This window comes from Gramella jeungdoensis, assembly GCF_023805255.1.
GTDB lineage: Bacteria > Bacteroidota > Bacteroidia > Flavobacteriales > Flavobacteriaceae > Christiangramia > Christiangramia jeungdoensis.
The window spans coordinates 1-201,059 of the sequence record NZ_JAMSCK010000006.1 but is presented as its reverse complement, the minus strand read 5'-3'; the positions used below and the strand labels follow the sequence as shown (position 1 = coordinate 201,059).

General features: G+C 39.0%; 183 protein-coding genes and 2 riboswitches. Of the genes, 94 read left to right on the top strand and 89 right to left on the bottom strand.

The genetic code is table 11. The annotated features are described in order from the left end of the window. Positions 1-58: 58 nt before the first annotated feature. From NE848_RS15830 to NE848_RS15790, 9 genes are all read right to left on the bottom strand, one after another. Entirely contained in the window at positions 59-826 is a 768-nt protein-coding gene (locus NE848_RS15830) for a PNGase F N-terminal domain-containing protein (RefSeq protein ID WP_252115497.1), read from the bottom strand. Positions 827-953: 127 nt separating this feature from the next. Continuing rightward, the gene (locus NE848_RS15825; protein ID WP_252115495.1) at positions 954-1,871 is read right to left on the bottom strand and encodes an ROK family protein; all 918 of its coding nucleotides are present in this window, start codon (positions 1,869-1,871) and stop codon (positions 954-956) included. 75 nt (positions 1,872-1,946) lie between these two features. After that, complete coding sequence (locus NE848_RS15820) at positions 1,947-4,271, bottom strand: beta-N-acetylhexosaminidase (protein ID WP_252115493.1); 2,325 nt, start codon at positions 4,269-4,271, stop codon at positions 1,947-1,949. Between the two features lie 3 nt (positions 4,272-4,274). Beyond that, positions 4,275-7,415: a glycoside hydrolase family 2 TIM barrel-domain containing protein gene (locus NE848_RS15815; RefSeq protein ID WP_252115491.1), complete on the bottom strand. Its 3,141-nt coding sequence runs from the start codon at positions 7,413-7,415 to the stop codon at positions 4,275-4,277. Between the two features lie 156 nt (positions 7,416-7,571). Further along, positions 7,572-8,693, bottom strand: a complete 1,122-nt coding sequence (locus NE848_RS15810) for a family 10 glycosylhydrolase (RefSeq protein WP_252115489.1) — start codon at positions 8,691-8,693, stop codon at positions 7,572-7,574. Between the two features lie 37 nt (positions 8,694-8,730). Next, entirely contained in the window at positions 8,731-9,813 is a 1,083-nt protein-coding gene (locus NE848_RS15805; protein ID WP_252115487.1) for a carbohydrate-binding family 9-like protein, read from the bottom strand. 1 nt (position 9,814) lies between these two features. Further along, on the bottom strand, positions 9,815-10,783 hold the full coding sequence (locus tag NE848_RS15800; RefSeq protein ID WP_252115485.1) for a glycoside hydrolase family 130 protein: 969 nt from the start codon (positions 10,781-10,783) through the stop codon (positions 9,815-9,817). Next, positions 10,746-12,674 carry a sodium:solute symporter family protein gene (locus NE848_RS15795; protein ID WP_252115483.1) on the bottom strand — a complete coding sequence of 643 codons (1,929 nt, stop codon included), beginning with the start codon at positions 12,672-12,674 and terminating at the stop codon, positions 10,746-10,748. The genes NE848_RS15800 and NE848_RS15795 overlap by 38 nt, the downstream gene beginning before the upstream one ends. A gap of 6 nt (positions 12,675-12,680) precedes the next feature. Beyond that, positions 12,681-14,924, bottom strand: coding sequence for a GH92 family glycosyl hydrolase (locus NE848_RS15790; RefSeq protein ID WP_252115481.1), 2,244 nt, complete (start codon positions 14,922-14,924; stop codon positions 12,681-12,683). Positions 14,925-15,341: 417 nt separating this feature from the next. Here NE848_RS15790 and NE848_RS15785 point away from each other — a divergent pair, with 417 nt between their 5' ends. The 3 genes from NE848_RS15785 (at position 15,342) to NE848_RS15775 (ending at position 17,956) form a co-directional block, all read left to right on the top strand. Then, positions 15,342-16,130: a sensor histidine kinase gene (locus tag NE848_RS15785; RefSeq protein WP_341482792.1), complete on the top strand. Its 789-nt coding sequence runs from the start codon at positions 15,342-15,344 to the stop codon at positions 16,128-16,130. Then, positions 16,127-16,819 (top strand): LytR/AlgR family response regulator transcription factor, encoded by a 693-nt coding sequence (locus NE848_RS15780; protein WP_252115477.1) that lies wholly within the window; start codon positions 16,127-16,129, stop codon positions 16,817-16,819. The genes NE848_RS15785 and NE848_RS15780 overlap by 4 nt, the downstream gene beginning before the upstream one ends. Positions 16,820-16,900: 81 nt before the next feature. Then, on the top strand, positions 16,901-17,956 hold the full coding sequence (locus NE848_RS15775; RefSeq protein WP_252115475.1) for a LacI family DNA-binding transcriptional regulator: 1,056 nt from the start codon (positions 16,901-16,903) through the stop codon (positions 17,954-17,956). On the opposite strand, the gene NE848_RS15770 is transcribed toward NE848_RS15775, so the two are convergent. Beyond that, a complete protein-coding gene (locus NE848_RS15770; RefSeq protein ID WP_252115473.1) occupies positions 17,953-18,807 on the bottom strand; it encodes an N-acetylglucosamine kinase in 855 nt (284 codons plus the stop codon). The genes NE848_RS15775 and NE848_RS15770 overlap by 4 nt on opposite strands. A gap of 125 nt (positions 18,808-18,932) precedes the next feature. Here NE848_RS15770 and NE848_RS15765 point away from each other — a divergent pair, with 125 nt between their 5' ends. From NE848_RS15765 to NE848_RS15730, 7 genes are all read left to right on the top strand, one after another. Beyond that, the gene (locus tag NE848_RS15765) at positions 18,933-20,150 is read left to right on the top strand and encodes an ROK family transcriptional regulator (protein ID WP_252115471.1); all 1,218 of its coding nucleotides are present in this window, start codon (positions 18,933-18,935) and stop codon (positions 20,148-20,150) included. Positions 20,151-20,253: 103 nt separating this feature from the next. Continuing rightward, a complete protein-coding gene (locus tag NE848_RS15760) occupies positions 20,254-21,351 on the top strand; it encodes a sensor histidine kinase (RefSeq protein WP_252115469.1) in 1,098 nt (365 codons plus the stop codon). A gap of 3 nt (positions 21,352-21,354) precedes the next feature. Continuing rightward, the gene (locus NE848_RS15755; protein WP_252115467.1) at positions 21,355-22,677 is read left to right on the top strand and encodes a sigma-54-dependent transcriptional regulator; all 1,323 of its coding nucleotides are present in this window, start codon (positions 21,355-21,357) and stop codon (positions 22,675-22,677) included. Between the two features lie 356 nt (positions 22,678-23,033). Then, complete coding sequence (locus NE848_RS15750; protein ID WP_252115465.1) at positions 23,034-24,314, top strand: Glu/Leu/Phe/Val family dehydrogenase; 1,281 nt, start codon at positions 23,034-23,036, stop codon at positions 24,312-24,314. A 19-nt stretch (positions 24,315-24,333) separates the two neighbouring features. Beyond that, positions 24,334-24,774, top strand: coding sequence for a GreA/GreB family elongation factor (locus NE848_RS15745; RefSeq protein WP_252115463.1), 441 nt, complete (start codon positions 24,334-24,336; stop codon positions 24,772-24,774). Beyond that, positions 24,746-25,171 carry a hypothetical protein gene (locus tag NE848_RS15740; protein ID WP_252115460.1) on the top strand — a complete coding sequence of 142 codons (426 nt, stop codon included), beginning with the start codon at positions 24,746-24,748 and terminating at the stop codon, positions 25,169-25,171. Before NE848_RS15745 ends, NE848_RS15740 begins: the two co-directional genes overlap by 29 nt. 1,168 nt (positions 25,172-26,339) lie before the next feature. Beyond that, positions 26,340-26,813, top strand: a complete 474-nt coding sequence (locus NE848_RS15730) for a cyclic-phosphate processing receiver domain-containing protein (protein WP_252115458.1) — start codon at positions 26,340-26,342, stop codon at positions 26,811-26,813. A 129-nt stretch (positions 26,814-26,942) separates the two neighbouring features. Here NE848_RS15730 and NE848_RS15725 read toward each other — a convergent pair whose 3' ends face one another. From NE848_RS15725 to NE848_RS15705, 5 genes are all read right to left on the bottom strand, one after another. Next, a complete protein-coding gene (locus NE848_RS15725; protein WP_252115450.1) occupies positions 26,943-27,653 on the bottom strand; it encodes a TVP38/TMEM64 family protein in 711 nt (236 codons plus the stop codon). After that, a complete protein-coding gene (locus tag NE848_RS15720; RefSeq protein ID WP_252115448.1) occupies positions 27,643-28,503 on the bottom strand; it encodes a hypothetical protein in 861 nt (286 codons plus the stop codon). The genes NE848_RS15725 and NE848_RS15720 overlap by 11 nt, the downstream gene beginning before the upstream one ends. Before the next feature lie 11 nt (positions 28,504-28,514). After that, positions 28,515-28,961, bottom strand: coding sequence for a hypothetical protein (locus tag NE848_RS15715; RefSeq protein ID WP_252115446.1), 447 nt, complete (start codon positions 28,959-28,961; stop codon positions 28,515-28,517). A 62-nt stretch (positions 28,962-29,023) separates the two neighbouring features. Beyond that, positions 29,024-30,295: a sensor histidine kinase gene (locus NE848_RS15710; RefSeq protein ID WP_252115444.1), complete on the bottom strand. Its 1,272-nt coding sequence runs from the start codon at positions 30,293-30,295 to the stop codon at positions 29,024-29,026. Continuing rightward, a complete protein-coding gene (locus NE848_RS15705) occupies positions 30,292-30,969 on the bottom strand; it encodes a response regulator transcription factor (protein ID WP_252115442.1) in 678 nt (225 codons plus the stop codon). The genes NE848_RS15710 and NE848_RS15705 overlap by 4 nt, the downstream gene beginning before the upstream one ends. 180 nt (positions 30,970-31,149) lie before the next feature. On the opposite strand from NE848_RS15705, the gene NE848_RS15700 reads away from it, so the two are divergent. Together NE848_RS15700 and NE848_RS15695 are read left to right on the top strand one after the other, a co-directional pair. Further along, positions 31,150-31,848: a phosphatase PAP2 family protein gene (locus NE848_RS15700; RefSeq protein WP_252115440.1), complete on the top strand. Its 699-nt coding sequence runs from the start codon at positions 31,150-31,152 to the stop codon at positions 31,846-31,848. A 49-nt stretch (positions 31,849-31,897) separates the two neighbouring features. Continuing rightward, positions 31,898-32,581 carry a DUF2490 domain-containing protein gene (locus tag NE848_RS15695; protein WP_252115438.1) on the top strand — a complete coding sequence of 228 codons (684 nt, stop codon included), beginning with the start codon at positions 31,898-31,900 and terminating at the stop codon, positions 32,579-32,581. 44 nt (positions 32,582-32,625) lie between these two features. Here the strand turns inward: NE848_RS15695 and NE848_RS15690 are convergent, their stop codons facing one another. The 9 genes from NE848_RS15690 to NE848_RS15650 form a co-directional block, all read right to left on the bottom strand. Next, on the bottom strand, positions 32,626-34,320 hold the full coding sequence (locus tag NE848_RS15690) for a ribonucleoside-diphosphate reductase subunit alpha (protein ID WP_252115436.1): 1,695 nt from the start codon (positions 34,318-34,320) through the stop codon (positions 32,626-32,628). Positions 34,321-34,355: 35 nt separating this feature from the next. Continuing rightward, positions 34,356-35,330, bottom strand: coding sequence for a ribonucleotide-diphosphate reductase subunit beta (locus NE848_RS15685; protein ID WP_252115433.1), 975 nt, complete (start codon positions 35,328-35,330; stop codon positions 34,356-34,358). A gap of 121 nt (positions 35,331-35,451) precedes the next feature. After that, positions 35,452-35,577: riboswitch (cobalamin riboswitch) on the bottom strand. A gap of 242 nt (positions 35,578-35,819) precedes the next feature. Next, on the bottom strand, positions 35,820-36,887 hold the full coding sequence (gene fbaA / locus NE848_RS15680) for a class II fructose-bisphosphate aldolase (RefSeq protein ID WP_252115431.1): 1,068 nt from the start codon (positions 36,885-36,887) through the stop codon (positions 35,820-35,822). A 179-nt stretch (positions 36,888-37,066) separates the two neighbouring features. Next, the gene (locus NE848_RS15675; RefSeq protein ID WP_252115429.1) at positions 37,067-37,417 is read right to left on the bottom strand and encodes a DUF488 domain-containing protein; all 351 of its coding nucleotides are present in this window, start codon (positions 37,415-37,417) and stop codon (positions 37,067-37,069) included. A gap of 55 nt (positions 37,418-37,472) precedes the next feature. Next, positions 37,473-38,807 (bottom strand): site-specific integrase, encoded by a 1,335-nt coding sequence (locus NE848_RS15670; RefSeq protein ID WP_279344186.1) that lies wholly within the window; start codon positions 38,805-38,807, stop codon positions 37,473-37,475. A 275-nt stretch (positions 38,808-39,082) separates the two neighbouring features. Then, entirely contained in the window at positions 39,083-39,643 is a 561-nt protein-coding gene (locus NE848_RS15665; protein WP_252115419.1) for a hypothetical protein, read from the bottom strand. Positions 39,644-39,734: 91 nt separating this feature from the next. Then, complete coding sequence (locus NE848_RS15660; protein ID WP_252115416.1) at positions 39,735-40,109, bottom strand: SPW repeat domain-containing protein; 375 nt, start codon at positions 40,107-40,109, stop codon at positions 39,735-39,737. A 1-nt stretch (position 40,110) separates the two neighbouring features. Beyond that, on the bottom strand, positions 40,111-40,674 hold the full coding sequence (locus NE848_RS15655; protein WP_252115414.1) for a vitamin K epoxide reductase family protein: 564 nt from the start codon (positions 40,672-40,674) through the stop codon (positions 40,111-40,113). Then, positions 40,667-41,746 (bottom strand): NAD-dependent epimerase/dehydratase family protein, encoded by a 1,080-nt coding sequence (locus NE848_RS15650; RefSeq protein ID WP_252115412.1) that lies wholly within the window; start codon positions 41,744-41,746, stop codon positions 40,667-40,669. The genes NE848_RS15655 and NE848_RS15650 overlap by 8 nt, the downstream gene beginning before the upstream one ends. A gap of 229 nt (positions 41,747-41,975) precedes the next feature. On the opposite strand from NE848_RS15650, the gene NE848_RS15645 reads away from it, so the two are divergent. Next, a complete protein-coding gene (locus NE848_RS15645) occupies positions 41,976-42,923 on the top strand; it encodes an aldo/keto reductase (RefSeq protein WP_252115410.1) in 948 nt (315 codons plus the stop codon). Between the two features lie 21 nt (positions 42,924-42,944). On the opposite strand, the gene NE848_RS15640 is transcribed toward NE848_RS15645, so the two are convergent. From NE848_RS15640 to hisS, 4 genes are all read right to left on the bottom strand, one after another. After that, positions 42,945-43,937: an MlaD family protein gene (locus tag NE848_RS15640; RefSeq protein WP_252115408.1), complete on the bottom strand. Its 993-nt coding sequence runs from the start codon at positions 43,935-43,937 to the stop codon at positions 42,945-42,947. 5 nt (positions 43,938-43,942) lie between these two features. After that, on the bottom strand, positions 43,943-44,695 hold the full coding sequence (locus NE848_RS15635; protein WP_252115406.1) for an ABC transporter ATP-binding protein: 753 nt from the start codon (positions 44,693-44,695) through the stop codon (positions 43,943-43,945). Next, positions 44,695-45,477: an MlaE family ABC transporter permease gene (locus NE848_RS15630; RefSeq protein ID WP_252115403.1), complete on the bottom strand. Its 783-nt coding sequence runs from the start codon at positions 45,475-45,477 to the stop codon at positions 44,695-44,697. Before NE848_RS15630 ends, NE848_RS15635 begins: the two co-directional genes overlap by 1 nt. A 149-nt stretch (positions 45,478-45,626) precedes the next feature. Continuing rightward, positions 45,627-47,000 carry a histidine--tRNA ligase gene (gene hisS / locus NE848_RS15625; RefSeq protein ID WP_252115401.1) on the bottom strand — a complete coding sequence of 458 codons (1,374 nt, stop codon included), beginning with the start codon at positions 46,998-47,000 and terminating at the stop codon, positions 45,627-45,629. 134 nt (positions 47,001-47,134) lie between these two features. Here hisS and NE848_RS15620 point away from each other — a divergent pair, with 134 nt between their 5' ends. After that, a complete protein-coding gene (locus NE848_RS15620; RefSeq protein ID WP_252115399.1) occupies positions 47,135-48,373 on the top strand; it encodes an ABC transporter permease in 1,239 nt (412 codons plus the stop codon). 141 nt (positions 48,374-48,514) lie between these two features. Here NE848_RS15620 and NE848_RS15615 read toward each other — a convergent pair whose 3' ends face one another. From NE848_RS15615 to rpsF, 4 genes are all read right to left on the bottom strand, one after another. Then, positions 48,515-48,988, bottom strand: a complete 474-nt coding sequence (locus tag NE848_RS15615; protein WP_252115397.1) for a DUF6495 family protein — start codon at positions 48,986-48,988, stop codon at positions 48,515-48,517. 149 nt (positions 48,989-49,137) lie between these two features. After that, positions 49,138-49,587, bottom strand: coding sequence for a 50S ribosomal protein L9 (gene rplI / locus NE848_RS15610; protein ID WP_252115395.1), 450 nt, complete (start codon positions 49,585-49,587; stop codon positions 49,138-49,140). Positions 49,588-49,599: 12 nt separating this feature from the next. Next, complete coding sequence (rpsR, locus tag NE848_RS15605; RefSeq protein WP_156284614.1) at positions 49,600-49,899, bottom strand: 30S ribosomal protein S18; 300 nt, start codon at positions 49,897-49,899, stop codon at positions 49,600-49,602. A gap of 2 nt (positions 49,900-49,901) precedes the next feature. Continuing rightward, positions 49,902-50,240, bottom strand: coding sequence for a 30S ribosomal protein S6 (gene rpsF / locus NE848_RS15600; RefSeq protein WP_252115393.1), 339 nt, complete (start codon positions 50,238-50,240; stop codon positions 49,902-49,904). 163 nt (positions 50,241-50,403) lie between these two features. On the opposite strand from rpsF, the gene NE848_RS15595 reads away from it, so the two are divergent. Then, the gene (locus NE848_RS15595; protein WP_252115391.1) at positions 50,404-51,117 is read left to right on the top strand and encodes a LytR/AlgR family response regulator transcription factor; all 714 of its coding nucleotides are present in this window, start codon (positions 50,404-50,406) and stop codon (positions 51,115-51,117) included. 49 nt (positions 51,118-51,166) lie between these two features. Here the strand turns inward: NE848_RS15595 and priA are convergent, their stop codons facing one another. From priA to nadC, 5 genes are all read right to left on the bottom strand, one after another. Beyond that, on the bottom strand, positions 51,167-53,620 hold the full coding sequence (gene priA / locus NE848_RS15590; RefSeq protein WP_252115389.1) for a replication restart helicase PriA: 2,454 nt from the start codon (positions 53,618-53,620) through the stop codon (positions 51,167-51,169). Between the two features lie 141 nt (positions 53,621-53,761). Then, entirely contained in the window at positions 53,762-54,187 is a 426-nt protein-coding gene (locus tag NE848_RS15585; protein WP_252115387.1) for a DUF2147 domain-containing protein, read from the bottom strand. Positions 54,188-54,191: 4 nt separating this feature from the next. Further along, positions 54,192-54,752, bottom strand: coding sequence for a chalcone isomerase family protein (locus NE848_RS15580; protein WP_252115385.1), 561 nt, complete (start codon positions 54,750-54,752; stop codon positions 54,192-54,194). A gap of 26 nt (positions 54,753-54,778) precedes the next feature. After that, on the bottom strand, positions 54,779-55,702 hold the full coding sequence (locus NE848_RS15575; RefSeq protein WP_252115383.1) for a YihY/virulence factor BrkB family protein: 924 nt from the start codon (positions 55,700-55,702) through the stop codon (positions 54,779-54,781). 1 nt (position 55,703) lies between these two features. Continuing rightward, positions 55,704-56,561 (bottom strand): carboxylating nicotinate-nucleotide diphosphorylase, encoded by an 858-nt coding sequence (gene nadC / locus NE848_RS15570; RefSeq protein ID WP_252115381.1) that lies wholly within the window; start codon positions 56,559-56,561, stop codon positions 55,704-55,706. Positions 56,562-56,612: 51 nt separating this feature from the next. Here nadC and rlmH point away from each other — a divergent pair, with 51 nt between their 5' ends. The 4 genes from rlmH to NE848_RS15550 all read left to right on the top strand — a co-directional run bounded on the left by rlmH (position 56,613) and on the right by NE848_RS15550 (position 60,488). Next, complete coding sequence (rlmH, locus tag NE848_RS15565; RefSeq protein WP_252115379.1) at positions 56,613-57,086, top strand: 23S rRNA (pseudouridine(1915)-N(3))-methyltransferase RlmH; 474 nt, start codon at positions 56,613-56,615, stop codon at positions 57,084-57,086. A gap of 9 nt (positions 57,087-57,095) precedes the next feature. Next, the gene (locus NE848_RS15560; RefSeq protein ID WP_252115377.1) at positions 57,096-57,668 is read left to right on the top strand and encodes a non-canonical purine NTP diphosphatase; all 573 of its coding nucleotides are present in this window, start codon (positions 57,096-57,098) and stop codon (positions 57,666-57,668) included. A 197-nt stretch (positions 57,669-57,865) separates the two neighbouring features. Next, on the top strand, positions 57,866-59,653 hold the full coding sequence (locus tag NE848_RS15555) for a DEAD/DEAH box helicase (protein ID WP_252115375.1): 1,788 nt from the start codon (positions 57,866-57,868) through the stop codon (positions 59,651-59,653). Between the two features lie 82 nt (positions 59,654-59,735). Continuing rightward, positions 59,736-60,488: a carboxypeptidase-like regulatory domain-containing protein gene (locus tag NE848_RS15550; protein WP_252115373.1), complete on the top strand. Its 753-nt coding sequence runs from the start codon at positions 59,736-59,738 to the stop codon at positions 60,486-60,488. 4 nt (positions 60,489-60,492) lie between these two features. On the opposite strand, the gene NE848_RS15545 is transcribed toward NE848_RS15550, so the two are convergent. From NE848_RS15545 to NE848_RS15535, 3 genes are all read right to left on the bottom strand, one after another. After that, the gene (locus tag NE848_RS15545; RefSeq protein ID WP_252115371.1) at positions 60,493-61,020 is read right to left on the bottom strand and encodes an SRPBCC family protein; all 528 of its coding nucleotides are present in this window, start codon (positions 61,018-61,020) and stop codon (positions 60,493-60,495) included. Positions 61,021-61,056: 36 nt separating this feature from the next. After that, entirely contained in the window at positions 61,057-61,710 is a 654-nt protein-coding gene (locus NE848_RS15540) for a TrmH family RNA methyltransferase (protein ID WP_252115511.1), read from the bottom strand. Between the two features lie 67 nt (positions 61,711-61,777). Continuing rightward, positions 61,778-63,373 (bottom strand): CHRD domain-containing protein, encoded by a 1,596-nt coding sequence (locus tag NE848_RS15535; RefSeq protein ID WP_252115369.1) that lies wholly within the window; start codon positions 63,371-63,373, stop codon positions 61,778-61,780. Between the two features lie 138 nt (positions 63,374-63,511). Between NE848_RS15535 and NE848_RS15530 the strand changes: the two genes are divergently transcribed. After that, positions 63,512-64,195 (top strand): SIR2 family NAD-dependent protein deacylase, encoded by a 684-nt coding sequence (locus tag NE848_RS15530; RefSeq protein ID WP_252115367.1) that lies wholly within the window; start codon positions 63,512-63,514, stop codon positions 64,193-64,195. A 132-nt stretch (positions 64,196-64,327) separates the two neighbouring features. Further along, positions 64,328-65,665: an adenylosuccinate lyase gene (purB, locus tag NE848_RS15525; RefSeq protein WP_252115365.1), complete on the top strand. Its 1,338-nt coding sequence runs from the start codon at positions 64,328-64,330 to the stop codon at positions 65,663-65,665. Between the two features lie 48 nt (positions 65,666-65,713). On the opposite strand, the gene NE848_RS15520 is transcribed toward purB, so the two are convergent. From NE848_RS15520 to NE848_RS15505, 4 genes are read right to left on the bottom strand one after another with little or no spacing between them, the layout of a single operon-like run. Beyond that, a complete protein-coding gene (locus NE848_RS15520; RefSeq protein ID WP_252115363.1) occupies positions 65,714-66,340 on the bottom strand; it encodes a DUF4252 domain-containing protein in 627 nt (208 codons plus the stop codon). Positions 66,341-66,343: 3 nt separating this feature from the next. Beyond that, positions 66,344-66,871: a DUF4252 domain-containing protein gene (locus NE848_RS15515; RefSeq protein ID WP_252115361.1), complete on the bottom strand. Its 528-nt coding sequence runs from the start codon at positions 66,869-66,871 to the stop codon at positions 66,344-66,346. 11 nt (positions 66,872-66,882) lie between these two features. Then, entirely contained in the window at positions 66,883-67,332 is a 450-nt protein-coding gene (locus tag NE848_RS15510; protein ID WP_252115359.1) for a DMT family transporter, read from the bottom strand. Continuing rightward, complete coding sequence (locus NE848_RS15505) at positions 67,319-67,828, bottom strand: RNA polymerase sigma factor (protein ID WP_252115357.1); 510 nt, start codon at positions 67,826-67,828, stop codon at positions 67,319-67,321. The genes NE848_RS15510 and NE848_RS15505 overlap by 14 nt, the downstream gene beginning before the upstream one ends. 131 nt (positions 67,829-67,959) lie before the next feature. Here NE848_RS15505 and NE848_RS15500 point away from each other — a divergent pair, with 131 nt between their 5' ends. Next, entirely contained in the window at positions 67,960-69,453 is a 1,494-nt protein-coding gene (locus tag NE848_RS15500; protein WP_252115355.1) for a S41 family peptidase, read from the top strand. A gap of 40 nt (positions 69,454-69,493) precedes the next feature. Here the strand turns inward: NE848_RS15500 and NE848_RS15495 are convergent, their stop codons facing one another. After that, positions 69,494-70,564: a YncE family protein gene (locus tag NE848_RS15495; RefSeq protein WP_252115353.1), complete on the bottom strand. Its 1,071-nt coding sequence runs from the start codon at positions 70,562-70,564 to the stop codon at positions 69,494-69,496. Positions 70,565-70,566: 2 nt separating this feature from the next. Beyond that, complete coding sequence (locus NE848_RS15490) at positions 70,567-72,396, bottom strand: TonB-dependent receptor (RefSeq protein WP_252115351.1); 1,830 nt, start codon at positions 72,394-72,396, stop codon at positions 70,567-70,569. Between the two features lie 33 nt (positions 72,397-72,429). Then, a riboswitch (cobalamin riboswitch) is annotated at positions 72,430-72,656 on the bottom strand. Between the two features lie 70 nt (positions 72,657-72,726). On the opposite strand from NE848_RS15490, the gene NE848_RS15485 reads away from it, so the two are divergent. From NE848_RS15485 to NE848_RS15450, 8 genes are all read left to right on the top strand, one after another. Next, entirely contained in the window at positions 72,727-73,860 is a 1,134-nt protein-coding gene (locus NE848_RS15485; protein WP_252115349.1) for an ABC transporter substrate-binding protein, read from the top strand. Then, positions 73,860-74,891 (top strand): iron ABC transporter permease, encoded by a 1,032-nt coding sequence (locus tag NE848_RS15480; RefSeq protein WP_252115347.1) that lies wholly within the window; start codon positions 73,860-73,862, stop codon positions 74,889-74,891. The genes NE848_RS15485 and NE848_RS15480 overlap by 1 nt, the downstream gene beginning before the upstream one ends. Continuing rightward, a complete protein-coding gene (locus NE848_RS15475; protein WP_252115345.1) occupies positions 74,892-75,683 on the top strand; it encodes an ABC transporter ATP-binding protein in 792 nt (263 codons plus the stop codon). It abuts the gene before it with no gap. A gap of 109 nt (positions 75,684-75,792) precedes the next feature. Then, entirely contained in the window at positions 75,793-77,220 is a 1,428-nt protein-coding gene (locus tag NE848_RS15470) for a DNA recombination protein RmuC (RefSeq protein WP_252115343.1), read from the top strand. After that, on the top strand, positions 77,217-78,356 hold the full coding sequence (locus tag NE848_RS15465) for a serine hydrolase domain-containing protein (RefSeq protein ID WP_252115341.1): 1,140 nt from the start codon (positions 77,217-77,219) through the stop codon (positions 78,354-78,356). The genes NE848_RS15470 and NE848_RS15465 overlap by 4 nt, the downstream gene beginning before the upstream one ends. 1 nt (position 78,357) lies before the next feature. After that, positions 78,358-78,723, top strand: a complete 366-nt coding sequence (locus tag NE848_RS15460; RefSeq protein ID WP_252115339.1) for a 6-phosphogluconate dehydrogenase — start codon at positions 78,358-78,360, stop codon at positions 78,721-78,723. Positions 78,724-78,725: 2 nt separating this feature from the next. Then, a complete protein-coding gene (locus NE848_RS15455) occupies positions 78,726-79,277 on the top strand; it encodes an acyl-CoA thioesterase (protein ID WP_252115337.1) in 552 nt (183 codons plus the stop codon). Continuing rightward, positions 79,274-80,230: a bile acid:sodium symporter family protein gene (locus NE848_RS15450; protein WP_252115334.1), complete on the top strand. Its 957-nt coding sequence runs from the start codon at positions 79,274-79,276 to the stop codon at positions 80,228-80,230. Before NE848_RS15455 ends, NE848_RS15450 begins: the two co-directional genes overlap by 4 nt. A 4-nt stretch (positions 80,231-80,234) precedes the next feature. On the opposite strand, the gene NE848_RS15445 is transcribed toward NE848_RS15450, so the two are convergent. The 3 genes from NE848_RS15445 to rpmH all read right to left on the bottom strand — a co-directional run bounded on the left by NE848_RS15445 (position 80,235) and on the right by rpmH (position 83,866). After that, positions 80,235-80,633, bottom strand: a complete 399-nt coding sequence (locus NE848_RS15445; protein WP_252115325.1) for a DUF423 domain-containing protein — start codon at positions 80,631-80,633, stop codon at positions 80,235-80,237. A 120-nt stretch (positions 80,634-80,753) separates the two neighbouring features. Further along, the gene (carB, locus tag NE848_RS15440; protein ID WP_252115323.1) at positions 80,754-83,606 is read right to left on the bottom strand and encodes a carbamoyl-phosphate synthase large subunit; all 2,853 of its coding nucleotides are present in this window, start codon (positions 83,604-83,606) and stop codon (positions 80,754-80,756) included. Positions 83,607-83,707: 101 nt separating this feature from the next. After that, entirely contained in the window at positions 83,708-83,866 is a 159-nt protein-coding gene (rpmH, locus tag NE848_RS15435) for a 50S ribosomal protein L34 (RefSeq protein ID WP_011708966.1), read from the bottom strand. A gap of 153 nt (positions 83,867-84,019) precedes the next feature. On the opposite strand from rpmH, the gene NE848_RS15430 reads away from it, so the two are divergent. Together NE848_RS15430 and NE848_RS15425 are read left to right on the top strand one after the other, a co-directional pair. Then, positions 84,020-84,535, top strand: a complete 516-nt coding sequence (locus NE848_RS15430) for a tetratricopeptide repeat protein (RefSeq protein ID WP_252115314.1) — start codon at positions 84,020-84,022, stop codon at positions 84,533-84,535. Between the two features lie 154 nt (positions 84,536-84,689). Beyond that, positions 84,690-85,391 (top strand): TlpA family protein disulfide reductase, encoded by a 702-nt coding sequence (locus NE848_RS15425; RefSeq protein ID WP_252115312.1) that lies wholly within the window; start codon positions 84,690-84,692, stop codon positions 85,389-85,391. Between the two features lie 22 nt (positions 85,392-85,413). Here the strand turns inward: NE848_RS15425 and NE848_RS15420 are convergent, their stop codons facing one another. Together NE848_RS15420 and NE848_RS15415 are read right to left on the bottom strand one after the other, a co-directional pair. Continuing rightward, the gene (locus NE848_RS15420) at positions 85,414-86,382 is read right to left on the bottom strand and encodes a lytic transglycosylase domain-containing protein (RefSeq protein ID WP_252115310.1); all 969 of its coding nucleotides are present in this window, start codon (positions 86,380-86,382) and stop codon (positions 85,414-85,416) included. A gap of 7 nt (positions 86,383-86,389) precedes the next feature. After that, the gene (locus NE848_RS15415; RefSeq protein ID WP_252115308.1) at positions 86,390-87,097 is read right to left on the bottom strand and encodes an alpha/beta fold hydrolase; all 708 of its coding nucleotides are present in this window, start codon (positions 87,095-87,097) and stop codon (positions 86,390-86,392) included. 100 nt (positions 87,098-87,197) lie between these two features. Between NE848_RS15415 and NE848_RS15410 the strand changes: the two genes are divergently transcribed. After that, the gene (locus NE848_RS15410) at positions 87,198-87,911 is read left to right on the top strand and encodes a pirin family protein (RefSeq protein ID WP_252115306.1); all 714 of its coding nucleotides are present in this window, start codon (positions 87,198-87,200) and stop codon (positions 87,909-87,911) included. Positions 87,912-87,921: 10 nt separating this feature from the next. After that, positions 87,922-88,218 carry a GNAT family N-acetyltransferase gene (locus NE848_RS15405; RefSeq protein WP_252115304.1) on the top strand — a complete coding sequence of 99 codons (297 nt, stop codon included), beginning with the start codon at positions 87,922-87,924 and terminating at the stop codon, positions 88,216-88,218. Here the strand turns inward: NE848_RS15405 and mtaB are convergent. The 3 genes from mtaB to NE848_RS15390 all read right to left on the bottom strand — a co-directional run bounded on the left by mtaB (position 88,215) and on the right by NE848_RS15390 (position 91,512). Beyond that, complete coding sequence (gene mtaB / locus NE848_RS15400; protein WP_252115302.1) at positions 88,215-89,546, bottom strand: tRNA (N(6)-L-threonylcarbamoyladenosine(37)-C(2))-methylthiotransferase MtaB; 1,332 nt, start codon at positions 89,544-89,546, stop codon at positions 88,215-88,217. The two genes, NE848_RS15405 and mtaB, sit on opposite strands and share 4 nt — an antisense overlap. A gap of 413 nt (positions 89,547-89,959) precedes the next feature. After that, positions 89,960-91,132, bottom strand: coding sequence for a GlmU family protein (locus NE848_RS15395; protein WP_252115509.1), 1,173 nt, complete (start codon positions 91,130-91,132; stop codon positions 89,960-89,962). 125 nt (positions 91,133-91,257) lie between these two features. Continuing rightward, complete coding sequence (locus tag NE848_RS15390) at positions 91,258-91,512, bottom strand: type B 50S ribosomal protein L31 (protein WP_143409437.1); 255 nt, start codon at positions 91,510-91,512, stop codon at positions 91,258-91,260. A gap of 149 nt (positions 91,513-91,661) precedes the next feature. Here NE848_RS15390 and NE848_RS15385 point away from each other — a divergent pair, with 149 nt between their 5' ends. From NE848_RS15385 to NE848_RS15370, 4 genes are read left to right on the top strand one after another with little or no spacing between them, the layout of a single operon-like run. Continuing rightward, positions 91,662-92,192 carry a DUF4199 domain-containing protein gene (locus NE848_RS15385; RefSeq protein WP_252115300.1) on the top strand — a complete coding sequence of 177 codons (531 nt, stop codon included), beginning with the start codon at positions 91,662-91,664 and terminating at the stop codon, positions 92,190-92,192. A gap of 2 nt (positions 92,193-92,194) precedes the next feature. Further along, positions 92,195-93,154, top strand: a complete 960-nt coding sequence (locus tag NE848_RS15380) for a glycosyltransferase family 2 protein (RefSeq protein WP_252115298.1) — start codon at positions 92,195-92,197, stop codon at positions 93,152-93,154. 49 nt (positions 93,155-93,203) lie between these two features. Further along, a complete protein-coding gene (locus tag NE848_RS15375; RefSeq protein WP_252115296.1) occupies positions 93,204-94,934 on the top strand; it encodes a phospho-sugar mutase in 1,731 nt (576 codons plus the stop codon). Between the two features lie 11 nt (positions 94,935-94,945). Continuing rightward, a complete protein-coding gene (locus NE848_RS15370) occupies positions 94,946-96,769 on the top strand; it encodes an ABC transporter ATP-binding protein (RefSeq protein WP_252115294.1) in 1,824 nt (607 codons plus the stop codon). A gap of 53 nt (positions 96,770-96,822) precedes the next feature. Here the strand turns inward: NE848_RS15370 and NE848_RS15365 are convergent, their stop codons facing one another. Next, positions 96,823-97,188: a hypothetical protein gene (locus NE848_RS15365; RefSeq protein WP_252115292.1), complete on the bottom strand. Its 366-nt coding sequence runs from the start codon at positions 97,186-97,188 to the stop codon at positions 96,823-96,825. A 396-nt stretch (positions 97,189-97,584) separates the two neighbouring features. Here NE848_RS15365 and NE848_RS15360 point away from each other — a divergent pair, with 396 nt between their 5' ends. Genes NE848_RS15360 through NE848_RS15350 form a run of 3 tightly spaced genes read left to right on the top strand, consistent with a single transcriptional unit; the run spans position 97,585 to position 99,151 of the window. After that, on the top strand, positions 97,585-98,130 hold the full coding sequence (locus NE848_RS15360; protein ID WP_252115290.1) for an RNA polymerase sigma factor: 546 nt from the start codon (positions 97,585-97,587) through the stop codon (positions 98,128-98,130). A gap of 31 nt (positions 98,131-98,161) precedes the next feature. Continuing rightward, a complete protein-coding gene (locus tag NE848_RS15355) occupies positions 98,162-98,695 on the top strand; it encodes a hypothetical protein (RefSeq protein ID WP_252115288.1) in 534 nt (177 codons plus the stop codon). Between the two features lie 3 nt (positions 98,696-98,698). Further along, on the top strand, positions 98,699-99,151 hold the full coding sequence (locus NE848_RS15350; RefSeq protein WP_252115286.1) for a hypothetical protein: 453 nt from the start codon (positions 98,699-98,701) through the stop codon (positions 99,149-99,151). Between the two features lie 80 nt (positions 99,152-99,231). Here NE848_RS15350 and NE848_RS15345 read toward each other — a convergent pair whose 3' ends face one another. Then, positions 99,232-100,299, bottom strand: a complete 1,068-nt coding sequence (locus tag NE848_RS15345) for a WD40/YVTN/BNR-like repeat-containing protein (protein WP_252115284.1) — start codon at positions 100,297-100,299, stop codon at positions 99,232-99,234. 72 nt (positions 100,300-100,371) lie between these two features. Here NE848_RS15345 and NE848_RS15340 point away from each other — a divergent pair, with 72 nt between their 5' ends. Further along, positions 100,372-101,583 (top strand): RsmB/NOP family class I SAM-dependent RNA methyltransferase, encoded by a 1,212-nt coding sequence (locus NE848_RS15340; RefSeq protein WP_252115282.1) that lies wholly within the window; start codon positions 100,372-100,374, stop codon positions 101,581-101,583. Positions 101,584-101,715: 132 nt separating this feature from the next. On the opposite strand, the gene NE848_RS15335 is transcribed toward NE848_RS15340, so the two are convergent. Beyond that, positions 101,716-102,282, bottom strand: a complete 567-nt coding sequence (locus NE848_RS15335) for a DUF4377 domain-containing protein (RefSeq protein WP_252115280.1) — start codon at positions 102,280-102,282, stop codon at positions 101,716-101,718. Positions 102,283-102,419: 137 nt separating this feature from the next. Between NE848_RS15335 and purL the strand changes: the two genes are divergently transcribed. From purL to NE848_RS15285, 10 genes are all read left to right on the top strand, one after another. Next, positions 102,420-106,082, top strand: a complete 3,663-nt coding sequence (purL, locus tag NE848_RS15330; protein WP_252115278.1) for a phosphoribosylformylglycinamidine synthase — start codon at positions 102,420-102,422, stop codon at positions 106,080-106,082. A 124-nt stretch (positions 106,083-106,206) separates the two neighbouring features. Continuing rightward, positions 106,207-107,988 (top strand): AMP-dependent synthetase/ligase, encoded by a 1,782-nt coding sequence (locus NE848_RS15325; protein ID WP_252115270.1) that lies wholly within the window; start codon positions 106,207-106,209, stop codon positions 107,986-107,988. 161 nt (positions 107,989-108,149) lie between these two features. After that, positions 108,150-108,602, top strand: a complete 453-nt coding sequence (locus NE848_RS15320; RefSeq protein WP_252115268.1) for a MarR family winged helix-turn-helix transcriptional regulator — start codon at positions 108,150-108,152, stop codon at positions 108,600-108,602. 46 nt (positions 108,603-108,648) lie between these two features. Continuing rightward, the gene (locus NE848_RS15315; protein WP_252115266.1) at positions 108,649-111,054 is read left to right on the top strand and encodes a 3-hydroxyacyl-CoA dehydrogenase/enoyl-CoA hydratase family protein; all 2,406 of its coding nucleotides are present in this window, start codon (positions 108,649-108,651) and stop codon (positions 111,052-111,054) included. Between the two features lie 40 nt (positions 111,055-111,094). Further along, the gene (locus NE848_RS15310; RefSeq protein ID WP_252115264.1) at positions 111,095-111,448 is read left to right on the top strand and encodes a four helix bundle protein; all 354 of its coding nucleotides are present in this window, start codon (positions 111,095-111,097) and stop codon (positions 111,446-111,448) included. Between the two features lie 38 nt (positions 111,449-111,486). Further along, positions 111,487-112,674 carry an acetyl-CoA C-acyltransferase gene (locus tag NE848_RS15305; RefSeq protein ID WP_252115262.1) on the top strand — a complete coding sequence of 396 codons (1,188 nt, stop codon included), beginning with the start codon at positions 111,487-111,489 and terminating at the stop codon, positions 112,672-112,674. A gap of 32 nt (positions 112,675-112,706) precedes the next feature. After that, the gene (locus tag NE848_RS15300) at positions 112,707-113,063 is read left to right on the top strand and encodes a four helix bundle protein (RefSeq protein WP_252115260.1); all 357 of its coding nucleotides are present in this window, start codon (positions 112,707-112,709) and stop codon (positions 113,061-113,063) included. Between the two features lie 46 nt (positions 113,064-113,109). After that, positions 113,110-114,927 carry an acyl-CoA dehydrogenase family protein gene (locus tag NE848_RS15295; RefSeq protein WP_252115258.1) on the top strand — a complete coding sequence of 606 codons (1,818 nt, stop codon included), beginning with the start codon at positions 113,110-113,112 and terminating at the stop codon, positions 114,925-114,927. 131 nt (positions 114,928-115,058) lie between these two features. Continuing rightward, positions 115,059-116,519 carry a tetratricopeptide repeat protein gene (locus NE848_RS15290; protein ID WP_252115256.1) on the top strand — a complete coding sequence of 487 codons (1,461 nt, stop codon included), beginning with the start codon at positions 115,059-115,061 and terminating at the stop codon, positions 116,517-116,519. A 108-nt stretch (positions 116,520-116,627) separates the two neighbouring features. Beyond that, on the top strand, positions 116,628-117,665 hold the full coding sequence (locus NE848_RS15285) for a mechanosensitive ion channel family protein (protein WP_341482791.1): 1,038 nt from the start codon (positions 116,628-116,630) through the stop codon (positions 117,663-117,665). On the opposite strand, the gene NE848_RS15280 is transcribed toward NE848_RS15285, so the two are convergent. Further along, positions 117,666-119,462: a glycoside hydrolase family 15 protein gene (locus tag NE848_RS15280; protein ID WP_252115252.1), complete on the bottom strand. Its 1,797-nt coding sequence runs from the start codon at positions 119,460-119,462 to the stop codon at positions 117,666-117,668. It abuts the gene before it with no gap. A gap of 95 nt (positions 119,463-119,557) precedes the next feature. On the opposite strand from NE848_RS15280, the gene NE848_RS15275 reads away from it, so the two are divergent. From NE848_RS15275 to NE848_RS15245, 7 genes are all read left to right on the top strand, one after another. After that, entirely contained in the window at positions 119,558-121,771 is a 2,214-nt protein-coding gene (locus NE848_RS15275) for a bifunctional alpha,alpha-trehalose-phosphate synthase (UDP-forming)/trehalose-phosphatase (RefSeq protein WP_252115250.1), read from the top strand. A 138-nt stretch (positions 121,772-121,909) separates the two neighbouring features. After that, positions 121,910-122,197: a YtxH domain-containing protein gene (locus NE848_RS15270; protein ID WP_252115248.1), complete on the top strand. Its 288-nt coding sequence runs from the start codon at positions 121,910-121,912 to the stop codon at positions 122,195-122,197. A 108-nt stretch (positions 122,198-122,305) separates the two neighbouring features. Continuing rightward, entirely contained in the window at positions 122,306-123,661 is a 1,356-nt protein-coding gene (locus NE848_RS15265; protein ID WP_252115246.1) for a M28 family metallopeptidase, read from the top strand. 15 nt (positions 123,662-123,676) lie between these two features. Further along, a complete protein-coding gene (locus NE848_RS15260) occupies positions 123,677-124,519 on the top strand; it encodes a dienelactone hydrolase family protein (protein ID WP_252115244.1) in 843 nt (280 codons plus the stop codon). Between the two features lie 159 nt (positions 124,520-124,678). Next, complete coding sequence (locus NE848_RS15255) at positions 124,679-124,882, top strand: hypothetical protein (RefSeq protein ID WP_252115242.1); 204 nt, start codon at positions 124,679-124,681, stop codon at positions 124,880-124,882. Between the two features lie 48 nt (positions 124,883-124,930). Continuing rightward, positions 124,931-125,704, top strand: coding sequence for a hypothetical protein (locus tag NE848_RS15250; RefSeq protein ID WP_252115240.1), 774 nt, complete (start codon positions 124,931-124,933; stop codon positions 125,702-125,704). 128 nt (positions 125,705-125,832) lie between these two features. Continuing rightward, on the top strand, positions 125,833-129,132 hold the full coding sequence (locus tag NE848_RS15245; protein WP_252115238.1) for a WD40/YVTN/BNR-like repeat-containing protein: 3,300 nt from the start codon (positions 125,833-125,835) through the stop codon (positions 129,130-129,132). A 49-nt stretch (positions 129,133-129,181) separates the two neighbouring features. Here NE848_RS15245 and NE848_RS15240 read toward each other — a convergent pair whose 3' ends face one another. Then, complete coding sequence (locus NE848_RS15240) at positions 129,182-130,147, bottom strand: App1 family protein (protein ID WP_252115236.1); 966 nt, start codon at positions 130,145-130,147, stop codon at positions 129,182-129,184. Between the two features lie 71 nt (positions 130,148-130,218). On the opposite strand from NE848_RS15240, the gene NE848_RS15235 reads away from it, so the two are divergent. Then, a complete protein-coding gene (locus NE848_RS15235; RefSeq protein WP_252115234.1) occupies positions 130,219-131,091 on the top strand; it encodes a diacylglycerol/lipid kinase family protein in 873 nt (290 codons plus the stop codon). A gap of 1 nt (position 131,092) precedes the next feature. Here NE848_RS15235 and NE848_RS15230 read toward each other — a convergent pair whose 3' ends face one another. From NE848_RS15230 to NE848_RS15190, 9 genes are all read right to left on the bottom strand, one after another. Next, positions 131,093-132,016 (bottom strand): GyrI-like domain-containing protein, encoded by a 924-nt coding sequence (locus NE848_RS15230; protein WP_252115232.1) that lies wholly within the window; start codon positions 132,014-132,016, stop codon positions 131,093-131,095. Positions 132,017-132,019: 3 nt separating this feature from the next. Beyond that, complete coding sequence (locus NE848_RS15225; RefSeq protein WP_252115230.1) at positions 132,020-133,363, bottom strand: vanadium-dependent haloperoxidase; 1,344 nt, start codon at positions 133,361-133,363, stop codon at positions 132,020-132,022. A gap of 1 nt (position 133,364) precedes the next feature. Next, the gene (locus NE848_RS15220; RefSeq protein ID WP_423748009.1) at positions 133,365-136,664 is read right to left on the bottom strand and encodes a VCBS repeat-containing protein; all 3,300 of its coding nucleotides are present in this window, start codon (positions 136,662-136,664) and stop codon (positions 133,365-133,367) included. Continuing rightward, on the bottom strand, positions 136,627-139,989 hold the full coding sequence (locus tag NE848_RS15215) for a VCBS repeat-containing protein (RefSeq protein WP_252115226.1): 3,363 nt from the start codon (positions 139,987-139,989) through the stop codon (positions 136,627-136,629). Before NE848_RS15215 ends, NE848_RS15220 begins: the two co-directional genes overlap by 38 nt. Continuing rightward, the gene (locus NE848_RS15210; RefSeq protein WP_252115224.1) at positions 139,986-143,303 is read right to left on the bottom strand and encodes a VCBS repeat-containing protein; all 3,318 of its coding nucleotides are present in this window, start codon (positions 143,301-143,303) and stop codon (positions 139,986-139,988) included. The genes NE848_RS15215 and NE848_RS15210 overlap by 4 nt, the downstream gene beginning before the upstream one ends. 100 nt (positions 143,304-143,403) lie before the next feature. After that, positions 143,404-145,062 carry a RagB/SusD family nutrient uptake outer membrane protein gene (locus tag NE848_RS15205; protein WP_252115222.1) on the bottom strand — a complete coding sequence of 553 codons (1,659 nt, stop codon included), beginning with the start codon at positions 145,060-145,062 and terminating at the stop codon, positions 143,404-143,406. Positions 145,063-145,078: 16 nt separating this feature from the next. Next, the gene (locus NE848_RS15200; RefSeq protein WP_252115220.1) at positions 145,079-148,207 is read right to left on the bottom strand and encodes a SusC/RagA family TonB-linked outer membrane protein; all 3,129 of its coding nucleotides are present in this window, start codon (positions 148,205-148,207) and stop codon (positions 145,079-145,081) included. 448 nt (positions 148,208-148,655) lie between these two features. After that, positions 148,656-149,300 (bottom strand): gluconate 2-dehydrogenase subunit 3 family protein, encoded by a 645-nt coding sequence (locus NE848_RS15195; protein ID WP_252115218.1) that lies wholly within the window; start codon positions 149,298-149,300, stop codon positions 148,656-148,658. 9 nt (positions 149,301-149,309) lie between these two features. Then, positions 149,310-151,013: a GMC oxidoreductase gene (locus tag NE848_RS15190; RefSeq protein ID WP_252115216.1), complete on the bottom strand. Its 1,704-nt coding sequence runs from the start codon at positions 151,011-151,013 to the stop codon at positions 149,310-149,312. 137 nt (positions 151,014-151,150) lie between these two features. Between NE848_RS15190 and NE848_RS15185 the strand changes: the two genes are divergently transcribed. From NE848_RS15185 to NE848_RS15145, 9 genes are all read left to right on the top strand, one after another. Next, complete coding sequence (locus tag NE848_RS15185; protein WP_252115214.1) at positions 151,151-152,155, top strand: sugar phosphate isomerase/epimerase family protein; 1,005 nt, start codon at positions 151,151-151,153, stop codon at positions 152,153-152,155. A 21-nt stretch (positions 152,156-152,176) separates the two neighbouring features. Beyond that, positions 152,177-153,415: a nucleoside permease gene (locus NE848_RS15180; RefSeq protein WP_252115212.1), complete on the top strand. Its 1,239-nt coding sequence runs from the start codon at positions 152,177-152,179 to the stop codon at positions 153,413-153,415. 14 nt (positions 153,416-153,429) lie between these two features. Continuing rightward, on the top strand, positions 153,430-154,566 hold the full coding sequence (locus NE848_RS15175; RefSeq protein WP_252115211.1) for a Gfo/Idh/MocA family protein: 1,137 nt from the start codon (positions 153,430-153,432) through the stop codon (positions 154,564-154,566). Between the two features lie 16 nt (positions 154,567-154,582). Further along, the gene (locus tag NE848_RS15170; RefSeq protein WP_252115209.1) at positions 154,583-155,644 is read left to right on the top strand and encodes a sugar phosphate isomerase/epimerase family protein; all 1,062 of its coding nucleotides are present in this window, start codon (positions 154,583-154,585) and stop codon (positions 155,642-155,644) included. 3 nt (positions 155,645-155,647) lie between these two features. After that, on the top strand, positions 155,648-156,403 hold the full coding sequence (locus NE848_RS15165; RefSeq protein WP_252115206.1) for a 3-keto-disaccharide hydrolase: 756 nt from the start codon (positions 155,648-155,650) through the stop codon (positions 156,401-156,403). Between the two features lie 97 nt (positions 156,404-156,500). Continuing rightward, the gene (locus tag NE848_RS15160) at positions 156,501-157,715 is read left to right on the top strand and encodes a bifunctional alpha/beta hydrolase/OsmC family protein (RefSeq protein WP_252115204.1); all 1,215 of its coding nucleotides are present in this window, start codon (positions 156,501-156,503) and stop codon (positions 157,713-157,715) included. A gap of 113 nt (positions 157,716-157,828) precedes the next feature. After that, the gene (locus NE848_RS15155; protein ID WP_252115202.1) at positions 157,829-158,428 is read left to right on the top strand and encodes a superoxide dismutase family protein; all 600 of its coding nucleotides are present in this window, start codon (positions 157,829-157,831) and stop codon (positions 158,426-158,428) included. A gap of 91 nt (positions 158,429-158,519) precedes the next feature. Continuing rightward, positions 158,520-159,050, top strand: a complete 531-nt coding sequence (locus NE848_RS15150; RefSeq protein WP_252115200.1) for an RNA polymerase sigma factor — start codon at positions 158,520-158,522, stop codon at positions 159,048-159,050. Between the two features lie 3 nt (positions 159,051-159,053). Further along, the gene (locus NE848_RS15145; protein ID WP_252115198.1) at positions 159,054-159,848 is read left to right on the top strand and encodes an anti-sigma factor; all 795 of its coding nucleotides are present in this window, start codon (positions 159,054-159,056) and stop codon (positions 159,846-159,848) included. Positions 159,849-160,098: 250 nt separating this feature from the next. On the opposite strand, the gene NE848_RS15140 is transcribed toward NE848_RS15145, so the two are convergent. Genes NE848_RS15140 through NE848_RS15130 form a run of 3 tightly spaced genes read right to left on the bottom strand, consistent with a single transcriptional unit; the run spans position 160,099 to position 162,518 of the window. Beyond that, on the bottom strand, positions 160,099-160,851 hold the full coding sequence (locus NE848_RS15140; protein ID WP_252115506.1) for a LytR/AlgR family response regulator transcription factor: 753 nt from the start codon (positions 160,849-160,851) through the stop codon (positions 160,099-160,101). A gap of 27 nt (positions 160,852-160,878) precedes the next feature. Beyond that, positions 160,879-161,193, bottom strand: coding sequence for a 2TM domain-containing protein (locus NE848_RS15135; RefSeq protein ID WP_252115196.1), 315 nt, complete (start codon positions 161,191-161,193; stop codon positions 160,879-160,881). Continuing rightward, positions 161,193-162,518, bottom strand: coding sequence for a 2TM domain-containing protein (locus NE848_RS15130; RefSeq protein ID WP_252115194.1), 1,326 nt, complete (start codon positions 162,516-162,518; stop codon positions 161,193-161,195). Before NE848_RS15130 ends, NE848_RS15135 begins: the two co-directional genes overlap by 1 nt. A gap of 183 nt (positions 162,519-162,701) precedes the next feature. Here NE848_RS15130 and NE848_RS15125 point away from each other — a divergent pair, with 183 nt between their 5' ends. Continuing rightward, a complete protein-coding gene (locus NE848_RS15125; RefSeq protein ID WP_252115192.1) occupies positions 162,702-163,136 on the top strand; it encodes a hemerythrin domain-containing protein in 435 nt (144 codons plus the stop codon). Between the two features lie 33 nt (positions 163,137-163,169). On the opposite strand, the gene NE848_RS15120 is transcribed toward NE848_RS15125, so the two are convergent. Beyond that, on the bottom strand, positions 163,170-164,477 hold the full coding sequence (locus tag NE848_RS15120) for an NAD(P)/FAD-dependent oxidoreductase (protein WP_252115190.1): 1,308 nt from the start codon (positions 164,475-164,477) through the stop codon (positions 163,170-163,172). A gap of 126 nt (positions 164,478-164,603) precedes the next feature. Between NE848_RS15120 and NE848_RS15115 the strand changes: the two genes are divergently transcribed. Together NE848_RS15115 and NE848_RS15110 are read left to right on the top strand one after the other, a co-directional pair. Beyond that, complete coding sequence (locus NE848_RS15115; protein ID WP_252115188.1) at positions 164,604-165,098, top strand: RNA polymerase sigma factor; 495 nt, start codon at positions 164,604-164,606, stop codon at positions 165,096-165,098. 6 nt (positions 165,099-165,104) lie between these two features. Further along, complete coding sequence (locus tag NE848_RS15110) at positions 165,105-165,740, top strand: hypothetical protein (RefSeq protein WP_252115186.1); 636 nt, start codon at positions 165,105-165,107, stop codon at positions 165,738-165,740. A gap of 40 nt (positions 165,741-165,780) precedes the next feature. Here NE848_RS15110 and NE848_RS15105 read toward each other — a convergent pair whose 3' ends face one another. Both NE848_RS15105 and NE848_RS15100 read right to left on the bottom strand, forming a co-directional pair. Then, positions 165,781-166,599, bottom strand: a complete 819-nt coding sequence (locus NE848_RS15105) for a lysophospholipid acyltransferase family protein (protein ID WP_252115184.1) — start codon at positions 166,597-166,599, stop codon at positions 165,781-165,783. 73 nt (positions 166,600-166,672) lie between these two features. Further along, positions 166,673-167,311, bottom strand: a complete 639-nt coding sequence (locus NE848_RS15100; protein WP_252115182.1) for an NUDIX hydrolase — start codon at positions 167,309-167,311, stop codon at positions 166,673-166,675. Between NE848_RS15100 and NE848_RS15095 the strand changes: the two genes are divergently transcribed. Then, positions 167,310-168,083: a peptidylprolyl isomerase gene (locus tag NE848_RS15095; RefSeq protein WP_252115180.1), complete on the top strand. Its 774-nt coding sequence runs from the start codon at positions 167,310-167,312 to the stop codon at positions 168,081-168,083. The genes NE848_RS15100 and NE848_RS15095 overlap by 2 nt on opposite strands. On the opposite strand, the gene NE848_RS15090 is transcribed toward NE848_RS15095, so the two are convergent. Continuing rightward, positions 168,080-168,796 (bottom strand): RDD family protein, encoded by a 717-nt coding sequence (locus NE848_RS15090; protein WP_252115178.1) that lies wholly within the window; start codon positions 168,794-168,796, stop codon positions 168,080-168,082. The two genes, NE848_RS15095 and NE848_RS15090, sit on opposite strands and share 4 nt — an antisense overlap. A 33-nt stretch (positions 168,797-168,829) precedes the next feature. Between NE848_RS15090 and NE848_RS15085 the strand changes: the two genes are divergently transcribed. The 8 genes from NE848_RS15085 (at position 168,830) to NE848_RS15050 (ending at position 176,664) form a co-directional block, all read left to right on the top strand. Then, positions 168,830-169,792, top strand: coding sequence for a stage II sporulation protein M (locus NE848_RS15085; RefSeq protein WP_252115176.1), 963 nt, complete (start codon positions 168,830-168,832; stop codon positions 169,790-169,792). Then, on the top strand, positions 169,785-170,645 hold the full coding sequence (locus NE848_RS15080) for a YciC family protein (protein ID WP_252115174.1): 861 nt from the start codon (positions 169,785-169,787) through the stop codon (positions 170,643-170,645). Before NE848_RS15085 ends, NE848_RS15080 begins: the two co-directional genes overlap by 8 nt. A gap of 2 nt (positions 170,646-170,647) precedes the next feature. Further along, positions 170,648-171,409 carry a DUF4129 domain-containing protein gene (locus NE848_RS15075; RefSeq protein ID WP_252115172.1) on the top strand — a complete coding sequence of 254 codons (762 nt, stop codon included), beginning with the start codon at positions 170,648-170,650 and terminating at the stop codon, positions 171,407-171,409. Further along, positions 171,402-172,616, top strand: a complete 1,215-nt coding sequence (locus NE848_RS15070) for a DUF4350 domain-containing protein (RefSeq protein ID WP_252115163.1) — start codon at positions 171,402-171,404, stop codon at positions 172,614-172,616. Before NE848_RS15075 ends, NE848_RS15070 begins: the two co-directional genes overlap by 8 nt. Next, positions 172,591-173,595, top strand: coding sequence for an AAA family ATPase (locus NE848_RS15065; protein WP_252115161.1), 1,005 nt, complete (start codon positions 172,591-172,593; stop codon positions 173,593-173,595). The genes NE848_RS15070 and NE848_RS15065 overlap by 26 nt, the downstream gene beginning before the upstream one ends. Beyond that, the gene (locus tag NE848_RS15060; RefSeq protein WP_252115159.1) at positions 173,595-174,926 is read left to right on the top strand and encodes a DUF58 domain-containing protein; all 1,332 of its coding nucleotides are present in this window, start codon (positions 173,595-173,597) and stop codon (positions 174,924-174,926) included. Before NE848_RS15065 ends, NE848_RS15060 begins: the two co-directional genes overlap by 1 nt. Before the next feature lie 100 nt (positions 174,927-175,026). Continuing rightward, the gene (locus tag NE848_RS15055) at positions 175,027-175,443 is read left to right on the top strand and encodes a DUF2141 domain-containing protein (RefSeq protein WP_252115157.1); all 417 of its coding nucleotides are present in this window, start codon (positions 175,027-175,029) and stop codon (positions 175,441-175,443) included. A gap of 261 nt (positions 175,444-175,704) precedes the next feature. Next, positions 175,705-176,664, top strand: coding sequence for a hydrogen peroxide-inducible genes activator (locus NE848_RS15050; RefSeq protein ID WP_252115155.1), 960 nt, complete (start codon positions 175,705-175,707; stop codon positions 176,662-176,664). Positions 176,665-176,692: 28 nt separating this feature from the next. Here NE848_RS15050 and NE848_RS15045 read toward each other — a convergent pair whose 3' ends face one another. From NE848_RS15045 to NE848_RS15035, 3 genes are all read right to left on the bottom strand, one after another. After that, the gene (locus tag NE848_RS15045; protein WP_252115153.1) at positions 176,693-176,890 is read right to left on the bottom strand and encodes a hypothetical protein; all 198 of its coding nucleotides are present in this window, start codon (positions 176,888-176,890) and stop codon (positions 176,693-176,695) included. A gap of 134 nt (positions 176,891-177,024) precedes the next feature. Next, the gene (locus NE848_RS15040) at positions 177,025-177,825 is read right to left on the bottom strand and encodes a TIGR00266 family protein (RefSeq protein ID WP_252115151.1); all 801 of its coding nucleotides are present in this window, start codon (positions 177,823-177,825) and stop codon (positions 177,025-177,027) included. A 72-nt stretch (positions 177,826-177,897) separates the two neighbouring features. After that, positions 177,898-178,368 carry a DUF4442 domain-containing protein gene (locus NE848_RS15035; RefSeq protein ID WP_252115149.1) on the bottom strand — a complete coding sequence of 157 codons (471 nt, stop codon included), beginning with the start codon at positions 178,366-178,368 and terminating at the stop codon, positions 177,898-177,900. Positions 178,369-178,674: 306 nt separating this feature from the next. Between NE848_RS15035 and NE848_RS15030 the strand changes: the two genes are divergently transcribed. From NE848_RS15030 to NE848_RS15005, 6 genes are all read left to right on the top strand, one after another. Then, on the top strand, positions 178,675-179,214 hold the full coding sequence (locus tag NE848_RS15030; protein ID WP_252115147.1) for a DUF4870 domain-containing protein: 540 nt from the start codon (positions 178,675-178,677) through the stop codon (positions 179,212-179,214). Continuing rightward, entirely contained in the window at positions 179,211-179,555 is a 345-nt protein-coding gene (locus NE848_RS15025) for a PadR family transcriptional regulator (RefSeq protein WP_131394925.1), read from the top strand. Before NE848_RS15030 ends, NE848_RS15025 begins: the two co-directional genes overlap by 4 nt. Continuing rightward, on the top strand, positions 179,548-181,308 hold the full coding sequence (locus NE848_RS15020) for a PspC domain-containing protein (protein ID WP_252115145.1): 1,761 nt from the start codon (positions 179,548-179,550) through the stop codon (positions 181,306-181,308). The genes NE848_RS15025 and NE848_RS15020 overlap by 8 nt, the downstream gene beginning before the upstream one ends. A 2-nt stretch (positions 181,309-181,310) precedes the next feature. Next, entirely contained in the window at positions 181,311-181,466 is a 156-nt protein-coding gene (locus NE848_RS15015; protein ID WP_252115143.1) for a hypothetical protein, read from the top strand. 64 nt (positions 181,467-181,530) lie between these two features. Further along, entirely contained in the window at positions 181,531-182,373 is an 843-nt protein-coding gene (locus NE848_RS15010) for a GIN domain-containing protein (RefSeq protein WP_252115141.1), read from the top strand. An 84-nt stretch (positions 182,374-182,457) separates the two neighbouring features. Next, on the top strand, positions 182,458-182,757 hold the full coding sequence (locus tag NE848_RS15005; RefSeq protein ID WP_252115139.1) for a hypothetical protein: 300 nt from the start codon (positions 182,458-182,460) through the stop codon (positions 182,755-182,757). 175 nt (positions 182,758-182,932) lie between these two features. Here the strand turns inward: NE848_RS15005 and trxB are convergent, their stop codons facing one another. Next, positions 182,933-183,922, bottom strand: a complete 990-nt coding sequence (trxB, locus tag NE848_RS15000) for a thioredoxin-disulfide reductase (RefSeq protein ID WP_252115136.1) — start codon at positions 183,920-183,922, stop codon at positions 182,933-182,935. 156 nt (positions 183,923-184,078) lie between these two features. Between trxB and NE848_RS14995 the strand changes: the two genes are divergently transcribed. The 7 genes from NE848_RS14995 to NE848_RS14965 all read left to right on the top strand — a co-directional run bounded on the left by NE848_RS14995 (position 184,079) and on the right by NE848_RS14965 (position 188,961). After that, on the top strand, positions 184,079-184,711 hold the full coding sequence (locus NE848_RS14995) for a trimeric intracellular cation channel family protein (protein ID WP_252115134.1): 633 nt from the start codon (positions 184,079-184,081) through the stop codon (positions 184,709-184,711). Between the two features lie 71 nt (positions 184,712-184,782). Then, positions 184,783-185,499, top strand: a complete 717-nt coding sequence (locus tag NE848_RS14990) for a LytR/AlgR family response regulator transcription factor (RefSeq protein ID WP_252115131.1) — start codon at positions 184,783-184,785, stop codon at positions 185,497-185,499. Between the two features lie 137 nt (positions 185,500-185,636). Further along, a complete protein-coding gene (locus NE848_RS14985; protein ID WP_252115129.1) occupies positions 185,637-186,404 on the top strand; it encodes a hypothetical protein in 768 nt (255 codons plus the stop codon). Positions 186,405-186,413: 9 nt separating this feature from the next. Further along, a complete protein-coding gene (locus tag NE848_RS14980) occupies positions 186,414-186,848 on the top strand; it encodes a YybH family protein (protein WP_252115128.1) in 435 nt (144 codons plus the stop codon). 101 nt (positions 186,849-186,949) lie between these two features. Next, complete coding sequence (locus NE848_RS14975) at positions 186,950-187,738, top strand: hypothetical protein (RefSeq protein ID WP_252115126.1); 789 nt, start codon at positions 186,950-186,952, stop codon at positions 187,736-187,738. Between the two features lie 4 nt (positions 187,739-187,742). Beyond that, positions 187,743-188,261 carry a nuclear transport factor 2 family protein gene (locus NE848_RS14970; RefSeq protein ID WP_252115124.1) on the top strand — a complete coding sequence of 173 codons (519 nt, stop codon included), beginning with the start codon at positions 187,743-187,745 and terminating at the stop codon, positions 188,259-188,261. Between the two features lie 7 nt (positions 188,262-188,268). Further along, positions 188,269-188,961 carry a cupin domain-containing protein gene (locus tag NE848_RS14965; protein ID WP_252115122.1) on the top strand — a complete coding sequence of 231 codons (693 nt, stop codon included), beginning with the start codon at positions 188,269-188,271 and terminating at the stop codon, positions 188,959-188,961. Between the two features lie 70 nt (positions 188,962-189,031). On the opposite strand, the gene NE848_RS14960 is transcribed toward NE848_RS14965, so the two are convergent. From NE848_RS14960 to NE848_RS14915, 10 genes are all read right to left on the bottom strand, one after another. Beyond that, positions 189,032-189,445 carry a DUF6691 family protein gene (locus tag NE848_RS14960; protein ID WP_252115120.1) on the bottom strand — a complete coding sequence of 138 codons (414 nt, stop codon included), beginning with the start codon at positions 189,443-189,445 and terminating at the stop codon, positions 189,032-189,034. 3 nt (positions 189,446-189,448) lie between these two features. Beyond that, complete coding sequence (locus NE848_RS14955; protein ID WP_252115118.1) at positions 189,449-190,006, bottom strand: YeeE/YedE family protein; 558 nt, start codon at positions 190,004-190,006, stop codon at positions 189,449-189,451. An 82-nt stretch (positions 190,007-190,088) separates the two neighbouring features. Further along, the gene (locus tag NE848_RS14950) at positions 190,089-190,991 is read right to left on the bottom strand and encodes an NAD(P)-dependent oxidoreductase (protein WP_252115116.1); all 903 of its coding nucleotides are present in this window, start codon (positions 190,989-190,991) and stop codon (positions 190,089-190,091) included. 520 nt (positions 190,992-191,511) lie between these two features. Continuing rightward, positions 191,512-193,053 carry an acyl-CoA carboxylase subunit beta gene (locus tag NE848_RS14945; protein WP_252115114.1) on the bottom strand — a complete coding sequence of 514 codons (1,542 nt, stop codon included), beginning with the start codon at positions 193,051-193,053 and terminating at the stop codon, positions 191,512-191,514. Between the two features lie 39 nt (positions 193,054-193,092). Beyond that, on the bottom strand, positions 193,093-194,535 hold the full coding sequence (accC, locus tag NE848_RS14940) for an acetyl-CoA carboxylase biotin carboxylase subunit (RefSeq protein WP_252115112.1): 1,443 nt from the start codon (positions 194,533-194,535) through the stop codon (positions 193,093-193,095). Between the two features lie 41 nt (positions 194,536-194,576). Continuing rightward, the gene (locus NE848_RS14935; RefSeq protein WP_252115110.1) at positions 194,577-195,062 is read right to left on the bottom strand and encodes an acyl-CoA carboxylase biotin carboxyl carrier protein subunit; all 486 of its coding nucleotides are present in this window, start codon (positions 195,060-195,062) and stop codon (positions 194,577-194,579) included. Positions 195,063-196,946: 1,884 nt separating this feature from the next. After that, positions 196,947-198,284, bottom strand: coding sequence for an MBL fold metallo-hydrolase (locus tag NE848_RS14930; RefSeq protein ID WP_252115107.1), 1,338 nt, complete (start codon positions 198,282-198,284; stop codon positions 196,947-196,949). Between the two features lie 2 nt (positions 198,285-198,286). Next, positions 198,287-199,192, bottom strand: a complete 906-nt coding sequence (locus tag NE848_RS14925; RefSeq protein WP_252115105.1) for a sterol desaturase family protein — start codon at positions 199,190-199,192, stop codon at positions 198,287-198,289. Between the two features lie 126 nt (positions 199,193-199,318). Beyond that, on the bottom strand, positions 199,319-199,732 hold the full coding sequence (locus NE848_RS14920) for a hypothetical protein (RefSeq protein ID WP_252115102.1): 414 nt from the start codon (positions 199,730-199,732) through the stop codon (positions 199,319-199,321). A gap of 161 nt (positions 199,733-199,893) precedes the next feature. Continuing rightward, positions 199,894-200,583, bottom strand: a complete 690-nt coding sequence (locus NE848_RS14915; protein WP_252115090.1) for a nitroreductase family protein — start codon at positions 200,581-200,583, stop codon at positions 199,894-199,896. Positions 200,584-201,059 lie beyond the last annotated feature (476 nt).

The following is a 201,059-nucleotide window of genomic DNA, read 5'->3' as shown; positions in this document are numbered from 1 at the left end:
AATGCCATCAAACTATACAATGAAATAAGATTACATTTATCTTTAGACTATCAAACACCTAATGCGGTACACCAAAATGCAGCGTAAAAATCAAGTTTAACCTGTAGCCGTATTCCAGGACGAGACAATACAACCGGACATTCTTTGCATCTTCAGGGAGTTGAAAATCTAATTTTAATGGCTCGTAAGCGAAAAGATCAGGATGTTTTTGTCCGGCATAGTAAATCGTATTTACCAGTGGCAAAACCTTAGGCTGAGCCAAAGGTCTTCCTGAATAAACCAGTTCCAGATCTATCTCATAACCTTCTTTTGTCCATGTATCCAACCAGACACCAATCACAATCTCTCCATTTAACTCGGAAGATAAATGAGAAATATCCTGCTCCCATTCTACTTCATTTTCCCAAGAAGGAACTGAGATCGGCCTACCATACACAAGTTCCGGATGCTTCTCTTCATCACTATAAAAACCAACTCCGAAAGGCGTCATAAACCTCAGTAATTCTAGAGCCGGAATATAATCTTCGGTCAGCTTAATTCCGGGGTAACCTTTCTGATTACTTAATTCAGGGTAATTTTTTTTCCCCATAGCCACATCCAACAAATCAATTGATTCTGGCTGGGTTAATACAAAAACAGAACCCGATTTATCCCATCTATCCCCGGCAGATTTCAACGACATCTTAAGTTTCACGTCGGTCCCTTCTATATAGCTAGGAGCTTTAATCTTTTTATAAATTATACGCCCATCTTGAACATATCCACCACTTTCTATTTCCTTCTGTAGTCCGGTAAAATTAATTGGTACGTTCTCGAATACATTCAAAATTTTTTCATTTTGACACTTTACTATTTGTATAAACAGAATAGAAAAAATTACTGTTAAAGGAAGACATTTGGACACTGACATTCTTTGTAGATTTTTATTCTCGGATAAGGTTTTTAAAATTCTATTATAATTCCGGCAGTTTATCTTTTACCTCGCTCCAGAATGATTCATTGAATAAAAAAGATGCTCCAATTATTATGGATTTCTCGGTATTCTTAATCACTATAACTGGGATGTTGAAATCCTTTACTTTCCAGTTGTTAATTACTTGATCCAGAAAGTATTCATCAGCCTTCGCTATATTGCCTCCAATAATTAATAAATCGGTATTAAATTTTTCTAAGTATGGATACAAAAACATACTTAAATTATCTGCAAACTCCTCAAAAACTCTTTTACAAACCCGATTATCTTGTAGTGCAATTTCTTTCACACCCGCCATTTTTTCACCAGTGTGAAATTCAAATCTTTTTAGGAACCATCGAGTGGAGAAATAGTCATCCGCAATACCATCACGAAACTCTTTATCCCACAAACACCCCTCTTTGGGAACATTATCCTGATCTGTAACTGGTATTTGATGACTCAAAAATGTAGCCCCGAACCCTGTTCCCAATGTGATTGCCACTATGTTCTCTTGACTATTGTTATTGATGACTGTACTCCCAACTCCGAAAGATGAAGCATCATTTAAAAAACGAATTGGAAGATCCTTTTTATTTAAAAATTCCTTTAGTTCTGACTGAACACAGGTACCATACAAAGCTTCATACTTGTCATTCTTCTCAAACATAGCCACACCCGTTTTATATTGAAACGGTCCAGGCATGGCTATTCCTATACCTTTTACTTCTTGATTTAATTTAACGGATAAAGTCTTATTGATAATTTCACTCCATTGCCGATATATTTCTTCTTTGGATTCTTTATTATTAACGTAACCAGAAAAATAGGTGTTCTCCACTATCTGATTTGACGTTTGGTCGATCACTGCGCTACTTATATGACTCCCGCCGATATCAACCCCAATTACAAATGCCATACTATTTCTATTAAAAAAATTGCCCCGTACTCTACTTGAAAGTTTAACGGATTATAAATCTTCTAAATCCTTCTATCAATCAATAATAATCTCATCAAGAAATGTCCAGGCACCACTATCTTTTAACTGATTAAATCGGTGCACCACAACTTTAATATACTGTACCTGAACGGGGTTAAAATCAAGCTTAAAATCCTTTAGTTCTACGGACCCGCGGTTTTGAAATTCATGAACAATCTCCCCTAGCTTTTGAAATTCGTTTTCCCGAGAACCCACGAAGAATTCAATTTTTGAAGGGAAATAAATTCCTGATCCCTGATCTGTCATACTCCCCAGTGATATATTTGAAATCTCTTTAATTTCTTCTAAATTCAGGATGATTTCTACATCCTTATTCAGCCATCCCAACCATTGACCATCATGAAAATTTTTAGAGCCACGCAATATATTAATGAGCGTTTTATTTCCAATTCCCGTATACCTCTTATCATATCCAGGTTCGTAAGAGATCTTTGCACCTAAGCCTTTATGAAACCGAAAATTCTTTATTAGGGTATCTCCCATTACTTTACCATCTTCAATCACTACCGCTTTCAGAATAGTGTTCTTATCAATAAGGAAAGGATTCTTATAGAACTGAGAATTTTCATCAGGGTTACTACCATCCAGACTATAAAAAATTTTGGAATCTGGCAGTTCATTTTCAAGACTGATTGTTATAGAATTATCGCTATCTGTTGTAGCACTTGCCGTCACGTCATACATAGTTGTGCTATAATTGATACCCAGGTTGTCCAGTCTCCTGTTCATATCTTTTAAACGGTTTACAAAACCACTCCAGTCCTTTTTCTCTTCTGGTGTCCACAGAATTTCGGAAAGTGCTACCAATCGGGGAAATAACATGTATTCAGAATGTGATTCGGTAGGTATATATTCACTCCAGAGATTAGCCTGAGCTCCCAAAACATGATTTTTCTGTGCTGTGGTCATACTGTCTACCACGGGATCAAAATGATATACCATTTCCAGAGTATTATACCCTCCCTGTGCTATTGGTTCTTTATCAGGATCGCCTTGATAATGATTAAAATAAAGAGGTGTGCCTGGCGACATAATTACATCATGACCTTGTGAAGAGGCTTCCCATCCTCCTTTAATTCCTCGCCAGCTCATTACTGTTGCTCCAGGTGCAAGACCTCCCTCGAGGATTTCATCCCAACCTATAAGCACCCTGTCATGGGAACTTAAAAAGTTTTCCATTCTTCTAATGAAATAACTTTGCAGCTCTTCAACATTTTCAAGTCCTTCCTCTTCCATCCTCTTCCTACAATCAGAACATTTCTCCCATTCAGTCTTAGTTGCTTCATCCCCTCCCACATGAATGTATTTTGAAGGAAAAAGATCCATTACTTCTAAGAGAACATTTTCAAGGAATTGAAAAGTATTTTCTTTGCCAGCACAGTAAATATCCGTAATTGGCCACACCCCTCCCGATGGCACCGCTATTTCCTGGCCATGACATGATAATTCCGGGTAAGCGGCAATCGCGCTCATTACATGGGCCGGCATTTCAATCTCAGGTACTACAGTAATTGCATTCTCTTCGGCGTAGGCTACAATTTCCTTAATCTCCTCCTGGGTATAAAATCCGCCGTAAGTAGCTTCATCTCCCGGCTGGTTATTTGCCCTGGCATTCCAGTGCTTATTCTCCTGATCTACCCTCCAGCTACCAATTTCAGTAAGCTTGGGATATTCCTTTATCTCAATTCTCCAACCCTGGTCATCCACAAGGTGAAGATGAAGAGTATTCAACTTGAGCATTGCCATTCGGTCTATGGTCTTGAAAATATATTCTTTTTCAAAAAAATGTCTTGATACATCAAGCATTAACCCCCTCCATTCATATCTGGGGTAATCTGATATATATATAGCCGGAACCTTCCAGTTTTGAACTTTATTTCCTGAACTATTTTGAACATCTAAATCTAACAATTGCCTCAAAGTCTCCAGGGCATATAGCCTTCCCGCAAAAGAATTTGATTCAATCTCAATACTCTTCTTATTCACCTTCAGATTATAGGCTTCTTCCTCAAGTTCATTATGGTCTTTAAAACGGATGAAATTATCTTCGGGAGCGTTGGAAAGGGTTTTCAGAGAAAAACCACTGGCAGTAGTCAACCGCTCATTCAGCAGGTTTGCCAATTTTTTTTCTGCATCATTGGAAACCACAATGACGGTCTCTTCATTTATATCAAAAGAACCATCTTTGAAGTCCATAGTTGCCGGTAATGGAATAATTGACGGGACTTCAGTTGTGCTTTCTTCTCCAGAGTTAGTAGTACATGCTGAAAAAAGAATAAAGCTTAAAAATGAAAAATATAAAACTTTTATTAATCTCATTGTTTATTTAATTAGTTGCGGTATAATTTTAAAAATATGATGATATTCCTTTTTCGTTAACCTGTACTTTTCCAGGGGTAGACGTCCCCAACTATTAATACTTCCTAATCCCATTTGAGCTCTACCGATAAATACATTGGTAAGATCTCTTTCTTTGAGAGTAGCGGCATGCCTTTGATCCCTCCTTTCGCCATCATCAAGATCCTCCATCAAATAATGAAGGGCGGTAAAATTGAAAAGTTCGTCTGCTTTAATTGTAAGCTTCAAACGGTCTGATATAAGCTCCAGCCATCTAATATCACTTTTATTACCGGTCTCCTGAGGACGTATATAAGGGTAATATTGATCATCTACACTCTGATTATAAATATTGATAAAAGCGCTATTTTTTCTATCGGCATAATTCTCATGGGGCCCCCTCCCCAAGTATCGGAGATTCTTAAAGTTTTTAGGCAGGGCCATTTCCATTCCTACCCTAAAAAGCATAGGAGCCTTACTTTCTTTATCTAATTCCAGGGTTTGGCTTACGATAATCTCGCCCCCGGCACTTAAATGATATTCTATAAGGAGGTCTCCCTGAACGGAATCGAGCCTATATTTAGATGACACATGCCATTGGCCACTATTTTCCTCATATGATAAATCTATGGGCGTTAAAGAATCTGCAACCGTTTTCCATACCTTTAGTCTCTGGGGTAGCCGAGCCCCATAATCGTTATCTGTGGGAGCTCGCCAAAAATTAGGTTTCAACTGGTAGCCTTCTTTTAGAATAGAATTGCCTTTATAAATATATCTTTCTAATAGACCACTCTGCTTATCAAAACCAAATTCAGCATCCTCTGATAGAAATTTTAATTCTGAGGCAGTATTTTCAATTCTTAGTTCGCCAGAGTCTTTGAGTTTCAAAACTGCCTTTGGAGATTGTTTTAAAATTAACTGATCTTCAGCAACGACATAGCCTTCTTTGAGCAAAGGCTGTGTCTCCTTTAAGGTGTATCTAACATTTAGAAATGCTTCCTCATCTTCCGCTGGATTATAGTCAAGATTTAAATTAAAATTCTGCGTATTTTGAGGTGCAATATCAAGTTGCTCTATTTTGCCTTCTTTTTGAACTTTACCATCAATTACAAGCTCATAATTAAGCTTCACATCGCTTAGGTCCACAAAGAATCTTTCATTATAAATTTGAATTGCCAGGGACCCTGTATCAATGAGCTTTGTATGTATATCCTGTTGAATCTTTCTAATTTCAAAAGCATGCGGATTTGGCTCACGTTCGGGACTAAAAACCCCATTATTCAGAAAATTATTCGCACTGGGAACATCTGAAGGCCCAAAATCACCGCCATATGCTAATATCTTAGTACTGTCTTCCAGCGTTTTATAAATAGACTGGTCTACCATATCCCAAATAAATCCTCCCTGGAAGTTTTTATGACCTCTAATAAAATCCCAGTATTCCTGGAATCCGCCTATACTGTTACCCATTGCATGCGCATATTCACACATAATATAGGGCCTATCCATATCCGGGTTATTTTGAGCAAACTCATACATTTCTTCGGGCGATGGATACATAGGGGCAATGATGTCAGTGTTCCACTCTACATCCATCTTCCCCTTATCCTGCCATGGAAGTATTGCGCGTTCATGCTGTACAGGTCTGGTTTTGTCTCTATTTTTTATCCATCTATAAGTATCATAAAAATTTACACCATTACCGGCTTCATTACCCATACTCCAGATTATTATGGATGGATGATTTTTATCCCTTTCAACCATTCGGGTGATCCGCTCCATATGAGCTTTGCCCCAAGAAGGATCATTCGCCAGTGTTCGGGTTAAGGAATATCCCATGCCATGAGATTCTATATTCGCTTCATCGACCACATAAAGTCCGTATTTATCGGCAAGGGAATAGAGATAATTATCGTTAGGATAATGGGAGGTTCTTACCGCATTGAAATTGAATTCCTTCAAAAGCTTAACATCTTCTTCCATGCGGGCACGTGAAATGGTCTGCCCTGTCACCGGATCAGTATCATGCCGGTTTACCCCTTTCAGCAATATAGCTTTACCATTTACGAGAAGTTGGCCGTTTCTTATCTCCACTTCCCGGAAGCCCACATCCTGGAAGATCACCTCCTTAGGCGTTTTTTTTCTGTCTTTTAGTATAAAGGCAAGATTATAAAGATGGGGTGTTTCTGCCGTCCATTTTTTAGGATTTTTAACCTGAAAAACTATAGAGTCTCCATGTTTCCATTCCCGGAGGGATATGGTTTCTTTACTTACAACTGAATTTTCACCCCTTAGTTCTACTTCCAGATTACCTTTACTTTTCCCTGTAGAACCAATAATCTTTGGAAATACCTTCAGAGTGGCATTAACGTAATTGTCATCGAGATCTGTTGTGATATAAAAATCTTCTAATCGTATTTTTTCCCGGGAAATTAAATAGCTATCACGCGTAATTCCACTCATTCTCCAGAAATCCTGATCTTCAAGATAAGAACCATCACTCCATCTCATAACCCTTAATGTTATCTGATTCTTTCCTATGTGTATATAATCAGTTATGTCAAATTCCTGATAGAGTTTACCATCTTCACCATACCCGACGTATTTTCCGTTTACCCATACTTTGAGGTTCGATTTTGCAGCACCTATATGTAAAATTATATCCGTATCCTTCCAATTTTCAGGAATCTCAATCGATCTGCGATAAATAGCTGTTGGATTATATGTTTCAGGCACAAAAGGCGGATCTATATCTACAAGGTTATGAAAATCATATTGCTCATTGGTATAAATAGGATACCCATAGCCCTTCATTTCCCAATTTGAAGGTATTGTGATCTCATCCCAATTGGAAGCATCAAAACCTTCCTTAAAAAAGCCTGATGGTACTCCGGAAGGATTTTCAGAGAAATGAAAATTCCATTTTCCATTCAAATTGAGATATTTTGATGATTTCTGCCAGCGAGACGTTTGTGCTTCGGATTCATTATCAAACACCTGATACCACGCCCTCATGGGAAGTCTGTTTTCCTGATTGATCTGTTGATCCTGATAATAAGACTCTGAACCGGATTGAGCATTGACTAAGACCGGCAATAAAAGGATAAAACCGATTAAACGAAACAAATAAAAACTTTTAATCATAATTAATTCCAATATGTATAACATAATAACGAAACAAAAATAATTAAATTATATTATAAACAGTGGATATACCAGGTCTATCTAAAAACATTTTTTTAAATAACAACTAGTAAAAGATTACAAGTAACATTAAATAACTTACAGATCCTTTTTAAAGGATTTTATAACTTTTAAATGTTCATCTGTAAGAGCATTTCCGTCAAAGAATGACACACCCTTAGCACCATTTTCTAGAGCCATTTGAATAGCTCTCCCTACCTCTTGTCCATTTAATGGTGGTAAATATATTCCCGAATGTAAACCTACATTCTTGCCTTGAAGATCTTGAACGCCTTGTTTGGTTGCAAAGCCAATCCAATCAAGTTCTTCGTTATAAAAATTATGGTAAATCATTGGTAATACATCGTCTACATTCCACTTATCCCATCGTTGACGTACCATATGATCCGCCATTTCTGGATAAGGAAATACGGCTGCTGTTAAGTCTTTTCCATTCTCGTGAGCTATTTTGTATGCTTTATTAACAACATCGCGAATTTTATTAAGGCGAAATTGCTTCCACTCGATATCTATTGCCGGATTTTCCATTTCCAAGGGATTTTTATGATGTATTTCTTCAAACTCGGTCACACAAACTTCACAATAACAGTAATCAAACTCAGGCAATTCCACTTCTTGAGTTAGGTCATATTTAGGGAGTAAACCAACGGGCAAAAAGATATCGGGTAACCGAATATAATCTAGATGAACGCTAGCTATCCCTTCCACTTTCGCCAGTTTTTCTACAATTCCCAATACATGACCGGTAGATTCTTTTCGCGTTGGACACATCCATTGGTAATAATCCACATAAGGTCTATGTGTAAAAGTAGATTCTCCATTTCTATTTACTGCATACCATTCAGGATGCTCAAGAGCCACCTTATCACCGGGTCGATTCATTGTAAACATCCAAGCATGGACCTCCAGGCCTTTCTCTTTTGCGAGAGGGACCAATCTTGCCAATAGATCGGCATCAGTTTCTGTATTAATCAATACGGCATCTAATCCATGGCTTTTATATTTATCGAACTCATCCAAATACTCATTGTCTGATTTATTCGGATCTGCAGTTATCCAGGTCCAGAATTTAATATCCGATTCAATACTGGCGGAACTCACGGTTTCTTCATTTACTGCGGATTTCCCATTAGCATTTAGATTGTCAAGGCATGAACTCAAAGTAATTGCTACAGCTAAGGATAAAAGAAGTTTTTTCATTTTTTAATAGATATTTGGTGAATCATAGCACTCTAGATTAAGGAAGGGACTTGAAATCTCCATCCTGAGTAAGCACATAGGTTTTATTAGTTTCGGGTATTTTAATAGATATATTCCAACCTGTTTTATGAAATTCCAGTTCAGGTTCAGGCCAGCTTTCCTCTAATGGATTTTTTTTCAACAAATCCTCTGTAGTTAAGATCCATGTTCCGTACTCCGAATAATAGGCCTTTTGAGTGCGGTACAAATCATATAAATACCATTTTACTCTCTCCGAATCTGGTATTTGAAAAAAGTCTGTTTTACCAACTGTCTTTGGAGAAAAATAGACATATCCCCAAAGTTCTGGTTCATGCATATTAATTACTCCTTGGGGGGACCAGACCCAGTTATATTCTGGAAAATATTCGCCCTTCTCATTTTTCTTCCTAGAATAAGTGTTTTTCTGATCTAATTGATAATCCCAATTAACCCTAGAAAAATTAATTCGCCAGTACTCATTTACCGGTAATTTATTATGGACATTAGCTTCTACCAGCGCACCCCAGGGTATAGCAATTTCGACACTCCAGGAATCATCTATATCTTCAGGATCATTTAGCGTTCCTTTAATATCGACTGCTGATTTCAAACCTTTTATATCCCAATTATCCACTATTGGAGCCGGTTCACGATAAGGTTTTACAATAAAGAGATCCCATACAGTGTTTAGAGCATTCACTTCCAATTCATAATAATTATGAGTATCCCCATCCGGATCTATAAAAATTTCAAAATCATTATTGTAAAAAATGACCGTATCTCTATTTTTAAGCGTTCCCCAGACATGGGGTTCTTCCATTTCGGCATAAAAATACAGGAAGTCTTCATCCCATAACATTTTGATACGTGTATCATAAGCAGGTTTTACCACCCCTTCAATATCTGTGAAATACTCGGTCCATGGGGCTTTCTTCCAACTAATCTCACTGGCTACTCCATCAATTTCAATAGTATTCTGCGTCTTATAAGTGATATAAGACCGAGCATCTTCAAATTGCTGTGCCTTACTGTCCATCACCGGAATAATTATCGGTAATAGCCATAGATACAATTTTATATTTCGGATTTTGAAATGCATATCAAAGACTATTATTTTTAAGGAATTCTATTATTTCACTTGGTTTCCCAAAGGCTAAAGCTGTTGTTGTATCTGCCGCACCATAATATAATGCCAGCCTGTCTTCCTCTAAAGAGCACAATGCAGCGCAGGGAAAAACCACGTTCGGAACATCCCCCATCATTTCATATGGACTAGTAGGCGCCAGCAAATATGGCTGACTACGAAATTTAACCTTTTCGGGGGCTTCCCTTTCTAGTAAGGCAGCCCCTACCGAGTACCTAAATCCATTACAAGTGTTAATTACTCCATGGTAAAATAGTAACCAGCCTTCATCGGTTAAAATTGGAATAGGTCCAGCCCCTATTTTGGTAGACTGCCAAGCACTATGTTCAAAGGGAACTACCTTCATAACCAACCGGTGTTCTCCCCAGTATTTCATATCGGGGCTATAACTTATGTAGATATCACCAAATGCTGTATGTCCATTATCGCTGGGTCTGCTTAACATAGCATATTTGCCATTTATTTTCTCAGGGAATAATACGCCGTTTCTATTAAAGGGAAGGAACGCGTTTTCACATTGAAAAAATTCTTTAAAATCAAAAGTATATCCTATTCCGATTGTGGGTCCATGATATCCGTTGCACCATGTGATCCAATATCGATCTTCAATAAATACGACTCTTGGATCATATTTATAATCAGAATCGATCATTTCAGTATTTCCGGGTAAAAATTCAATGGGATCATGAGCTAAATCCCAATGGATCCCATCTTTACTAAATCCGGCAAAAATATTCATCTGAACTGCCTTATTATCACATCTAAATACCCCAGCATAACCATCTTTAAAAGGAACGACAGCACTATTAAAAATACTATTAGATTGGGGAATTGCATTCCGATTAATTATAGGATTACTGGAATATCTCCACAAAACATCATTAGAATCATGAGGCTTTTCTTGCCAGGGAATATTTTTTAACATTTGAGTTTTCGGTATTTATTTCTTTAAGATTTCTTATTCGGTCAAACCAGGTGAATTTTAATATTACAGAAGTAACTAAAAATATAGTGATTGATATGCCCATTCTTTCATAGTCCCTCACCAATAAATAGATAGGTATTAAAATCATGCTCGATTGCCAGATAATGCCAATCGCACAGTTAAACATATCAATTTCGAAGCTGGTATTTTTATAGACTGGGCTTCCTTCTTCCCTTAACCTATCCCGTACTGGTTTCCAAAAGCCCCAGGGTCTTACATTTATATAAAAAGACTTTAAGGTCTGCCACTTAGTAGAAGGAGAGAGATATGTTCCAATGAGACAGCCAGTAAATGAAAATCCAAAAATGATTGGAAACAAGTAAATTGCAGGCATATGAGCTATCTCAAATAAAAAGGTATCCGGTACAAAAAGTGCTTTATTTTTATCAATGATAAACTGAAAGCTCGCTATAATAAGACCAGACAGCATACCCCAGAAGTATCCCCAACCATTAAATCGCCACCAGATCCATTTTAGGAAGTTCGCAGCAACGTAGCCGCCATATAAGGCACTGGTTATCCATAACGTAATGGAATTGATTGATTCAGCAAAAAAACCCATCACGACTCCAAAAATCACTATAATTGCTGAGGAAAGATGGCTTACTTTAATATAATGTCTTCCACTGGCCTTCGGGTTAAAGTATTTTTTATAAAGATCATTTACAATATATGCCGGGCCTGCATTTACAAAGGCTGAAAATGTAGACATAAAGGCTGCGAGAAGTCCGGCAAGCAGTAGACCCTTTATTCCCACAGGTACATGGAGATTAATAACCTGCGGTAAAATAAGTTCTAAATCGTTCCCTGATATATTAGATTTGGCTAATTCCGGGGCAATAAATACCAATGCTAGTACTACAATTCCACCTATAAGCAGATATCTGGGAATAAATAAAATTAAATTGGTAAAACCACTCATATAAGCCGCTTCTTTCTCATTTCTGGTAGACAATATGCGTTGCATATCATAACTGGGTGTAGGACCTGCGATGCTTGCAAAAAAGCCTTTGAACAAGGTCATTCCCAGAAATGCACCAAACATTTTATATCCCTGGGTATTGATAAGATGATTAAATTCCGAATAATCTCCCTGCCAGAATCCCTGCAATTTCCATTCTATACCGATTGAATTCCACTCATCAGGGATTATAGAGGAAAGATGAGTATCAGAAACAAGTAAATAAGAATATATAGCAACCAACAATCCGCAAAGCACCATAATCAGATATTGCAGCACCTCTGTAGCCACCACAGAATACATCCCACCTTTTATAGTATAGATGGTGGTTAGGAATATTATTAAAAGTGCATAGGTATGAGCTGAAGTAAGCTCCCAATTTTCCGTTAAAACAATACTCAGATCCCAGGGAAGGATTACGGTCATAAACTTACCTACACCTTCAAAGAAATAAGCGATAAAGCCAATAGAAGCAATGACAGCAAATATAGCAACAATAAGGTGTGAAGCCCTTCCTGCCTTATCATCCCCAAACCGGGTTAGAATCCATTCAGACCCTGTCATTATGTTAGACCGCCTTATCCAGACCGCTAGAAACATCATAATGAATATTTGATTCCAGATAGGCCACATCCACATGAACATAAAGCTTTTAGCCCCATAGAGAAATAAAATTCCAACCATCCAGGCGGTCCCAGAGACATCGAACATTCCAGATCCATTACTCAAACCCAAAAAATACCATTTGATATTTTTACCCCCCAGAAAATAAGAGTCTAAATTCGTTGACGCTTTCTTTGAAATCCAAATACCTATACCTACAGTAAGGAATATATAAACGGCTATTATGGTAGTATCTAAGATATTCATGAAGTACTAATGATTCTTTTCAAGCCCCCATCGCTTATTTGGGGTGGATCCCATAACCAGTTTTAATACTCCTCCTCTTAATATATCTTCATGACGAATTACAGTGCTTTTTAATTCCTCTCCATTCAACCAGGCAGACTGAATATATATGTTTGTATCCGATACCTTCTCAGCCTCGATTATAAACTCGTTTCCTTGCGGTAGCCTTATAGTAGATTTTTTAAATAACGGACTGCCTATTTCATATTCGCCAGAAGCCGGATTAAATGGATACAAACCAATGGAGCTAAAAACATACCAGGCAGACATTTGTCCTGCGTCCTCATTACCACTTAACCCATTTGGAGTAGTATTATACTGGCTATTGAGAATTTGCCTAACCCAAAACTGGGTTCGCCAGGGTTTTCCCGCTCGGTTAAATAAATATGCAATATGATGACTGGGTTCATTTCCATGTGCATACTGTCCTATTAACCCAGAAATATCGGCGGACACATTTTCCCCAGTTATCTCCGAAGTTTCAGTGAACAAAGATTCCAAGGCCTCTGTAAACTTTTCTTGACCTCCATACTTATCAATAAAGTTTTCCGTGTCGTGTAGAACAAACCAACTGTGTTGCCACGCATTACCTTCAGTATAATCCGTTTGCTTCCTATGGCGGGAATGTTTTGGATCAAAAGGCTCATTCCAGGATTTTCCGTCTTGAGATAATCCGCGCATAAACCCGGTTTTAGTGTCCAGCAAATAATGCCAGGCATTAGATCTTTCTATAAAATATTTGTAATCCTCGGGCTTTCCCAAAGCCTTTGCCATTTGCGCTACACACCAGTCATTATATGCATATTCCAGGGTAATAGTCACTGATTCGTCCACCTTAGAAAATGGAATATACCCGTATTTCTTATAAAATTTTAATCCGCGAGCATCCCCCATCATAGTGGTTTTCATCGCTTTATAAGCTTTTTCCACATCAAAACCCCCTATGCCCTTAAAATATGCCTCGGTGATCACCGGGATAGAATGGTAACCAGTCATGGTATTGGTTTCGTTACCATGGAGTGTCCAAACAGGTAGAACTTTCCTTACCTCGTAATATGCCAGCATGGACTGAATCATATCACCTACCCTTTCAGGTTCAATCAAAGTTAATAGTGGCTGTTGTGCCCTGAATGTATCCCAGAGAGAAAAAGTACTATACACCGGTTGGGGTGCCCGGACGATGCTGTCGTTTTCAAGCCGGAATTCCCCATTTTTATCATTGAATAAGACAGGAGCTAATTGGGTATGATATAGCGCAGAGTAAAAAATAGTCTTTAAGGAATCTATCGGCGTTTCTATAACTATATCACTTAAAGCTGAATTCCAAACCTGCTGTGCGTGATTCCTGATTTTTTCAAAATCCCCTGGAGCGGTATTATCAAAGTTTTCAATTGCGTTTTCAATACTGACTGAAGACCAGGCAATTTTAACAAAGAGTTCCTGTGTATCATTATCTCCAAATATCAACTGGATTATTTCATGTCTTTTTTTGGTGTTACTGGAAACTGTATCATTGAGTAAGTCAAGAGAAATGTGGTTTCTTATTGGTCTGGAAAACTGAGCAGCAAAAAATACCTTTTGATTATTTGCCCACCCCTTACTATGTCTGAAACCAGTAATAATAGAATCATTCTTAATCTGCAGTCCTGTATTTACAGGCCGATCCCAATTAATCGAAAACCCCAGGTCAACTATTACCGATTGTAATTGGTTCTCAGGAAACTTGTATCTATGGTAGGCATTCCTTTCTGAAGCAGTTAATGAAACTTCAATATTTGAATCATCGAGTAATACCTGATAATACCCAGGACGAGATATTTCATTTTTATGGGAAAACCTCGAAGAATAGGCTTCAATAGTATCCTGAGCCATATCAATTTTTTTATTGACAGGCATAAATAAAATATCATTTAGATCACCTATTCCGGTACCAGATAAATGTAATTGACTAAATCCAGTAATCACGGAATCTGAATAATGATAACCGGAACTCCAATCCCAACCACTTGTTCCATTATCGGGACTTGGCTGTACCATTCCAAAAGGTAGCGATACGCCAGGATAAGTATGTCCATGGCCGCCTGTACCGATGAAAGGATCTACAAAATCCGTTAAAGGTACTTTCTTGAAGGAATTTTCATTTTGATCTTCCTTGCATCCAACCAGAACAAGGAATAAAAAAATTATAGCGAATCGATTTATTAGGGGCATAAAAACTTAACAAAAAATTAGGCTAATCATAAATATTCATAAATTAACTCGCGATTTAAATTTTATTAGACCAACAACATCTGAGAATAGCTTAACGCCAAAAAAGTATTCATTTTGAGAATCAAACCTTTATTCAGTAATCCCAAGTTGAAATCCTATTTGACTGTCAGTGCAAATAATAATTACGAAATATCATTACTTCATCATGTTGTTTTTTGGCTCATATATTTCCTTTTCAACACCTTTAGATGGGGAATTTATTACAACGATTACCTCCTTTCTCTTAAAGGGAACCTTCTTGGCTTTCCAATCCACATGGTCCTATGTTATTTGACCATTTATTTCCTGATACCAAAATTCATCTTTAAAAGAAAGTTCTTCTTATTCAGTATATCTCTGTTATCCCTCATTTTCTTTATGGTCTGGATAAAGTATATCGCTACTTATTTATTAATTAGTCAGAATGTTTGGCCGGAAGGTCCGGAAACCACCCGATTCACCTTAAACTGGGCTATAGTAATGATGCTGGGTGAACTATATGTTATCTCATTCGTTACGGCTATTAAAATTACCGTTGACTGGTTGAGAGAAAACAGGCGCTCTACACAATTAAAAAAAGCGCAACTGGAAAGTGAATTAAGATTTTTACGTACTCAAATTTCACCACACTTTTTATTCAATACCCTTAATAATATATACTCCCTTAGCTTGGAAAAATCTGATAAGGTTCCTGAAACAATAATTAAGCTCTCGGAGTTCATGAAGTACCTTCTATATGGAACTCACAAAGACAAGCATAGCTTAAAAAAAGAAATAGATTGTATCGAGAACTATATAGCTTTGGAAAGTATCAGGCATGGAGATAAATTGAAGCTGGAAATGGAGATCAACGGCGAATCCAAAGAAAAGAAAATACGTCCTATGATCCTTATCCCTTTTATAGAAAATGCCTTTAAACATGGAGCTAACCAATCTGTAAATTCGGTTGAAATTAAAATTTTTCTCAACATTGAAGGGGACCTATTAAAATTCAAGGTTACTAATACTATGCCTTCAGAGCAATTAAATAAACATGAAGTCGGTGGAATTGGTGTTTCGAATGTGAAAAAACGTCTCAGTCTTAGTTATAGTAAAAATGATTATCATTTAAATATAAAAAAGAAGTCTAATAAATTTATTGTTGAATTAAACCTTAAACTGACATGAGTATCAAGTGTGTTATTATCGACGACGAGCCTTTAGCCAGAAATGTCATTAAAAATTATGCGGAACAAATCCAGACCTTGGACATCATTAATTCTTTTGGCAGTGCTGTAGAAAGTTTAAGTTATTTGGAGGAGAATAGTAATATTGATCTACTTTTTCTTGATATTAATATGCCACTAATGGATGGCAGGGATTTATTAAAAAGCTACAAGTTCAATTTCCCCGTTATTATTACAACGGCACATCCAGAACATGCGGTAGAAGCCTTTGAATTAGACGTGATCGATTATTTGGTTAAGCCAATCCCATTTCCAAGATTTATTAAAGCCATAAAAAAAGTTCAGGATAGAATTACTAATAATTTATCTGCGAATGAAAAAGAATATATTTTCATTAAGATTAACAATAAAAAAATGAAAAAAATCTATTACGACGATATTCTTTTAATTGAAAGTCTGAAAGATTATATTCAAATTATCACGGATAAAGAAAAATATGTAATTCATAAGACGTTATCTGATTTTACCGAAAGTTTGCCTCCCTCCAAATTTATTAGAATTCATAGGTCACATACAATCGCTATAGATAAGGTGAATTCCATTGAAGGAAATTGTGTAGAAATCAGAGGTAAAAGATATAATATAGGAAGGAATTATATAGAAAAAACCAAAGAAACGATATTAAACTAAAGAAAAAATACCAACTAAAAGAAAGTTTAAATTTTTCGTTTTATTATCTTTGCGAATTAAATAATTGGCGGATAATTGATTATGAAGCGAAATATCACCTTAAAAGCACTTTCAAAGTCACTAAATGTCTCGGTAAGTACGGTCTCTAAAGCCCTTAATGATAGTCCTGAAATCAGTGTGGCCACACGAAAAAAAATAAAGGAAATTGCTGCATTAAACAATTATATACCGAATGCCTCTGCACAAAATCTAAAGAATAAAAAAACCAAAAAAATAGGCGTGGTCATTCCAGGTATTCTGCCTCATTTCTTTGCCGAAGCTTTAAATGGAATTGAAGAGACCGCCAACAAAATGGGATATCAAGTGATGATTTGTATATCCAAAGATTCTCTCAACAGAGAACAAGAAATTATTAAAAATTTATTAAACAATCAGGTTGATGGTTTTATTATTTCCCTAGCTCAGGAGAGCCAGGCAACCAATAATTTAAATCATATAAAAGAAATCACAAAGTGGAAAATTCCCCTGGTACTTTTTGACAGAGTATCGGAAGAAATTAATTGCGATAAAATCGTCTTGAATGAAGAGTTGCAAGCCGAATTGGCTACTTTAGATCTGATAAAAACCGGGTGCGAAAATATAATTTATTTATCTGGTATTCCGAATACAAGTGTTAGCGAACAAAGAAAAGCAGGATGTTTAACGGCGATAAGAGAACATGGGCTTCCAGAAAGAATTATAGAGTTTGAGGGTGAAAACTTCCCGGCCCATTTAATTAAAAAATTAGCAGTTGATAAAAAAATAGATGGAATTTTAGCTGCAGATGAACTTTCGGCCGTAATCACAATGAAAACACTAATTAAAGCCGGACTTAAAATCCCTGAAGACATATCTGTAATTAGTTATACGAATGGCACTATGGGATCCCATTTTATCCCATCATTATCAGTTATCGATCAACAAGCACATATGCAGGGCAAGATATCCGTGGAAACACTTCTTGATCGAATTGAAGGTCACCTATTAATGGATCCCATCCTATACAGACTTAAAAGTAAAATCATTCATAAAGAATCAACAAGAAAGACAAGTTCCATATCTCAAAGGGGACTTTTAATAAGTAAGTTTTTCAATTAACTCTTAATTAAATATTTAGATTTTATAAGGTTTTCAATTGGGCTTTTAATAAAATTTCCAGGTTCTAGACCACGCTTAAAAAGTTCTTTTTTAACTATTCCTTCCGAATAATAACCAATGGAACCTACAAAATGAATTGGAAACTTTTTCACTTCTTCCCTATAGTAAGGAAAATTTAAATCAAAAAAGCTTACAGTGTGATCCTTTACTAATCCATACATATATGGGTAATGTAAATTGTCAAATGCAAATTTCGCAAAAGCTGCCAGATATTTATTGGGATAGGAATGACTATATAACTCACCTAAAACTTTATTTAAATCAGTTTCGAAACTCTCCACAAATTTGTCCTGTAAGGTTCCAGGCATTTTATCAAAATAGAAATCTTTTAATAAGGTGCGCCCAATAGCGTTCCCACTCCCCTCATCACCAAGCAGATAACCCAGTGAAGGGCTTTTCTGAATAACTTTTGTGCCATCGAAAAAGCAACAGTTAGAACCAGTTCCCATAATACAGACGAGACCGGGAGAGGAAGTAGCTGCCAGAACCGCCGCATCAATATCTCCTTTTACTTGTATTCTAACTTGCTTTCCAAAAAATTCAGATAAACCTTCCCTAATTCTCTTACCGCCGTCGGGATTTTCGCATCCTGCGCCAAAGAAAAAAATCTCATTAATTAAAGATTTATTCAATTTCAAATCAGCAGTCTTCATTAATACATCTTTAATCTGATTTCGAGAAAGAATTAAAGGATTAAGTCCAATTGTTCGAAAACTTTTATAAACAGAGTTGTCTTCGTCCACTATGGTCCAGTCACATTTTGTTGATCCGCTATCGGCTAGAATAATCATATCTTAAATCTATTTCGTGTCTTAATTTTACTGCAATTCCATGCTTAAATAAAAAAATGAAAGAATAAATCACCTTTTTTATTATATTTGTCATACATAATACAATGTTACTTTATTTTAATATTATGGGAAAGAGTTCTTATAATTTTTTTACTAATGAAGGAAGTTTGAGGACTTTATCTACTCAAGAGCGAAAAATCAATCTTCAAAGGCTCTTATTATTCAAACATTTATTTTCTCAAGGGCAGGCAAATTGTGGGGAATTGTCAGATGCTTTAAATATCAGCTATCCAAATGCCTTAAATCTTCTTCAAAGGTTAACCAAAGAAGGTTTCATAAAAAGCAATGAACAGAAGCGCAATAAAATTTTTTCAATAAACGAGAACAATGAATTATTAACTTTAACAATTCAAGTTGGTATTAAAAAGTCGTACGCTACTCTCAACGATCAGTTTTATGATAAAAAAGAGGAAAAGTCTATTGATAACATTGTAAGCCCAATTAAAGATCTAGGACAGGGCCTTCAAGCCATTTACGGATCCATTATTAAAACACTTAAACTAGCACAGAAAGATATAATTGGCGTTTCATTTATTTTGCCCCCATTTTCAGAGTTTAGAGGAAACTTTCCTACTCCCGAAGCATTACAGGATCTGGAAAGTGAATTACAATCCTATTCTAAAAAATTTATTTCTATTATAAATTATTCAAATGCCATACAGCGTGCCACCTATGAAAAATATAAATTAAAATTAAATAACTCATTAATAATAACCATTAATAATGAAGTTGGATTAGCTATTGTTTCTAACGGGAGAATGAATAATAGAGAACATTTCCCAGGATCAGAATTCGGGCACTTCCCTATAAAAAATAATGGCACTTTATGCTCTTGTGGTAAGAAAGACTGTTTAGAGACTCAAATTTCCTATTTTGCAATTATTAAGCAGATAAATCATGAGCTTTCTAAAGGAGTAAAATCCCTTATTGAACCTGATAACCATTGTATACAAAATATAATTGATAAAGCTTTGGCCGGTGATCAATTGGCTATAGATACAATATACAAAGCAGGAAACATCCTTGGGAAAGCAATTTCGATTCTAGTTCAATTAATAGATCCATCTGAGGTATTAATAGTTAGTGAACTATCAAGGTCTAGCAACGTATTTTCCAATGGAATTTTTAGTGGATTAAACTTATATTGTCCGCTTAAAAAAACTAACCAATTGAAAATAATTTTTGAAAAAAATAATTCTGATAAATTGGTTCTTGGTTCATTTTATACCATTTGGGATAAGATCTTTCGAAAAAAACAATCGGAATTACAGATTTCTGCATAATGATCTACGAAAGTTTTTCTAGACTGGATAATTATATACATAATATCGTTTGAATTATTAACTTACCACAGTAACCGAATCACAAATTTCATTTCTACCATACATGGCAAATGAAATCCCATTAGAAAAAAAATTACAGGAAAGAGTAAAAGAATTATCCTGCTTATATGCAGTTTCATCTGCTATAAGGAAACATTCAGAATCTGTGCCGGATACCCTAAGGAAAATTTGTGATATCACAAAAAAAGCCTGGCTCCATGCTCCTAATGCAATTGTAGAGTGTCAACTGGACAAAATCAAAATTAAAACTTCAGACGTCCCTTTACAATCGGTTTTTCAAACTTCCGAGATTAAGATTTTTGGAGAAATAAGAGGGCATATCAATGTCCACTATGATGAAATAAAATTTAACCAAACTGATTTCCTTCCTGAAGAATATACATTACTAAATAAGATTGCTATTGAGATAAGTGAATTTATTGAGAGACTGGAAACGAAACAAAAAGAGGAAATACTCAAAAGAGGTATCGAACGTAATGACCGGCTATCGATTTTAGGGGAAATTACTGCAGGAATAGCTCATGAGCTGAACACTCCTTTAGGAAATATTCTGGGCTTTGCAGAGCTTATAAAATCTAATACCAAGGAAAATCAGACCCAAAAAGATATTGAGAAAATTTTGAAAGCTGGAATTTATTCCAGAGAGGTAGTAAAGAAATTAATGTTTTTTGCATGTGAAATGCCTCAGCATAAAGAATTCATTCTTGTAAAACCAGTTATTGACCAGGCATTAAAATTATTAGGTCCTAATTTCAAAAAAGCAAAAATTGAACATATATTCCATATGGAGAATCCTGGGTTGGAGGCACAATTGGATGCTATTCAATTTACACAGGTTTTGTTCAATCTTCTTATTAATGCTATTTATGTTGCGCCTGAAAATAGCAGAATTACCATTGAAGTTTCCAATGATTCTGAAAATTTAACCCTGAAAATAAAAGATGAGGGGCCAGGGATCCCGTCTGATTTAAAATCTAAAATTTTTGAGCCATTTTTCACCACGAAACCGGTAGGAGATGGCTCTGGTTTAGGGCTCAGCGTGGTTCACGGAATTATAAAGAGTCATCGTGGCGAAATTATTACATTTGATAACGTCCCGTCCGGAACGGTTTTTCAAATCAATCTACCGTTAAAAATGTAACTAATGGCACTAAAAAAAGCTAATATTCTTGTTGTGGATGACGATTACGATATGCTTGAATTAATCCAACGGCAGCTGAAGGAACAAAATTTTCATTCCTTTAAAGCTCCCTCTGCAATTGAGGCTATTAATATTTTAAAATACAATGCAGTAGATTTAGTTATAACAGACCTACAAATGCCAGGAATAGGTGGTATGGAGCTTATTAAATATTGTGAAGAGCATTTCCCAGATATAGCTAAACTGGTAATCACAGGATATCCATCCGTTGACGGCGCACTAAAAGCAATGAAGTCTGGAGCTGTTGATTATTTAGTAAAACCATTTACAGCAGAAGAATTACGGAATTCTGTTGAAAAATCACTCCCTAAAAAATCCTTAATCTCTGAAAATAAAAAATCGCAAGGTCCCCAAACCAATGTGTACGCTGGTATAGTAGGACAATCTGAAAAGATTGAACAATTAGTTGATATCATTGAACGTGTTAAAAATAATCGCGCAACGATATTGATCCAGGGTGAAAGCGGAACAGGAAAAGAATTGGTGGCTCGTGCCATTCACTATAAAGGTTCTTTTGCTGCAAACCCTTTTATTGCCGTAAATTGTGGAGCTATTCCCGAAGAACTCCTTGAATCAGAACTGTTTGGATACCGAAAAGGAGCCTTCACAGGTGCCAATGAAAATCGGCAGGGCTTTTTTCAGGCGGCCGCCGGAGGCACCATTTTTCTCGACGAAATTGGAACAGCCTCAACTACCGTACAAACACGTTTATTACGTGTGCTTCAGGAAAAAGAAGTACGAAGAATAGGAGAACAAAAAGCAGAAAAAATTGAATTACGGGTAGTAGCAGCCACCAACAGTGACTTATTCCAAATGGTAAAAGAGGGGCACTTTAGAGAAGATTTGTATTACCGTTTAAATGTTGTTCAAATTACCACTCCTCCCCTTCGAGAACGTAAGAATGATATTCCATTGTTAGCACAGAACTTTTTACAGAAATATCGCTCTGAATATGGTAAATCCCAAATTAAACTTTCTGATAAAGCTTTAGCAATCCTTCAACGTCATTCATGGCCTGGTAATGTTAGGGAATTGGAAAATGTAATCCAACGAGCTATTATAATGGGTGAAGACACGATCGAAATCAAGCATCTTCCAAATTATCTTAAATACCCTATTCCAGCATCTAACAGTGCTTTGAAATCGTTAGGGGAAGTAGAAAAAGAGTATATTTTAAAAGTATTAGCGCGGGTAGACAACAATATAACTCGTGCCGCCCAAATTCTTCAGATTGATCGAAAGACCCTTCGTAGAAAACTCAAATAGGTTTAAATTAGATCGGTCCATTCTTCCCCATCCGGGGCATTTTGCCCCAGCCAAATATATTTCTCATATATTTTTAAGGATCCTATATTGCTGATTTTCAAACTGTTTTATATTCCTCATATGTGACTATCTATTATTGGGCATAAGCTTTGACTTTAACCAAAGAGAAATTATAAATCGGTTAAAGGATGAATTTAATAATAGAAAAAATCACGAAAAAGAATCCTCAGAAAGATCCTCCTCAGAAGCTAACACAAGAAATGTTAAAGGGTCTTTGCTTTAACTGTGACCATCGGAAGAACTGTTCGTGGAAAGAAAACAGAAAATACTTTTGTGAACATTTTAAATAAGCCATAATGATAAACGCTAAACCTATTAATAAGCAGTCTATGTATGAGACCGTTATGAATCAATTCAATAAAACGGCTGATATAATAGATTTGAATCCTAATATCCGAAAGATTCTAGGTATTACAAATAATGAAATTATAGTTCATTTTCCTGTAAAAATGGATAATGGCAAAGTAGAAGTTTTTACTGGCTATCGGGTGCAGCATAATAACGCATTGGGACCCTATAAGGGAGGTTTACGATACCATGATACCGTAGACATTGATGCTGCAAAAGCATTAGCCATGTGGATGACCTGGAAAACTTCACTCGCTGGTCTTCCATATGGAGGTGCTAAAGGGGGAATCAAAATAGATCCCAGAAAATTTTCCGATTCTGAATTGGAACGAATTACCAGACGTTTTACATATGCTCTTGGAGAAAATATTGGCCCTGAACACGATATTCCAGCACCTGATGTTAATACGAATGCGCAAACGATGGCATGGATTGCAGATACCTACATGTCCACCATATCCTCTTCAGAGCGCTCCCACAATCAACATGTAGTAACTGGGAAACCTGTAGGTGCCGGTGGTTTGGAGGGACGAGACCGGGCAACAGGCTTCGGAGTCTATCTGAGTATTAAGTTATTACTGGAAACCAGAAATGAAACTTTAGAAGGAAAAACCTTCATAGTTCAAGGCTATGGAAATGTGGGATACTGGGCCTCTCATTTCATTACGCAGGAAGGCGGAAAGCTTATAGCTGTTCAGGATGCACATGCGACCTTATTTAATAAAGAGGGTATTAATACAGAATCTCTTGCCCAACACTGTGAACCACGAAAGGGATCCATTAAAGGTTTTGAAGGAGCAAGAGAAATTAACCCGGATGAATTTTTTGGATTGGAATGTGACATTGTAATTCCTGCTGCTTTAGGGAATCAAATAACTTCTGAAAATGCTTATAAGATAAAGGCATCCATTGTAGCTGAAGGTGCAAACGGCCCCACTGATAAGGAAGGAGAGGAAATACTATTAGAAAATGGAATAACAATAATTCCTGATATATTCTGCAATTCCGGGGGAGTTATAGGTAGTTATTTGGAGTGGTTACAAAACAGGAATGGGGAACTTTGGCAATTAGAGGAAGTAACGGCTAAGATTGAAAAGAAAATCACCGAAAACTTTAAAAAAATTCATTCTGAAGTGCAATCACGAAATACAGACTGGAGAACAGCAGCCTATATTCTTGCGATTTCCAGAATTGAAACCGCTTATAAACAGCGAGGAATTTTCCCTTAGAAACCAAAATTAAAAAGAAATGAAATACGGAGAATTAATAGTGGAAAAAAAGGAATATGATTTTTTAAAACAGATCATGTCCCTTGCTAAGTATTATAAGGATAACACTTATAAAGCTTCAATATATAAGCTGAATGAAGAATTAAAAAACGCCCGGATAATTTCTAAAAATAAAATGCCTGATGATGTGATTCGATTGAATTCTTATGTGACAATTGAAACGCCATATGCAGTAGAAAAAACATACCAAGTGGTTACTCCGGACAAAGGGGATATTCGTAAAAACAGAGTGTCAGTTTTGGCTCCAATGGGGTTAGCCCTATTCGGTTATGCCCAAGGTGATAATATAACCTGGACTTTTCCACTGGGAGAAAGTTATATCAATATTAAAAAAGTAACTCAAATTGAATCTGAATTAATGAAAAGTGATTATGACAGCAAACCTTCAAGTACATCATAATGAAGAAGAGATCCAAATAGTACAGTTTCGCAATGATTCCTATTACTGGCAAAAAGAACTAGCCTTTATAAATGAGGAAATTGAATTTTATTTAGATGTTCTAAATTCTTCATCTATAAAGAAATCTATGTCTAAAGCTGTAGAAGCTCATGATCTGATTCATCAGTTTAATAACTTAAAAGAAACAAATGAAAAGTATCAGTTAAAATGTGAGGTATTTAGAAATAGATTGGAAGGTCAGAGTGAGTGTGATGAAGTAGAATGTGATTATGCTTATGTTAAAGCTCATTTTACATTTCGTTCTAAAATTGAGAAACACTTGAATAATGTAAGAAAGGTAAAACAATCCGCTTTTATTTACTTAAGGAACCGGATTGGGAAAGTCCATATAGAATAAATCTCCAAGTACTGCTTACTGTTTGACTGTGGTGATTCCAGATAGTCCTTAAAAATGCTTTAACAGAGGTGATTGTTTAACGTTAAAATTAATCCTCAGGCTGGACTATCTGGATTCTAAATATCCTAAATCATGTTGAATTTTATAAAAACTTTATTCCTTATTCTATTAGTGATTCTTGTTAGGTCGTTTTATCTAGATAGGGAGGAATTATATTTAATCATTAATGAACATTATGCATCCATAATTTTCTGCCTTTTATTAATTCTCTCTTTAGCAGTATTATACTTATTAAAAAATCTTAATATTTCGGATAAGGAGAACAAAAATGGATGAATACTAAACTTTCAATTATTAATTACAATTAAGGGAGTAAAAATGGATACAGCTATTCGCTGCCTTCAAATTCGAATACTTAAAACACAACACAGAATAATTTAATACTATTTATGGGAAGGCCATCAACAAAACCAAAAAAACTTAAAGACGGCTATTATATAGAAGTACGAAATAAAAATGATAAGACCGGAATAAAAATTCGTAGAGATTCTCATTAATCGAACTTAAAAATGCAATTAAAAGATATAGAGTATTTAAGGAGGTAGAAATTCTTGGACAGGTCAAAAAGGGAAAATTGATAGGGATTTAGATTGAATGATTGGATATCATAATGTACATTTTCGCAAATGGTAGTTTTCAACTCCAATTCGCACGATGGCAATTGAAAAGATAAGCTTGAAAATAAACACCATACTAGTTTTGCCTAAAATTGATTTGCCCCTCACCTTCCAGATATAATTGCACCACTACAAGCAAAATACTCAAGCCCATTAATAATCAACCTAAAAACGATTAAAATACTCATATCAGGTATTTATAAGATATCATGAATCATATAGTTTTAAGAATATTAGGTGTTATCCTAATCGTTGTAGTAGGCAGATCTTTTTATCTCCATCAACAGTTCTATTACAAAATATGGACAAACAATCCCCAGACTGTAATTTTTATCAGCCTCCTGCTTGTTTTTCTAATAGCTATAGGAATTAAATACTATAAAATATGGAAGTCTTAAAACGCGCCCTCTTTTAATCTTATCAAATACTAATAAAATTCAAATCTGTTTTAAAATTAGCTTAACCTCTCCTAAAGAAGAAAATAAATACGTATGAAACTCACAATTCCCAAAACCTCTTTTTTTATTCGTTTTTGGAAGTTGTGTTTATTTAAAAGATTAAAGCATCAGAAAAGTGTTCCTCCGTCTTCTAATTTACCCGATTCTGACAGAAGGTCCAAAAAGACACTTTTGTGGCTTGATGACAGATTGAACCCCAATGATCCAAGAATGGACTGGCTGGCCTATAGCCCAGTTGGGCGTGAGGTTGAAGTGATATGGATAAAGAACTTTTACGAATTTAGAAATTGGATAGAACTAAATGGTTTACCTGATGGGATATGTTTTGACCATGATCTTGGAAGCCGTGATTACGATGGGTATGATTGCGCAAAATGGTTGGTAAATTATTGTAGGAATAAAAAATTGCAATTACCCCTTTGGGCATCACAAAGTCCCAATCCCGAACAGAAAATGCGAATCAATAGATTTTTAAAGAAATATGACAAAAGTATTGAAGGTAGGTAGGATTATCTTACCCTCTCTGAGTTATAAGTAGTTAGTTTTTTCGCGAAGTTGAAGTTTAAACAATGGATGATATTTAAATTATATTTCCGTCCATAAATACATTATAGATTAATTAGTTTACAACTATACTCAGTTCTTTCTCTTCCTTTTATCCCAGTAAATATAGGCACCGAATAGAATAAGGCTGATTATAGATCCCCACAAAAGACCGGTTTTAAGACCCTGAGTACTTTTACCCAGTATCGCAATGAAAATGGTTAGGGGTGCAATCCCAATAATAGTAGCACTGATGAATTTTCTATATCCCATTTTCAGAATACCACCTACAAAGCTTATGGCATCGTTTGAAAGAAAAGGATTCAGCCTGGTGATAAAAACTGCCCAGAAACCATAATCCTCAAGGAAATCGGCTACTTTCTTCTCCGATTTATGCCCGATGATCTTTTCAACGATCACCGGACCAAAATACCGTCCAATGAAATATCCCACAGACGAAGCAGTAAAAACCGCAACAAAAACAATGAGGCTGCCCCAAATCGGACCATAGGCCAGGATACTCACTACCATTAGAGCAATGGTCGGTATTATGATTAAGAACATTTGGGCAACCATTGCAATAATAAGCAGCACTGGTGCCATCCATCCAAAATCCTTAAACCACTGTTGAATGCGATTGTTATCTCCACTCGTAAGGACACCCCAGGCTTCATCCAGAAAATTCTGGGCTGAAGGAAATAAAAAATAAGCCAGGACAATTAAAGTTACCAGAGCAAGAGAAATATATAAAGGCAATTTACTCTGGTTCACGTTTTTTTTTTCAAGAACGGTACTATCCATCATAATCAGGATTTAATTGCACCTGGAGAATATTACCTGCATTTTTTCCCGCTTCGTTGGAAATAAACAATTTTCCATTGCCAAAAGTAATTCCTTCGGGTTGCTCAAATTCATCCTCATCAAAGGGAATCATCTCCAGGACCTTTAAGGAGGAATTGAGAATTAGCAATCGCGGATGCCTCCCATCCAGAATATAGAATTCACCGGTTGCAGGGTTGATCTCTATTTCAGAAGGTCTAAAGGATCCTTCATAATTTTTAAAAATCCCTTTTTCAATTTCTAATCTGGAAAACGGCTCTTTGTCAAAAGTTCTTGACTCTAGATCGAAACTGTAAATATTTCGCACATCGATATTTCCATCTTCGTCCTTGGTGATCATCAGTAATTTCCGGGCATCTTCACTCAGACAAAGTCCTTCAAAATTTATAGAATGGTCTATTCCTGGATCATATTCCACTGTCTTAGGGGCATTCTGGAAATTCTTTACTTCAAATAGGACTCCATCACTCCTTAGAACGAATGCATCGTTTTTTATTACGGTCAATGCTTCATAATCACCGCTACTGCCAAAATCAATTTCTTTCTCTATCAGTTCTTTTTCAAGATCATAGATAAAGATAGTACCATCTTCATCCTGGACGCAGGCTATTCTGTTTGGAGCAAAATAAGCTATTCCCGATATCTCTTCTAGAATTTCTGGCAGTTCCCATTGTTGCTCGATAGAATATGCCTTTTTACTTATAGCGTTTTGCGCAACTCCTTTTTCAAACTTTTTGCTGAAGGAAAAAGCAACTATCCCCGAGATCCCGAGGACAATTGCTATTATTCCTATGACTTTCCTGGTCATTTTCATAATATGATGGATTAATCCCAAACCGATACTTCTGAAGCCATTTCTCCGGTGGAAGTAAAGATCATATCCTTATCCCTGAAAGTACCTTCTATTTCAAACTGATAATATCCTACAGTATCGATCATTAACAATTCAAAATCGTCAAACTTTTTATCTGAAAACTCGCGTTGAAGAACTGCTTTGATTTCTTCCGGAAGTTCAGCTTCTGTGATATCCTTCTTGTATTTAAGAACTTCTCCGGTATTACTCATAAGAGCAGTATGTTCTATATTCTGCAACTCAAACTCCACCTCGTAATCCTCTCCTTTGGTTTCCCAATCGGTCTTCACGGGATTACCGAATTCGGATTCAAAAGCATTCAGAACTACGGACGGAATCTCTGTATTAGGCGCATCATCCTGTGCACAAGCCGTCATAAAGAACGATGTGAAAATGCCTAACAAAACTATTCTTTTCATAATTTCAATATTTAATTTTCAACAAATATGAAAAGGGAAACTGTAAAGAATCTGGAATTACATTATCTGGCCTCTGAAACGCTTATTTTGAAAATATGGCCATCCTGAAAGTGATAGGAAAGATCCAGGTTATAAAGATTGGCTATTGCTCTGGAAATTGCCAGTCCTAAACCTGAAGAGCGTGAATTATCCTTTACTTTCTGAAAGCGGGTAAACAGGTATTTTTGATCTAATGACTCATCACCAGGATTTGCAATTTGCCAGTTTTTTGAATCGATGCTTATCCTGATTAAGCCCGAATCAGGATTATGAATGATGGCATTCTTTATAAGATTGGTGAGAAGGATCTGGGCCAGGTCCGGATTAATGTAAAGTATCAGCTGTTCTTTGCTATCTACCTTTAGCCTTGCATTTTTATGTACTATAAGATCTTCAAAATTCTTCAGGATATTTTGAGTCAGTTCATTTAAATTAATTTCCTGCGTTTCTGGAAATTGTTTATTCTCGATCTTCGCCAGTAGTAGCAGGGATTGATTAAACCTGGAAAGTCGCTCCAGGTTTTCGATAGCAGAAATGATTTTATTGGCTTGCTTTTCTTCCAGGTTGTTATCTTCCAGTAATAACTCCAGTTTATTTATGGCAATAGCTATAGGCGTCTGTATTTCATGAGACGCATTTTCAATAAATTGCTTTTGGCTTTGATAAGATCTGACCGATTTTGTAATGAGATCATTTATATCTTCATTCAGGGTGTTGAATTCTTCGATTTTTGAATCTTCCAGATCGATCTTTTGATCTTTTTCGATCTTAAAATTCCTTAAGTTTTCAAGGAGTTTATAGAATGGATTCCACACCTTTTTCAAAATCAAATTATTCAGGATCAGGATACTCAGGATCAGGCCAAGATATAACCACAGAATTGAAAAAAGAAGATCTTCAATAAGGTCATCTTCTTCTACCATGGAGGTGATCACCTTTACCTTATAATACTGGTCATTCTGTTTAAAAACACTTTCCAGTAGACGCACGGGTTCATAATCCTGTTCATTGTGCATGTACATCAAAGTATCCCGATAGGAGTCTTTAAAACTAAGAGCACTTTTTTCACTAATCGTATTCAGGGTGTAATAGCCATCCCCAAAATCAGATTTTATCAGCATGGAATCTTTCTGTCTGGTATTTCTTATGACCAGCAGTTTCTGGTTTTCCAGCCCATCGTCCATACTGTCATAGATCTCATCCAGCATCTGGAAATAGAAGATTATAGCCCATCCAGTCAGGACAAAAAAGAGAAGCCAGGCGAAATATTTTGAGGTGTAATTGAGTAGTTTCAAGCCTGTATAAGTTTATAACCTATTCCGTAGACTGCTTTAATTTCAATATTAGCCTGCACGTCCTTCAGCTTTTTTCGCAGGTTCTTTATCTGGGAGTAAATGAATTCAAAATTATCGGCCTGGTCTATATGGTCTCCCCACACATGCTCGGCAAGGGCCGATTTACTCACCAGACGGTTCTGGTTTGTAGCGAGATAAATGAGGATATCGAATTCCTTGCGGTTCAGTTCCATTTCTCCATGTTCAGTTTTGGCAATATGATTATCAGGGTCTATAACAAGATTCTCAATTTTCAGAATGTCATTGCCGTTAAATTTCTTCCTTCTAAGCAGGGCTTTTACCCGCGCGTTCAGTTCAGCCATATGAAATGGCTTGGCCAGGTAATCATCGGCACCGGTGTTGAGCCCTTGTAATCGATCATCCAGAGAATTCCTGGCGGAAACGATGATCACCCCTTCAGTTTTATCGTTTTGCTTCAAAAAATCCAGAATTTCCATTCCACTACCATCTGGGAGATTTATATCCAAAAGAATACAGTCATAATCATAGACTCCCACCTTAGAAATGGCTGAATCAAGATCTGTAGCCGTCTCTACAAGGTAATTTTCCTTTTGAAGTGTATCCTCCATATTCTGAAGCATATCCTTTTCATCTTCAATGATGAGAATTTTCATTAAAAAAGTTTTAATAAAGATACCCCTGAATTCTGGAAGAAAATGGTAATCTCCGATTGTCTCTTTTCAAATTCCCAATTTTTTCCAGATTTCCTTTCTTCTTTTAAGCCACCTAATGCGCTGACGACACTAAACATTATTAAAAATATTGAATTTAAAATTTTATAAGAAAGTCATCTAATGAACACCATAGCCTATAAGTTTTTTGAGGATAGTAGAAGCGTATTTTACAGCTTAATTATTCTGCTAGTGATATTTTTCTCATTAACTGCATACGTCCAATCATATCCTGTAACTTCTATTGATCTTGAATTTTCTAAAGCGATTCAGGAATTTGAAAATAATGCAATTATTAGTTTAATGAAGTTTGTAAGCTGGTTTGGCGGGACCTTCAAAGTGGTGAGTTTGTCCTTTGGTGCAGCTTCTATATTCTATATTCTCAAATTAAAAAAAGAAGCTTTATTTGTTGCTTCTACCATAGGGGTATCGGTTATTAATGGTGGAATTAAAATGCTAATAGAGCGACCTCGCCCGGCTGAAAGTTTTGTCAATATACTTTATGAGGCTAACAATCATAGTTTTCCGAGTGGACACACCTCCTTTTATATAGTTTTCTTTGGATTCTTAATTTATCTAATGCTTCGTTTATCAACTTTCGATAATATTATTCGGAAGATGATTATAATATTATCCCTTTTTCTAATTACCACCATACCCTTTTCAAGGGTGTATCTTGGAGTACATTGGTTAACCGATGTTATTGGAGGATTTTTATTAGGCTTGATCGTTCTCATTACCATAATAAGCTTATATACCAGGTTAAAAAATTACAATGAACAGTGGTCAAATGACCAGAGGACAATTAAGTCCCGTGATTAATTGAAAAGATCTTTTCGACTTTTTTGAAAAATAAAAAACAATAGAAATTGTGGCAGTATACCGAAAGAAAATAATCCTTCAAATAATCTTCTTATTTATAGTGGTGAATGTAGGATATTCCCAGAACTCGAAGTCTTACTTTTATGAAAACGAATTTGATTTTTCTCTCCCTTTAAAAGGAAAATGGTCTATGGATTTCGGCTTCGGGAACCGTGGGATGTTTCAGGAAAGAAATGCTGGAAAAATAGTATCCGGCTATCAACATGAGCATCTTGAAATGAAACATTTTACTACATATCAAGCCAGTGAGCTCATTGGGATTAGTCTTGGAGCTCAATACCGATTCAGGGAACTATTTGATTCTTCTAAAGAAGATGAATTCCGTTTAACGGAGCAGGTCGAAATACAATCTGCAAATTCCCCTCTTTCTCATAGATTCCGGCTCGAACAACGATTCAGAGAACATATAATCCATCGGGGTAGGTATGATATAGCATATTCCATGCCCTTAAACCAGTATTTTTCTTGGACGCTGGGCACAGAAGCCTTATACGCTATTTCAAGCCAATTAAAACCAGAAGCAGAACAACGAATCTCCCTCAGCCTTGCAAACTCATATTTCCAGGACCTTGAATTAGGGCTAAGTCTAGAATATAGGATGGAAAATTATACTCGTAACCTCGATCATGAATTCTTTATAATTAGTGGTTTAACCATCGATATGGGAAACTAATCAAGTTAAAAAATACTTAAGAATTTAGTTGTAACGGTTACCATTTAAGCCTCACAGCTAGAACAACTCACCATATTCGAAACGAATTCCTTGGAAACACTCTGACTTCTCTGGTAGTAAAGCGTCTTCACTCCCAGTTTCCAGGCTTCTATCATAAGTCTATTCACCTCTCTGACCGGAAGACCGGCAGGAATGTTCAGGTTCAGACTCTGCGCCTGGTCTATAAATTTCTGACGTACAGCTGCCTGTTGAATGATCTCCAGCTGGCTGATTTCTTTAAACGTCTTAAAAATATCCTTTTCTTCCTGGCTTAGTTCTTCTAAGTGCTGCACACTACCGTGGTTCAACATGATACTTCTCCAGGTATCTTCATTATCAAGGTTTTTTTCTTCAAGCAATTCCTTTAAGTATTTGTTTTTACGCATAAAATTACCCTTGGCCAGCCCAGCCTTGTAATAATTACTACTGAAAGGCTCTATTCCCGGGGAGGTTTGTCCTAGGATCGCCGAAGAAGAGGTAGTAGGCGCAATGGCCATTAATGTCGTATTTCTCAATCCGTAGCCTTTAAGAATCTCGGGCTCACCATATATAGTAGCCAATTCTTTACTAGCTTTGGTCGCTTTTGCATTCATATCTTCAAAGATTTGGTGAGTTAGACCTTTCGCTCTGATTCCCTCGAACGGAATTCTACTCTTCTGAAGATAAGAATGCCAGCCCATAGTACCCAGCCCAAGAGCACGGTGATTCCGAGCAAATTTGTTGGCAGAGGACAGGTAATGGTTTCCATCGGTTTTCGCTATGAACTCTTGAAGCACACCATCAAGGAAGTAAATGGCCAGTTTTACCGCTTCGGTATCTTTCCATTCGTCATATAATTCCAGGTTCATAGAAGAAAGACAGCAGATGAAAGATTCATCTTCAGTTGATGGCAATGCGATCTCCGAACATAAATTGCTGGAATGTATCGTTCTATTTTTGTCCTTATAAACCTGCGGTTTAAAACGGTTGATATTATCCTTAAAAAGGATATAAGGAAGTCCTTTCTGCTGACGGCTTTCCAGCACCTTGGCCCAGATTTCCCTTTTTTCCATATCGCCGTCTATCATTTCCTGCATCCAGTAATCGGGAACACAAATGCCGTAAAACAAATTCTGAATGGGATTTCCTATATTTTTGATCTCCAGAAACTCCCTGATATCCGGATGGTCTATATCCAGATAGGCCGCGAAGGCTCCACGGCGTACTCCCCCCTGGGAGATCGTATCCATAGCTGTATCAAAAAGCTTCATAAAACTGGTTGCCCCGCTACTTTTACCATTATCGGTCACGGCACTACCTCGACCACGCAATTCTCCAAAATAACCCGAGGTACCACCACCGATTTTGGTTTGCATGATCACCTCGCCTAGTTTGTGTGTGATACCTTCAATATTATCTGGCACATACACATTGAAACAGGAAATCGGCAGTCCACGTTCGGTCCCCATGTTCGCCCATATTGGTGAACTAAGACTCATCCATCCACGTTCGATCATTTCGATAAAAGCTTCGGCGAGTTCCGGTTTGTAAAGCCTTCCGGCAGCGGCCTTGGCAATTCTTTCTATGGCAGCCTTTACGGTCTCGCCTTTAAGCAGATATCCTCGGTTCAAGATCTGCTGGCTTTCTTCATTAAGCCACCAAAGGCGTTTGTTCTTTGGTTCATTTTCTAATAGCGGCTGGGCTTCTACATTCGTTGTCATGGGAGGTATTTTTTATAGATAGTTATAAATGGATTTTAGAAAAGGTCTGCTGCAGTGATACTTTTATCATGCTTGGTATAGTCTACAGGTCGACGGGCAAAAAAATCGTCCAGGCTGTTAGCGAAGACTTCTTCTTCAAACCACAGCATGGGTTGATATTCGCTCTGCGTAACATTATAGATCTTCGGAATACCGATCTTTTCTAAACTTTCGTCCAGCCTGAATTTCATAAAATCCATCAGGTTCTTTTTGCTGATGTTGTCTAGTTCTCCGCTGACAAAGATCCAATCCAGGATCTCCTCTTCTACATCTATAGATTTTTTAACGATATGCGTTAGTTTTTCGGTAAGCTCTTCAGTAAAATAATCAGGGAATTCCTCTCGTATCTGATTGATGATATAGATACCCGCGTTGGCGTGGAGTTGCTCATCTATCGAGGTCCAAGCTATAATGTTGCTCACGTTCTTCATCACTCCCTTAAAGCGGTTGAAACTAAGAACAATAGCAAATTGACTGAATAAAGAAACATTTTCGATAAGTATGGAAAAAAGAATGAGCGATGAGACATATTCTTTCGGGTCCTTGGCTTTAGTATGCTCCAGAGCCTCAGAAAGGTACTCTATCCTTCGCTTGATAGCTGGCACTTTAATCACTTTGCCGAACTCGTCATTGTAACCAAGTACTTCAAGCAACCTTGAATAGGCCTGTGAGTGCCTGAATTCACATTCCGCAAATGTACTACCTAAGCCATTAAATTCCGGTTTAGGAAGATGTTTGTAAAGATCTCCCCAGAAGGATTTAACCGCTACTTCTATCTGGGCAATGGCTAACAGGCTTTTTTTTACAACATCCTTCTCTTCTTTGGAAAGGTAAGAATGAAAATCCTGTACATCAGCCGTGAAATCTACTTCAGAATGCACCCAGAAAGAGCGGTTTATGGCGTCGGTAAAATCAAGAATTCCGGGATACTCGAATGGCTTATAATTAAGGCGCTTGTCAAAAATACTCATACTACTTTTGTTTTATTAGGTTATAATCAAAAGCATAAAACAGGATGGAAGGGACTTACCAGGTGCGCAACTGGAAGAAGCGCCAATGAAGAATCCTTGACCATTACTTTTTATGCGAAAGTAAAAGTCGTTGTATCCGGAAGGTGATCTGGCTTGTTAGAAGACTAACATACAGTTGCGCAACAGCTCATGATTCTCACATGATTCCCCTTTTTCTACCGGTGAGGCCCGGGACAACTCTTTGTTTCGAAATTAGAAAAATAAGGAGGAGATAGCTGGATTTGGAAGTTATCTTATTCACATAGTTTTCCACAATGTTATAAGTATGAAAACAGGATAATTAATCCTGATTTCATCCCATTGAAAGACTTGGAAATTTTTACAAGAAAATCCCACATAGGACGGTTGGAGTCATTCCAATTTAAGTAATAGTATATTTATTCTTATATCAAAAAAAAAGCCTTTCAAAATGAAAGGCTTGCTGTTGTACTAAAGGGTGTTTACATTATTTAAATCTTCAAAAGCCTTTTTGAGACGGGCCTTTAATGTTAATTCACCTTCTCGAAGCCATTTTCGAGGGTCGTAATATTTTTTATTCGGAACATCCTCTCCTTCGGGATTTCCAATTTGCGCTCCAAGGTATTCTTTTTTACCAGCCATATAATCGCGAATCCCCTCAAGATATGCATATTGAAGGTCGGTATCAATATTCATTTTGATCACACCATAGCCAATAGCTTCACGAATTTCTTCAACGGTAGATCCACTTCCTCCGTGGAATACGAAATCAATATGATTTTCTTCTACATTGTATTTCTTAGTGATATACTCCTGTGAATCCTTAAGTATGGTAGGGGTAAGCTTTACATTTCCGGGTTTATATACACCGTGTACGTTTCCGAAAGCAGCTGCGATAGTGAACTGGTCACTCACTTTGCTAAGCTCTTCGTAAGCATAAGCAACTTCTTCTGGCTGTGTATATAGTTTTGAAGAATCTACATCTGTATTATCCACACCGTCTTCTTCACCTCCGGTTATTCCCAATTCGATCTCGAGAGTCATTCCCATTTTTGACATCCTCTGAAGATATTTTTTACAGATCTCCATGTTCTCTTCGATAGGCTCTTCAGAAAGATCGATCATATGCGAGCTATAAAGAGGTTTTCCATGTTGCTCAAAATATTTTTCACTGGCATCCAGCAATCCGTCGATCCATGGAAGTAATTTTTTCGCACAGTGGTCAGTGTGCATTATAACAGGTACACCATAGGCCTTGGCCATTTCGTGAACATGTTTGGCACCTGCAACGCCACCGGCGATCGCTGCCTTTTCTCCATCATTTGAAAGTCCTTTCCCGGCATTAAACTGGGCTCCTCCATTTGAAAATTGAATAATAACAGGCGAATTTAGCTCTGCTGCAGTTTCAAGTACGGCATTAATACTACTCGAACCAATTACGTTCACTGCCGGAAGGGCAAATCCCTTCTTTTTCGCATAATTGAATATTTCCTGTACTTCTTTTCCGGTGGCTACACCTGCTTTGATATTATGACTCATAGTTTTGTTGATTAAGCCCGCAAAATTAATAAAATTAAATCCTATTCCAGATACTAAATGGAGATCTTTAGGGTTGAAAACACTCAAAAATAGTTACTTAACCGTTTTCGTTACATATGAGTTTTTGGATATTCGCTTTTATTTAAAATTAATTGAAAAAAATTGATTATTATCAACCATCAATTTCCTTCTAGAATATTCTTTAATACAACAGCCTGATTATTTTTTTCATCTTTTGCCGCGTACACAAGTGTTATTCGATTTTCTTTGGCCACCTTTCGAACATTTTCAAGTAATTCCTTTTTCTCCTTTAATTCTTCCCTATACTTCTTGGAAAATTCATCAAATTTCTCTGGATCATGATCAAACCACTTTCTCAATTTATCACTGGGAGCAATTTCTTTTTTCCACTCATCCAGTCGGGCGGCCTGTTTTGACACTCCTCGGGGCCAAATTCTATCCACTAAAATCCTATAGCCATCCTGATCATAAGGTTTTTCATAGATACGTTTAGTTCTAATAGTTTTCATTTTTGGAAATTTACTCAGGATCTGCTCTTAGACGGTAAATAATTATAAAATTGCATCAATCAAAATTAATAACGCTATCCAATGCCTCATCAGCTTCCCGATGAATAAAATTCGCCTGGTAATTCAGTGTGGTTTTTAAATCACTATGCCTATATAATTTCTGTAGCATTAAAGGGTGAATTCTATCACCTGCAATATTTCCGAAACTATGGCGGGCTATATGATTCGATAATGTTTTATCAATACCACAGAGTTTAGCTATCTTTTTTAAATATGTATTGAGAAGTTTAGTAGTGCTTTTTGTCCGGGTATAAATTTGTTCGGCTTGGGTTTTATCTACTTCCCGTAAGAAAGGAAATAAATATCCATTATTGATTTTCTTATCAGGCCTATAATATTCAATAATAGCCTTAGCCTTATCCGGTATTTTTAAACTTAATGGTTTTCCATTTTTTTCCATGACATAATATAACCGGTCGTCCCTGAAATCAGACCATTTTAATTTAATGACATCTGAAATTCGCATCCCAGCAAAATAGAATGAAAACAACCATATGTTATGAGTATGCCATATAGTTGAATATTTCTCTAGATCGAGTGATTCAATTTTCTCAATTTCTTCTACATTCAATCCTATTTTATTACCTGAGGATATTCTAATTTTTTCCTTTTCACCAGCAAAAGGATAATACTTCTGAGCAATTACTCCTTCGTTAATGGCAATATTATAGAGTGTTCTTATGAAAATAAGCTGGTTGGTTATAGTTCTTGGTTTTTGATTCAGATAAGAAGTACAGAATGTTTTATATTTTCTTATAAATGACTCATCTATATCCCGGAATTTCAGGTTCTCATTTTTTCTAAAATAGGCGACGCCATCCATCCAATGATATTTAGATTTTCTTGAATCGCTAATTCGCTTTAAACGCCGTTGTTTAATCTCTCGAACGGTTTTTGATTTGTTTCTGGAACTCTTTAGATTTATAAATTCTTCGATATTATAAAGTATGGATAATTGTGCTTTTGCAACTGAAAACACCCCTGTATCATATTTACTCTGTATATGTTCAGTAGCAATAGCAAAGAATGATTTTAAACCGTCTGGACCTTTCAATTTTTGCTTTATTTGATTCGGAGTAATTTTAGTTTCTGAATTGAAATAAATATCATCGACTTCAATCATTTTTTTCATCAAAAAATTATTTAACTTTTTAAAGTTTGGATGAGTCTTTCTTACCTTACCAGCAGTGTCATCCCAATCCTTTTCAAAAACAGAATGTCCCAGCCAGACATAATTCGTTTTATAATTTTCGCTAATTCTCAAGGCTAGAGGTATTCTTCCATCCTTCTTTTTCATGTTTTTTCTCAAAACAATCTTCAAATTTGCCATACATTTAAAATTTAAAACCTTGTAATATACCAAATTACCTCCAAAAAACTAGTACAGAATAAGTACAGAATCCGTTGATTTTAAGCCATATTATATGATATCAAAATTTATTAAAAATTCATAATCAATTGATTTTCAGTGCTTTTAACAAGTATTGAACTCTACCAGATTATTTTCATAACCCGGAGGTCCCGAGTTCAAATCTCGGTCTCGCTACTAACAAAAATCCCTCCAAAATTGGAGGGATTTTTGTTTTAAATAATACTATTACAATCTTAATTTCCTTTTTCTGAAATTTCAGCATCCCTGTTCACGTAAGAAGAAACACCGCGTATAAAATCATTAACGATATCTTCCATTGTTTTTTTCGCATCCTGGGTCAAAGGATAAGCCTCACCGTTTATCGAAGAATAAAAGGCCCAGTCCTTTAATCCGCCTACGATTTGGAATGCCGGTGCATCAGGACTTGTAATCTCCACAATTTCAACATCATATCGAATCTTCTGGTTCTCAAACCTGAAGGCCACATCAAACATAGCGTCCCAGGTATATTCGTCACCATCATCTACTATACTAAAAGCCTGAGGTACAAAGACACGATATTCCAGATACTGATCATTTATCTCCCGTGTTCTTGCCTCCTGTGGATTGTCCACGGTGAACTCAGCCCACATTTTGGCTGCAAGAAAAAGTTCAGAATCGGTTTTTCCAGGATATTCACGAATCACCGAATCTTCAAATCCCGCAGGAGAAAGTGTAAATTTATCGGCAGTTTTTTGAGAAAACAGGGGTAATACAAATAAAAATATACAGATCTTCAGGATTAAAATTCTCATAACTCAAAATTTTTGGTTTTTCAGTAAAATACCCAAAATATGCCCCGTTTCCTGTTAAGGCACTGGTAAAAACCTTTAAACTTAACCTAAATCAATTCTGCTTTGTCTTCTGGATATGTTCAGGATTTTGCTGCCATAAAGAAGACCATCCTCCACCGTAATTCTTTTCGATTTTTCCCCTAATAGAAGAAAAAATAAGGACCAGGACTCCTACACCCATATCACTTACTATTGCGATTGTATTTTCATACCCAAGAATCCAGGGAGCAGCCAGTAACCAGATGGCAACAGGGAAATTCCATTTTCTAACCACACGGGTAGCTTCCCACATTGCCACTACCGAAAAGGTTACAATTACAGGACCTAAGATATGGCCGTTATCTGCAGCTGCTGAAGAATACTGAAATATTCCAGGCGTTATCATCAACCATAATCCTAAAGCGGTATTAATAAATCTCGCCCACATATCAGTTTACTTTTTTTATTTCAGACTTTACTCCCCAGAAAGCTTTCCAGGTTGAAGCGCCAGACCTTCTTACACGCTGCATATACTGAAGGCTCGCAAGCATCTCATCCATAGCCGGGCCTATCATAGCTATCGATACCACTGCTGAACAAAGGCATAATGTACACCATGCCGAGAATAATACCGGTTGAAAAACAACCAGCATAACGCTTATAAATCCAAGAGGACCTACAGCAAGACCAAATACAATTACTATCCACGGCATTTTTTTCCATCTACCGGTCCCACCTATTATTCCTGTCACCGCATCAACCAAATAACCAAAAGCGCCAAGGGCTGCATCCGGAATGGGAAGTACATTTGAAACTTTGGAATTAAGGATGGTCACACTACCATTTCCAAAAAACGGTTCCCAAACATTAGTTATAATATCCAGCTGGTAGAGTGCAAGATAACTCGCAATGAAAAATCCAACCATCGCCAGGATTACTATAGGGATCCTTTGAGACCATGTGGCAGGATTATAATCCCATCCCGGGGGAATGTAGTTTACATCGTTACTCATATTTCAGATCATTTTCTTTATACCATGCCTCAGGATCTCTTTTGAGATTTTCAATAATGGCGGGAAGAGTATCCATAACTCTGTGTTTTGGCTCCCAATCCAGATATTCCCTGGCCCTGCTAATATCCAATTCATAATGATCATCTGCACGGTCTATCATCCAGGGTTTTATAAAGGGGTCTCCAACCAAATCCCTGGCCCACGCACCTGCCTTAGCTATACCTTTCGGCATTTCGTAAGTATTCCATTCTTCACCATGTATATGTTTTCCTATCGCATTCTGCAATTCTTTGTAAGTTGGTGTGCTAGGTTCACCTATATTTATTGCGATCTCATGAGGTAGCTTATTTCTTCGCTCAACAGTCTTCAGAATTGCATCCAAAACATCTTCAAGGTGGACAAAAACATTTCCATGGTTAAGTTCTCCGGAATAAAAATGACTTACCAGTTCTTTTTCATATATACGCTTAATCTGCTGACCGATAGGGATTGAATGTCCTTCTTCATCGTATACACCGGCGATTCTTAAGAAAACAGTATCAATATCGTTGTTGTTCTCTCTTATTAATTCTTCTGTAATAATCTTAGATTCCGGATAACCCCAATTCGCTTCCACGGGACAATCCTCATTGATCTTCCTGCCGGGTTTAGTGGGTTTATATATCAGGTTGGAACTGGCATAAATGAACTGGTCCACTTCAAAGTCCTGTAACTGGTTGAGGAACTTCTGTGTACCTTTTATATTGATCTCATCATAACCCGGACTATCTTTAGTATTAAAACTATAATAAGCCGCCAGATGTATCACCGATGCTATTTTACTACCATAGCCGTATCGAATCCTTTCCATAGCGGCATCAATAGCCTTTTCATCGGTTATATCAAAATTCACACATTCGGCCTGTAAGGGTGGATATGGCGGGCCTAATCGATCCAGGCCAACAACCCTGTAATTCTCAGCCAGCCTTTCAATAAGCGGAAAACCAACCAGTCCGCTACTCCCACTAATAATTACTACTTCTTTGTCTTCGGTCCTTGCACCTCTTTCAGGGTGGTCAATGATCTCATCCATATCTCTGGTAGTTAGTTTTGATTAGATTATTGATTCATTTAAATTTAGAAATTACCAGCATCAAGAACAAAGTTTACCTTCCTATAAACTGCTGAATTAACCAAACTTTATTATAATCCAACTTATCTTTAACCTTCAGAGAGTAAAATTTCTTAGATAGAGTTAAAAAATTCTAAATCTAAAGCTTCTCTCATGCTATTTCTTATTTTAAATATCAAAAGTTAAAGCAATGGAATACAAAAGACTCGGAGAAACAGAACTTAAAGCACCTCCCATTATTTTTGGAGGAAATGTATTTGGATGGACAGTAAATGAGAAAGAATCATTTGGGTTACTGGATCAACTCTTTGATATGGGGATCAATATGATAGATACGGCCGACTCCTATTCTCACTGGGCTCCTGGAAATAAGGGAGGTGAATCTGAAACTATTATAGGGAAATGGATGAAAGAACGTGGTAACCGGGATAAAATGTTAATCGCAACCAAGGTCGGTTCCAACCCAGGAAAAGAAGGAAGGGATATTTCAAAGGACTATATTCTAAAGGCTGCTGAAGATTCATTACAACGTCTTCAAACAGATTATATCGACCTTTATTTTACCCATTGGGATGATGATAGAACGCCCGTTGAAGAAACACTGAAAGCCTATCAGATATTGATAGATCAGGGTAAAGTGAGGTATATTGGAGCTTCTAATATATCTATCGAAAGACTGGAAGCCTCACTTAAAGCCTCAAGAAATAAGAATCTGCCTAAATATGAGGTTTCCCAGCCCGAATACAGTCTTATGCAACGAGAGAAATTTGAAGGAAAACTTCAGAAAATCTGTCATGAGAACAATATGGGGGTGACCAGTTATTTCTCATTAGCAAGTGGCTTCCTTACGGGGAAATACAGTACTGAAGAAGATATTGAGGGAAGGGACCGCGAAAAATTCCTACAGGAGTATTTTAATGAAAAAGGTAAAGAGGTATTGAAGGCACTAAAAGATGTTTCAGATCATCATAATATCTCCCAGGCAGCAGTGGCTTTAAGATGGATTATGCAAAGACCGGGTATCACGGCACCCATTGCCAGCGCTACCAAACCTGAACACCTAAAATCTTTTAAGGAGGCAATTAGAACAGAATTAAGTTCTGATGAAATGGATTTGCTTAATAAAGTAAGTTCCTAATTTGACCTAAACTTCGGAGCTTTAATCTTTCATAGCTTTCTTCATCGCTCTTCTTTCCTGGCGCTCCAGTCGCCTGAAATAACCGCGAAACAGGAAATTATCTCTGAGAGCTTCCATATTTTCATCAAGTTTTATGGAGGATTGTTTTATATAAAATAAAGTAGTGTCAATATTCTGCACCAGCTCCTGATCCTGGGTCAAATAATTCAGGGCACCTTCACCATTATCGATACGATTAATCATAGTTTCTACATTTTTAGTGATACCGGCAATGTGGCTACTGGTTGTATCCAGTTTCATTATAATATTCTCTATTCGGTTTCGGGACAGTGTATCCTTGAATAAGGTTCCGGCCAGGCTTTCATCGATGTTTAAATCGGCTAATTCCCTATTGATCTTGCTCATTGCTATAGTCGTCTGCCTGCTCGTCTCCTGCAGGTTCAGAAGTGTTTGCTTAATATTCTTAGCTAGTGTAGAATCACTAACCAGCACTCCCAGAGTCCCTTTGCCTTCCAGTATCTTATTGGTGATCTTTAAAAGATCTGAGGTGAGCAAAGCAGCATTTTCATTGGTTACGTTAAGGGTAGACAACATATCATCAGCACCAATACGGCTATAAGACGCTATGGTATCACCAGGTTTAATTGAGGCTAAATTTTCCTTTCCTGGCAAAATATTCACCACCATACTACCAACCAGACCATCTGTACCAACGGTGGCAATGGCATCTTTTTTAATAAATTTTCCGGTAGACTCCTCCACCATCATCTGCACCAGAATACGTGATTCTGCCAGCATTTCTATTTTACTTACGTTACCCACATTGATCCCGGAGTAACGAACATTATTCCCAATTTGCAAACCATTTACATTTTCAAATTCTGCAAAGACAGGAATGTTCTTAGTAAAAAGATGTTGCCTATTACCTATGTAGTATAGTGCTGAAATGAGTACCAATGTGCCTAAAACCACAAAAACACCTAATCTTATTCGTTGTGAAGTCGATTTTTCCATGATCATTAATTTTTAAAAAAAGCCTGAACCTTTGGGTCTTTAGAATTCGATAACTCCGGAAAGGTTCCTTCGGCATAATTAATCCCGTCCACCAGTAATATCATTCTGTTAGAGATCACCCTGGCGCAATCAACATCGTGGGTTATAATTAGCGACGAGGTATCATATGTATCCTGCACATTCCTCATTAACTGAATGATCTCTTTAGAAGTTATTGGGTCCAGTCCCGTAGTAGGTTCATCATATAATATGATCTCAGGCTTCAGAATAAGTGCACGGGCCAGCGCTACCCTTCTCTGCATCCCTCCCGATAATTCGGCAGGCATCAGGTCTATGGTATGTTCAAGACCTACATTGCTTAGGGCCTCACGAACCAGGGTCTCCGATTTTTCCTTTAATTGAAGTCGTTTCTTATGCCTCCTTAAAGGAAACAGAAGGTTTTCCCGAACCGTCATCGAATCATATAAGGCACTTCCCTGGAACAAAAAACCTATATGGGTTCGCAATATATCCAGGTCTTCCTGCCTGAGTTGTGTAATATCCTGATCCTTTATTTTAATACTTCCGCTATTGGCCCGCATAAGACCCACCAAACATTTTATCATTACTGATTTTCCCGCCCCCGATTTTCCCATCACCACAAGATTCTCACCCTTATACAGCTCCAGATTAAAGCCATTTAGAACTTCGTTCCCTCCAAAGGTCTTTTTAAGATCTTTTATCTCAAGAATGGGTGCTATGCCGTTTTCCAGTTTCATCAGATTCCAAAGAATATATCGGTTACAAAAACAGCAATAAAGTCGATCACAAAGAGCAGCATGGAGGTATATACTACTGCCGCATTTGAAGCCTCTCCTACACCTACCGTCCCTTTTGAACAATAGTATCCCTTGTAACAGCCTACCAGTCCGATAGCAAAACCGAAGAAAAAGGATTTGATCGTAGCAGGAATAAGATCAGAGAATTTCAAAGAATCAAATACCTGGTTGAAATACAGTAAAAATGAAACCTCCCCCTTAATATTCTCTACCAAGGCAGATCCCAGAAGTGCTATGGCATCTCCCAAAAGAATCAATAAAGGCAGCATTAAGGTGGCAGCTACAATTCGGGTAACCACCAGAAATTTAAATGGGTTGGTCCCGGAAACTTCCATGGCATCGATTTGCTCTGTCACCCTCATGGAACCTAGTTCAGCCCCGATACCGGAACCTATTCTACCGGCGCATATAAGGGCGATAATTACCGGCCCTATTTCCCTTACTATGGAAATACTCACCATCGAAGGCATCCAGGATTCGGCTCCAAATTGCATTAAGGTAGGTCTTGATTGCAAAGTAAAGACAAGCCCTAGAATGAATCCCGTTACGCCAACCAGTAACATGGAGCGATTCCCCATGTTATAACACTGTCGCAATAATTCTCTGAACTCAAAAGGAGGTTTGAATACTTCTCGGAAAAAGCGGCCTGTGAAATAGGCAATATCCCCTATTTCTTCAAAAAAGCTTTTTACGTTATCCCATACGGTATTAGAAGCCACCATATTCCAGATTTTTTAACCTAAGATAGACTTAAAAAAGATCTGGGAACATGATAATAATCAGCTATAAGCTGCTAAGAATAAGTAAATATATGAATGATAATCAGAAGATTAACTATTCGATAATTAAAATAACCTAAGAACCTGAACTCCTAGCTGTTAAGTTTCTGCTTCAGCTCTTCAAGAGAAAGACTGGATTGTTCACCAGACTTCATGTGCTTTAAGGTGAATTTTTGCTGACTCATTTCTTCTTCTCCTGCCAGAACCACATAAGGAATATCCCTTTTATCGGCATATTTCATCTGTTTTCCCATTTTAGCCGAATCAGGATAGAGTTCTGCCACAATGTTCTCATTACGCAATTTTTCAACCGCCTTCATAGCATACATGGCTTCCTTATCTCCAAAATTGATAAAAAGGACTTTTGTATTCTGTGTAACGGTTTCGGGAAAAAGATCTAGTTCTTCAAGTACGAGATAGATGCGGTCAAGACCAAAGGAAATCCCTATCCCGCTCATATCTTTCAGGCCAAAAATACCCGTAAGATCATCATAACGGCCACCTCCTCCTATAGAACCCATTTTCACAGCTTCCGGAGCGGCTACCTCGTAGATCGCACCTGTATAATAGTTCAGTCCTCTTGCCAGGGTCACATCAAGATCCAGTTTGGCAATTTTCAAAGGCATCTCTTCTATTGCATTCTGAATGAATTCGAGCTCTTCAATTCCTTTTCGTCCTATTTCAGAAGTTTCCAAAATTGTTTTCAGACCTTTGATCTTATCAGAAAAAGTTCCCTGAAGATTAAATATTGGCTGAAGTTTTTTGATTGCTTCCTCAGAGATTCCTTTCTCGCGCATTTCCTTTTTAACTCCTTCCTCGCCTATTTTGTCAAGCTTATCCAGGGCCACCGTAAAATCTATCAGCTTATCCTTTTCTCCAATCACTTCGGCAAAACCTGAAAGAACTTTACGGTTATTGATCTTAATTGTGACACCTTCAAGGCCTAGACCATTAAAAACCGAATCATACAATTGTACAAATTCAACCTCCTGCCAAAGACTTTTACTGCCTACAACATCGGCATCACACTGAAAGAATTCCCTGAACCTGCCTTTTTGAGGACGGTCAGCTCTCCAAACCGGCTGTATCTGGTAGCGCTTAAATGGAAATTCGATCTCATTTTGATGTTGCACCACATAACGGGCAAAAGGCACCGTTAGATCGTAACGCAATGCTTTCTCACTGATAGAAGGCGTCAGCTTAATGCTGTCCTTTTCATCCAGAGCATCTTTATCAGCTTTTCTTAAAAAATCCCCTGAATTAAGGATCTTAAAGATCAGCCGGTCACCTTCATCACCATATTTTCCCATAAGGGTTGAAGAATTCTCAAAACTTGGAGTTTCTATCGGCTGAAAACCGAATCTTTTGAATTGCCTTTTGATGGTCTCAAAAATATAGTTTCGCTTTGCGACTTCTTCCGGTGAAAAATCCCTTGTACCTTTTGGTATGGATGGTTTTTGTGCCATGATCTGTATTAAGCTGAATTTGCTATTTAGGATTGCAAATATCTTAATTTTTAAGCGAACCCAAACAAATTTGAAATTTTAAGTAACAAAGTTCTAATTTTATAGTCTAACCGATAAGACCGAAAATCAGCCACATGTTTTCACTCCTTCGGGAAAATATAAGGATCGCACTTAACTCCATAAGGAGTCAATCATTAAGAACCATTCTTACTGTACTTATCATTGCGATTGGAATAACTGCCCTCGTAGGGATTTTAAGTGCCGTAGCGGCGCTTGAAAACACGATCAGCAAGGATTTTGCCTCTATGGGAGCCAACACCTTCAATATTCAGCGCTATGAATTTCGTACCCAGAGCTTCGGAAACGAAGAAAGGAAGATAAATCCTATAATCAGCTACAGGGAAGTCAGGGAGTTTGAAGAAAAGTATGAATATCCTTTTACAGAAACCGCCATTTCTTTCACCGGAACCAGTTCAGCAGAAATTAAATATGAGAATGAAAAGACCGATCCTGAAATTTCGGTGATGGGAGTAAATGAATATTATCTGGAAAATTCGGGACTTGAAGTTGAAAGCGGGAGAGAGTTCAATGTTTTTGACATAAAGAACAATAATAATGTAGCAGTGATAGGCTCCGATTTTAAGGATGGAATATTCAAAGGTTTTGACCCGATGAATAAGACCATCAGCATTCGGGGAGCAAAGTTTAAGGTAATCGGTGTTCTGGAATCAAAAGGAAGTACTTTTGGAAACAATCAGGATCTGCGTGTATTTATTCCCATTCAGCATGCGCGTTCCCTTTTTTCGCAACCTAATATCAATTACAGCCTTAGCGTGAAGGTAGAAGACAAGGAAGTATTGGATGCGGCAATGGATGAAGCTATTATTACTTTCCGAAATATTCGGGGACTAAGTCCAAAAGAAGAAAATAATTTTGGGCTGGAAAGAAGCGATGACCTTATAAACCGTATACTTAGAATAACCGGCGCGCTTAATATAGCAGCCTGGATCATCTCCATAATTACCATTTTTGGTTCTTCTATCGCTCTTATGAACATCATGCTGGTAACTGTAACCGAAAGAACCCGTGAAATAGGTGTTAGAAAGGCTCTAGGAGCAAAAAAGAATACTATCGCCACTCAGTTCTTCCTGGAAACGCTTGTTATCGGACAGATTGGTGGTTTACTCGGGATAATACTGGGGATAACAATTGGCTATATAGTTTCAAGTTCCCTGGATTTCAATTTTACCACTCCGTGGAAAGCCATGCTATGGGCAACCGGAATTACCGTCCTGGTTGCTATTCTGGCCGGCAGTTATCCGGCAGCAAAGGCAGCTAAGCAGGATCCTATTGAGTCACTGCGTTATGAATAAACTAATTTGAAAACTTACCAATTTGAAGATTTGAAAGTGAAATTCTAAAGCTTTTCTCTTTTAATGCGCATCAAGTTAAGAATAGCTTCATTGCTTAATTCGTTTATTAAATTATAGATGCATTTTCAAATTGTCTAATTATTAGTCCTGAACCACGTTTTCAAAATACTTATAAAGCTCTCCTTTCGTGATATTCGCTCCCTGTTTAATAAGCGCAAAAATATCCTTATTTCTATCTTCACTTATCGCTTTTGTTGAAGTATAGATATTTACCGAATCATCCAGCAAATTATTCTGTAACCAGGAGTAACCTTCTCTGGTAGTAATATCTATTGCTCCATTCTCAACCTTTACAGCAATAAGATTGATGGTGGCTGCTGTAATTTGAAAAAGAAATATCTGGTTCGGAGAAAAATGCTCAAGGTATTCCACTTTATTGAGAACGCCTTCCCAGATTAGGTCACTAAAAATATCCATTTCCTCCTCAGCGACCTTTGGCTTCTCTTTTTTGATCTTTTCCCATTCATCTGCAGTTATAGATTGTGTTGCCAGGAAATTGATAAATTCCTGGTGCATTTCCTCGAACTGCTCTTTGGTCAATCTTGCGTATTTCATAATGGTGATTTTCCATAATTTTAATGAGTTCCCGAAATTCTTCGGGATTAGTTCAACTAGGAATTTTGCCTATAGTCAAAATTCAGTTTCACTAAAATAAAAAAAGCCCACTCAAAATTTGAGCAGGCTTATGCTATGAGTAAAATAAATTAAGCTTCTCCTACAACGTCGAAGGTAAAGTTTGAAACCACTTCACGATGAAAACGTAAAGTTGCTTCGTACTGTCCTAAACGTTTGATGTTACCACCGGCGATGCTTATATATTTCTTTTCGATCTCTACACCTTCTTTTGCCAGTGCATCAGCTAAATCTCCATTAGTGATGGAACCGAACAACTTATCACCTGCCCCTGCTTTTGCAGTAAGCCTGATTTCAAGGCTGTTAAGTTTTTCAGCTTGTTTTTTAGCTTCGTCGATATGCTTTTGTTCCTTATAAGCACGCTGCTTTAAAGTTTCTTCAAGAACCTTTCTTGCAGAAGGAGTTGCCAGTTCAGCAAAACCCTGAGGTATAAGGTAATTACGACCATACCCGTTTTTTACGGATACCACGTCGTCTTTAAAACCTAAGTTATCTACGTCTTTTTTAAGTATCACTTCCATAACTGCCTCTTTTTATTTTAATAAATCACCTACATAAGGCATTAATGCTAAGTGACGAGCACGCTTAACGGCTGTAGCCACTTTTCTCTGGAACTTCAAGGAAGTACCTGTTAAACGACGGGGTAATAATTTTCCCTGTTCGTTCACAAAGCCCATTAAGAAATCAGGATCTTTGTAATCTACATACTTGATACCAGATCTCTTAAACCTACAGTACTTCTTCTTTGTAGTGGTTTCTATATTAAGCGGAGTTAGATATCTAATCTCTCCGTCTTTTTTTCCTTTTGCCTGTTGTTCAATAGATGTTGCCATGATTACGCTTTTTCCTTGTTACGTTTTCTTCTTTTTTCAGCCCAGGCGATCGCGTGCTTATCTAACTTCACAGTAAGATAACGCATCATGCGCTCGTCTCTTCTAAACTCAAGTTCCAAAGGCTCAATAACTTCACCAGGAGCCTTAAATTCGAATAAGTGGTAGAACCCACTTTTTTTGTGCTGGATTGGATAAGCAAGCTTTCTAAGCCCCCAATCTTCTTTAGCTACCATCTCGGCCCCTTTCGAAACAAGAAAATCTTCGTATTTCTTAACTGTTTCCTTTATCTGCTCATCAGATAAAACGGGATTCAAGATGAAAACAGTTTCATAATTGTTCATAAAAATTTACTTTAAATTAAATCGGGTGCAAAAATAGAATTATTAATTGATATTTCAAAGCCTATTAAGAAGGATAAAACACTATTTTTGTCGGTGAAAAAATATTTTACCTTGTATTTCTTATATTTAATGAGTAATATTGTTAATGCCTAACTTATAAACCGTGGAAGAAGTTTTACTCAAATGTGCTGTCGTAGATGATTCCAGCCTTCAACGGCTGTCTATCGTAAAATTGATCAAGGATCATCCTAATCTAAAGCTGGTAGCAGAATATAATAACGCTATTGAGACCAAGAACGGGCTTCTTGATACAGAAACAGACCTTATCTTTCTTGATATTGAAATGCCAATTCTTTCTGGTTTCGAACTTTTAGACAACCTTCCAAACAAACCGCAAATTATATTCGTAACCGGTAAAACAAAATATGCCTTTAAAGCATTTGATTATGACGCGGTTGATTACATTCATAAACCGGTTACTAAAGAGCGTTTCAACAACGCTGTAAATAAAGCTGTAAATCTTTATAAACTGAAACACCAGACTCCGGTTCCGGAAGATGATGATTTCATATTTGTAAAGAGCAACCTTAAGAACAGAAAGGTTTTTCTTAGTAAGCTGAAGTATATTCAGGCGCTTGGAGACTATGTGAAATTTGTGACCGAAAAGGACAATTTCGTTGTACTGGCCACCATGAAGTCTTTTGAAAAGCAGCTGCCAAGCGACCGTTTTTTAAGAACCCATAAATCTTATATTGTAAACCTCGATAAGATAGAGCGCTACAATAGTAAGAACATAGAAATAGACAAGGAAAAACTTCCGCTAAGCCGTCACAAGAAGAATGATCTTGTTGAAGCTTTAAGCGCAAGTCAGGAATAGAACTAACACCCTTAAATATTTTCTAAAGCCATTCAACTGAATGGCTTTTTTATTGTGGATCTACGTTAACTATTACTCTAACCGACCTGAAAGCACCTATCGCTCTAAAACTTGTTAATATCCTCTGAACCACTTTCTTGGTTTTGCCCAATGATTGTTTTTGTGGAATTTTCACAAGAATATTCTTATAATATTCATTTCTTATTCTGGCCACCGGAGGAAATTCTGGCCCCAACACATAGCGGTCAAAAACATTTTCCAAAGCTCTGGCTAGCCAGTCAGCCGCCTCATTCGTCTTTGAATAATCCCGGCATTTTAGGGTTAACCGTATTAAGCGATAATACGGAGGATACTGGTACTGATACCTGTCTTCCAGCTGCTCCTTATACATTTCGGTATAAGCCCCGGTAGAGACCTGCTGAATAATCTGGTGATGTGGATTATAGGTTTGTATGAGAACTTTCCCTCTTTTTTTAGTCCTTCCGGCACGGCCGGCTACCTGTTGCATGAGCTGGAAACTTCTTTCATGTGCCCTGAAATCTGGAAAGTTCAGAAGATTATCTGCATTCATAATACCTACAAGACTAACTTTTCTAAAATCAAGACCCTTTGTAAGCATCTGTGTTCCTATGAGTATATCGGTTTCGTGAGCTTCAAAGGCGGTGATTATTTTCTCATAGGCATATTTCCCCCGGGTGGTATCCTGGTCCATTCTTGCAATATTATGCTCGGGAAACAGAGCCTTTAATTCGGTCTCTACCTGCTCTGTTCCGAAACCCTTTGTAGTGATCTCATTACTCCCACAGGCCATACATTGTTGCTGCATTGCGATATGATAACCGCAATAATGGCAACGTAACTGGTTGTTGTGACTGTGAAAGGTGAGACTTACGTCGCAGTTAGGGCACTGAGGCGAATGCCCGCAGGTATTACATTCCATAATTGGAGAAAAACCCCTTCTGTTCTGAAAGAGGATCACCTGCTCCTCTTCTTTAAGGCTTTCCTTTATTTCATCCAGTAACCTTTCGGAAAAATGTCCGGTCATTTTTTTCTTACGGTGAGCTGTTTTAATATCTACTATCTCCACTTCAGGCATTAGAACATTTCCATACCGCCGGGTGAGTTCCACCAATGCATATTTATTATGTTCTGCATTGAAATAAGACTCAGTAGAAGGGGTAGCCGATCCAAGAACTATACTGGCCTTAAACAGATTTGCCAGTACTACCGCCGAATCACGGGCATGATATCGCGGCGCAGGATCGAATTGTTTAAAGGTAGACTCATGTTCTTCATCAACCACTATCAAACCAAGATCCTGAAAAGGAAGGAATATACAGGATCTTGCTCCTAGTATTATCCTGCCTTTTTCTGAATTGTTCAGCACATGTTTATAGATCTCCACTCTTTCATTCACCGAATATTTACTGTGATATACCAGTACTTTTTCTCCAAAATAATCCTGAAGACGCTTTATAAGCTGAGTGGTGAGCGCTATTTCCGGTAAAAGATAGAGAGCCTGTTTACCTCTATTTATAGCCTCTTCAATAAGTTTGATATAGATCTCTGTTTTTCCGGAAGAGGTTACACCATGCAAAAGACAAACCTTGTCCTCTTCGAAGTTTTTACGGATCTCATCAAAAGCCTGCTGCTGAATTTTATTGAGAATAATCTCTTGATTCGAAATCTCACCCTGATAGTTTATTCGATCTGTCTCCTGGTAGAATTCCTCAAAAATACCCTTATCGATAAGGCTCTTAAGAGTTCCACTATTCGCCCCTGATTCCTTAATCAGTTTTTTTGTTTTTAAGGCCTTTTTTGATTTAGCGGTTATGGAAAAATAGCTTAGAAGAATTTCCCTTTGCTTGGGTGCACGGGAAAGATCGTCCAGTAACCGATGCATCTCACTTTCGGCCTCATAAGCTGGATTCAGCCTCACATACCTCACTTCCTTAGGTTTGAACTGCTCATAAATTTCCTGATCGAGGTCTACCAGGTCTTTCATCACCAGTTTATTGATTACCGGCAGAACCTTTTTCCTGTCAAGAAGTTGCTCCACCTCATGGATTTTCATGGATGACTGTCGTTGTAAAGCTTCTGTTACCAGATATTCATCATCGCTAAGTTCCACAGAATCAGGCTGAGCATCTTTTCTTAATTTTACGATACTTTCACTCTCCAGTAAAAAAGGGCCGGGTAAGGCCGCTCTCATCACATCACCTTCCGCACACAAATAATAAGAGGCAATCCATTTCCAGAAAGTAAGTTGCTCCTTTGTTAGCAAAGGTTTCTCATCGAGTATCTGGTGTATGGGTTTGGCTTCATACACTTCTGGCGGATTCTGGTGTATTTCTGCAACGATCCCTGTATATATCCTGTTCTTACCAAACTGTACCGCAAGCCGCATTCCCGGTTGTATGAAACTGGCTTCCTCCGGTGATAGGCTGTAGGTAAAACGCTTTTCCAGTGGTAACGGTAAAATCAGGTCGGCGAAATAGGACATTTATAGCTGGTTAGTTTATGCGATAGAAAAAGCTGCTTCTAAAGTAATTTACTTTCAAAGTAATAACCCAAAAATATTAAGAATCTTTAGTTATTTGAAAGTAAAGCTAAAACTTTAAAAACAGCTTTTCCTTATTTTAATTTATTCGGCTCTACGCCATGTCTTTGTTTTATAGAAAAAAGCCAGATATCCCCTTACCTTTAAAATATCAGGATTATCATCATCCAGCCAGATCTTGCAGCGGTACTTCTTTCCAGATTTGGGATCCACAATTGTACCATTTACATATTCATCTCCTTCTTTTTTAAGACCTTTCATGAGTTCCATCCCTTCTATCGGCTCATCTTTGAGGTCTCCTTCACACTTCGTACAGCGCCTGTCACGATCTTCTTCTTTAATGATACGGTCAACCTTACCATACACCTCATCACCTTTTTTATAAATCTCAATAATAGAATTGACCTTTCCTTCAGAATTGGTATTCTTCCATTTTCCCACAACACTTTGAGAATGGGTAGCGAATGGTAAAAATACCAGTAGTAAAAGATGTAGCAGGGTCTTTTTCATAGATCTATTTGCCAAGCATTGCTTCTTTCAGGTCGTCATCGGCGGGCTTATTAGAAAGCCATATTCCAAACAATGCCTTTTTGAAATCCATACCTTCTATGGTTCCTAATTCTTTATCATTCTTATAGGCAACAACTCCCTTGGATGGGATATAAACTATGTCGAAAACATCATGCTTTTTAATCTCTTCCATAAAAAAGCTTCTGAATTTTTCGATCTTGGGTTCTAAAGGCTTTGTATTCCCGGAAGTAGAATTCTCAAATCCTTCATTTACAGCGTCAATCATCTTATCACTTGAGATAAGCTTGGAAACAATATGCAGTTTAATGCTCATAGGTTGGTCTTCCGAAATTATTTCACGGGCATTTGAAGATTTTTGAGCAAGATAAAGCCCGCCTGCATAAAGGTCTATCCATAGTTTCTCTCTTACACCGGCACCATTTAACTGTAGATTCTGTCCCTGAAAAGTCACTTTATTAGGAAGGGATACCCCGCCAACTTCTGTTTGGGCAGTGGCAAAATTAAGCCCCATCAGGGCGATCATGATAAAAATTATTTTCTTCATTATTTAAGGTTTAAGTTCAGCTAAAGTTATTTAAATTTCCTTTTCAATTTTATTAATGAGAGGTTTAGTTCAAACCCCAGAAGTAACATGTTGGAATTGAGCCATATATAAAACATCAGTATCAAAAGAGCTCCAATAGAACCATATAGTTCATTATAACTTGAAAAATTCGTGATATATAAACTGAACAAGAAGGTGGTTATTAATATGAGAATAGTTGTGAACAATGCTCCTACCGAAAAAAACCTGGCCTGCCTGGCCTCCCTGGTTCCAAAATAATACAGTATTGCAACAGCAGTATAGATCAGTATTATAAATCCAATATATTTAATAAGATCAGCACTAAAACCATTCGCATTCACCATTCCCAGTTCAATAAGATCATCAATAGCGTAAGTTATATAAACCGCTCCTATCACTGATATGAGCAACAACAGTGCCAATATAAGTGAAACACCTACCGCAACGGCATATTGCCTTGGGATTGATCTGTTGGTTCTTGTGTGATAGCTGAATTCAAAGCCCGTGAAGATCGCGTTCACCCCATTGGTCATCAAAAAGATAGACAAAATAAATGCGACAGATAATAGTCCTCCCCTTGGGGTATTCGCTATATCGTAGAATATATCCCCAAAGAATTCGGAAGTATTAGGAGGTAAAAGAGTTTCCATAAATAACAGGAACTCTATCTGGAAATCATCTATAAAGGTGATATATGGAATCAGGTTCAGAACAAAAAGCAGAAAGGGAAAAATCGCCATAAAAAAGCTAAAAGCGATAGAGCTTGCCCGGGTAGAAAATGTTCCTTTTATGATCCCTCCCCAGTAAATTATCCAAAGATTATAAAGCGATAAACCTTCTAAACCAGGCAGGATTATCTTCTTGGTCTCTCTCTTCCACCATTCCGATAATTCATCGAGTTTAGATTGAATCGCTTTTTTTGGGGCCATATTAAACGGCTTTTAAGCTAAGGTCCAGGTTATGTACAGAATGGGTCAGGGCTCCGCTCGAGATAAAATCCACTCCACATTCAGCATAACTTCGCGCCGTTTCAAGGGTGATACCTCCACTGGATTCTGTCAGGCACTTGCCGTTGATGAGTTCTACTGCCTTACGGGTATCTTCGAAACTAAAATTATCAATCAGAATTCGGTAAATACCATCCGACCTAAGAATCTCCCTTATTTCATCCATATCTCTGGCTTCGACAATGATCTTTAGATCAAGACCTTTATCTTTAAGATAGGCTTTGGTTTTTTCAATTGCCTTAGTGATACCGCCTGCAAAATCTATATGATTATCTTTGAGCATTACCATATCATACAGCGCGAAACGATGGTTCTCTCCTCCACCAATTTTGACTGCCCACTTTTCCAAAGCTCTGATTCCAGGCGTTGTTTTACGTGTATCTAGAATTTTGGTTTTGGTTCCTTCCAGCTTCTCGACAAATTCAGATGTTTTGGTAGCGATCGCACTCATACGCTGCATGGCATTCAAAACAAGTCTCTCGGCTTTCAGAATGCTTTGAGAAGAACCTTCCACATAAAAAGCAATATCACCGCGTTTCACCGGTTCTCCATCCTTTAGGAGGATGTCCAGCTTCATCTCGGGATCCACATATTCAAATACTTTTATGGCAAATTCAACACCGGCAAGAATCCCCTGATCCTTTACGAGCAATTTGGCTTTTCCGGTAGCGCTTTGAGGAATGCATGCCAGGGAACTGTGATCTCCATCTCCAACATCTTCCCTGATCGCATTTTTTATGATAATTTCAATTTCTTTTTCGAATTGTTCCGGTGAGATCATTTTCTCTGCTTATTTTTGTAAATGTAGTAAAGTCTGTACTAAAATCACGGGATGACCATAAAATTAGTCTGTATAGGAAAAACAGATAAAAAGGAACTTGAAGAATTAATAGACATCTATTCTAAAAGGCTTCAGCACTATATCAAATTTGAACTTGAGATAATTCCTGATCTTAAAAAGACGAAAAACCTTGATGAGAGTCAGCAAAAATCGAAGGAAGGCGAACTGATACTTTCCGGTGTTCAGAATTCAGATTTCCTGGTTCTTCTAGATGAAAACGGAAAGCAATTCAGCTCAGAGACATTTTCAGAATATATTCAGAAACGAATGAATACAGGCCTTAAAAGACTGATTTTTGTTATTGGCGGACCTTATGGTTTTTCTGAAGAGGTATATAAAAGAGCCGATTCCAAGGTGTCACTTTCAAAAATGACTTTTTCACACCAAATGGTAAGATTATTCTTTACAGAACAGCTGTACAGGGCCTTTACCATTTTAAAAAATGAACCATATCACCATCGTTAACACTTAGCTATGAAATTAGTATTCGCAACGCATAACCGAAATAAATTCATCGAGATAAAAAGCTTACTACCGGGGCATATTGAGTTACTGTCGCTTGATGATATTGGCTGCAAGGAGGACATTGAAGAGACAGGCGATACTATTGATGAGAATGCAATTATAAAAGCAGACTATGTTAGAAACCATTATGGTTATGACTGCTTTGCCGATGATACAGGGCTGGAAGTAGACTCTCTGAACGGAGCACCCGGGGTATATTCGGCGAGGTATGCCGGCGATGATAAAGATGACAAAGCCAATGTACGGAAATTACTGAACGAATTGGAGAAAAGAAATGACAGGACTGCTCGCTTTAAAACGGTGATTGCCCTTAATCTCAAAGGCAACGAAAATCTCTTTACAGGGGTTTGCGAAGGCTTCATTTTACATGAACAAAGAGGAACCAACGGCTTCGGATATGACCCGGTTTTTCTTCCGAAAGGTTACGATAAGAGTTTCGCTGAAATGGATCTGAGCGAGAAATCGAAGATCAGTCATCGTGCCATGGCCTTCAGGGAACTAATCGAATACCTTTCGAGATAAAGCAAATTCCGAGAGTATTTCGTACTGATTTTCAGGATTAAAGAACAAATTGTTTCCAATCTAAAATAAAAGCGTACATTTGCCGCTTGAAAAATTCCTCAGGGTGAGGATGTGTTGCTGGAAGTTTAGGTTTAAGTATGTCGATTCGCTTCTTATGTAACACTTACATATCATAATCGAATACTTACATAAAACGAATGAACGCATTCCAAAAACTTGGACTGGACACAGACGTGTTGCAGGCCATTAACGACATGGGCTTTGAAACTCCAAGTGAAGTCCAGGACAAATCAATACCAATCTTATTAGCACAGGAAACAGACCTGGTAGCACTGGCCCAAACAGGAACCGGAAAAACCGCTGCTTTTGGTTTTCCTCTTATTCAGAAGATTGATTCCAATTCAAAGAAAACACAGGCCTTAATACTTTCACCAACCCGTGAATTGTGTTTACAGATCACCAATGAGCTTAAGAACTACTCAAAGTATAAAAGATCTTTAAATGTGGTTGCAGTCTATGGTGGAGCAAGTATAACAGAGCAAGCCAGATCTATTGAAAGAGGAGCTCAGATCATTGTAGCTACTCCGGGTAGAATGCAGGATATGATCAGAAGAAAACTGGCAAACATTTCCTCTATAGGATACTGTGTGCTTGATGAAGCTGATGAAATGCTGAATATGGGATTCTATGAAGATATTAAAAGCATCCTTTCCCATACTCCAAAAGAAAAGAAAACCTGGTTATTCTCTGCGACCATGCCTAAGGAAGTTGCGAAGATCGCTTCAAAATTCATGAACAACCCGGTTGAGATCACAGTTGGCTCCAAGAACACAGGAACTGCGAATGTTTCTCACGAATATTACCTTGTTAACCACCGTAACAGATATGATGCCTTAAAAAGGCTTGCTGACGCTAATCCTGATATCTTTTCGGTTATCTTTTGCCGTACAAAGCGAGACACACAGAAGGTTGCTGAAAAACTGATAGAAGATGGATACAATGCGGCAGCGCTTCACGGAGACTTAAGTCAGAATCAGCGTGACCTGGTAATGAAAAGTTTCAGGACCCGCCAGATCCAGATGTTGGTTGCGACCGATGTTGCTGCAAGGGGGATTGACGTTGATGACATTACTCATGTGATCAACTATCAGTTACCAGATGAGATTGAGACCTATACTCACCGTAGCGGTAGAACAGGAAGGGCCGGAAAAAATGGAGTGTCAATGGTGATCATTTCAAAAAGTGAAGTTCGTAAGATCAGAACTATTGAAAAGATCATACAACAAAAATTTGAACAGAAAGAAATTCCTGATGGAAAAGAAATATGTAAAATTCAGCTTTTCCATTTAGCCAATGACATAAAGAAGACCGAGATCAACCATGATATCGATCCTTATTTACCTACCATCAACGAGGCCCTGGAAGAATTCACTAAAGAAGAACTGATCAAGAAATTCTTCTCTGTTGAATTTACCCGCTTCTTTAATTATTATCAAAAAGCTCCCGATCTTAGTTCAGAATCTGCAGGTGGAAGACCCGAAGTTTCTGAAGGGAATACGAGGTATTTCATAAATGTCGGTTCAAAAGATAGTTTTGACTGGCAAAGCCTGAAAGACTTCCTTAAAGAAGTACTTAATCTTGGAAGAGATGATGTTTTCAAGGTAGACGTTAAAGGAAGCTTTTCATTTTTCAATACCGATGAAAAACATGCAGAGCTTGTGTTAGGTACTTTCACCGAGTTCCAGCACCAGGGTAGGTTCATAAATGTAGAGATCACCAAAGACCAGAAGTCTGAAAAGAAAGGAAGACGCAGAGAACGCGGCGGAGGTAGAAAAAATAATTCCAGAAGCTTTGATGATAGTAAGAATGGAAGTTTCGGAAAAAGAAAGAGGTCATCAGACAGAAATGATAAAAAAGGTGGAAGAAAAGGAAGTCGAAACAAGAATATTGAAAACTCATTAAAGAGAAGACGATCCAAAGCTTAATTAAATGAGAAAATGCCAGACTTAATTCTCTAAGTTTGGCATTGTTTTTTATAAGGATTTTATATTTTTAGGCCCAGTTGTTATGAAAAACACCTTTTTAATATTTTTTCTTCTTTTCACAGGTTACCTCTCTGCTCAGGATGTGGTTTCAGGAACCGTGATGAATGCCGCAAACGATAAACCCATAGAGAACGTTCATATTGTAAACCTCAACCAGGTAAAGGGAGCGGTTACAAATGAAAATGGTGAATTTCAACTTCAGGCTACTGTTAATGACACGCTGTATTTTTCATATCTGGGCTTCAGGTCGATAAGGGTACGAGTGACGAACGACTGGTTGAAATACGGAAATGTAAAGGTGAAAATGACTGAACTGGGTTTTGCCCTGGAAGAGGTAACGGTAAACTCTGTAAATCTTACAGGGTATCTTGAGATAGATGCCAAGAACATTCCAATTTACGATAACAGGCGTTACAGTATTTCAGGCCTTAATACGGGCTATGAAGGTGGTGACACCTCCCCGAGTGCAGTTACCAGGGCTTTAAGTTCATTGTCTAATCCTGCAGATCTCGTCTATAATATATTCGGAAACAGGCCACGCCAGATGAAGAAACTTCGGCAGATGAAACAGGATGAGAACATTAGAGAGCTTTTAAGAAACAAATTTGACCGGGAAACCTTAATGGCCCTTCTTCAGGTAAACAGAGCTGAAATAGATGAAATTCTTAATAATTGTAATTATTCCGAGGATTTTATGAAAACGGCCAACGATCTTCAGATCCTGGATGCTATTAGCAGTTGTTATGAAGAATATAAGGTTCTTCAGAAGAAATAATCAATTATTCTTCAAGGATACGTTTTAAATCTTTCAGACCTTTTTCAAAATTTTCTCCAAGAGCTTTTTCCGGTGAATAAAAAAGGCTAATGATCGTAAGTGGAAAGGCGAGATGTCCTCTTACCCCCCATACCATTTTTGTTTTTTCCTGCTCCAGTTCTTTAACCCCAATATATGTAAGCGCATTTACCTTAACGGGCTTTATGAAGAGTATCTTTGTTTCAAATATTCTGCCCTGTCTTGCTTTTACGATTCTCTGGATCCCCTCACCTACTTTTTTATTTCCTTTCCAGTAGAAACTCGCTCCAGGTTTCCCATCTTCTCCTTTGTATTTCATAATAGCATCAGGATCCCTGGAGAACCAGGGATTCCATAAAGCTTGTTTTTTTAACTGCCTTACAAAATTATAGACCTCTTCCCTGGACCTATTGATCACCACGGTTCGGCTTATATCATAGTCTTTCCTGGCCCATGCATGCAAGAAGGCAAAGAAGGTGATAATAGCTATAATCAGATAAAAGAACAGTGTCATTGGTTGGCTATATGGGCGGTAAAAAGTTACAAATAATTACTGATTCAGGAAGCGTTCAATTATTTGATCTGAATTTTTTATCGTTTTTTTTGTCCAGTCCATTCTTATCAGGTTTTTTTCTTCATCGGTAAGACGCCATTCCACATCCGAATTTTTAAGTTTTTGAGTAAGGGTATGTAAGATGATAGCTGCTGAAACGGAAATATTCAGACTTTCAGTAAAACCAACCATTGGGATCTTGATGGTCGCATCGGCTTCCTCCACGACCTCATCAGACAGGCCTTCCTTTTCGGTTCCAAAGAAAATAGCAGAACGTGAAGAGATATCAAAATCATCCAGCAAAAGTGAATCATCATGCGGGCTCGTAGCCACGATCCTGTAGCCTTTATTTCTTAGGTTACTGATGCATTCACGGGCAGAATTATACCGGTTAATATCCACCCATTTCTGGGCTCCCATCGCGATCTCCTTATCTATCCTCCTGGGAAATTTCTCTTCGATCACATGAATGTTCTGTATACCAAAGACATCACAGCTTCTAACTACAGCACTGGTATTATGCAGTTGATAGACATCCTGGGCAACAAGGGTAATATGATTGGTACGCTCTTCAAGCACCTTTTCGAAAAGGGCTTTTCGCCTGGGAGTAAGATAATCCTGGAGGTAGGTTAGAATTCTTTGGTCAAACATAACGAGTGTAAAAATAAAAAAACCCGGCATAGTACCGGGTTCCTTAATAATAAATTTATCAGGGATTTTAGCTGCCTGCATTAGCACCTATATTTCCCTGAGCCACAAGAGTAGCAAGATTTTCAACGCTTAAGTGAACATTGATATATCCATCAAACATAGTAAGGTTTTCATAGGTAATTGCTTCAGCTTCCTCACCTTCGGCAGCATTGAAAGCAGAAACGTTTGTAAAGCTCATTCCTGAAGCTCCCATTACGCTATTCAGAGTAATAGCTATATCTCCCGGTGCTTCGGCAACAGATCCCATATGTATATGTGCTGGATGAATTCCGTCTACAGGAGTATTTTGAAGAGAAAGTGTTACCAGGGTCTCTCCGTTCACTCTTTCTTCGAACATCGCGGTACCCATAATTGCATCTACAGCAACGCTGTTCAATTGATAGGTCACAGCCTCGCCTGTTAATTCATTCTGACCTATATCACCCTGAGCTACCAGAGTTCCAAGATCATCAGCACTTAAATGAACATTGATATATCCGTCATAATCAAGGATATTCTCATAACCGAACGTAGTGCCATCATTCAAAGCGGCTACATTGGTTTTGCTCATTCCGGTTGCTCCAATCACAGAATTGAAAGTGAAAGCTACATCTCCACCTTCGGCAGCGGTATTCATATGTATATGTGCCGGATGCATTCCATCTTCAGGCGTGTTCTCAAGCATCAAAGTTGCCAGAGCCTCACCATTTACTCTCTCTTCAAAGGTAGCGGTCCCCATAATCCCATCAACAGCTTTTGAATCAAGCTCATAGGTTTTTGACTCTCCGGTAAGCTCATTTTGACCAATGTCTCCCTGGGCAACCAGAGTTCCGAGATCTTCGGCACTCAAATGCACATTTACATATCCGTCAAAATCGAGTATATCTTCATATCCAAACATAGTCCCGTCATCCAAAGCAGATACATTTGTTCTACTCATGCCGGTAGTACCATTAACAGATTTAAAAGTGAAAGCTATATCTCCTCCTTCAGCTGCGGTATTCATGTGGATGTGTGCAGGGTGCATTCCGTCTTCAGGAGAATTCTCAAGCATTAATGTTGCCTGTGCTTCTCCATTTGCCCTTTCTTCAAAAAGTACACTCCCCATGATGCCGTCGACATCTCGGGAAGAAAGTGTATAGGATTTTGATTCACCGGTAAGATCGTTCACTCCTATATCGCCCTGCGCAACCAGGGTGCCAAGATCATCAGCACTTAAGTGAACATTGATGTATCCGTCAAAATTTACAGCCTCCATATAAGTGATAGCAGTACCATCATCTAAAGTGGAAAAAGTTGTGGTGCTCATTCCGGTTGAGCCATCAACGGCTTCAAGGCTTACCGCAATATCTCCACCTTCGGAGGCAGAATTAAAATGAATATGGGCGGGATGCATACCAGAAGTGGTTCCATCAAGTTTTAATTCCAGCGTAGTGCTGTTATCTTCATTTTCCGTGAAGGTTGCAGTTCCCGAAACAGAAGAGTTACTTCTTGCGGAAAGATCAAAGGTCATAACCTCTCCCATAAATTCTTCCTTTTCGCGGTCCATAGCGTCATCATCGCTACTACAACTCATAAATAAAAATGGCAGTGCCAGAAAGGCAATTTTTAATACGTTTTTCATCAGTTTAATTATTTTAGTGATTAGAATACTTTTTGTGAAAAGCTGTATTTAACTTTTCATATCATATACCTTAGATACGGGGCAACCCTCTTCAACGGACGTTAACAAAAACAGAAATACTCCTAAAAAAAAGTTAATATGAAAAATGCAGTAGTGCTTACCGGAGCCGGCATAAGTGCGGAAAGCGGAATTAAAACTTTTAGAGATGCTGATGGTCTCTGGGAAGGACATGATGTAATGGAAGTCGCATCGCCATTAGGCTGGGAGAAAAATAAAGAACTGGTACTTGACTTCTATAATAAGCGAAGAAGGCAATTACTTAAAGTTCAACCTAACGCTGCACATAAGGCATTAGTGAGACTGGAAGAAAGATTTCATGTAGAGATCATTACGCAGAATATTGACGACCTTCATGAAAGAGCAGGAAGTAAGAATGTTACTCACCTACATGGAGAACTGCTAAAAGCCCGTAGTACCTTTGACGAAGATCTTGTGATGGACTGGAAAAAAGATATCTGCATAGGCGATTTTTGCGAACACAATTCCCAGTTACGTCCCCATGTAGTATGGTTTGGAGAGGCAGTTCCAATGTTTCAGAAGGCAGCTGAAATTTCAGAAACTGCAGATATACTTATGGTAATTGGCACTTCCATGCAGGTATATCCCGCCGCAGGACTTGTTGATTTCGTCGCTCCCGGCACTCCGATTTATTTTATAGACCCCAGGCCCAACATAAGGGAAAGTGGGAATCTTGAAATAATTGAAAAGAAAGCTGTTGAAGGAGTTCCGGAAATCGTGGATAGGCTTTTATCGGCGAGATAAATGATTATAAGGCCAAACATGGAAGGCCCTGATCTCCTAAAGGAAACTTCAGGATTTAATGAAATTTAAAGAGTAGTTTTATAGTAAATTTTGAAGCGGTATCTTTACGCTTTTAATTTTTAAAAGCAAACAATGACATCCTTATCTGCAGTATCACCAATAGACGGACGCTACAGGTCCAAAACCAAGAATCTTTCGGCCTATTTTAGTGAAGAAGCACTTATCAAATACAGAATAAAAGTAGAAGTAGAGTATTTTATTGCTTTATATGAACAAGACCTGCCTCAACTAAAGGATGTAGATCCTGAAAATTTTAAAAGATTAAGGGGGCTATATGAAAACTTCACCTCGCTGGATGCTCAGGCAGTAAAGGAGATCGAAAAGATCACCAATCATGATGTAAAAGCGGTAGAATATTATCTAAAGGAAGAGTTTGGAAAACTTGGAATGGAAACCTCGAAAGAATTCATCCATTTTGGGCTGACATCACAGGATATAAATAACACTGCAATTCCGCTGAGTCTTAAGGATGCGATCGCAGAAGTTTATCTTCCGGAATTAAATGAAATCCTGGCAAAACTTGAAGAACTTGCTTCAGAATGGAAAGACATCCCGCTTTTAGCAAGAACCCATGGTCAGCCTGCTTCCCCTACCCGGCTTGGCAAAGAGATAGATGTATTTGTTGTAAGAATAAAGGAACAGATCAAATTACTGGAAGAAATTCCACATGCAGCAAAATTTGGTGGAGCTACGGGTAATTACAATGCTCATAATGTTGCTTATCCTGAAACAGACTGGAGGAAATTCGGGCAAAATTTCGTGGAGAATAAGCTGGGATTACATCACTCCTTCCCTACTACTCAAATTGAGCATTACGATCATATGGCAGCACTTTTTGATGCCCTTAAACGTATTAATAACATCTTTATAGACCTGGACAGGGATATATGGACCTATATCTCTATGGATTATTTCAAACAGAAGATCAAAAAGGGAGAAATAGGTTCTTCGGCCATGCCACACAAAGTGAATCCTATAGATTTTGAGAACAGTGAAGGGAATCTTGGAATAGCGAATGCTATCTTTGAACATCTTTCAGCTAAACTTCCCGTTAGCCGACTTCAGCGTGATCTAACCGACAGTACTGTATTGAGAAATATTGGCGTTCCTGTGGGACATACGATCATCGCTTTCAATTCAACTCTCAAAGGACTTAACAAGTTATTACTAAATGAGGAAAAGCTAAATGCTGATCTTGAAAATAACTGGGCTGTTGCTGCAGAAGCTATTCAGACTATTTTAAGAAGGGAAGGATTTAAGAATCCATATGAGGCTTTAAAGGGTCTAACCAGAACAAATGAAAGGATTACCGAGAAAAGTATTTCTGAATTTATAGACCAGCTTGATGTTTCTGATGATATCAAAAAGGAGCTACATAAGATAACACCTCAAAATTACACCGGTATCTAAATAAAAAGCCCCGGAAAGGGGCTTTTTAATTTCAACTAATTAAATCCGCTACTCTACAGTAGAATCATTTTCTGTTGCTACAGTATCAGATTCTTTTCCAATATTTATTTCCATTTTTAAAGAATCTTTATTTTCTGTGTGGTCCCCTCCAAAAATCCCAGAAAGTCCTTTTATTCCTTCCACATTTATATCCTCTTCATTAAGAGATTTCATTAATTTCATGATCTTCTCAGGATTCATATCTTCCCCAAGTACTCTGGCTAGTCCCAAACCTTTCTCATCTTTATAACCATATATAATCAACTCATCAATCGCATCTTCTTCTCCGGTAAAATACATCTCGGCCTTGCCATCAGTACCTCCCACCTTCATTAATAACTGATATCTTTCGTCCTGAAAAATTTCACTCAGTTTGGCTTTCTCTTCCTCAAATTTCTCTGGATGCTGATCTGCCCTTAGAGCGAGTACATTGATCTTTTTAATGCTCTGCATGGTAGTTCTTTGCTCTTCATCAAGAGATTCCAGGTTGGCGAACATACTTGGAGGCACATCCAGGGCAAGAAAATCTGTATCTTCCTGATTATCTACATAATATTTTTGAAGCGATTTTCCGTCATTACAGGATGTAAGAACCGCAACAAAAAGAAGGCTGAATAGAATTTTAAATGTTTTCATGGTCTATGATTTTTTGTTGGCTTTTTTTAATTCTTCAGCCCCGGGCACTTTAAGGTCGGCTGTAAGTTTTGAAAGTTGTGAAAGATCTATTTCACCTGTTATACTTAAGATCACCGAGATTGGCTCGCCATCGGTCTCACCTTCCAGGAACATAAACAGTTCTTTCACATAATTGTCATTCTTCCCGGGAACCGAGTAAAACTTGATATTCTTTCCATCCTCATTCACCCGCATTAACTCGTCAAGAGATCCTTTTTGAAGGTAGGATTTAACATCGGCAGCCATTTGTGATCTCACTTTGGAATCTGAAGATTTATAGATCTGGATACGATCAAGATTTTCTATAAGCTTCATATATTCCCTGGCTTCGGGATCACTATCACTTAAGTCAACTTTGGCCAGCATTTTAAACATCTTACTGGTCATTACCATAGCGTCCACTTCTTTCATATTCTCATATTTCTCAAAGGTCTGAGAATTAGAAAGCATGGGCACCAGGGCTAACAGGAGGGTAATTACTAATCTATTCATGATTTCTGGTTTTAATCTATTTGTATGATTTTGTTTGTAGTCTTATTAAATTCTTTAAGGTATGCAAGGTCTGCAGTTCCTTCATTCATCAACTGTGAAACCATATTCAGGGTTTCTTTGGTCTTTTCCAGCGCCAGTTCTTCATCACTAATTGTTCCTAAATCATTTTCATTTAGCTCTCGGGATGAATCATTAAAGAAAAATATCCCTAATGCGACGATCAGGATGGCTGCGATAGAGGTCCAGGCATACCTGTTCCCTTTGGAACCACCAACATCCGGTAAATTTTCAAAGGTTTCTTTTTTCTGTTTCGCCGAAAACATAAACATAAGCTGATATGATTTTAGATGCTCTGGTACATCTTCTTTCAGAAAATATTCTCTGAGAATATTTTCCTCGGCCAGTGAAGTCTTACCTTCGTCATAGCGCTCCAGCAATTTTTCAATTTTACCTGATTCCATAATTGTGTTTCTTTATTAAATTTTCACGTATTGCCTTTCTCGCCCTGGACAGAGAAACCCGTATCGCTGTCTGGTTCATCTCCATGATCTCGGCAATTTCCTCATAATCATATTGTTCAATATCTCTAAGCTGAAAGACCATTTTCTGCTGCTCTGGCAGGGTTTCCACGATCTTTTGCAGCCATTCCATCTCATCACTAAGCTCAACTTCGGTTTGAAGGGAGGGCCCGTGATTCTGATAATTCTGATGTACTATTCTCAGGTGACTGTTTTGTTTGGATTTCAACTGGTCCAGACAATAGTTCTTGGTCACCGTCATCGCAAAGGCCTCCACATTGGCATAATGCTTGATCCTTTCCTTACGACTCCAAAGTTTCAGAATTACCTCCTGAGTAGCATCTTCGGCTGCTTCTTTAGAAGTAAGCAGTCTTAATGCCAGGCGATACATCTTATCCTTAACAGGATTTATAATATTCAGGAAGGTGTGTTCTTTCATTTAATTTTGGTTGGTTTATAATACCTTCTCAACTTTACGACGAGTCACGTACAGTTTTGTTACAATTAATTTTGAAATTGTAAGAATGTACCTATTTTTAGAAAAAATTGTTATTAATCCATTCTTAATCTATGAAAGTATATAAATATTTAATGCTATTCCTTCTTACAGGGGGAATGTTAGTCTCCTGTTCAAAGGATGATAATGATGATATCCCTAATCCTCCGGATAATGGCGGAAAAACTGAGGTGAGCCTGGAGCTTGAAATCAAGGACTTTGTCTGGAAGGGAATGAATGAGATATACCTTTACAAATCTGATATCCCTGAGCTTGCCAATGACTATTTTGCTGATCAGGAGGAATTATATGACTGGCTCGAAACTTGGGATACACCTGAAAATTTATTCTATGACGGACTTGTTGCTTCTCAGGACCGTTTCAGCTTTATAACAGATGACTATATAGAACTGGAGAATAGTTTTAGTGGAATTTCGGAAACAACAGGTGTAGATTATCGCCTTTACAGATTATCTTCAGGGTCCAATGATATTTTTGGAGTTGTAAGATACATTATCCCTGGAAGTAACGCCGAAGGAAAAGATATCCAGAGAGGAGACCTTTTCACAAAAATCAATGGAGAAGCTCTTACCATAAGTAACTACAGGGATTTACTTTCGAATTCAACAATCACCTTTACTCTGGCAAAAATTGAAAATAATACGATTAGTGAAACCGGAGAAACGGTAACCATAGATGCCCAAACCCTCACTGAAAATCCAATCCTAATAAATAAGGTTCTGGATGTAGACGGTATTAAGGTTGGATATCTAATGTATAATAGTTTTGTAGCAGACTTTGATGATGAACTAAATACAGTTTTTGCCGATTTCAAGGCCGCTGGTATTCAAAAACTTATCCTTGACCTTCGATATAATGGAGGTGGTAGGGTAAGTTCTGCCACCCGATTGGCAAGCATGATTACCGGGCAGTTCACCGGAGAGGTATTCGCAAAACAGCAATGGAATGATAAATATCAGAACTATTTCCTTCAGGAAAACCCTGATAGATTATTCAATTATTTTACCGATAAGATAGATAACAACGAAGCTATCAACAGTCTTAATCTATCTGATGTCTATGTGATTGGAACTTCTTCCACTGCATCAGCAAGTGAGCTTGTGATGAATGGGCTAAGTCCTTATATCGATGTAATCAAGGTAGGAGACACTACAGTTGGAAAATCACAGGCATCGGTTACTCTTTATGATTCTCCAAATTTTGGAAGGGAAAATGCCAATCCAGATCATAAATATGCTATTCAGCCACTGGTCTACGAATCAGTGAACGCAGAGGATATGGTGGTACCTTATAACGGAATAATCCCGGATTTTGCTATTGAAGAAAGGATATCTAACATGGGAACCCTTGGAGATCCTTCTGAAAGATTACTTTCAGCAGCTATCGATGCTATAGCTGGAAGCAGAAGATTCTATCCTGAAAGGGAATTCTGGTATAATGAGTTTAAAGAAGCTGGTTTTGATAATATTCTTTACCAAAGAATGTATATCGATAAACTTCCAGATACCGGAGGCCGGAAATTAGGAGTCAGTTTCAATAAAGAATAAAAGATAAAAAAAACCCGCTCGGAGCGGGTTTTTTTATTGGCTAATCATTAAAATAAATTCCGTTGGGATTAATTCCAACTGAAAACTGAGTGGTCAAACTTCCATTTGAAAGATTGTAGATATAAAGCATTCCGTCCCCGGTAAAATCGGCATTCGGAGAGGCTACATATATTCTTCCGTCATGGATCTCAAAACCATATAATAAAGCTGGCTCATCAAGTTTATATTCAGAAGCCGGCTGCATAGTAGTCATGTTATAATTATATACTGTTTTGCCTATGGTAAGATATACATCACTACCTTCCAGGCTCAAATTATTTGGATGCAAAGAGCTATCCGGGAAATCAAATTCTTCCTCAACCTGGTTATTGCTAATATTGATATTTGATAATTTACCAGCAGTCTCTGTTTCGGCATAAGAGGGTTTCCCTCCAGCTAACACCCAAAGATTATTACCTTCTATTACCATGGAATTTGGCAGGTCCCCTACTTCTATTTCTGCCTCTACTCCATTGCTCTCGGTATTGATAACAGAGACAATATTATTAAATGAAAATCCGCCTTTATGGGCAACGAATAGTTTTCCATTGGCTGCCAGGACTTTCTCAGGTCCTTCAGCAACCGAAATCGATTTTATAAATGAAAAGTCCGACAGATCGAAAACAGCGACAAAGTCGTCATCAGGGTCCATTCCGTCGCCCCAATTGCTAACGTAGATCTTATCGTTTACCACTTCTGCATAACGCGGATTCATAAGTTCAACATCTATCGTAGCACGGCTTTCAAATGTATACCTGTCTACGACCTCGATCTTATTAGAAACATTCACAACGATAATTGCAAATTCCTCATATAATTTGATGCTTTGAGCAGTATCGCCAAGCCCGGTTTCATTAGTATTCATAAAAATACTGCTTTGCATTTGCTGCATATCGTTATCTAGAAAGCTCACCGAGGCATTCCCGGAGCCGAAATTCCCCTCGTTCAGCACAAAGATTCCCGACTCGAATTCGGCTTCCTCTTCGGGCATAGGACAACAATCGGTATCGTCTTCGCAGGAATTAAAAAGGAAGACGGTAAAAAATAACAGAAATAAGTGTTTGTAGTTCATAGCTAAAAATTGATTATTAGTAAGGTGTTAAATGACCTTCCAGGCATGATGCGGGAAGGCAGACTTTGATATTCTTCGTTAAAAATGTTATGTATTTGAAATCGCAGACTTGTTTCCGGACTTTTAGCAAAGGCATATTCGGCTCCCAGATTTACTAATTTGTATGAGTTCAGTTCATAATTATTATCGGAAGAGGTATAAATACTACCATTATAAATTGACTGAATAGAAAAAACCAGCCTATTTATCTCATAGGCTCCCGAAAAAGTAATCTTATGTTGAGGCGTATAAATAAGTTGCTTACCGGTTTCCTGGTCTATAGACTTCGTAAAGGCATAGTTCCCACTCAGTCTTAGCGGATTTTCACCAATATTCTTAGACCAGTCAGCTATCACTTCCAAACCATAATTATGAACATTGGAGGTGTTCACCGGTCGCCACATTCCATCTTCTCCCGGGATCCAGCGGATCAGGTTATCAATATCCATGAAATATGCCGTAAGGTTAATCTGAAAATTCTGAAAACTGATCTCATTCCCGATCTCTCCCTGTAAGGAAGTTTCGGGGTCCAGTTCCTTATTTCCGCCTGACTGCCAGAATAGATCATTGAAGGTTGGAATCCTGAAATTCCTGGAGGTATTGATTCGAAGAAGATAATTTTCTGAAAAATAATAGTTCCCTCCTGCTGAAAACAATAAAGGAGAGTTATAAATTTCAGTGATTTCCTGCCTTAAACTTAATTCGTAATTCAGTTTTCCCAGGTCGTGATTCCATAAAGCCGAAAATCCTCCGATATTTCTTTGTGCATTTTCAATACCTGACCCTTCCCCATTGATATTATTATAATCTGCAATGAAATTAAGTTTCATTCCAGCTGAGAATTCATAACCCAGATCATACTTGATGATTCCTGTTTCGGCCTCTCCAAAACTGAAATTTTCAGAATCCCTGTTCTCAAAATATTTGAATTCTTCTTTTAAAAAGGCTAGTTTCAGACTGCTTGTAAAATCTCCAAAAAATGATTTCCATTCAAGCAGGTTTCTCAAGTTCCTGTCTTCATATTTACTGTTGGATGGAAGGTTCAAAGTCCCCGAGAATCCACGACCGCCCTGGTAATAGTTCGAATAGAACTTCAGAATGTTTGTATCATCAAGCCATCTGGCCAGGGAGGCACTCAGCGAAACATTATAAAAATCACCATTTTCATTCTGCTTATCGGTTCCCTGGTATTTATAATCATTTTCTGAACTTATGCCTGAAACACCAATATTTAAGCTGGTCTTCTCATTAGAAAAACTTCCATTATAAGCTGCCTGATAGGTTTCAAAACTGCCATATCCAGTACGCACTGCATTCTTCAACTCCCCATCAAAACTGAAGTCATTGTTCAGGTGAATGGTTCCTCCAATGGCGCCGCTGCCATAGACCACACTGCCGCCACCGGGCCGCAGACTTATATTGTCAAAAACCCGGGTGTTTATCGTATTAAAATCTGTCTGCCCGGTAAATTGTGAATTGATATTGATGCCATTCCACACCACAGCTGTCTGGGCCGCGCTAGTACCGCGCACTGAAGCCGAAGAAACCATTCCGTAGCCATTCTCCCGGAAAAAGAAAGGGGAATTGAATTTCAATAATGAGGTGAGCAATGGCTCATTCTGCTGAATGAGAGAATCTTCCAACTCTCTTACGAACTGCCCTTCGGAATTCTGTTTAAGCTTCACATCGCTTAAACGAACCTCTTCCAGCCAGTTTATGGAATCATTTTGAGCGGCCATACTAAAGCAGGCGCAAAAAAAGATTAGAATAAGATGATATAAGTTTCCGTTCATAATCTGCCGACCTTTATCCCGAAAGTCACTCGATATTAGTTTGAAATTCAGGCAGGTCTCCTGGCTCGCGTACTGCAATTCACCTTCCCATGCGCCTTAGACGCACAGTGGTTTGAAGAATTATTGCAGCCATCCGCCACAGGCGGACAAAGCTTACAGTTGCGGGAACAGCTCAGGCTTTTGAAGTAAATACTTCCCCTGATTCCCTTTTAATCCACGCAGAAATAAATCGGCGCTGAACCAAAATTTCAATGCGAAAATAAACAAATATGTTTAGCAATAAGATCAAAAAGTTAAATAATCTTACTTTTGATCTCCAAACAAACGGTTTTGAAAAGAATAATTCTCATTTTCCTAGTCATGGGATTCATATCCTGTAAAGATTCAAAGAAAGCTGATTCACCTGAATTTCAGAAGGGTAAAGAAGTAGAAATTGAAGAAGCAAAAGGTTTCAGTATCACTAGCTTTGAAAACTACAGTATTCTAAAGGTGAATACTCCGTGGCCCGAAGCTGAAGATCCTTTAGTTTATCTTTTGGCAGAAAAGAATGCTGAGATCCCTGAAAACCTTGAATACAATCAGAAGGTTGAAGTTCCGATAGAAAGTCTCGTGGTCACTTCCACCACTCATATTCCAGCTCTTGAAGCTTTAAATGAAGAAGGAAAGTTAGTAGGATTTCCAGGCCTCAATTATATCTCTTCAGAAAACACACGAAAACTGATCGATGCCGGAAAAATTTTAGAGTTAGGCCAGAACGAAAATATCAATACCGAGATCTTAATAGATCTTTCGCCCGATGTGGTTATTGGTTTTGCTATTAACGCTTCCAATAAAAGCTTTGAGACCATCCAAAAAACAGGAATTCCGGTTATTTATAATGGTGACTGGACCGAGGCAACACCCCTGGGAAAGGCTGAATGGATAAAGTTCTTCGGGGTTTTATTCGGAAAAGAAAGTGAGGCTGAAGAAATATTCAGTGAGATCAGGAACGAATACATTAAAGCAAAAGAACTGGCTAAAACCAGTGAGAAAAGACCTAGCGTAATCGCCGGATCCATGTATAATGACAAATGGTATATGCCTTACGGGAATTCGTGGCAGGCACAGTTCATTAAAGACGCTAATGCCAATTATCTGTATGCCGAAACTGAAGGTGATGGAAGTTTATCATTAGCCTTTGAAAGCGTTCTGGAAAAGGCTGAGGATGCCGAATACTGGGTGAGCTCCGGCCAGTTCACCTCTTACGAACAGCTTTTCAATGAATCGGAGCATTACAAACGTTTTAAAGCTGTGAGAGATAAGAATGTATACAGCGTAAGCCTTTCAACCGGGGAGACTGGCGGAATAACTTTTTATGAGCTTGGTCCGCAAAGACCCGATCTTATTCTGAAAGACCTAATTTCTATATTCCACCCAGGGCTTATGGAAGATTACGAACCGGTATTCTACAAACCGCTTAAATAATGCTGAGTCAGAGAAAATATACTTTTGCGCTTATCATACTGTTCCTTGCGGTAATTCTCACCGGATTATTCAATATTAGCCTGGGATCGGTAAATATTCCGGTTTCAGATGTCACCTCTGCCCTGCTGGGTTTTGAAGTAGATAGAGAGACGTGGAGATATATTATTCTTAATTACCGACTTCCGAAAGCCATTACAGCAATTATTACCGGATCGGGGCTGGCAGTTAGCGGACTTTTAATGCAAACCCTTTTCAGGAATCCACTCGCAGGGCCATATGTGCTTGGTTTAAGTAGTGGTGCCAGCCTTGGAGTTGCAATCGTATTCATGGGCGCATCTATTTTCGGAGCTTCATTTGCGGCAATTCTTTTATCTGGTTGGAGTCTGGTGATCGCCTCCAGTCTTGGAAGTTTGCTGGTCTTGTTCGCTGTTATCCTTGCCTCTATTCGCTTAAGAGACACCATGGCAATACTTATCATAGGTTTAATGTTCGCCAGCCTTACAGCTGCCATAGTAAGTGTTCTGGCCTATTTTAGCCCAGCCTCCCAACTGCAGCAGTATGTTTTCTGGTCTTACGGAAGCCTGGGAAATCTTAGCTGGGATGAAGTTTCCATCCTTGGTTTGTTCTGGGTGATAGGAATATTGATAAGCATTGGCAGCATAAAAAACCTCAATTCTCTCTTATTAGGAGAGCAATACGCACGAAGCCTCGGTACCAATATCAAAAGGAACCGGTTCATGATAATTATCGCTACCAGTTTACTGGCTGGAAGTATCACTGCTTTTGCCGGCCCAATCGCCTTTGTAGGTCTTGCGGTTCCGCACCTGGTGAGACAGATAATTCCCTCGGCCAATCATGTAAGCCTGGTCCCGGCGGTGATATTTGGCGGAGCTATTTTAATGCTAATTTGTGATATCATTGCTCAGCTACCGGGAAGTGAATTCAGTTTACCTATAAATGCAATAACTTCGCTGATCGGAGCTCCAGTCGTCATCTGGCTGCTGGTGAGAAAGAGAAAATTCAATTTTTAAGTGAGCGCTGAAAATTCAAATATCGTCCTGAAAACTGATGAACTAAGCATAGGTTACCGGAAAAGAAATGACATACAGGTAGTCGTTTCGGGAATCGATATGGAAATAAAAGAAGGTGAACTTGTTGCCGTTATCGGGATCAACGGCGCCGGAAAATCTACCTTACTTAGAACTTTAAGCGGGATACAGCAAATAATTAAAGGACAGGTTTTTATTTCTGAAAAAAATCTTGCTAAAACCGATGTTTCGGAACTTTCTAAAAACATCAGCCTGGTATTGACCGAGCAACTGATCTCAAAGAACCTTAGCGTCATGGAACTGGTTGCCCTTGGTCGTCAGCCATATACCAACTGGATAGGAAAACTCAACAAGAATGACCTGAAAAAAGTAATGCACGCCATTAAGCTGGTCAACATCGAGGATATAAAGAGTAAAAAATGTCATGAACTAAGTGATGGGCAATTTCAAAAGGTGTTAATTGCCCGCGCCTTGGCCCAGGACACTTCACTCATCATTTTAGATGAACCTACTACTCATCTTGACCTTTATCATAAAGCCTATGTCCTTAAACTACTGCAGCAACTTAGCCGGGAAACCAATAAGGCTATTTTGTTCGCATCGCACGAAATAAACCTGGCTCTACAGTTATGCGACAAACTTCTTATTCTGAAGGACAAAAAGGCGCTCTATGGCAAACCTTTAGATCTCATAAACTCTGAAACCTTCAACGACCTCTTCCCCAGTCATCTGATCCATTTTGATAAAGAGTCTTCCAGTTTTAAAATAAAATAAATTCTACACCTCCACTCCGCTCGATGTGACATTAGATCATTTATAAATTTTTACTGACTCTCTTCTATAAAATTCTTAAATAAGTATCTTTGGAAAAACCGCCAATTTCATGAACGAATACCTTCTCATTAGTTTAATTTTTATTGTGGCTCTGGGGATCGGAGTTTATATAGGTAAACTCATTTCGGGTCTTAAATCTAAAAACGAGACCGGAAGACTTGAAGAAAGAAACTCTCAACTATCAATTCAGATAGAAGATCTTAAAAATCAAATAAACAGTGAGTTAGAAAATCACAAAGAAGAGATTCAACAACTTAAAAATGAAGCGGCTGGCGATATTGAAAAGATCGAGAAAGAAAGAGAGGAAATAAGGAGGGAAAAGGAAAACATCAGCCTGGAGCTTACCCGAAAAATTTCAGAATTCAATAATCTTCAGGAAAAGAATGAGGAGCAAAAAGCCGAGGTAGAAAAACTCCAGGAAAAATTCACCAAGGAATTTGAGAATCTTGCGAATAAGATACTCGATCAGAAATCGGAGAAGTTTACCAATCTTAATAAACAGAATATCGAAAGCATTCTGGACCCGCTTCAGAAAAAGATCAAGGAATTTGAGGAAAAAGTAAATAAAAGCGATTCGGAATCGGTTAAAAGACATGCCGAACTGGGAGAAAAACTGAAATTCCTGAATGAGCAAAGCCTTAAAATAAGTGAGGATGCTACCAACCTCACCAAAGCCCTTAAAGGCGACACCAAAATGCAGGGTAACTGGGGAGAGATGGTACTTGAGAGGGTCCTGGAACGCAGTGGCCTGCAAAAAGACAGCGAATATTTTGTTCAGCAAAGCTTCAATACCGAAGATGGAAAAAGAGTAATGCCCGATGTGATCATTCATTTGCCGGGCGACAAGAAGATGGTGGTAGACTCCAAAGTTTCACTGAATGCTTATGAACGCTACATCAACGAAACAGATGAAGATGATAAGAAGTCTCACCTTAAAAATCACCTTATTTCTGTAAAAAATCGAGTTAACGAACTGAGTAATAAGAATTACCACTCTCTATACCAGATGGAAAGCCCTGACTTTGTATTGCTTTTCATCCCGATAGAAGCAGCTTTCGCCATCGCTTCCAATGAATATCCGTCCCTGTACAGTGATGCCTTTGAAAAGAATATCATTATTGTTACGCCTACCACCCTTCTTGCGGTCCTTAAAACGATCGATAGTATGTGGCAGAACGAGAAGCAAAAACAGAACGCGATACAGATCGCTACCCAGGCAGGAGCGCTTTACGATTCGTTCACCAACCTCACTGACGAACTTCTGAAGATTGGCCGCCAGATAGGGACCGTTCAGAATTCTTATGAAGGCGCCATGAAAAAGCTCACCGGTAAAGGAAATCTTATACGAAGAGTCGAGAAACTGAAAAAACTGGGAGCAAAAGCCAGTAAACAAATCGACCAGAAACTCTTGAACCGCGGGGAGATCGAAGATGAAGAGGAAGAAGAATCTGAAAACCAAACTCTAGATCTTAGATGATAAAAACTACCATTTTAACCACAGTATTATTTCTTTTCCTATGCCAGTTAACCGCCCAGGAGATCTACTTTCCACCGGCAGGGGAATGGCAGGAAAAACAGTCTTCCGAATTTGAACTGGATTTCTCTGAAGCCGTCAATTTCGCTAAAGCTAACGAATACTCAGGCTCAAAAGACCTCAGACAGGCCATTTTAAAAGGTTTTGAACACGAACCTTATCACGAAATCCTTGGACCTACTAAAAGGAGAGGCGGCCCGGCAGGAATGATCTTGAAGAATGGATATCTGGTTGCAAAATGGGGAGACACCAAAAGAGTGGATATGACTTTCAGTGTTACCAAAAGTTTCCTTTCAACAACAGCCTTGATCGCGAGAGACAAGAATCTAATTAAAGATTTTGAGGAGCCTGTGGTAAACTATGTTTGGGATGACACTTTTGAAGGGGAACATAATTCGAAGATCACATGGAAACATCTGCTTCATCAAAATTCCGACTGGAGCGGCCAGCTATGGGGAGGATTCGACTGGGCCGACAGGCCTCCACAGGATCAAAGCATAGATGAATGGAGGTCCCGAGAACTACACGAACCTGGAACTTATTTTAAATACAATGATGTTCGAGTGAATGTACTTGCCTATTCGCTCTTAAATGTATTCAGAATGCCATTACCAAAAGTACTGAAAAAGAATATCATGGATCCTATCGGCTCTTCTCAAAGCTGGAGGTGGTTTGGATATGAAAATTCATGGACCACCATAGACGGTCTTAAAATGCAATCTGTGAGCGGCGGAGGTCATTCAGGCGGAGGAATGTTTATAAACACTGAAGACATGGCGAGGTTTGGTCTTTTATTCATGAATAATGGAAAATGGAACGAAAAGGAATTGATCTCAGAAGACCTGATTACAGAAGCCATGCAACCTTCAACACCAAATCCGAATTATGGATATATGTGGTGGCTTAATTCAGAGGGAGATCGAAATATGGAAAATATCGATACAGATATCTTCTATGCCGCCGGTTTTGGAGGAAATTTCATCATTATAGATCAGAAAAACAAAATGGTGATCGTAACAAGATGGCTTGAACCATCAAAACTGGAAGATTTTCTCAACTTAGTCTATAAGAATATCTAGAATGAAAAAGACCCTTTTATATATACTCGGCGGAGTATTCGTTCTCTGGCTTTTATATTATGCCTTTATCTATTTTGTTCCTTATAGCGAAGGAACACGAAGCGGGGAATTGATCAAATTCAGCCGGAAAGGAGTAATCTCCAAGACCTGGGAAGGTGAAATTAGCCAGGGAATCAGCGGGGCGCAGATATTTCAGTTTTCGGTACTGGATAAAAATGATGACGTAATTAAAAAACTCCAGGAATACGAAGGCAATTATGTAAAGCTCACCTATATTGAGCGATTTGACACCTTTTTCTTCTGGGGAGACACAAAATATTTTATAACCGATGTGGAAAAATCAGAAAGTCCGCATTTTAGAAAATAACCATGCAAAAAGATTATAAGACCGTAGAAGAGAGCCATGTGATAATTTCAGAATTGATGCTACCCTCCCATTCCAATTTCAACGGAAAGATACATGGAGGTTACATCCTTTCTCTCATGGACCAGATCGCTTTTGCCTGTGCATCTAAACATTCCGGAGCCTATTGTGTTACCGCCAGTGTTGATACAGTTGATTTTCTAAGACCCATTGAAATAGGAGAGCTTGTAACCATGAAAGCATCCGTTAATTATGTAGGTCGTAGTTCCATGGTAATAGGCATTCGGGTAGAAGCTGAGAATATCCAGAACGGAAATGTAAAGCATTGTAATTCTTCGTATTTCACTATGGTCGCTAAAGATAAAAATGGCAAATCTATTGAGGTACCCGGCCTTATTCTCAAAAATGATAACCAGATTAGGCGTTTTGCGAAGAGCATTAAAAAGAAAAACATGAAAAAGAAAAGGATACAGGAATTCCTGGTCACCGACTTTTCTTCAGACAGGTACCTGCATATTCTTGAAGAGCATAAGGTAAAAATAGAGAAAGAAGTTTGAGGTCACACGGATTTATACTGGTCATCTTCATTGCCATTGGAATCGCGTATTTCTACCCCGAAGGCACACAATTATTACCTTTAAAGACCATAACCGATATCGGGATAGGTCTAATATTTTTCTTTTACGGCCTGAAACTGGCACCTGCCGAATTTAAAGCCGGTTTGCTTAATTACAGGGTGCATATCATTATACATATCACCACATTCCTGATTTTTCCATTATTGTGCCTGGCCTGTCTGCCGTTTTTTGAAAATGGCCTGAGATCTGATCTTTGGATCGCATTGTTCTTCCTGGGAACACTCCCTTCTACTGTATCATCTTCAGTAGTCATGGTCGCCCTCGCAAAGGGAAATTTACCTACCGCTATTTTCAATGCAAGCCTTTCAGGTTTAATAGGAATTGTAGCGACCCCCTTGTGGATAGGTTTTATTCTGGAAAAGACAACAGATTTTGATTTTCTTGAAGTGCTTCAGAAACTATGTCTGCAAATCATAGTCCCCCTGGCTATAGGTTTATTTCTACAGAGATATTTTGGAGACCTCGCCAGGAAATATGGCAAACAGCTGAGTTTATTTGACAAAACCACCATTATCCTGATTATCTACTCCAGTTTCAGCAATTCATTTACATCGGACCTTTTCAGGACTGTAGCACTAAACGAACTAATAAAAATGGTAGCTATCGTTCTGGTTCTTTTCTTTGTTGTCTTCTTCGGACTGGCCTTCTTCAGTAATCTTATTGGTCTGAATACCGAGGACAAGATCGCGGCTCAATTCTGCGGAACCAAAAAATCGCTGGTTCACGGTTCGGTAATGGTGAGGGTGATATTCGGAAATGCCGCCAGCTCGGGCTTATTACTTTTGCCAATCATGCTTTATCATTCTGCCCAACTCATCCTGGTAGCCTGGTTCGCCGAAAAGTACAGAAAAAGAGAAATACTCGAAGTCTAAGGCATCAGGGTTGCAGGTAAAGAGCGATTTCGGCAATATTAAAAGTAAAAAGTATCCAGCCGATTATCAGAAAAAGGCCACCAATTGGAGTTACAGGGCCTAAAATCTTAATTTTCTTTCCCCGGGAGTCGCTGTAAGTTAGTCCGTAAATACTAAACGAAAAAAGAATAATCCCAATAATAAAACACCAGGCCGTAAGCACCTGGCCTGTTTCAGCAAAAGGAAAAACGATCCCGGAAATGATCAGCATAATGGAATGATACATTTGATATCTCACTCCTACCTCATAACTTCTCAGTTGATCATCATTAAACGACCTTCTCAAAGCATGTGCTCCAAAAGCCCCCAATATTACCGCAAAAGTTCCCAATACACCGCCAAAAATCAAAACCATTTCCTTCATAAATCAGTTAGCATTTTTGAGTTTATATAAAATAAAAAAGTCATTCCGAATGAAAAAAGATTTCTGAAATTACAGATTTCAATCTTCAGCCAAAATGACTTTATAATTATTTTAATGTTTCTATTTACTCAGATACATCTTTCTTCTGGAGTAAAGATCATAGAAATCATCATCTTTCAAGCTTTCAATGAAAAGGATACTTTCCCCAGTACTCTTCATTTCAGGTCCTAATTGCTTGTTGACCTTATGGAACTTATTGAAAGAGAATACCGGCTGTTTGATAGCATAACCATCAAGTTTAGGATCGAATTTAAAATCCTTGATCTTTTTCTCACCCAGCATCACCTTTGTCGCATAGTTAACATAAGGTTCTTTATAAGCCTTCGCGATGAAAGGCACTGTTCTCGAAGCTCTAGGATTCGCTTCGATTATATACACCTTCTCATCTTTGATCGCAAACTGGATATTTATCAATCCTACAGTATTCAAGGCAAGTGCTATCTTTTTAGTATGATCCTTGATCTGCTGCATTACAAGGTCTCCCAAGTTGAAAGGAGGAAGCAATGCGTTGGAGTCTCCGGAGTGAATTCCACATGGCTCGATGTGCTCCATGATTCCGATGATATATACATCTTCCCCATCGCAAATAGCATCCGCTTCTGCCTCAATAGCTCCATCCAGATAATGATCCAGGAGGAGTTTGTTATTAGGGATCTTCCTTAAAAGGTCCACAACATGCTCTTCCAATTCATCCTTGTTGATCACGATTTTCATTCCCTGACCACCTAGTACATAAGACGGTCTCACAAGAATCGGGAAATTTAATTCATCAGCCAGTGCAAGTGCCTCATCTGCATTTTCGGCAGTACCAAATTCGGGATAAGGGATATCGTTAGCCTGAAGAAGTTTCGAGAAGCTTCCCCTATCCTCTGCCAGATCAAGCGCTTCAAAACTGGTGCCCATGATCTTGATACCATATCTATCCAGTTTTTCAGCAAGTTTAAGAGCGGTTTGACCTCCTAACTGAACGATCACCCCTTCTGGTTTCTCATGTCGTATAATATCGTAGATATGCTCCCAGAATACGGGTTCAAAATAAAGTTTATCAGCTACATCGAAGTCTGTTGAAACCGTTTCAGGATTACAGTTGATCATGATGGTCTCATATCCACATTCGGAAGCGGCAAGCACACCGTGCACACAGCTGTAATCAAACTCTATCCCCTGGCCTATTCTGTTTGGCCCTGAACCGAGTACTACGATTTTCTTTTTATCTGAAACCTTACTTTCATTATCTATATAGACCTCTCCCTCTTTCGAACGAATCTCATCCTCAAATGTGGAGTAATAATAAGGTGTTTCTGCTTTAAATTCCGCTGCACAGGTATCAACCAGCTTATATACTCTGTTTACTCCAAGCTCCTCTCTCTTCTTGTAAACTTCACTTTCCCAGCAATCAAGCATATGAGCTATCTGCCTGTCGGCAAAACCTTTTTGTTTGGCCTCAAGAAGCAAGTCTTTTGGAATCGAGTGTATGTCATAGGTGGAAATTTCATTTTCCAGTGCATGCAGTTCTTCATATTGCTTAAGGAACCACATATCAATCTTGGTAATCTCATGTATCCTGCTTAATGGAATACCCATTTGAATCGCATCATAGATCACAAACACCCTGTCCCAGCTAGGGTTAGTAAGTTTATCAATGATCTGGTCATAATCTGTAAAACCTTTTCCGTCTGCACCGAGTCCATTTCGTTTTATCTCCAGGGATTGAGTTGCCTTATGAATAGCTTCCTGGAAAGATCTTCCGATTCCCATCACTTCTCCAACAGATTTCATCTGTAGTCCGAGGGTACGGTCTGCACCTTCGAATTTGTCAAAATTCCATCTAGGAATTTTTACGATCACATAGTCTAATGAAGGTTCGAATAATGCCGAAGTGGATTTCGTGATCTGGTTATCTAGCTCATCGAGGTGATATCCCAGAGCTAGTTTGGTAGCTACCTTGGCGATTGGATATCCGGTTGCTTTTGATGCAAGTGCCGAAGATCGGGATACCCTTGGGTTGATCTCGATCGCATAAATATCTTCTTTTTCATCAGGGCTTACCGCGAACTGTACGTTACATCCACCAGCAAAGTCTCCGATACTGCGCATCATCTTGATGGCCATATCCCTCATTCTCTGGAACGCACTGTCGCTAAGTGTCATTGCCGGAGCAACGGTGATAGAATCGCCAGTATGGATACCCATAGGATCCATATTTTCAACGGTACAAATGATCACCACGTTATCGTTCCTATCACGCAGAAGCTCTACCTCGTACTCCTTCCAGCCAAGAAGAGCCTTATCTATCAAAACTTCATGTATAGGCGAGGTTTCAAGCCCATAAGTAAGCATTTCATCAAAATCCTCAGCCCTATGAACAAAACCTGCTCCACCTCCTCCAAGAGTAAACGAAGCCCTTATCACAAGCGGATAACCGAATTCCTGGGCCACTTCTTTTCCCTGCAGGTAAGAAGTAACTGTTTTCGCAGGAGCGACAGGAATCCCAATTCTACCCATCAACTGCTTGAATTGTTCACGATCTTCGCAAATATTGATTGCATCAATATCAACACCAATAAGTTTCACTCCAAAATCTCCCCAGATCCCTTTTTCATCAGCTTCGATACAAAGGTTCAAAGCTGTTTGTCCTCCCATGGTTGGAAGAACGGCATCAATTTCAGGATGCTCTTTTAAAACTTCAATAATCGATTTCGTGGTAAGTGGTTTCAGGTAAACATGATCGGCCATGGAGGGGTCGGTCATGATGGTTGCTGGATTGGAGTTTATCAGAACAGTCTTTATCCCATCTTCCCTTAAGGAACGTAGGGATTGAGTTCCTGAATAATCGAATTCGCAGGCCTGCCCGATTATAATGGGACCAGAACCTATAATTAAAACGCACTTGATGTCTTTGTTTTTCGGCATGATATTATGTTGTGTTCGCAGTAAAAATAAGAAGCGTGTGGATATAAAAAAAGGCGTTACTTAAAAAGTAACACCTTTAATATTTCGAATAACGTGATTCATTAGTGTTTGTGTCTGTTTTCAGAAGATACAGATAATTTCTTTCTTCCTTTAGCCCTTCTTCTTGCAAGGACCTTTCTTCCGTTTGCACTGGCCATACGCTCCCTGAAGCCGTGCTTATTTTTTCTTTTCCTTTTAGATGGTTGAAACGTTCTTTTCATTGTGAATATCTTTTATCTTCTGTAAATTCGTTTTTGGCTGTCTTTAAAACTGCGTGCAAATATACAAAGCTTTTTAAGTACTGCAAATACTAAATTAAAATAATTTTTAATTGTTTTTATTACCTTTGCCGCCTGCAAAAATCAAGATAGAATATGTTCAATAAGAATATCAAATTAGTTTTAGCCGGTTTAATCATCGCTGCAGCGATATGGCAGTTTATTGAAGGAAATATTGGAAACGGGATCTTTTTGATCCTCCTTTCAGGTATTTTCATATTTCTTTATTTTAAAAATGAAATGATCTTATTGGCATTTCTTCGCCTTAGAAAGCAGGATTTTGACGGAGCCAAAAAGTGGCTTGACAAAATAAAGGATCCTGAAAAGGCACTTACTCAAAAACAACAGGGGTATTACTGGTACCTCCACGGATTAATGGTTTCTCAAACCAACATTAGCCAGGCTGAAAAATTCTTCAAACGTGCAATCAGACTAGGACTTTCCATGGACCATGACCTCGCTATGGCCAAACTCAATCTTGCCGGAATAGCAATGACCAAAAGAAGAAAAAGGGAAGCTACCATGCTTTTGAACGAAGCCAAAAAACTTGACAAGCATGGCATGATGAACGATCAGATCAGGATGATGAAACAGCAGATGAAGAAGATTTAAATATTAAATATCTCTTAAGATGAAAAGCTTATAATAATTAAATCTCTCTTAAAACTTCGCTTTTCATCTAAAAAATCGCTAATTATAACGAAAATTTTTTCAGGCAAGATATGGCTGTATTACCTTCGTAGGGTAACAGCCCCAATAACGTTGCATGAAAAAACTATTACTAGTTTTATTATTTATTGGCCCCTCAATATTTTCCCAGCAGAACCTGCAGGACAGGACATTCTTCTCTGAAGCTCTCTTCCAACATCTTTCAGATTACAACAAAAAAGCTGATCTGGCTTATCGTTTTAACCAGTATGACAAAGCGAAAGAACTTTTTGAGGATTTTACTAATAAACACCTTGAAGGATCCTATATGGATAACTTCAAATTCCATAATCTAAAAAAGAAGGAAGTTCAGTTATATGATTATGACAGGCCTGTTTTTCTTATCACTTACGCTTCTTGGTGCATCCCCGGCAAAGGTGAAATCCCTGCTTTAAATGAACTGGCTGCACAATATAAAGGAGAGATAGATTTCGTAATTCTTTTTTGGGATAAAAGGGAAAAAGCAAAAGAGCTGGCCGAGCAATTCTCATCAGATGTTTCCATCGTATATGTTGACGAAACCGAAAATAATGGTGCATACGTGGTTAAACAACTAAAACATTCTCTCGGACTACCTACCTGTTTCCTTCTTTCTAACGATAAGAAGATCATGGAAATTAGAAGAAGCGTTTTCCCTGCTCTTAATACCGATCCAGAAACGGCCTACAGGGAAAATTTTATAGCCCTGGAAACTTCCATCTCCAAAAACCTGATCAACGAGTACGAGGAAGTATATGCTGAAAATATCTCCATCGACTAATCTTTTCTTATTCCCTGAATTCTTATTTTACGGGTGGATAATATCCTTCTTCAGGAATTTCTATATAATAAGTTTTTCTTGAAGCATTCTTGAGATGGTCATCTCTTAGCCATGGATTATGAACCTTCAATATCTTATAATTGATCCCGAATTTTTCGGCAAAATCAGGAAAGTCCTTGACTACAGTATCTACCTTTACTTTATTTACAGGGATTGGCTGATACAGATCGTCTTCGTCAAAATTAAAACCATATTTTTCAGGATGGGTCATTATTTCCTTTAGAGCCAGGATCCTAAAAACATATCTTCCTGTCTCCTCACCCAGCAAAAGATCATAGTAATCTGATACTTTTTGTCTTTCCAATTGCTTGTCAATTCCATACTGTCCCGCATTATATGACGCGGCAGCCAGGGTCCACGAACCAAATCTGGCTTTAGCTTTTTTAAGGTAATCACAGGCAACCCGTGTAGATTTTTCAATATGATATCTTTCATCTACATTATCATTGATCTCCAAACCATATTCTTTCCCGGTACTTTCAAGTATTTGCCAAAATCCAATAGCTCTTGCCGGAGAAACAGCCTGGGTTAGACCGCTTTCAATAACTGCCAGGTATTTAAAATCTTCAGGCACACCTTCCTCTCTTAAAACCTTCTCGATAAGCGGAAAATATTTATGTGCTCGTTTCATTAAAAGTAAAGCGTTAGATTGCCAATACGTATTCACAAGTAATTCACGATCCATTCTTTCATATACATCGGGGTCTTCCAGAGGCACACTCTCCCCAGCAAATGATAGATTTTCTGGCATTGGAAGTGCCTCTATGCGATAGGAGTCTGCCACACTCTTATTAGAACTGGTTCCTGATATATCGTTATTCCTTCTCTCATTGGTTGCTCCACCGTCTTCATCCTGTTGCACCGCATTAATACTTACGCCACAAACCGTGATCAATCCTACAACCAGTAATGCTTTCTTTAAAATATTCATCGCTTGATCAATTAAATTGTTCTTTTTGTTTTCTCTTTTTCAGTTTACCCGTAATGATAATTTCGGGCAAATATTCATTAAACCAACGGAATCTATTAATAATCATTATATGGGTTCCCCCTTTTACAATAATCGCATTCCGAATATTCTTAATAGGAAACACTTCATCTTTGTCTCCATGAATATGAATAACCTTTTCATCTGGCTTATCACATTTCCAGTTTACCATATTCCTAATGGCCCAGTTAAGGTACCGGGTATCCCGTATAGAAATAAACTGTTTATAAAGCCTGGCCCTTTTTTTAAGAAAGTCACCTACGGCTATTTTTTCAAAATAATCCACAAAATCTGCTAAACGGGTCGGAATAAGCTTAAACAAACCTGTTTTTGAAGCGAACTTCATACGAGGCGGTAATTCATCAGTACACTTTACACTGGAAACGATAATAAGGCGTTTCAGTTTTAAGAACTTCGCCATTTCCTGTACAATTACCCCGCCAAAAGAAACACCTATTAAAACCGGCTCCTCATGCTTCACATATTTAAGCATTCTTTGAACATAATCTTCAAGACTTTCATTTTTTTCAGGGATCTCCCATTCTAAATAATGAATCTTAAATCTATCTGAGGGTAACGAAATATTCTCGAAAATAGCCCTATCTGTTGCCATACCCGGCATGAAATATACATGTATGAGCTCGCTTTCCTGTTTCATTTTAACATGTATATAACAAATAATCCTGCCATTTAATCGTAAATTTAACAATCAAAATTACTGCTTAATACTCGACTTTCAAATTACCAACTCACAAAAAATGGAGAAAGTAATACATCCCGCGAATTCACGGGGTAAAGCAAATTTCGGATGGCTTAATGCTAATTATTCTTTCAGTTTTGCAAATTTTTTCAATCCAAATAAAGTACAATTCGGCCAGCTAAGGGTTCTTAATGATGATTTTGTTAAAGGAGGTATGGGTTTTGGCACCCATCCCCATGAGAATATGGAGATCATTACCATTCCCTTGCAAGGAGAGGTGAAACATAAAGACTCCATGAATAACTCGGGTGTGATCAAAGCCGGGGAAGTACAGGTGATGAGTGCGGGAACCGGAGTTGAACATAGCGAATTCAACTCTTCGAAGGATGAACTTAATATGCTTCAAATATGGATATTTCCTGAGAAGAACGGACTTGATCCCAGATATGATCAAAAAGATTTTTCAAAATTAATGGAAACCAATAAACTCATCAATCTGGTTTCACCAAAATCTGATCAGTCCCAGGAGGCTTTATGGATAAACCAGCAGGCATACCTTCACCTGGGGGAGTTTGAAGCTGACAGGAAGCTTGAATATGATTTTAAGAATAAAAGTCATGGAGTATATGTTTTTCTGATCGAAGGTGAAGCTGAAGTTGAAGAAACAAGGCTTGAAAAACGTGATGCTGTAGGAGTTTGGAATACTTCCGGAATTTCTCTAGAATTTAAAAAACCCTCTAAGGTTCTTTTAATTGAAGTGCCTATGAACTAAATTTACAGGTATGAGCGATGAAGAATTAACAATTACCGACAACGAGTTTCTAAGACAGTTTGAAACACGTATTAACGATGAGCTGGCAACCATAGAATATTCTCAGCAGGAACGTAAAATCTTCCTCACCAAATTAATTATGCCAGAGAATACCGAAGATCGCCAGGAAGATTTCATTAAAGCGGTTCTATCCGAAATTAAGGAAAGAAATACGCGGGTAGTTCCAACAAGCCCTGAGATTGCAGGTTTTATGAGAAGACATCGTAGAAAATACAAAGATCTTCTCCCAGTTGGAATAAATATCTAAACCACCATGGCTTCTGGTATATTTTCAAATCTTACCAGGCCATCAACATCAATTTCAGTAAGTTTTATTTTCTGAAGGGTGTTGACTTTTGCCGGATCCCATGGAGCCTTCACCTTTACATAATTCTCTGTGAACCCATGAATATATCCTTCCTTGTTTTCCCCTTCAAATAATACAGTACAGGTATTTCCCAACTGACTCTCATAAAAAGCCCTTCTTTTCTTGGCAGAGAGTCCTCTAAGCATTTTACTTCTTTTCTTTCTTACTTTCAGTGGCACTACCCCATCCATCTCGGCTGCAGGTGTATTATCCCTTTCTGAATAGGTAAATACATGCAGATAGGAAATATCAAGTTCATTCAGGAAATTGTATGTCTCAAGAAAATGCTCTTCAGTTTCTCCCGGAAAACCTACAATCACGTCCACGCCAATACAGGCATCAGGCATCACTCTTCGTATCTGTTTCACCCTGTCAACATAAAGATCACTCAAATAGCGACGTCGCATAAGTTTAAGCATTTCATCACTTCCACTCTGGAGTGGTATATGAAAATGAGGTACAAAAGTTTTACTTTGAGCGACAAAATCTATGGTTTCATTCTTCAATAAGTTTGGTTCAATGGAAGAAATTCTAAGCCGTTCAATACCCTCTACTTCATCTAATGCTTTCACCAGGTCAAGAAAAGTATGCTCATGTTTCTTATTGCCAAATTCACCTTTCCCGTAATCCCCTATATTCACACCAGTAAGTACGATCTCCTTGATACCCTGTTCCGAAATTTCGGCGGCATTCTTAAGTACGTTCTCAAGTTTATCACTACGCGAAATACCGCGAGCCAGAGGAATGGTACAGTAAGTACATTTATAATCGCACCCATCCTGGACTTTAAGAAAGGCTCTTGTTCGGTCTCCTATTGAATAGGAACCTACATAAAAATCGGCTTCATTGATCTCACAGGAATGCACTTCACCAAAATCGTTCTTGGTAAGATCATTAAGATAATCGGTCACTTTGAATTTCTCGGTTGCACCTAGTACCAGGTCTACTCCATCTACCGCAGCAAGTTCTTCAGGCTTAAGCTGAGCATAACAACCTACAGCGATCAAAAAAGCATTCTCATTGACCTTCTGAGCCTGTTTTACAATGGTTTTAAAACGCTTATCTGCATTCTCGGTAACCGAACAGGTGTTTATTACATAGATATCAGCTTTTTCAGTAAACTCCACTCTTTCAAAACCTTCGTTTTCGAATGATCTCGCAATAGTGGATGTTTCTGAAAAATTCAGCTTACAACCCAGGGTATAAAATGCAACTTTCTTCACGCTCATAGGTCAATTTTTGATTTACAAACCCATTTTCGGGCTGCAAAGATACCAACTAAAAATGGTTTGATAAAATACTCTCAATATTGTAATTGAATGTATACCTGAAACTTAAAGAATGAAAGTCTTTTTTTTTCGTACATTTAAGTAATTCATTATAACAATGCAAAGACAAATAACATTTCCCCCCTCAACATATTAATTTTAAAAAAGGTGAATAGAAAGGTTACAAATCCTGAAGAAATACCTTTACGAACCAGTTTCAAAAGATTAGTTCGAAAGGGACGTTTGAGCGATGAAGATCTGGAATTATTAAGGAAAGATATCAATCAGTTTCAGAAAAGGAAACATTACAAAACCCTTGTATTATTTCTTTTATTTATAAGCCTTATTGGAATAATCCTGTATTTTCTAGCTTTTTAGGATCTTCTCCATTGGGCCGTATAATCAAATACGTGCTGTAAGATATTTTTATCCTGCTCTGTTAGATCTTTATTACGTCTTTGCATAACAATCTCGGCAGTCTCAAAGGCTTTTTCCAGTTTATAGGTACTGGTTCCTGAACTTCCTCCCCAGCTGAAACTTGGAATAAAGTTCCGCGGAAAACCACTTCCAAAAATGTTAGCACTTACACCTACTACGGTTCCCGTGTTGAACATGGTATTTATTCCACATTTACTGTGATCCCCCATTATAAGGCCACAGAATTGAAGCCCGGTTCTGGCAAATCTTTCGGTATTATAATTCCATATTCGAACTTCGGCATAATTGTTCTTAAGATTGGAATTGTTTGAATCGGCTCCAATATTACACCATTCACCAAGCACTGAATTCCCTAGATAACCATCATGTCCCTTACTGCTGTTTTCGAACAAGACTGAATTATTTATCTCACCTCCAGCTTTACAATACGGCCCTATGGTAGTAGCCCCGTAGATCTTCGCTCCCATTTTCACAACCGCATTGTCACATACGGCCAAAGGACCTCTTACCAGAGTTCCTTCCATCACCAGAGCGTTTTTGCCAATATATATTGGTCCCGAGGAAGCATTTAAAGAGCAATTTTCAACTACTGCACCTTCTTCGATAAAAACATTTTCTTCGGCTTTCACGAAATTTGAATCGTGAATTTTTTGGGATTTTCTGCCTTTGGTAAGAAGATTAAAATCAAGCTGAACAGCTTGAGCATTTTTTGAAAAAATATCCCAGGTATTTGCAATCTTTAATATTTCATCTTTTACCTCTATCTTTTTCAACCGGGAAAGCTGGGCCTCCTCTGCCCCATTCTGAAAATACGCTACCGCATCATCACCTGAAAAAAGAGCTTCACCTTCTTGCAGATTTTTAACCTGCTCAACCAGACCGGATGTGGGAATGAATGATGAATTGATAAAAATATTCATTTGCTCCAGTTTCAACGGCCACTTGCCACTAATATACTCCTCCGTTTTAGTAGAGATTACAGACCCCAAAACTTTCTCCCACTTTTCTCTGATGCTTAATATCCCAACCCGGATATCAGCTACAGGGCGGGTAAAAGTAAAAGGTAAAAGATCATTTCGTGACGGACCGTCAAAAAGGATATAATTCATCATCTTTAAATTTGCTTCAAAATTAACAGTTCCTGAATAACAGGAAAGTAATTATAATAAATTTCACATAATCAAAAAACCCCGCAAATTGCGGGGTTTCAATATATTTTAAAAAACAGGAAAAATTATTTTTTCTTGAATTTTGAGTATTTGTTCTTGAATTTATCAATTCTACCCGCACTGTCAACAAGCTTGGTTTGTCCAGTATAATATGGGTGAGAAGTTCTGGAAATTTCCAGTTTCACCAACGGGTACTCAGTTCCGTCAACTTCAATAGATTCTTTAGTCTTGGCAGTAGACTTAGTAATAAATACATCATCGTTAGACATATCTTTAAATGCTACTAACCTATAATTTTCCGGATGGATTCCCTGCTTCATCGCTTTGATCTTTTAATTTTCGAGGTGCAAATTTAATTAATAACTCAACAACTACAAACAAATTTGAAAAAAGTTTTTGTTGAGTTTAGATGTAACGTTTTGCTATATTTGTTAACTAACTGCTAAATTAACCAAACTTCTATCAAACAATGGAAAATCCAGCAAAAAAAATCTCTACTTCCTATGGAGTATACCTGGGAATCGGGCTTGTCCTTATCTTAGCATTAGCTTATGCATTTGATCTTTCTCTTTTCACTAAATGGTGGTTTGGGGTAGGTCTGTTAATTTTCGTTGTGATACTTGCTTCAATGTCTACCAGTAAAGCAAAGAAAGTGAGTGTCTCCCTTTTTAAATTTAAAGATGCATTCGCTGCATATTTCCTAACAGTATTTATCGGGACATTAATTTCCCTGGTATTTGGAATGATCCTTTTTAATATTATAGACACTGAAGCAGCCAAAACTCTTACAGAGTTGACAATTGAGTCCACAAGGGCAATGATGGAAGGATTTGGTGCTCCTGAAGAGCAAATAAATGAAGCTATCCAAAAAATGCAGGAAGAAAATCAATATTCTTTGGTTAATCAATTGAAAGGTTACGGATTCCAGTTAATTTTGTATGCTCTAATTGGATTAATTGTAGCTCTGGTATTTAGAGAAAAAGAGTCAACTAACGTTTAAAAATGCAAATATCGGTTGTAATACCACTTCTTAACGAAGAGCAATCTCTCGCAGAATTATATGATTGGATCGCAAAAGTATTGCGATCCAATTCCTTTTCCTACGAGATCATTTTTATTGATGATGGAAGCACCGACGGCTCCTGGAATACTATTGAAGCACTTTCAAAGAACGATCAGTCCGTTAAAGGTATTCGCTTCAACCGGAATTATGGGAAATCACAGGCGCTCCACGCCGGATTTCTGAAGGCTCAGGGTGATGTAGTTATCACAATGGATGCAGATCTTCAGGATAATCCTGAAGAGATCCCTGAACTTTATGATATGATCGTTAAAGAGGGGTATGATCTCGTTTCAGGCTGGAAGAAAAAGCGCTATGATAATGTTATTACCAAGAACCTTCCTTCCAAAGTTTTCAATGCTGCCGCCAGAAAGACTTCGGGAGTAAAACTTCACGATTTTAATTGCGGTCTCAAGGCTTATCGTAAGGAAGTAATTAAGAATATAGATGTATATGGCGAAATGCACCGTTATATCCCTGTGCTGGCCAAAAATGCGGGTTATTACAAGATCACCGAAAAAGAAGTGCAGCACCAGGCGAGAAAATATGGCAACACCAAATTTGGGATAAATCGCTTTATTCATGGTTTCCTGGACCTGATTAGCATCTGGTTCCTTTCAAAATTTGGGCGCAGACCAATGCACCTTTTCGGAGCTCTGGGCGTATTAATGTTTATAATAGGTTTTATTGCCGCAGGATGGATAGGTTTTTCGAAACTCTACAAATTATACCATGGCATTCCCAATACACTTGTTGCACAAAATCCATGGTTTTATATTTCCCTTACCGTAATGATAATAGGAACACAGTTTTTCCTGGCTGGATTCCTGGGTGAGCTTATCTTAAGGTCAAAAAGAGATAAGGAGCGTTACCTCATTAAGAAAACCACCTATAATCTTTAGGCGCTTTCCCGGATTAATGTTTATTTTTGCTAAGCAAAAAAATTAAATTATGGCTACTGTTAATCCTGATATTCTTGAAAAGGCCAAGGCCTGGCTTACCGATATTTTTGATAATGAGACAAAATCTGAGATCAACAGACTGATCGAAGAAAACCCAAAAGAACTGGAAGAAAGCTTTTATAAAAATGCTGAATTCGGAACCGGTGGTATGCGTGGTGTGATGGGTGTGGGTACCAATCGCATCAATAAATACACGCTTGGGAAAAATACTCAGGGCTTATCAGATTATCTTAAAAAGTCTTTTCCAGATCAGGAAGTGAAAGTGGCTATTGCGTACGATTGCCGTAACAACAGTCAGAAACTGGCTAAAGTAGTAGCCGATGTATTCTCTGCCAACGGCATCAAGGTTTTTCTGTTTTCAGAATTAAGACCTACACCCGAACTTTCTTTTGCAGTGAAAAAACTCAACTGTCAGTGCGGAATTGTTTTAACCGCGAGTCACAATCCGCCTGAATATAACGGATATAAGGTTTACTGGGAGGATGGCGGCCAACTGGTTCCACCACAGGATACAGAACTGGTTGAAACTATCAATAACCTGGAATATGACGCTATAAACTTCAAAGCCAACGAAGAACTGATCCAAAAAATAGACACTGAAGTAGACCAGGCATTTGCTGAAGCCTCCGTAGAAAATGGAAGCTTTGATATCCCGGCTCAGGCGAGGAAAAACTTAAAGATCGTTTTTACATCGCTACATGGAACCTCTATAACTATGGTTCCGGAAGTATTGAAAAAAGCAGGATTTACAAATGTTTCTATAGTAGAAGAACAAAGAGATCCTAATGGAAATTTCCCTACCGTGGAATCTCCAAACCCTGAAGAACCGGAAGCTCTAAAGATGGCCCTGGAACTGGCCGATAAGCAGGATGCCGATATTGTTATTGGAACCGATCCCGATTGTGACAGGCTTGGAGTGGCTGTAAGAGATCTTAATGGAGAAATGATCCTTTTAAACGGGAATCAAACCATGTTAGTGATGACCTGGTTCCTTCTGAAGCAATGGAAAAAAGAAGATAAAATTAAAGGAAAGGAATTTGTCGCCTCTACCATAGTTTCCACTCCTATGCTTAAGAATCTTGTAGAAGATTACGCAGTGCAGTATATGGAAGTACTTACCGGCTTTAAATGGATCGCGAAACTTATAAAGGATCATCCTGAGCTTAATTTCATCGGCGGTGGCGAGGAAAGCTTCGGATATATGGTGGGCGATTTTGTAAGGGATAAGGATGCAGTAACCGCTACCCTTCTTGCATGTGAGATTGCAGCTAAAATGAAGGACGAAGGCAACTCCTTCTATAAAAAACTACTTGAGCTTTATACTAAATATGGTCTTTATAGAGAGGAGCTTATTTCATTAGTAAAGAAAGGTATTCAGGGGGAAAAAGAGATCAAGCAAATGTTGATAGATCTTCGTGAAAATCCATGGGAAGAAATTGACGGAGAGAAGGTTGTTCTGGTAGAAGATTATAAAACTTCAATAGCCAAAAATGTTCAGGATCACACAGAGCACACTATTGATATCCCCAAGTCTAATGTACTTATCTATTATACTGAAAATGGTACTAAGATAGCTGCGAGACCCAGCGGGACAGAGCCCAAGATAAAGTTTTATATTAGTGTAAACACTGAGCTTTCTTCAATTGAAGAATATGATGAAGAAAATCAGAAACTGAGTGATAAAATTGCCCGTATCAAACAGGAACTAAAACTGGGCTAACTGTTTTTTAAATGACCTATTTTCGGAAAATTCTCCAGTTCGCGATCCCCTACAAGCAATTCGCGATACTGAATATTATTTGCAATATTTTATACGCGGTCTTCAGCACTCTTTCATTTATCGCGTTGATCCCTGTAATTCAGGTTCTATTCGATAAAACTAAAAGAGTTGCCACAAAACCTGAGTGGGACGGGATTGGAGGAATTAAGGATTATGCCGTAAATCACTTCAATTATTATGTTACTCAAAGAGTAAATGAAGATGAAGTTGCCGCCCTGGTATTTATTTGTGGGATTGTAGTGCTCCTGTTCTTTTTAAAGAATATGTTCGGATACCTGAGTTCCTTTTTTCTCACATTTCTACGGAATGGTGTGCTCAGAGATCTCCGGGATGCGGTCTATAAAAAGATTTTGGAACTGCCTGTCTCCTACTTTTCCGAAAAAAGGAAGGGAGATACTATTTCACGTATAACGGCCGATGTTAATGAGGTTCAGACTTCCTTTTTATCGATCCTTGAGCTTATTGTAAGAGAGCCGCTCACGATACTGTTTACTATCATTGCCATGCTGATGATGAGTGCCAAGCTCACCCTGTTCGTTTTTGTGTTTCTGCCTATCTCGGGTTTTATTATTTCCCTTATCGGAAAACAGCTCAAAAAACAATCGAATCTTGCACAGGAGGAGAATGGACATTTTTTAAGTATCGTGGAAGAAACGCTTTCCAGCCTTAAGATCGTTAAGGGTTTTAATGCCGAAAAGAAATTCTATGCTCGCTTCCAGGAATCCACAAACCGACTCAATTCCATTCTTAATAAACTGGTGAACAGGCAAAACCTGGCTTCACCTACGAGCGAGTTTCTTGGAATATTTGTAATTGTGATCATTTTATGGTTTGGCGGGAATATGGTTTTGGTAGAAGGAACTCTGGATGCAGCGACCTTTATCGCCTTTCTGGGACTCGCCTACAATATTCTGACACCTGCCAAGCAGATCTCGAAAGCTTCCTATAGTGTAAAGAAGGGTAATGCAGCCGCAGAACGAATCCTTGATGTACTGGAAACACCTTCTAACCTTACCGATGCTCCCGATGCTGTTGAAAAGAAAGACTTCGAGAAAGAGATAAGTATTGAGAACGTAAGTTTCAGCTATGAAAAGGAAAAGGTTCTTAAGAATTTTAGTATAAAAGTGCCAAAAGGACAAACAGTTGCTCTTGTAGGCCAGTCAGGATCTGGAAAGTCTACCATTGCAAACCTTATCACCAGGTTTTATGATGTAAATGACGGCAGCATTAAAATAGATGGTACAGATATCAGAAATATCAAGAAAGCATCTTTAAGAGACCTGATGGGACTGGTAACTCAGGATTCCATCCTTTTTAATGATACCATCAGGAATAATGTTTCACTGGGAAAGAATGACGCTACCGATGAGGAGATCATAGATGCCCTAAAGGTTGCCAATGCATGGGAGTTCGTAAAAGATCTGCCTCAGCAGCTTGATACTAATATTGGTGATAGCGGGAATAAGTTAAGTGGTGGTCAAAAACAGCGCCTCTCAATTGCCAGGGCTGTACTGAAGAATCCGCCTGTAATGATCCTGGATGAGGCCACTTCGGCTCTGGATACCGAAAGTGAAAAACTTGTACAGAAAGCCCTCGAAAATATGATGAAGAACCGTACCTCTGTTGTTATCGCTCACCGCCTATCCACGATTCAGAATGCCGATAATATTGTGGTAATGCAGAGAGGTGAGATCGTTGAACAGGGCAGGCACCAGGATCTTATTACCACCGATGGCACTTATAAGAAACTGGTTGAAATGCAATCATTTGATTAAAACTAAATAAAGGCCGAAATCGGCCTTTATTTTTTTAAGTATAATATTGATTATTATTTTACTTTCTTAAGCTCTCCTGACTTCAAAGCCTTTTCATAGTTCGCGCTTATTGCAGGAAATTTCCCGAAGAATTTTTCTCCATCAACTCTCCTAAGGATTACTTTTGATTCCCCATTTTTCCTCGTTTCAACTTCTGTTACTTCAACCTTAACTCCCTTAAGAAGCTTAAAGTCGGGCCTCCCTCCTGCTTTAATAATGAAATTAGCACGTGGAAAATTCACATGGGAATAACCATAATTCTCGGGTTCATGGATAATTAGAACTTCACCTGGATCAACCCTATTCGTATCGGGTTGTGCTAAGGACGGTAAAGCAAAGCTAAGAATGAAAAAAATTGAAAGAAAGTTTCTGATTCTCATATATATTTCGATTTTAGATATTTTCGAGTCGAAAATTACATATATCTTAAAGAATCGTCAAATAAATGAGAATAAAAAAATGGATGATAAAAGTAGGTATCATCCATTTTTTATTAAAAATTATTTCCACTTTGGGGCAAATGGAAACAATGAGATCTAATTCGATTTTTTGGGGCAAAAAAAGAATAAATCGTTTTGTTGGGATAAAGATACAAGAATCTTTAATTCAAACAAGAAAAAAATGCTTTTTATCAGCTAAAAAAGCATTTTATCGACTCAAGTGTGCTAATTAGAAGTCTTTTTCTTACAAAAATGAATTGAAAATTTTCCTTTTTGAAGCTTTAAGCTTTTCAATACCTTTATCCGGCCAATATTATAAGTACTAATCTCTGAATCTTGCAATACTCCGAAGATCAATTTGTAGAACGCTTAAAGGACAGCTCCTCTTCTCAGGAAGCCTTCAGGGAACTCATAGCCTTATATAAGGAACGCCTTTACTGGCATATCAGGAACATTATAAAAGATCATGACGATACAGATGATGTACTTCAAAATACCTTTCTTAAGGTTTTTCGAAATATAGATCAGTTCAAGGGAGACAGTAAATTATACAGCTGGATGTATCGCATAGCTACAAACGAATCCATTACTTTCCTAAATAAAAAAGCCCGGAGGCTCAAGATAACATCTGAAGAACTTCAGAACCAGATAATAGACAATTTGGAGAGCGATGTATATTTTGAGGGAAATGAGATCCAGTTAAAATTACAGAAAGCTATTGCCACACTACCGGACAAACAGCAACAGGTTTTCAATATGAAATATTTCCAGGAATTAAAATACAGGGAAATGGCAGAGATTTTGAATACCAGTGAAGGGGCATTAAAGGCATCTTATCATCACGCGGTTAAAAAAATTGAAGAATATTTAAAAACAAATTAAACCATTAGGAAAATCTATAGTCAAAGAAACGATGAAAACCAATAGATCTGAATATTCTAAAAATTCTGGCTTCAAAGCTCCTCAGGATTATTTTGAGAATTTTGAAGAAAGAATGATGCGCAGGCTCCAGGAGCAGGAAGCGGTAAAACTTCCTGTTAAAGAAAGCGGATTTAGTGTGCCTGACGGATATTTTGAAAGATTGGATGAAAAGATCCTTAAGAGAACTGTCGATGAGCGACCACGCGTAATCAGTCTGTTTAAAAAAGAATATCTTTTCTATGCCGCCGCTGTTGCAGCTATATTTATTCTTATGCTGGGGAACTTCTTTCAAACTGAATCTGATCAACCATTAGGCTGGGATGACATTGAAATTTCGGCAATGGAAAACTATATAGACGAAGGCTACGAAATGGGCTTTATTGAATTGAATACATCCGACTATTCTGACCTGATCCTGAAAGACGGTAAGCTTATTGATGATTCAGATTTCTATAGTGTAAATTCAGAAGCAGTTTTCGACTATCTTGATGAAAATATTGAGGACCCTACCTATATTTTAGAATAGATTATGAAAAAATTAGTATTGATATTTTTTGTTCTTTTCTCTGCATCCAGTGCCATTGCACAGGATTCTGACAGTGAAAAATGGGAGCGCATAAAAGCTCTTAAAGTGGCATTTTTTACCCAGGAACTTAATTTTACCGATAAAGTAGCTGAGAAATTCTGGCCTATCTATAATAGGTATGAGAAAGCCAGGTATGAGTTACACAAGCGGGAACATATAGACCTTGAAAATGTGGAGTGCATTAACGAGGCAGAAGCCAATGAACTTCTAAATGAATTCCTTGCTGTAGAAAATGAGGAGTATAAAATCAAAAAGGAGCTGTTTAGGGATCTCAGGGAGATCATATCAGCTAAAGATATAATCAAGCTACACAAATTGGAAGATGAATTCCATAAAAAGCTTATAAAAGAATACCGTTCTAAAAAGGAACGTAAAGGAAATGAAAGCAGTGAGTAGTTTTGCTATTCATATTTAGTTTTTTGGTTAGTTAGTAGTTAATAATCCGGCAGGTTCTGAATCTGTCGGATTATTTCTTTTTAGTGGAATATCAGTTTTGCGATCCTGTTCTTTCCGGCGGCATAGGCAACCGAATCGTTCACGAACCTCAAAGTATAAAATCCTTCCTCCGAGAGTTTCTGCCAGGTTTCTCCCCCATCTTTACTGTAATCTATTCCGGTGAATCCTGTGGCTACTACCTGTTCAGCCTGTGAATTTGGCACATATCTCACACTACTCTTATACCCCGGATCTTTACCTTCAGAAACCAGCTTCCAGGTTTTACCACCATCGCTGGTCACCGCTTTATTTCCTGAATTCCCCTCGGGATTGGTATAATCTCCTCCGATTATAATTCCGTTATTTTCATCATAAAAATCCAGGCTGTACCCACCGGTTGTAGGTTTACCCTGCAACAAAGGTGTATCAAAGACCTCCCAGGTTTTTCCTTTGTCTGGAGAGAAAAGTATCCTTGATTTCACACCTCCTGTAAGAATCCAGGTTTTATTTCCTTCTATGGCTATATTCGAATTACTCGCGGCAAAAGCGGCTTCTCCATCGGCAGCAGCAGGTAGTTTATCACAATCAAGTTTAGTCCAGCTTTGTCCGCCATTCCTCGTAATGATGATAGAGATACATCCACCGGTAGGATCGCCCATAGCAATTCCTTCTTTATCGTTCCAGAAAGCTATTGCATCATAAAATACTTTCTCATTTTCTTCCTTATAAACAAGCTCCATTTTTCCGGATTCTCCGGTTTTATATAATAATGCAGGATTTCCAACACTTAACATGAAAAAGTCATTAGCCGTGCTGGCTACCGCCCTGAATTCAGGAACGATACTGTCAAATTTCTGCGTATTCGTTTTCCAGCTGTTGCTGGCCGAATTGTAAAGACCGTATTTACCATTGTTCCCGGCAAATGCGAGGTTCTCCCCTATTACTTCGATCGCGCGCACACTTAATGAATCATCTTTAAGGATCACCTCAGTTTCAACAGATTCAAAATATTTTGGTTCAGATTTTTCAATATTTCCTGATCCATTATTCTTCGGATCATTTTTGCAGGAAAAAACCAGTAAAATCAGTATAAAGCTTAATCTTTTCATATTCGGAATTTGCATCAAATATAAATTTTTCCCGTTCAAAAAACCGTAACTTTGCCGCTTTAAAGGAAATTTATGCGCCTACACAGAAATCTTGTTTTCGCCACTATCGATGCTCTTGCCGAAATTTTTAATGTGGGAAACTATGCCGATAAGGTAATCGAAAAGACCCTGAAAAGAGATAAACGCTGGGGTTCCAGGGATAGAAGTTTCATTGCGGAAACCACATACGATATTGTGAGATGGAAAAGACTGTACGCTGAGATTGCAGAGGTAAAAGAACCGTTCTCGAGAGAAGATCTTTTCAGGGTTTTCTCGGTATGGTGTGTGCTGCGTGGCATAAAATTACCAGACTGGCCGCAATTTGAAGGCACACCAGTTAGACGGATCAAAGGGAAGTTTGATGAGCTGAGCAAAATAAGAAAGTACCGGGAATCTGTGCCAGACTGGCTGGATGAACTTGGATCAAGAGAACTTGGAGATAAAACCTGGACCAAAGAGCTTCATTCGCTTAATAATCAGGCGCCGGTGGTTATAAGGGCCAATAAACTCAAAACCACTCCCCAGAAACTTGCAGAAATTCTGAAGGAAGAAGGTATAGAAACCTCAAACCTTAGAAACTATCCGGAAGCCCTGGAATTAAAGGAACGGGCCAATATTTTCCGAACAAAGGCTTTTAAGGATGGTTTATTTGAAGTTCAGGACGCGAGCTCACAAAGAGTCGCTGAATTCCTTAACGTTGAACCCGGAATGAGGGTGGTGGACACCTGTGCAGGCGCCGGTGGAAAAACTTTGCACCTGGCAGCCTTAATGGAAAACAAGGGCCAGATCATAGCCCTGGATATCTATGGAAATAAACTTAAAGAGCTAAAGCGCAGGGCTAAACGTGCCGGTGCGCATAATATAGATACAAGGAGCATAGACTCCACAAAGGTCATTAAGAAACTGTATAATACGGCAGACAGGGTGCTTATAGATGCTCCTTGCAGCGGATTGGGTGTTTTAAGCCGGAACCCGGATGCAAAATGGAAGTTGCAGCCGGAGTTCATTGAAAATATTAGAAATACCCAGCTTGATATTCTTCAGAAATATTCGCAGATATTAAAAAAAGGAGGGCAACTTGTGTATGCCACCTGCTCTATTCTGCCGTCAGAAAATCAGCAACAGGTACAGAAATTCCTGAAAACTGAAGAAGGTGCAAAATTCAGGTTAAAAAAGGAAAAGACCATCCTTTCAAGTGAAAGTGGTTATGACGGCTTTTATATGGCGTTGCTAGAAAAGGAATAAAAAGAGGCTAGCTTAAAAGTCTTGGAACTGTCATTGCGAGGCACGAAGCAATCTCATGTTTGGTAAGCAAAAGAGAGATTACTTCACTTCGTTCGTAATGACACCTGGAACTACTTTTTAGCCAACCTCTATTTACAGTATTGAAATTAGTTTTAAGGTCTCGCTATCTCCATGAACAAAAGTGCCTCTTACTTCATCCCTATCCTGAAGTATTTGGCTGAATTCCTCGCATAGATCAGAACAAATAATTTCATATTCATCCAGCAGGTAAAAATTATTATTTGAACCGGTAACAAAATTGCTTCCACCCCACTTTAATTTGATCTCAAAAGTCTCATCTTCAGATACCTTCTTCTTAGACCTTACGTTTACGAGTATATATTTTATTGAAGAACCATCCATGGGAGGATCTTCCACCTTTACTTTCCTTGCTTTCAAATCGTAAATATAGCCTAACTCAAAATCAAAGCCTTCTATTCCTTCATACAAATAACTCCAGTTTTCACTGCCAATGCCTTCCCCTTCCTGCATAAGGTAAACGAGATGAAGAGCTTCACCTATTCCTGTCTGCCTGTAATGATTAATACGCACGTCTACCAATTCACCTTGATTATTACCAACATCACCAACCATAGAACATGAATTTGTTCCAAGGAAAGCAAGAAAAATTAATACGAAAGAACCGCTTTTGATTAGCATGATGAGAAGTTTTTGATTGATTGTATCAAGATAAAGAATATCCACATGATTTGGAATATAACTTTCTTAAATTATTTATTCTAGCCAAGAAAAAATCATAAATTTGTGCCTTTCAAAAACAACACAAAACATAATAGATGATCCTTTTCTTCGGAAACCAGACCACCAAGGTTTTTGCTGTAGAGACCCACTCAGAACTTTCAGCTCAGGAAATCGCAAAATTGAACTGGCTTTTTGGAAATACTCAACAAATAAATAAATCTGCCCTGGCAGATTTTTTTGTTGGTCCCCGGGCAGCCATGATTACTCCATGGAGTACAAATGCCGTGGAGATCACCCAGAACATGGGAATTCACGGGCTTATAAGAATTGAAGAGTTTTTGAGAGTAGATGAACACTTCCATGATTATGATCCTATGCTCTCTCAAAAATATGATGGTCTTGACCAGGATATCTTCGATATTCATATCAATCCCGCACCGATCATAGAAGTTGACGATATAGAAGCTTTCAATCAACAGGAAGGTTTAGCGCTTAATATTGAAGAAGTTGCTTATCTGCAGGGATTGGCAGACAGGCTTGGAAGAAAACTGACAGATTCCGAAGTTTTTGGTTTCTCTCAGGTGAATTCTGAACACTGCCGTCACAAGATCTTCAACGGTACCTTTGTTATAGATGGTGAGGAGAAACCCGTTTCCCTGTTCAAGCTTATCAGGAAGACTTCCGAAGAGAATCCTAACGATATAGTTTCAGCCTATAAGGATAACGTAGCATTCGTAAAAGGACCCAGAGTAGAACAGTTCGCTCCTAAATCTGCTGATATTCCAGATTATTACGAGAATAAGGATTTTGATTCGGTAATATCCCTAAAAGCTGAAACCCATAATTTCCCTACCACTGTTGAACCTTTTAACGGGGCTGCAACTGGTAGTGGTGGTGAAATACGGGACCGGCTTGCCGGAGGAAAAGGTTCACTTCCACTTGCAGGAACCGCTGTATATATGACGTCTTACTCTCGTCTTGAAAAAGACAGAAAATGGGAGAAGGGGATGAAGGAAAGAGAATGGTTATACCAGACTCCGATGGATATCCTTATAAAAGCTTCCAACGGTGCTTCCGATTTTGGAAATAAATTCGGTCAGCCACTTATTTCCGGTTCTGTATTAACATTTGAACATTCAGAGCACGACCGTGCCCTAGGATATGATAAAGTTATCATGCTTGCCGGCGGCGTGGGATACGGAAAAGCCAGTCAGGCGAAAAAGGATGTTCCTAACAAAGGAGATAAAATAGTAGTACTTGGTGGTGAGAACTACCGGATTGGTATGGGTGGAGCTGCAGTTTCTTCGGCCGATACCGGAGAATTCAGTAGTGGAATCGAGCTTAATGCCATTCAGCGATCCAACCCTGAAATGCAAAAACGTGCTGCAAATGCGGTGCGCGGAATGGTAGAAGCTGAGGAGAATCCAATAGTTTCTATTCACGATCACGGTGCAGGAGGCCACCTTAACTGCCTTAGTGAGCTTGTAGAGGAAAAAGGCGGAAAAATAGACCTTGACGCTCTTCCCGTTGGTGACCCAACACTTTCTGCAAAAGAGATCATTGGGAACGAATCCCAGGAAAGAATGGGACTTGTTATTGGTAAAGCTGAAATTGAAAAATTAAAACGTGTGGCCGACAGGGAACGTTCGCCCATGTATGAAGTTGGTGACGTGACCGGTGATCATCGATTTACTTTTGAAGGAATCAAAACAGGTCAGAAACCTATGGATCTTGAACTATCTGACATGTTTGGAAGCTCTCCAAAAACGGTAATGACCGATAACACTGTAAAAAGAGATTATTCTAAGGTAGAATACCAAACCTCAAAAATACATGAGTACCTTGATCAGGTTCTGCAACTGGAAGCCGTGGCCTGCAAAGACTGGCTCACCAATAAAGTAGACCGTTGTGTTTCCGGAAGGGTGGCCAAGCAGCAGACTGCTGGAACACTTCAGTTACCGCTTAACAACTGTGGTGTAATGGCCTTAGACTATAAAGGAAAAGAAGGAGTTGCTACCTCTGTTGGCCACTCCCCAGTTTCAGCACTTGTAGATCCAGTGGCCGGATCAAAAAACTCTATTGCCGAAGCTCTTTCTAATATAGTATGGGCTCCTTTGGAAAAAGGTCTTAAATCGGTTTCCCTTTCGGCCAACTGGATGTGGCCATGTAATAATGAAGGTGAAGACGCCAGGCTCTATAAAGCTGTGGAAGGAGTTTCAGGTTTTGCAATTTCCCTTGGTATCAATGTACCCACAGGAAAGGATTCCCTTTCCATGAAACAAAGGTATAAGGATGGTGAGGTGATCTCTCCCGGAACCGTCATCATCTCTGCCGCCGGGCATTGTGATGATATCACCAAAGTTGTGGAACCAGTTCTGCGAAAGAAAGGTGGAGATATTTATTATATCAACCTTTCTCAGGACAAATTCAAACTTGGAGGTTCTTCTTTCGCTCAGATCCTGAACAAAGTTGGAAACGAAGTTCCAACTATTCAGAATGACAAAAAATTTGCTGAAACTTTCAATAGTATTCAGGGTCTTATAAAAAAGGATCTGATCCTTGCCGGGCACGATGTAGCTTCAGGTGGGCTAATTACTACCCTTCTTGAAATGTGTTTTGCCGATGTTGATCTTTCAGCAGATCTTGATCTTTCTCCATTGAATGAGAAAGATATCGTAAAGCTTCTCTTCAATGAGAACTGCGGAATAGTTTTCCAGGCGAAAGATGCTTCAGTTGAAGAAATCCTTAATGAAAAGAAGATCGAATTCTTTAAAATAGGAAAGGTTACTGAAGGAAAAGAACTTAAAATAAGAAATACAGGCGCTAACCTGAGCTTTAATATACCTGAACTAAGAGATACCTGGTTTAAGACTTCTTTCCTTCTGGACGAAAGACAAAGCGGAATAGATAAGGCTACAGAACGCTATCATAACTATAAGGAGCAACCTCTAGAATTTAAATTCCCGGAGCATTTCACAGGAAAACTTCCGGAAATAGATACTACCAAACCAAGAATTAAAGCGGCCATCATTCGTGAAAAAGGCTCAAATTCTGAAAGGGAAATGGCACGCGCCATGCATCTAGCCGGCTTTGATGTAAAGGATGTTCATATGACCGACCTGATTACCGGTAGAGAGACATTGGTAGATATTCAGTTTATCGCTGCTGTTGGAGGCTTCTCTAACTCTGATGTTCTTGGGAGTGCAAAAGGATGGGCCGGAGCATTCCTTTATAACGAAAAGGCTAAAAAAGCTCTGGATGATTTCTTTGCAAGAAAAGATACTTTATCGCTGGGAGTCTGCAACGGTTGTCAGTTGTTCATTGAACTGGGCCTTATCAATCCAGATCATGATCAAAAACCAAAAATGCTTCATAACGAATCGCATAAGTTCGAGTGTAATTTCACCTCTGTTGAAATTCAGGAAAATGATTCGGTAATGCTTTCAACACTTGCCGGAAGCAAACTGGGAATCTGGGCAGCACACGGTGAAGGTAAATTCAGCTTCCCTTATGAAGAGGAAAAATATAAGATCGTCGGGAAATATGGATATGAAGGCTACCCTGCCAATCCTAATGGTTCTCATTATAATACGGCAATCCTTACCGATGACAGCGGAAGACATCTTGTGATGATGCCTCATCTTGAACGTTCAACTTTTCAGTGGAACTGGGCTTATTATCCTAAAGACAGAAAGGATGAAGTCTCTCCATGGCTGGAAGGCTTTGTGAATGCCAGGAAATGGCTGGAGAAAAAATAATAAACTAATTTTTTATGAGCAATATTGAAGGGATGTTAAAAAACATCCCTTCTTTTTTAGAATATCGATTTGAAGTAGCTCCCTTTTTTGCTATTTTGCAAGGCATATCTAATTGATTAACTTCATGAACGAAATAAATAGACTCTTTGACTTTCCTTATTTTCAACTTGAAAATCACCCTTTAGAAGAGGCGTTTGCAACAAAATATAATGGAAAGTGGCAGGCAATTTCCACTCAGCAATATATAGATCAGGCAAATACGATAAGCCGTGGCCTCTTGCGATTAGGTGTAAAACCTAATGACAAAATAGCCATCATATCTACGAACAATAGAACTGAATGGAATGTGATGGATATTGGTATCCTGCAGATCGGAGCTCAGAACGTTCCAATCTATCCTACCATTTCTGAAGAAGATTATGAATATGTTCTAAATCACAGTGAAGCCAGTTATTGTTTTGTTTCAGACGAGGAGGTACTTCAAAAAGTAAATCATATCAAGGCGAATACTAAGTTAAAGGAGGTTTACAGCTTTGATGATTTGACCGACTGCAAGAGCTGGACTGAGATACTTGAGGCCGGGAAAGACAAAGCCAATCAGGATGAAGTAGAAAAATTAAAGAAATCTGTAAAAGCAGATGATCTCGCTACCCTTATTTATACTTCCGGTACCACAGGACGGCCAAAAGGTGTAATGCTTTCCCATGAGAATATCGTGAGTAATGTATTGGGAAGTGCACCGCGTGTTCCTTTTGAAACAGGCACTTATGTTTCGCTTAGTTTTCTTCCCGTTTGTCATATTTTTGAGAGGATGATCCTTTATTTATATCAGTATTATTCGGTTTCGGTCTATTTTGCAGAGTCTATAGACAAAATAAGTGACAACCTTAAAGAAGTAAAACCACATGTAATAACCGCAGTTCCAAGATTGCTGGAAAAAGTCTATGACAAGATCGTTGCTAAAGGATCTACCTTAAGCGGAATAAAACAGAAGTTATTCTACTGGGCTATAGAATTAGGTCTCGAATACGAACCATATGGAGCCAATGGATGGTGGTACGAATTCAGGCTAGGCCTTGCCAGGAAAATAATCTTCTCCAAATGGAAAGAAGGTCTGGGAGGAAATATAGAACTTATAGTCTCGGGAAGTGCAGCCTTACAGCCAAGACTTGCTAGAGTTTTTGCTGCTGCAGGAATTCCCGTAATGGAAGGCTATGGATTGACAGAGACTTCTCCCGTAATTGCAGTGAATGATGAACGCAACCACGGATTCAAAATCGGAACGGTAGGCAAACCTTTAGACAATGTAGAGGTGAAAATTGCTGAAGATGGAGAGATCCTTGCCAAAGGACCTAATATTATGAAAGGTTATTATAAAGATAAGGAGAAGACAGATGAAGTTCTTGAAGCCGACGGTTTCTTCCATACGGGAGATATTGGTGAAATAGATAAGGAAGGTTTTCTAAAGATAACCGATCGTAAAAAGGAGATGTTCAAAACATCTGGAGGGAAATATGTGGCTCCTCAGTTAATTGAGAACACAATGAAGCAATCCCGTTTCATTGAACAGATTATGGTGGTTGGTGACGGAGAAAAAATGCCGGCGGCATTGATTCAGCCTAATTTTGAATTTATTGAAGAATGGGCCCGTCGTAAGAACATTGATCTTGGTGACGGCAGTACTGAAAATATCGCCAATAATGATCTTGTAAGAGAACGTATCCAGGAAGAAGTGGATTTCTACAACCAAAAATTCGGAAAATGGGAACAGGTAAAGACCTTTGCCCTTACGCCGGAAGCATGGACGGTAGAAGATGAACACCTTACCCCTACCATGAAATTAAAACGGCGTATTATTCGTGACAGGTATCACGACTTATATGAAAAGTTATATGATCGCTTTTAATTGAAGCTTTGAAATTTTAATAAAAAAAACTCCTCCCGACCAGAGGAGTTTTTTTGTTTTAACAATTTAATAGTTGGATTTTCATAAAATCTGAATTTTTAAATAATTTTATTATGCATGCATAATATTTTTTCCTAACTTTGGATTCATTCAAATAGAAAATGAAAGAAAAGACAATAGATTATGTTCTGCGTGCCACCTGGATGGCTGTTTCTAAAATGTATAATGAGGAAGCAGGAAAAGCCGGGAGCACAATGGCCACAGGTTTCGCCCTCTTAAGCATAGATCCCGAAGAAGGTACCCCTTCCACTTCTCTTGGTCCAAAAATGGGAATGGAGGCTACAAGCCTTTCAAGAATCCTGAAATCTATGGAAGAAAAAGGTCTTATTATTAGAAAGAAGAATCCTAACGATGGTCGTAGTGTCCTTATCCATCTTACCGATTTTGGAAAAGAGATGAGAGATTACTCGAAACGCGTTGTACTTCGGTTTGATGAAGCAGTTAAGGAAAACGTTTCAGAAAAAGACCTGCATACCTTTATAGAAGTTGCCAATACCATAATGGAACTAATCAACGAGAAAAAAATATATACCGAAGAGATCAAAATAAAATAAATCGTCCGGCATTACCGGGAGTTTTAAAAATGATAAAAACCAAAAGATGAAAAGAAGGATTAATAAAGTTGCAGTAATAGGCTCTGGTATAATGGGGAGCGGTATCGCCTGCCATTTTGCCAACATTGGCGTAGAGGTGCTTTTGTTGGATATAGTGCCAAGGGAACTTAATGAAAAAGAACAAAAAAAGGGTCTCAGTCTTGAAGATAAAGCAGTTCGTAATAGAATCGTAAATGATTCATTACAAAGTGCCTTAAAATCCAAGCCTTCTCCAATTTATCATCAGGATTTTGCCAGCCGTATAAAAACCGGAAACCTTGAAGATGATATATCTAAAGTTTCGGAAGTAGACTGGATAATTGAAGTGGTTGTAGAGAGACTTGACATAAAAAAACAGGTCTTTGAAAACCTTGAAAAACACAGGAAAGAAGGAACTCTAATTACGACAAATACTTCAGGGATTCCTATAAATTTTATGACCGAAGGAAGAAGCGAAGACTTTAAAAAACATTTCTGTGGAACTCACTTCTTTAATCCACCAAGATATTTAAGACTATTTGAAATTATTCCTGGAAAGGAAACTTCAGAAGAAGTCCTCGACTTCCTCCATATGTACGGTGAGAAGTTTCTGGGTAAAAAACCGGTTCTTGCGAAAGACACCCCTGCGTTCATTGGGAACCGTATAGGGATCTTCAGTATTATGAGCCTTTTTCATATGGTTAAGGATATGGGAATGACCATTGAAGAAGTGGACAAACTTACCGGTCCGGTCATTGGCCGACAGAAATCGGCCACATTCAGAACAGTGGATGTGGTGGGCTTAGATACCCTGGTGCACGTTGCCAATGGACTATATGAAAACGTTCCACAAGACGAACAACACGACCTTTTCGCCTTACCTGATTTCATAGATACCATGATGGAAAATGAATGGTATGGTAGCAAGACAGGTCAGGGCTTTTATAAGAAAATTAAAAAGGAAGACGGTTCCAGCGAGATCAAATCTCTCGATCTAGACACGATGGAATACCGGGACAGAAAAAGCGCTTCTTTTGCCACTCTGGAATTAACCAAGTCTATAGATAATGTAGAAGACCGTTTTGAAGTCCTTGTAAATGGAAAGGATAAAGCCGGAGAATTCTATAGAAAGACCTTCTCTGCCCTATTTGCTTATGTATCTAACAGGATCCCTGAGATCTCAGACGAGTTATATAAGATAGACGACGCCATGAAAGCCGGTTTTGGCTGGGAGCACGGACCATTCCAGATATGGGATGCTATCGGCGTAAAGAAAGCTATCGAAATGATGAAGGAAGAAGGCCATGAACCTGCGGCCTGGGTAAATGAAATGCTGGAAAATGGTAGTGACAGCTTCTACACCGTTAAAGAAGGTGCAACCTACTATTATGATATAGAAGCCAAGGAACAGAAGAAAGTTCCGGGTCAGGATGCTTTCATAATTCTGGACAATATCAGGGAATCTAAAGAAGTCTTTAAGAATAGTGGTGTTGTGGTAGAAGATCTTGGTGATGGAATTTTGAATGTTGAATTCCGAAGCAAGATGAACACCATTGGCGGTGACGTTCTTGATGGTATTAACAAAGCCATAGATATGGCCGAAAAGGACTATCAGGGACTGGTAGTAGCCAATAATGGTAAGAACTTCTCTGTAGGTGCAAATATTGGAATGATATTCATGATGGCGGTAGAACAAGAGTATGATGAGCTTAATATGGCTATCAAATACTTCCAGGATACCATGATGCGTATGCGTTACTCTTCTATTCCGACTGTGGCTGCACCTCATGCAATGACACTGGGTGGAGGCTGTGAACTTTCACTACATGCCGATAAAGTGGTTGCTGCGGCAGAAACTTATATCGGATTGGTTGAATTTGGAGTTGGTGTGATCCCCGGTGGTGGTGGAACCAAAGAAATGACCGTGAGAGCTGCCGATACCTTTCAAAAAGATGATGTGGAATTAAACCGACTTAGAGAGCATTTCCTTGCTATAGGTATGGCTAAAGTTTCAACTTCAGCATATGAAGCATATGACCTGAACATACTTCAGAAAGGAAAAGATATTGTGGTGGTGAACCCCGACAGGCAGCTGGCAATTGCTAAAAAGCATGCTCTGCTAATGGCTGAAAATGGTTATACAAAACCGATTCATAGAACCGATATAAAAGTGCTTGGTAAACAGGCATTAGGAGCTTTCCTTGTAGGAACCGATCAGATGAAAGCCGGAAACTACATTAGCGAACATGATCAAAAGATCGCCAACAAACTGGCATATGTAATGGCCGGAGGTGACCTTTCAGAAAATCAAAAAGTAAGCGAACAATATCTCCTGGATCTTGAAAGGGAAGCATTCCTCTCTCTTACGGGAGAACGCAAAACTCTCGAAAGACTTCAGCATATGCTGAAAAAAGGAAAACCGCTTAGAAACTAGATAATAGATCTGAGATTTTAGACTTTAGAAATTTATTAAGATGCACAATTTTCAGGAACTTAAGATTTGGCAAAAAGCCATAAGTGTTGCGGAACAGGTCTATATCCTTTCTTCCCGTTTTCCTATTGAAGAAAAGTATGGACTTACCAGCCAGATTAGAAAAAGTGCTGTTTCTATACCATCTAATATCGCCGAAGGTGCTGGTCGCAATACAAACGGAGAATTCAGGAATTTTCTGGGTATCGCAAATGGCTCAACAAATGAGTTGATAACTCAACTTATAATTTCTAATCGTTTAAAATTAATTTCAGAAGATAAAATTAAACCAATAATTAATGATTTGATGGAGATACAGAAAATGAATTTCAGTTTATTAAAGAAGTTCGTCAATTAAATCTCACTTCTCAAATCTAATATCTAAATACTAGAAAAATGAAAACAGCATATATAGTAAAAGCATACAGGACTGCAGTAGGAAAGGCTCCACGTGGAGTATTCAGGTTTAAAAGACCCGATGAGCTGGCTGCTGAAACCATCCAATACATGATGGAAAAATTGCCTGAATTTGATAAAAAACGAATCGATGATGTTATCGTAGGAAACGCGATGCCGGAAGCGGAACAGGGACTTAACGTAGGACGACTGATCTCCCTTATGGGATTAAAAATTGAAGATGTTCCGGGAATGACGGTTAATCGCTATTGTGCTTCAGGTTTGGAAACTATCGCAATCGCAACCGCCAAGATCCAGAATGGTATGGCCGACTGTATCATCGCCGGGGGAGCAGAAAGTATGAGTTATATCCCAATGGGAGGTTATAAACCAGTACCAGACTATGAACTTGCCAAGCAGGGACATGAAGATTATTACTGGGGTATGGGACTTACCGCCGAAGCTGTGGCGAAAAAATACAATGTCTCTCGTGAAGATCAGGATGAGTTTGCCTATAATTCTCACCAAAGAGCTATAAAGGCCCAGGCGGAAGATCGATTCCAGGACCAGATAGTCCCCATAAACATAGATGAAACTTATGTTGATGGAGATGGAAAGAAACAAACAAAATCATATACGGTAAATAAGGATGAAGGCCCACGAAAAGACACTTCAATTGAAGTTCTAAACAAACTTAGACCCGTATTTGCAGATGGAGGAAGTGTTACCGCCGGAAATTCTTCGCAAATGAGTGACGGTGCGGCATTTGCCATGGTGATGAGTGAGGAAATGGTAAAAGAACTAAACCTTGAGCCGGTGGCCAGGCTTGTAAGTTATTCTACGGTGGGTGTTGAACCAAGAATTATGGGAATCGGGCCGGTGTATGCTATCCCAAATGCGTTGAAACAGGCTGGACTTAAAAAAGAAGATCTAGAACTTATAGAACTAAACGAGGCCTTCGCCTCTCAATCCCTTGCGGTTATCAGAGAACTTGATCTTGACAAGGAGAAAGTGAATGTAAATGGAGGGGCCATCTCAATGGGGCATCCACTTGGATGTACCGGAGCGAAGCTTTCTGTTCAGATTTTCGATGAAATGAAAAAACGTAACCTTAAAGATAAATATGCCATGGTTACCATGTGCGTTGGAACAGGACAGGGAGCTGCGGGAGTTTATGAGATATTTTAGAAAGTAGAAAAGAGACACGAGAAAATAGACTTATGAGTGCTAAAAGGCATAATTATAAGAATTTGAAGATTTGGAAACTTGCCTTAGAAATAGCAAATGACTTATCTGATATTATTGTAAACTTTCCAAAGCACGAAGTATATGGTCTAAGTTCTCAAATGAGCAGATGCTCCATTTCAATGGTCAGTAATATGGCTGAAGGATCATCAAGAACAGACAAATCTTTCAAACACTTTCTAGATATATCATTGGGTTCATCATTTGAATTAGGAACTCAGCTATTAATTGCAAAACACAGAAACTATATAAATCAAAACGAACTGGAAAAAATAGAAATGAAAATTGAAGAGTTTCAAAAGATGACAATGAGTTTTCAAAACAATCTCTAAGTCTTTATTCTCTTCTCTTAACTCTATTTTCATAATTACTAAAAACATGAGTGACGAAAAAACAATTAAAAAAGATATGCTTCGTGGAGGTCAGTTCCTTGTGAAGGAGACCAAAAGTGAAGAGGTTTTCACTCCTGAAGATCTTAACGAGGAGCAGAAGATGATGAAAGATTCGGTTAAGGAATTTGTAGATCGTGAGATCTGGCCGAAGAAAGAAGAATTTGAAAAGAAGAATTACGCTCTTACCGAAGAGATCATGAACAAAGCTGCAGAGCTTGGTTTCCTGGGGGTTGCAGTACCAGAGGAATACGACGGACTGGGAATGGGATTTGTCTCTACAATGCTGGTATGTGATTATATTTCAGGAGCAACTGGTTCTATCGCCACGGCTTTTGGAGCTCATACGGGAATTGGAACTCTTCCTATTCTTCTTTACGGTACCGAGGAACAGAAGAAAAAATACGTTCCTAAACTGGCCACCGGCGAATGGTTTGGAGCCTATTGTCTTACCGAACCAGGTGCAGGTAGTGATGCCAATTCAGGAAAAACTAAGGCTGTACTTTCGGATGACGGAAAAAGCTACAAGATAAGCGGACAGAAAATGTGGATCTCCAATGCCGGCTTCGCATCGGTTTTTATCGTGTTCGCTCGTATTGAAGATGATAAAAATATCACCGGCTTCATAGTAGAGTATGACAAAGAGAATCCTAATGGAATTTCATTTGGTGAAGAAGAAAAGAAACTTGGTATCCACTCCTCCTCTACCCGTCAGGTGTTCTTTGATGAAACGGAAGTTCCGGTAGAGAACATGCTTTCAGAAAGAGGCAATGGTTTCAAAATTGCAATGAACGCTCTTAATGTTGGTCGTATAAAACTTGCTGCAGCTACCCTGGATGCCCAGAGAAGAATTACCGATGTGGCTGTGAAATACGCCAATGAGCGTATCCAGTTTAAAACTCCAATCGCAAAATTTGGGGCAATTAAATCTAAACTTGCCGAGATGGCAACTTCTGCCTACGTAGGGGAAGCCGCTAATTATCGTGCGGCTAAGAATATTGAAGATCGTATAAACATTCGACAGGAAGAAGGAAACTCTCATGCAGAGGCAGAACTCAAGAGTTTTGAGGAATACGCCATTGAGTGTTCCATTCTAAAAGTTGCCTGTTCAGAAGACGTTCAGAATTGTACCGATGAAGGTATTCAGATCTTCGGAGGAATGGGCTTCTCTGCCGATACTCCTATGGAATCTGCCTGGAGAGATGCCAGGATCGCAAGGATCTATGAGGGAACCAATGAGATTAATCGTATGCTGGCAGTAGGAATGCTGGTTAAAAAAGCGATGAAAGGTCATGTAGACCTTCTTGGTCCTGCTATGAAAGTAGCTGATGAACTTACCGGAATTCCGTCTATGGAAAAGCCTGATTATTCAGAGCTTTTCAGCGAAGAAAAAGATATGATCGCCAAGATGAAAAAAGTCTTCCTGATGGTAGCTGGAAGCGCGGTTCAGAAATTTGGGCCAGACCTTGAAGAACATCAGCAATTATTATTAGCCGCAGCCGATATTCTAATTGAGATCTATATGGCAGAATCTGGGATCCTCAGAACTGAAAAGAATGCCAAAAGATTTGGTGCTGACAGTCAGAAAGAACAGATCGCCATGGCTAAATTATACCTCTATCATGCAGTTGACCTGATCAATACAAAAGCTAAAGAAGGTATTATTTCTTTTGCTGAAGGAGATGAACAGCGCATGATGCTTATGGGACTTAAGCGTTTTACAAAGTATCAGAATCAGCCAAATATTGTTAAACTTCGAAACATAATTGCTGAAAAGCTGACTTCAGAGAATAAATATTGCTTTTAATTAAGTATTCTGTAAACTGAAAAGAGCCTCGCATTTAGCGAGGCTTTTTTTATGTTGATTACTATTGAAAAATTATAACGTTTTAGCGTAAAATATTAGTTATTATTGTAACAATAATCTAATAAAATTTAATGCTTGATACGCATATTTTAGAACGGGCAAAAAATTCCTGGGAAAAACCAATTGGAATTGTTCTAACTTTGATATTCATACTAGGTGCATATTTCTGGATTTTAAATGTAACTAATTTAGAAATAGCTAATGATAATTCAGAAATCTTCAGGATCTGGATACCATCCTTTTTACTAATCATCTTATCCATTTATTGGTTAATATCAACGTACAGGCTACCTGGAGTCAAGAAAAAGGACATAACCATAGGAATATTCTTAAAATTTGATGAAGAAAAGGATAAATATGAAAACCGTTTTAAGGATCTTGTAAGAAATATTCTTAGAAATATTAATGAAGAACATCCAGAAATCGAAACAAGACTTTATCCTATAAATTATTTCAAATCTGAAAAAAAACTAGTCAAATATGTTCAGTCCATGAACTATAGTTTGGATACTGCTATTTATGCTGAAGTATCAGGTGGAAATTATTTAAAGGAGGATGGAAATTCTGATTTTAAGTTAGTAATAGATAAAATTAATTTTACTGGCAACTTTAATATTAATGAAAACCTCAGAATATTTAAAGATAATATATCTATTTCGAGAGAAGTTGAGTTACGAAATGCAGGTAAAGAATGGGCAATTGTTGAAAAGAATAATGGAATTGATAAAGTAAAATTTAAAAGAAACTTTAAAGACTTAATTCTTCACTATGCCGGTATTTATCTTATATATTTAAATAATTTAGATGCAGCTCTATCTATATTAAAAAAGTTAAAACATTCTGAAAATATAAAATTTAGGGAATTAGGCCCGAATACAATTTCGAAAAGAGAATTGGCTATACAAGGAAGAATTAATTATAATCTTATAAATCTTCTCATGCTACGGGCCTCAAGAGCATATATTTTAGAAGGAAACAAGGAAAAATCTAGAGAAATATTAAAAGAATGTGAATTACTTTTTGGAGATCATCCAGAATCATTTTCTCAATTTATTTCACTGGCAAGGAATTCATATGAATTAGGGCACATTGATGAAGCAATATCATATAATGAGAAAGCTGCAGCCCTGAAACCAACAGCTCAAGAAATTTTTATTAATCGTGCCTTTTTCGGGATAATCCAGAAGGATTATAAAAAAATCCATAAAAATTTCTTCGAATTAGGACATTTATATAGATTTAAAAACACACAGTCCTATGTAGATATTGTTGCTTTTATAGATAGAGAAAAAAAAAAAATTAAAGCCACAAATTGCATATACGATTTTGCTATTGGTTTTTATTATTTTTTCTATATCGACGAAAAAGAAGGACGTAAAATTCTTAAAAAGTTCATTGACGAAACCAAAAATAAACCTGACCTTGATGATATTAGAAACCTCGCAATTCGATTTATCACCAAAGGAAGTTTTAAGTCAGTTTATTCAAATAAGAAAAAGAAAAATAGAAAAAGGAAGAAGAGAAGAAAATAATATACCTTCATACTCTCGATAAAACTTATTTAAATATGCATCGGTTTTATCTTCCATAGCATTCATTTTTAGTAGTTTTAAGTATCAAACCAATCAGAAATGCTTGAAATGGAAAGAAATACAACCACTTATCTAATTGGTGGCATCCTTATTCTAATCTTCACCTTCTCCCTGGCTTTTTTCATTCTTAAACGTGTTGGTAAAGATCCCCGGAATATACTTCCCGTTAATTTTGCGCAGAAGATCCGAATCCCATTACTCATTTTTCTTGCATCTCTGATAGCACAGATCGCTGTGATAGGTGATGTATTTATGTTCGAAACCACAAAAAAAATCGTTGGCCATATCAGCATTATCGGAATAATCTTTAGTGTAGCATGGTTCCTTATCCTCCTTTTTAAGGTCTTCAAAAAAAGGATGCTTAAAAAATATGATGTGGACAGCACAGATAATCTGAAAGCCAGGAAAGTCTATACTCAATACATGATCCTGGAAAATATCATAATTTTCATTATTGTCATCCTTGCACTTGGGATAGCCCTTATGAGTTTTGATAGCATAAGATCTGTTGGAATTAGTCTGCTCACCTCGGCAGGGATAGCCGGAATCATCATAGGTCTGGCGGCACAAAAAGCCATAGGAACCTTACTTGCCGGGATTCAGATAGCAATTACTCAGCCAATTAGGCTTGATGATGTTGTGATCGTAGAAGGAGAATGGGGATGGATCGAGGAGATCAATCTTACTTATGTGGTTGTGCGGGTATGGGATAAAAGGAGGCTTGTGGTGCCTACAACTTATTTTATAGAAAATACATTTCAAAACTGGACAAGAACATCTGCTGATATACTTGGAACCGTTTATATCTATGCCGATTACGGCCTTCCAGTCGACGCGATAAGAAAAGAACAAACACGCCTGTTAGAATCTACCGATCTCTGGGATGGGAATGTGAATGTTTTACAAGTCACTAACACCACGGAAAAGTCGGTGGAGTTAAGAGTACTGGTAAGTGCCCGGAACTCACCCACAGCCTGGGATCTAAGGGTATTCCTTAGAGAAAAGCTCATGGATTTCATCCAGAGAGAGTACCCTGAATTCTTACCCAAAACGAGGGTGACAGTAGATAAGAAAGCTGAAGAATAGTTATTCCCTGAATATCATTCCGTCTGTCGCGATTCCCTTACTAAAATTAGCCGCCGTTTCTATGAGCGCCAAATGCGAATAAGCCTGAGGGAAATTACCCAGTAAACGCTTGGTCTTAAAATCTATATCTTCACTAAACAGCCCCAGATGATTGCTGTAAGACAACAACTGATCAAACATCTGTTTTGCCTTTTTCTTCTCTCCTATTTTATAAAGACTATCTATAAGCCAGAATGTGCAGATAGTAAAAGAAGAGGATGGTTTCCCAAAGTCATCACTGTTCCTGTATCTGTACATCAAACCGTCCTCGCATAATTCCTTTTCAGTAGCCTTCACTGTACTAATAAACCGGGGATCGTCTGCTTCAATAAATCCATAAGACTGCATCAATAATGTAGAGGCGTCAAGATCCTGAGAACCATAATACTGAGTATATGCCTGTTTTTCCTCGTTCCAGCCGTTATTATAAATATCCTGGTAAATCTCCTCTCTAAGCGCCTTCCATTTAGTATCGTTGATCCCCATACGCAGCACTTCTCCTATTTTGATAGCCCTGTCTACTGCCACCCAGCACAAAAGCTTAGAGAATATGAAATGCCTGTCTTCTGTTCTAAGCTCCCAGATACCTTTATCGGGTTTTTTCCAGTTTTCCTGTACTATCATTACTATTCCACGCACAACGGTCCAGAGAGCTTCAGAGTTTTCAAGCGAAGTCTCAAACATGAGGAACTGCTGGTAGATCACTTCCATCAAAATTCCGTAGATATCGTTCTGCTTTTGTATATAGGCAGCATTACCGGTACGAACGGGATGAGAATTCTTGTAACCCTTAAGATGATTCAAAATATGTTCGGTAAGTTCCTTTTCACCGTTGATACCATACATAATCTGTATCTTCTCATCTTTATGAGGGATGATATCTATAATGAACTGAAGGAAATCCTTGGCCGATTTTATATGTCCTAATCCAGCCATAACCTTAATTACCATAGAGGCATCCCTTATCCAGCAGAAACGATAGTCCCAGTTTCGTTCTTCACCTATGGTTTCAGGTAGCGAAGTAGTCGCGGCTGCTAGAACAGCACCCGATTTCTTATAACTAAGTGCCTTTAAAACCAGGGCACTTCGCATGATTTCATTCCCATAATGGGTATAGCGAGTGGTCTTATCACTCCAGTTCATCCAATAAACCTTGGTACGCTGAAATTTGAGATAAGACCTGTCTAAAGTCTGCTCCACCAGCTTTTCATGATAACCTACCAGGCAATATTCGTTACCTTTGAGTGTTATCTCCTTTCTCTCTATAATATCGTTCAGGCTAAAACTGGAATAAAAAAACAGGGAATCATATTTACCTTCCTTGGTAAAACTCTTTATATAATCTCCTTTATTCTCGTTGTAGGTTTTTTCCTTAGCAAAATCGAGTTTAGGATCGTATTTTATCTTAAACTTTGGTTCACCTCCAGTTAACCTGAAGAATCTTATAATGTCAGGCGGAGCATAATAAGAGCCATCCTCTCTGGCATATCTGGGCATAAAGTCTATAAGCTGAAAAGAATCCATCCCATTATCAAAAACGGTACTTAAAATATTGGTTTCCCAAAGATATTCCTGAGTGATCTCATAGTCCTCCCCTACTTCTATCTCAAAGCTACCTCCAATATCATCATCCAGGATCTTTGCAAAGATCGCTGACGAATCAAAATTAGGCATACAACACCAATCCAAGGATCCGGTTTTCGAAATTAAAGCAGCACTTTTACAATTGCTTATGATACCGTAATCGAGATTATCCATATATCTTAAAAATCTTATAAATCAATGGTTGTCTGAAATGATTTTCGGAAATTTAAGAAAAATCGAATTCGTCTCAACAGCATTTAGAATTAATTATGAGCAAAACTATCATTATATCCAACCGATTACCACTTCAAATATCAATTGAAAATGACCAACTCGACGTAACCCCAAGTGTAGGAGGACTCGCAACAGGCTTAAAATCATTCCATAAGGATGGCGATAGCGTCTGGATAGGCTGGCCCGGGCTTACAGAAGAAGAAATTCCAGAAAATCTCAAGGAGGAAGTGCAAAAGAAAGCCAAAGAAGAAAATTGTGTGGCAGTTCATCTTACCTCTGACGAAATTGATGGTTTTTATTATGGATTCAGTAACCGCACCATCTGGCCCTTGTTCCACTACTTTATGGAGTATACAGAGTCTGACGACCAGTTTTGGCGTGTATACCAGCAGGTTAACCAGAAATATGCCGATGAAATCCTTAAGCATTATGAAGAAGGTGATGTGATCTGGGTACATGATTATCAGTTATTACTGGTTCCAAATATGATCAGGGAAAAGGCACCCGAAGCCGTTATAGGATTTTTCAACCACATTCCATTCCCATCGTATGAAGTTTTCAGGACACTCCCATGGAGGGACGAGGTTCTTAAAGGTGTGCTGGGTGCAGACCTTATAGGATTTCATACTTATGATTACGAGCGTCACTTCCTGAGTTCTGTAAGTCGTATCCTGAGACACCAGGTAGATTTCAATGAAGTAACCCTCCCAGACAGGATAGTGAAAGTAGATTCATTCCCTATGGGGATCGACTATAAGAAATTTGAACAGGCAGCTCTTGACCATTTCGAGAGTACCTCCGAAAACCAGTCAGAATTACAAAGAAGACTGGACCATCATTTAGAGGCAACTCCCGAGGCCAAAATGATACTTAGTATAGACAGGCTGGATTATACCAAAGGGATTGCCCACCGTATAAGAGCATATGAATATTTCCTTGATAAGTATCCGGAATATATTGAGAAGGTTAGACTGGTGATGCTGGCCGTGCCTTCACGTTCAAATGTGCCTCAATACAGAAGGCTGAAACGTGAGGTAGATGAACTGGTGGGTAGGATCAATGGTAAATTCTCAACAGTAAGCTGGACACCTATCTGGTATTTCTATCGTTCGATGCCATTTGAAAATCTTATCGACCTTTATACCACCTGTGAAATTGCACTATTAACTCCAATACGTGACGGGATGAACCTGGTTGCCAAGGAATATGTCGCTACCAGAACCAATAAAACCGGAGTGCTTATTTTAAGTGAAATGGCGGGAGCCGCTCATGAAATGAATGAAGCTATCATTATCAATCCAAACAATTTTGAGCAGGTAGCTGATGCCCTTAAAACTGCCTTCAATATGCCTAAGGAAGAGCAGGTAGACAGAAATAAAATGCTTCAGAAGAGATTAAGAAGATATAGTGTTGAAAAATGGGCCCAGGACTTCATGAAAGCGCTCAGGGCCACAAGAGAGAACAGGGATAGTTTCAAGGCTACCAGGATCACTCCGAAAATTTCAGACGAAATCATGGAGCAGTTCAGAAAAGCTGAAAAGAAGATTCTGTTTATCGATTATGACGGAACCCTGGTAAATTTTGTGGACAAGCCGGAAGACGCAAAACCCGATGCAGAATTAAAGGAATTGATCAGGTCGCTGAACGCTTCCGAAGATACCGATGTTATCCTTATAAGCGGTAGAGATAAAAACACCCTCGGAAGCTGGTGGAAAGATGTTCCTGTAGAATTGATCTCAGAGCATGGCGTCTGGATGAGACAGATTGACGGGGAATGGGAGCTTTCAGAAAATGTAAAAAGCGAATGGATGGATGCCGTAAGGCCAGTAATCGAAAATTTTGTTGACCGTACGCCAGGTACTTTTATTGAAGAAAAGAACTATTCCCTGGCTTGGCATTATCGCAAAGCCGATCCTCAACTGGGAGAAATACGAGCCAATGAATTAAGCAATGTTCTTAAGGAGCTTATCTCCAACCGTGGTTTAAGCGTCCTGGAAGGAAACAAGGTATTAGAGATAAAAAGCAGCGATGTAAATAAAGGAAAGGCCTGCTCTAAAAAGCTGGTAGGTGAGAACTATGATTTCATCTTTGCGATTGGTGATGACTGGACAGATGAATATATGTTCCAGGAACTGCCGGAAAGTGCTCATACAGTTAAGGTTGGCATCAAAAAGACCAGCGCCAGATTCTATGTGGAAGGCACTCCCAAGGTAAGGACCTTGTTGGAAAAGTTCCGTGATAATTTATAGCCAAATTACATTGTTAAAATTATTGGCAATTCGGCTAAAAGTTTAAAAATACATTAACTCGCTCAGTGTGGGATCAGGTATTTTTCTACTTAATTTTATCCTATGAATTTAAATCGAACCAATTTAAAACCAAATTCTATGAAATCAGGAAAATTGTTAGTAGGGCTTCTTTCAGGAGCGGTTGCAGGAGCAGTGGCAGGAATATTGTTTGCGCCTAAAAAAGGTAAGGATACAAGAAAGGCTATCTCTGATAAAGGTGATGATTATATCAAAGGAGCTAATAAAAGTATCCATGATTTTACCGATTCTATCAATCATAAGGTAGAAGCTCTTAAGGCCAAAACCAAAGCGAATCTGGCCAGCTCGAAGTCCAAAGAAAAAATAAATGAGGCTAAGGCAGAAATGCACGAAATGAAAGCCAGTTAGTTTATAGAAAAATTGATTGTTAAGTAAGACCCCGGGAAATCCCGGGGTCTTATTTTTTTATATATCTCCGAAACTTGTGTATTTTAGAAAGCTCATAAATAAAAAACCATGAATATATTTTACCCCCGATTCTATTTTATTCTAATAGCAATTCTAAGTCTGAATCTTTCCGTTAACGCGCAGGATACAGATCAGCGGCTTTACGAGATTATAAATAAAGTTTCTGCCGACAGTATCGAACATGATATCAGGAAACTGGCTGGTTTTGGAACCAGAAATACCTTTAGTGATACGGTTTCTGACACCAGAGGAATTGGCGCCGCCCGAAGATGGATAAAGTCTGAATTCGAGAATATTTCTACTAAATGTGATAATTGCCTGGATGTTTTCTATCAGAAGGATTATGTAACCCCTGAAGATGGTGAAAGAATTCCAAAAGAGGCATGGGTTGTCAATGTGGTTGCTATTCAAAAAGGAACCAAATACCCTAACCGTTATGTGATCATGAGTGGCGATATAGACTCCAGGGCCAGTAATACTATGGATTTTACTACAGATGCTCCCGGAGCAAATGATAATGCCAGTGGAATGGCCGGCACTATGGAAGCCGCAAGGGTGCTTTCCCAATATGAATTTGAAAACAGTATAATCTACGTTGGGCTTTCAGGTGAAGAACAGGGATTATTCGGCGGTAAAGGCCTTGCTGAATATGCCAAGAAACAGGGCTGGGATATCATTGGCATTCTTAACAACGACATGATTGGTAATATTGAAGGTGTAGATGGTGTAATAGACAATCGAAGTTTCAGGATATTTTCAGAACCCACCCCTCCTACCGAAACTGAACAGGAAAGAAGAATGAGACGATTCTATGGAGGCGAGGTTGATGGGATCTCAAGGCAACTGGCACGTTATATTCATAAAAATGTAAAAACATATATGCCTGAAATGAATCCGATGATGATCTATCGCCTGGATAGGTTTGGGCGTGGCGGACATCACAGACCTTTTAACGATCTGGGTTATGCTGGTGTGAGGATCATGGAAGCCCATGAAAATTATAACCGTCAGCATCAAAACATTAGGACCGAAAATGGCATTAAATACGGAGATGTGGTTGAAGGTGTAAATTTCAATTATGCCAAGAAATTAACGGCTGTAAACGCCATTAACCTGGCAAGTCTTGCCTGGGCTCCACCTGCTCCTGAGAAAGTTGAGATCGGTGGGATTGTAGAACCAAGTACCAGGTTAAGATGGGAACCGGTTGATGGAGATATTGCAGGTTATAAGATCTACTGGCGTGACACAACGGCTCCACAATGGCAGTATTCCAGGTTTGTGGGTGATGTGACCGAGTTCACTTTAGAAGGTATTGTTATAGATAACTATTTATTCGGAGTGGCGGCAGTAGGCAATAATGGCCATGAAAGCCTGGTCGTTTTTCCTTCCGGCACTTTCAGATAATCAATTCCTGAAATTATGAAAAATTCAAATTTATTCTTTTTGTTATTTCTAGGCTTAAGCTTAATGTATTCCTGTAAGAATACTAAAGAAAAAGAACCTGAAAAAAAAGATACGGCTTCCAGCAAATCGGCCCAAAACGGTGAACTTTCTAAGTCTCCCCGGCATCATGAATGGGTAACTCTCTCACATGGAGAAAGGGAATTTGAAGCCTTCGTGGTGTACCCGGAAAGTGATGAAAAATCAAAATCTGTGATCGTTATCCACGAGAACAGAGGACTTAATGACTGGGCAAGATTATTTGCAGATAAACTGGCGGCTCAGGGCTACCTGGTGATAGCTCCTGACCTTATATCCAATACGGTGGAAGGAAAAAAGCGTACTACCGATTTTGAAAACTCCGATGCTGCCAGGACCGCTATTTATGATCTGGATAAAGATCAGGTAACGGCCGATCTTAATGCAGCATATGATTATATAATAAAAGATCCGGCTTCCTCTGGTGAGGTAGCTGTAGTTGGATTTTGCTGGGGCGGTTCACAAACCTTCAGATATGCCACGAATAACCCCGATATAACTTCGGCACATGTCTTTTACGGAACGGCGCCTAAGGAATCCTCAGAACTTCAAAAGATCTCGGCCCCGGTATATGGATATTACGGAGGTAATGATAACCGTGTGAATTCAACAATTGAAGAAACAGAAAAATTGATGAAAAGTGCAGGTAAAAAATATGAGTACGAGATCTATGAAAATGCTGGTCATGCCTTTATGCGAAGTGGTCATGAAGAAAACGCCCAACCCGGGAATAAAAAGGCTCATGACGAGGCCTGGAAAAGATTACTGAAACTACTGAATTAATGAAAGTTTCATGATTATAAAAAAGCCCCGCCAGAAGCGGGGCTTTTTTATGCATTAAATTTAACAAAATACTAATTAACAATACTTTACACTAAACTTAAATAAAATTAGCACTGCCTCTAAGTAATTTAGATACGACCAAACCAAAAAACTCGAATTATGGCAGACATAAGAGTTGAAAAAAAGAAACCTGTATGGCCATGGTTATTTCTTATAATAATCCTGGCAGTAGTGATCTTCCTATACTTCTATGGAAGCACCGATACAGAGGATACTGATGATATAGAAACTGAAGAGATAGATGAAGTGACCCAAATTAAGCCATATTCAGCAGCTCTTCAGCTAAAAGAAATTACAGTTTAACCACGTAAAGACAATGTTATGACTAAAAAAGAGAAACACTTATACCAAATGAGTGAATTAAAAGGATATAAAATTAATCCTAAAGACCCCGATATAAGGGGATGGGTGGTGAAAGACCTTGATAACAGAGATATTGGTAAGGTAGATAACCTGCTTGTAAATAAAGAGCTGGGAAAGGTGGTATATGTAGACGTTGAAGTAGATCAAAGCATTATAGATGCGAATCATGATCCATATGCGGCACATAACGATTCTGAAGTCCATGAGTTCATTAACGAGGAAGGTGAAAATCATATTATAATCCCTATTGGTCTGGTTAGCCTAAACCGTGATGAAAAATACTGTTTCACAGAAAGCATTAACTACCAGACATTTGCAGAGACAAAACGCTATAGATCAGGAACTGCGATTAGCAGGGATTATGAGCGTCATGTTCTTGGCTCATATAAACGCAGAAGGCCTAATCATGAAAGAGAATATACCGATGCTGAACTTAGAGAGCGTGAATTGAGACGTCGCAAAGAAGCTCGGCTAGAAGAAGAAGACACACAACAACGTTCCTTAGGGGATATGGAAGAGAAAATTAGACGGGAAAAAGCCAGGATGAAATACTCATCAGACAGGGATAGAGACCTTCGAGGAGATTATGACGAAGAATTAACCTATAAGGACGAATTAAAAGATCTTGATCCTGAGCCAACCCTTGATGATGATATGGATTGGAAAAGAGATCACAGACGTATTCCTGATGATAACCGATATAGAAACCTTAAAAGAAGAAGGATCACAGACGAATTTTATGAGAGGAAAGAATTTAAATAATTCTAATATGAAAGTATAAGAAAGGGGCCAGAACTGGTCCCTTTTTTCATTTCGCGACTGTGCTGAAAAGTTTTCCGTAAAATCAGTATCTTGAAGCGCAATTTTCATTTTAATCAATCAATTTATTTATGAATAAACTGTACTTAAGTCTGTCATTGTTGTTATTTACTTGTATAACATTGGGACAGAGTGTTGATCTTTCTTTATTAAAATCCAAAACTCCGCGTAACATAGGGCCAGCCGGAATGAGTGGCCGGGTCACCTCAATTGATGTTGTTACCTCTAATCCGGATATTATGTATGTGGGTACTGCTTCTGGTGGACTATGGAAATCTACGAGTGGTGGTATAAAATGGGAACCTATATTTGAAGACCAGGTGACCGCTTCTATTGGATCTGTAGCTATTCAGCAGTCAAACCCTTCAGTGATCTGGGTGGGAACAGGCGAAGGAAACCCTAGGAATAGTCTTAACGGTGGTTACGGGATCTATAAATCCCTCGATGGAGGTCGCTCCTGGACCAAGATGGGACTCGAAAAGACCCGGCATATACATCGAGTGATCATTAACCCGGACAATCCCGATATTGTTTATGCGGCTGCGATAGGTTCACCCTGGGGAGCACATGAGGAGAGAGGGGTTTATAAGACCACCGATGGCGGAAAGACCTGGAAAAAGATATTATACTCAAATAAACTAACCGGTGCCGCAGATCTTGTTATGGATCCCAACAATCCAAATAAGCTGATAGCTGCAATGTGGGAGCATAAAAGAGATCCCTGGTTCTTTAAATCGGGAGGCGAAGGTTCTGGCCTATTTATCACCTATGATGGTGGAGAGACCTGGAAAGAAAAGACTTCAGATGATGGACTGCCAGAAGGAAATCTTGGCCGTATTGGTCTTGCCATAGCGCCTAGTAATTCAAACATCGTTTATGCCCTTGTGGAATCTGAAAAAAATGCGTTATACAAATCAGAAGATGGTGGCTTTTCCTGGAAAATGATCAATGATAAGGAAGAGATAGGAAACCGACCCTTCTACTACAGCGATATTTTTGTAGATCCTCAGAATTCCAATCGCTTATATTCCGTCTTCACCTATGTGAATGTTTCTGAAGATGGCGGAAAAAGTTTTGAATCATTAATGCCTGCCTACGGAGTCAATAACGGAGTTCATCCTGATCATCATGCGTGGTGGATACATCCTGAGGATGGCAGTTTTATGATGGATGGTAATGACGGTGGTTTGAATATTACCAGAGACGGTGGAGAAACCTGGAGATTTGTTGCTAATCTTCCGTTAGCTCAGTTCTATCATATTGCCGTAGATAATGAATACCCTTATAACGTATACGGAGGAATGCAGGATAATGGAAGCTGGAGAGGCCCGGCCTATGTATGGAAATCACAGGGAATAAGAAACTCTTACTGGCAGGAGATCTCCTTTGGAGATGGATTCGACGTGGTTCCTGATAAAGATGATAGCAGGTATGGCTGGAGTATGAGTCAGCAGGGATATGTGAGTCGTTATGACTATCTAACCGGAAATAATTATACCGTTAAGCCTACTCATCCTGACCCTGAGGTGGAGTTGAGATTCAACTGGAATTCGGCAATTAATATAGATCCTTTTGATAACAACACCCTATATTTTGGAAGCCAGTTTGTCCATAAGAGTACTGATAAAGGACTTACCTGGGAGGTCATCTCTCCAGATCTTACCACCAATGACCCGGAAAAACAAAGACAGGAAGAAAGTGGCGGACTTACCATAGATGCTACCGGAGCAGAGAACTACACCACCATTTTAGTTATAGAGCCTTCCCCATTGGAAAAGGATATGATTTGGGTAGGTACCGATGATGGAAAAGTTCATTACACCACCAATGGTGGAGAGAATTGGGTGGATGTATCAAACAATCTGCCCGCCCTTCCTGAAGGAAGCTGGATAGTTCAGATAAAAGCCTCTAACAAAAACAAGGGAGAAGCCCTTCTTGTGGCGAATGATTACAGGAGGTTCAATTATACCCCTTATGCATATCGCACTACTAATTATGGAAAAAGCTGGTCTCGTATTGTAGATGAAGAGGACACCGAAAGTTACGCTTTGAGTATAATAGAAGATCCTGAAGAGAAAAACCTGATGTTCCTGGGAACAGATGATGGCTTATATGTTTCTTTCAATGCCGGAAATGACTGGCAAAAATATACTAACGGTTTCCCAACAGTTTCAGTAAAAGACTTGGTAATCCATCCGCGCGAACAGGACCTGGTAATTGGCACTTTTGGAAGGGCCGCCTGGGTTCTGGATGACATCAGGCCTTTCAGGGCTATAGCGAGGAACAAATCCATTCTTCAAAATAAAGTGGAATTGTTCGAGCCACCAGTAGCTTATCATACAGCCTACCAGCAACCTACCGGAAGCAGGTTTGGTGCCGATGCTACCTATCAGGGAGAGAACCGTCCGTCAGGCGGAAGGATCAGTTATTTTGTGGAGGTCCCAAAGAAACCTGAAAAAGATGCAGACGGTGATAAAGAGGCCAGTGTCGATAAAAAGAAAAAATCTAAAAAACGTGACAGGAAAGATCGTGAAGGTGAATCTGGAGATATTGAACCAACAGTAAAAGATTCAGATACTACCAGAACTGAAGAAGCTGAAGTAAAGTGGGATTCCATAAAACTGAATATCTATGATGGAGACCGTCTCATAAGAACACTTAAACAAAAAGCACCTGATACTACAGGAATCCACACCATGATCTGGAATTTGAATGAAAAAGGAGTCGAAAGGCCTTCAAGAGAAATTAAAGAATCTAAAACCGAACCTTCCGGGGTTGATGTAAAACCTGGGACCTACAGGCTTGTTTTACATTTCGGAGATAATTCTTCTGAAGGAATGATAAAAGTGGAATCCGATCCGAGACTTGATGTTTCTAAAGAAAATATAGAGGAAGTTTATGCGAATTTGAAAGAATTGGAAAAAATGACCCGTACTGCGGGAGATGCCGTGAACCAACTTTTAGAAAGTAAGAACATCGCCGAATCTTTCCAGAAAGATTTTAAAGCCCAGAAAAATGGAGAAGAAGTATATGAAGAGGAACTGAAAGACAGTGAAGAGATCATTAAATCTATAGAGGAGATCATAGCTTTATATCTTGGTAAAGAAGATAAGAGACAGGGAATTGTGAGAAATAATGAAATGACAGTTATGGAGCGAATAAGCAATGCGAACTGGTATGTTGGCAGCAGGCAGAGTGGATTAACCCAAACCGAGCATACGCTTATTAAACATGCCAGGCAGGAGCTTAAAGATGCTCTTCAAAAAACCAATGACTTCTTTAACGAAGAATGGGCAGAATACCGATCGGAAATGCAGAGTATTGAACTGCCGGTTTTCAAAGAAGTAAAAAACTTTGAACTCGGTAATTAATAATTCATTTGATTTTGCTATAAGCCCCGCATTCAGGCGGGGCTTTTTTTTATATGATGTCCTCTTTTTGGGAATGCTTTATGGCCTTTTCACTATTACGAAAATAACAGGTACTCACATCCATGCTTTCCAGGTTTTTAAGGACTTCCTGCACTTTCTTCTTTTGTTCAGATTTGGTTTGCCTGATGTAAACAGCCTTGATATTCAAAGGAAAAGTCTTACATATTCTTTCATATAAAAAGGGATCATGCTGTGAATCATCCCCAAGTAAAACATATTTAAGATGGGGATAGAATGAAATGATATCCTTAATTTTTATGAACTTATGGTCATGATTGCCTCTTCCCGACTTTATAAAATCGGTAAGCCCTGTTTTAATTTTTTTCAGCTTTATAACGGCCTTGGGAAGTTCATGAAGGTCTGAGAATTCAGAGATAAAATCATACAGGTTCCATTCACTGCTGGAAACATAGAAAAAGGAATTGGAAGCCTTTTTACTATCCTGTCCTGCAGAACTCAATTTCTGGTAATGTTTAACCACATCATCAAACACCTTTCGCTTATTGATATTCTTGGATAACATTACGTAGAGCTTCTTAAAAAAGCTATTACTATGGGAAATTAGAAAAGTATCATCTATATCTGAAATAATTCCGAATTTACTCGGGTATGGTTTTAAAAGCTCACCTTTTTCGATCATCCCGAAATCGAACATCTTACAGCTCACCTCATATTGATGCCAGCCCGGTTCAAGTTCAGCTTCAAAAGGTACCGTAAACCTGAAATAACCATCATCCATGGTCTTTGTTGTAACGTCGAGGTCTTTGAACTGCAAGCGTACTTCAAAATTCTTAAGAGGTTTGATCCGGAATTTATGAAGAATGGCATATGCATGTTTGATACCCTTTTTCTCTATACTATATTTATCAGGAGCCCAGGATTTAAATAAATGTCCAAATACAACCAGTTCTCCCCCATTTACATAACCTCTGTACAACTTAAGATCGAGTTTCAAAATATTGGCCTTTTTTTAAAATTCCTTCATTCCAAATTACTTAATTTTAGGCGTTCCATAAATACCAGTAGATGAATTTTAAGGAAGTTTTATTGGTTGTAAACCCTATTTCGGGTGATACCGACAAAAAAAAGATAATTTCTGAGGTTCAGGAAAAACTTAAAAAAGAAGAGATAGGTTTTCACCTTTATACCACAACCGATGAAAATGACAGGGAGAAAATAAAATCTCTTATTGATGAAAAAAATATCGACAGGGTTATAGTGGCAGGTGGAGATGGCACCATAAACCTTGTCGCCGAAACTGTTAAAGATTATGAACTTATCCTTGGGGTTATTCCCGCGGGTTCGGCCAATGGCCTCGCAGTTAATCTTGATTTACCTGATGTACTGGAAGAACAGATCGACACAGCACTCGGAAACAGCCATATAAACCTTGATATACTTTGCCTGAATGGCATAATTTGCCTTCATATGAGCGATCTCGGAATTAATGCTGAACTGATCAAGAATTATGAGACATCATCTTTTAGAGGAAAGTTTGGTTACCTTATACAAAGTATACCGACTCTTATTCAAAGTGAATTTCCCTTTCAGTTCAAGATAGAAACGGAGAAATGTACCAAAGATGCATCAGCTGTTTTACTCGGCTTTGCTAATGCGAACAAGTATGGTACGGGTGCAAACGTAAACCCGAAAGGTTCTCCAGATGACGGTATCTTTGAGATCCTTGTCTTTAAAAAGTTGAGTTTGGGAGATATTCTGAAAACCTTAAGAAACGAAACCGATCTGGATCCGGATTTTGTAGAAATCATCCCTGCCACAAAGGCAAGGGTAACCTGCCTTAAACCGGTATCTTTCCAGGTAGACGGAGAATATATAGGCAAAGAAACAGAAATTGAAATAAAAATTCTTCCCGAAAAATTAAGTATAGCTATACCTTGATCTATTCTAAAACAGGTAAATAAATTTCAGCTTTCCAGTCTCTAGCAGAATTAGCTTCTACTTTTGGATTATTAAAGAATATCTCAAGAGGTAGTTCATTACTAACCTTGTTCAATTCCTTTGATTCTTCCACCAGGTCATACCAGGCAAGATGAGAGTTTCTGTAATTCCCATGGAAAATAGCTCGTAATGCAGGAAAGGGTTTTACCTGTTTAAAATCAACATTAGAGGTAGGTTGTATGTCTTGTGCCAGATTCACCGGAAAGCAAAAATCGAAATCTATTACATCTGTCTTCCTGTTCCATTTTGTTACTTTCACAAAAGGATTTGCTGTTAATCTAAGCTCCCTTTGTAATACATAATCTTCAAGGATAGTTATGGTGTTTACCATCTCTTTCGCCTTGTCTTTTACAGGAATATTCTGTGAGCTATGACAAATACAATCCATTCCAGGAGATTTTACGACTTTGTCTTCTATTTTTATGGAATAGGTATTCTGTTTTTCATTTAGTCGTTTCTTGAAATCCAGAATGCGTTCCTTTAAAGTATCCAGATAAATACTCTTTTGGAAGGGATTGACAATAGCGAGACGGTTAATCAGTTTATTTTCTGAAGATCGTATGTTTAGTACAACCTGGGTAATGCTATCATTTTCTTTCTCAAATTCCCAATAAAATTCAAGAGGTGAATGACCGCCATGATCAACCGCTTGTGTTAGGCTACTAAATGAATCCTTGTCAATAATGGTGATGTCTTCTTTAACCGATTTGTGAGTGAAATTTTTCCAATCACTTACTTCGTTAAACACCGTACCAGGACCATACCTGGCTTCCATATGGAACTGATAGTCATATTTCTTTATAAACAAATACCAGCTTAGCCCCGCAAGAAACAGGACCAAAATAATCACAATGGCTTTTTTCATAAGTTATTTGGAAGCAAGATCTGATTTAGCATTAGTCATACTAAGATTATCAACTACAAAATCCCCAAGGGACTGGCCCTGTTCCAGACCAACCTCAATTGCTGCCCTGTAATGAATACCTCCATAAAGTCTGCTTCTTGCAGCTTCATCAGAAGCGTGCTTAAAGGATTTGAAACTTCTCACAGGCAAACCATATTCAACCTCAGTATCATCATCAAAACTGAAGTTATCGCCAAAAATATCCGTGAGCGCGATTGCTGCAGCACCAGACACCACAGAGTGTCCGCTGGTATATTCCGGGAATGGTGGTGTTTGTAATACCGAAGTCCAGTTCTCATCGATATATTTATTGATCAGGGTTTCCGGTCGAACCAGATTACTGCGATACTTCTCATCCCAGCAGCTTATAAAAGCATCAGCTATGGCTACTGAAGTCTTGGCATAGGCATATACTGATTTGTCAAAATCGGCCTCTGCCTTTTGGCAGGCAATCTTGGTGATCCCTATCCAGTGACCACCCGGAGTGATCTTTTTAGTGGCGAACATAAGATGTCCCCTGGTAATTGAGACATATGGATTACAATCCCAGAATTTGGCGATTTCCATTTCCTCACTATTCTCCTCGTCTTTCGCGATCTCCTGTCTAATATTATAAACTTCCATCAACTCATTGTGAAAACGACTTCCCGGTTCCATAGAAAATTCCGGTGGCGGAGCCGGTTTAAACTGGTTTGAAGAATCTATTACAAAAGGCCTTATCTTCATCCAGTGTGGTTCAATCCCATCCATATATGCCGGAGGAGTTGGTTGCCACCTGCTTTCATCATCGGTATGTATAGTGAATTTAGGCATCGTACGGGTCTCTGCATAATTATCCTTTTTCATCCAGTCTTTTATATGAGCAGCGACTTTCAATCCATAAGCTTCAGACACCTTAAAACCTCTTTCATCTTTTTCCTTCCAGGTATTAAACAAGCTGTCTCTTTTCTCGATAAGCCTGTCTTCAGAAAAAACAAGCGTTCTACCAATATCATAGAAGGCTACCATGGCCGCGATACCGGGATTTGTTATTTCGGATTCTGATTTTGGTACAGGTCCAAGGTCGGTTAACTGTCCGGCCAGGCTTTTATATTCAGGATTAAACTGCGCAATAACCTCATAGGCTGCAATATTGGAGTAGGCATAAACTCTACTTGCCACTGGAGGTGAGAAAATATCATGTACCATCGTTTTGCTTAGATTGTCATTTGCATCATGAAAATCATCACCGGTAACGGTTATTTCCTCAACCTTCTTTTCGCATGCAGTAATACTTATAATACTAATTAATAATAGAATCCTTTTCATATTAAAAATTGATTTTATATAATTCGGCTTTCTCGTCATTTATCGTTACTAACAGATAAGGTTCATCTGAGATATTTATTACCGAAAATTCTTTAACAGATTTTTGTGATAAATTTAATCCAATTTCATTGGAATTCAGAATTTTATCGTCATTTATTAGAATAGAACCACCCATTGCATCAAATTTTCCATGATAGGGTGTAACGCCAAAATAATTTCCTCCAATGAGTACTTCTTCTTTCCCATCCTTATTGAAATCATAGTTCAACATAGCACGTATGGGTGCCACCTGCAAGGAATTATCAAATTTCCTAAAGTTATACTTCCCGTCATTGTTTTCAAGATATCCGGAAGCCAGGGTATGAACCTTAAGCTTTTTTGCAGCCTCCAGTTCTTCAGGAGTGAATATCTCATCCACTTTCTTACCTGCAAATTCACGATATGTGGTAAATCTTTTTCGTATCATCTGACTCAACTGGGCAGAAAGTTCATCCATTCCATAAAGAAAATAATAATCTCCATTCTTCTCGCAGGCCAGTAAGGTTTCCGTTAGACCGTTTGAATCGAAATCCTTATAATACATTAGCAAAGGATACTCATCCGATGCCTTAAGCTTTGAATTCAACCCCCAGTTACCAAGTATATAATCCTTATCTCCGTCTCCATCCACATCAAAAGGAAGAATCTTCTGCCATAGACCATTCAGCTTTTCAGAAATCATGTTGGACGAAATATCTCTGAACTCACCATTCTCATTCTCCAGAAATTTTGGAGACATCCATTCTCCTACTGTAATTAGGTCCAGGTCTCCATCATTATCAAAATCATCCCATAAAGCATCATTTATCATCCCGATATTATCAAATAATTCAGCCTGACCGGCCTTTGAGAATCTACCATCCTCATTTACCAGTAGATAAGATTTTGGAATGGCTCCGTAATTATAATTAACCGAATTTGCTCCGATAAAAACGTCCAGATCTCCGTCATTGTCGTAATCGGCCGACCGAATAACAGAAGAGTTACCATACATTTCCGGGAAGAGGGAATCTTTTTTAAATGTGGTATTCGCTTCCCCATAATATAACCTGTCCAGCAACCATTGATCTTTTCCAACCGATTCTCCGCCACCTGAAACAAATAAGATATCGTTTATACCATCTTTATTAAAATCATTAACCAGAATGTCTGTATCCTCGGCTAGAGAATCATTTTTAATTCCATCAAGTTTCTCGTAAACAAAACCTTTTTCCTTCTGGTAAAATACCATTGCCGGCTTATACCTGGAAGCTCCAAATATGGCATCCTCGAGTCCATTTCCATCAAGGTCTGTCACCTTCACCGCCGGACCAAAATCTGACATCTGGTGCGGAATAAGCTTTTGCATGTCAAAGTCTATAAAGGAATTCTCTTCATGCTTATAGTTTAATCCAAAGTCGGTTTGAGACCTGGTAAACCAAGTTTTATCATTCTTATGGAATAATTCTCTAACATCAACACGTTTATCGGTCTTTTCCGGTTGTAGTTCAAGAAAGGAATTAGGTTTTACCGAGGTTAGAGTTTTTATTTTTTGATCGGGCCAGATAATACTTAAAGAATCTATCCTGGTATTTTTAGGAATACCAAAATGAATGATAGGTTGTGAGGAAGACTGATATCCCCTGGTAGTATATAACTGTCTTACCTGGCGGCCTTCGGTAGTGTATAAGATGGCCTTTGAACCTATTCCAAATGGATTCTTACTGCCTGCCGATAATTTTATCTTGAGGTAATCGCCTTCAGGCTGATCATTAATATAAATACTCGCCGGTACATTAATATTATTGGTCACTATATCCAGATCTCCGTCATTATCAAGATCTCCATATGCGACACCGGTAGAGATAATCGAATCATTCTCTATCCACACTTCAGACATATCTTCGAACATTCCATTTTGCTGTCCTTTAAAAACATAGTTAGTAACGGCGCCCGATGGCATTAACTGAAGAGCTTCATTGTCTACAAGCGTTGTTTTATCGAGTTTCTGCTGTATCTGTTCATTCGAGGTATACTTCACATAATCCAGGTCATTAGGCCGTTTTGGGATACCATTACTAATAAAAAGATCCTGCTGGCCATCCTGATCAAGATCGGCGAATAGTGCGCCCCAGCTCCAGTCGGTAGCAGCAACACCACTCATCAAGGCGGTTTCTGAAAAGAATTTGCCACCACGGTTAATCTGGAGCATATTACGGGTATACTGAGGATGGTATCCAAGACGATCTATGCGGAGTTTATGTAGGTTTACATTGTCATCCCCCGCCGAAGACTTAAGCACTTTCTCATCTTCGGGAAGCATATCAAGGGTAATAAGATCTATAAATCCATCATTATTAATATCTGCGGCATCATTTCCCATTGAAAAACGGGACACATGGCCAAAATTTGATTTTAAACTTTCGGTGAAGGTTCCATCACCATTGTTCAGGTAGTAATAATCATCTTCATGAAAATCGTTACCCACATAAATATCGGTATAACCATCATTATTGAAGTCGGCTGTGCTTAAGCCCAGGCCATAACTATTTGCTCCACCATAAATTCCTGCCTTTTCGCTTATATCTATAAACTTACCGTTCTCATTAAGAAACAATTTATCCCCGCTTTCATAAACCCTGTTATTCCGAATTTCTGCCGGACCGAAGGATTCGGTGGTATGAACCGCATGATTCAGGATATAAACATCAAGATCGCCGTCATTTTCGAGATCGAAAAATGCAGCCTGTGAAGAATATGTGTCCAGATCAAGGCCATATTCCGCAGCACTTTCGGTGAAGGTAAGATCACCATTATTAATAAAGAGTTCATTATGACCGGTGAAACCGTTAACTCCAACAACAGCGGAGACATAGATATCCAGTAATCCATCGCCGTTAACATCGGCCATGGTGGTTCCCGTATTCCAGGTGCTTTCACCTTCTACCCCAGCTTTTTCAGTGATATCCTCAAATTTCAAATTCCCTTTATTCAGGTAAAGCTTGTTTTTAACCTGATTCCCGGTGAAATATATATCGGCCAATCCGTCGTTATTAATATCTCCAATACTAACCCCACCGCCATTATAATAATAGAGATAGTCCAGTATATTCTGATCACGGTTCTCGGTGAGCGTATTAGTAAAATCAATTCCTGAAACTTTGGGCTGCGGATTGGAAAAGAATTTCTTCTCCTTATTGGAACATCCGCTTAAACTTAGAACCAGAATTTGAAATATGAATAATCTATAAACTGCTGATTTCAAAAATCTTCGGTTTTTCATCATTGATTGCGGCTATAATAAAGGTATTCCCATTCTTATCCTTGAATTTCTGCAGGTACTTGACCTCACTTTTAATAGTGAAACCACTTTTGGTATAGTCCTGCCATTCAAAATTCATGTTACCATCCCCAAGCAGAACATTTCCGAAACTTGCATCAAGCCTTGAGAATTGCGGTTTGAATTCAAAATTATTTCCTCCCATCACAAGATCCAGATTACCATCATTGTTAACATCTGTGCACGAAATACCACAGACGCAAGAAAACTGAACCCTGCCCGGCAGTTCCTTTATTTTGAAGTTACCATCACCTTCATTCACGGCAATAATAGTTTCAGAGATTACCGCCTGTTTTAATATGGCATTTTTAAGTTTATCTTTTGGCAGTAACTCATCTATCGATTTTACAGCATACTCTGAAGCTTTAAGGTTTTCCTTCTTAAGAGAAACCAGCTGAGTGGTCATCTCCTTCTTCATATGCAACGGATAATCTTTACCGTTCTTTTGCTTAGTGACTATTTGCTCAATAGTTCCATTATTATCAAAATCATTTACCCACATTTTCATGGGGTTCTTAAAAGAGGTTTCGTAAGGTATGTTAGAGCCTTTGTTGCCTATAATAAGGTCCTGGTCTCCATCATTGTCAAGATCGGCGGCCTCAACAACGTTCCACCATCCCTCATATTTATCAAGGTTGGTTTTATAATGCGAAAGTCTTCTTCCCGAATTTTTAAAGATCTTCGGAGCCCCCCAGTCTGAAACAGTAATAAGATCCATTTTGCCATCGCCATCAATATCCTGCCAAATGGCATCGGTGATCATTCCCGCATATTTCACATCATAGGCAATACGTTCGGTTGAATTCACAAACTCGCCGTTGCCCTTATTCTCAAGGAATAGATGCTGGGGATCAAGACCATAATTTACTGCAACACTCCTTGAACCAACAAAAACATCCATATCTCCATCGGAATCGAAATCATGAGGAGCGATTACAGCAACATTCTGGTTCACTGCAGGAACAATATGAGTAGAAGGCGTGAATTTACCTTTACCATCGTTTATATAAAGTCGAGGCCTGTAATTACTTTCTTCTCCAACTTCATTACCACCCGATCCTACCATGAGGTCCTGGTCTCCATCACCGTCCACATCCAGAAATGCTGCGGCAGTATCCTCAAACATAAAATCGTTATCCAGAGCGGGTTGCGGAGTCTTATTCAAATCTCCATTCCCATTGTTAAGGTAAATAATTCCTGGTTGTTCCTTAGCTCCACCTATAAATACATCTTCACTACCATCACCATTTACATCGGCTACAGCCAGCGCAGGACCTTCCTGAGATAATTTTCTATAGATCATCCCCTCATAATCGAAATCTGTATAAGCGTTTTCCTTATGAGCTTCCAGTTTATTATTGGGAAGTTCGGTTAATAAAGGCTTCGGCCTTGGAGGAGTTTGAGGCACGAATTTCTCATTAGCCTTGCTCTGTTCCAAAACAAGGGTCTGGTTAACATCTACCTCTTTAAGTAGTTGTGTGGCATCATCTGGCCAGATAATCCTTAAGGAGTCTATCTTATTCACTTTTCCCAGACCTATATTCATGGTATAATCCATAGAGGATTGAAATCCTCGGGATGGATTCTGTTCCTGGAGAATCACAGAATTTCCAAGATATAATCTTACAATACTTCCTATCCCAAACTGGTTCTTTTCCTTTCCTTTTAACTTGATACGAAGATAGTTTCGGTCTTTAAGCTTATCTGAATTATTCTCATAAACGAAGGATTTCATGTTTACATTATTCACAACAAGATCCAGATCTCCATCATTATCAAGATCGCCATAGGCACATCCGTTAGAAAGGCTTGGAATTCCCAATCCCCACTCTTCAGCTGAATTCTTGAATTTAAGGTCTCCCGTATTCTGGAACGCATAATTTGGTAACGGGGTCACCGGCATTTTATCAATGATGGAGTCAATCGCTTTTTTCTGCCCGGTTAAAACCATATTCTGTATGATGTCGTTCGCGAAGAATTCAACAAAATCAAGGTTTGTAAGATCATGGTTGATGCCATTAGTTACGAAAATGTCCCTATTTCCGTCATTGTCCATATCGAAAATAAGACCTGCCCAACTCCAATCGGTACTTTCCACACCGCTAAAGTGAGCAATCTCAGAGAAACTGTTATTACCATTATTTAACTGAAGCGTATTATGAATATATTGCTGGTAAAAGTCTTTACTTTGCTTAAGCTTAAAGACATTATAGCCTTCAAATTCCATTACCGATTTGGTGCGTTCTTCTGAATCTGGAAGCATATCGGTAATAAAGATATCGGCGTAACCATCATTATTGATATCGGCCATATCTACACCCATGGCAGAAAGACATAAATGAGAAGTCCAGTTCTCTATATCCTCGGTAAAGGTCCCATCCTGGTTATTTATATAGAGATAATCCCTTTCATAAAAATCGTTTGAAACGTATATATCGGGATACAGATCATTATTAAAATCACTCACCATAACTCCAAGCCCGAAACCTATTAAACTTCCATAAATATTAGCCTCTTCGCTTACATCCACGAATTTACCGTCATCGTTTCTCAAAAGCATATCTCCTACCCCTCTGAAGATCTTTGGAATTCCTTCCCAGTCCTGGGCTCTTACCTCTCTTTGCCCGGCATAACCCAGACTGCTCACGGGGATATTACTATTATTGAGAATATATGCATCCAGATCACCATCCTTATCATAATCAAAAAAAGTAGCGTGTGTACTAAAACCTGTCTCTGCTAGATTAAATTCCTTTGCTCTTTCTGTGAAGGTGAGATCTCCATTGTTTATGTAGAGATCATTATTATGATTATCGCCTTCCATATTTCCGGCATTGCTAACATAAATATCCAGTAATCCATCATTATTGATATCTACCATATTCACCCCGGTAGACCAGGGTTTGTTGCCTTCAACTCCAGCCGATTTGGAGATATCTTCAAATTTGAAGTTACCTTTATTAAGATATAGCTTATTGGGTTTCATATTGGCAGTTAAGTAAATATCAGGCAGTCCGTCATTATTGATATCCCCAATAGCTACTCCACCTCCGTTATAGAAGTTACGGTATTTAAAAATGTTAAAATCGGGTTGGTTCTTTACCTCATTTAAAAAGTCTACTCCTGTTTCTTCAGGATCCATAAGGGTATAGAGCTTATTTTCATTCTGCTGCTCTTCTTGTTGCTCTGAGGTACCTTCATCATTACATGAGGTAATAAGCGCCAGAGTACTTAACGAAAATATTGATATTAAAAACTGGAATCTCATGGGTTTTGTATATTATTATATTTCAAAATAACAGGTTCAGCATTATTAAAGGTTACGATAAAATGTGTTCGGCCATTTATACAGAACTTTTCTATATCCCTGGCTGGTCCTGAAAGATTAGGCCTGAACTCACCAGAAGTTTTAAAGTTCCCTTTGGTGTCATTTATAAGAACTGCACCATGGGAGGCATCTAATCTACCTAATTGGGTGCTTATTTCATAATCGTTACCAACGATAAAAAGATCTGGATAACCATCATTATTAAAATCAAATTCTTCTATATCGAATATCTTTGAAACCTGGGCTTCAAAAGGTAAAAGATGTTTTTTAAAAGTATTGTTCCCTAAATTTTCAAAATAGTAACTTCCTAATTCATAAACCTTATTAAGCTGAGCTTTCTTTAGTTTTTCTTCTGGAAATATATCAGAAAAGCTGGCTTTCGCATAATCACTGTAATTGGGATATTTCTTTTTTAAAAATGGCATTTGTTTATCTAACTCATCTTTCGAGGAAAAAGGAGTTTCGGTGCCATTATAAAAATAGGTCATTACAGGATCTATAGATCCATTATCGTCAAAATCTGTTAGATATAATTTAATTGGTTGATCCTTATTCGCGCTTAATCTGGAGTTAAGCCCCCAGTTTCCGGCTACAATATCAATATCACCATCGGCATCAAAATCTTCAGCGACAACCGCATTCCACCAGCCGTTCGAATCCTCCAGACCTGCATCAACAAGTTTTAAACTCTCTCCGTTATTATTTAAAAACACCTTTAGCGGCATCCAGTGCCCTGCCATTATAGCATCGGGATAATTATCGCCATTGATATCCTTCCATACAATGTCCTGAACCATGCCGGCATTTTGGAATGATTTTGAAATATTAGTGGTAACCTCGGTAAAATGACCCTTCCCATTATTCAAAAGCAAATATTGGATCGGAGTTTTACCATATTGAGAAGGCTCTATATTAGCAGTAAAACACAGATCTGTAAAACCATCATTATTAAAATCTACAGCACTAATCTTGGAAGCGTTCATTTCCAGACCTTTAAATTCATCGCTAACCAGTTGAAATGTACCATTCTGATTAATATATAACCTTGGCTGCAGAGCTTTGCCGCCCTTGAATTCGTTCCCGCCACTAACTACAATCAGATCTTTATCCCCATCGTTTTCAATATCCACAAATAGCTGGAAGGTATCTTCAGAAATTGCATTATCATCAAATACACTTGCTTCAAAAGACGTAAAAGTACCATCATCATTTTGGGTCCAGATGCCTAGGGCCTGTGTCTTTCCTCCCCCTATAACTATATCATCCAGGCCGTCATTATTAAAATCAGAAACCGTTACCGCCGGACTAAGATTACTATAACCAAAAGGAATTAAAGGCTCTTTATTGAAATCAAGCGTAGATTGCTCAACATGCCTGTAATTTATAAGTGAGTCCACTCTGACTAATCCCTCTGATCTTCCTGATGAATTCTTTATTGATGTTTTAGCATCTTTGATATTGAATAAGACAGTAGTATTGGTTTTTATATCATGTTTTGTTTCCTTAAAGCCATTCGGCCAGATTACCACTACAGAATCAGTTACCTTAGATTTACCCATTCCAAAATTAAGACCGGGAGCAATAGAAGATAAGTATCCCCGGGTTAAGTATTGCTCCTGAAACTGCATTTTACCATCATTATATACTTTTACCTTAGCTCCAATTCCAAATTGATTAGCCTGACTACCTTTAAAATCAATTTTCAGGAAGGAGTTAGGGTCTTTGACTTTTTCAGCATTATTTCGGTAAATACCTGCAGTACTTTCGGTATTATTTATGGCCAGATCAAGATCGCCATCATTGTCCAGATCGGCATAAACAAAACCGTGGCTGAAGGTTTTTCCGGAATCTAACCATTCATTTTTTAAATTTCTAAAGGTGTTATCTCCAAGGTTTTTATAGATGTAATTCTCAAGTCTCTTTTCCGGAAGATCCTTTATAAGGTTTTCATAATCGTTATACTCGCCACGACTGAGTTTTTCCTGAATCTTCTCGTTTGAAATGTACTTGATGAAATCCATATCATTAGTCGCCCCTTTAATACCATTGCTAATGAAAAGGTCTTTATGGGTATCATTATCAAAGTCGGCGAACATAGCCCCCCATGACCATTCAGAAGCGGCTACACCACTAATAAATGCCGTTTCAGAGAAATTGAGATCCCCTGTATTAAGGTGCAATGTATTTTGCATATACTGAGGAGAATAACCATTTTTAAGGTAATAGGAATAGGTTTGAAATGGATATTCCAGGCCTGAAGTCTTATAAGTTTCAAGATCTTCGGGAAGCATATCTAATGAAAGTATATCTGGTCTTCCGTCGTTATTCATATCAGAAATATCATTCCCCATTGAGAAATGAGTGGTATGGCCCAACTTCTCCGGCTCATTTGATATTATTTCATCAAATCCACCATTCCCATTATTGATGTATAAGTAGTCATTTTCAAAAAAATCATTGCCTATATATACATCGGGATAGAAATCCCCATTGAGATCACCAACTGATATCCCAAGCCCATAACCAATTTTACCCTGAAATATGCCAGCTTCTTTAGATACATCATTAAAATGGCCATCATCATTTCTAAACAGGCGGTCCCCAGATTTAGGATCGAAGCTATTGCGTAGCTGGCCTTTCCCATAATTTGTATTGGGATGTACCGAATGATTCAGGAGAAACATATCCAGATCTCCGTCCAGGTCATAGTCAAAAAATACCGATTGCGTGGAAAAGCCTGAAAAATTGAGTCCATATTTAGCGGATTGCTCTTCGAATACTGGAATATTATTGTCATTATTACCCCGGTTTACATAAAGGAGATTGTGACCGGTAAGACCCTGGAACTGACTAACCTTTGAAATATAAAGGTCCAGTAAACCGTCTCCATTAATATCCACATTGCTTATCCCTGTTGTCCAGCCATCAGAATTGTTAATGCCGGCTTTGGATGTGATATCTTCAAACCTGAAATTTCCTTTGTTAATATACAACTTATCGGCTCCCTCATTTGAGGTGAAATAAAGGTCAATAAGCCCATCAGAATTATAATCCCCGGCGGCAACTCCTCCTCCATTATAATAATAAAGATAGTTGAGAATGCTCAGCCTGGAATCTGGATCGAAATCATTAGAAAAATAGATATTCGAGTAGCCCGCGTCTATCTTTTCAAAAAGACTTTCCTCATTTTCACAAGCCAGAAATAAAAAACTAAGAATAACAATAACTCCTAGGTAGGGACATCTATTCATCATTAATCACTATTGCTACACTTACTAGATTTAAGATAAAGTTAACAATATATTATAAAATAAGAGGGCGAGTCCGCCCTCTTATTTTATAATGTCTACAATTTTAATATCCTGGATTTTGTGTTAAGTTAGGATTCAAAATTAACTGGCTGGAAGGGATAGGAAACAGGTTTTTAGACTCATCTCCTACTGCAGAAGGAGCCTTTAAAGTCCAGTCCCTGGTATATTCCCCAAAACGAATCATATCATTTCTTCTCCAGAATTCCATATACAGTTCTCTCCCTCTTTCTTCCAGAATATCACTTTCGCTCACACTTTCAAGTGGTGTAGCCTTTCTAAGAGTTCTCAGTTCATTGATCATAGTAGTTGGATCACCTCCAGCTCTCATCATTGCTTCAGCTTTCATCAGATAAGCATCTGAATACCTGAAGAAAATTTCATGCTCGGTGAAAGCGCCATAACGCGGATTGTATTTAATGGTACGAATTCCGGTGGTCTCACTGTTATTAATAAGACTTACCTGGCCGGAGCCATCAGTAAACTGTCTTTTAAAGGTCAATGGATTACCACCACGATCGTTAAGGGCGGTACCGTCATAATCATATTGCTGATCAATTAAAAAGCCGAATCCCACACTAGATCCATCTGCAAATCCATCATCGTTATTATCCATAGAGCCTTCAAATGAGCCAGCAGCCAAACCAGAAGGAGGTACATATCCACGTCTCTCTTCCTGTCCGTCTAAAGGCTCTCCATCTGCAGTCCCTCTATTCATATTTGGATCTCCTTCAAACATATCGTAAAATTCAGCAAGGGTGGAAAAACCATTCCATCCACCTCCCGCCTGATCGGGTGCCTGATTGTAGTGAAGTCCGTTCCATATTCTGTTTCCAACTGCAGTAGGAATAAACCAGATGGTTTCCTTATCTAACTGTCTTCTGAAAATATTAAAGAAGCCTTCTTCAAGGCCATAACCAGCTGCAGAAATTTGATCCACAAGGCTTACTACCTGGTTCATATCGGCACTGTTAGGCTCTGTCCCAAGGTATATATGTTTATTCAAAAGAACCTTGGCTAATAAATATCTGGCAGCCGCCTTTCCTGGTCTAGCATTCGGAGCTGTAGCGTCCCCAACTCCAGTACCAGGGCCAATTTCAGGTAATCCAGAAATGGCAGCATTGAGATCAGAAACAATTTGATCTACTGCATCCTGGCCGGTAAGAACTATTGGATCGTCAAAAATAGGAGCTTCAGGATCGCGAACAGGTACCTGACCAAAATTGTCCAGTATAACCCACATTCCAAGGGCTCTTAGAAAATAAGCGTTAGCATCTTGTTCTGCAGAACTGTTTGTTAAGTCCGACAGTATCTGTGCTCCCTGAAAATGCAAGGTGTTCCACTGGTTCCAGACATTTAATATAAAGGCATGATCTGCTCTCCAGTCGTGTTGATGTAACTGTCTCCAGATACCATTATCACCCCAGTCTGATCCTCTGGTAGGAACCAAAGCCTCGTCTGTAGTCACCTCACTTAATGCATACAAATTCGCCTGATCACCTATGTATCCTCTTAAACTGTTATATGCGTTATCCAAAAAGGATTCAGGATCACTAACTCCCTGGAATCCGGCTTCGTTGGCGTCTTTTATAATGGAATCTGTTCCCTCAATTTCCAAATCGCTACAGGACATAATTGTACCGCCAACCAGAATAATTCCAGCGAGCAATTTCAATATATTTTGAGTTTTCCTAATATTTTTCATTGTCAATTTTATTTAATTAAAAACTAGCGTTAAGTCCGAAAGATACTGTTCGTGGTCTCGGATAAGACGCATAATCTATACCTGCGGTCGGGATAGCAGAAGCGTTAAGTGTTCCGGTATTCGTGGATATCTCAGGATCCAGCCCGCTGTAATCGGTAATCAGAAACAGGTTCTGACCAATTACACTTAAGCGTAAAGATTTTAAGAACCCATCTCCATCCAAAGGAAGGTTATATCCCAGGGAAGCCGATGTAAGTCTTATAAAATCACCTTTTTCAAGGAACCTTGTAGAAACAGCCACTGATGATGCAGGGTTCTCATTTGTTGCAACTACATCTTCTGTCACATTCTTACCAATAAGCAAAGCACTCTTAGTAAAGAAGGCATTGTTTGTAGCATTATATACATGGAAATCAAACTGACCGTTAAAATAGGCAGCAAAATCAAAATTCTTATAACGTGAATTTAAAGAAAGACCACCGTTCCAGTCTGGAACAGCATCCTTACCTACAAAAAATTTATCTGCGTCTGGGTCTCCAACTCCATTTCCATCAACATCAAGATATGTTGGGTTCCCATCTTCATCGAATCCTGTGAATTCGGCCATGTAAAAAGAGAATAATGGATGACCTGCAGATAATTGCTGTGCGAACGCATTGGTAAGACCATTACCTCTAATAGCTCCGGTTGGAATGGTAAAAGGAGTATCCTGTACCTCGTTCTTATTATAGGCTATATTGAAGCTTGCCGAAAAATCAAAATCCTGAGATCTTACAAATTCATAATCCAGTGAAAATTCCACACCCTGGTTTACCACCTTGCCATCAAGTAAGTTACTGAAAACTACCTCTCCATTACTTGGAGCCGCAGTTTGTCTTGGCAATAACAGATCGTTTGTTGTTTTGCGATACAGGTTAAAACTACCGGTTAAACGATTACTGTTAAATCCGAAGTCCAATCCAAGGTTTAAGTCTGTTGTTTCCTCCCATTTAAGATCTGGGTTTGGATCACCTACTATAAAAGAACCAGGCGCTGGCAATACGGTGAGATCGTTACTAATTCCGCCTCCTGCTGCTCTTTCACGCTGAACAAAACGACCATATCCCAATCCTTCCTGGCTACCAACAATACCTGCACCTAAACGTAATTTAAGTAAGGATACATTAGCACCAATAAAGTCTTCTTTGTGAATCTGCCAGGCTATAGCTCCTGAAGGGAAATAACCGTACCGATTATTTTCACCAAATGTTGAAGAACCATCTGCTCTAAAAGTTCCTGTGAACAAGTACTTTTCGGCAAGGGTATAGTTAGCACGAACGAAATACGATTGTAATTCATCATAATTATCGAACCAATCGTTCAGAACGTAAGCAGGAACGGGACGGTCAAAATTAGAAGGCAATTCAGTTGATGAAAATTCCGGGAAAATAGTGTTCAGATAAGTACCATCTGTACCATAACCAAAGACCGCGAAATCATCAATAACGGCCGTTACATTTCCGTATGCCTGTCTAAGCTGATCGGCCATTGCACCTAAATCTGTGGTATTAAACCCGGCTCCTTCAGAACCAAATCCATCTCTCTGGAATTTTTGATAAGAATAACCAGCTACAACATCAAGTACCGAATTGTCAAACTCTTTCAGGTAGTTAAGTGTAGCTTCTAATAAGGTATTTTCCTGGTTAAAGGTATTATAGTTTCCTCTACCAATACCTGTAACACTATTAAGACCAATAACATCTGAACTAAATACGGAAGTTGTCTCGGTATCCTGATTATCAAAACCTACTGTAACCTTACCTTTAAGTTCACTTGTAATGGCATATTCTGCTGATAGGTTCGCTAAAAATCTATCTGATTCAGAAAGCCCCTCAAAATTGTTTAATAAACTTACAGGGTTTAACACGTTACCTCCAGGATTAAACGTTGGATCTAAAGGTGCTGTTGGGTTTTGAGTGATAGAAGCACCTATCAGATCTCCTGTAGAACCGGCAACACCTGAAATAGGCGCTCTTTCTTCATCTACTGTAGAAAGAGACAATTGCGCACTCAAAGTAAGCTTATCATCAAAAAGACGTTGAGTAGCATTGATACGGCCCGATAAACGCTCTAAAGAGGTATTTTCAACCACCCCTTTTTGATCGGTATATCCAAAAGAAGCCCGAACGTTACCAGTATTGTAACTCTTAGAATAACTAAGGTCTGTAGTATTGGAAACAGCTGTTCTAGTATAGAAGTCCTGGAAATCAGAATCGGCTCCAAAATCCAGTTCTGATGGATTGTTTCCTACACTTGCAATAGCATCAAGATATGCCTCACGTCCAAGTAAATCATATTCATTTGCAGGAGAGGCAATACTTAAGGTATTATTTAATTCAAAAACACCTTTTCTTCCTCTACCTCCTTTGGTTTGGATTATCACAACTCCATTGGCCCCTCTGGAACCATAGATAGCTGTGGCAGATGCATCCTTCAAAATAGAGATGCTCTCAATATCATTAGGGTTAAGGAAGTTTAAAGGGTTCTTTTGTCCTGAACCTCCAATACCCGCAACATTTGTTTCAGGAGCAGCTCCACTGGTTAGTGGTACTCCATCTACTACGAATAATGGATTATTTCCCGAGCGGATGGAGTTAGATCCACGAATTCTTATATTAACTCCAGCCCCAGGCTCACCTGAGGTTTGTGAAATTTGAACTCCGGCTGTTTTCCCCTGAATAAGTTCTTCAGGAGATGAGATTACACCTTTATTAAATTCTTCTGAGGTTACTGAAGCCACAGAACCTGTTGCATCCTGAACGGTTGTTGTTCCATAACCAATAAGAACAACCTCTTCCAGTTCTGAAGCATCGGTAGCAAGATTAACGTCAATTGTTGATCTTCCGTTAACCGCCACTTCCTGAGTTTCATACCCCACAAAGCTAAAGACCAGTACCGCATCTGCTGGAACATCATTAAGTGTATAGTTCCCATCAAAATCTGTCGTGGTCCCGGTAGACGTTCCCTTAATGGCAACGGTAGCACCCGGCAGCGGACCACTTTCATCTGTCACCGTACCGGATACACTTTGATTTTGAGCTATAGCCATGCTGGAAAACAGAAAGGCTAGAGCGCAAAAAAAGCTCTTCAAAATAATTTTGTTCATAAGAAATAGTTTTAGTTGGAATTGTTTTAAAATAAGATCAAAACAGCGATAAATTTATGTAAATTATTGTTAATAAAGTCAATAAAACTCAATAAAACTACGAAAACGTTTTCGTTTTGGTTTTTTAATAATCGGTGATTTCCACCTATAATTTGCAACTATACATCACTATATTTTGATGAATTTAAATCAAATTAACACATTCTCAACACCGATTGAATAATAGTGTTTTTCCAAAATAGTTAATTTTTTAAAAAGAAGATGTTAATGTTGATAAGTTTTGAAAAGTGGAAACTCATAAGATAGATTAAAAAGGCTGTCTAAAAAGTAAATTCAGGCATCATTACAAACGAAGTGAAGCAATCTTTCATTGATAAACAATTAATTAAAGATTGCTTCGTACCTCGCAATGACAGGTAAAAGACCTTTAAGACGGCCTTTTTTATTGCTAAAGCGACATTACCTTTCCGCCGCCCAGTTCCTCTAACGGACCACATGGAATGTATTCGCCGGGAACAGGATCATACCATAAATGATTTTCTCCTATTTCCTCGCTGGTCTTCCAGGCCCATATAGTCATATCCCTCACGCTGGTAAGATAAGCATAAGCTCCGGCATCAGCATCGATTTCCATTTCAGACTCCTGATCCTGAGCATCCTGGGTTTCTGTAGTGCGTTTAACGTATTCTTCCCTTTCTGCTGGTGAAGCCTTCAGGTATTTTTTTACAATATTCTCAAACTCCTCATCACTTCCTTCTTCATGTATCTTATCATATTCATTTTCAAATGCTCGTGAAAAAGCATCGGCTGACTTAAGAAATCCTTCTCTTCTCCTCTTTCCTTCAACTTCATCCATATAAGAATCAATAAACTGTGCAATATTAAGGTCAGATGCTCCGGGCGTATCGGTAGCGGGAATGATTATATCTACAATCTTCTTTAGAGCAAACCCATGAGAGGCAGTTAAAAATACCGGTTGCCACTCATAATCTGGTTCATTCTTGCAGCTTTGTAACAAACTGAGAGTAGATGGTCCAACTATAAGGACTCCTGCTCCAATTCCTATATTTCTTAGTGCTTGTCTCCTGTTCATAATTCTTATTTAAGCGTTGGATTTTTTAAAATTTTTGGACGCATGATCAGCCGCCCTTGCTGTGAATGCCATATAGGTTAGGGATGGGTTCTGACAACCAGATGAAGTCATAAAAGCACCATCAGTAACATACACATTGGGAACGGCATGTAACTGATTATTCCCATTTAGCACCGAGGTCTTAGGGTCACGACCCATTCTTGCTGTTCCCATTTCGTGAATTCCTAATCCGGGTGCACCTATATCGTCATATGAACTTACATCCTTAAAGCCGGCTTTCTCCAACATTGCCACAGCCTGCTCTTTCATATCTTTTCTCATTTTAAGTTCATTTTCCTTAAATTCAGCATCAAAAGTTATTGTAGGCAATCCCCAATCATCCAATTTATCATAATCCAAGGTCATTTTATTCTCATGGTATGGCAGACATTCGCCAAAAGCAAGAAGCCCCATAGTCCATCCTCCTGGTTTGCTAACAGCTTCCTTAAGCTCTTTACCATAACCAAGCTCTGCAACAGCATCTGCCCAGTTATTACGGCTGGCACCTCCCTGGTAACCATAACCTCTAACAAAATCAACATCTTTATCCTGACCGTTCAAGTTACGGAAACGAGGCAGGTAAATCCCATTAGGCTTTCGACCTTTATAATACGAGTCTTCAAAGCCGTCATACTTTCCTGAAGCTCCTACCTTAAAGTGATGGTCCATTATATTATGCCCCAGCTCTCCACTGTCATTACCCATACCATCCGGAAATCTATCCGATTTGGATTGCATGAGGATGCTGGTAGAAGCCATAGATGAAGCACATAAGAAAATAACATTGGCTTTATATTCGAATTCTTCTTTAGTCTCGGTGTCTATAACTTTTACCCCGGTAGCTCTTTTTGTATCGGGATCATATAATACCTGTGATACAATCGAATAAGGCCTAAGGTCCATATTTCCTGTTCGGCTGGCTGCAGGTAAAGTGGATGAGTTACTGCTAAAGTAGCCTCCATAAGGACAACCTCTTATACATCTATTCCTGAACATGCATTTAGAACGGCCTTCAAATTTCTTATCACCGGTTATATGAGCAACCCGTCCGGAAGTCATTACTCTTCCATTAAAATTTTCGGCTATACTTTCTCTGAAATAATCTTCAACACAGTTAAGATCCATAGGTGGTAAAAACTGCCCGTCTGGCAACTGACTTAATCCAAGCTTTTCACCACAAACCCCAATATAAGATTCAACATAGTCATACCATGGGGCAATATCTTTGTAACGAACAGGCCAATCTACTCCATGACCATCCTTTTTATTTGCTTCAAAATCGAGATCACTCAACCTGTAACTATGCCTTCCCCACATGATTGACCTCCCTCCTACATGATAACCTCGCATCCAGTCAAATCGCTTAGTTTCATTATAGGGGTGTTTGATATCATCTACAAACCAATGTTTACTGGGTTCGCTGGTGGTATAACCAGTCCTGGCCTGTTTGAACTGTCTTTTTTTCTCTTCCCTAGTAATATGTCCTTTATATTTATAATCCCAGGGATCGTCATTCATTGTAGGATAATCCTTCACATGCTCTACCATTCTACCTCTTTCGAGTACAAGGGTCTTAAACCCCTTTTCGCATAATTCCTTGGCTGCCCAGCCACCACTTATACCCGTTCCAACCACTATAGCGTCATAGGTATCATTTTCATAAATATTACTCACAATTTTTTGTTTTTTTGGTGAAAATATGATTTGAAGTCTGTCAAATATATAAATTTAAGCTTATAATTTTACATCTTTGAAAAAAAGCCTACATTTAAAATTCGTTTTTTCATTAACCCCTTAGCTTTAATAAAAAAATGGCTTCAAACACACTCAGACTTTCAAAATTTCTGATTATCAGCTTATTATTAACCGGAATTCTTTTCTCCTGCAAGAACAAATCAGATAGTTCTGAAGAAGAAGTTTTAGAGAAAGAAGCTTTAAACGAATCAGGAGACTCACTTTTTTTCAAAATATCGCTTGCCCAGTGGTCCTTAAATGAACCTATTTTCAACGGTAATCTGGATCCGATGGATTTTGCCAAAAAGGCACATGAGATGGGATTTGAAGGTATAGAGTATGTCACGTCCTTCTATTCTCAAAGAATAAAGGAAGCCGAAGACCCAAAAGCTGAAATGCAGTTGGTATTGGATAGTCTGAAATCGAAAAGTGAAAAATTTGGAGTAAAGAATCTTCTATTAATGATCGATGTAGAGGGAGATCTTGCCTCAACAGACCCGGATGCTCGTAACCAAGCTGTTGAAAACCATAAAAAATGGGTAGATGCTGCAAGTTTTCTTGGATGCCACTCCATAAGAGTAAATCTTTTTGGTGCTGAAGATCGTGAAGAATGGAAGAATGCTTCAGCCGATGCTCTTGCTAAACTATCAGATTATGCGGCAAATAAAAATGTTAATGTGCTGGTAGAAAACCATGGGTATTTTTCTTCAGATGCTGATTTGCTCGTCGAAGTGATGAAAAAAGTGAACAGGGAGAACTGTGGAACACTACCCGATTTTGGGAATTTCTGCCTTAAAAGAAAAGGAGGCAAAAGGTGGGATGCCGAGTGTATTGAGGAATATCCTAAATATGAAGGTGTTGAAAAAATGATGCCTTACGCTAAAGCGGTAAGTGCGAAATCCTATTCTTTTGATGATAAGGGCCAGGAAGAAGTGATCGATTATAAAAAGATGCTTCAGATTGTAAAAGATGCGGGATATACCGGTTTTATAGGTGTTGAATATGAAGGTGAAGATATGCCGCCAGAAGAAGGTATAATGGCCACCAAAGAATTGCTTATTAAAGCCGGAAAACAATTATAAACATAAACCAACCATTTTACCATGACAAAACTTGTTAGATTTCAACTTTCCCTAATGATGTTTCTGGAATTCTTCATTTGGGGAGGCTGGTTTGTAACCCTTGGAACATTTCTTGGCTACAACTTAAATGCCACAGATGTACAAATATCTACTGCTTTTTCAACCCAATCCTGGGGAGCGATTATTGCTCCTTTTATTATAGGACTCATTGCCGACCGATTCTTTAACGCTGAAAGGATCCTCGGCTTTTTACATATTATAGGAGCCATACTTTTATATATGATGTATATAAGTACAGATTTTGCTGAATTCTATCCCCTGGTTCTGGGATATATGATCGCCTATATGCCTACTCTGGCTTTGGTAAATTCAGTAAGTTTCAATCAGATGACAGATCCCGCAAAAGAATTCTCCTATATCAGGGTTTTTGGAACTATTGGCTGGATCGTTGCGGGATTGGTGATAAGTTATATATTCTTCTGGGATGCGCCCGCGGCAAGACAGGAAGGAATGCTTAAGTATACCTTCTTAATGGTGAGTATTGCATCGGCCTTTTTAGGGTTATTCAGCTTTACCCTGCCCAAAACCCCTCCAACTGCAGACAAATCCAAAAAGGTAAGCATAGTGGAAACTCTGGGGCTGGATGCTTTAGGCTTATTAAAGGATAAGAACTTCCTTATGTTCTTCGTAGCCTCGGTATTAATATGTATCCCGCTGGCATTTTACTATCAGAACACCAATCCTTTTCTTTCTGAGATTGGGGTTGAAAACCCTACCGGTTTAATGACCATTGGTCAGGCATCCGAAGTATTATTCATGCTTCTACTCCCCTTCTTTTTCAAAAGATTTGGATTTAAAATGACCATTATTGCGGGAATGCTGGCATGGACACTTAGATACCTCCTTTTTGCTTATGGAGATACTGGAGAACTTATTTTCATGCTGATCACCGGGATCGCGCTGCATGGGATTTGTTACGATTTCTTTTTCGTTTCAGGCCAGATCTATACTGATTTTAAGGCCGGGGACAAATACAAAAGTTCTGCGCAGGGGCTTATAACCCTGGCTACTTATGGTGTGGGAATGCTAATAGGCTTCTATGTTGCCGGACTCATCACCAACGCATATCTAACAGGAGATAAAATGCACGACTGGCAAACCATTTGGCTATATCCTTCAGCATTTGCCTTTGCAGTAATGTTGCTTTTCTCTATATTCTTTAGAAACGAAAAGATCGATAAAAAAGATATTGAAATATAAAATCAAGTTTATTTATGAGTAAGATAAAACTGGGCATTCTTGGAGGTGGCGAAGATTCTTTGATCGGGATACTTCACAGAGTGGCGGCAAATATGTTTGACCAATATGAGATCGTAGGAGGTGTTTTTGATGTAAAACATGAAAAAAGCCTGAAGTTTGGTGAAAAACTTCAGCTTGACCAGTCCAGAATATACAAGGATCTTGATGATCTTATAGAAAAAGAATCCACATTACCTGAAAATGAGAAAATACAGGTAGTTTCGGTACTTACGCCTAATTTTCTTCATTTTCCCATGGCCAAAAAGTTACTGGAAAATGGCTATAATGTGATTTGCGAGAAACCGCTTACCACTACTTACGAAGAAGCAAAGGTACTGGATGAACTTCAGAAAAAGAACAATTCCATATTTGCTGTCACCTATACCTATACAGGTTATCCCATGGTAAGACAGATGAAGACCATGATACAGAATGGTGAAATAGGGAAAGTTCAAAAAGTGGACATTCAGTATTACCAGGGATGGATAAATCCTCTTATACATGACAAGGAAAAGAGAGCGGCTACCTGGAGACTGGATCCTGAGAAATCTGGCATTAGCTGTTGTATTGGAGATATTGGAACTCATGCCTTCAATATGGCTGAATATGTTACCGGAATGGAAATAAGCGAAATCCTGGCAGACCTTAATTATCTTTATGAGGACAATCCTATGGATATTGATGGCACCGTGCTATTAAGGTTTTCAGATAAAATAAAAGGAGTGCTTAGAGCTAGCCAGATCGCCACCGGCGAGGAAAACAATTTTACCGTAAAGGTCTATGGCGATAAGGGCGGACTCAAATGGGAACAGGAAAACCCTAATTATCTTTATCTTTTAAAGGAAGATAAAGCCCTGCAGGTCTTAAAGCCAGGCCATTCCTATAACAGCGAGTTTTCACTAGAGGGAACAAAACTACCCCCGGGGCACCCGGAAGGAATATTTGACTCCATGGGGAATATCTATTTTGGAATTGCAAAAGCGATTCAAAACAACTCCAGGTTTGATGGGGCCTACCCTCAGTTAAAAGACGGATTAAGAGGAATGAACTTTATTGAAAAAACAGTTGCCTCTCATAAAGAGGGCAATGTTTGGGTAAAAATGCAAGACTAATCCAAAAAATTAAATTATGAAGACTATAAAAGGACCGGCGGTTTTTTTAGCCCAGTTCATGGATGATAAAGAACCTTTCAATTCACTGGAAGGTATGTGCAAATGGGCTTCATCACAAGGATACAAAGGAATACAGATACCAACCTGGGAAACGAGGCTTATAGATCTTAAAAAGGCTGCTGAAAGCAAAACCTATTGCGACGAATTAAAAGGAAAGGTTGAATCATATGGGTTACAGATTACCGAGCTTAGTACGCACCTTCAGGGGCAACTTGTGGCTGTACATCCTGCTTACGACATTATGTTCGACAATTTCGCTCCCGATGAATATAAGAACAATCCGAAGGAGCGTACCAAATGGGCGGTAGATCAGCTGATGTATGCCGCCAAAGCCAGTAGGAATTTAGACCTTGATGTTCACGGGACTTTTAGCGGAGCACTGTTATGGCATACCGCACATCCATGGCCACAAAGACCTGATGGCTTACTCGAAATGGGATTCACAGAACTGGCAAAACGCTGGCTGCCTATCCTGAACGAGTTTGACGAGCAGGGCGTAGACGTTTGTTATGAGATACATCCAGGAGAGGATCTGCATGATGGAGTGACTTTCGAGCGTTTTCTGGATCACACCCACCATCATAATAGGGTGAAAATCCTTTACGATCCAAGCCATTTTGTACTTCAGCAACTGGATTATATTGAGTATATAGATTATTACCACGATTATATAAAAATGTTCCATGTAAAGGACGCCGAATTCAATCCTACCGGGAAGAAAGGTATGTTTGGGGGCTATGGCGACTGGCGTGACAGAGCCGGAAGATATCGCCACCCGGGTGACGGCCATGTGGACTTTAAAACCATCTTTTCCAAACTCACCGAATACGGCTGCGATGTTTGGGCGGTACTGGAATGGGAATGCTGCATCAAATCTCCTGAGCAGGGAGCTAAAGAAGGAGCCCCTTTCATTCAAAAGCATATAATTGAAGCAACTCAGAAAAGATTCGATGATTTCGCAGGATCTGAAATCGATGAAAACAAACTAAAACGCATTTTAGGACTTAAAAACGATTAAAATATGAAGAAGACACTTATTATATTAAGCTGCTCTGTACTTGCAATGACCGCATGTAAAAATGAAAACAAAGACTCGGCTGAAACCGATATAAAAGAAACTGAAGAAATGGCTGCAAAAGAAGAAAAAGAGCAAAGTGAGTGGCAGGAGCTCTTTAACGGCGAAAATCTTGATGGGTGGAAGGCCTATAATAAAGATGAGATTTCCGGTCAATGGAAGGCAGAAAATGGAGCTATCGTATTTACTCCTTCTGATGAAGTGAAAGATCCGGAGAATCTTATCACTGAAAAGGAATATGAAAATTTTGAATTATCTATTGAATGGAAAATTTCCGAAGGGGGAAATTCTGGCATCATGTGGGCTGTTCAGGAAAATGAGAAGTACAGCGAACCTTATTTAACCGGTCCCGAGATACAGGTGCTGGATAATGAAAGACATCCTGACGCCAAGAATGGCCTTAACCGGACTGCAGGAGCTCTGTATGATATGGTTCCACCTAGTGAGGATGTGACCAAGCCTGCAGGTGAATGGAATAAAGAAGTGATTCATATAGACCATGAAAAAAATATAGGCTGGGTAAAGCTTAACGGAACCAAAGTGGTTGAATTTCCCGTTCATGGTGAAAAATGGGAAGAAATGGTCAGCAATTCAAAGTTTAAGGACTGGGAAGACTTTGGGGCCAGCAAAAAGGGACATATCGCCCTTCAGGACCATGGTAATAAAGTATGGTTCAGGAACATTAAGATCAAAAAACTATAGTGAATAACACTGAATTTAAGGAGCTGCCAGCAATGGCAGCTTTTTTTTTCTTCGATGATTTTTCAATAAAATCTTACCTTAAACTAAAAATACAGTCATGCAGAAGATCAATGTAAGCTTTAAGAATTCTGAATCCCAGACCTTAACAGGTGTTCTGGAAATGCCTTCCAACAGCAAGCCTGATAATTTTGCCATTTTCGCGCACTGTTTTACCTGCAACAAGAACTTTCATGCGCCTACGAACATTAGCAGAAGTCTTGCTGCCAAAGGATATGGAGTATTAAGATTTGACTTTACGGGACTTGGGCAAAGCGAAGGAGAGTTCGCCGAAACAAACTTTTCCGGAAACGTGGAAGATCTTATCGCCGCTGCCGAATTTCTGGAATCTGAATATAGGGCTCCGAGTCTTATTATTGGACATTCCCTGGGTGGCGCCGCGGCACTCTTCGCATCAAGGAAGATCCCTTCAATTAATTGTATAGTCACCATAAATGCCCCTTCAAGTCTTTCTCACGTTCAGAAACACTTTGAATCAAGCATGGAAAAGATTCAGAAAGAAGGATTCGCCCAGGTGAATATTGGTGGCCGGAATTTTAAAATAAAGAAGCACTTTGTGGAAGACCTTAAGGCAAATGAAGACTCCACGGCTCTTAAGGATATTAAAAAAGCGATTCTCATACTTCATTCGCCTCAGGACAATATAGTTTCTATAGATCATGCAGAAGAATTATACAGGGCGGCGTGGCACCCGAAGAGTTTTATATCCCTCGATGATGCAGATCATTTGTTAAGCAGGGAAAGCGATTCCTATTATGTTGCGAACGTTATCTCGGCATGGGCATCCAGGTATATTGAAGAACCAGAAGTTCCGGAGCTATCTACAGATCATGAGGTGATGGCCAATCTGGGAGCAGAAGGTTTTACCACGCAAATGATCGCAGGCAAACACCACTTCCTGGCCGATGAGCCTAAAAGCATTGGCGGAAACGACCAGGGGCCTAACCCCTACGAGCTAGTTTCAAGCGGGCTAGCAGCCTGTACCTCTATGACCCTGCAGATGTATGCCCGAAGAAAAGAATGGAAAATAGAGAATGTAGAAACCCATGTAAGCTATTCTAAAAAGCATTCGAAAGATTGTGAGAATTGTGAAGATGATTCTGCGAGAATTGATCATTTCGAAAGAGAGATCATTCTAAAAGGTAACCTGGATGGGCCTCAGAAAGAACGCTTATTGGAGATTGCGGACAAATGTCCGGTTCACAGAACCTTATCTTCAAAAGCTGAGATTAGCACTCAGTTAAAGAATATTTAAACGCTAAAACTGCTTCTGGCCTGCTTTGTTAAGCAATCCTTAAATCTTTGGTGATACCTGCGATTAGGCTTAATTTAGAATATTAATTAAAAAATTAAACCAATCGACACATTATGAAACGTATTAGTTTATTACTCATTTTTTGCACAAGTCTTATACTTTTTTCCTGCAAGAATGAGAAAAAAGAAAATGAAGAAATGGATGACATGTCAGAGACTGAAATGAGCTCTGATATGGAAACCAAAAAAGAAGAAAAAGAAGTCAAGAAAGTAAAGGTAGATCTTCAGGCTGTTAGTGATTCAGATCTTAGCGGAAACGTGGTTTTCACCGAAGAAGACGGGGAAGTTTCCATGACAGCTATTATTAGCGGACTTTCTGAAGGCAAGCATGCCATCCATATTCATGAAAAAGGTGACTGTTCTGCAGCCGACGGAAAATCAGCCGGAGGCCACTGGAACCCTACCGATTCACAACATGGTGAATGGGGAAGCGCAGATGGATACCACAAAGGTGATATAGGAAACTTTGAAGTAGATGCCAATGGAAATGGTACTGTGAATATGAGTACCGATGAATGGTGTATAGGATGTGGCGATGAGAAAAAAGATATCCTGGGAAAAGCCGTTATTGTTCATGACGGTGTAGATGATTATACCTCTCAACCCTCTGGTGCTGCAGGTACTCGTGTTGGTTGTGGTGTGATCCAGAAATAAAAGAACAATTTACTTATAAAAGAAAAGCGGCCTCGCAGCCGCTTTTTTTATATGTTATTTAAAGCTATATTTATTTCCACAACAAACATTTATGCAGCAGGACGGATTAATTCTGGAGTTACAGAACGGTAACCAGAGAGCTTTTGAAAGGATCTACGAACTTTATTCCGAAAGTATTTACGGTATTATTTACAGTATAGTTCATGACGAGAAAGTAGCCGAAGAGATATTACAGGATGTATTTCTTAAGATTTGGGAAAATTCGTCTACTTATAATTCTGATAAGGGAAGGTTCTTTACATGGATCCTTAATATCGCCAGAAATGCTTCTATAGATCAGCTAAGGTCCAAAAGTCATAAGAACAAGCAGAAAAACCTTAAAGCAGATAATTTCGTAGATATTTTAGAGAATAAGTCTCACTTTTCAGCAAAAGCTGATGCTATTGGAATCAAGAAGTATATAGATATTTTAAAACCCGTTTGTAAGAAGCTGATAGATCTGCTTTTCTTTAAAGGATTTACCCAAAAAGAAACAGCTGAAGAACTTGAAATGCCTCTAGGCACCGTAAAAACGAAAAACAGAGCCTGTATAAACAAGCTTCGGGAAATGCTAGTTGAATAAGAAATGGATATAGAAGAATACATATCATCTGGAATACTGGAACTCTATGTTTACGGGGCTCTTACTGAAGAAGAGAGCCGTGAAGTGAGTAAGGTATTAAAGGAACACCCGGAGATTAGAGAAGAAGTAGAAGAAATTGAGCACGCCTTGCAACAGCTTGCTTCAACAGCGGCTCCATACAATCCTGAAGCTATTCTCTCAAGTATCAAAGAAAAGCTTTCAGATAAGAAAGTTATAGGCATTGAAACCAGAAGAAAGACCAATTGGGTAGCCTATATTGGATGGGCCGCATGTCTTGTTTTGTTTGTTGGACTATTCTTTCTGATAGACGATAATAATGAACTGAGAGAACAGCTTAATTCTGAAAAAGCACGTGTAGCGAGAATGGAGCAGCAAATTGCGGATGCAAGGGATGATGCCGAGAAGACCAGGGAATTACTGGCAGTTCTTAGGGATAAGGATGTTTCAAGAATCCCACTTCAGGGACAGAATGCCGCACCAGAGGCTTACGCGACCGTATACTGGAATAAGGAAGAGAACAAAGCATATATAGACGCCAAAGATCTGCCGGAGCCACCACGAGGAAAGGTTTACCAGGTATGGTCATTAAAACTGGAACCGCTCACTCCAACTAGTATTGGATTGCTGGATGAATTCACCAGTGATGATAACAAGATATTTACACTGGAGAATGCCAATGAGAGCGAGGCATTCGGGATAACGCTGGAGCCTGAAGGAGGTAGTGAATCACCAACGATGGATCAGCTTTATGTACTGGGAGCTGTTGCAGCACCTTAAATAAAGATACCTTATCAAAAAAGATAAGCCCCACGTGAACGTGGGGCTTACTTTTGTAAATACCCGGAGAGAATTCCGGGGGAATTTACGCTCTCCAAGTATCTAACCAACCAAAAAAATCAAAAACTCAAAATCGACATAATTTGACCAAAAAGAATTTGTTCAAATAAAAATTTGAAGTTCTGTATCTAGATATACGGAAAGAATTAGAGGGTGGTTTTTAAAAGTTTAAATTTTAACAGTTTAAATTTCAATTATTTAGCCAGTTCTTAAAATCTTTCACCCGCTCACGGCTCACTATAAGCTGAAATTCTTCAAAATTATTGAGCTTAATTTCCAGCCTTGAATTTGTATAGGAAACGATATCCCTGATAGCATCAATATTTAATATGCACTTTCGGTTGATCCTGAAGAATTTCTCCGGGTCAAGTTCATCTTCCAGTTGTTCCAGAGGGACCTCAACAGGATAGTTTCTGCCCGAATGGCAATGCATATAGGTAGACTTGTTTTCAGAATAAAAACAACCAATATCGGAGATATCCACAAGTTTGAGATGTTGACCCACCTGGGCAGTAAATCGGGTCTTATAGGTCTTTATACCTGGCATATTAAGTAATGACCTTAGTTCCTTTACGTTAATCTTTTCAGCAGGATTCTGTGTATTTCTGAATTTCCTAACCGCAGCCTCAAGTTCTTCCTCATCAATTGGTTTTAATAAGTAATCGATACTGTTAAGTTTGAACGCCCTTAAAGCGTACTCATCATAGGCAGTAGTAAAAATGATGGCGCTATCTGTCTCTACTTGATCAAATATCTCAAAAGAAAGACCATCACTTAGCTGAATATCAAGAAAAATAAGATCGGGATGATCGTGGGAACCGAACCATTTTATGGCTTCAGCAACCGAATGAAGCATGGTCTGGGTTTCTATTCCTAATTTTGAAAGCATACGTTGCAGGCGTCTAGCCGCAGGCTTCTCATCTTCAATAATTATTACTTTGATCACGTTTAATTTAATTGATGAATAATCTTATTTCCAGGTCTTCTTTGTCTCCTGCTCCATGATCTCTCTTATCTTTTTCTCTTCCCATTTTTTTGTAAAAAGAACATTAGGACCAAAAACTCCTGCCCAATGGCCTGCAAGGCCGATCCCCCAAAAGAAAAGAGTGGAATAATTTGTGATATCCCATAGGCCTTCACCAAGACCGTCATCCATGGTAACAAATATGAAGATGGCTGTGTTGATGAAGATATATACGGTTAAATGAACATAAAAGCCCTTGATATCTTTTACCCTCTTTTGAGCGGCTTTATAACTGAGATTTTCTTTATAATTCGTTTGCATTATTTCCAGGATTTGGTTTGTGGATTATCTTTTTCCATAAGCTCTTTTATCTTGCGTTCTTCCCAGGTAGATCCGTAACCAAACACGGAGAAACCGTGGATGGTGAGCCCGATTCCCCATCCAAAGAGTGGAAACCAGAACCACTGGAATTCCCAGGAGGTATAATAATTCACAAAAATTAAAAATGGGATCACCACACAATAAGAAATCAGATTCCCATAAAATTCCTTTATTTCCTTTACTCGTTGTTTTGCCCTGAAATAGGCATTTTCTTGATCAATTTCGTTAGTATCCATAATTGAAATTTGTTTGGTTAATACTGGTAATTTCACTCTGAAGATCTCTGTTGTATGTTCTATAATCACTTCCCGTTGGGTCACCTCGTTGTAACGGTTCACAATATTTTGAAGCCCCACTCCTTTTCTGGTACTTAGCACCTCCTTTCTCTGAAAGTTGTTTTCTACGACGAGGTATCCATCATCTTCATAGATCTTAATCCGCAAGGGCTTTTCCTCACTCACAATATTATGTTTGATGGTGTTCTCAAGCAGTAACTGTAATGATAGCGGAACTACCTTAGCCTCTTCTGTGGAGATATTTTCAGGGATCTCAAAGAAGATACTATTCTCAAAGCGCATTTTCAGCAGTTTCATATAGGTATTCGCAAAGGCCAGTTCCTCTTCAAGGCTTACCAGTTCCTTGTCTTTTTGCTCCAGCACATAGCGATATACCTTGGATAATGAAGTGGTAAATCTTTGAGCCTGGTCTGGATTCTCATCTATAAGCGAAGCCAGCACATTAAGACTATTGAAAAGAAAATGCGGATCGAGCTGATTCTTTAAGGCATCGAATTTCGCAGATGCTGTTCCTGCAATGATCTTCTGCTCTTTTACCTTTTTTTCCTGAAGCGCTTTATAGAAATACACTAAATGAAAGAAAAGAGAAATGATAGTGGTAAACAGCAATGGGAAAAGGTAAAACCTGATACTTTCGTCCTCAAGGAACGTTTGCAGGGCTATACCTTCAAAGAGTGTTTTATCCACCAGCCTGCAAAAGAAGAATCCCACCAGGGTAAAAATTATAGAGCCTCCTGAAGCTATAAGAACCCTTTTCAAGTCGGCTCCCTCCCAACCTATTTTTTTGCTAAAAAACCAGAAGTATATTCCGTTTATCGTGGTAAGTACAAAGGCATAAAAGAAATAGATGCCCCAGTATTTTGGATCCAGCATCCTTTCAAAACGCATTCCGCTGAAAGTGGTATCCAGTAAAATGAGGATCAACGAGATCGCGATGCTTATCCTTAATATTTTAAAAAAATATTTCATTGCTTTAATTAATCTTCTGCTAAGATGGAGTCATTTTATATTCTCTGGAAATCAAATTTTCTGAATTGTAGATTTTCACTTCCGAATTGTAGTATTGACTCAATTTTGGCTTTTCAGCCTGAAAATTAAATAATCTTTAACATTAAAATGAATAACTTGGATTTAAATCCAAAAAATTAAATAATGACCATATTCGAAGCCTTAAGACAGGAACATGAAATCCAGAGGGACCTGATTGACAAACTCATAAAGACCGAAGGAAAGACAGAAGAAAGAAAAAAGATATTTGAAAGGCTTAAACACGAATTGAAAATTCATGAAGATGCAGAGGAACGTCATTTCTATGTTCCGCTGATGGAGAAAGATCTCACCCAGGAAAAGGCCCGGCATAGCGTTGCTGAACATCACGAAATGGATGAACTCGTGGAACAACTCGAGGATATCGAAATGGACGCCTCAAACTGGCTGAAGATCGCTAAAGAACTGGAACATCAGTTAATACATCATCTTGATGAAGAAGAACATGAAGTATTTCAAATGGCAGGAAAGGCTTTAACCGAAAAGCAAAAGACCGATCTTGCTTCCAGTTATAACAAAGAAATAAGGAAAACCAGGTAAAATAATAAGGCTGCCAGTTGGCAGCCTTATTTTTTAAACCTTATCGCTATCCATCGTCATGGTTTCCTCCTTGCCTTTAAAAGGCCTTATTATAAGCCTTGCAGCCTTGTCGTAATTAATATAATTGTAGATCCAGTTAAAAAAAGTCACTGTACGGTTTCTGAAGCCTACAAGGAACCATAGGTGTACAAACATCCATACGAACCATGCAAAAAAACCGGAGAATTTCCATTTTCCAAGATCTACCACAGCACGGTTTCTACCAACCGTAGCCATGGTTCCCTTATCATAATATTCAAAAGTCTCCAGTTTTTCACCTCTTATAAGATGTTTAATGTTTTTCGCAAGATGTTTCCCCTGTTGAATTGCAGGTTGTGCCACCATTGGATGACCTTTAGGGAATTTTTCAGTCTTCATCAGGGCAATGTCTCCTATCGCGAAAATGTTCTCATAGCCCTGTACCTGATTGAATGCATTCACCTCATACCTTCCTGCCTTTTCTACCATAGCTGAAGCATTCAGGCCCTTAACAGGCGCTCCTTTCACTCCGGCTGACCAGATAAAGGTTTCGGTTTTTATGGCAAGATCGGTATTGGTCTTTACCAGATGACCATCATAACTCTCCACCATGGTATTAAGATGGATCTTAACACCCAGTTCATCCAGAAATTTATGGGCTTTTTTTGAGGCATGCTCGCTCATAGGCGGTAAGACCCGGTCCAGTCCTTCCAGTAAATGTATATGCATCTCATTAGGATCTACATCTGGATAATCTTTCGGGACAATATGATTTCTTAGCTCTGCTATTGCTCCACTTAGCTCCACTCCAGTAGGCCCTGCTCCAACGAGCACAAAATTCAGAAGGGCTTTTCTCTTTTCAGGATCCTCAGTAATGGTAGCCTGTTCAAGGTTTTCAAGTATAAGACTTCTTATATTTAGCGCCTGCGGAACTGTTTTCATCCACATTCCGTGCTTCTCAATGCTTTCATTGCCGAAGAAATTTGTTTTGGAACCGGTTGCAATTACCAGATAATCATAAACAAGATCTCCAATACTGGTATGAATGGTATTTGAATCGGCTGAGATTGAAGTGACCTCAGCTAGCCTGAAAAAGCATTTTGGATCATCGCGAGTAATCTTTCTTAAAGGGTATGCAATAGAGTCGGGCTCCAGTCCCGAAGTGGATACCTGGTATAGCAATGGTTGAAATGTGTGATAATTATGCCTGTCCAGCATCACCATCTGCATATTCTCTTTCAGGATCTTTCGGGCGAGTGCCATGCCGGCGAAACCACCTCCAATAATTACTACTCGCGGTAAGTCGGTTCTTGGGATATTCATAGTCTCGGATGGTTTTAGCCAAATTTAAGGTTTATGTAAAGAATAGAGGGTGGATTAACTTTAAATTAAAGTTTTTTGTAACATAGCAATCAGTTTGGCTACCTATTAAATGCTAACCAGAGTTTTGTGGATAAGGAATTAGAACATCAGTTTGTAAAGAACCTGGAGAAACACCAGAATATTGCTCACAAGATCTGCCGTATCTATACTAATGACCAGGAATCGCATAATGATCTTTTCCAGGAAATTACGATACAGCTTTGGAAGGCCTATCCTAAATTCAGGGGAGATTCAAAATTTAGTACATGGATGTACCGGGTAGCCCTTAATACGGCTATCACCCTTTACCGGAAGAAAAAAAGGAGTGTAAAGACCCAGGATTATGATAATGTACATTTCAAGATAAAGGCCGAAGAATATAATGATGAAGCTGAACAGCACCTGAAACTGATGTATGACGCCATTAGACAGCTGAACGATATTGATAAGGCGCTAGTATTCCTTTATCTCGAAGACAAAAATTATGCAGAGATCTCAGATACCCTGGGGATCACTGAAGTAAATGCAAGAGTGAAAATGAACAGGGTAAAAACAAAATTAAAGAGTATTATTAATCCTTGATAAGCTATGGATGATTTAGATCTGTTAAAAAAGGATTGGAAAAAGCAGGAGCAGAACCTGCCTCATCTAACCTATGATGAAATATATAAGATGATATGGAAGAGATCCCATTCTATTGTGAAATGGATCTTCATCATTAGTATTCTTGAATTCTTACTGGGTACGGTTCTCAATATCGTACTGGCCGATGATGACTACTGGGCCAGAATGGAAGAGTTTGATCTTACTGAATTCACCATCATCGCCTATATAGTAAGCTACGCCATCACTTTCTATTTTATCTTTAAATTCTATAATAACTATAGACGTATCTCTACCACAGACAGTGCTTCCCGTTTAATGAAGAGCATACTTAAGACCCGTAAAACAGTTAAATATTATATCGCCTTTGTTCTTATCTCAAGTGGAATAACATTCCTGGCAGGGTTGTTCCTTATCATTAGAAATCACATGCGTACCATGGAACCAGGTGCAACGAACATGCAATTTGATACCATGCAATGGGTATTATTTATTGGCGCGATTATTCTTGTATTGGGAATATTTCTTGGAGCGATATGGCTTATTTACCGAGTTATCTACGGAATCCTGTTGAGAAGATTAAATAAGAATTACAAGGAATTGAAAAGGCTTGAAATGTAAGCGCTAATTTACCAATAAAATAAGCTGAATTAAAACCAGGTTAAGATTCTGGTTCTTTATAGCTCCAGCGTCTTTTCTCATTGAGTTCTTCCATCACTTCTATCTCCTCTGCCGGAATAACCTTGAGGAATGATGGATGTTGTTCTATGGCATACTCAAGCTTTTCAACGATCTCATCTACCGTTTCATTCTCATAATCTATTTCCAATGGCTCCTTTATTTGGAATGACTGTAGTATTCCCCTCTTCTTTATTCTAAGACCTTTTCTATCAAAAGACCTCCTAAAACCATCAATTACGATTGGGATCACTATTGGCTTGTGTTGCTTGATGATATGGGCAGTCCCTTTACGGATTGGTTTAAATGGTCTGGTAGTACCCTGAGGAAAAGTAATCACCCAGCCATCTCTTAGAGCTTTCCCAATATTCTCAGTATCATTCGGGTTTACCTCACGTTTTACTTCCTTGCCTTTGGCTCGCCAGGTTCGTTCTACAGTAATGGCTCCTGCATATGCCATGATCCTTGTAAGCAATCCAGCCCTCATGGTTTCTTTAGCAGCTACATAGTAAATGTTCAGTTTGGGTTGCCACAGGTAACCTACATTCCTGATACTGTCCACCCTTCCGCTAAGGCTGGCATTAAAAACATGGAACATCGCAGTAACATCGGCAAAATAGGTTTGATGATTAGATACAAAGAGCACATTATTATCGGGAAGATTCTTGATGATCTCAGAGCCTTCTATCTGAAGTTCATTAAAACCACGGTAACGCCGGTGTGATAATACACCAAAGATACGAATAAGCCATTTCTTAAGAATCAAATAATGTCCGAATGGATTCTTCTTGAATAATCCCATTTATTCTTGTTTTTTGCCAGTAAGTATAGCCCAGATACAGAACCGCGGGCAAATATACTAATTTAGTTTGCGACTAAATTTTCAAAATCAATTCTCTTATTTCGCTTAGCATCATTCCGGTTGCGCCCCAAACCGTATAGCCATTAAGCTTATATGCCGGTACCTCGATATTCCGGGCATACGAGGTGCTAAGGTTTTCTGAAATAATATTCCTGTCATCCAAAAAATCGGTGAGTTTTACCTTCAGAATTTCTTCCACCTCCGATTCCTGAGGTATCATATGCGGCGTACTTTCAACGATTCCCAAAAAAGGCTGAACCCAGAAATTTGAGGGCGGTATATAAAGCCTGGAAAGCTTTTTCACTACCTGTATTTCCTTCTGGGGAATCCCTACCTCTTCTTCGGTCTCCCTTAACGCGGTATCCTGCAGATCCCTGTCTTCCTCTTCTACCCTGCCCCCTGGGAAACCTATCTGATTTGAATGCACTCCCTTATAGGCTTTCCTTAAAATAAGCACAAGCCGGGTTAGTGAATCCTCATCGGGATAGAATACTGCCATTACCCCAGCTTCCTGTGGGTTCCTGTCTTTAATATTGATCTCTGAAAGCTCCTTTATCCTGATAAGCGGCGCCAGTTTTCTATGTGCCACTTCTCCCGGAAGCGGCATTTTTTTTAACTTTGAAATCCTGTTTTTAAAAATTTCGAATTCCATGTTTAGAAAGCTTTCTTTTATAGCAATCGCTATTTTTCTGATTTTTGCAAGTTGTGAAGATAAGGAATCTTCCTCGAAAGATGGCAAGACCCCGTCACCTGAAGAACTGAAAGCACAACAGAAACAGGACTCTATCCAGCGGGCAAGAGATAGTATATTTGAGTTAAGAAAACGAGAACTCGCCGAGGAAAAAAGAGAAAGCAAAATAGAACAGAACCCAATGTTCCCCATTGCCCAGGAAGAACTCATTCCTACTCTTACCGAATATGGTAAGAAGAATCCCGAAACAAGAGTGAGGATCAAAACAAAATTCGGCAATATAGATGTGCAGTTATACCGGGACACTCCGCTTCACCGGGCCAATTTCATTATGCTGGTAAAGAATGAGTATTTTAATGACACCTTCTTTCACAGGGTGGCACCAGGTTTCGTGATACAGGGCGGGAATGCCGATAATCAGACTACCGCAAGCAATCGTGGTGATGTGGGCGATTACCTTATACCCAGTGAATTTGATGCCGGCCATAAGCATACCTACGGGGCATTTTCGGCAGCCAAATATGCCGAGCAGAACGTGAGCAAAGCCTCTTCTCCCTTTGAGTTTTTTATAGTGATGGATAAAGGAGGTACTCCTCACCTCAACAATGACCATACTGTATTTGGAAGGGTGATTTCTGGAATGGACGTGGCTGAAAAGATCTCTCAGGTAAAAACAGGAAACTCAGAATGGCCCATCGATAATGTAGAGATGGATATAGAGATACTGGATTAATTATTCTGGGTGTAATAATTATAATCGTTGATCACGTGCTGTACAAAGTCAAGCGGTCTTTCTTCTATTTTTATATCCATCAGTTCAGCCAGTTTTTCACTCAGTGAAAGAATGATATGGTGCTGACCTTCCCTTCTGGCATTCTGATAAAGGTTTTTGATCTCCTGCATATCCTGGTCGCTTAAAACCGTTACCTGCGGATATTTTGGCTTATAATTATCTGGCAGGTCTACCTGGAGTGTATTGTGGATCCCTATTCTCCTTCTTTCAGATATCACCGTTGTGCCCGCCGCTATATCTCCAAGCCTTTGCCCTTTCCCGTTAAGAAGTATAGTAACCACTGCCACTCCTCCACTACTAAGACTTATATCTATAATCCTTAAGAGCCACCTGATCAAATAATTGGAAAAAGCCGGTCTTGATCCGTCTTTTCTCACAACCCTGATCTGTAGGAGAGCCTTTCCCGGTGTTCTTCCGTCCCAAAAAGTTTCCCAAAGCAAATAATAAAGAAAAGTTGGTAATCCAAGCACCAGGTAGTACATCATTTCGCCCATGGAATTGGTATTCAATCCTGCCATTATGAGACCGGCAAAAATCATGTAAACCACAATGATCACCAGGTCTACAAAGAATGCCAGTATGCGCTCCCCGATTCCCGCCGCATTCTGTTCTATACTAATATTTTGAGCGGTTTCAATTTGAAAGTTATCCATTAAATATGTTACTTTGGGTTTTATTCAAGAACAATGCGCGAGGCTGCTTTTGTAAAGCAAAATAAAGATAAATGGGTTAAGTATGAAAGCCTCCTTCAAAATAATAGAAGTCTTTCTCCAGAACAGCTTTCGGATATCTATGTGGAATTAAGTGATGATCTTAGTTATTCCCGAACCTTTTATCCAAAAAGCAATACTACCCGTTATCTTAATGGTCTGACATCGGTAGCGCATCAGAAGATCTACAGGTCCAAAAAGGAATCGGGAAACCGTCTTATAATTTTTTTCATCAAGGAATTTCCTTCTGAATTTCATAAGTACCAGAAACAGTTATTGCTAAGCTTCCTGATATTTGCCGTCTTCTCTTTGATAGGAGCTTACAGTTCCTCGGCCGATGCTGCCTTTGTACGCTCTATTATGGGTGATGCCTATGTGAACATGACACTTGAAAATATAGCAAACAATGATCCTATGGCGGTGTATAAAAAAGCTTCAGAGACCGATATGTTCCTGGGGATCACCATAAACAATATAAGGGTTTCCCTTATGGCTTTTGCCTTTGGCATCCTGGCCGGAATAGGGACTATATTCATGCTCATGCAAAATGCCGTAATGCTGGGAAGCTTTCAGTATTTCTTTTATGATAAAGGGCTTTTATGGGAATCGGCGAGAACCATATGGATACATGGTACCATTGAAATTTCGGTGATCATCGTGGCCGGTTGCGCGGGTTTAGTTGTTGGAAAAAGCATGCTCTTTCCTGGCACCTATTCCCGATTAAAATCTTTTACAATGGGAGTCAAAGACGGTTTAAAAATTGTGGTTAGTACCATACCCTTTTTCATCATTGCCGGTTTTCTGGAAGGCTTTGTGACCCGTATAACCTCGATGCCGGACTGGCTGGCTATTTTGATTATTACAGGCTCTTTGGCTTTGATATTGTTTTACTATGTTTACTATCCTTTATACCTATTAAAAAAATCCGAAAATGAGTGAGGAGTTCATCCACTTTAAAAAACAGCGTGAGCTTGGAGAGATTTTGAGCGTCACCTTTAAATTTCTTCGTGAAAATTATAAACCGGCCGGTAAGATCTTTTTAAAACTGGTAGGCCCGGTATTTATTCTTCTTATCGCCGCCGTTACTTATTATGCATGGACAACATTGGGAGAAACTTTTATTTCAGCAGCAGGATTTGACAGCTCCGGTTTCGTGATATCGTTCGCATTGATGTTACTTGCCTATCTGCTCTATGTCGCCACCATGACGGGAACGATCTACCATATAATCCTATCTTATATGAATAACCGGGGAGAGATCGTTCCTTCTGAAGTGGTTAGCGGGATGAAAAGTGATTTTGGCAAATTACTGCTCCTAACCTTTCTTTCCTGGGTTATAATCTTCGCAGGAATGTTATTCTTCATTCTGCCCGGCATCTACCTCGCCGTTCCTATAAGCCTGGCTTCGGCAGTACTGGTTTTCAGAAGAGAGGGAATAGCCGGCAGTATCTCAGATTGTTTTCAGCTGGTAAAGAACAACTGGTGGATGACCTTCGCCACTTTGCTTTGCATAGGCCTTATCGTGTATCTGGTAAGTCTTATCTTTCAATTACCGGTCATTTTTTATTACATGATAAAAGCTTTCGTGGTAGCAACCGAGAATTCCGGAGCAAATATTTCAGAGGTATTCGGGCCAGGGTATATTATTTTGAATGTGATCACCTCAATATTCCAGTACCTAATTTACAGCATTACCCCTATTGGAGTAGCTTTCGTCTATTTTAATCTGAACGAAAAACAGAATTTTACCGGGGCATACGAAACGATTCAGAACCTGGGAAATAATAATTAGTCTTGAAAAGAGGAGTACTCATTATCTTTCTTTTTCTTTTCTTCGGAAGTATTTATCCGCAGAAAACCGATTCTATAGCCGAAATCAAAGAAGTAAGATATGATAAGTCTTCAGATCTTGTTTCCGTTGAATTTAACCGGTCCCGAATAGAAGACTACAAGAATTCTGAAGAATTCGAGTATCTCGATACTACCGAAAAAGATAACTGGTGGACGCGCTTTAAGAAATGGGTAAATGCCAAATATAATCAGTTCATCAACTGGTTATTTGGAGAGTACAGGACCAATTCGGTCATGGCATTTATTATCGAGATCATTCCTTTTATTTTACTGGTTCTGCTGCTTGGCCTCATCGCCTGGCTGTTTTCAAGGTTAAATCCGGGAGGGCGCATTCTTCAGCAACCCGGCACCAGCGAGGTCTTTTTAACAGAAGAGGAAGAACTGGTAAGAAATGAAGACCTGCCCGCCCTTATGGAAGAGGCAGTAAGGAATAGCCAATTCAGGCTTGCAGTTCGCTATTACTACCTTAATGAGCTTAGGAAACTGGACAGGCTTAAGCTCATAGAATATGAGTACCAGAAGACGAATAGAGATTATACTACCGAATTAAAGGATGAGAATATCAGAAAGAATTTTTCTGAGATCACCAAGTTATACGAATTCATCTGGTACGGGAGTTTCCAGGTCTCAGAAAGCGATTACAGGCTGGCCGAAAAAGGCTTTTTAAGAATGGAGCGAACCCTCAATTCCCTGGGCCATGAATAAGACCTATAAAATAGCATTCGGTTTGTTCCTTTTACTGGTGATCTCGCTGGCATGGCTTGAAAGTTCAGAGCCAGAACCTATAAACTGGACCCCCAGCTATACAGCCAGTGACAAGATCCCTTTGGGAAGCTTCGTTTTCTTTGAAAATCTTAAGGATCAGTTTCCTGACAGGCTTAAAGAGATCAAAATCCCACCCTATGAATATCTGAATAATGATGCCGAAAAAGGAACTTATTTCTTCCTCAATAACCAGGTACAGTTTGATGACGATGAGCTGGATGACCTTTTAGCCTGGGTGGCTCAGGGCAATCGCCTTTTTATCTCTTCATACGGCTTTGGAGAAAATCTTGAAGACACCCTGAATATAAGTCTGTCCTCCTTTATCAGCGCGAATGGTTTCCAATCCAGGCCTGCTCTTAATTTGGTAAATCCGAAATTGAAATTTGAGGAAGCTGTACAATTTGATCAGGACCTCCTGGCACTGTATTTTGATGAAATAGACACGACCAGCCATGTGGTGCTTGGCACTTCAAGCTTTGGAAAGGAAGATCCCCAGGAAAAGATCAATTTCATTAGATCAGATTTCGGGGATGGGGAGATCTATTTGCATTCCACGCCCCAGGCATTTAGCAATTACTTTTTACTTAAAGAAGAAAATTACCGCTACGCTGAAAATTTACTGGCCTATTTTGCCGGGAATAACCTGCTATGGGACGCATATTACAAATCGGGCAAGAGTTATTTCACTTCTCCTCTCTATATCTTTATGAATAACCGCTCCTTGAAATGGGCTTATTACTTTGTTCTTATTGCAGCCATTTTATTCATACTTTTTGAAGGAAAAAGAAAACAACGGGCAATTCCGGTGGTAAGTCCGTTACAAAACAAATCTTTCGAATACACCGAAACCCTTTCCCAGTTATACCTTGAAAGAAAGAAATTCCATGAACTCGGATTGAAAAAGATCGCTCTGTTTATGGAGTATATCAGAACAGAGTTAAGGCTTGATACTTCAAATATCAACGAAGAGTTCTACAGAAGCCTTTCAGCCAAAACTGAAAATAGTTTAGAAAAAACCAGAGGGCTCTTCGAAAGAATCCTTAATTTTCAGAATAATCGTGCGAACAGTAAACAAGAGTTCTTTGAACTAAGTAAAAGCATAAACACATTTAAGAACAAGAATGGAAAATCCCGAAGTGAACAATAACGACGAAGAATTGAAATTCGAAAACAGGATCCCTCTGGAAGGGCTCAAAGAATCTGTAGAAAGTCTTAAGGAGCAACTTTCAAAAGTGATCGTGGGACAGGAAAATTTTGTGGAATTACTCATAGTAGGCCTGCTTTCAAATGGTCATGTGCTTATAGAAGGTGTTCCCGGCGTAGCCAAGACCATCACCGCGAAGCTATTCGCGCGATGTCTTAAAACCGGTTTCAGTCGTATCCAGTTCACGCCCGATCTCATGCCAAGTGATGTGCTGGGAACCTCTGTCTTCAATATGAAAACTTCAGAATTCGAGTTTAAAAAAGGGCCTATCTTTTCAAATATCATTCTGATAGATGAAATAAACCGGGCCCCGGCCAAGACGCAGGCAGCGCTTTTCGAGGTAATGGAAGAAAGGCAGATCACCATAGACGGGAAAATGCATAAAATAGAAGCTCCCTTCATGGTCCTTGCCACTCAGAACCCAATTGAACAGGAGGGCACCTATGCCCTGCCCGAAGCCCAGCTGGACCGATTCTTTTTCAAGATAGAAGTTGGTTATCCAGATTTTGAAGATGAGATCAAAATACTTCAAACCCACCATGATAGAAAGGGTAAATTTCCGGAAACTGAGGTAGAACCTGTATTAAGCCCAGATAAGATAGCCGAGTTAAAATCCCAGATACATGAGATCATCATTGAAGAAAAGCTACTGGGATATATTGCAGAACTGATAAACAAGACCAGAAATCACCCTCATTTATATCTTGGCGCCAGCCCCAGGGCTTCGATCGCTGTTATGAATGCAGCTAAAGCTTTCGCGGCAATAAACGGTCGTGATTTTGTGATTCCTGAAGATATTCAGAACTCCCTGAAGCCCGTACTTGGTCACCGCCTTATTTTATCACCAGACAGGGAAATGGAAGGCATGACCACGGGTGGTGTTATAGATATGATAAAACAATCTGTTGAAATCCCCAGGTAGTGATCCAGTTTTTCAAATCATTATATTTTGGAAGAAGGCTATTCTATGCCCTTTTTGGCATTTCCACACTTTTCCTTCTCTCCTTCTGGTTTGAGATTCTTTACAGCTTTACCTGGATCCTGACCTCCATATTACTGGTTCTCCTTTTTACAGATATCATCACACTTTACAGCGGTTCACATATTGATGCAGACAGGATTCTTCCTGAAAAATTCTCGAATTCAGACGAAAACAGGGTTGAAATAAGCATAAAGAATTCTTATGGTTTTAAATTGAATGCAGAGGTAATCGATGAAATACCTGTTCAGTTCCAGAAAAGGGATTTTCTGAGATCTGCAGACCTCCTTCCTCATAATACCTTAAGTTTCGAATATTTCCTGAAACCCCTTAATCGAGGTGAATATGTCTTCGGAAATCTGAACATCTATATCACCACCTTTTTGAAACTTGCCAAAAGAAGATATGTTTTCAATAAAGACCAGATGGTAAAGGTATATCCTTCTTTCGTTCAAATGAAAAAGCTGGATTTTCTGGCGATGGATCAGAAGATAAGTCTGCAGGGGATCAAGAAAATTAGACGAATAGGCCATACAATGGAGTTTGAACAGATCAAGGAATATGTTCGCGGAGATGATGTTCGCACCATCAACTGGAAAGCTACAGCCAAGCATAGTAACCTTATGGTGAACCAGTTCCAGGATGAGAGGGCTCAGCCCGTATATTCAGTCATAGACTGCGGAAGAGTGATGAAAATGCCCTTTGAGGGACTTAGCCTATTAGATTATGCTATTAACAGCACGCTGGCCTTTTCAAATGTGGCCCTCAAAAAGAAAGATCGGGTTGGAATGCTCGTATTCTCGAAAAAAATAGACAGCCTTAAGAAAGCAAGCGCGAGACTTAGCCAGCTCAATCATATCATGGAGGCGCTTTACAATATCAATACCGGGTATTTAGATAGTGATTTCAGCCTGCTTTACTCAAGAATCAAAAAGAATCTAAGCCACCGCAGCCTCCTGATGCTCTATACCAATTTTGAGCATATGTCCGGACTCAAAAGACAGCTGCCATTTCTGAAAGCTCTGGCCAAAAATCACCTTCTGGTAGTGATCTTCTTTGAAAATACCGAGATCACTAAACTTACAGAGGTCGCTCCCCAAAACCTTAGCGAAAGTGCACATCAAACGGTTGCCGAGCAGTTTGCACACAACAAAAAGCTTATGGCAAAGGAACTTCAAAGGCACGGGATCCAGACCCTGCTCACTCCGCCTAAAGATCTTAGTGTTAATACCATCAATAAATATCTGGAGATAAAGGCACGAGGACTACTTTAAGATTACAGTTCGGTTTTAAATATTTACAGTTCGGTTAAAACATTTTCCTGAACCCTGACTTTGAAAGTATGTTTGTTTCATAATCAAAAAACTAAAAATTATGAAAACTATCGCGCTTTTACTTGCCATGCTCCTGGGCTCACTAATGTATGGTCAGACAGATGCTACTGGAAAAATAACCGCCACAGTTCCTAATGTAAATGGAAGTGACGGAGAAGTGCTTTTTGCCCTTTACACAGAGGATAACTTTATGAAAAGAGAGGCCAATTTCTCAGCAATGAGTAAAATAGTTGACGGTAAGGCCGTTGGAGTATTTGACAATGTACCCGAAGGCACCTATGCACTTGTAGCGATGCATGATAAGAACAGTAATAAAAGAATGGATTTTGATACTAGTGGAATGCCACAGGAAGACTACGGTACCAGCGGAAATAGCATGAGTTTTGGCCCGCCTAACTGGATGGAATCCAAATTCGACTTTGATGGTAATAAGAAGGAGATCGAAATAAGATTTTAAATTTCATTAGCAACGTTCATCAATCTTCATCAAAAAGATCGTCTAAAAATTTATATCAACGTCATTCTGTTCCGATAGCTAACGGAATTAATTCAGAATCCCATCATTAAGATTCTCATATCTTTTGGAGACCCTGACACCAGTTCATGGTGAAGGTTGATACTTTTTAGGCGATCTCTTTTTTCATATAGACAAAACAAAGCTAACAGGTAATTTAAATAAGAAAAACCTATACCTTTGTAGTAAGATAAATTCGTTTATATGACCATTACCCAATTGCATTATGTGCTTGCCGTTGCCGAGCATCAGAACTTTACAAAGGCTGCCCAGAAGGTTTTTGTAACCCAGCCTACTTTGAGCATGCAGATCCAGAAACTGGAAGAAGAACTTGAAGTGACCATTTTTGATCGGACCAAAAAGCCCATTCAGCTTACCGAAGTAGGTCAGAAAATAGTTCAACAGGCCAGGAACATTGTAAATGAAAGTGACAGGATACAGGATATTGTAGATCAGCAGAAAGGATTTATAGGCGGGATCTTCAGGCTTGGAGTGATTCCCACGGTAATGCCTACTTTATTACCTATGTTCATAGGTAATTTCATGAAAAAGTATCCGAAAGTAAAACTGAAGATCGAAGAGCTTCACACAGAAGCCATACTTGAAAAACTGAAGGAAGGTCATCTGGATGCTGCCATCGCCGCCACTCCACTTGAGACGGAAGGAATCAAAGAAAATGTACTCTACTACGAGCCATTTGTGGCATATATTCCAAGCAAACCCGATCTTTTAGAACAGGATAAACTGGATGTTGATGATCTTGACATCAACAATATGCTTTTACTGGAAGATGGTCATTGCTTTAAAGACGGGGTGATAAATCTTTGTAAGGCTTCAAGGAATTATGAGGATGATCAGTTGCAGTTGGAAAGCGGAAGTTTTGAAACTCTCATAAAACTGGCAAATGAAGGCCTTGGAATGACCCTTCTACCCTACTTGCACACCCTGGATCTGAAAGAATCAGAAAAAAAGAACCTGAAAATGTTCAAAGATCCTGTCCCCGCACGGGAGGTTAGCCTTATCTATAATCGAAGTGAGTTAAAAATGCAGATCATAGATGCGCTTCGCAGTACGATCGCCGGTGTGGTAAAGGGCGCCATTACTTTCCAGAACGTGAAAATCATAAGCCCTCTCAACAAGAAGAAGGAATACCAGATAAATTAGAAAAGCGGCCTTTTGGGCCGCTTTCTTGTTAGGTATTTAAATAAATTAAACATTGATTTAATTCCGGATTCTGCCTGGTTAAAGAGATGATCCAAAGTCTTAATTCCTCTATTTCATGAGGAAGTAACCGCTGAATTGCCTTTTTAACCTCCTTGCAGAACAAGTTTGCATCAAAACTTACTTTATCCAGTACAGTTTTGGTGTATTCAAACATCGCTCTCGCCATAATTTGAAATTGGTTTTAAGTTAAAGTTAGGTTGAAAAATACGTAGAAGTATACTATAGGCAGCTAAATTTTTGGTTATATAAATATAGTGAAATGAATTTTGTATTAACACTTTTCTTAAAATTTTAACAATTTTAAAATCGGTTGTCACCACTCAAAACATCTCCAATTCCACCTAATATACTACCTTCTCCTTTATCCTTTCCTCCCTGTTGTGGAGCCGCCTGATGAACTCTGCTGGCCAGCCTACTGAATGGTAAGGACTGAATATATACAGTTCCAGGGCCAGTTAGAGTAGCAAAGAACAATCCTTCTCCGCCAAAAAGCGTATTTCGTATTCCTCCTACGAATTCAATATTATAATCTACAGTTTGAGTAAAACCAATAATACACCCTGTATCTACCTTTAACTTCTCTCCGGGTTGTAGTTCCTTTTTAGCCATAGTACCGCCGGCATGTACGAAAGCCATTCCATCTCCTTCTACTTTCTGCATAATAAAGCCTTCACCTCCAAAGAAGCCCCGACCTAATTTCCTACTAAACTCTATCCCGATGGATACTCCCTTCGCCGCACATAGAAAGGCATCTTTCTGGCAGATGAATTTTCCATTGAATCTGGTAAGATCTATAGGAATGATTTTTCCGGGATATGGTGAGGCAAAGCTTATTTTTTTCTTACCCTGGATTTCATTTGAAAAGATGGTCATGAAAAGACTCTCACCCGTGAGCAAACGTTTTCCGGCCCCAAGAACCTTTCCGAGAAAACCCTCATTCTGTTTGGAGCCATCTCCAAAAATGGTGTCCATTTTAATCCCATCATCCATCATCATGAAGTTACCCGCTTCAGCGATCACGGCTTCCTGCGGATCAAGTTCCAGCTCTACATACTGCATCTCCTCCCCGAAGATCTGATAGTCTATTTCGTGTGCGTTCATTTTTTTAGCTTTAAGCTTAAAGCGATAAGCTTTAAGCAGGTTATACTTTATATTAACTGTCTCCTAAAAGCTTTAAGCTGATTGCATAGAACTTTTAGCTTTCACGGTCCACTCAAATTCAAAAACAGAGACTTCTTCACCTTGCTCGTTTACACCAACAGCTTTCATCCAGAAGGTTTGGCCTTCTCCGGTCTCTATAGTCTTCTTTATATAAGTAGCAGCTTTCTCTCCATCGTAACAGTTAAAAATGATTTTTCCCCTGGCTTTTTTTAAAAACTCTGATTTATTCCGGGCTACCAGCATAGATATTTTTTCATCAGCCGCCTGGATCTTGTCCATTACCAGTGCACCAGTACTTAATTCGGCTGCCATCCCCTGTACGGCCCAGTACATAGATCGAAATGGATTCTGATTTATCCAACGATGCCTTACGCTCACCTCACATTGAGAATTATCAATATGCTTCACCCTAACACCACATAGCCAGGCACTTGGAAGTTTCATTATTAAAAAAGAATTGAGTTTTGAGGGCGAGAGCTTCATTTATAAGGGTTTTAGATGTTTTTTCTATAAAAATAGGAAATAAACACGACTCCATTATTCTTAAATTTTTGTTAAATTTAGGTACTTTGTTTTGCATAATACCTTCTTTTAGACATATATTTGTATAAGAATCTAATAGGTTATGTATTATCAATCAAAATTCATCATCATGTACAAATCATCTAACACTCAGGAAATTGCATTAAATGCAAAGAAGATTAAGATCTATCTGGTAGTAGCTTCTATTTACATCTACTTTTTAACCACGATATTCTTATAAGACCAGGAACATTTAAAGAATTTAAAATGACAACAGAAACCATCAATCAAAACACCACGCTGGCTACCGTACTTCATCTATCGGTATTCACACAGTTCTTTATCCCATTGGGAAATTTCATCTTTCCAACACTGTTATGGCTAAGCCGCAAACAGGATCCTTTTGTAGATCATCATGGAAGAACCGCGCTGAATTTTCAGATAAGCATCTTTCTCTACTCGGTCTTTCTGCTTGCGGCAGGAGCTGTAACCTTTATTTACTTCGGTATAAAGTTCAGCATTAAAGAACCTTTGTTCCTGTATGAAGATTCATTCATGATAGAAAGTTTTTCAGATGCCCTGCCCTTTTTCATCATCATAGGGGTATTCGGGATTCTTTTACTGGGCCTCTTTATACTTGAACTCTTTACCGTTATACATGCCAGCATCAAGGCAAGTGAAGGTAAACTATATAATTACCCGCTAACCATCAATTTTATCGGTACCGATGTGCCCGATGATAATAACCATCAATCAGATCAATCAAAAAATGAACAGTTTAATGACACCCAAAAACAAACAACATGAAGATCGAAAATACAAAAGCGCAGATGCGTAAGGGTGTACTGGAGTACTGCATACTCTCCGTTCTAAAGGACGAAGATGCCTATGTTGCAGAAATCCTGGACACACTAAAAGACGCCAAACTGCTGGTTGTTGAAGGGACCATTTATCCCCTTCTTACGAGGCTGAAAAATGCCGGACTTCTCAACTACCGGTGGGAAGAATCCACCAGCGGGCCGCCAAGAAAATATTACGGCCTAACCGAAACCGGTAAAATTTTCCTCAGGGAACTCACAGGGACCTGGGAAGAACTGCAATCGGCAGTTAACATCGTAACCACTCAAAAAAAGAAGAATCATGAATAAGACAGTAAATATAAATCTTGCCGGCATTTTCTTTCATATAGATGAGGATGCTTATGCCAAGCTACAGCGTTACCTGGAAGCTATAAGGCATTCCTTCTCCAATACGCAGGGACGTGATGAGATCATCTCAGACATCGAGGCTCGTATTGCTGAATTATTTAATGAAAAGATCAAAAATGAACGTCAGGTAATAAGCATAAAAGAAGTAGAAGAGGTCATCGCCATTATGGGGCAACCCGAAGATTATATGGTTGATGAAGAGATCTTTGAAGACGAGCCTAAAAGAAGTGAATCTACCAAGACCGTTGGCAAAAAACTCTTCAGGGACCCTGAAACCGGGTACATTGGAGGAGTTTCTTCAGGACTTGGGCATTATCTTGGAATTGAAGCCATTTGGGTAAGACTACTATGGATCTTACTAACTATTTTCTCCAGCGGAGCTTTTGTACTGATATATATCGCCTTCTGGATCTTTGTACCTGAAGCTAAAACCACAGCAGATAAGCTGGCAATGCGCGGAGAGGAGGTTACCATCAGCAATATCGAGAAAAAGATACGCGAGGGTTTTCACGAGGTTTCAGATAGTATAAAAAATGTAGACTACGAGAGATATGGCAAACAGGCCAGCGCCGGTGCCAGCTCTGCAGCTACAACCCTTGGTAATATTATCAAGTTCTGTCTGAAACTATTCGTAAAATTTGTAGGTATATTGTTATTACTAATTGCGGGATCAACCCTTATAGCACTGTTTGTTGGGCTGTTCGCAGTTGGAACCTTTGGAATCATTGAGGCTCCATGGACAGACTATGTAGAAATGGTCAATACAGGTGCTCCGTTATGGGTTCTCTCCCTGTTGTGCTTCTTTGCGGTTGGAATACCATTCTTCTTCCTGTTCGTACTGGGATTGAAGATCTTAGTGAAGAACCTGAGGTCTATAGGTAGAATAGCTTTACTCACTTTATTAGGTGTATGGCTGATCTCGATCATAGGCTTAAGTGTAATAGGTGTTTCACAAGCCACAAACAGGGCATTTGACGGAGATGTTGCGAATACTGAAAAACTGACGATCATGCCTACTGATACTGTCTTTCTTCGTATGCGCAATAATCCTGAGTATACCGGAAGAACATGGCGTAGTTCCGACTTCAGGATAGCTTATGATAATGGAAACAAAGTACTTGTTGGGAATGATATCCGATTAATTGTGAAATCAACTAAAGATTCGCTTGCCAAGATCGAAGTGGTGAAATCGGCTGAAGGGAAGGATTTTCAGGATGCAAGAGAAAGGGCTGAGAATATCAACTATTCCACCAGCCTCATAGGAAATGAGCTTTTACTGGATAGTTATTTCACCACCGATTCAAATTACGGATATCGTGACCAGGAAGTACAGGTGACTCTTTTCCTGCCCGAAGGGACAACCCTTTATGCAGATGAAAACACTTCCTCCTTTCACAGGAACGCCGATTATTTTGGTGACATCTTGATTAGTGGAGAGGAAGGCCATTTTCTAAAAGTAATAGAAAATGAAACTTCCTGTGAAGACTGCCCTGTTGATACCTGGGAAGATTCAGACGATGACACCTGGGATGAAAGTAATGAGGACTGGGACAGTTCAGATGATTTCAATGCAAGAATAAAAGTAAATGATGAAGAATTGAATATCAGGGTAAATGACAAAGGTGTGAAGGTTAACGATCAGAAGGTTGATCGGGTAAGAATAGACAGCAATGGAATCGAAATAAACAATTAATCATGGGCACTCTCATCAATCTCTTAATAAGTTTCATCATGGGTCTTTTATTTGGCCATCAAATGGAAGAATCCAAAACCGCTCACAATGAATTACAGAAAGATAAAATAGAGATCTTTCAAAAACTCAAGACTCAGCAACAGCTGCTGGAATGCTAACCGACTGAAAAAAAGCCTCCTTTGGGAGGCTTTTTCTATATTTGATATATTTCAAAACATATTTATGATAAAAAAACTACCTTTTTTTCTGCTTATTATCCTTGCCTCTTGCCAGGCTCAGGAAAAAGTAAAAGGCAGCAGAAATGTAAAAACCGAACAATATAACCTGACTCCATTTCATTCCATTCAGGTAGCCGGAGAGTTTGAGGTTGGTATCCTGAAAGGCAGCCGACCCATGATGGAAATCAAGGCCGATGATAACCTACACGACCTTATTCAGAGCGAGGTGGTTGATGGCGTTCTTTACATCAAACCCATAAAAGAGTTCAGCAGAACCAAGTCTCAGGAGATCAGGATCACTTTTCTTGATACCCTCCGAAATATCAAAATTTCTGATAAGGTAGAATTAGAGTCCCTGCAAGACCTATATTTTGGGGACTTTCAGCTGGAGACCAAAAACAGCTCAAGGGCATACCTTACACTTACTACAAGCAATTTCACCCTCATAAATGGAGATGATGCTAAAGCCGAGCTTAATGTCACTGGAAAGGAAGTTTATTACCAGTTAAACCAGTCTTCTAAAGTCGAAGCCCTTGTTAATGCTCCCCTTTTTAAAGTGGATATTTATGAAAAGGCTGATGCCAGAATAGATGGGGATATTAAGGAGTTTGAACTAAGAGCAGACCAGTCGGCAGAATTCGATGGGGAAAATCTCACCTGTGTCAATGCTGTGGTACTCGCACAGGGGGATTCAGAAAATAAGGTGAACATTACCGAAAAACTTCAAATAAGGGCATCCGGAAACAGTGAGACCGAAATTTTCAATAATCCACAGATAGACCTGATCGAGTTTACAGGCGAAGCCGTGATCGCGAAAAAGGATTTTGCTAAAGGCCTTTTCAAATAAGTTTGAAAATCCTAAAGTTTTCAAAATTCGGAACACTTAAATCCCAGATTGAGTAGTTTTACAGGGAACTTTAAATCAAATATTATGAAATATTTATTTAAAACGGGCCTATGTATTCTGGCTCTAAACCTTGTATTTGTTTCGTGTAGAGATACCGAAAAAGAAGAGGAAAAAACCGAAGTCCAAAAACTTATGGAAGATCCCGATAATAAAGTGGAAGTAAAGGACGGCGGGGACAAGATCAAGATTGAAACCGCCGAGGGTGATGAGATCAAGATCAAGAAAGATGATGGTGAATACAAAAAGAAAGTAGATAGAGCCGATGGTAGCGAATCTAAACTTAAAATTGAGGATGGAGAAGTTAAAAAGAAAACAGACAACTGATCTTCCGCAAATATCTTAAAACAAAAGGCTGGCTAAAAAGTTAGGTTTAAAGGTCATTACTAACAAAGCGAAGTAATCTCATCTTTGGTAAATCGGGAAGAGATTGCTTCGTTCCTCGCAATGACGATAATTATAACTTTTTAGCCAGCCTCTTTAATTCTTATTTCAAATAAGATTAAGCGTTGAGCTTTTCTTCAGCATTTGCTTCTTCCATATGGCTATCCTTTTCTGCAAGATAACGCTCCGCATCAAGAGCAGCCATACAGCCGGTTCCTGCTGCAGTCACCGCCTGGCGGTACTCCTTATCCTGAACATCTCCTGAGGCAAACACCCCTGGGATATTTGTCTTCGTAGATTTTCCTTTGGTGATAAGATAGCCGGTATCATCCATATCAAGCTGACCTTTAAAAATATCAGTATTAGGTTTATGACCTATAGCAACAAAGAATCCTGTGATCTTGATCTCTTCCTTCTCCCCCGTCTGGTTGTTAACCATTCTAAGACCTTCCACAACCTGGTCACCAAGTATCTCTTCAGCTTCGGTATTATATCTCACTTCAAGGTTCTTGGTATTGTTTACCCTGTGCTGCATGGCTTTTGAAGCTCTCATATAATCCTTTCTAACCAGCATGGTAACCTTATTACAAATATTGGCAAGATAGGTAGCTTCTTCTGCCGCGGTATCCCCTCCTCCTACGATGGCCACATCCTGACCTTTATAGAAGAAACCATCACAAACCGCACAGGCTGAAACTCCGCCTCCTCTTAGCCTCTGCTCACTTGGCAAACCAAGATATTTTGCGGTAGCCCCGGTAGAGATAATTATAGTCTCGGCTTCCACCCATGTTGCATTATCTACACAGGCTCTGTGAATACCTCCTACTTCCTTGGAGAGTTCCACTTCAGTGACCATCCCTATTCTAACCTGAGTTCCAAATCGCTCAGCCTGTTGCTGCAGGTCCATCATCATTTTAGGACCATCGATCCCTTCAGGATATCCTGGAAAATTATCAACTTCGGTTGTTGTGGTAAGTTGTCCTCCGGGCTCCATCCCGGTATATAAAACAGGTTTAAGATCTGCCCGCGAAGCGTAGATAGCTGCTGTATAGCCTGCCGGCCCCGAACCAATGATCAAACACTTTATTCTTTCTGTAGTATCACTCATTTTTGTAATTTTTGGCTTCTGTAAAAGTAGGGAGTTTAGGTGAAAACTTACACCTAATGTTATTAAGATAGCTTATTTGTTGATAAACCCTAAAAATAAGGCAGAAAACTGCCCTGCTAGCTTCAAATTTAAAAGATAAATTTACCTTTGCCAAGCATGGAATTGAGTTTGTTTAACATACTGGATATTCTGGGAACCATTGCCTTTGCTATATCGGGAGCTCTTTCAGCGATGAATAGACGTCTGGATCCTTTCGGGATTTTTATTATCGCTTTTGTAACTGCCATTGGCGGTGGCACTATTCGTGACGTACTTATAGGAAGCACTCCGGTAACCTGGATGGAAAATATAATTTATGTCTATCTTATAGGACTGGTCACCATTCTGGCCATTGTTTTCAGAAACAAACTGTTCTATCTAAAAAAATCACTTTTCCTCTTCGATACCATCGGGCTGGGTGTTTTTACGATCACAGGTGTTGAGACAGGAATTCAGAATGATCTTAACCCTATCATTTCCATTGCTCTGGGAGCAATGACGGGAACCTTTGGTGGGGTGATAAGAGATATTCTATGTAATGAGATCCCTGTGATCTTTAGAAAGGAAATATACGCAACGGCATGCTTAATGGGTGCTTTTGTCTATATAATACTCTTTGATCTTGGAGTAGATCCAGATATAATCTATCTTACTACTTCTCTTATCGTAATAGGTATACGACTTATCGTAGTGAAATACCATATCTCACTACCATCTTTCTATCTTTCTTCTGGCAGAAAATCAAACTAAAGCATTTAATTCAGCAATGTAGAACACTGAATATCAATAGTTTCAGTATCTTTATAGAAAGCTACTATCAAATGAAAAGGCATGCCGAAATAGTGATCGTGGAAAATGATATTCCCATGGCTGCGAAATTATCATTAACGCTTAGTGAACTTGGCTACAGGATCACTGGAATATTTTCCAGGGCTAAGGACGCGCTTAACTTTATTGAACAGGAAACTCCCGATCTTATCCTTCTGGACGATCAGCTGAAGGGACAGCTCAACGGTATGGAGACCCCGGGAAGTGATAAAAACAAAAATGAGACCTCAGTAATCTATTTCAATAAGGAGCAAAGTTCTATGAGCATTCCTGAGCTACTGCCTGTTGAGAAGAATATCAGAAAAGGTATTCTGAAAAAGGAAATAAAAGAGTCTTTTAAGAGACTCAGGAAAAAATACAGGTTGAAAAAACACCCAAAAAGTGCTGCATGCTTTTTAAGTGACCGAATCTTTGTACGGTATAAGGATAAAATGGTGAAGATTTCACTCGCCGATATTAAATTTATCGAAGCTGACAGGAACTATTGCAGGGTTTTCACTAAAGATCGCCAATATCTACTGGTCACGACTTTAAAAGAGGTCACAAACAAACTTCCGGACAAGGGATTCTTAAGAATTCATCGGTCCTACATTGTAAATCTCTGGCATATAGACGAAATAGGAGGAAATCATGTGGTGATCTCTGGCCGTTCTCTTCCTCTTAGCAAGACTATGCGAAATGAATTGTTCAGGCATCTCCAGGTGATCTGATAAACCCCCTTTCATTATTCCGGTAAAAAATATGGTTACTTGGGGAAGTATTTCTCTATTCCTGTCCTTTTTGCATTGGCCTGACTAAAATAACTTCCTAAATTTTCATCTTATTTATTAATCAATAAACGGAAATAATGAAATCAACCAAACAAAATTTAACGGCAATTATCATGATGCTGTTCATGTTTATTTCGATAAACGCACAAAATGACAGGTATCAGCTTTACGTGGTTCATGAAGATCATGTCAAAGATGGAATGAAAGACAAACATCAGCAGGCTGATAAGGCCATCCTAAATGCGGCCAAAGAGCATAAGATGAAAGGTATGAGTTGGATAACCTTTCAGGCAGATGACAACAGAGTGATGTACCTCTCGCCTATTGAAAGTATGGCTGAACTGGATAAAAATCCATTCGAAGATTTAGAAAAGAAAATGGGTAAGGATCAATTTCAAAAACTTTTTGAACCCTTTGCAGATACCTATACCGAGCATGGAGATTATATTTTAAGATTGGACAAAGAGCTTTCGTATATGCCAGATGGCATTACTCAAACTCCCGAAGGCCAGAATTACAGGGAACTTACATATTACCATATCCCACCTGGAGCTGGTGAAAAGGCTGAACAACTTGCACAGGCCGTAAAACAGCTTTATACCAAGAAAAAATCAAAAGTTCATTACAGGGTCTATAAGAGCGGCTTCGGAAATATGGGTAATTATTATATGGTGGCTGTTGCGGCTGAAAGTCCTGAAGCCCTTGAAAAATTACGTAATGAAAATATGGAGTTACTGGGTGAGGAAGGAAAGAAGATATTTGATCAGATCGAAAATGCTACCTCTAAACAGGAAAAGGTCACCGGATATCTCAAACCTGAACTATCCTATGTAGCCAATAATTAATTACAAATCATGAAAAAGCTAATCCTGTTCACTTTTGGGTTGGTTTTGATAATGGCTGGTGCCAATGCCCAATCATTTTCAAAAGACCTTCAACAGTTAAGGCAGAACTATATTCAAGCCTTGAAGAACTCCGATACCGAAAAGATTCTGCAGGTATACTCTAAGGATGCCGCTATACATCATATTGACGGCACCATGCTCAATGGAAGTAAGGAAATAGGTGATTTTTACAATGAATTCTTTAAAAACTCGAAGGCCACAATAGCCTTTGAAAATATTTCTGAAGACAAACTCGCCAAAGACCTGGTTTTCTATCACGATAAGGTCTTTCTTGATATTGAAGGAGAAGATGTTACAAGAAATATCGAAGTTGTAAACATCGCAAAAAAAGCAGACGGAAAATGGAGGGTCATTAAAAGTTACCGATGGCCAATGCCTGAATAAAAAGAAATTGTTTTTTGAAATTTTCAGAAAACGAATGTGCCCCGGGGAATTTAACTACAAACGGGATCAATAATTATTAATCACACCTTAAAACTATTATTATGAAAATTATTCAAAAAATGATGGCAGCATTATTCTGCCTGTTAATGACAGCTGGTATATGGGCCCAGGATGCTAAAAATCAAGCCTTCTGGATTCATGAAGATAGAGTTAAGCCTTCTATGATGGCTGAATATGAAAAAGTATCAAAAGGCTTTGTGGATGCTTGTAAGAAACATGCCTTAAAAGATGTACAATGGGCTACAGCTTCTATGGACGATGGTACCTACCTCTATATTTCACCTATACAGAATATGGCCGATCTTGACAAAAACTCCTTTGCACCATTGAGAGAAGCTATGGGAGATGACGAATTCTCTAAAATTTTCCAGAATTTCGATAAATGTTATGATTCTCATGGAGATTATATAGCCATATTAAATAGTGAACTATCCTATATGCCAGACGGGCTTACCACCGAAACTCCCGGACGGGATTACAGGGTATGGCATCGTCTTGATGTAACTCCTTCGAATATTCAGAATCTCAGGGGAAAAATGAAAGAATTAAAGACCCTGTTTGCAAATAAAGGATCAAAAATGCATTACCGTATCTATCATACCGGATTTGGTAATGTGGGAAATTATTATGTTGCCGTAATATCAGCTAAAGATGCCCAGGATTATGATAGAATGTCTGAAGAGAATGACAAATTACTCGGAGAGGAAGGGCAGAAATTATTTCAGGAAATGTTCAAATATGTGGACAATTATTCCGTGAAACGAGGTGGTATGAGACCAGATCTTGCATATAAAGGCGCACCAAGCGGCACTAAGATCACAAAAAATTAGAATCATGAAAAAGTTAATCCTAATAGGCCTTTTTATAGGCCTTATGACCTCGTCATGTAATGACGCCAACAAAAAAGAAGAAGTAAGATATACTCAGGATTCTGAAGAGATCAATACCCTGAAGGCGGCGATAAGCGATTATGAAAAAGGAGACTGGCAATCCATGAAATCTCATTACGCCGATACGGCTCAGATTTTTCATAATAGCACAAAAGGTCAAAATATTGATGCAACTATAAAATTGCACAAAGAATCCCTTTCAGGCCTTTCAAATTATGGCTTTAATGATGACGATGATGAGTTTGAAATGGTACTGACCGATGATGATCATACCTGGGTAAATTACTGGGGGGAATGGAAAGGAACTATCTCAGCCAGTAACCAGGAGGTGATTATTCCCGTTCATTTAACAGCCCGTTTTGAGGATGGTAAGATTGTAAGAGAGTATGGTTACTGGGATAATTCTGTAATGATGGCGGCCATGCAGGAAGCAGACACCACCAAAACAGACACCATCAAATAATCAGGCCATGAGAGCTCTTAAAGTATTAACCGGTTTTAGCCTTTTCATTCTTTTATTGATGCCGCTTACAACCTTAAAAGCTCAGGATGCCTCTAAAGCAGATCCTGAACACTATAAAGTGGAAGTAGATAATGATAAGGTTAGAATTCTGCGTATTAGTTACGGCCCGGGCGAAGAATCTGTGATGCACAGTCACCCGGAAGGAGTAGCAGTGTTTCTCACAGACCACAAGGCCAAAATGAAAACCGGTGACGGTGAGTCGTTCGAAATGGATGGTAATAAAGGTGATGTTATGTGGTTGGAAAAATCTAAACATCAACCCAGTAATATTGGTGATAAGCCTTTTGAGCTTATTCAAATTGAATTAAAGGATAATCGAAATGTTCCCGGGTATAAGAGTCTTCATTTATTTGAACTTCCGGAAGGTGTGACCGAAAAGCAAATAAGCGACCACCTGAAGGAAATGAATCAGGCTCTTAGTGAAGAAGGTTATCATAATACTGGTTATCATTTATATAAGCTTCCTGGCCAGAACACTGAGAATTATCAGTATTTTCTTGAGGGAGTATGGCCAGACGCTGCCACTTACAATAAGGCTCATAACTCTGAAAAATGGAAAAAGACGGCAGAGAAAGGAAGGGAGATGATAGAAAAAATAAGGGCAAAAGAGCTTTATTTAAAAGCTACGAAGGTTGAATAAAACACCTCTTCTTTAAGATTAAACGCTTAAAAAGGATCTACCTTTTTAAGCGTTTTTTATATAATATATATTAATGAGGTAATTTATCCTTTAATAATCCATAGACAAAAGTTCCAAGAATCGCAGCGAGAAATACTACTATCACCGAAATATATCCGGCACCAATAAGAGTGTATATGGGTCCGGGGCAGGCTCCTGCCAGTGCCCAGCCCAGTCCGAATACTATACCTCCAAATATATTCGCCTTGTACTCTTTTGGCTTTGGAGTTATATGGATATCTTTTCCATCAAAGTCTTTAAGGTTTTTCTTCTTTATAAGCTGAACTCCAAGTACACCTAAAACAAGTGCAGAACCCATGATCCCATACATATGAAAAGAATCGAACTGGAACATCTCGTAGATCCTGAACCATGAAGCCGCTTCAGATTTGAACATTACGATTCCAAAAAATATACCTGTCATTAAATATCCTACTATTCTCATGTCTTAAAATATTAATGGAAATAATAAATGAATCATTATTAGGCCTCCTATGAAGAACCCGATAACTGCAATTAGCGAAGGCAGCTGGAGATTACTCAGGCCAAAAATTGCATGACCGGAAGTACAGCCTCCTGCCCAGCGGGCACCAAAACCAATTAGAAAACCACCTATTATCAAAACACTAAGTGCCTTCCAGTCGGTTAAAGCTTCGAGACTATAAATTTCATCAGGTAAATAAGCCTTACCGGAACTCTCAAAACCTAATTCATTAAGTGTGGAAACCGTCTCAGGGTTAATATTTACAGCCGGATCTGCAGTTAAAAAATTGATCGCTATAAATCCGCCAATGGCAGCTCCTAAGATTACGATAAGATTCCATTTATGTTCCCTCCAGTTAAAATTAAAATAAGAGGCCTTCCTGTCGGCACCGCACATTGTGCAGAGTGTTTTAAGATTGGAAGACATTCCAAATTTCTTTCCCATGAATATGAGAAGGAACATAATCAAAGCTATAAGAGGCCCTGAAATATACCATGGCCAGGTTTGTAATATCATTTCCATAATGCACTTTTTTGGGGTGGCAAAAATAGTTTTTCCCTACCGGAATATCAGTAACAGAAGTTACATAAACGAAAAGTATTGATCAGGTATTCGCTTTATTATATTCCCTGATATTCTTAATTACCTTTTCTGAAAGTCTTTCCAGGGTTTGCTCAGACCAGCCTGCACTGGATTCAGAAACTATAACACCCGGCATCCTTCTGGTTTCTGATGTGAGTTCCTTCTTACCGTCAGCATCAAAGATCGCAAAATTGCCGCGATTCTTTATCCATTTTTTAAAAGCATGTTCCTCAAAAGGTAGCCCAAGGGAAGTATTGATAAGGATCTTTCCGTTTCCATATTCCATAAATTCATTTTCTCCCATCAGAGGAGTATTTTTAGGAAGATGAAATGATATCACCTCGCATGTATTTAACAGCTCTTTTAAAGTAAGGTATTCAACTCCCTTTTTCTCCCATTCGGCTTTCCTGGACCGACTATAATAAGCCAGGTCTGCACCAAACGGAAGTAAACACTTTGCAAGGAGCTGGCCGGTTACCCCCATCCCAATAATACCAATTTTAAGTCCGGTTAACTCCTGAGGAAGTTCTTTCCATTGTTCTCCTTTATAGCCATTGAGTAGTTGAATTAGTTCTGAAATTATAAACTCTGCCACTCCGGGGTCACCATAATCCCTGATCCCTTTTACCGATATCCCCTTCTCTCTTGCGAATTTCACGGCTACATTAGCCGACTCATCATCATACAGGCTGCAGGCCATCCCGATATATTTTAACCCAGAACAGGCTGCGATTACATCTTTATCTATTTCAGTGTGCCAGGATACCAATACAGCTTCAGCATTCCCGATGCGCTTTATAATCTCTTCCTTTTGACTGGGATAATCTGTATATACTTCCACCTTCTCAGCAAAATTTTCCAGTTCTGATAAGGCTTCCTGATTAAGCTTGGTATTATCTACACAGACTATTTTATTGAATCTCATACAATATAATTAAAGATCTCACTACTACGCTCGAGATTACCTAAGGAGCGCCTCTGCGAGGATTAAAACAACTGAAGCAGGCTCAGGTTGATTTCTCCAACCAATGGGAGATTGCTTCGTTTCACTCGCAATGACCTGGACATCGTCACTGCGAGAGAGCCAGGCGACCGAAGCAGTCTCAAGGTTATTCCCCGAACCTGGAAGAGATTGCTTCGTTTCACTCGCAATGACCTGTGAAGCGTCACTGCGATGGAGTGAAACGACTGAAGCAGTCTCAAAATGATTCCCCGAACCAGGAAGAGATTGCTTCGTTTCACTCGCAATGACCTGGACAACGTCACTGCAAGTGAGAATAGCGACTGACGCAGTCTCAGGTTGTTTCCTCAAACCAGTAAAAGATTGCTTCGCTCTGCTCGCAATGACCTGTGAAGCGTCACTGCGATGGAGTGAAACGACTGAAGCAGTCTCAAAATGATTCCTCGAACCGGGAAGAGAGTGCTTCGCTCTGCTCGCAATGACCTTACAACGGAATATTCCCGTGTTTTCTGTTCGGTCTTAAAACATGCTTATTCTCAAGAGCGCTAAATGCTTTGATCAGTTTACGACGTGTATCTTTAGGCATGATCACCTCATCGATGAATCCGCGTTGAGCTGCTTCAAAAGGAGTTGCAAATTTCTCTGCATATTCCGCTTCCTTCTCTGCCAGCTTTTTCTCAGGATCATCTGCTTCAGCAATCTCTTTTCTAAAGATTATTTCAGAAGCTCCCTTGGCTCCCATTACCGCAATCTCGGCTGTGGGCCATGCAAAGTTAAAATCTGCTCCAATATGTTTGGAATTCATCACATCATAAGCCCCGCCATAGGCTTTTCTTGTAATCACGGTTACCTTCGGTACAGTTGCTTCGCTCAGGGCATATAGCAATTTCGCTCCGTGAAGAATGATCCCGTTCCACTCCTGATCGGTTCCCGGCAGGAAACCAGGCACATCCACAAGAACCAACAGGGGAATATTAAAACAGTCACAGAAACGTGTGAATCTTGCCGCTTTCTTTGAAGAATCAACATCGAGTACCCCGGCAAGGCTCATAGGCTGATTGGCAATTATTCCAATGCTCCTCCCTCCTATCCTTGCGAAACCAACAATAATATTATCGGCATAATTCTTATGTATCTCGAAAAAAGAATCCTCATCTATAATTCCTTTTATCACCTCATGCATATCATAAGGTTTATTGGAACTATCGGGAACTATGCCTTCCAGGATTTCCCGATGCTCATCACCCGGCTCAAAAGGAAGTTTCTCTGGTGCCGCCTGGTTGTTCTGCGGCATATAACTTATTAATTGTTTGATGTTTTCCAGGCAAACAATGTCATTGGCACAGGTAAGATGGGTAACACCAGATTTGGTGGAATGCGTAGTAGCTCCTCCTAACTCTTCAGAGGTAACCGACTCATTGGTCACGGTCTTCACCACATTGGGTCCGGTAACGAACATATAAGAAGTATCCTCAACCATAAGGGTAAAATCGGTCATGGCAGGTGAATAAACCGCTCCACCGGCGCAAGGCCCCATAATTGCGGATATTTGAGGTATAACCCCGGAAGACTTGACGTTTCGGTGGAAAATATCGGCATAACCTCCAAGGGACTTCACCCCCTCCTGTATTCTTGCACCACCCGAATCATTCAAGCCTATCATCGGAGCCCCGGTCTTAACGGCCAGGTCCATAACCTTACAGATCTTTTCGGCGTGGGTTTCAGAGAGGGATCCACCAAAAACGGTAAAATCCTGGGCGAATACATAGACTAGCCGTCCGTTGATGGTTCCATAGCCCGTAACAACACCATCTCCGTAATATTTTTGTTTATCCATACCAAAATCGGTGGTACGGTGGGTAACTAAAATGCCAATTTCTTCAAACGAATTCTCATCCAGCAGGTATTCTATTCGCTCACGGGCGGTAAGCTTTTTCTTATCGTGTTGTTTTGCAATCCTCTTTTCGCCTCCCCCTTTATGAGCCTCAGCGATCTTTTCTTTTAATTTATCAAGGTTGTTACTCATTACTTCGATTCTGAATTTTAAAAATCTATTTCCCGTTTTCTAATTATGAGGCAATCTCAATTGCTCCCGATCCTTAAAGTATTGCTTCAAAGCCATGATAGCTGCCAATCGGGCTTCCTTCTCTGTTTCTTCCTTAAGAGCTTCAGGGGAATAATATTTCTTAACAAAATGTGTATCAAATTTTCCGCTTCGGAAAGCTTCGTGCTGAAAGACGAATTTTCCAAAAGGAAGGGTTGTACTCACTCCCTCTACAATATAATCATCAATGGCCTTTATAATCAACTGAATGGCTTCCTCGCGGGTTCTTCCATAGGTAATCAGCTTGGCAAGCATGGGATCATAATAGATTGGCACATCCATCCCTTCCTCGAAGCCATTGTCCAGCCTTATTCCCTCGCCGGTAGGAAGACTATATTTTTCAAGTTTCCCGGTGCTTGGCATAAAATCTTCAAGAGGATCTTCGGCATAAACCCTTAATTCCATTGCATGACCCTTTATTTTAAGGTCTTCCTGTGAGAATGCAAGTTTCTCTCCTCTAGCTACCAGAATCTGCTGTTCTACCAGATCAACTCCCGTGATATATTCAGTTACCGGATGTTCTACCTGTAACCTGGTGTTCATCTCCAGAAAATAAAAATTGCGGTTCTCATCAAAAAGGAATTCAACCGTTCCTGCTCCTACATAATCACAGGCTTTAGCCACTTTAACCGCGGCTTCTCCCATTTCTTTTCTTAGTTTTTCATCAAGAACCACCGAAGGTGCTTCCTCTACCACTTTCTGGTGCCTACGCTGAATGCTGCATTCTCTTTCAAAAAGATGAACAAAATTACCATGAGTATCTGCCAGGACCTGAATTTCGATATGTCTTGGCGACGCCACATATTTCTCAATGAAAACCGAACCATCTCCAAATGCCGATTCGGCCTCACTAATGGCACGTTTCATCTGGTCTTCAAGATCCTCCTCTTTTTCAACAATTCGCATCCCTTTACCTCCACCACCGGCAGAAGCTTTTATAAGGATGGGAAAACCAATATCGTTCGCAATTTTCTTCGCTTTTTCGGTATCGGTGATGGCTTCATCGATTCCCGGGACCATGGGAATATCATATTTTTTGACAGCATCTTTAGCCGCCAGTTTACTTCCCATGATCTCAATGGCTTTTGAACCAGGGCCTATCCAGGTAATCCCATTCTTTTCCACCTTTTCAGCAAAAGAAGCGTTCTCGCTTAAAAATCCGTAACCGGGATGTATCCCGTCAACATTAAGTTCCTTTGCTACTTCTATTATTTTATCTGCTTTAAGGTAAGATTCGCTGGAAGGTGCTTCTCCTATGCAAACCGCCTCGTCAGCAAACTTTACATGAGGGGCATTCCTGTCGGCCTTAGAAAAGACGGCCACGGTATCGATTCCCATTTTTTTGATGGTCTTCATCACCCTTAGCGCGATCTCTCCCCTGTTGGCTACTAATATTTTCTTCATTTTAGTTTGATTCTAATTCCTATAAAGATTTTCCCTTTCAGTTATTCCATTTCTATCAATAACTGATTTTTCTCTACAGTATCTGTCTTGTTAACGCTTACTGATTTTACCACGCCATCTCTCGGAGCTGTTAGGGTATTCTCCATTTTCATTGCTTCGAGTACCAACAGGTAATCTCCCTCTTTCACCTCGTCACCTTCTTTAACGTTCACTTCAAGTATAAGGCCTGGCATCGGTGCCTTTATATCATTTATCTGATGCAGGCTTCCCAGTGAAAGCCCCATATCATCGATAAGCATATCAAGGTCATTATTGATCCTAACCGAATAAATGTTGGAGTTTATTTTGATCTCGTATTTCCGGTTAAGGAAATCGGGTTTGAAGATCTCGGCGCTGAATGAGCGATTATCTTTCAGAAGATGATATTGAGAATTTGAAGTTTGCTGTGTGTCAAGAGCATCTATCTCTTCCTGTGTGAATTCAAAATTGTAGGTGTCGTTAACCTTTACCCTGTATTTTTTATCCATAAATGCTTATATGTTCTGATTTTTCGCGTGGAAGGGTAAATATAGAAAATTTAAGCTGTTTCAAATGTTGTAAAAATCTCAAATTATGGGCTATTGCTGTAAGATTGCTTCGATTCGCTCGCAATGACTCATGGAACGTCACTGCGAGGGATTGAAATGACCGAAGCAGTCTCAAGATGATTCCTCGAACCAAAAAGAGATTGCTTCGCTTCGCTCGCAATGACATGGACAACGTCACTGCGAGGGAGTGAAACGACTGAAGCAGTCTCAAGGTGATTCCTCGAACCAAGTAGAGATTGCTTCGCTGCGCTCGCAATGACATGGGAAACGTCACTGCGAAGGAGCAGAGCGACTGAAGCAGTCTCAAGATGATCCCAACTCCAAAGAGATTGCTTCACTGCGTTCGCAATGACTTGTGGAACGTCACTGCGAGGGATTGAAATGACCAAAGCAGTCTCAGGTTGATTCCTCGAACCAAGAAGAGATTGCTTCGCTCTGCTCGCAATGACATGGACAACATCACTGCGATGGAGTGAAACGACTGAAGAAGTCTCAAGGTGATCTCAACTCCAAAGAGATTGCTTCACTGCGTTCGCAATGACTTGTGGAACGTCACTGCGAGGGAGTGAAACGACTGAAGCAGTCTCATGATAATTCACTCCCCAACAGGAGATTGCTTCGTTTCACTCGCAATGACATGGGAAACGTCACTGCGATGGAGTGAAACGACTGAAGCAGTCTCAAGATGATCTCAACTCCAAAGAGATTGCTTCACTGCGTTCGCAATGACTTGTGGAACGTCACTGCGAGGGAGTGAAACGACCGAAGCAGTCTCAAGGTGATTCCTCGAACCAAGAAGAGATTGCTTCGCTGTGCTCGCAATGACATGGGAAACGTCACTGCGAAGGAGTGAAACGACTGAAGCAGTCTCATGATGATCCCAACTCCAAAGAGATTGCTTCACTGCGTTCGCAATGACTTGTGGAACGTCACTGCGAAGGAGCAAAGCGACTGAAGTAGTCTCCAGGTGATTCCTCGAACCAAGAAGAGATTGCTTCGTTTCACTCGCAATGACATGGGAAACGTCACTGCGATGGAGTGAAACGACTGAAGCAGTCTCAAGATGATCTCAACTCCAAAGAGATTGCTTCACTGCGTTCGCAATGACTTGTGGAACGTCACTGCGAGGGAGTGAAACGACCGAAGCAGTCTCAAGGTGATTCCTCGAACCAAGAAGAGATTGCTTCGCTTCGCTCGCAATGACTTGTGGAACGTCACTGCGAGGGAGTGAAACGACTGAAGCAGTCTCAGGTTGATTCCTCGAACCAAGAAGAGATTGCTTCGTTTTGCTTGCAATGACTTGTGGAACGTCACTGCGAAGGAGTGAAACGACTGAAGCAGTCTCAAGGTGATTCCTCGAACCAAGAAGAGATTGCTTCGCTCTGCTCGCAATGACATGGGGAAAGTCATTCGCTCTGCTCGCAATGACCTGGACAACGTCACTGCGAGGGAGTGAAACGACTGAAGCAGTCTCAAGTTAATTCCTCGAACCAAGAAGAGATTGCTTCGCTTTGCTTGCAATGAACTGGGAAACGTCACTGCGAAGGAGTGAAACGACTGAAGCAGGCTCAAGTTAATTCCTCGAACCAAGAAGAGATTGCTTCGCTGCGCTCGCAATGACTTGTGGAACGTCACTGCGAGGGAGTGAAACGACTGAAGCAGTCTCATGATAATTCACTCCCCAACAGGAGATTGCTTCACTGCGTTCGCAATGACCTAAGGAAGTCATTCGCTTTGCTCGCAATGACAGTGGGAAACGCTCCCAATGACACATAAAAAAACCCGGAACTAACATTCCGGGTTTAATTATACCAGGAAATTTGATTACTTAAATTCCTTTATCGCCTCACTAAGATCATACACCCTGGTGCTTTCAAAGCGATTATCCAGGATGCTGCTTCCCGCAGAAGATCTGTAACCTCCGGCGCAGTGAACAACAACAGGTTTATGAGACGGAATCTCGGTAGTATTATCTCTCAACTCATTTAATGGAACGGTAATCGCGTCTTCAAAGATCTTACCTTCGGCAACCTCGCTTTTGTTTCTAATATCAACAATGGTATAATTATCCTTATTTTTCTTGAAGTCTTCAAGATCCAGCTGGTCTGATTTTTCAGAAAGCTTTTGGCTTAAAGTGATCACTGCTTTTACCTGCTTCTCATAACCTATCTTTGCAGTTCTTTCCAGCATCTCTTCAATACTATCTACAGAATCTATCACAAGGTAGAACTCCTCTTCAGGTTTAATAATAGCTCCAAGCCAGGTTTCATACTTGTCATCTTCAGACCTTGCCATGATATTGATACTGTTTGGAAGGTGACCGGCTTTAAAGTTATCTCCATCACGAGTATCAACCACCAGGGCTCCTTCTTCAACCTCATCAACATTTAAACGAAGCTTATTGGCCCATTTGGTTCTCTGAACATTTTCAGGTCCTGTTTTATTGATATCCACATTGAATCCGAAGTAAGATGGAATGAAAGGCTGGTCCTTAAGGATCTCTTCCACGAACTCATCTTCGGTCTGCTCTTTAAAAGCCCAGTTCCCCTGGCGCTCGTTTCCTAATGTACTGGAAGAAGCATCGCTCATGTTCTTTCCGCAAAGTGATCCTGCTCCATGAGCCGGATATACCAGGGCATCGTCCGGAAGATCGTTGAACTTCGTCTTAATGGTATTATACATCTGTTTTGCAAGATCTACCCTCTTGGCCTTCATATTCCCGGCATTTTCTCTAAGATCTGGCCTTCCTACATTTCCAATAAAAAGGGTATCCCCAGTGAATAAAGCGGTTTCATCTCCTTCTTTAGCGACAATAGTGATACTGTCTGGTGAGTGTCCCGGCGTATTTATTGCACTGAACTCTATATTTCCAATATTCAGTTTGTCTCCATCATCAAAGCTTTTATGAGGGTAATCGGCCCCCACTAACTTACTTACATATATTGTAGCTCCTGCCTCTTCATGTATCTGCATATGGCTGCTCACAAAGTCGGCATGAGGATGGGTTTCAAAAACCGCAACTATTTTAGCGCCCTGTTCTTCAGCGTACCTGTAATATTCCATAGGATTTCGCGAAGGGTCTACCAGTGCCATTTCACCATCACTTACAATGGCATAAGAATAATGCGCCAGCGGGCTATCTTTAAACTGTTTTATGGTCATTTTTATTCGAATTTAATTTGGTTTGGTTCTACTTTATTTTTTGCCTGAAACGGGAAAAGGGTCTGATTCGCAAAATCCTGCGGAAAATCTTCATCTCCTTTAAACCCAATTTCTATGGTTTTTCCATTCTTTGGTATGTAAGCTGTGCCAAAAATATAATCCCATATACTTAGGCTCAGTCCGAAATTCATTCCGTAAGGTCTTTCTTCCGGTAATTCCTTAGAATGGTGCCAGATATGCATTTTTGGATTATTCAGCACATATTTTAGAGGCCCGTAATCCCAACCAACATTGGCGTGATTAAGGTGGCCTATAAAGACACTGCCCATATGGACCAAAAAGAACTCCTGGATCCCAAAACCTATCATGGCTAAAGGAATATATTGTACCGACTTGTAAATTATCGTTTCCATGAAATGAAACCTGAACTGGGCGGCAAAGCCCATTTCCTTCACACTGTGGTGAATCTTATGAAACTCCCACAACCATGGCTGACGATGTAACTGCCTGTGCACGTTCCACTGAATAAAATCGGCAATAGCGAACATAATCAGCAATTGAGTCCAGGCAGGCAGGCTGTCAATTTCAACCGCTACAATATTTTCAACTCCAAAAAGACTCAGAAAGTCATTGAACAACTCAACTCCAACATTGCTCAACGCGTTATAGCCAATAAGGGAGAAGAGGAAAAAATTAAAAAGGATGTAGAAGGTATCCAGCCAGAAGCCTTTTCTAAAAAGCTTTTGGTTTTTTCTCCACGGGATGAGGATCTCAAGAATCCAGACCAGCAGGGAAAGACCAATTAGCCAGTAAAAATAGCTTGTCCAGGTTGGATGCGTGATCTCATTCACCAGGTAATTAAAATACCCGGTAAACGAATCCTGAATTATGTTAATGTATTTCTCCACCCCTGTTTAAATTTCCAGACACAAAAATATAAATATAGGTGAGTTAGGGCAGTAACTTTTGTTACAGTTTCCATGGCACAATTGGATACGGGTTTTATTCCGGAAAAAGTAGAAGAAAATTCTCATTTATGCCCTTTCAATAAGCCTAAGATAATGATTACGGCCAAAGGTCATAAAGTAAACGAGATAACCGAAAAAGAACATTAGAATGCTGGCAAGAAAGAGGCTGTTTATTTGAAAATGAAAATAGATCGCCATATAAATTACCAGGGTGAAGACGGCAGAGGGAAATAAATATTTAGAAAATATGAAGCCTGTCACTTCCACCTTCCTGATCTCTCCTTCTTTAAATTCAAGTTCCAGCGGCTGACTGCCACACCAGTCGACCCTGGCTTCAATAAGGTATTTACCTTCAGGTATTTCAAAAGACAATACCTCATCATGCCTGATCTCAGTAAATTTCTGGCCATTCAGATAAAGATGGTACGTCTTCATCTTATTAGCCCATTCAGAATTTCTCTTTATAAGAAGTTTAGGCATTTTCCAGGTTATAATAGTCTGTGTAACATTTGTTACAGATAAATTTAATCAAGAAAATTACATTGCGCCCATCAAAAAGGAAATGACCTTTTTGCCCCAAATACAGGTGTTTTTTCATAATAGATCCAGACGCCAATTCTGCCCTACCAGAATTGGCGTCTTTATTTATAAAATTCACTTATTTCTTCCAGTTTCTTTCTATGAATATCGGGAACAAAAGCATCTCCAGCTGCATATCCCACGGGCAATAGCAAATAGGCTCTTTCATTCGAGGGACGCTCCAGTAGTTCTGCCAGAAAATTCATGGGACTCGGGGTATGGGTCAAAGTCACAAGGCCTGAATTATGAATTGCAGATATCAGCATTCCGCAGGCGATACCAACAGATTCATTCACATAATAATTATTATGTTTCTCATCATTTTGGTCAAGCTCATACACCTCTTTAAAAACAACAATAAGCCATGGAGCGATTTCTAAGAACTCCTTGTTTTCATCGGTCCCCAAAGGAGCAAGATCTTTAAGCCAGCGCTCACTCATTCTGCCTCTATAATTCTCCTTTTCCTCCTGCTCTGCCGCTTTTCTGATCTTTTTCTTCAAATCTGAATTAGATACGGCACAAAATTTCCAGGGTTGTTTATGAGCTCCGGAAGGAGCAGTCCCGGCAGTCTTTATAATATTCTCTATGACTTCCTGTGGTACCGGTTTATCAGAAAAATGTCTTACAGATCTTCTTTTGTCAAGCCAGTCGTAGAATTCCTTTGACCTGTCTAACATTTCACCGGAAGAAAAATCCTCCTGCTGGTAAGGTACATGCCTGAATCCGTAAATTAGTTTTTCCCTGGAAGACATAAATTAACAAGTGTTTATTCAAATTTATTAAAAGGAATTGAAGATTTAAGAATTCCCGGTAAGGAATGTGAGGTTGCTTCGCTTGGTTCATAAGGAAGAGATTGCTTCACTTCGTTCGCAATGACAGATGCAACGAGGGATTGCTTCGTTTCACTCACAATGACCATGGGATCGCTTCACTGCGTTCGCGATGACTTGTGAAAGGTCACTGCGAGGGAGAAAAGCGACTGACGCAGTCTCAGGTTGATTCCTCGAAACAAGAAGAGATTGCTTCACTTCGTTCGTAATGACAGGTGCAACGAGGGATTGCTTCGTTTCACTCGTAATGACCATGAGATCGCTTCACTGGGTTCGCGATGACTTGTGAAAGGTCACTGCGAGGGAGAAAAGCGACTGACGCAGTCTCAGGTTGATTCCTCGAAACAAGAAGAGATTGCTTCACTTCGTTCGTAATGACAGGTGCAACGAGGGATTGC

What these genes read in the sequence shown, in the direction of transcription:
- NE848_RS15825 (WP_252115495.1), bottom strand. Translation starts at nt 1,871, where the DNA reads ATGGCATTTGTAATTGGGGTTGATATCGGCGGGAGTCATATAAGTAGC.
- NE848_RS15820 (WP_252115493.1), bottom strand. Translation starts at nt 4,271, where the DNA reads ATGAGATTAATAAAAGTTTTATATTTTTCATTTTTAAGCTTTATTCTT.
- NE848_RS15810 (WP_252115489.1), bottom strand. Translation starts at nt 8,693, where the DNA reads ATGAAAAAACTTCTTTTATCCTTAGCTGTAGCAATTACTTTGAGTTCA.
- NE848_RS15805 (WP_252115487.1), bottom strand. Translation starts at nt 9,813, where the DNA reads ATGCATTTCAAAATCCGAAATATAAAATTGTATCTATGGCTATTACCG.
- NE848_RS15800 (WP_252115485.1), bottom strand. Translation starts at nt 10,783, where the DNA reads ATGTTAAAAAATATTCCCTGGCAAGAAAAGCCTCATGATTCTAATGAT.
- NE848_RS15795 (WP_252115483.1), bottom strand. Translation starts at nt 12,674, where the DNA reads ATGAATATCTTAGATACTACCATAATAGCCGTTTATATATTCCTTACT.
- NE848_RS15790 (WP_252115481.1), bottom strand. Translation starts at nt 14,924, where the DNA reads ATGCCCCTAATAAATCGATTCGCTATAATTTTTTTATTCCTTGTTCTG.
- NE848_RS15785 (WP_341482792.1), top strand. Translation starts at nt 15,342, where the DNA reads ATGGTCTGGATAAAGTATATCGCTACTTATTTATTAATTAGTCAGAAT.
- NE848_RS15780 (WP_252115477.1), top strand. Translation starts at nt 16,127, where the DNA reads ATGAGTATCAAGTGTGTTATTATCGACGACGAGCCTTTAGCCAGAAAT.
- NE848_RS15775 (WP_252115475.1), top strand. Translation starts at nt 16,901, where the DNA reads ATGAAGCGAAATATCACCTTAAAAGCACTTTCAAAGTCACTAAATGTC.
- NE848_RS15770 (WP_252115473.1), bottom strand. Translation starts at nt 18,807, where the DNA reads ATGATTATTCTAGCCGATAGCGGATCAACAAAATGTGACTGGACCATA.
- NE848_RS15765 (WP_252115471.1), top strand. Translation starts at nt 18,933, where the DNA reads ATGGGAAAGAGTTCTTATAATTTTTTTACTAATGAAGGAAGTTTGAGG.
- NE848_RS15760 (WP_252115469.1), top strand. Translation starts at nt 20,254, where the DNA reads ATGGCAAATGAAATCCCATTAGAAAAAAAATTACAGGAAAGAGTAAAA.
- NE848_RS15755 (WP_252115467.1), top strand. Translation starts at nt 21,355, where the DNA reads ATGGCACTAAAAAAAGCTAATATTCTTGTTGTGGATGACGATTACGAT.
- NE848_RS15750 (WP_252115465.1), top strand. Translation starts at nt 23,034, where the DNA reads ATGATAAACGCTAAACCTATTAATAAGCAGTCTATGTATGAGACCGTT.
- NE848_RS15745 (WP_252115463.1), top strand. Translation starts at nt 24,334, where the DNA reads ATGAAATACGGAGAATTAATAGTGGAAAAAAAGGAATATGATTTTTTA.
- NE848_RS15740 (WP_252115460.1), top strand. Translation starts at nt 24,746, where the DNA reads ATGACAGCAAACCTTCAAGTACATCATAATGAAGAAGAGATCCAAATA.
- NE848_RS15730 (WP_252115458.1), top strand. Translation starts at nt 26,340, where the DNA reads ATGAAACTCACAATTCCCAAAACCTCTTTTTTTATTCGTTTTTGGAAG.
- NE848_RS15725 (WP_252115450.1), bottom strand. Translation starts at nt 27,653, where the DNA reads ATGATGGATAGTACCGTTCTTGAAAAAAAAAACGTGAACCAGAGTAAA.
- NE848_RS15720 (WP_252115448.1), bottom strand. Translation starts at nt 28,503, where the DNA reads ATGAAAATGACCAGGAAAGTCATAGGAATAATAGCAATTGTCCTCGGG.
- NE848_RS15715 (WP_252115446.1), bottom strand. Translation starts at nt 28,961, where the DNA reads ATGAAAAGAATAGTTTTGTTAGGCATTTTCACATCGTTCTTTATGACG.
- NE848_RS15705 (WP_252115442.1), bottom strand. Translation starts at nt 30,969, where the DNA reads ATGAAAATTCTCATCATTGAAGATGAAAAGGATATGCTTCAGAATATG.
- NE848_RS15700 (WP_252115440.1), top strand. Translation starts at nt 31,150, where the DNA reads ATGAACACCATAGCCTATAAGTTTTTTGAGGATAGTAGAAGCGTATTT.
- NE848_RS15690 (WP_252115436.1), bottom strand. Translation starts at nt 34,320, where the DNA reads ATGACAACGAATGTAGAAGCCCAGCCGCTATTAGAAAATGAACCAAAG.
- NE848_RS15685 (WP_252115433.1), bottom strand. Translation starts at nt 35,330, where the DNA reads ATGAGTATTTTTGACAAGCGCCTTAATTATAAGCCATTCGAGTATCCC.
- fbaA (WP_252115431.1), bottom strand. Translation starts at nt 36,887, where the DNA reads ATGAGTCATAATATCAAAGCAGGTGTAGCCACCGGAAAAGAAGTACAG.
- NE848_RS15675 (WP_252115429.1), bottom strand. Translation starts at nt 37,417, where the DNA reads ATGAAAACTATTAGAACTAAACGTATCTATGAAAAACCTTATGATCAG.
- NE848_RS15670 (WP_279344186.1), bottom strand. Translation starts at nt 38,807, where the DNA reads ATGGCAAATTTGAAGATTGTTTTGAGAAAAAACATGAAAAAGAAGGAT.
- NE848_RS15665 (WP_252115419.1), bottom strand. Translation starts at nt 39,643, where the DNA reads ATGAGAATTTTAATCCTGAAGATCTGTATATTTTTATTTGTATTACCC.
- NE848_RS15660 (WP_252115416.1), bottom strand. Translation starts at nt 40,109, where the DNA reads ATGTGGGCGAGATTTATTAATACCGCTTTAGGATTATGGTTGATGATA.
- NE848_RS15655 (WP_252115414.1), bottom strand. Translation starts at nt 40,674, where the DNA reads ATGAGTAACGATGTAAACTACATTCCCCCGGGATGGGATTATAATCCT.
- NE848_RS15650 (WP_252115412.1), bottom strand. Translation starts at nt 41,746, where the DNA reads ATGGATGAGATCATTGACCACCCTGAAAGAGGTGCAAGGACCGAAGAC.
- NE848_RS15645 (WP_252115410.1), top strand. Translation starts at nt 41,976, where the DNA reads ATGGAATACAAAAGACTCGGAGAAACAGAACTTAAAGCACCTCCCATT.
- NE848_RS15640 (WP_252115408.1), bottom strand. Translation starts at nt 43,937, where the DNA reads ATGGAAAAATCGACTTCACAACGAATAAGATTAGGTGTTTTTGTGGTT.
- NE848_RS15635 (WP_252115406.1), bottom strand. Translation starts at nt 44,695, where the DNA reads ATGAAACTGGAAAACGGCATAGCACCCATTCTTGAGATAAAAGATCTT.
- NE848_RS15630 (WP_252115403.1), bottom strand. Translation starts at nt 45,477, where the DNA reads ATGGTGGCTTCTAATACCGTATGGGATAACGTAAAAAGCTTTTTTGAA.
- hisS (WP_252115401.1), bottom strand. Translation starts at nt 47,000, where the DNA reads ATGGCACAAAAACCATCCATACCAAAAGGTACAAGGGATTTTTCACCG.
- NE848_RS15620 (WP_252115399.1), top strand. Translation starts at nt 47,135, where the DNA reads ATGTTTTCACTCCTTCGGGAAAATATAAGGATCGCACTTAACTCCATA.
- NE848_RS15615 (WP_252115397.1), bottom strand. Translation starts at nt 48,988, where the DNA reads ATGAAATACGCAAGATTGACCAAAGAGCAGTTCGAGGAAATGCACCAG.
- rplI (WP_252115395.1), bottom strand. Translation starts at nt 49,587, where the DNA reads ATGGAAGTGATACTTAAAAAAGACGTAGATAACTTAGGTTTTAAAGAC.
- rpsR (WP_156284614.1), bottom strand. Translation starts at nt 49,899, where the DNA reads ATGGCAACATCTATTGAACAACAGGCAAAAGGAAAAAAAGACGGAGAG.
- rpsF (WP_252115393.1), bottom strand. Translation starts at nt 50,240, where the DNA reads ATGAACAATTATGAAACTGTTTTCATCTTGAATCCCGTTTTATCTGAT.
- priA (WP_252115389.1), bottom strand. Translation starts at nt 53,620, where the DNA reads ATGTCCTATTTCGCCGACCTGATTTTACCGTTACCACTGGAAAAGCGT.
- NE848_RS15585 (WP_252115387.1), bottom strand. Translation starts at nt 54,187, where the DNA reads ATGAAAAAGACCCTGCTACATCTTTTACTACTGGTATTTTTACCATTC.
- NE848_RS15580 (WP_252115385.1), bottom strand. Translation starts at nt 54,752, where the DNA reads ATGAAGAAAATAATTTTTATCATGATCGCCCTGATGGGGCTTAATTTT.
- NE848_RS15575 (WP_252115383.1), bottom strand. Translation starts at nt 55,702, where the DNA reads ATGGCCCCAAAAAAAGCGATTCAATCTAAACTCGATGAATTATCGGAA.
- nadC (WP_252115381.1), bottom strand. Translation starts at nt 56,561, where the DNA reads ATGATCTCACCGGAACAATTCGAAAAAGAAATTGAAATTATCATAAAA.
- rlmH (WP_252115379.1), top strand. Translation starts at nt 56,613, where the DNA reads ATGACCATAAAATTAGTCTGTATAGGAAAAACAGATAAAAAGGAACTT.
- NE848_RS15560 (WP_252115377.1), top strand. Translation starts at nt 57,096, where the DNA reads ATGAAATTAGTATTCGCAACGCATAACCGAAATAAATTCATCGAGATA.
- NE848_RS15555 (WP_252115375.1), top strand. Translation starts at nt 57,866, where the DNA reads ATGAACGCATTCCAAAAACTTGGACTGGACACAGACGTGTTGCAGGCC.
- NE848_RS15550 (WP_252115373.1), top strand. Translation starts at nt 59,736, where the DNA reads ATGAAAAACACCTTTTTAATATTTTTTCTTCTTTTCACAGGTTACCTC.
- NE848_RS15545 (WP_252115371.1), bottom strand. Translation starts at nt 61,020, where the DNA reads ATGACACTGTTCTTTTATCTGATTATAGCTATTATCACCTTCTTTGCC.
- NE848_RS15540 (WP_252115511.1), bottom strand. Translation starts at nt 61,710, where the DNA reads ATGTTTGACCAAAGAATTCTAACCTACCTCCAGGATTATCTTACTCCC.
- NE848_RS15535 (WP_252115369.1), bottom strand. Translation starts at nt 63,373, where the DNA reads ATGAAAAACGTATTAAAAATTGCCTTTCTGGCACTGCCATTTTTATTT.
- NE848_RS15530 (WP_252115367.1), top strand. Translation starts at nt 63,512, where the DNA reads ATGAAAAATGCAGTAGTGCTTACCGGAGCCGGCATAAGTGCGGAAAGC.
- purB (WP_252115365.1), top strand. Translation starts at nt 64,328, where the DNA reads ATGACATCCTTATCTGCAGTATCACCAATAGACGGACGCTACAGGTCC.
- NE848_RS15520 (WP_252115363.1), bottom strand. Translation starts at nt 66,340, where the DNA reads ATGAAAACATTTAAAATTCTATTCAGCCTTCTTTTTGTTGCGGTTCTT.
- NE848_RS15515 (WP_252115361.1), bottom strand. Translation starts at nt 66,871, where the DNA reads ATGAATAGATTAGTAATTACCCTCCTGTTAGCCCTGGTGCCCATGCTT.
- NE848_RS15510 (WP_252115359.1), bottom strand. Translation starts at nt 67,332, where the DNA reads ATGGAATCAGGTAAAATTGAAAAATTGCTGGAGCGCTATGACGAAGGT.
- NE848_RS15505 (WP_252115357.1), bottom strand. Translation starts at nt 67,828, where the DNA reads ATGAAAGAACACACCTTCCTGAATATTATAAATCCTGTTAAGGATAAG.
- NE848_RS15500 (WP_252115355.1), top strand. Translation starts at nt 67,960, where the DNA reads ATGAAAGTATATAAATATTTAATGCTATTCCTTCTTACAGGGGGAATG.
- NE848_RS15495 (WP_252115353.1), bottom strand. Translation starts at nt 70,564, where the DNA reads ATGAACTACAAACACTTATTTCTGTTATTTTTTACCGTCTTCCTTTTT.
- NE848_RS15490 (WP_252115351.1), bottom strand. Translation starts at nt 72,396, where the DNA reads ATGAACGGAAACTTATATCATCTTATTCTAATCTTTTTTTGCGCCTGC.
- NE848_RS15480 (WP_252115347.1), top strand. Translation starts at nt 73,860, where the DNA reads ATGCTGAGTCAGAGAAAATATACTTTTGCGCTTATCATACTGTTCCTT.
- NE848_RS15470 (WP_252115343.1), top strand. Translation starts at nt 75,793, where the DNA reads ATGAACGAATACCTTCTCATTAGTTTAATTTTTATTGTGGCTCTGGGG.
- NE848_RS15465 (WP_252115341.1), top strand. Translation starts at nt 77,217, where the DNA reads ATGATAAAAACTACCATTTTAACCACAGTATTATTTCTTTTCCTATGC.
- NE848_RS15460 (WP_252115339.1), top strand. Translation starts at nt 78,358, where the DNA reads ATGAAAAAGACCCTTTTATATATACTCGGCGGAGTATTCGTTCTCTGG.
- NE848_RS15455 (WP_252115337.1), top strand. Translation starts at nt 78,726, where the DNA reads ATGCAAAAAGATTATAAGACCGTAGAAGAGAGCCATGTGATAATTTCA.
- NE848_RS15445 (WP_252115325.1), bottom strand. Translation starts at nt 80,633, where the DNA reads ATGAAGGAAATGGTTTTGATTTTTGGCGGTGTATTGGGAACTTTTGCG.
- carB (WP_252115323.1), bottom strand. Translation starts at nt 83,606, where the DNA reads ATGCCGAAAAACAAAGACATCAAGTGCGTTTTAATTATAGGTTCTGGT.
- rpmH (WP_011708966.1), bottom strand. Translation starts at nt 83,866, where the DNA reads ATGAAAAGAACGTTTCAACCATCTAAAAGGAAAAGAAAAAATAAGCAC.
- NE848_RS15430 (WP_252115314.1), top strand. Translation starts at nt 84,020, where the DNA reads ATGTTCAATAAGAATATCAAATTAGTTTTAGCCGGTTTAATCATCGCT.
- NE848_RS15425 (WP_252115312.1), top strand. Translation starts at nt 84,690, where the DNA reads ATGAAAAAACTATTACTAGTTTTATTATTTATTGGCCCCTCAATATTT.
- NE848_RS15420 (WP_252115310.1), bottom strand. Translation starts at nt 86,382, where the DNA reads ATGAATATTTTAAAGAAAGCATTACTGGTTGTAGGATTGATCACGGTT.
- NE848_RS15415 (WP_252115308.1), bottom strand. Translation starts at nt 87,097, where the DNA reads ATGAAACAGGAAAGCGAGCTCATACATGTATATTTCATGCCGGGTATG.
- NE848_RS15410 (WP_252115306.1), top strand. Translation starts at nt 87,198, where the DNA reads ATGGAGAAAGTAATACATCCCGCGAATTCACGGGGTAAAGCAAATTTC.
- NE848_RS15405 (WP_252115304.1), top strand. Translation starts at nt 87,922, where the DNA reads ATGAGCGATGAAGAATTAACAATTACCGACAACGAGTTTCTAAGACAG.
- mtaB (WP_252115302.1), bottom strand. Translation starts at nt 89,546, where the DNA reads ATGAGCGTGAAGAAAGTTGCATTTTATACCCTGGGTTGTAAGCTGAAT.
- NE848_RS15395 (WP_252115509.1), bottom strand. Translation starts at nt 91,132, where the DNA reads ATGAATTATATCCTTTTTGACGGTCCGTCACGAAATGATCTTTTACCT.
- NE848_RS15390 (WP_143409437.1), bottom strand. Translation starts at nt 91,512, where the DNA reads ATGAAGCAGGGAATCCATCCGGAAAATTATAGGTTAGTAGCATTTAAA.
- NE848_RS15385 (WP_252115300.1), top strand. Translation starts at nt 91,662, where the DNA reads ATGGAAAATCCAGCAAAAAAAATCTCTACTTCCTATGGAGTATACCTG.
- NE848_RS15380 (WP_252115298.1), top strand. Translation starts at nt 92,195, where the DNA reads ATGCAAATATCGGTTGTAATACCACTTCTTAACGAAGAGCAATCTCTC.
- NE848_RS15375 (WP_252115296.1), top strand. Translation starts at nt 93,204, where the DNA reads ATGGCTACTGTTAATCCTGATATTCTTGAAAAGGCCAAGGCCTGGCTT.
- NE848_RS15370 (WP_252115294.1), top strand. Translation starts at nt 94,946, where the DNA reads ATGACCTATTTTCGGAAAATTCTCCAGTTCGCGATCCCCTACAAGCAA.
- NE848_RS15365 (WP_252115292.1), bottom strand. Translation starts at nt 97,188, where the DNA reads ATGAGAATCAGAAACTTTCTTTCAATTTTTTTCATTCTTAGCTTTGCT.
- NE848_RS15355 (WP_252115288.1), top strand. Translation starts at nt 98,162, where the DNA reads ATGAAAACCAATAGATCTGAATATTCTAAAAATTCTGGCTTCAAAGCT.
- NE848_RS15350 (WP_252115286.1), top strand. Translation starts at nt 98,699, where the DNA reads ATGAAAAAATTAGTATTGATATTTTTTGTTCTTTTCTCTGCATCCAGT.
- NE848_RS15345 (WP_252115284.1), bottom strand. Translation starts at nt 100,299, where the DNA reads ATGAAAAGATTAAGCTTTATACTGATTTTACTGGTTTTTTCCTGCAAA.
- NE848_RS15340 (WP_252115282.1), top strand. Translation starts at nt 100,372, where the DNA reads ATGCGCCTACACAGAAATCTTGTTTTCGCCACTATCGATGCTCTTGCC.
- NE848_RS15335 (WP_252115280.1), bottom strand. Translation starts at nt 102,282, where the DNA reads ATGCTAATCAAAAGCGGTTCTTTCGTATTAATTTTTCTTGCTTTCCTT.
- purL (WP_252115278.1), top strand. Translation starts at nt 102,420, where the DNA reads ATGATCCTTTTCTTCGGAAACCAGACCACCAAGGTTTTTGCTGTAGAG.
- NE848_RS15325 (WP_252115270.1), top strand. Translation starts at nt 106,207, where the DNA reads ATGAACGAAATAAATAGACTCTTTGACTTTCCTTATTTTCAACTTGAA.
- NE848_RS15320 (WP_252115268.1), top strand. Translation starts at nt 108,150, where the DNA reads ATGAAAGAAAAGACAATAGATTATGTTCTGCGTGCCACCTGGATGGCT.
- NE848_RS15315 (WP_252115266.1), top strand. Translation starts at nt 108,649, where the DNA reads ATGAAAAGAAGGATTAATAAAGTTGCAGTAATAGGCTCTGGTATAATG.
- NE848_RS15310 (WP_252115264.1), top strand. Translation starts at nt 111,095, where the DNA reads ATGCACAATTTTCAGGAACTTAAGATTTGGCAAAAAGCCATAAGTGTT.
- NE848_RS15305 (WP_252115262.1), top strand. Translation starts at nt 111,487, where the DNA reads ATGAAAACAGCATATATAGTAAAAGCATACAGGACTGCAGTAGGAAAG.
- NE848_RS15300 (WP_252115260.1), top strand. Translation starts at nt 112,707, where the DNA reads ATGAGTGCTAAAAGGCATAATTATAAGAATTTGAAGATTTGGAAACTT.
- NE848_RS15295 (WP_252115258.1), top strand. Translation starts at nt 113,110, where the DNA reads ATGAGTGACGAAAAAACAATTAAAAAAGATATGCTTCGTGGAGGTCAG.
- NE848_RS15290 (WP_252115256.1), top strand. Translation starts at nt 115,059, where the DNA reads ATGCTTGATACGCATATTTTAGAACGGGCAAAAAATTCCTGGGAAAAA.
- NE848_RS15285 (WP_341482791.1), top strand. Translation starts at nt 116,628, where the DNA reads ATGGAAAGAAATACAACCACTTATCTAATTGGTGGCATCCTTATTCTA.
- NE848_RS15280 (WP_252115252.1), bottom strand. Translation starts at nt 119,462, where the DNA reads ATGGATAATCTCGATTACGGTATCATAAGCAATTGTAAAAGTGCTGCT.
- NE848_RS15275 (WP_252115250.1), top strand. Translation starts at nt 119,558, where the DNA reads ATGAGCAAAACTATCATTATATCCAACCGATTACCACTTCAAATATCA.
- NE848_RS15270 (WP_252115248.1), top strand. Translation starts at nt 121,910, where the DNA reads ATGAAATCAGGAAAATTGTTAGTAGGGCTTCTTTCAGGAGCGGTTGCA.
- NE848_RS15265 (WP_252115246.1), top strand. Translation starts at nt 122,306, where the DNA reads ATGAATATATTTTACCCCCGATTCTATTTTATTCTAATAGCAATTCTA.
- NE848_RS15260 (WP_252115244.1), top strand. Translation starts at nt 123,677, where the DNA reads ATGAAAAATTCAAATTTATTCTTTTTGTTATTTCTAGGCTTAAGCTTA.
- NE848_RS15255 (WP_252115242.1), top strand. Translation starts at nt 124,679, where the DNA reads ATGGCAGACATAAGAGTTGAAAAAAAGAAACCTGTATGGCCATGGTTA.
- NE848_RS15250 (WP_252115240.1), top strand. Translation starts at nt 124,931, where the DNA reads ATGAGTGAATTAAAAGGATATAAAATTAATCCTAAAGACCCCGATATA.
- NE848_RS15245 (WP_252115238.1), top strand. Translation starts at nt 125,833, where the DNA reads ATGAATAAACTGTACTTAAGTCTGTCATTGTTGTTATTTACTTGTATA.
- NE848_RS15235 (WP_252115234.1), top strand. Translation starts at nt 130,219, where the DNA reads ATGAATTTTAAGGAAGTTTTATTGGTTGTAAACCCTATTTCGGGTGAT.
- NE848_RS15230 (WP_252115232.1), bottom strand. Translation starts at nt 132,016, where the DNA reads ATGAAAAAAGCCATTGTGATTATTTTGGTCCTGTTTCTTGCGGGGCTA.
- NE848_RS15225 (WP_252115230.1), bottom strand. Translation starts at nt 133,363, where the DNA reads ATGAAAAGGATTCTATTATTAATTAGTATTATAAGTATTACTGCATGC.
- NE848_RS15220 (WP_423748009.1), bottom strand. Translation starts at nt 136,664, where the DNA reads ATGAAAAACCGAAGATTTTTGAAATCAGCAGTTTATAGATTATTCATA.
- NE848_RS15215 (WP_252115226.1), bottom strand. Translation starts at nt 139,989, where the DNA reads ATGAGATTCCAGTTTTTAATATCAATATTTTCGTTAAGTACTCTGGCG.
- NE848_RS15210 (WP_252115224.1), bottom strand. Translation starts at nt 143,303, where the DNA reads ATGATGAATAGATGTCCCTACCTAGGAGTTATTGTTATTCTTAGTTTT.
- NE848_RS15205 (WP_252115222.1), bottom strand. Translation starts at nt 145,062, where the DNA reads ATGAAAAATATTAGGAAAACTCAAAATATATTGAAATTGCTCGCTGGA.
- NE848_RS15200 (WP_252115220.1), bottom strand. Translation starts at nt 148,207, where the DNA reads ATGAACAAAATTATTTTGAAGAGCTTTTTTTGCGCTCTAGCCTTTCTG.
- NE848_RS15195 (WP_252115218.1), bottom strand. Translation starts at nt 149,300, where the DNA reads ATGAACAGGAGACAAGCACTAAGAAATATAGGAATTGGAGCAGGAGTC.
- NE848_RS15185 (WP_252115214.1), top strand. Translation starts at nt 151,151, where the DNA reads ATGGCTTCAAACACACTCAGACTTTCAAAATTTCTGATTATCAGCTTA.
- NE848_RS15180 (WP_252115212.1), top strand. Translation starts at nt 152,177, where the DNA reads ATGACAAAACTTGTTAGATTTCAACTTTCCCTAATGATGTTTCTGGAA.
- NE848_RS15175 (WP_252115211.1), top strand. Translation starts at nt 153,430, where the DNA reads ATGAGTAAGATAAAACTGGGCATTCTTGGAGGTGGCGAAGATTCTTTG.
- NE848_RS15170 (WP_252115209.1), top strand. Translation starts at nt 154,583, where the DNA reads ATGAAGACTATAAAAGGACCGGCGGTTTTTTTAGCCCAGTTCATGGAT.
- NE848_RS15165 (WP_252115206.1), top strand. Translation starts at nt 155,648, where the DNA reads ATGAAGAAGACACTTATTATATTAAGCTGCTCTGTACTTGCAATGACC.
- NE848_RS15160 (WP_252115204.1), top strand. Translation starts at nt 156,501, where the DNA reads ATGCAGAAGATCAATGTAAGCTTTAAGAATTCTGAATCCCAGACCTTA.
- NE848_RS15155 (WP_252115202.1), top strand. Translation starts at nt 157,829, where the DNA reads ATGAAACGTATTAGTTTATTACTCATTTTTTGCACAAGTCTTATACTT.
- NE848_RS15150 (WP_252115200.1), top strand. Translation starts at nt 158,520, where the DNA reads ATGCAGCAGGACGGATTAATTCTGGAGTTACAGAACGGTAACCAGAGA.
- NE848_RS15145 (WP_252115198.1), top strand. Translation starts at nt 159,054, where the DNA reads ATGGATATAGAAGAATACATATCATCTGGAATACTGGAACTCTATGTT.
- NE848_RS15135 (WP_252115196.1), bottom strand. Translation starts at nt 161,193, where the DNA reads ATGCAAACGAATTATAAAGAAAATCTCAGTTATAAAGCCGCTCAAAAG.
- NE848_RS15130 (WP_252115194.1), bottom strand. Translation starts at nt 162,518, where the DNA reads ATGAAATATTTTTTTAAAATATTAAGGATAAGCATCGCGATCTCGTTG.
- NE848_RS15125 (WP_252115192.1), top strand. Translation starts at nt 162,702, where the DNA reads ATGACCATATTCGAAGCCTTAAGACAGGAACATGAAATCCAGAGGGAC.
- NE848_RS15120 (WP_252115190.1), bottom strand. Translation starts at nt 164,477, where the DNA reads ATGAATATCCCAAGAACCGACTTACCGCGAGTAGTAATTATTGGAGGT.
- NE848_RS15110 (WP_252115186.1), top strand. Translation starts at nt 165,105, where the DNA reads ATGGATGATTTAGATCTGTTAAAAAAGGATTGGAAAAAGCAGGAGCAG.
- NE848_RS15105 (WP_252115184.1), bottom strand. Translation starts at nt 166,599, where the DNA reads ATGGGATTATTCAAGAAGAATCCATTCGGACATTATTTGATTCTTAAG.
- NE848_RS15095 (WP_252115180.1), top strand. Translation starts at nt 167,310, where the DNA reads ATGTTTAGAAAGCTTTCTTTTATAGCAATCGCTATTTTTCTGATTTTT.
- NE848_RS15100 (WP_252115182.1), bottom strand. Translation starts at nt 167,311, where the DNA reads ATGGAATTCGAAATTTTTAAAAACAGGATTTCAAAGTTAAAAAAAATG.
- NE848_RS15090 (WP_252115178.1), bottom strand. Translation starts at nt 168,796, where the DNA reads ATGGATAACTTTCAAATTGAAACCGCTCAAAATATTAGTATAGAACAG.
- NE848_RS15085 (WP_252115176.1), top strand. Translation starts at nt 168,830, where the DNA reads ATGCGCGAGGCTGCTTTTGTAAAGCAAAATAAAGATAAATGGGTTAAG.
- NE848_RS15080 (WP_252115174.1), top strand. Translation starts at nt 169,785, where the DNA reads ATGAGTGAGGAGTTCATCCACTTTAAAAAACAGCGTGAGCTTGGAGAG.
- NE848_RS15070 (WP_252115163.1), top strand. Translation starts at nt 171,402, where the DNA reads ATGAATAAGACCTATAAAATAGCATTCGGTTTGTTCCTTTTACTGGTG.
- NE848_RS15065 (WP_252115161.1), top strand. Translation starts at nt 172,591, where the DNA reads ATGGAAAATCCCGAAGTGAACAATAACGACGAAGAATTGAAATTCGAA.
- NE848_RS15055 (WP_252115157.1), top strand. Translation starts at nt 175,027, where the DNA reads ATGAAAACTATCGCGCTTTTACTTGCCATGCTCCTGGGCTCACTAATG.
- NE848_RS15050 (WP_252115155.1), top strand. Translation starts at nt 175,705, where the DNA reads ATGACCATTACCCAATTGCATTATGTGCTTGCCGTTGCCGAGCATCAG.
- NE848_RS15045 (WP_252115153.1), bottom strand. Translation starts at nt 176,890, where the DNA reads ATGGCGAGAGCGATGTTTGAATACACCAAAACTGTACTGGATAAAGTA.
- NE848_RS15040 (WP_252115151.1), bottom strand. Translation starts at nt 177,825, where the DNA reads ATGAACGCACACGAAATAGACTATCAGATCTTCGGGGAGGAGATGCAG.
- NE848_RS15035 (WP_252115149.1), bottom strand. Translation starts at nt 178,368, where the DNA reads ATGAAGCTCTCGCCCTCAAAACTCAATTCTTTTTTAATAATGAAACTT.
- NE848_RS15030 (WP_252115147.1), top strand. Translation starts at nt 178,675, where the DNA reads ATGACAACAGAAACCATCAATCAAAACACCACGCTGGCTACCGTACTT.
- NE848_RS15025 (WP_131394925.1), top strand. Translation starts at nt 179,211, where the DNA reads ATGAAGATCGAAAATACAAAAGCGCAGATGCGTAAGGGTGTACTGGAG.
- NE848_RS15020 (WP_252115145.1), top strand. Translation starts at nt 179,548, where the DNA reads ATGAATAAGACAGTAAATATAAATCTTGCCGGCATTTTCTTTCATATA.
- NE848_RS15015 (WP_252115143.1), top strand. Translation starts at nt 181,311, where the DNA reads ATGGGCACTCTCATCAATCTCTTAATAAGTTTCATCATGGGTCTTTTA.
- NE848_RS15010 (WP_252115141.1), top strand. Translation starts at nt 181,531, where the DNA reads ATGATAAAAAAACTACCTTTTTTTCTGCTTATTATCCTTGCCTCTTGC.
- NE848_RS15005 (WP_252115139.1), top strand. Translation starts at nt 182,458, where the DNA reads ATGAAATATTTATTTAAAACGGGCCTATGTATTCTGGCTCTAAACCTT.
- trxB (WP_252115136.1), bottom strand. Translation starts at nt 183,922, where the DNA reads ATGAGTGATACTACAGAAAGAATAAAGTGTTTGATCATTGGTTCGGGG.
- NE848_RS14995 (WP_252115134.1), top strand. Translation starts at nt 184,079, where the DNA reads ATGGAATTGAGTTTGTTTAACATACTGGATATTCTGGGAACCATTGCC.
- NE848_RS14990 (WP_252115131.1), top strand. Translation starts at nt 184,783, where the DNA reads ATGAAAAGGCATGCCGAAATAGTGATCGTGGAAAATGATATTCCCATG.
- NE848_RS14985 (WP_252115129.1), top strand. Translation starts at nt 185,637, where the DNA reads ATGAAATCAACCAAACAAAATTTAACGGCAATTATCATGATGCTGTTC.
- NE848_RS14980 (WP_252115128.1), top strand. Translation starts at nt 186,414, where the DNA reads ATGAAAAAGCTAATCCTGTTCACTTTTGGGTTGGTTTTGATAATGGCT.
- NE848_RS14975 (WP_252115126.1), top strand. Translation starts at nt 186,950, where the DNA reads ATGAAAATTATTCAAAAAATGATGGCAGCATTATTCTGCCTGTTAATG.
- NE848_RS14970 (WP_252115124.1), top strand. Translation starts at nt 187,743, where the DNA reads ATGAAAAAGTTAATCCTAATAGGCCTTTTTATAGGCCTTATGACCTCG.
- NE848_RS14965 (WP_252115122.1), top strand. Translation starts at nt 188,269, where the DNA reads ATGAGAGCTCTTAAAGTATTAACCGGTTTTAGCCTTTTCATTCTTTTA.
- NE848_RS14960 (WP_252115120.1), bottom strand. Translation starts at nt 189,445, where the DNA reads ATGAGAATAGTAGGATATTTAATGACAGGTATATTTTTTGGAATCGTA.
- NE848_RS14955 (WP_252115118.1), bottom strand. Translation starts at nt 190,006, where the DNA reads ATGGAAATGATATTACAAACCTGGCCATGGTATATTTCAGGGCCTCTT.
- NE848_RS14950 (WP_252115116.1), bottom strand. Translation starts at nt 190,991, where the DNA reads ATGAGATTCAATAAAATAGTCTGTGTAGATAATACCAAGCTTAATCAG.
- NE848_RS14945 (WP_252115114.1), bottom strand. Translation starts at nt 193,053, where the DNA reads ATGAGTAACAACCTTGATAAATTAAAAGAAAAGATCGCTGAGGCTCAT.
- accC (WP_252115112.1), bottom strand. Translation starts at nt 194,535, where the DNA reads ATGAAGAAAATATTAGTAGCCAACAGGGGAGAGATCGCGCTAAGGGTG.
- NE848_RS14935 (WP_252115110.1), bottom strand. Translation starts at nt 195,062, where the DNA reads ATGGATAAAAAATACAGGGTAAAGGTTAACGACACCTACAATTTTGAA.
- NE848_RS14930 (WP_252115107.1), bottom strand. Translation starts at nt 198,284, where the DNA reads ATGACCATAAAACAGTTTAAAGATAGCCCGCTGGCGCATTATTCTTAT.
- NE848_RS14920 (WP_252115102.1), bottom strand. Translation starts at nt 199,732, where the DNA reads ATGCCTAAACTTCTTATAAAGAGAAATTCTGAATGGGCTAATAAGATG.
- NE848_RS14915 (WP_252115090.1), bottom strand. Translation starts at nt 200,583, where the DNA reads ATGTCTTCCAGGGAAAAACTAATTTACGGATTCAGGCATGTACCTTAC.